Origin of the sequence: Pantoea sp., assembly GCF_039594315.1 — a bacterium.
Taxonomy (GTDB): Bacteria; Pseudomonadota; Gammaproteobacteria; order Enterobacterales; family Enterobacteriaceae; genus Pantoea.
In genome coordinates this window covers 57,672-286,594 of the sequence record NZ_JBCNNP010000002.1, presented here as the reverse complement: position 1 = coordinate 286,594, position 228,923 = coordinate 57,672, and the positions used below count along the sequence as shown (strand labels likewise).

Below are 228,923 nucleotides of genomic sequence, written 5' to 3'. Positions count from 1 at the left end.
ATGCTAAACGGCACCGATGCATCGACGCTGATCACCAATTGGCTTTCCCAGCCGCTTTCCACGTAGCGCGCCTGTTGTTCCAGCTCATTCACCGCGCGCAACAACGTGCGGCCTTTCTCCAGCATTAGGCGGCCGGTTGGCGTGAAGGTGGCGCGATGACCAGAGCGATCCAGCAGCGTGATTTTGAGATCGCTCTCCATTTTCTGCACGGTATAGCTCAGCGCTGACGCGGTTTTAAACAGTCGTGCAGCCGCCGCCGCAAAGGTGCCGTGGCGATCCAGCGCATCCAGAATCAGCAGCGCCTCAAGGTTTAAACGCATTTATTCCCCTCCCCCAAAATTGTTTAACAACAACCCCAAAACAATCCGTTATCAATAATTGCTCTCATTTCGTATTTTTTTAACCAACGACGCAAGTGCTTTTCACCGCTACGCTTAATCGATTTGGAGAAAGATGATGACAACCGCCTCACTGATTTTTACCAACGGCAAATTTCACACCGTAGATCGCGCCAACCCGCTGGCATCCGCCGTGGCGATTAAAGAGGGCAAATTCCTCGCGGTCGGCAGTGAAGCGGAAGTGATGCGCTTCGCCGATAACAACACACAAATCATTGATGCCAAAGGCCACACCGGTATTCCCGGCCTCAACGATTCGCACTTGCACCTGATTCGCGGCGGCCTAAATTACAACCTCGAACTGCGCTGGGAAGGTGTGCCATCGCTGGCCGATGCGCTGCGTATGCTGCGTGAACAAGCGCTGCGCACGCCGTCACCGCAATGGGTGCGCGTGGTAGGCGGCTGGAGTGAATTCCAGTTCGCCGAACGCCGCATGCCGACGCTGGATGAAATCAACGCCGCCGCGCCGGATACGCCAGTGTTTATTCTGCATTTGTACGATCGTGCGCTGCTCAACCGCGCAGCACTGCGCGTGGTCGGTTACACCAAAGACACGCCAAACCCGCCGGGTGGCGAGATCCAGCGTGACAGCAACGGTAATCCGACCGGCATGCTGATTGCGCGCCCCAACGCCATGTTGCTGTACGCCACGCTGGCGAAAGGGCCAAAACTGCCGTTCGAGCAACAGGTCAACTCTACGCGCCAATTTATGCGTGAACTGAATCGCCTCGGTTTGACCAGCGCTATCGACGCAGGTGGCGGTTTCCAAAACTTTCCAGATGATTACGATGTGATTTCCGAACTGCACGCCAAAAAGCAGCTAACGGTGCGCATCGCCTATAACCTGTTTACTCAAAATCCTGGCCAAGAACTGCAAGATTTCGAGAAGTGGACCGACATGCTGAAACCCGGCCAGGGCACCGATTTCCTGCGTCACAACGGCGCGGGCGAGATGTTGGTGTTCTCGGCAGCGGATTTCGAAGACTTCCTCGAACCGCGCCCGGATCTGGCGCCAGGCATGGAAGATGAACTGGAACGCGTGGTGCGCCATCTGGTGGAGCATCGCTGGCCGTTCCGCCTGCACGCCACCTATAACGAATCGATCAGCCGCATGCTCGACGTCTTCGAAAAAGTGAACCGCGACATTCCGTTCAACGGTCTGCACTGGTTCTTCGATCATGCGGAAACCATCACCGAAGCCAATATTGAACGCGTTAAAGCGCTGGGCGGCGGTTTGGCGGTGCAGCATCGCATGGCGTTTCAGGGCGAATATTTTGTCGATCGCTACGGCAAAGAAGCCGCCAAACAGACGCCGCCGGTGGCGCGCATGTTGGAGGCTGGCGTGCCAGTGGGATTGGGCACCGACGCCACGCGCGTCGCCAGTTACAATCCGTGGACCGCGCTTTACTGGCTGGTTTCCGGTCGCACCGTCGGCGGCATGCAACTGTACGATGACCATGCGCGTATCGATCGTGAAACCGCGCTGATGCTGTGGACCAAAGGCAGCGCCTGGTTCTCCAGCGAGCAAAATGCCAAAGGCGAGATTAAAGTCGGTCAGTTAGCGGATTTGGTGCTGCTGTCGAAAGACTTCTTCAGCGTGCCGGAAGAGGAGATTAAAGGCATCGAATCGGTGTTGACGCTGGTCGATGGCGAAGTGGTATATGCCGCTGGCGGCTTTAGCCCGCTGTCACCGCCGCCGGTGCCGGTATTACCCGAGTGGTCGCCAGTGGTAACGGTGCCGGGCCATTATCGCAGCGCACCGCCGCAGGCAAATGGTCGTGCGGCGATGATGCCGAAAGTGCACCAATGCAGCGGCCCGTGTGGCGTGCACAGTCATGCACATGATGTCGCGCGCCAATCTTCGGTGCCGGTGGCGGATAATAATGCGTTTTGGGGCGCGTTGGGTTGTTCGTGTTTTGCGTTTTAGTGAGATGCGATTTTTCCCTCACCCTAACCCTCTCCCGCACGCGGGAGAGGGAACCGATCGAGCCTATTTGCAACTATCCCGCCAAACCAAACCCTTGCTTGTCGTTCTTCTTAATCTGATACATCGCTTCATCGGCGCGTGTCAGCGCGTCATCAAAACTGTCGCGCTCACGCACCTGCGCCACGCCAATCGAGGCACCAATCTGCGCCTGGCCGTTATCAATATCAAACGGCGTCAATGCGGCATCCAGCACCGCCTGCATCAAGATGCGCACTTTGGGATAATCAATGAGAAACGGCATCAACAATACAAACTCATCGCCGCCCAAACGACCAATCACCACGTTTGGCGGCACCACATCAGTAATGCGCTGGCTGAGTTGAATCAGCACTTCATCGCCGCTGCGGTGGCCCAGCGTATCGTTGACGTGCTTGAAGTTATCGAGGTCGATAAACGCCACGCACAGCGGCTGCGCTTTCATCTTGTTGAAGTGGGTTTGCAGCGCGTGGCGGTTGGTTAAACCGGTGAGCGGATCGTGATGCGCCAGCGAGGAGAGTTGCGCTTCGTACTGCTTCTCTTTGGTCATATCGATGTGCGTGCCGGTGACTTTAAGCGGATTACCGGCTTCATCCCATTCGGTGACACGCCCGCGATCCAGCACCCACTTGATGTTGTCATTCTTGCCCAGCATGCGATGCAGCGCTTCGTAATAAGGTGCGCGCCCTTCAATGTGATCGTAAAAGGCTTTTAGCACTTCGTCGGCATCATCAGGATGCAGCCGCTCACGCCACACCTCGAACTGCGCTTTGGTCTCTTTCGGCTGAAAACCCAGCATCGAGCCCCAGCGGCGGTTGAAAATCACCAGCTTGCCGCTGGGAATATCCAACTGCCACAAACATAATCCGGTTCCATCCAGCGCCGCACTGAGCTTATTTCGCGCGTCATGCGCTATACGCTTTAATCGCGCATTATGCTTTTTCAGGTTCTGGATCTGCTGACGCAGCGCTTCTTCTGACATGGTTGGCTGAAGAGGAGGAAATAAGCGCTATTTTGCCTACCAGGAAGTTTCTGTAAATAAAACAAATGAAAAGCCGATTAGCAGCGGCAAATTGCACCGACTTCAGAAGTAACGTCGACACTAACCAGCAAAAACAGCGAACTAAACTTACTTAAGTACCAACCATAAGTTAGTGATTGATGTTGTTCCGCCAATCCCGCCCATTTCATTACCCATCATCGAATGGGCGCTTTTAAGAAATTTCTTAAAAAAGTTTAATTTTTCCGCATCCACGTGCCGCTATGGGATGAAACCTGGCGCAAAACAGTGCATCAGGACGTTGTCCCGTCTGATAGGCGGCGCAAAACACTCGCATTGATGATTGAGAAATGATTCGTGGGCAATCGCATTATAAGCATGATTTTCCTGGTAGGCTTCTGCTGCTCGGCCTTCAGCGCCACCTCGCTGACCTTTACACCGCGCTATGGATTAGTCTCGCCTGAAGTCACGTTAAATGCAGAAAGTCAGCGTTGGTTAGCGCGTCATAACGTATTGCGTGTTGGCATCTGGAGCCACTCATTGCCGCCCTATTCAGTCGAGTTTGAGAAGAATATTTACGAAGGATTATCCGCCGACTATCTGGCGATTGTGGCAAAAACGCTGCATCGCCCGGTTGAGATCACGCAGTATCGCACGCGGATGGAATTGGTTGCGGCATTGAATCAGGGCGAGATTGATTTGATTCCCTATTATCCGCAATCCGCCAATCACGTCACTCAACTCAAGCTCAGCATCCCCTATTCACTGGCGCAAAGCGTGTTGATCAGCCGACGCAACATGAAATTTGATCGCGAGTTAAAAGACAGTAACTATCGTCTGATGTATTACGGCGATGACGAATTGAAGGATCTGCTGCATAAACGCTATCCGCAAGCGCAACTGGCCGCAGCTTCGCCGCCATTGTGGGCTTACACCGATACCGCGTTTAGTGAAAACACCGTGTTCTGGAGCAATTCGGCCACGCAACGCTATCTTTCACAGCGCGGATTACAAAATATTATCGAGTCACATAACACGCCGTATACCAATGATGTTGATGCGCGTTTCGCCGCACGCGCCGGCAACGAACCATTGATTGCCGCCATCAATGAAATCCTCAGCAATATTCCGCTGCGCAATGCGGTGCAAATTGCCGAAGCCTGGGGGCTGGATTATCAATCAGTGGTGAAGAATCATCCGCTTGATTTGAGTGAAGCGGAAACGCAATGGCTGGCGCAGCACCGTCATATCACCGTGAATTATGATCCTACGCATCTGCCCTTTACTTTTCTGGATAGTAAACAACGCGTTGCCGGCCTCAGCGTCGAACTGTTAAAGATGATTTCTCAACGCACCGGTATTCGCTTTAATTTTAAGCCAATGCAGGGGCTCAGCAACATGCGTGATGCGTTGGTCAATCAACGTGATTCGCTGATTGTGGTTAGCGACGCCGCCTCACAGCAAAGTGACAACATTAGTTACACCCGCTCTTATATTTATTCGCCTTGGGTGGTGATGACGCGCAGCGACAGCAATTATCACAGCTTCGATGAGATGGCAGGTAAGCGCATCGGCATTTATGAGCGTTCCTATTACCGCCATGATTTGCGACAACGCTGGCCAGAAATCGATTTTAGTGAAAATGCCGTATCCATCGATTCACTTGGCGAATTGCAGAATAAGCAGGTTGACGGCTTTATCGTGCCTTACGAGTCGGCACAGTATTTGCTCAACAATCATTTTAATGATCGCTTCAAAGTGGCTTTTGTGGCGCCCTTGCCGATGTTTCGTTTGGCGATGGCCGCTAACGTCGCGGATGAACACCTGATTTCCATCCTCAATAAAGCGCTGACCGATATCCCACAACCCACGATGCAATCATTGATGGAACGTTGGATCAAATACACGCCGCCCGCCACCAGCACATCTTGGCAAAGCTACCGCAGCTACATGCTGCGCATTATCGCGGTGGCAATGGTCTGTTTGCTGTTCTTCCTTTGGCGCAACCATTGGCTGAAATCATCGCTGGCCAAGCAACGCCTGCTTGAAAAAGAGATGAGTGGTCAGTTGATTTACATCGAAACGTTGCTGGGAGATGTGCGTAAAGCGAAAGGTGCTGCACTGCGCGCCAGCGAGGCGAAGAGCACCTTCCTTTCGCACATGAGCCATGAAATTCGAACACCGCTCGCAGCACTGATTGGTTTGCTGGAAATTGAGCATTTTGGCCAGAGCGACGCACGCCAGCGCCAGCAGAACATCGACCTTGCATGGCAATCATCGCGATCATTGCTGTCGTTAGTCGGCGATATTCTCGATCTGGCAAAAATCGAATCCGGGCATTTCAGCATACGTTATACGCCGATGTCGCTCAGCGATGTGGTGCATGATACTGAAGCGCTGTTTCATCAAGTTGCGCAAAACAAAGGGTTGGCGCTCAAGGTGATGCTGGATATCGAACAAGATTGCGTGTTGTTTGATGCCGTTGCTCTCAAACAAATTCTGGTAAATCTGGTGAGCAATGCCATCAAGTTCACGACTCAAGGTGAGGTCGAAGTGGCGCTGTATCAGGCAGATATCAGCAAAGCCGAATACGTGCTGGAAGTATGCGACAGCGGCATGGGATTAACCGCCGAACAGCAACAAGCCATCTTTGAACCCTTCATTCAACTCGACCAGGGTAGCAATCGCGTCAGTGGCACCGGATTGGGACTGAATATTTGTCGCCGTTTAGCGGTGATGTTGGGCACCGAATTACACGTTGAAAGCGAGGTTGAAGTCGGCAGCGTGTTTATGTTGCGCTTCACTGCGCAGCCCGCTGCACTGATTGAAACTGCCATCGAACTTCCCCTTGATGACGCGGCGCACATCGCATTACGCATGCTGATTGTTGATGACAATGCCACTAACCGTTTGCTGCTGGCTCAGCAATTACGTTACGCCGGACATCACGTGTTGGTCGCTGATAGTGGTGAAGCGGCGCTGGCGCTGTGGCGCGAACAAGAAATCGATCGCGTCATCACCGACTGCAATATGCCGGGCATGGATGGCTTTGCTTTCACGCGCCAATTACGCGCTGAAGAAAAACAGCTCAATCGCCGCGCGATACCGATTTATGGCTTAACCGCGATGGCAGAAGAGCGCGTTGCCCACTTAGCGCGTAACGCGGGCATGAACGGCTGCCTCTTCAAACCGTTGGAACGCGCGCAGTTGCTGCATGTCGTCACCGGAGCACCCACCCATCCACCGCGTCAGGAGACCTTATTAACGCTAGAAAATCTGGCCGCCAACGATCCCATTGCCTGGCATGACCTGGTCACTACCGCACAAACCCAAAATGCCCGCGATCTCGCTCATTTGCAGCAGGCAGTGCAAGAAGACGATTTCATTGGCGCACGTCACGCTGCGCATCAGCTGCTTGGCAGCGGCAAATTGCTGCGCGCTGAATCCTTACAACAGAGTTGCCTCGCCGCTGAGCAGGCGGCTGAACACGAAGATGGCACGTTGCTGCGACACCAACTGCCTGCGGTGATTAACGCCGTGGCCGAACTGGAAGTCCTCTTCCAGCGCGCACTCGAAAATGAACTGATCAAAGAGGTGAAATAATGAAAGAAGAAGCGATCTGGCAGGTTGCCGTGCTGGACGACCATCCACTTATTGGCAAAGCCATTCAATATCGACTGGCTCAAGAGCCTTTGCTGCAACTGGCTGGAACGTTTTCACAGCGTCAGCAACTCATGGCGTTTTTACAGCGCAATCCGTTGGATGTATTGGTGCTGGATTACATGCTGGGTGATGGCGATCTGGATGGCTTGCAGATGGTAAAGCAGCTACGCATGCGTTATCCCAATTTGAGAATTTTGGTCTCTTCTTCTGTAGAGAAACCGGCGATTGTGCAATTACTGCTGAAAGCGGGCGTACATGGTTTTGTCGGTAAGAGCGAAGATCAGGAGGTTTTGATCAACGCCTTACATCAGGTGTGTCGTAACAAACGTTTTCTCACCGCCGATATGTTGCTGGAGATGGATAAGTTCTCGGAAAGCGATCGCGAGATGCATGAATATTTGTTGCCGCGCGAAATGGGCGATGACCTCACGCTGCTGCTGCGCGAATTAAGCCCGCGAGAGATCGAAGTGATTCGCTGTTATCTGGATGGATTGAGCATCACGCAGATCGCAGGGAAATATGCGCGCAGCCGTAAAACCATCAGCGGTCAGAAACAGACCGCGTTGCGCAAACTGGGTTTACGATCCGATCTCGAATTATTCAAATACAAAGAGTATTTCAGCGGATTGGTGCAACATCATTAAGCGGTCAGCAGCGTGGATAAAGTGTGATCTGTGACGCGGATCAAGCCTTATTCGATTGTTCGATCTGTCATCATGTTTACTAGAATGGTAGTTTGTCAGTTATCACAGACACGATGACGGTGGATGACATTATGCAACTGACAATGCGTTGGTTTGGTCCGAAAGAAGATAAAGTTTCGCTGGAATATATTCGCCAGGTGCCGGGCGTACGCGGCGTGGTGGGTGCGTTGTATGACGTGCCGGTGGGGGAAACCTGGCCGGTTGATAAAATCAATGCGCTGGTTGAACAGGTGCATGCCGCTGGGCTGACGGTGGAAGTGATTGAAAGCGTTAACATTCACGACGATATCAAAATCGGCCTGCCGAGCCGCGATCGCTTCATCGAAAACTATAAGCAAAGTATTCGTAATCTGGCAGCGGTCGGCGTAAAAGTGATCTGCTACAACTTCATGCCGGTGTTCGACTGGATGAAGACCGACATGAATTACGTGCTGCCTGACGGCTCGCTGACCATGGCGTTCGAGAAGAAAGGCATTGATAAAAGCCTCGACGACGTGGTGCAGGAAGTGCTGGGCAATTCCAATGGTTTCGCGCTGCCTGGCTGGGAACCGGAACGTTTGGCGAAAGTGCAGGATCTGTTTGCCCAATATAAAGATGTCGATGACGCTAAACTGCGGGAAAATCTCGCCTATTTCCTCAAAGCGGTGATCCCGACGTGTGAAGAAGTGGGCGTGAAAATGGCGATCCATCCCGATGATCCACCGTATTCGATCTTCGGCCTGCCGCGCATAGTGAAAAACCGCGACGATCTCGATTGGATCTGCAACGTGGTGGATTCCGAAGCCAACGGCATCACGCTGTGCACCGGCTCGATTGCGGAAGATCCGGCGAATGATGTGTACGGCATTTTGGCGGAATTTTCGCGCCGCAAACGCATTCCATTTGCCCATGTGCGCAACATCAAAATCATTCATGACAAAGATTTCTACGAGTGCGCGCATCCTACCGAATACGGTTCGCTGGATATGTATAAAGTGCTGCAATCGATGTACGACAACGGCTTCGATGGCTACATCCGCTCGGATCATGGCCGCTTTATTTGGGGCGAAACCGGTCGCCCTGGTTATGGCTTGTACGACCGTGCGCTCGGCACCACCTATCTGCTGGGATTGTGGGAAGCGCTGAGTAAACGTTAGTTCGGCATGCTTTTCCCCTCACCCTAGCCCTCTCCCACACGCGGGAGAGGGAACCGCCCGCACAAAATTCAACCCTTCGCTCGATCTGCCCCCTCTCCCACTTGTGGGAGAGGGTTGGGGTGAGGGAAAGCCCGCACCATCCGCACCCAATACAAAGCACGACATAGCAAACCTCACCTCACGCTTTGCGGTTAAATATATACAGTTAAACTGTATATATTGGTGAGGTATCAGCATGTCAGAACAAAACAAAGCGGCAGTACGCCACTTCAATCACCGGGTGATCGCCCAAGGCGATCGTGAAGCCTTCGATCAACTGGTCGCAGAGAATTTCGTTAACCACTCCGCTCCAGCCGGTGCATCAAACGATCGTGAAGCGTTGTGGCACACCTTTGCTCAGATCCTGCGCCCGGCACTTTCCGACCTTCAGGTTGAGATCCATCAGCAGATTGCCGAAGGCGATTGGGTCAACACGCGCAAAACTATTACTGGCGTGCACAGCGGCGCGCTGATGGGCATCGCGCCCACCGGTTCAGCGGTGACCATTGAAGTGATGGATATGGTGCGGATTGAGAATGGGCAATATGTGGAACATTGGGGCATCAATACGCTGGCGGCGGTAGTTAGCCAGCTGCGCAGCATCAGTTAAAGCAGCTTGCGCAGCGCGGCGATGCCTTTTTGCAAGTCGTCGCGCGCCTGCTCATCTAACGCCTCATCAATGCGCTGCGCCAGCCACGCCGCGCGCTGTTGCCGCGCGGCAGCCAGTTGCTCGCGCGCCTGATCGCTTAATACAATCACCTGCGCGCGCGCATCCTGCTCGCTTTTTTGCCGCAACACCAAACCTTGCAGCTCCAACTCATTGATGACCAAACGCATGCTTTGATGCTTCACACCCCGCAACCGCGCCAAATCGGCAATTGAAAGCGCCTGATGACTATCCAGCAAATCCAGCGTTTCATACTGCGACGTGCGCACCGTTGCAGTAGCGATACGTACATTACGCACCAGTGCGCTGATGATCTGGCGCAGCGCTTCTGCCTGCTGCTGTGAGTTGATTTGAGAGATCAAGATGGCGGCTCCGGCACAAATAGAGCGCCCAGTATAATCAGGTCGCCATTAATGGCGACCTGGAATTTATGTCCGCACGCGCAAGCGCGCTTCGATCTTGTCGGCAATCTTGGTGACCACATACGCAATCACCATGTAGAACACCACCGCAATCAGGAAGGCTTCGAGATAGTAGAAATTCAGCGCCGCAGTCAACTGCGCCTGGGCGAAGATATCCACCACTTCGATGGCAAACGCCAGCGACAGCGCTTTCATGATCACCATAAAGGCGTTCGCCAGATCGGGAATCGCCGCCACAATAATCTGCGGGAACATCACACGGCGGAACAGCTGACCGCCGCTGTAGCCTAACGACAACGCCGCATCCGATTGTCCGCTATCAAACGAGTTCAGCGCACCCTTCCACACTTCCGCCTGAAACGCCGCCACGCAGGCACTTAGTGCCACGATGATAATCACCCAGTTCGGCAGCGAGTGGGCATTCACTTCCACACCGAATAGCGTGGCAACGAAATGCAGCGCCGGTGGCAAACCGTAATAGGCGAGGAAAATCACCACCACCATCGGCACGCCTTTGAAGGCGATCTTATAAGCGATCACCAACTGGCGCAGCACTGGAATACGGCGATGTTCGATAAACGCAAACAGCCCGCCGAGCAGCGTGGAACAGACAAATACCGTCACCGCCATCAGCAGCGTGACCGGCACCGCATCGAGAATGCTCCAGAAGTCCGGCAGCAAAACCTCAAGATCAAACATGGTTGCTCTCCCCTATCAGACGCTGGTGAACTTGACGCGTGCAGCGCTTTTCGAGCTGTACTTGGCGTGACGTTGTTCGAAGTAACGAATAATCAGCCAGGCCACGCCGCACAACAGCGAATAGAGCACTGCCAGCACCAGATAGGTACCGAACTGATATTGGTTGTAGTCGCGTTCCATGATCAGATGCGCGGTCGCCATCACATCCGCCGCACCGATGTACATCACCAGCGCCACGTTATGAATCAGATAGATAATCGCGTTGCCGTAACCTGGCAGCGCAAAATGCAGCGCTTGCGGGCCAACAATGCGTTTCATCTTTTGCCAGAAGCTGTAGCCCATGCTGTCGGCGGCATCATGCTGACCACGCTCAACCGCCAGAAACGCCGGACGCATCACTTCCGACAAATAGCCGCCGTGATACAGGCTCAGACCAATCATGGCCGCCACGTTGGCAGTGAAAAAGTCGGCGTAGCCAAGGTGGTCGGTGATCAGCGGCAAGCCATAAAACGCCACAAACAGCTGCAACACCACTGGCACGCTGCGCGCGTATGAAACATATAAATCAACTAATGAGCTGATTAGCGCGACGCGACGAACGCGCAACGCGGTGGCGATCAGCGCCAGGAAGAACCCGACGATCATCGCGACAAACATTATGCCAAGCGTCAACGGCAGCGCCGACAGCAGCTCGGGAATCATTGATGTCAGATTCACGGTGAAACACTCCTGCTAACAATGAAGCAACGCCCGGCTTCTCACCGGGCGCAGCGGCTTCAGGTGAATCGCTTACTTCATATACTTAGTCACGTCTTCGCCGAACCACTTCTGCGCCAGCTTATCCAGCGTGCCGTCGGCTTTCAGCTGTTGCAGCGTTTTGGCGATATCATCGTTCAGCGCCTGGTTCTCGGCAGAACGGTGGATCAGCACGTAGGTGTTGTTCACCGCCACTGGCTCGCTGGCTTTGATCTTCAGTTTCTGCTCGTCGATCACCGCCTGCTCGCCGAGGTTCGAAGGCAGGATCAGCGCGTCATATTTGCCACTCTGCACTTCTTTCAGACGATCCGGATAAGGCACGCCGGCGCTCGACGCTTTGATCTCCACTTTGTCGTTTGGATTGTCTTGCTGCCATTGCGTGACGAATTTGTACACGCCGCCGCCCGCAGTCACAGGCACGATGTTTTTGCCGACCAGATCTTTCATGCCGTTGATGTTGCTATCGCTGCGGCTGTAGATCTTCATCAGGCTGGCACCGATTGGCGCATCCGGGATCAGGAACTGTTTGCTGCGCGCCGGTGCTTTGTAATAGCCGCCGCTCGCCATGTCATATTTGCCGGTTGCCAGACCGGTTTCTTGCGCGATATCGGCTGCGCCTTCCATCACGAATTTGTACTGCGGCAGTTTGGCGTTGATGGCTTTCAGCACATCCGGCTCGTAGCCCTGCGGCTCGTGCCCAATCGCGCCCCACGACAGCGGCTTAGATTCCGCAGCAGTGGCGATTTTGATGGTGCGCACCGCGTCAGCGAAGCTGCTAGTGCTGATCAAGGCCAGTGCGATGATGCCAGGTGCGGCCAGGCGACGTAATGAGGTTTTGATTGCAGGCATGTCTTTGATTCCTTTAATTATTAGAATACGCGTTCTGAATTGAGGAACTGAGCAAGGCGTGGCAGGGTTGGATTATCAAACATCTCAGTCGGGCTGCCCTGCGCGGCCACCACGCCCTGATCCATAAACACGATGCGATTCGAAATGCTCTTGGCGAACTGCATCTCATGCGTTACCAGCAGCGAAGTAATGCCGGATGACGCCACGTCTTTAATCACTTTCAGCACTTCGCCCACCAGCTCGGGATCGAGCGATGAAGTCGGTTCATCAAACAGCATCACATCAGGACGCACCGCCAGCGCGCGGGCGATGCCGGTACGCTGCAACTGGCCGCCAGAAAGCTGCGACGGATAGTGATCGAGCTTGGCGCCCAATCCCACGCGCTCCAGTTCCTGCACGGCGATGTCGCGCGCTTGCTGTTTGCTTTTGCGTTGAATAACGATCAGCGGATCCATGACGTTTTCCAGCACCGTCATGTTTTTGAACACGTTAAATTGCTGGAACACCATCGCAGTGCGCAGACGGATCGCCTGGATCGCCGCTTTGTCTGGCGACTGATAATCCATGCGGATCTGATCGAGCTGGATGGTGCCCGATGCCGGTTTCGCCAGATAGTTAATGCAGCGCAACAACGTGGTCTTACCGGTGCCGCTTGGCCCAATGATCGACACCACATCGCCGCGTTTTACCGACAGATCGACGCCTTTTAAGATCGGCGTGCTGCCGTAAGAGAGCTTAATATCGTTGAGTTCTAACATGCAGCAGCCCTTATTTGTTCAGGTCAGCATGGCCAAGCACATGCATCAAACGGTTGGCCCAGCCAAAAATGGCGATGGCGTGGATCAGGTCAATAATCTCCTGATCGATCATGCCGACCGCGCGCAGTGCCGCCATGTCTTCGGCATTCGCTTCCGATGGCGTCACCGATAAACGGCGGGCAAATCGGTAGATCGCCGCATCGCGTTCACTCAATACATCGGCACGATCAAAATAAATTGCACTCACCACCGCGTCGCTTTCCGCCAGCTGCGCGTGGCGGCGCGCATGCACCACCGCGCAATATTTGCAGCCGTTGACGATCGAAGCGCCTAGCGCACCGAGTTCACGATCCGCACGATCCAATCCGCCTTCGACATACATGATGGCGTTGAACAGCACGGTGCGCGCTACGTAGCTATCGGGATCGTGCGCCAGCGTGCGCACATATTCGGAGATCTTCTTATTAGATGGCGTCACTTTCATCGCATCAAGCTGCGCGGGCGTAGCATCAGCCACTTCGACCGGCGCGATATACGGATGCCAATGCAACGGCTTGAGATTAACCGACGGAATCATGCAGACCTCAACAAACGTAATCCGGCCGCAACGCGCGTCTGGAAGTTAACAAAAGCGATCAGTTCAGACAGCGCCACAATTTGCGGATTGCTCAAACCGGCCTGCTCCAGCAAGCGAATGTGCTGCTCGGTGGCGTTCATCGGCTGCTGGGTGACGAGATCGGCGTGGCGCGCAATCGTTGCCAGCGGTTCCGCCAGATCGGTGGCACCTGCCGCTAACGCCAAAAGCGCATCGGATGGCCGCTGCTGCTCAAGCTGTGCCTGATAATCGGCTTGCAGCGCGGCATCGCTATTCAACATCGCCATACGTTGCGCCAGCGCCAGACGCAGATCTTCGGCCAAGCCTTGATCGTCATTTGGCGTTAATACTGATTGGCGGCACTGCTCCGCCCCATCAACAAATTCCGGGCGCAGGCGGCGCGTGGCGTACAGCGCATCGTCGGTGGTTAATCCGGCTGCGCGATCAATTGCGTCACTCACTGCGCATTCTCCTGGTTAAGTAACGGTGTGGAATCCACCCATTCATCGCCCTGCAATTCAGGGGTGTCAAAAGCTTGTAGGTTGGCGTAATGCTGCTCGACGTCTTCGGCAAACAGCGAAGCGGTGATGCCGCGCACCAGCCGATCGGCACCGGCGCTAACCGCCGGAATGTCGCCAGAGACTTTGCCGTGCGTCAGCATCGCCGCATCGTTAAAGCAGTGAATGTGCGCCAACTGCGGGCATGCGCCTGGCGTCAATTCGCGAAATTCAAAGGAGGGGCCGAGATCCGGCGCTTCCAGCAAGCTTTGTCGTGGCGCGCCCATTTCTGGTTGATAGCGTCCATCACGCCAGCTACGAATATGCGGCGCGATGGCGGCGAACTCTGGGCGTCCGTGGAAATCGTTGCTAAAGCCGGTGGCGGCAATCAAAAAGTCGTAGCGCAGCGCGCCTTGAGTGGTTTCGATCAGTAAGCCGTTGTCTTGCTGCTTTACCGCGTTGATGCCGCAATCCAGTAAGAAACGCGCGTTATCATGACGTGATACACGCAGGGTTGAGGATCGCGGCGGCGGCGTTTGCGTAGTGGCGGTGTAATCGACAAACGCCCATTTCCACGCGTCCGGCAACTGATGCATACCGTGCACCACGCCCTGGCTACCTATGCCGGTCATCTTGTTGATGCGCGGCATCTGTTTACGGCGAATCAGCAGATCGACTGCGCCCGCGCCGTTTTCCAGCGCGGTCGCGGCGTTATCCATCGACGATGCACCCGCGCCAATCACCGCAATGCGTTTGCCTGCTAAAGCAGTGAAATCAATCTCGTCAGCAGAGTGCGCCCACAATTGGCGATCGATCCCTTGCAGGAAATCTGGCACGGCAAAGCCGCCGAGGCCAGAACGTCCGGTGGCCAGCACCAAACGGCGGGTATAAACGCGGCCGGTTTCTGCACCGCTGAGATCCAGCGCAATCAGATCGTCATCGAAGGCAATATTGCCGACGCGCACGTTGTTGTGTACCGGCAGATTCAGTACCTTGCGATACCAAATCAGATAATCCATCCACTGCGCTTTGGGAATTTTATCCAGCGCTTGCCACGCTTCCTGGCCCCACTGGGCGGTGAACCACGCGCGGAAAGTCAGTTGCGCCATGCCAAGCGCCGGGCCGTGCAAGGTTTTCGGCGAGCGCAGGGTTTCCATGCGCGCAAACGTCACCCACGGACCTTCTAAACCGGCGGGCGCGGCATCGTAGGCCACTACATTACTGATGCCGGTGAACTGCAATTTCGCCAGTGCCGCCAATCCGCACATACCCGCACCAATCACCACCACATCGCGTACGGCGGCGCCATTATGCGTGCGTTCAGGCACCCAGGATTTGGCGGGCAGTTCCAGATATTCCAGATCTTGCTGTAACTGGGCTTCCAGTGCAGCAAGGCCTTCGGCGGCATAAGTCATAGACGTTTTCCCAGAATGAAGCGGCAGCCAATCGCCGCTAAAGCGCGTAAATCACTATGCATTGCCATTATCCTGATAACACATAGTTAATGGGTAATAATCATTAAATCGCATAGTAACAGCTAAGGATTCGCATAATCCTCTTGCCCTAAATCGGAGTCAAGATTTGCGCTCAGCTTTTGACCAATGGATTTCTTATATCTTATGCCGAAAATGTTATAAGCGTTTGGTGGCGGGAAAGGGTTTTGCTTTTAGTCCTGATTAATCAACCGCATAATGCGCGGATGTTCACTAGCAGGCAGACGTTCGAAGCCAGGCAGGAGATCAGCCGCCGCGTTGGCTAACGCCTCCACCAGCGCCTGCGTAGCGCTAGAAATCTGCCGACCTTGTGGCGTGATCACGCCAAAATAGTAAGGAATCTCTTCTTCCAGCGGACGAATCGCTACGCCCGCCAGCGGCATGCCCCACGCGGTGACCGGTTCTAAGATTGCCACGCCCAATCCGGCGCGCACGCAGCCAAGAATATTGGCAGAAGAGTTGGTTTCGATGGTTTCCATCAGCGGCGCTTTGACCTTTTTCAACGCCTTTTCATAACGTCCACGCAGGCGCTGCGGGCTCCACGGCGCAATCAAACGACGTCCCGCCAAACTGCTTAACGACAGCTGCGACTGCGCGGCGAGTTCGTCGTTTTCTGGTAACGCCACCACGCATTGTGATTGCCCGATCCAGTGTAATTCCACCGCGTGATGCTCCAGCGGCAAACTGCATAAACCGAGATCGGCTTCGGCGGTGATCACTGCATGTGCGGTCTGCACCGCCGATTCGCTGATGATCTGCACTTTGTTCTGCAAGTTGAGCGCAGACAATGCCTGTGGCAATAAACCGGCAGCCAGCGCAGGCGTGGCGGCGATGCTCAGCGGACGATGTTGTTGATGGGCAATCTCCTGCGCGCGCAGGCGAATTTGTTGCAAGGAGAGCAAGGCTTTCTGCACATATTGATGCAGTTGCAGCGCTTCTTCGGAAGGATGGATGCGTGGCCCGTTGCGGATAAACAGCGGATAACCTAGCGATTGCTCCAGTTCCTGGATTAGACGCGACACCGCTGGCTGCGAGCGATTCAGCGCCTTCGCCGCCGCCGTCACACTGCCAGCAGAGATCACCGCCGAGAAGGCTTCAAGCTGGCGTAAATCCAGATCGCTTATGATGGTCATTGCGCAATTTTTCCCTAACTCATTGATCATCCCCGCAATCGCGCGGGAAAGTTTTCATCATAGAGAGAGTGGCGGGAATTAGCCACTGGGCGGATGGTGGATGGTGCGCATTGTCCCTCACCCTAGCCCTCTCCCATAAATGGGAGAGGGAACTGTCCGCTGCGGGATGACATAATCTCCCACCTAATTGTCCCCTCTCCCGCGTGCGGGAGAGGGTTAGGGTGAGGGCCAGCAATCACAATTTCTCCGTCAACTCCCCCTGATGTTCATGCAACAATCCCAGCATCTCCAGCAGAAAATTGTCCTGATTACCCTGTTGCCAGGCGATGCTCAGCGGCAGCCCTTTTAGTTGCTCCGGCAAATCCAGCGCAATATAACTGACGCTATCGCTGTTCATGGTGCGATACGAAGCGGGCACCACCGCTAATCCCAATCCGGCGGAAACCAGGCTGAGAATGGTTTGCTTCTCTTCGGCGAACTGAGCGATATGCGGCGTGAATCCTGCCAATTTGAACAGGTTGATGGTGAGATCGTGGCTATGTGGACGCGTGCGGCGATCGGGAATAATCATCGCTTCGTGCTGAAAATCGTTCACCGTTACCCTTGCGCATCCGGATAATCGATGATGCAGCGGCACCGCCAGCACGCAGCTTTCGCGGGTAATAAAACGCACCGCGATTGCAGCATCAATACTTTGCGGCTCGCGGATAAATATCATATCCAGCCAGCCCGATTTTAATTTCGGAATCAAATTAATGGTTTTATCTTCAATAATATGAATATCGCTGTGCGGATGCAGCGGTACAAATAAGTTTAATAATGCCGGAACTAATCCACGCGCGGCACTATCAATCGCGCCAATACGCAAAGTACGGCGTTCATCTTTTAATCCCACTTTAAATCGCTGCGCCAATGCATCAAATTGATCGATTAATTTCCCGGCCTCATCAAAGAATATCGCTCCTTCAGCGGTTAATGACACATTGCGCGTTGAGCGGTTCAATAAACGCACGCCAACATCGTCTTCCAGTAAGCGAATGAAGCGGGAAAGTGACGCAGGCATCATTTCCAGCTTTTGTGCCGCGCGGCCAAAATGGAGTTCTTTGCCTACCGCCACAAAGCAACGCAATTGATTTATATCCACATTCCCCTCACCCGCCGATTATGCAAATAGTTTATATAATCCACATCTAATGATAAGCCAAAACAAAACGGCATACTGAACTCGATTACAAAAAAATAACACCACCCTACACAATCTGGAGCACTTTAATATGAACTCTCACCTCGAAAAAAGGGTGATGCGTAAAGTGACATTACGCATTGTGCCCTTCATCATGCTGCTCTACTTCATCGCTTTTCTCGATCGCGTCAATATTGGTTTTGCCGCGTTAACCATGAATCAGGATTTAGGTTTCTCGCCAACGGTATTTGGTTTTGGCGCGGGCATTTTTTTCCTCGGCTATTTTCTGTTTGAAGTCCCGTCGAATTTAATTCTGCATAAAGTCGGCGCGCGTATTTGGATCGCCCGCGTGATGATTACCTGGGGATTAGTCTCCGGCTGCATGGCGTTTGTGCAGGGCACCACCAGTTTCTACGTGCTGCGCTTCCTGCTCGGCGTGGCGGAAGCCGGCTTCTTCCCTGGCATCATTCTCTATCTCAGTTACTGGTTCCCGGCGGCGAAACGCGCGCAGGTCACCGCCATTTTCATGGCTGCCGCCCCACTCTCCACCGCACTGGGTTCACCGATCTCCGCCGCGCTACTGGAGATGCACGGCATGCTCGGTTACGCCGGTTGGCAATGGATGTTTGTGCTGGAAGCAATTCCGGCGCTGCTGTTCGGCATTGTGGTGCTGTTTTTCCTCACCGATCGCCCAGCCAAAGCCAAGTGGCTGACTGATGAAGAACGCGCGTGGCTGGAAAACACCATGAAGGCCGAAGAACAAGCGCGCGCTGCCAATCAAAGTCACAGCAGCGCCTGGCGTGGTTTGGCGGACAAACGCGTGCTGGCGCTGGCCTTGGTGTATTTCGGCACCTCCGCCGGTTTGTACACGCTCGGCATCTGGTCGCCGCAAATCATCCGCAGCTTCGGCGCATCGTCGATGGAGATTGGTTTCCTCAATGCCTTCCCGGCAGTGATTGGTGTGATCGGCATGATCCTGTGGGCATGCCATTCGGATCGCACTAAAGAGCGCAGCTGGCACGTGATTGGTGCCTGTTTGTTGGCGGCGGCTGGGCTGATTTACGCCGGTAACGTCAGCACACTCTTCGCGGTAATTATCGCCCTGACGTTGGTCACCGTGGGCATCAGCGCCTCTAAACCGCCGTTGTGGAGCATGCCAACCCTATTCCTCAGCGGCCCGGCCGCGGCGGCGGGCATCGCCACCATTAATTCGATCGGCAATCTTGGCGGCTTCGTCGGTCCGATGATGATCGGCGTGATCCGCCAGCAGACCGGCAACTACACGTGGGGACTCTATTTTGTCGCCGGGTTGTTGGCGCTCTCCGCCATCGTGGTTCTGATTCTTTCTGCCAGCGGCAATAAACCGCAACCCGCAGAACTTCCTCATCCTCATACACATTGATCTAACTGGAGAAACACTATGCGTAACTACAACATTGCCGCAATTCCCGCAGATGGTATTGGCCCGGAAGTGATCTCGGCGGGCGTCGAAGTGCTGCATGCGCTGACGCGTCACGATCCGCAGCTCAAATTCAACGTGCAGACCTTTGATTGGGGTTCGGATTACTACAAACATCACGGCGTGATGATGCCGGAAGATGGCCTGCAAACGCTGAAGAAGTTTGATGCCATCTACTTCGGCGCAGTCGGCGCGCCCGATGTGCCGGATCACATCACGTTGTGGGGATTACGCCTGCCGATTTGCCAGGGCTTTGATCAGTACGCCAACGTGCGTCCGACCAAAATCCTGCCGGGCGTGACCTCGCCGCTCCGCAATCGCGGCCCCGGCGATCTGGATTGGGTGATTGTGCGAGAAAACTCAGAGGGCGAATATTCAGGAAACGGCGGCCGTGCGCACCGCGGTTTACCGGAAGAAGTCGGCACCGAAGTCGCCATCTTCACCCGCGTCGGCGTGACGCGCATTATGCGTTATGCCTTCAAACTGGCGCAGTCGCGTCCACGCAAACTGCTGACCGTGGTGACCAAATCAAACGCTCAGCGTCACGGCATGGTGATGTGGGATGAAATCGCCGCCGAAGTAGCGCAGGAGTTCCCGGATGTGCAGTGGGATAAAATGTTAGTAGATGCGATGACGCACCGCATGACGCTGCATCCGCAAAGCCTCGACACCATTGTCGCCACCAATTTGCACGCCGATATTTTGTCGGATCTGGCGGGTGCTTTGGCGGGCAGCTTGGGCGTTGCGCCCACCGCCAACATCGATCCCGAACGTCGCTTCCCATCGATGTTCGAACCGATTCACGGCTCTGCGTTTGATATCACCGGCAAAGGCATCGCCAACCCGATCGCCACTTTCTGGACGGCGGTGCAAATGCTGGAACATCTCGGCGAGCGTGATGCGGCGGCGCTGATTATGCAGGCGATTGAGTTTGTCTGCGCGAAAGGTATCTTGACGCCAGATGTCGGCGGCACGGCGAATACGGCGCAAGTGACGAAAGCGGTGGTAGAGTTTATTACGGCCAAAGCCAAGGTGGCTGAAGAGGTATAACTTAACCCCGCAGCAGGTCGCCATTGATGGCGACCTCAACATCTTGCTAAACATTTCAATTTGCACCCTCTCCGCTTTTGATTAAAAGTCATGGCACACACTGTTTTTGCAGGATCCCGCATGACGTACTCAGGCAAAGAGGCCAGTCAACATTCCCATCGCACTCTGATCTTAGCGTTATTAGTCGCCGTGACCTTCTTTATGGAAAACCTCGATGCCACGGTCATCACCACCGCCATCCCGCAAATGGCACGCGATTTCGCCGCTAGCCCGGTGGCGTTGAATGTCGGCGTCAGCGCCTATTTACTGGCTGTGGCGATATTTATTCCGATGAGCGGTTGGCTGGCGGAGCGCTTCGGTGCGCGCACTATCTTTGCCAGCGCCATTTTGATTTTTACCCTCGCGTCGATTCTGTGTGGCTTCAGCGACACGCTGGCGATGTTTACGCTAAGTCGGATTTTGCAAGGGATTGGCGGCGCGATGATGGTGCCGGTGGGGCGCATGGTGGTGCTGCGTGCCACCGAGAAAAAAGACATGGTGAAAACCATCGCCTTTATCACTTGGCCGGGGCTGATTGCGCCGGTGCTGGGGCCGCCGCTCGGCGGGTTGATTGTCACTTACGGGCATTGGTCGTGGATATTCTGGCTTAACATCCCGCTCGGTATTATCGCGTTAGTCGCTACCGCGTATTTAGTGCCGCAGTTTAAAGCTGAGCAAATGCGCCCCTTCGATGTTAAAGGTTTTGCCTTCACCGCGACTGCCTGCACGGCGTTAATTATCGCGCTAGAAGCATTGGGACTAATGCAGCTGAATCTCGGCGTTCCCTTATTACTGCTCGGCGTATTGTGCTGCTGGCTGGCGTATCGCCACAGCTTTATTCACCCGCAACCGTTGTTGCCGTTTAGCGCGCTGAAAATCGCCACCTTCCGCAATGCGGTGATTGGCGGCTCCTTCTTCCGCGCCTCAATTAACGCGGTGCCGTTTTTGTTGCCGCTGCTGTTTCAACTGGGATTTGGCTGGAGCGCGGCGCAAGCGGGTGCGATGGTGTTGTGGGTGTTTGCAGGTAATCTGGCGATGAAACCCGCCACCACCTGGCTGATGAAACGCTGGGGTTTTCGTCAGGTATTGATGGTAAATGGCGTAATCAGTTTGGCGGCGATGCTCGGCTGTTTGCTACTCAATCCGTCGCTGGGTTATTTCTCCATCGCGGCGATTTTGTTTATTGGCGGCTTGTCGCGCTCGCTGCAATTTAGCTGCTACAACAGCCTCGGATTCGCCGATGTGCCGCAAAGCAAAATGAGCGATGCCTCGGTGGTGTTTAGCATTTTCTTCCAGTTCAGCATGAGCGCTGGCATCGCGCTGGCGGCGCTGTTCCTGCGCGGTTCGATGTGGTGGCATGAACACGCGACCATTGCTCAGAGCGATATTCATATCGCGTTTGCCGGTGTCGCGCTGTTGGTGCTGATGTCGCTATTCGACGTATGGCGCCTGGAGAAAAACGCCGGTGCGCAGGTGTTGGTGAAATGAGGTTAAGGTTTCGCGTTGTACAACGCCGCCTCCAACCGCTCCAGCGCGAACAAAATGCCGTAGCTGCGGGCGCTTTTGGTCTCCGGCAGTGGCAACCAAATATCGGCCTGGCTGGCGAGATCCAGCGCTTGCGGGCACAGCGCAATCACCGCGGTTTTCTGGATATGCGCATGATGCACCGCACTGAGCACCGTGCTGCTCACCGCATCGGGCGCGAGGATCAGCAACAAATCGTCCGGCTGCAAACGGCTTAAGGTCATACGCAGCAGGTTATCGTCCTGAATCCACGCGATGGCTAATCCGGCGCTGTTCAGGCGCTGCTGCACCTCCGCCGCTAGCGGCGTTTGTTGCCCTGCACCGCCAATCAACAGCACGCTGCGCGCCTTGCGCAGAGCCGTAACTGCACGTTCCCAGGTGGCGGTTTCGGCCAGCGACCATTGCTGGGTTAACGCCTGGTGAATAACTTCCAGCGGCGCAATCGCATTTATCGAGCGTTGCTGAGGCGCAGACGAGGCGCGCGCTAAACGCATACGCAAATCGCGAATATCCTCGCAACCCACCGATCGCGCAAAACGGGTGATGGTGGCGGCACTGACTTCGGCGCGCCCGGCTAACTGTTCGATGGTGGCAGACGCGGCAAACGCGCTGTCGCCGAGGATCGTCTCAGCTACGCGTTTTTCCTGCTGGCTGAGCGAAGTTTGTCGCTGACGAATCACCTCGAGAAAGGCCACTTCCTGCTGCTGACCGGCCTTGCGTACCTTATGCAAAAAATCATCCAGATCGCGACAGCCCGCCGATGCTGCAAAACGGCGCAATACTTCCTGACTAACGCCCGCCTGCGCGGCAAGGCTTTCCATGGTAGCCTGCGCATTGCTGTGCAGGTTGGCCAGAATAAATCGCGCCAGCTTCGATTCCTGCGCATCCGCGCGCTCCGATTGCTGCTGTAATTGCCAGACAATATCCATCAGATCATCACATCCTCAGTAGCGAAAGCACATCATGCATGAAAATCTTTTTCACGGTGAGTTTTTTTTCGACGTTTTGTGCGCCATTTCCACGTTAAAACGACAATGTTAATGAAAAATTACAGCGCGGATCACAGCCATGAAAAATATTTTCACTCGCATAATCAACACAACGTTATGATTTTAATCAATTAAATAATCATTCATCAGAAAACCCTCTGCCGCGAGGGTATTTACAGCGTCTCCGAGACAGGTCTTAAATGCCCCTGTCAAATCACAGGAGAAAAGTTATGCGCATCGTACTTTGCTGTGCCGCCGGAATGTCCACCAGCATGCTGGTGAGCAAAATGCAGAGCGCCGCTCAAGGGCGCGGGTTGGCTGTTGAGATCAAAGCGGTGCCGGTGGCGGAATTCGAACGTATTCTGCCGGACGCCGATGTGGTGCTGCTCGGCCCACAAGTGCAGTTTGAAGCCGCTCGTCTCACCGCCATTGCCGCACCGCAGGGCAAATCTGTTGCCGTCATCGACATGATGGATTACGGCATGATGCGTGGCGAACAGGTGCTGGATAAAGCCCTGGCGTTACACGCTTCCTAAACACCCGTTTCACCCAATCTAGCTGACATTACACGGCCTTGTGCTGTGGGGGATTCTGCATGCCTGAAGACGTGGTTATCGAGTTTGAAGAGGAAATTATGCTGCTGCTGGTGCAGGCCGGTGCGGCGCGCAGTGCAGCGATCAACGCCCTGCGCTTAGCGCGTAACGGTGATTTTGCTGAAGCGCAGCGCCAACTGGCGGCAGCGAATAGCAGCATCAGCGCCGCACATCAGCAGCAAACCGCCTTGATCGGCCTGGATGAAGGCAGCGGCAAACTGCCTGTAACCCTGATTTTGGTGCATGCCCAGGATCATTTGATGAACGCCATGCTGATTCAGGATCTGGCGGGCGAAATCATTGAACTTTATCGCCGCACGGCGGCAGGAGAAGCTCATGCTTAAGATAGCGATTATCGGCGGTGGCAGCAGCTATTCGCCCGAATTGGTTGAAGGCATCATCAACCGCTACGCGCAACTGCCGGTCACGGAATTGGCGTTGGTGGATGTGGAGCAAGGACGCGAAAAGGTGCAGATCATCGCCGATCTCACGCGCCGTATGCTCGATCAGAACGGGCTGGAGCAAGTAAAGGTCAGTGTGCATTTCGAACTGGATGACGCGATTCGCGGTGCGACTTACGTGTTAACGCAACTGCGCGTAGGCCAGTTGGCGGCACGCGCCGCCGATGAGCGTTTGGGCTTGAAGTACGGACGGCTCGGCCAGGAAACCACTGGCGTTGGCGGCTTTGCCAAAGCGCTGCGTACCATTCCGGTGATGCTGAATGTCGCGCGCAAAGTGGAAGCGTTGGCGCCAGATGCCTTTATCATCAACTTCACCAATCCAGCCGGTATCGTCACCGAAGCGGTGTCCCGCTACAGCAAAGCAAAAATTATCGGCCTGTGTAATGTGCCGGTGAATATGCATCATATGATTGCCGGCATGCTCAACGCGCCGTGGGACGATGTGCAACTGCGCTTCGCCGGGCTGAATCATCTGGTGTGGGTGCATCAGGTGACGTGTCGTGGCGAAGATGTCACTGAACAGGTGATTGAGCAACTGTGCGACGGCCAATCGCTGACCATGAACAACATCAAAGATATGCCATGGTCGCCGCAATTCCTGCGCGCGCTGAAGGCGATTCCGTGCCCGTATCACCGTTATTACTGGCAAACGCCGCAGATGCTGGCCGAAGAGCAAGAGAAAGCGCAAAACGGCCACGAAGGCACACGCGCCGAGCAGGTGATGAAAGTCGAAGCCGAACTATTTGCACTGTATGCCGATCCGCATCTGGCGCACAAACCTGAACAGTTGAGCTTCCGTGGCGGCGCCTATTACTCCGAAGTGGCAGTCGAGTTGATCAGCGCCATCCACAATAACAGTGGCAAAAATCTGGTGGTGAACTGCCGCAACAACGGCGCGATCCACGGCTTGCCGGATGATGCCGTGGTTGAAGTCAATTGCCTGGTCGATGCCCAGGGTGCGCATCCGCTGATGTTTGGCGAATTGCCGCCGCTGATGAACGGCTTAACCCAGCAGATCAAAGCGTTCGAGCGCCTGACCATCGAAGCCGCGGTGCACGGCGATCGCCAGCAAGCGTTGCTGGCGCTGCTGGGCAACCCGTTGGTCGGTGATGTGGCCAGCGCCGAAGCGTTATTAGAAGAAGTGCTTACGCTCAATCAGCCGTGGCTGCCGCAGTTCGCCACGCCATAATTTGTTGCGCCATCGAGCCTGAGGAGGCCCCATGTCCAACCGTACTTTTATCGAACGTTATGTGTTACCCGTCGCGCTGAAAATCGCCGGTCAAAAGCATGTGCTGTCGGTGCGTGACGGCATCATTCTCAACATGCCGTTTATGCTGATTGGCAGTTTCTTCCTGATCTTTGCCTATCTGCCGATTCCGGCGTGGGGCCATTTAATGGCGGATCTGTTTGGCGATACATGGCGCAACAAGTTGCTGTATCCGGTGCGCGCCACCTACGACATCATGGCGTTGATCTCCAGCTTCGGTATCGCCTATCGTCTGGCGGAGAAGTACCGCACGCTCGATCCACTCACCAGCGGCGCGATGGCGTTGGTGGCGTTTGTGATGACCATTCCGCAGCAGACATTGTTTGCACCGGTGGAAGGCGCGCCGACGCAATTGGTCACCGGCGTGTTGCCGATTTCGCTGATTGGCAGCCAGGGATTGTTCGTGGCGATTGTGATTGCGCTGATGTCGACCGAGATTTATCGCTTCGTGCATAACCGCAATCTGGTGATCAAAATGCCAGAAGGCGTGCCGCCTGCCGTAGCGAAATCCTTCCTCGCGCTGGTGCCGGGTTTCTGCGTGCTGGCGGTGGTGTTGGTGCTGCGTTTGGCAGTGGAAGCCTCGCCGTTTGGTGATATCAATAACCTGATTGCCACCGTGATCGGTTTGCCGATGCATCATGTGGGCGGCACCTTGCCAGGCATGATTTTCTCGGTGCTGTTGATTGGCATTCTGTGGACGTTAGGCTTGCACGGCGATGCGATTGTGCTGGTGTTTATCCAGCCGGTGTGGCTGTCGAACATGAGCGAAAACCTTGAAGCGTTCCAGCATAACCTGCCGATCCCACACATCTTCACTCAACAGTTTTATGATTTGTGGATTGCGCCCGGCGGCACTGGCGCGCTGCTGGGACTGGTGATTTTTATGCTGATTCGCTCGCGCAGTCGCCAGATGAAACAGTTGGGCAAAATTGCCGCGCCCGCCGCACTGTTTAACATCAGCGAACCGTTGGTATTCGGCATTCCGTTGGTGATGAACCCATATTTGTTCTTGCCGTTTATCCTCACGCCAGTGGTGCTGGTGATTGTTTCCTGGGCAGCCATGTCCACCGGTTTGGTCGCGCCACCCGCCGGGATCGCGTTGCCGTTCACCACACCAATTTTTGTCAGCGGCTATCTGGCGACCGGCGGACACATTTCCGGCACCGTGCTGCAAGTGGTGAACCTGACGATTTCGCTGGTGATCTACTATCCGTTCTTCCGCATCTGGGATCGCCTGAAGTTCCGCGAGGAGCAACAGAGTGAACAACAAGCGCGAGCGGTGGCAGCGGATGTAGTGACGTCGTAATGGAACGATCTCAATTCAGGATGTAATGGGTTAGAAACCGAAATTCTAATGCGCATGTATTGTAGCGGCGCAATTCATTGCGTTGTGTTGACCTTTTAAAATCAACTGAACGCGATAAATCGCGCCGCTACGGAATGTGCGGTAAATACAGACGCGTAGCACTCTTCCACTTTCTGCAATAATGACTTCGCAAACCCGGCTATTCTGCTGCGGATTGCGCTGTGCGAACCTTGAGTTATCGCCCGGGATCATCCCGGGCACAACCTGAGGAATCGCACATGAAGCTCTACCATTTCCCGCTTTCCGGCCATGCACACCGCGCACGTTTATTTCTGTCGTTACTCAATGTGCCGCATGAAATCGTCGATGTCGATCTCAAAGCGGGCGAACATCTGACGCCAGAATTCCTTGCCATGAACCCGTTCGGTCAGGTGCCGGTGCTGGAAGATGATGGCGTGTTTATTGCCGATTCCAACGCCATTTTGGTTTATCTGGCGAAGAAAACCGGGCGCAGCGAATGGCTGCCGGAAGACGCACTTGGCGCGGCGCAGGTGCAGCGTTGGCTGTCGGTGGCGGCAGGCGATCTGGCGTTTGGCCCGGCGGCGGCGCGTTTGATTACCGTGTTTGGTCGCCCTTTCAATCCGGAAGAGGTGATCACCCGTGCGCATCTGGTGTTAACGCGCATCGAAAATCACCTCAAAGACCGTGAATGGCTGGTTGGCGATCGCCCCACTATCGCTGACATCGCTCAATACAGCTACATCATTGGCGCGCCAGAAGGCAACGTGAACTTGTCAGGTTATCCGGCGGTGAATGGCTTGCTGCGCCGCATCGAAGCGCTGCCGGGTTTTGTGGCTTTCCCGCAAACCGCTGCCGGTCTGCGCAGCATCGCGTGAGTGACGATCATGGGTGAGAAACGCCAGGTTTGGCATCAGGGTGAAATCGCGCTGCAACAACAAGCGGGCGTGGCGGAACGTATGGCAGAAGTCGGCCAGCGTGTGGTGCGCGATCACATGCCCGATCAGCATCGCGATTTCTACGCGCAGTTGCCGTTCATTGTCGCTGGCAGCGTGGATGCGCACGGCGATGCCTGGGCAACGCTGCTGGAGGGCCAGCCTGGCTTTATCTTCTCACCCAACGCCACCACGCTGGACATCGCGGCGCGTCCGGATGCCAGCGATCCGGCCGCCGCTGGCATGCAGGATGGTGCGCCGATTGGTTTGCTCGGTATCGAACTGCATACGCGTCGCCGTAACCGCATGAACGGCGTGCTACAGGCGATTGGCGGTGGCTTTCGTGTGCAGGTCGAGCAGAGTTTTGGCAACTGTCCGCGCTACATCCAATTGCGCGACTTCCGTTTCGCACGCGATCCGGCAGAACCTTATCGCGGTGAAGTGGAAAAACTCGCCGCTTTGGATGACGCCGCACGCGCCACGATTGCCAACGCAGATGCGTTTTACGTCGCCACTTATGCCGCGCAGAGCGTGGATGCATCGCATCGCGGCGGCAAACCGGGTTTTGTGCGCGTGGCGCAAGATGGCCTGCTGACCATTCCCGATTTCAACGGCAATCTGTTTTTCAACACGCTCGGCAATATCTATCAAAATGGTAAAGCGGGTTTGCTGTTCGTCGATTATGCCAGCGGCGACACGCTGCAACTCAGCGGCGATGCCGAGGTGATTTTCGATTCGCCGGAGATCGCCGCCTTTCAAGGGGCCGAACGTTTATGGACTTTCCGCCCGCGCCGCATCGTGCGCCGCCGTGCTGCCCTCGCCTTGCGCTGGCAAACCCAACCGGATGGCGCTGCCCCCAGCGCGTTAATGACCGGCGATTGGCAAGCCGCTACCGAGCGTTTACGCGCCAGCGAACTGGCATCAAGCTGGCGACCGTTTAAAGTCACCAAGGTGGTGGATGAGAGCGCCAACATCCGCTCGTTTCATTTATTACCGGATGATGGCGCCGGATTGTTGCCGCATCTGGCGGGACAACATCTGCCGATTCGCGTATCAATGCCCGGTGGCGATAAGCCACAAGTGCGCACTTATACGCTCTCGGTTGCGCCGTCGGACGGTTTTTATCGCATCAGTGTCAAGCGCGACGGCGTGGTGTCGCGCTATCTGCATCAACATCTGGCGGTTGGCGATACGCTGGAAGTGCGTGCGCCCGCCGGTGATTTCACCATCGATGCCAATCAAACGCGTCCAGCGGTGTTGCTGGCGGCGGGTGTCGGCATCACGCCGATGTTAGCGATGCTGCGGCATCTGGTTTATGAAGGGCAACGCAAACAGCGCATGCGACCGGTGTTCCTGTTCCAGGCGGCGCGCAGCAAAGCCGAGCGCCCGTTTGTTCGTGAACTCGATCAGCTATTGGCGGCGGCGCAAGGTGCGGTCAATCTGGTGCGCGTGCTAAGCCAAACCAGCGATGCTGAAGAGGGATTTGATTACGATTTTGCCGGGCGCATTGATACCGCGCTGCTCACGCAGGTGCTGCCTTTTAACGATTACGATTTCTATTTGTGCGGCCCGCCGACCTTTACCCAAGCGCTGTACGATGGTTTGCGCGCGTTGAATATCGCGGATAGCCGTATTCACGCCGAAGCGTTCGGGCCATCGTCGTTGCAGCGCACTCCTGATAGTGCTGTAGCTGAAACACCCTTGCCGCCGGTCGCGACGCAAGCGGTGCCGGTGAAGTTTATGACCTCATTAAAAGAAGCGCGCTGGACGCCGGGATCGGGTTCGTTGTTGGATTTGGCCGAAGCACGTGGGCTCAGCCCGGTATTTAGCTGTCGCGCTGGACACTGCGGCAGTTGCAAAACCAAACTGCTGCGCGGCACGGTGACCTATCAAACACCGCCGAGTGCCAAAATAGCGGAGGATGAGGTGCTGATTTGCTGCGCGATGCCTGCGCAGCAACAGGACGATGCCGAAGGCATTCAGTTGGCGCTGTAAAGCAGAGTTTGGGCACGAGAATTTAGCGGTCACCATAAATGGCGACCCTACTGGCAAGATTTTGGCTACGCCATTTATGGTGGCCAATAATGACACCTATTTTAAATCCTGATGTTATTTACGCTCATATCAAAAACTTCATCTGCAGAATCAATGGTGCTTTGCCTATGCGCCACAATCACACGGGTAATATTCATGGCGGCAATCGCCTGATTGATTCTTGCTTCATTGAACGCATCAAGGTGGCTGGTTGATTCATCCATAAATAGAATTTTGGGACGACGATATAATGCGCGGGCAATCATTAAGCGCTGTTTTTGTCCGCCCGATATAGAGCCACCGAGCTCGCTAAGATAGGTCGAATATTGCATCGGTAGCGCCATAATATCATCGTGGATGCTGGCTAATTCAGCACACTTCACCAGCCACTCTCTATCTAGTTGCGACGAGAATGCGCTGATGTTTTCCTCAATGGTTCCAGAGAGTAATTTATCATCCTGCAATACGCAGGCAATATTCTCACGATAGTTTTTCAAGCCGAATTTACGTAACTCAATACCGTTCAAGGTGATCAGCCCACTGCTGGGCAATATTAAACCGCACAGCACTTTGAGTAAGGTGGTTTTCCCACAACCGGATGCACCGACAATCGCCACGCTTTTCCCTGCGGGGATGACGATAGAGAGTTGGTCAAACACCGTTGGTGTGAAATCATCGTAACGAAAAGAGAGATTTTCAGCACGAATATTGAAACTGATGTCGCTATTTTTGGCTGGAAAAATTGTCGCAATATCTTCGGTTGGTGTGAGTAAAATATCTGACACGCGTTCCTTATGCAGGCTTATCATCTTAAGTTCAAGCAGCATGTTAATGATGTTACCCGTGCGCGTTGAAAACTCACTACGATAATAGGAAAAAGCCAATAACATCCCTAACGAAAGTTCACCACCCATCACTCCATACGTGCCGATCCATAGAATCAAGACATTATCTAAAGATCCAATTAATGTGTAAGCTGCATTATAAACAAAGCTAAACTTCGCATTCTTTATGCCAATATTCAGCTCACTAACATTCAAGTTAAACCATCGACCCGCACGTTGCTCATGCATATTCATACTTTTAACCGTCGCAATCCCATATAAGGTTTCCATAAAGTGGGAATGCTGGCTGGCGGTTTTAATGATCTGTTCTTCGGAAATTCGTCGATAGTAATTAAATGTTAGAATACGCATCACGACATAAATCAAGGAAAAAGAGAGCACTAAAAAAAACAGCAACGGTGAATAAGCCATCATCATTACAGTGGCACCAGCCACCATAATCACATCAAGAATAAGTTGCACCGCATTGGTGGTGAACGTCTCACGAATCGCGTCTAATGATGCAAACCGCGACTGAATATCACCTAATTTACGTTTTTCAAACCACAGCAGCGGTAATTTCAATAGATGATCGAATATTCCCTGCCGCCATTGCAACTGGATTTGCATGCCAGTTATCAGTACTAACCAAGAGCGTAACAGCATAATTAATGCTTGTGTCACTACCATTAATAACATCGCACCGCATATCACGGTCAAGAGCCCTGAATCTTGCGCTGGTATTACGTGATCCATAATCAACTGATTGCCAATCGGCATCAGCAAAGTAAATAGTTCAACCAACAGAGATAAGCAAAACACTTTAATTAATGCAGCTTTTAGACCTGTAATACTGCCAAATAGCTGCCGCATTTTTATTTTTTCGACTGGCACTTCATCTTTTTTAAAGCGCGTTCCGGGCCACAGCTGTAAGGCAATACCAGTAAAATGCTCAGAGAATTTGTTCGCTGATAACACCACCCGCCCTAAGGCTGGATCATGAATCACATAGCGATTTTTCGTTACTTTTATTAGCACCACGAAATGGGTTAAGTCCCAATGCAAAATACAAGGAAGCCGAAGTTGAGAGATTTCAGCCATCTCAATGGAAACCGGATGGGTATCAAACTGGTAATGCCGCGCAATCTGATTGATGCTGACAAGATTTAGTCCGTGCGAAGAAATTGCATGCTGGTTTCTAAGGTGAATCAGATCCATCGTTAAACCATAATGGTTAAACACCATCAGTAAAGCAGCCAATCCACATTCTGCGCTTTCCGTTTGCAAAATAACCGGTGGCATTTTCTTCCAGCAAAGATTCAATCTTGCTTGCTGTTCACTCATATCACTGGCCCGGAAACACTCTCTTTGACGTCATATAACGGCGAGAGAATCCATTGCCATAGAGGACGTTGCTCAAGATAAAGCGTCACGTTGGCCGTGAGTCCATTTGATAATGGAATCATTCTACCGTTATAAATAATGCCATCGCTTTTAATTGAGCACGCAACTTTGAAATAATTACCGCCCGAGCGAATCAACTCTTCTCTAGGCGCGCTTCTGTAGTGACTCATTTCCTGAAGCGAAGCGGGCACCCGTGAGATCTCTCTAATCTGCCCGCTGAATTGACCAAATTTTTGCCATGCAAAGGCATCATAGCGGATACTGACGGGAGCATCCTCAAGCAAATAAGGCATATTTTTGTCCGGCACCCACAATATTAATTGATACTCATTTTCTGCATGAGGCAGCATTTGAGCGAGATCATCATTAAAGGTTACATATTGACCAATCCCGATGTTAAGACTCTCAATCTTGCCCGCGTAGGGGGCTACAACATAAACATCGGTTTCAGCTTCAACTGCGGCAAGTTGGCGGTCTAAATCTTGCAGTTTTAATTGATATTCCAACACTTGATTCTGAAACTCAATTTTCTTTGAAGCAATTTCTGCTTCGATATTAATAATCTGTACACGTTCCTGAACGTGCTGATTATTAATCCCATTCCAGATATTTTGCTGTTGAAAATAGTTATTCAGTTGGTAGATATACTGATCTTTGGTGATCAATCCCTTCTGCTGATAACTGCGATAATTATTCAAGGTTGCTTCGTATGAGTGTAAACCCTTTATTGACTTACTTAATAGCTCCACGGATGACGCATTCAACGCAAGATATTTATCGCGTTGCTCAACCAGATTGTTTTCCGTTTTTGCTTGATTGGTCTCTAAGCCCAATACGATGTCTTTTATAGTTTCAATTTGGCGTTTAATCGCGATAATGCTACGTTCGCCGATTATCCCCGAACCGATGTTTTTCCCGGTGTTGATACGATACACTTTTTGTCCCGCCGTCACGGTGCTGGCTACCGTGACATAGACATCTGAGATATAGCCTTGATGCTGAGAGGAGATCGTAATCGGCCGTAATGTTGAGATAACTTCTCCTGCGACGGAGTTCCTTTTGGTATAACTCGCAAAAGTGAGAAACAGCAGTAATGCGATCACCACGAAAAGCGTTGCGCTTACTACCGCAGATTTATTCAGGAACGTCACCTCAAGTACCACGCCCAAGTAGCGCCCCCGTTTTTTTTCGATCACTTCCTGCCGGAAAAAATCAGCCATTGCTTTACAAATACTCAGAAAGATAAAAGCTTCCCAATCAATATCGAGAAGCTTGCAGGATTAATTACTGTTAAACCAATCGTAAAAGCGAAACAGCCCGGAATAAAAAGCGTAAGCACCGATGAGCATTAACATCCATGATATAACCCCCAATATCCCTTGCGTATTCATTGGGCTACAAGGAGCGGAGATACTGGAAAGAGGAAATATAGTAAAAATCCAAAGTGTATTAATGATCAGACCACGGGCGCTGGTACCCAGACTGAATTTTTTCATCGTTGATCTCATTTACCAGGTACACTGACCGCCGATATTGTTTGATCCGCTATTATTGCCACCATTACCGCCGTATGGGCTATTGTTGCAAGACAAACCGCCGCTTACTCCACCAACAACAGCGCCAACCGCCACCGCGCCCATTCCAGCTGGCCCCAATGCTATAGCGCCGATAGTGCCGATAATTGCCCCCATGCCAACCTGATTACCGCAGGTGCTGGGTGCGCCACCAGTGCGACCACCATTTGAATCGTTACTAACCTTTCCGCCGGTAGATTTATCGGAGAAATTTCCCGCACCTGAGACCATTGCCATTTCCTGCACATTCAACGTTTTCATATAAACTCCTTTTAGATGCCTGTTAATGTGGCAGAAATAAACTAACCAATTTAAAAATTGATTTAAATAACGAAACATTTAACGAAAACCAGTAATAACCCACCGATTCGAAATCATCACTTGATGGAAATCAATAAACAAATAACATTTTAACCCATTAAAAAATCGACATTATATTTTTGATCGTTATTGGTATCGAAGACAATTTTAATGAGAAGAATTGAATGATTGAGATTGGAAAATTTCACTACAATTTTGATTAACATCATAAAATCGAAATACCTGAATTTCATAATCCATCTTCTGCGCTCTCCCAGCATTTAGCATGCCGGGAGAGCTAATATCTATTTACTTCACCACTTCCAGCGTCGGCGTTGGGTATTTGCCATCAATCGCCGCCTGATCTGGGCCGTAAAGACGCATGATGATATAGGCGTCTTTCTCCGGAATTGGCAGCCAGTTCGGGTTGTTGGCATCGCCTTTGGCGCTCAAATCGATGGTGTACATGCCATCGGCACCGGGTTTCAGCGTACGATCCCCGCGGCTATGGCGGTTAATGGCGTTGTGCGCCATAAACATGTTGTCGAGACCATAAACCGTGAACGACCAGAACTGGCTAACATGCGGCGCTTTAAAGTGCAGACGGTATTTCTTGCCGTTCGAGCCGTTAATGCTCTGGCCGTCGGAACCTTTGATGATTTGCAGATAAACCGACTCTTCCGGCGGCAAGCCCCATTGGCCGATTAGCGTGCCCTCAGCAAACAAATCGCGTTTCTGGTTTTGCAGCTCCTCACGCGTGCCCAGCAAGCCTTTGGATGATGTCATGGTTGGCTGAAGTTTTTTCAGATGTGCGAGGCCCAACTCTTCACCTTTTTTCGCCGCCGCCAGTTGCTCGGCGGTAAAGTCAGTTTTGCACGGTTCAATGCCAACCGCTTTGTATTGGTCGATCCATTTCTTATCCGCCGTGCCCATATCGCCCTGACACAGCACGAAATTCACCCGTTGCAGCCAATTGGTTTTTTCCAGATCGGGCCAGTTATGCACTGTGGCTTTCGGACCGGGTTCACCCAGATAAGCCGAGAGCGTGCGGATGTTCCAGTCATCCATATAGCCCAGCGCCTTTTTGGTGTCCTCCGGGCTGGTTGCCATGATGCGCCCCATCAGCTTGAGGATATCGGAATCAACACGAATCACTTCGGTCACGCTAGGCGGCACTTCCCCTTTCCAGGTGCGCGAGGCAAACATGAAGTGCCCACCTTTAGTGCCGCGCGTGCGCGAGCCAATCATCGAGGTGGTGTAATGCCCCATATCCATGGTGTGCAGGATCCAGTAACGCCCTTTATCCATATCCGGCACGCTAACAATCACCGGTTCCGCGCTAACATCCAGCCAGCCTTGCAGGTGCAGCGTATCGTTGTTGATGGTGGGATGGTCGGTGTAAGTATCGTCCGCCAGATGACGGATATTCTGGAAGCGGTTCATTGGTGTGCCGGTTTTCACCGCGGTTTCATAAAAGAATTTATAGGCTTCATCCATCGAATAACCGTAGATGTAGGCATCTTCGGCGGTTTTATCGCTGATTTGCGCCATCGCTGGCAGTGCAACGGTGGTGAGCAGCATGGCAATCAAAGTTCTTTTCATTTTCGACTCCGGTTTATCACGCGCGCACAACATCGGCGAGTTTGAAGGATTTGTTGTTGAGTTCATCGGTCGGGCCATACAAACGCATTGCCGGTAGCGGCCGTTTGCCGCAGGTTGGGATCCAGTTGTTTTCCAGCCCCACCGGCGCCTGCGGGCCGATGTAAATCGTCACGCTGCCATCGGCGTTCTTTTTCATCTTGTCGAGGTCGTAAGAGGAAAGCGTGGTGCGATCCAGCGAGTTGTAGATGAACGACATGGTGTCGCGGTTGTAGACAGTTAGCGCCCAGAACTGCTTAACCGGCATCTGCGCCGGAACGGTCAGGCGATACATCAACCCGGCTTGCAGTAATTGCCCTTCGCTGTCGGCAATCGCCATCAGATATTGCGTGGCGGGCGACGCACTCAACTGCTTGGGCATGTAGGTACACCAAAAGTACTCAGCAGCACGATTAATCAGATCGATTTTATCTTCATAGACGAAGGTAAAGCGTTGATTGTCATCCGCCTGCAACAGCGAAGCGTAGTGGCGATCTTTCCAGAACAGTTTTTCGCGCGGGAAATTGTCGAACCAATGTTGCAGGTAAAACCACGCATCAATCGCCGCCTGACGCATCGCTTTGCGCGTGGTGTCGTCCGGCTTAAACGGCTTGCCGCGCTCGATACCCAGCGACATCAGCATCCCCATCATTACCTTATCCTGCTCTTGCGCCGGTTCGACGCTGGCGACCGCGTGCATATCCTCAAAGTGGCGTTCGTCATAAAACGGCAGCGTGGGGTAAACCTGATTGCTGGGATCGACAAAGCGCTGAGTTGGCGGATTAGCGGCTTCGCTGAGGTAATACATACGTAGCTTTTTCGAGTATTGGTAAGCATCCTGCGCCGATTTACCGGCGGCAGGCACCGATCGAAAAGCGAAGGCGATGCGGTAATTGGGGGAAGCGACATGCAAATAACCTTGCGGGATCTCTTCTTTGTAACCGGGCGGGGTGAGCAGAAATTTTCCGCCCTGCCCTTTGTCGATCCCTGCGGGCCCGACATCGGCGATGGTGAACTGCCAGGCATCGACGATTTGCCCATAAAGACTGCCATCTGCCCCGGCGACTGGCACTTCTAACACCACTGGACCACGCTGCAAATCGGTAAACGCAGAGATATACGGCGTAGTGCTGTTGGCGGTGATCGCTTCCAGTTTGGGCGTGGCTGTGTGGGAATAGGCAATGATGTCGTTGTCTTTCATACCGAGATTGTTAAACGCGGCACGACGGAAGCTGTATATCGCCACCGCTGGCATATTCCACAACACCGCTTCAAACGCGCGCTGATACTTAATCTGATAGTCGAAATCCACAATCGAGCAGGTCGCGCCTGCTGGCGGAAATCCGCCCTGCGTTTCGCCTTTATCGCCCGCGCCGTGATGCAGCGGGATTTTTTCGACCACCTTCGCTTGTCTGGCAGCAGCGTGTTTCATCACAGCGAATCCCGCTGCGCTGCCAAGCACCAGTTTATAAAAACCACGTCTTGATATAGCCATGATTGACTCCTGAACGGATTTTAAAGGTGTGACTTTTACTGCCTGTTATTTTTTTGGTGTGGCGTTATAGGTGTGACAAAACTGAAATGTATTGAACGACATATCCGCCTTATCCAGATGCCTGGATTTATGGATAAAACGGCTACTTAACGGCTGGAACTTATTGAGAATGCAGCCTTTTTGGCATGCAATTTCAGTGTAGTTTGAGTTAATAAAAAGGTGGGGAAAATTTCACTCGTGGGATGAGGATTCAAGTTGGGGGGTGTTTGCAAGAAGGGCAACAAATGAACGTTGCCCTAAACCCTTCTAATTACTGCTCACTTTCACTGCGGGCGGCGTCCAGGTTTTATTTAACACCGCTTCTTTTGGCCAGTAGGTTCGAATGGTCATTTCGAAATCACTGTCTGGCGCGGGCAGCCAGTTGCCAGCTTTACCATCGCCAGGACTACTTTTCTGAATATAAATCGTTAGCGAACCATCATTGTTATATTTCATCCCCTTCAGATTCTTGGTGCCGACCGAGTAGCGCCCCGACTCGTTTTTGGCAAAGAAATGCTGGGGATCGTACATCGTCAACGACCAGAAACCATTGACCGGCGGCGTTTGTCCTTTCGGGAAAGTTAGCGTGTAGTTGTGCGCCCCATTCAAGCGTTCGCCGTCAGCATCAACTTCCACAAAGAAGTAGCGTGTCTCTTCGGGCTGATTAACATACATATTCGATTTTGCGGTTGCGGTGCGGGTTAAATAGTCATATCCCCATCGCGCGCCGTTAGATGGCGTGTTCCAGCCATTGGGTAACACCTGTCCATTGGTTTTGAAATCGAACATCGGTTTAATGACCTGCTCTTCCATTTCCACAGCGGCGTCATCAATGGCCTTTTTAATCGCGGGATCACGAGTAGTAAGCACCGGAATGGCCGAACAAAATTCGGTTGGAGCTGGACTACAGTACAGACAACGTTCGATTTTTCTGCAAATACGGCCAAAGCGTCATTGAGGGTGATAATTAGCAAGTTTTTTATTAACACATTCACACTAACAAATATGTTATTGACTTACCCCTTGTCTAACCAGACACTGTCTTTTTTATCTGACCGGATTCAGCATGTCACAACTCCCCCCACTGCTGTTGTTTAAAAACCTCTCGGACGAAACGCGCCTGACCCTGGTTTTGCTATTGAAAGAGAAAGGAGAATTGTGCGTGTGTGAACTCACTCAGGTACTCAAACTTCCTCAACCTAAAATTTCCCGCCACTTAGCTATGCTGCGTTCCAGCGGATTGTTAATTGACCGTCGCGACGGCAAATGGATTCACTATCGCCTGTCTCCACACATACCTGCTTGGGCGGCTTCCGTCATTGAACAGGCGTGGCTGAGTCAGCGCGACGAAATTCGTGACCTCGCCGATCATTCTCAACTGGACCATGCCACGACTAACGGCAGAGCTGTCTGCCTGTAAAAAAAATTTAGCCAAACATATTCGTTTATACGAATGTGTTTGGTGTCTACATAATTAAACAAGGAGGCAGCATGCTGCTGGCAGGCGCAATTTTTATCCTCACCCTGATCTTCGTTATCTGGCAGCCGCGCGGGCTCAGTATTGGTTGGAGCGCGGTAGCCGGCGCCGCGCTGGCGCTGATGACGGGGGTGGTACATATCGGCGATATTCCCGTGGTCTGGCAGATAGTCTGGAACGCCACGGCTACGTTCATTGCGGTGATCATCATCAGCCTGCTGCTGGATGAATCGGGATTTTTTGAGTGGGCGGCATTGCACGTTGCACGCTGGGGTGGCGGCAGCGGGAAACTACTGTTCACCTATATCGTGCTGATGGGCGCGGCGGTGGCGGCGCTGTTTGCGAATGATGGTGCGGCGCTGATTCTGACACCGATCGTGATTGCCATGCTGCTGGCACTCGGATTCAGTCGTGGTGCAACACTGGCGTTAGTGATGGCTGCGGGTTTTATTGCCGATACGTCAAGCCTGCCGCTTATCGTGTCCAATCTGGTCAACATCGTTTCGGCAGACTTTTTCCATCTGGGATTCAGTGATTACGCTGCGGTTATGGTGCCGGTCAACATGGCTTCGGTGCTCGCAACACTGGTTATGCTGCACCTGTTTTTCCGTAAGGAAATCCCGGCGAATTATGACGAGGCAAAGCTCAAAGCGCCTCGTGACGCCATACATGATATCAGGACTTTCCGCACCGGATGGGCGGTGCTCATTTTACTGCTGGCTGGTTTTTTTGCGCTGGAACCGCTCGGCGTACCGGTCAGCCTGGTCGCATCTGTCGGCGCACTGATCCTCTGGCTGGTCGCGCGGCACGGCCATGTGATTGATACCCGTAAAGTACTGCGCAATGCGCCCTGGCAGATCGTGGTGTTTTCACTGGGCATGTACCTGGTGGTCTACGGGCTGCGTAATGCCGGGCTGACGGAGTATCTCGCCACGCTGCTCAACGATTTCTCCGCTTCGGGTGTCTGGGGGGCAGCGATGGGAACCGGCTATCTCACCGCACTCCTGTCATCAGTAATGAACAATATGCCAACGGTGCTGATCGGCGCACTTTCCATTGATGCCAGCTCGGCACAAGGGGTTGTGCGTGAAGCGATGATTTACGCCAACATTATCGGCTGCGATCTCGGTCCAAAAATCACGCCGATTGGCAGCCTGGCAACGCTGCTGTGGCTGCATGTCCTTGCACAGAAAAATATCCGTATCAGCTGGGGTTACTACTTCCGGGTTGGCATCGTCATGACGCTGCCGGTACTGACCGTAACGCTCGCCGCGCTCGCGCTGCGTCTGTCAATCTGACGATAATCCGGGGCGGCGCATGCAGCCCCATTACACGAGGCTTTACCATGTCTGACATCACCATTTATCACAATCCCGCCTGCGGCACCTCACGTAATACGCTGGCACTGATCCGCAACAGCGGTGCGGAACCCGTCGTGATTCATTACCTTGAAACTCCGCCGACGCGTGAAACCCTTCAGGCGCTGATTGAAGCGATGGAAACTGGCGTGCGGGCGCTGCTGCGTAAAAATACTGACCCTTATGAACAACTGGGCCTCGCCAGCGAAAGCTTCTCAGATGAGCAGTTGCTGGACGCCATGCTGGCTCACCCGATTCTGATTAATCGCCCGATAGTGGTGACGTCGCTGGGAACGAAGCTTTGCCGCCCTTCAGATGTGGTTCTGGACATCCTGCCTGACCCACAGCAGGGCCCGTTCACCAAAGAAGATGGCGAAGTGGTGATTGGTGCAGACGGTAAACGCGTCAGCCAGTCATAAGGCAGAAAAGAACTCTTATACTCGCACTTAACTAATGAACGCTATTACAAACCCAACTCAGAAAGACCGGGATGATCGTCTGGACGACGCCCGAGCGGCCAATGAAATTTACGCTCAGATTCTTTTATTTGCAGATCATTGATACTAGCGAATCGGCGTGTCATTAGGCCATCCGCTCCAAACTCCCAATTTTCATTGCCATAGGAGCGGAACCAGTTGCCTGAATCATCATGCCATTCATAGGCGTAACGAACCGCAATGCGATTGTCATTAAACGCCCAGAGTTCTTTAATCAGGCGATAATCTAATTCTTTATTCCACTTGCGCGAGAGAAAGGCTCGGCACTCTTCGCGATTAGTGACAAATTCGGCGCGATTACGCCATTGCGTATCTTCGGAATAAGCAAGAGAAACACGTTCCGCATCGCGACTGTTCCAGCCATCTTCGGCCAATCTTACCTTTTCAATAGCGGTTTCACGGGTAAACGGCGGCAACGGTGGACGCGTTGGGTTATTGGCAGACATAATAAAACCTCAGATTATTTAAAGCGTTATTCAGGGCAAGCCTGATCCAATAATGAAATAGCAATCACTTTGGCATTCTCAGAGGCCTCACTGTCGCCCATCACTTTGGCTACGGTAATAGCGCCATCAATCAGAATTAATAACTGATTCGCCAATATTGATGGCTGTGAACATTGCGCCTGTTCACACAGCAATAGCACGTAATCTTTTAACTTCTGTTTATGAATGCGGGCAATTTCCCGAATCGGATCGGCTGGATTGCCTATTTCTCCCGCCGTGTTAATAAAGGCGCAACCGCGAAACCCTGGCGATTTAAACCATTCCGTCAGCACGCTGAACATCTCAATAATACGTCCACGCGGATGCTCATTTTTCTCCGTTTCACCAATGAACCACGCCATCCAGCGCACATCACGTGTATTAAGCACGGCGGCGGCAATAGCATCTTTATCAGCAAAATGATGATAAATACTCTTCCGCGCCACGCCGGAGTTTTCAACCAACAGCGCCATACTGGTGGCATGAATCCCCTCTTCATAAATCAGCTTTTCGGCGCTGGTGAGGATTTTGTCTCGTGTCGAGCTGGTGTTTGTTTTCATAGCAACAAGGTAGAACGATCGTTCTACCTGTGTCAATCGAATATTTATCGATGTCACGCGGTTTAAAGAATACGTGGAAACACTTGGCGGCAAGCTAAGTTTGAGCGTTGAGCTTCCTAGTGGAGATGGACGGATGATTGAAATTTAGAACAGGGAAAGATGGTGGCAAATGGTTGGGATCTTTTTAAACCCCACAAAAGCAAAAACCCAGCCATAAAGGCTGGGTTTTCAGAATGTTGGTGCCCGGACGCGGAATCGAACCACGGACACGGGGATTTTCAATCCCCTTGCACAGATTTTAGGGTTGATTCTTGGCGGGAAAATTCAGCTTCGATTAGCTTAAAAACATCGTGATTTAGATGTACCTCCGAATAACTTTCGGATGTGCATGATGAAAATACTTCCCGTAATTTCCACCAAAGGTGGAGAAGGCAAATCTACGCAAGCCGCGAACCTGTGTGGCTTTCTCGCTGATGCAGGATTGAAGACGCTGTTAATCGATGGCGACTTCGGGCAACCCACTGCTAGCAGCATCTATCAACTCACCTATGAAGCGCCGTGCGGTCTATATGAGCTGCTGATGCAGACAGTGGATCTCAGCGATGCCAGCAATATAATTTCCCACAGTTTTATCCCTAACCTCGACGTCATCATCTCCAACGACCCGCAAGCTCACTTACTGACGGCCATGTTGCATGCGCCAGATGGTCGGTTGCGCATGCGTAATATTCTGCAGCACCCGCTTTTTAAGCAGTACGACGCCATCATCATTGATTCGCAGGGCGCACGCTCAGTGATGCTGGAGCTGATAGTGCTCGCTGCTACCGACTCCACGATCGGCATCGTTAAGCCGGTGTTGCCGGATATTCGCGAGTTCCTGCGCGGTTCAATAGCAATGTTCGAGCAACTGCGTTCGCTTTCCTCTTACGGCATTAAGCTGCCCGCAGTTCGCATTCTGGTGAATTGCATGGATTACACGTCGCTGGCCAAAGCCACGCTGTCGCAGCTTGAGACGATAGTCAGCGAGGGGAAATACAGTCCCTACGCCGCCGAACTGCCAGTATCACTACTAAATACCCAAATCTTCGATCTCGACATCTATAAAGCAGGCCATTTTGCTGGCGAACCTGCGCACCGGCTTGAAACGCAGACACGCCGTAAAAGCGATTCGGCGCTGCAAACAATGCACAACCTAGCGTGTGAGCTGTTCCCGGAATGGCTAAGCCAGTTTGACGCGCTTCTTTCACGCTCGGTGAAGGAGGTGAATCATGTCTAAATCCAGTAATTACCCAATCGATATGCCGCATTCCATTGATGCCGAACAGGCAGTGCTGGGCGCGCTGATGCTGGATAACGATCGCTGGGATGATGTGGTCACATTGATTCAACGCGAAGACTTCTTCTCCAGCCCGCATCGCTCGATTTTCAAAGGCATCGACGAGCTTGCCAGAGGTAACAATCCATTTGACCTGATCACCCTCAGCGAGTTGCTGGAACGTCACAACATCCTCGATCAGTGCGGTGGGTTTGCGTACCTCGCTGAGCTAAGCAAGAACACGCCAAGCGCCGCCAACATCCTTGCCTACGCACGGATAATTGCTGAAAAAAGCCAGTTGCGTCAGTTGTACATACTCGGCAACCAACTCACCCGCGATGTGCAGCTTCCCAACGCCACCGCCTGCAACATCAGCGAAGTCGCTGAAAGCCAACTGTTCAACCTCGCCGAAAAAGGCCACGCTCGTCAGCACCAGGAAATCACTGTGCTCGATGGCATGTCGCAGTTGCTTACCCGGCTAGAAGAGACGACTGGCGGGAATGGCATCACCGGCACGCCGACGGGTTTTAGAGAAATGGATCAAATGACCTGTGGTTTGCAGGCTGGCGATTTAATTCTGCTAGCCGCGCGTCCTTCGATGGGTAAAACGGCGCTCGCTTTAGCGATGTGCGAAGCGGCGCTGGATGCTCAGGAGAGCAATTTAGTTTTTTGCTTCAGCCTGGAAATGCCAGCAGAGCAGCTGATGATGCGGCTTGTTGCAATGCTGGGTCAGGTTGAGCTGAATTTGCTGCGCAGCGGTCAGCTCGATGATGAATGCTGGGCCAGAATCAGCTTGGCAATGGAGCGAGTCACCGCCTGGAAAGATCGGCTGATCATCGATGAAAACAGCGACCAGACTCCGGCGCTGCTGCGCGCCCGAGCAAGACGCTACATCCGCAAATACGGGCAACCGAGCCTGATTCTGGTCGATTACCTGCAGCTGATGCGTGCGCCTGAGCAAGAGAACCGCACGCAGGAGATTTCAGAGATCTCGCGTTGCCTGAAGGCGCTGGCCAAAGAGTTGAAATGTCCGCTTGTCGCGCTATCCCAGTTAAATCGGCAGGTGGAATCGCGGCCCAATAAGCGGCCAAACAACGGCGACCTGCGCGATTCCGGCGCGCTGGAACAGGACGCCGACCTGATTCTTTTCATCTATCGCGATGAAGTTTATAACGAGAACTCCACCGAAAAAGGCATCGCCGAAATCATCATCGGCAAGCAACGCCAGGGCCCTATCGGCACTGTCAAAACCGCCTATGATGGCCGCTATACGCGCTTCTCTAATGCTGAAAACAACTCCTATCACTTTGGTTATGGGAGGGCCCAGGCATGACAGCGATGGCAAAACAGAGAACCACCAATCTGACTGATGCGCTTTTGAAACGCGGACGTCAGGCAGAAGCGACATTAACAGTGGCAACGCCAGATGCGCCAGGCAGCGAAATGCCAATGGTGCTGACGCTGGATCAGCTGCGCCCCAACCCTGATAATCCGCGCACCAGTCGCAATCCGCGCTTTGATGACATAAAGGCTTCAATTCGCGCGCGCGGCCTCGATACGGTTCCAAAAGTCACGCTCGATCCCGACAATCCCGGCTCCTACATCTTCAGCGATGGCGGTAATACACGTTACCAGGCGTTGAGTGAACTGTGGGAAGAAACGCATAGCGAACATTTCTACCGCGTGCATTGCCTGTTCAAACCGTGGCCAGGACGCATCAAGTGCGTAATTGGTCATCTGGCTGAAAACGAGCTGCGCGGCGAGCTGAGCTTTATCGAGAAAGCGATCGGTATCCGTAACGCACGCCAGATCATTGAAGATGAATCAGGCAAGGCGGTTTCCCTGCGCGAACTGGCAACGACGCTGACCGAGCAGGGTTATCCGGTTAGCTATTCCAGTCTAAGCCGCATGGACAGCTGCGTACGTCATCTCTATCCGCATTTACCGGCGCTGTTGGAATCCGGCCTTGGCCGCCCGCAAATCAACGCATTGCTGGTGCTGCGTAGCGATGCGGAGAAACTTTGGAATCACTACTCGGCTGAAGCGAAACCAGATGCCACTTTTGAAAACGTGATGGCAAATGTGTGCCCGCATTTCAATTCGCCGGAGAGTTGGTCGCTGGAGATGTTCCGCGACGAGTTCATTGGCGAGCTGGTCAACGCGTTGCCGCATCCATCACTCAACTACGATCGCTGGCTGATTGAGCTTGATCCCAGTGAGCAAAATCGACGTCAGCTATTCGGTGAACCTGAACCCGTCGCTCCGCAGTTGCAGCAGCAAAACCAGCAGCCTGAACCGGAAGCAGCACCGCGCGCGCCTGCGCCAATTCGCAAGCCTACTCCACCACCAACCACATCAAGTGTTGCCAGTGGCAACACTTCCGAACCTAATTCCACTGTTGCCACTGGCAACACCTCCGAGCCGAGTTCTACTGTTGCCACTGGCAACACTTCCGGGGCGGTTTCTGATGTTGCCAGTAGCAACATTCAATCAGCCGCGCCAGATTTCTGGTCCATCCCCACTTTGCAGGACGATGCCGATCACCTGCGCAATATCGCCTTTCGTCTTGCTTTTGAGCTGGCTGATTCGGATAGCGACGGTGAAGCAGTGATATCGGATAACAGTGCTAATTCAGCTGGCTATCGCATTGACGAAGATCTCAGCGCCGCGCCAATTTCATGCCTGCTTTCCTCCCTGGCAGGCGGAGCATGCGATGAGGACTTACCAGACCTAATGCGCGAGCTGCTTATCGGCAGCAACGATGCCGCGCCGCGCTTTGATGATGACCTAACCCAGACGTTTATGAAGTTAATCCGCACGTTGCGGCGGCTGCGCGAACTGCAGCGCCAAAGCTGAGCGATATGTTTAGTCGATTGAGATTACTGAAAACCGGAGATAACCATGATGAGTAACAGCTTGTCTCAGGCCACCAACGGTCTGCTGACTCAGTTAGTGATGGAACTCAAATCAGGCTACATCCGCCGCTGCGAAGCGGTGGGTTTGATGCCCGAGGAGATGCAGATGCTTCACGGGCTAACCATTGAAGACCTGCACTACCTGATGAACAGCCCAGTATCGGTGCTGACTTTCCGCATCCACCACGAAAATTTGTCGTTGATGTTGCAGCAGGCACGACGTGAGCAAAGACGCCTGCAGCGTATCGACCGTGCGCTGGCGCTCAACGGCTCTATCGAATTGATGCAGCACTACTTTGGCCTTTCTACGGTAGAAGTTGCCGCACGCCGCCGCATGGCCGGTATCGAGGTGCGCAAAGGTCGCGGCGTGGTGCTCAACGACGAGGACAATGCCGAGATCTGGCGCAAGTGGCAGAAAGCCAGCATTGACGATCCCGACAGCGCCGATGGGCTCGACGTGATGATGCTGTGCGCTGAGCAGATGGATCTGTCGCTAACCGCTATCTGGCACGCCGTGCATGGCTGGCACAGCAACAAAAAGTCAGAGCCCGCAGCAATGCGGAAGATGGCATGAGCCAACGCAACCAGACGCTGACTGATGGACTTGTCGCGCCGGTTAATGTGCCAGAGCCCTACTGCCGCAAGGCGGTGAGGCAGCTGACACTGTTCCGGTGCGGCAAGAACAACTTCACGCGTATCAAAGCGAACGGCTCGGATTATCTCAAAATCGACATTGGCCTGTTCTGGCGGCTGCTGAGTAAAAACAGCGGTAAAGACTGGGAACTGATGACGCATGAGAGATACAGCAAGGCGATCTGGAAATAGCGAGTGTTGTCACTCTGTATCCCGCGCGGGGTGCAGCAATAACAGCATTCACCCGATGGCATGTGGCGATCGGCGGCAAAAGGAAATGACATGAATCTCCCCTCTGACAGCTTAATCGCTTTCACGATGGAAAAAATGCAGGCGCGGCTGGCGGAAAAATCCAGTGACGATGGCGTCTCGCAGCTGCGCAGCGGTTTGCTGTATCTCGGCAATGTTCAGGATGCTTACCCGCGTCAGCTGCTGCTTGATACCCGGCTATCTCCGCTCGATAAGATGGCGTGGATGATGATCAGGCTGTACGCGCAGCAAAACAACGGCGCAGTGTTCCCCAGCTATGACGAACTGCAACTGCAGCTCGCTTCCCCGCATAAAGGCAAGGCGTCGCGCGAAACGGTCAGCCGAGTGATGCTGATGTTGCGACTGACCGGCTGGCTCAGCCTGTGCAAGCGCGTTCGTGACGATCAAGGCCGCGTGCGTGGCAATATCTATGCGCAGCACGACGAACCGCTAACCTGTTGTGACGCCGAAATCATGGATCCGGCGTGGCTCGATACCGTCGCTGAAGCGTGCCGCAGCGGCAATAAAACCATCAAGCAAACCGCGTTGCAGGTGCTGGATGAAATCAAAAATGACCCGCAGATGCGCCACTGCAAAAGCCATATTAGCCAGATCGAAAGCCGTCTGGGCAAACCCCAAACGCCGCAGGAAATGGCCGCAGCCAGGAAGCTCACTCGCCCGAATTCGGTTTCCGAACCGGGTATAAAAACGCCAAGTTCGGAAGCCGAACCCAGCATACCGGCGCATTCAAATTCACTAAGTTCGGTTTCCGAACCCTCGCTGATACCAAGGCTTCGGCCCGGAGTTCGGAATCCGAACGGTAACGTACGTTGTTTTACACAAGGTGTGAAAAAAAACACGTATACACCGGCTGCGCCACCATCCGAACTGATCCCTGAACGCTACCGGCAGAATTTTAGCCAGGAAGATCTCGCCATGCTTGAACACCGGCTGGCAGCGTTGCCCGCTGAGCAGTCGCAGCAGCTGCTTCACCAACTTGGCCAGAACCTCGATGCCGGTTCAATCCAGAACCCAACCGGCTGGCTGCTGGCGGTGATCAAAAAAGCGAGAACCGGCCAGTTCACTCACGTTGCTGCTTCGCCGTCTGTCACCGCACCGACTAGACCGGCACAACCTGAACCATTGACGAGAGCAACCAGCTCTGCCGCTGACATAGCCGGGATCGTGCAATCGATACGGCAACGCCTGAACAGCTGACGAGCCAGATAACTGGCATCTGTGTGAATGGTTTTACGATAGATGTTGCCTTAACGCTCCTGAAAACTGGCGCAGCATCATCAACTATATGGAGTGGGAAATGGCTGAAGAAAAGAACGAAACCGATACGGCCAAAGCAGGCGCGTTGCGCTCCTCTTTGACCATTGAACTGCACTCGCATTATGCGATTCGATTATGGGAAGGTCGCCGACGCCAGCCTGACGATTTGCGCGAGCGCGGCAGACCTCAAATTCTCAGCATGCCGCGTGTGATTCAGCGCGCTGGTCTGATGAGCCGTGATGCTGAGGGTGACAATCCTTACGCGGATATGGCACTGCTGAAGCTTGAGAACGCGCTGGATTTGGCGACTACTGAGATCCAGAAGTTAGTCGATGAGCTGGAAGCAACGCTTAAAGCGATCCCCGCACGTATTTCACTGACAGATGTGTCTTCAGTATCACCGCTGAACATTGGCGTGTTCAGCGGTACACCGCTGGGTTATCGCTGCGTCTGGTTGCTGGTTGGCTACGATCAACTGGCTCTAAAAGTATTTCAGGCGTCCCATTACGGCCTTATTACGGGCAAAGAGCGCGACGAGATGCTCAGCAATGGCGGCCATCTGGTGCGTAAAGTGTATGGCGTGGCGCAGCACTATCGTTCGTTCGCAGTGACGCGTAGTGATCTTGCACAGAAGACAGTAATTGCCAATGAAGCCATCAAGCTATTGGGTGAAGTCGATCAGGATGTGATGAGTGGCAAAATGCTCTCCACTTTTTCACCGAACCTGAAAAAACTGGCGGCAAATAGTGAAGCTTCTGAATAACTTTCTGGCGCTTCACCAAAGCCTTTTATGTCCTCAGCGATGCTGATAAGGTTAACAGGCTTCGATGTAGCACCCCGTGACTGCGGGATGGTTGGATGTCTTTTACGGGGACAGAAAATCATCAGTCCGGCAGGCAAATCACCGCACATCCGATTTGGTCTGTAAGGCGCACGCCCTCCGTGAAAACCGCGCCGGAGCTTCAACTCCCGGAGTAACGAATACACCACCGGTCTGCGTGCGGACCCTGAGCGCTGGCAATTGCTGGCGCTTTTTTATTTTCATCTCCGCAAAACTACTTTATCGCTGACATCCGCTTTTAGCGGCAGGACACTGGAACGGCATTATTGTTGTTGCCTCAACAACCAGCCAATGTTTCAGCAGCCTGAGAGAAACGCTTACGCGGTTGCCATCTAAAACTTCATGACCTGAGAGAAGTGCTGTTTTTGCAGTGGTCGATCCGCTCAACCTCTTAATGCGGATATCACCTGTGTGATGAGGTTCTTTGCACTAACCAGCCAGCGCGGCATAGCTATCCGCGCTTCCTGACGGAAAGCATTTATCCGTCAGGGATGAATGTTTCTCCGTCACTATTTCCCACTCCTGGAGTAAACATCATGACTGCTACCACTACCAACAACGCTGCAAACAACGCCATTACCACTTCTACCAAAGCTGAATACTTCAATCTCAACATCAAGGGCCTGGGTTATCTGAGCAACATTCGCAGAATTGAAACCCTCAATGGTGGCTTTCTCAGCGTGGTGATTAATGCGCTGAGTGGCCCTACTGATAGCCCAACCTATGTACGCTTTGATGCCACTGTCGCCGGTAAGGAAGCAACGGACCTTATAAGCCGCTGCCAGAAAGCTGTCGATGAGGACCAAAAAGTGCTGCTTGGGTTTACTCTCAGCAACTTGACGTCAGACATTTTCACGCTCAACAAAGGTGATCATGCAGGCGAACAACGCGTTAGCTTGAAAGCCAGACTAATTAAGGTTGATTGGATCAAGATTGGCCAGGCGATGGTTTACAAGGCAGAGCGTGTGGATTCTACGCCGCCGACTCAGACAAAGCACAGTCAGAACTATGTTGATAATTCATTTTAACTCAACGCCCTGAATCTATCAGGGCGTAATTCTTTTAGGCTTTGTAGAACATATTGCACGTGTAGTTGAATGTGTTAGGATAAAAAACATTATTTTATCTAATGACTACCACAGTTCATGATCCCACAAACTATAAATAGAGAAGCGGCAAAGACCTCTGGAAGCGGATTGTTATTTCAAAGAGTTAGGGCAGTTCATCGCCTCTTGAATTTGATAAGCAAACTGGGAAAGAAAACCTGTTATTGTGCAACGGAATTCATTGAAGATTCTGCAACCTTAGTTGTAAATGATGGCGTTGCAACTATTGAAATAGAAGAGAATAAAAAATATTCAAGTGGTTTGAGCTATAATTCTGAAGCAATAAAAAATACTCTTGTGGCATTTGCGGACCAATATATAAGTCACTTCAAAGATTCCAAAACAATCGACTTTTCAATATTTTGCCACGCTCAATTATCAGATGAGCAACTAGATAATTCAGTTTTAAATTTAATTGCTCCCAACTTTCAAATTAGTAAAACTAAAACCACAAAACTTAGCATATTAAAGAAATTATCCGCAAAGGATGTACTTTCAGAAGATGAAATAAGCATCGCAAAATCATTATTCCTTGAGGAATATCAAAAACAGTACGCAGTTTATGCTGATAAAGATAAAACATTAATTACATCTTATGGCGGCAATCACAAAGTCATATCCCAATGGAGTAATCAAGATTTTTACGAGTTTTTATCTTCAATTGAATTTGTCATAACTGAAACTGAAAGAGATAGTTATGATGATGAAGTTATGAGGAGCATCAAAGAATGCCAATTTTATGATCATCGCCATTATGGCCTTGAAAATATAATTCTTGGTGCCTTAGAAAGTTTGTTTGATAGAAACCAACAAGATGATAGGAAGTTTGGGAGATTCGTTAACCGTGAAATGGTGCAAGTCATCTTTCTACAAGCAGCTTCAAATCAAAATGAACTTAAACCGATAGATCCCGCATGGAAAATATTTGAAGGTCTTGATATAAGTGACCAGAGAAATCTTGAGGAAAAACTGAGGGCCGTATGTACCGACATTAAAAATAGAAAAATAGAACTTCTAAGTTTCACCGCAACCAAAGCAAGAACTAATGAAGAATTATTTGGACAGGAGTATATTTCCTTAAGATGCAACTTTTACGAATGGTGTAGCGATTATATCGCAGGTAATTTATCTCAGAAAAACTATACTACAGACGATTTACTACTCCATTTAGACCATATGGTGGAGTTATGCTATGATAACATTCAACAACTTAAAAAAACTTATCGAATGAGCATAGATGATAGGCTAACGATCCGTGGTATAATTTTAACATTGGTTGATGATTGTTACTTAGCCTTCGACGAAGAATAGAATATGAACACACATAAAAACAAGGATAAATTAAAAAGAATAAGCTTCGTTTCAGGCGAGGATTTTTATTTTTTAACTTATTTAATAATTATTTGCCTCAAAGAGTTCTCTAATAAGAAACTTATTTTTAAAGACCATAGAAAACTGACATTTTTGATGCAAATAATATCCAGCTCTACTTCTGTTGATATTCTCATTGAGAATTATGGGGAAGGGTTTTTAAAGCCATTCGATAAAGAATATTTATTTGATATATATGTAAAAGCCTCTTTACATCAAAGGGAGGTTTATAAAATAGTAAGAAGCCTTGAAAAAAGCGGAATCATATCGGTAATTGATACCGAAAAAATTGATTGTTATAACATTGAGGTTAAAGATATAGATCTTTTCAATTCTTTTTTTGATACAGATCTTTTCAATAGAGAATTAAATAACACAGCCATTTTGAAATCTCATTTCAAGTCAATAAATATTCTTGGGCTTGATGGATTAATTGGGAAGTTTTTCACTGAGTATGGATTGAATTTATGGGCCAATTAAAAATACATAAAATGCACTATGAGGGTAAGCAATATAATTTTAGCTCCCCCGAACTAGATAAATTCAAAGTCAACATAATCGAAGCACCTAACGGATGTGGGAAGTCTACCTTTTTTGACCTTATTTATTATGGGCTGGGAGGAAAAGTTTCTCATTTCAGCAGCACTGAAAAAGAAAAACATAACGAAATAGTTAATGATAAATCAAACTTTGTTGAGCTAGAAGTTTCATTGCAAAGTAAAAAGTTTAAATTTATCAGAAAAATAGGTGAAAACCTCATAACAATCCTTTCAGATGAACCTTTTTTGAATGATGATGGTTCATCTGTAGAATTTTTATGTTTAGCTATTAATAGACATAAATCGGAAGACTATATATTTTCTGACTGGATTCTTGAACAGCTTAACATTCCAAGTATTGAGATTTTTCACGCAGGTAAAAATTTTAAAATAGGTCTTAACGATTTACTGCGCCTTGTTTATCATAATCAAGGTACTGATGTAAATGGCATCTACAAGCCCGCAGATAATCAAAACTATGTCAGTGATTCAGTATTCCTTAGAAAAGCCATCTTTGAAGTATTGATGGGGAAGACATTGATCAAACTTTATGAGGCGTATGGAACTCTAAAGCGTAAGCAGTCAGAACATGAAAAATCTAATGCGATACTTTCAGAATATAAAAATATTGTTTCAGGAATGTATAAACAACTTGGTTTCAAAGAAGTAATTAATGATTACCATTTGACCAAAGAAATAAATGATTTGGAAGAGTCAGTTGAGCGTTTAATATCTTATCGCTCAGAAAAGCTAACATCTAAAATTAGCGAGAATACCGGACTAAGCCATATTGCAAAGTTGAAAGATGCATATGGTCGTACTGAGCTTAGTCTAATAGATTTAAAGAGAACACTTGAAATTAAGCTTAAGGATATAGATTCTCTTAATCGTGTAATTAATCAAACAAGAGAAGATGCTTTTAGACTTCAAAAAATCATCCATACTCACAGACAGTTGGAGATGTTTACACCTGACACATGCCCATATTGCTTAAAGAATGTTGATAGGCCAAGTGACAAGTGTGTATGTGGGCATGACATTGATGAAAATGATTATAGAAGATATTTCTATGATCCGGGTGAGTATTACACGCTACTCAAAAGTAAAGTTAAGTCTTTAGAGACTATGGAAGTCGCTCTAAAAACTGCACAGGATGATTTTAAATCTATCGAAAGCGAAATTGTGTCTTCTAATATCTCAAACATTAGTTTGAAAGAAGAACTATCAAGTGCTCTAAATGAAATTGAGTATATTACTAATTTTGATGAGATAGATGATTTAGAAGATCATCTGCTTAGACAAAAAGAGAAAATAAGTAGCTTGAGACAAGCTCTTCAGCTTGAGAAAAATCTTCAGGCTTATCAACGTGTAAAAGACGTTGCTAAAAAAGACATGGACTTGGCAAAAATTGCAGTCGAAAGGTTGGAAGCCTCATCTGAAGCTGAGTTAATCGAGAAAGTTGACAAGTTCAACAAATACTATAATCACTTCATGAAATCTTCATTACTGGACTGTCGAGTCGCAGAAATTAATAATGACGATTACATGCCGCTGATAAATAGTGGTGTTTATAAGGAAGCCAGTGCAGCTGTGCACAAGAGATTTCTTTACTATTTAACACTTCTTCAACTTTCACTGTTGGATGACATTCCTTTCCCTCGCCTGTTGTTAATTGACACGCCTGAGAATATAGGTATTGATAATGTTAATCTTAAACGAATGATCTCATGCATGGACATGCTCGAGAATCCAAACAATGTTGACTACCAGGTGCTCTTATCCACAGGCGAAAACAAATACCCTGATTCAATGAAAGATAATGTCATCATAAAATTAAATGAAGAAAATAAATTACTTATAGAAAAAACAGCACAGCCACCTTCTATATAGTTAATTTTAATCATTTGCTTTTATTGTTTGGGAGGAAGGAATTAAGTCAACAATTCCTTCCCATGTTATTTTTGAGAATGATTTAGGTCACTAGCTACGTTTGTTTTTCCTAACGTAAGAATCTAGGTGGAAATTCTGTTTTAAAAAATAATGATAGAGAGTTATTAGTTAATCCTTACCATTATAATTCCACAATGCTTTTATCCTCCTTACTTTAACAGGAGGTAATATGTTAAAAATTCTTAAGCTAATACTCTATATTTCAATTTTAGTGCTGAGTTCAAAATCATATGCTTTAGAGATTGAGCATTCTGAAGAGAACACCACTTCTTCTATAAATACAAACCAATCAAATAACTCAGAAAACTCAGTTAGGTATGCTGAGTTGATGAAAGGATTGAGAGGAAAGCTTTCACCTAATATTGACGAAATTACTGCCCTTGGCATTGAAGCCCGCAACGACGCTGAGCGCCGCCATTATGCCGAGCTCTGGGTAAAGCAAGAATATGAGCGCACCGAAAAGGAGCTCAAATTCCAGCGCGAAGTGGATGCTGCATGGAAGCGCCTGATGCCCAACATGCTACCGGTTAATATGGGCAACGCCGCAGGTATCGCACATGACTCCGGTGGCCGCCTGGCGTTGTTTGTGCGCGAAGCTGATTGTCAGCGCTGCGATGCCCGACTCTCCGCCGTTCTCGCGGATAAACGCCCAGTGGATATCTACCTTGTCGATAGCGAAGGCAGTGATCAGAAACTTCGCAACTGGGCACAACAGCACCGCATCCCCACCGAGCAAGTTCGTGAGCGACGTATCACCCTGAACCACGATGCAGGTCGCTGGATGCGCTACGGCAACGGCATCATGCCGGTCCTTCTCCAACAGGGGGAAAGCGGATGGCATATCGCAGCCTTCTAACCGCAGCTTTGTTGTTGAGTGCCGCCAACTCTGTGGCGTCAACTAACATGCAAAGCGTGCCGTCGGGTTATCAAAAAGTCGCTCTGCAGCACGGTGTTCCAGCTGAATCGCTTTACTCGCTGGCGCTGGCTGAATCATCGCGCCAGCTGCCGCACGGCACGCGCCCGTGGCCATGGACAATTAACGTCGCGGGTAGAGGCTACCGCTATGAAAGCAGGCAAGCGGCCTGGCTGGCGTTGCAACAGTTTATGAAAAGCCATCCGCTGAAGCGGATTGATGTCGGCATTGCGCAGGTTAATCTCGGATGGAATGGCCACCGCTTCAGCTCAACGTGGGATGCATTTGATCCATATATCAACCTGAACGCAGCGGCGCGCATCCTCCGCGAATGCTGGGAACGCAGCCCCGGCAGTTGGTTAAAAGCTGCAGGTTGCTATCACCATCCGGCAGGCGGCAAACCTGCTGCACGTTATCGGCTGATTGTCAGCCAAAAGTTGGCTTCACTTTCGCCGACTCAACCTCGCCCAATTGCAACGCATACACCCGCCAACATCGCGAGTAACCAAACACCTTCAACCGAAATCATCTGGACAGAACCCCGGAGGCAACAATGAATAAATTGATGCTGGTTGGCGCGATCGTCGCGTGGCCATTTCTCTCGCATGCTGAACTCAACGTTATCGCCGACCTCGGCGGTAAGTCGGCTGCGCCTTTCTATGAAGGAATTAACGCAGAGCCGCAACAGCAACAGCAACAGCAATCAAATCCTCCTGACTACAGTGAAGGTTCAGTGTTGCCAGTGGCAACACCTGAACTCACTCCAGGCATAGTTGAACCGCGTGCGCTGAAGTTACCGGGTATTGGAGCGCTGTTTTTGATTGGCGATGATGACCAATCGCAGGAATGGTTATCACGTAACGCTGAACTACTCACCCATCGCGGTGCGGTTGGAATGGTGGTGAACGTTAGCAGCTCGGCTTCACTACAGCAATTGCGCCAGATAGCGCCCAATCTGCAGCTCGCGCCGGTATGTGGTAGCGATCTCGCACGCCGCCTCAAATTGGAACATTACCCGGTGCTGATCACCGAGCATTCACTGAGCCAGCAGGTATCAGCCCAGTGATGGGATTCGCCGGATTGCATGGAATGCCCCATGCAGCGCTGATGCTCCTTCCACTGCTCTTCATCCTTTCTATGGCCCTGCTGCGCGCTTACTGGTGCTGGCACAATCTGCATCACTCGGCACACAGAACGTCTGAATCTTGCCAAAAGTGAGTCACTGCTATGAGCGATCGCTATGTTATTGAAGCGCTACTACGTCCCGCAGTTGAGTTCAACACAACGCTGGTAGCCGCCACCGCCAGCTATGTTTGCGTGGCAGCTCCTTGGGCTGTTGCGTTGTCGCCTTCTGTCAGTTATGTCACCGCAACCGGCTTTGCGGTGCTGGCCGCCGTTCGTGCCCGTCAGGGATGTCAGGTGATCAGGTATCGCAGAAATCTGCGCCGCTTGCCGCGCTATGTCATGACCAGCCGCCAGGTGCCAGTAAGCAATCACCGGCTGTTCCTGGGCAAAGGTTTTCTATGGCAGCAAAAACACACGCAGCGCCTGCTTGATACGCGGCGGCCAGAAGTCGAAAAGTATGTGCAGCCAGCGAAGGTCTATCAGTACGCGCGCAGACTTGAACGCGCGTGCGAACATTCTCTGCCCTGGCTGTCATCGATGATTTCAGCTGATACGCCGCTGAACCCGGTTCGCCCGCTGCCGCCCGTTGGCGGCAATCCGGCGTTGCACGGCATCGAGCCGAATGAGCGCGATGTATCAATGGATCTCCGTGAGCGCGTTGGGCATACGTTAGTCGTTGGCACTACGCGCGTGGGCAAAACGCGATTGGAGGAGTTGCTGGTTACGCAGGACATTCGGCGCGGCAATATCACCATTGTCTTCGACCCCAAAGGCGATGCCGATTTGCTAAAGCGTATGTGGGCTGAAGCGCACCGCGCCGGTCGTCAGGATGACTTCCACGTTTTTCATCTTGGCTGGCCTGAGATCTCGGCTCGTTACAATGCGGTTGGCCGCTTCGGGCGTGTGTCGGAAGTGGCTTCGCGCATTGCCGGTCAATTAGGAGCTGAGGGCAACAGCGCTGCATTTCGCGAGTTCGCCTGGCGGTTCGTCAACATCGTGACGCGCGCGCTGGTTGCGCTTGGCCAGCGCCCCGATTACTCGCTGATTCTTCGTTACGTCACTAACATCGGCGAGCTCTATCAGCGCTACGTGGAACATCTGGTCGATAAGCATCTGCCGGAGCTGCGCAGCAAAATTGAGAATGGCAGCAATGTGCTTAAGGAGAAGGATCTGCCGCGCAATATGCAGGGGCAATCAAACGCCACGCGCATCTGGGCAATGGAGCTGGCGCTGAGTTCTGAAGCCGGTAAAAAGCTCTACGATCCCATTCTAGAAGGTCTTCGCTCAGCTGTACGTTACGACCGAACCTACTTCGATAAAATCGTCGCCTCGTTGCTGCCGCTACTGGAAAAACTCACCACCGGCAAAACGGCGGCGCTGCTTTCACCGGACTACGAAGACTTAGACGATCCGCGCCCGATTTTCGACTGGCAACAGGTGATTCGCCAGCGTGGCATCGTTTATGTCGGTCTGGATGCGCTCTCTGACAGTGAGGTCGGTGCTGCCGTTGGCAACAGTATGTTGGCTGATTTGGTGAGTATTGCGGGGCATATTTATAAGCACGGCATCAATGACGGCTTGCCGGAAAACGGCGACGGCAAGCTGCCGATCAGCCTGCACTGCGACGAGTTCAATGAACTGATGGGCGATGAGTTCATTCCGCTGATTAACAAAGGCGGCGGTGCGGGCATCGAGGTAACGGCGTACACCCAAACAATTTCTGACATCGAGGCACGCATTGGTAGCAGCGCCAAAGCTGCGCAAGTCACGGGCAACTTCAATACACTGATCATGCTGCGCGTGCGTGAGAACCGCACCGCCGAGCTGCTAACCAGCCAGTTGCCTGAAGTGGATGTGTATTCCAAGACGCTGGTTTCGGGTTACACCGACATCACCAACCAGGAGCAAGGCACCGATTTCACCTCCAATACTCAGGACCGCGTGAGTATGGTGAAAACGCCGATGCTCACTCCGGCTGACATTATCAACCTGCCCAAAGGCCAGGCGTTCGCGCTGCTGGAAGGCGGCCAGCTGTGGAAGATTCGAATGCCGCTACCCGCTGCTGATAAAACCGATTTGATGCCGGAAAGACTGCAGAAGATCGCCGCTGAGATGCGCCGTAATTACCGCACCAGTGAAGCGTGGTGGTCTGGTGCTGCTGGCGCAGAACCGCCGGGAGGTGAATGATGCCACCACCAAACACAACAACACAGCCAGCGCGTGTCCAGCAGCCTAAAGAGCATGGTTTGCTGTTTAATCTGTTATGGGGATGGCCGTGGAAGCTGATTGGTATGCTACTGGCGTCTCTGTTCTTCAGCCTGGTAATGGAGTACTTCGGCATTGCATTCATCTGGCCAGATCAAGGTGCGTCGCATAGCCAGCAGGTGATGCAGATCGAGAGCGGCTATCTTTCCACTGAGTTCACGCGCAGCCTGCTGCTGTCGCAGCCCACTGTAACGGTCACTGCTTGGGTTACACAGGTTTATCAGTGGCTGGTTGTCGATAGCGGTTTGCAAGGATGGATCGCGCATCAGAATCAGGCAATGGAAAGCGGCGGGAATGCAGTTGCTGCCGGATTGAGTGCCGGTAGCCGCTGGCTGGCATCGGCGATGCAGGAATACTTGCTGGCGACGGTGTATGTCGCGGTGGTGACGCTGATTCGGGTGACGATTCTGGTATTGTCCATACCGCTGTTTCTGATGGTGGTGCTGGTTGCAGTGGTTGATGGTCTGGGGCGGCGAGATCTGCGGCGTTATGGCGCGGCGTATGAATCCAGCTTTGTATATCATCATGCCAAACGCTTTGTTAAACCCGCGTTCTATGTTCCCTGCATGGTGTATCTGTCGTGGCCATCGGCTGTGTACCCTAATCTGCTGTTACTGCCTGCGGCGCTGATGCTGGGAATGGCGCTGGCGGTGCTGACGGCTTCATTCAAAAAGTATTTATAAGCTGGACGACAGCGTGCAAAGCTCGACTTTGTGCGCTGTCGTCAGCAGGCAAGCCGCCTTGGTGGCGCGGCAGAATAAAAACCAATGATGGAAAGGTAGCAGACTTGAATGACTGCTTTGAGCGATCAGCAGACGTTCGTACTTGAGTTGCCATAAATCTTGCTCACATGTCGTGTATCAATCAACTGGGAACAGGTCAATCGTTGCGAATGATATCGATATCTCCTGAAATTAGGGGTATTACTAGGTGGCTAAGGTAACTTTTTAATGGAGTAGGAATGGCAAACTATGTATCAGGGAATATCATTTCTCAATCGTATGTTCATGTTAATCCTGAGTGGTTAAAAAATGCGACCCCTCAAGATAAGAAACTAAGAATCAATGAGATTGAGAAGCAAATAACTGCCTTTGCGAAGAGCCGAATACCTTTTTTTATTGGAAGTGAGGTAGAGATAACAGTTGAGTTCTCTGAAGGCTCAATCATCGCGAAAATCACCGCTTACGGTAAGATCATCCCACTACTGGGGGGGCTAGTTATCGGATACCCACACTTTAGTGAGGGTGTTAGAACCATGGTGAAAGATGCACATGATCTAGGTTCGTATATTAACTCCGAGCTGTTATTTCAAACAGGCGCAAAACATAAATCTGAGCGCAAGTCAGTTGAGGCTCGCTTAGGAGTTTTTGGTATTATTGATCGCGTTAACGCCCAGATTAATGATCTAAGCTTGATCTCTCGGAGGAAGGAAAATTCGCCATCAATCACATATAAAAAATTGTTACAGTTGCATGGGGATATCCTCTCATCCCTTGATAAGATTTCTGAAAATGCCCTAGATGACTCAGATGAAAAAATAGCTAAGGATATGTGGATTGAAGGCGTATCCGGCATATCTGTGGGACGATCGCATTTCAAATTTAATCTTAAAGGTGATGATGATGTGTACAAAATGTTGGTTGCCGAAAAGCAGAGCATTCTTGATGACCTGAAAAAAAGGCAATAGGGCCTAATGCCTCCGTGGTGGGTATATAAAAATCACGGGGAGCCGGGCTAGCTTCGTCTTGACCTGCTCCCCATAGACATAAATCCGACTGCTTTAGCGATTTCTTTTAATGTACTAGTAACCTTTAATGATTCTGTCAGAGTTGCCGTTATGGGCTGGGTTGTAGCAGTGCCCCGTCTCAGAAGTGTTTGTTCTCATAGGCATCTTTCACTCCGGCGTGTTTCTCCGCACAGGCCCGTAGGATGGTGAGGGCGTGCCGGATTAACTGCTCACTGCGTTCCGGTTCAAACCAATTACCATTGAATTTTCCGCCGTGAAAGAGATTGTTTCTTACTCGACAGACCAGTAGTAAAATTAGTTCAGCCCGATGCCGGGAACTCGGTAGTTTTTCCGACCACATGATCCCCTTTTCACCGTAAATCTGTTTTTTAGGGGGATGCTCTTCGAAGTAATGAATCGCTTCATTAAGTTTAGGGGTAGACGGGTTTTCGATAACGTCACGCACCTGATCGGAATATCCATTCCAGTCAGCTTTTAAATGGCCTCCATTGATTAAAATCCCACATGCCTTGAGGCAATATTCATATCGTGAAAACTCAATAAAAAACTCACAGGCCAGTTGTTGTAACATCAAAAACTCCATATCCTGTAGGGAATTAAATTAACTAACTTAAAACAACTATATTAATCACCCATGCTACACATTATAGAACTTATTATGTAACTTTTAGCAATGGTAATTTACAAGCCCAAAGCCTGCATCAATGAGGATTGTTTAGCTCCTATATAACTTGTTGGAAGGTCCGCTTCTGGCACACAACGGACGTCTCAGTAAAAAAGTCTTTCTCAGCGTCAGCACGTCATCAGTCTGGATACCAAATAGCTGTCAGCTCATCATTTATGGCCTGTCAAAGAGTTTGATTATATAAGAAACATTAATAATTACTGGCACTAAAATGCTGCCTCGCTTACCATAACACACAGTTACTATATGGATATTGGGTGAGCTATGGCTTTGAATGGAAAACTGATTCTGAACGGCGCAGATTACGCACCGTTAAACATCTATGGCGTCGGTGTTTTCATGGCGTTCTCTGGTAATGGCGCTTACCGCAATCGAGGAGGCTGCGGCGCAGTTCCGGGAGACGGTCCATTGCCACCGGGGAGATACTGGGTTGTCGATCGCGGCGCGGGTGGCTTCTTTGGCAAGCGGAAGGCTGAACTACAGGATACCTGGAACAAGTACGTTAACGGCGTGGCCTTCGGTCGAAGTGAATGGTTTGCACTCTACCGGGAGGACTCAGCCATTGACGATGAAACATGGTATGAGGGTGTACGTCGCGAATTATTCAGGCTTCATCCAGGAACCATATCAGAAGGCTGCATTACCATTCCTCATAACTCCGATTACGCACGTATCCGCCAGGCGTTTATGAACACTTCAATGGTGTCTGTGCCAAGCAAGCCTTCGCTGATGGCCCGAGGATTAATTGAGGTTGTTGCCAATGGCTCAAACACTTGCCCGTAGGGCCGCAAAATGCGTTTTCTTCCTACTCATAACACTTGTTGTGGGCAGATCTATTGGTGGCGCTGAAACGTATATCTCTCAGGATTTCGCCCGAAAGGTTGCTGTGCTTATCAGCGGCGAATCCAATATAGAAACCCTCTACGACGCCTATTTCTACATTGATTTTGTCATCGTGGTGTCCATCACCACGGCTGTTTACTTAATAACCATGAAGTTAGTCAAAAAAATAAGGAGCAAGTGAAATGCCAATCCCTCCGTATATGTGGCTTAAAGACGATGGTGGCGCAGATATTCGAGGATCTGTTGATGTTCATGATCGTGAAGGCAGCATTGAAATCATCGGTATGAGCCACGGTATTAACCTGCCAGTAGACGGCTCTAATGGTAAAATCACCGGCACGCGCCAGCATTCATCAATGTTGATTGAGAAAGAAGTCGATAGCTCCACGCCTTATCTGTACAAGGCTGCAGCCACCGGTCAGACGTTAAAAAGCGCTGAACTTCGCTTCTACAACATCAGCGATGCAGGCCAAGAGGTTTGCTATTACACGGTGCTGATGGAAAACGTGAAAGTCACCGGCGTTAACTGCGGCGTGGCCAACGTAAAGCTTGCTGGCAATGACAAACTAAACCATACGGAAAGCGTCAGCCTGCAGTATGAAAAAATCACTTGGCGTATTGTGGATGGTAATATTCAATATACCGATGCATGGAATGAGCGTCCTACTGCTTAACGTAAGGCTGAGCTGATGTAGGGAATGGCTTTGGTAGCGCTGACGGCATCGTTTAATAAGTACTATGCGTTGTCGTCAGCAAATAAGCCACTAGAGTAGCGCTTAAGTCTTTACTCAATTGTCATCGCAAGTTCGCAAAGGTTTCTATAGTCATCTAATGTTATCGAATTATTTAGATGGAAGTCGATGTAACTAATTTCAATTAACAGAGGCGTACGATATTGAGTAGTTGTGGGCAAAGATATATTTTCTCCTGTGATATCTACATTTCGATTAATATCTGGCCGACTTATATTCTGACTAAGCCGGATGAGGGCATTGGATGGTTGCTCACGAGTATATTTATTTCTCAAAAGATGGATTAACATACTAATCAAATTTAACGGTGTATACTTCTGCCTTACACTATCATATGGTTTGAAGGCAGCGGCACCGCCAGGAATTATACTTTGATCAACACACACAAGCGAGTATGTTAAATCAATCCCTTCTTTACGATATCTTGAGCTAGCCAATTTAAAAATCTCATCTTTATTCACACTTCCATAAATTAGAGTTCCATATAGATCATATTCAATCATTTCAGTTGCTATCAAAAATGAAAGTAAAAAAAGATCGACAGGCTTATTAGAGAAGATTATTGCAGAGTCAACTCGATCAAGCCATAAGTTAGCAGTTCTCAAATCCATTCTATAGTAGTCAGCAATGTAAATAAGAATGCTTGAAATTGTAAGCGATGGCTTTTCCTCTTCATTTAAATTAATGAAATATAATGGTTTTTCATCATAAACAATATATGGGTTAGATTTCTTTAATCTGTTTTCAATGAAGACTTTTAATGATTGCTGGCTTAACGTAACTGTTCTGTGAAAAAAACGGTCCAAATATTTTCCTGAATTGAATCCATCACCATAAACTGCTCTAATTGAGTGCTGCAGTTGTTCTTTATCTGTAGCGATAACGAAAACGACATTTGTTATATCAAATAGATGCTTCACAGTTTCTAGCATCTGTATTGCATAAGTTGGTCGACAACGGTCCAGTTCATCAATAAAAACAAAAAGTGGCAGTTCAATCTTATCTTGGGTAGCTAATACAGCTCGCAACCACTCAGTGATGGACTTTTTAAACTCTCCAATTGATTCATTTGTCTCAACGTGTGATTTGATTAGCTCATCAACAACTTTTTCACCTAACTCATCAAGATCTTCTATATCCTCAAGCCCATCAATATCTAAACCTAATTTGTTTTTTATTATGGTTTTAGTTGCGATTGGAGCAAGGTTTTTAAATAGCCTCCATGACTTTTTAAATCCAGAACTCTCAATTATTTTCTTGTCTGTGTTTTTTATTAAGCAACTTCTAATTTCAGACACAACGGTAAGTAATGGGTCGTTAGAATGGTCATTTGCCCAGCAATCTATGTAGACCGTAGGGTATTTACCCTCTAAAACATGAAGCCATCGTCTAAGAAACCAGCTTTTTCCTGCACCCCATGAAGCATTCAAGTTTAATACATAACTATTGTCAATGGCTTTCGATAATAAAAACTCAGTGAGGAACTCAGCATGTTTCGATCTTGATAAACTGTCTGCAGGAAGATGTTCATACTCACTACTCCAGTCAAAAATCAATTCAGCACTCATATAATGTATCCCTCATCAATCTATTGAAGTTAAATTAACCTAGTTATCTAACTACTTTTTCATATCAAATGAAAATATGAATATTACTCTTGTGAGAACTTTATCTTCATGTGGGGTAATAAGCATGCGTTGCAATCTCAAAACTAAGTCAATACATATGAGATCTATCGTCATCATATTCACTATCTTTATGAGTAATATTACATTTGCTACGGAACTCGACGAACTCGCCACCACCCAACGCCTACTAGACCAAGTCCAGCTCTCCCTCGACCGCGCCCGCACTGTCGCTGCACAGTCCGATCCTAATAATCGCCGCCGCTACTTGTTCGATTACAAGAAAGCCAATGAAGACCTCAACACCATGCGTGCTGGCATCGACCGATACACGCAGCCTTCGCGTGCGCAGCCGCTGGATTACGGCAAGGTCAGCGGCGATTACACGCGAGGCCGTCCGCTATGGCGATGACTGCCGCGCAGATCAACGCTTTTAAAACGGCATCCGGCAACATCGATATTAGCATTCTGTATCTGGTGTCTGTCGGGCTACTACTGTGCGTGCTGTTTCTCTGGGCAGCATGGGCGGCGGTGGATGTCTGGCATGGCTGGGCAAATACCAAAGTCAGGGATGCCGCGCTTGCCCGATTTGTTATCCGTTCCGTGGCTTTACTGATCGTCTGCATCTGGATGTTCGCCAGCTAACGCAGACATTTTCGAAGTGCCTTTACCCGTCAAAGAGGAATGTTCCATGAAATCAAAGTTAGTTCGCTTGTCTCATTTCAAAGACCGTCAGGTTATGCGTCTGGGTTCCGGGTTGATTCTGGCCTGGTTGTCCTGCAAACCGGCACTGGCTGATCTGCCATCCGTTGAAGCACCAGAATCTAGCGGCGGCACCGGATTGATGGGCCAGATCAAAGGTTACGCGCAGGACTTCATTGTCTTTGCCGGACTGCTGGTTTGCGCCGTGGCATTTATCAACGTTGCAACCAGCGCGGTGCATACGTTCGTTGAAGTGCGTAACGAGCGCGCCACCTGGACCAAGTTTGGCTCCATCGTGGCAACCGGTGTCGTGTTGCTGGTCGCGACTATCTGGCTGCTCGGTCAGTCTGCCGAAATCATTCTCTAAGGGGATAAGCATGCAGACCATCCGTTTCCTGCCCGATCGACTGAATGCCGAACCTGTCGTGTTTCGCGGCTTCACCACGCCGGAATTAGGGCTGGCGGCATTGATTGGAATAGCGGTTGGAGGCGTGGTGTGTCTGCCGTTTTTTCCACTGCTTGGCTGGGTCATCATCCCTACCGGGATGTTGCTCATGCCGCTGCTACTCATTGCGTTTGGCGGGCGCTGGATGGCCCGCCTTAAACGCGGCAAGCCAGAAAACTATATCTGGCAGCGGCTGGAGGAGAAGAAGCGCCGGATGGGCTATGGCGATCGCTCTCTTATCATCAGCTCACACAGCTGGTCTCTGCGCCGTACACCGAAGGGAGCCGGAAAATGAGCCAGTTCCGTAATGCTATTCAACGCAGCGATCAGCACATCAAATCGCTGCGCATCGCCTGCGCTTTCCTCATTCTGTTGGTGCTAATCACGTCATCCGGTTGGATGCTCGCGCCACGCAGCATGACCATTCATAACCCGCCAGACTTGCGCACCGGCAGTACGCGCCCCTGGTGGGAAGTGCCGCCGTCATCGGTTTACGCTTTTGCTTTCTATATCTTCCAGCAACTCAACGCATGGCCGAAAAACGGTGAGGTGGATTATCCCGCCAAAATTCGGGCGCTGTCGCCATACCTGACACCGGGCTGCAAAGACTTTCTGGAAAGAGATGCTACCGAGCGCACCAACCGCAACGAGCTGATTGACCGCGTGCGCGTGGTGTATGAAATCCCCGAGCGCGGCTACAGCACTAAAAGCGTCACTGTGCGTGACCGTGACAACTGGGTCGCGCAGCTGGATTTGGTCGCGGATGAGTATTTTCATACCGAGCCTGTGAAGCGCGCGATGGTGCGCTACCCGATGAAAATTACGCGCTGGAATGGCGATCCTGAAACCAATCAGTTCGGCCTGGCGCTGGATTGCTACGACAGCGTGCCGCAGCGTCTGGAGGCCGCACCACCTGAACCTCAGCCTGAGCATAAGGGGATGTTTTGATGAATACGCTCACCAGATTGCATGTTGCCTGCAGGCTGATGTTCGCGGTGTTGCCAGTGGCAACACTTACGCCGAATCCGGTTCAGGCGGTTGAGTTGATGAAATGGGAGCGCATCCCGCTGCAGGTCACGCTCAAGGTTGGCCAGGAGCGCGTGGTATTCGTCGATAAAAACGTGCGCGTCGGTATCGCGCCAGCGCTGAAGGGCAAGCTGCGCGTGCAAAGCACGGGCGGAGCGGTGTACCTGAAAGCGAACGAGGCGTTTTCCCAGACCCGCGTCCAGCTGCAGGATGTGGAGAATGGCGAGATCATCATGCTTGATGTCACCGCTGGCGCGAAAGGTTCAGCAGAGCCGGTAAAGCTGGTTTATGAAGGTGGCGACAGCGAAGCCTCAGTTAATCCAGAGAAAGCCGACACAGCCAAAGAAGAGAAGAAAGTCAGCTACTCCGCACCGCTGCCGGTACTGCTCACGCGTTACGCATCGCAGCGATTGTATGCGCCGCTGCGCACGGTTGAGCCGGTTCCCGGCGTGCGTTCGCTGCCGCTACATTTACCCAAACGCATTACCACGCTTTATCCTGCCGAGCCGTTAGAGATCCAGCCTATCGCAGCATGGGCGGTGCAAACTCAGAACGTGGTGGCGTTTCGCGTCCGCAACATGACCAGCCGTAAAATCGTTCTTGATCCCCGCTCGCTGCAGGGCAAGTTTGTCTCCGCCACTTTCCAGCACCGTTTCCTCGGTTTGGTTGGCACGCCTGAAGACACCACCATGCTCTATCTGGTGATGGATTCGCGCCCCGAAAACGCATTGATTCCTGAAGCGAAGGTGAGTCACAAAGCGCGAGGTAAACAGCATGCAGATTAAATCGAACACGCTGGTCAAAGTGCTGGTGCCGGTCTTCCTGCTCGCGGGCGTCGCGGTGGGCATGAAAAGTTGCAGCATCAAGAATGAAACAGAGAAAACCAGCGCTACGCCAGAAAAGCCCAAAGCGCTGGCCGACCTGACGCCTGCCGAACTTAAGGCGCTGGGCGTCGAAGGTGATACGCCAGAAGATACGTTACGTACGCTGGTTGGCACGCTCAAAACCATTCGCGGCAAGCAGGAGACGCTCGACCGCCAGAATCTCGATTTGGTCAAAGAAAACGAGCGACTGCGTACGCGCAATCAGAATGTTGCCGGTCAGGTAAACGAAGCGGTTTCGAATTATCAAAAAATTGCCGAAGATCGCCGCCAGCAGCTGCAGCAGGAACAGCAATCACTGACCAGCAAAGTGCAGGAGCTGAGTAATCAGTTAGCCAAACGCATGGCGACTGATAAACAGGATCGGAGCAATAGCGATATTCCACTGGGACTCGGCCTGGATGATGTTGCCAGTGGCAACACCAGTGAAGGCGTGATGTGGGTATCACCCAGCGATCAGCGCAGCAGCGGCACAGATACTGGTGCAGCTAACAGCGACGGCAAATCGGTAATGGGTGGATTCCCGACATCGTTCCTCGGCGATAACGCGCTGAGTAAGAGCAAAAGCAACTACGAGCAAAAGGTGAAAGGCTACTCCAACAGCCAGAAAGAAGAGGAAAGCATCGATCCGGTTTATACGCTGCCGGAAAACTCCACGCTGATTGGCAGCAAAGGCATGACCGCGCTGCTGGGGCGTGTGCCGATTAATGGCACCGTCACCGATCCTTATCCATTCAAAGTGCTGATTGGCCGCGACAACCTGACGGCCAACGGCATCGATTTACCTGACGTTGAAGGCGCGATTGTTTCCGGCACGGCATCTGGCGACTGGACGCTCTCCTGCGTGCGCGGCCAAGTTAACTCCATCACCTTCGTCTTCAGCGATGGCCGGGTGCGCACGCTGCCGCGCCCGGATAACAACGGCAAGAGCAACGGCCAGGATGGCGGCAAGAAGCAGGACGGCGGCATCGGCTGGATCTCGGATGAAGCCGGGATTCCCTGCATCAGCGGCACGCGGAAATCCAACGCATCAACGTATCTGCCAACGCTCTTCGCGCTTTCTGGCGCTGCCGCTGCCGGTGAAGCGCTCAACGAAAATCAGCGTACCGGGCAAACCAATGCTTATGGCGGCGTGACATCCACGCTAACCGGCGATGCCGGACAGGCGGCGATGGGCAAAGCGATTGCCGGTGGCGTCGGTGATGTATCCGAATGGGTGAAACAGCGCTATGGACAAACCTTCGACGCAGTGTATGTGCCGCCCGGTGCGAATCTGGCCGTTCACATTACGCAGCAGCTGGCGATCGATTATGAAGATAAAGGCCGCAAGGTACGTTACGACTTCAGCGTGCCGGGTAATGCCGCGCGCATCGGACTGGACTAAGGGGATTGCGAATGAACAGAGCATTTATGCCGGTCGCGTTCGCCGCGCTGGTTTCAGTCATTTCAGGCTGCAGCACGTCGAAAGATGAAATGCTGCCAGCGGGCGACAGCAACATGCTGGAGTTGTGGCAAGGTAAAGGCGCGAGCGGCTCGGCTCAGCGCGGCGCACAGGGACGTGAAGCGCTGCGCCGCCCGCTGAGTGAAACAGAAGACCAGCGCACCGACAAACTCGACCATTCATACAGCCGTACGCAGGAAAGCGAGATCACTCAGCAGTTCCCGCGCCTGCCAAATCCCGACATGGTGATGTACGTGTTTCCGCACCTTGCCGGTGGCAACTCGCCGGTTCCCGGCTACAGCACGGTGTTTCCGTTTTACAGTCAGGTGCAGTACGCCTTGCCGGGTGAGCGCACGGAGGATCTGTAATGATGTTTTCCCTGTTTAAAAAGCCCGCCTCAGAAGCCAGCAACATCCCTGAAAGCAGTCAGCCGCAGCCATTGCCCCGCCTTGGCAAAATGACGGTGCAGGATGAAGCGGCGCTGTATCACGCCAAACCGTCCATCATTGATTACCTGCCGTGGGCCGAATATCTGCCGGAAGATAAATGCCTGCTGCTTGATGACGGCATTTCAGTCGGCGCGGTTTATACCATCACGCCGATTTCATCCGAGGGGCGCACCGCCGCGCGCCTGGAGGAAATCCGCGATCAGGTGGAAGATGCGCTGCAGGACAGCTTGGAAGAAGACGACATCTCGCCGTGGGTGGTGCAGTTCTTTTGCCAGGATGAGGACGATCCATCGGCCTATCTGAACACGGTCAAAGAGTACGTAAAACCCTGGGCGCGCGGCACGAAATTCACCAACGCCTGGCTGGGTGAAACCGAGCGCCATTTACGGGACATCGCCATTCCAACGGGATTGTTCCGCGACACGCTGGTCACTGGCCAGCCGTGGCGCGGGCAGCAGCGCCGCACGCGCATGGTGATTTATCGCTGGGTGCCAGGTGCCGCCAAGGGTGTGAAAGACGTTCATGCACTGCCTCCCGTTACCATGCTGAATCAGGTTTGCGATCGGCTGGCGGCATCACTTGGCGCATCTGGCGTTGCCTGCCAGCGACAAACCGGTGCGCAAATTCATGAATGGTTGCTGCGCCTGTTTAATCCTGATCCGCAGCACGGATTAAGCAAAGAAGCGTTTTACGCCGCCGCGAAGCATCATGATGCTGAAGCGGGAGAGCTGCCGATGGCCAACGATTTTGCCGAAACGCTATGGTACACGCCGCCGCGTTCGGACATCGAAAACGGCGTGTGGTGGTTCGACGATAAACCGCATCGCGCGATTGCCATCGAGCGTCTGCGCCGCCCGCCTGAACCCGGCATGCTAACTGGCGAAATGGCGCGCGGCGAACATATCAACGCGCTGATGGATCTGCTGCCCGAGGGCACGGTGGTTTCACTGACCATCGTTTCCCAGCCGCAGGACGTGCTGGAAAACGACTTCATCAAGCTGGCCAAAAACGCCGTAGGTGAAAACACCGAATCCGGGCGCGTGCGTGAGGATGTGCGCGAAGTGAAAGAGTATCTTGGTCGCCGTCACAAACTTTATCGCGGTGCGCTGACCTTCATGCTGCGTGGCAACGATCTAGCCGACCTTAACCGACGCCAGCAGAACATGTCGGCGGTGCTGCTGACCTCTGGCCTGCAACCGGTACGACCTGAATACAACGTTTCCCCGCTTAACACCTGGCTGCGCGCAGTGCCGATGTGTTTTAACCCGCAGAAGGACCGCCGCCACTGGTATACGCGCCTGACGTGGGTGCAGCATCTGGCGGGTTTGCTGCCGGTAACAGGCCGTGCCACCGGCAGCGGTCATCCCGGCTTCAGCTTCTTCAATCGCGGCGGTGAACCGCTGACATTCGACCCGATGAATAAGCAGGACCGCACGCAGAACGCGCATATGCTGTTGTTCGGACCAACCGGCGCGGGCAAGTCAGCTACGCTGTGCGCGACGCTTTCCCAGCTAATGGCCATTCACCGCCCGCGTCTGTTTATTGCCGAAGCCGGTAACTCGTTCGGCCTGTATGCCGACTATTGCGAAAGCCTTGGCCTGACGGTGAATAAAATCGGCATCCGTCCCGGCTGCGGCGTAGGCCTGGCACTGTTCGCCGACGCGCATCAGTTGCTCGATCTCAAGCCTGAGCAGCTGCAGCTCAACGAAGCCGACATCCCGGACGCCGATGAAGACGACGGTGATGAACAGCGCGACATCCTCGGTGAAATGGAGATCGCCGCGCGCATGATGATAACCGGTGGCGAAAAGCGCGAAGAGGAACGGTTAACGCGCTCTGACCGTGGCCTGATCCGTGAAGCCATCATGATGGCTGCGCAAACCAGCTACGACGAATCGCGTCAGATGATTGCTGAAGATCTGCAGACTGCGCTGTTTGTCATCGCGCGCGATAACAGTGTGGACAGCAGCGGCCAGCCGTTGCTGACCGAACGCCGCCGCGCACGCGCCGATGAGATGGCCGGTGCGATGTCGATGTTTACCAGCGGCTTTGAAGGCGAGCTGTTCAACCGTCCGGGAACGCCGTGGCCAGAAGCCGATGTCACGCTTATCGATTTGGGCACGCTGGCGCGCGAGAACTATAGCGCGCAGATGGCTCTGGCGATGGTTTCACTGGTGAACACCATCAACAACATCGCCGAGCGCGATCAGTATCTCGACCGCGAAATCGTCTTTGCCATCGATGAAGCGCACATCACTACTACCAATCCGCTGCTATCGCCATACATGACCAAAGTGGTCAAAATGTGGCGTAAGCTCGGTGCCTGGCTGTGGATGGCGACGCAGAATCTGGCGGATTACCCGGACATCGCCGAGAAGATGCTGAACATGGCCGAATGGTGGCTGTGCCTGACGATGCCACCTGATGAAGTGGAGCAAATCGCACGCTTTAAGAAGCTGAGCGATGAACAAAAATCGGTGCTGCTTTCCGCCAGTAAGCTGCCGCGCTGCTACACCGAAGGTGTGGTGCTGTCGAAGAAAACTGAAGCACTGTTTCGGGCCGTGCCGCCCAGCCTTTACCTCGCTCTCGGTATGACTGAGAAAGAGGAGAAAGCCGAACGCCGCAAGCTGATGAAACAACATAACTGTAGCGAGCTGGAAGCTGCAGTGATCGTTGCGCGTCAGCTTGATGCAGCGCGTGGTCTCAAGTCTGCCGCCGCATAATCAGGGAGCCGTATGTTAAAACTAAAATATCCCGTACCCCATATCACCACAGCAATTTCCCGGCATGCCGCGCGCACGCTGTTTACTTTGATGCCGCAGGGTGAACCTGAAATCCTGGTGAGCGATCTGACATTACTGGACAGGCTATGTGATGAAATCCGTACGCGCGTTAATCCACCTATATTGATCACCAGCCATCCTCAGCGCGTTGGTAGCCATTCCTGCCTTGCGCTGCACTTCAAAGGCAAGCTGTGCAGCTCGATTGACCTGCTGATTACAGTGAATAGTCACCTTAGCTGGCCAACGGAGGATGACTATCATCATCCGCGCTGGTACATGACCGTTGTAGACGCCGCCGACCTGCTTTACCTGGAACTTTATCTGGCGCATAAACTTGCAACTAAGCACACAAAATGACGCAGAAATCAGACCTCACTTAATTGTGTACTGGTCCTGAAATCAGCATAGTGTGCCCGTCTTCAGTCCAAAGGTTACATCTTCCCACTGGTAAGTTGTTCTGCACCCCTTTGGGCTGGGGATTTATTTAATTCTGCAATCCGGCACAGAGTTGTTTACTGTGTTGCTCATTTTTCAAGCGCAACGTAATGGCTTCACTCACTTTGTGGAGTAAGTCTGATGAAAGCGCTGCTTCCATTTGTATTGCTGCTCTTGGTATCGCCTACTTTTGCGGCGATCACCGTTTTTACCACTGCAAATCATCCTGCCATCAATGCTGATGCCAATACTCGCGTCGTTTTTCTCGATGCACCAGACAGGCTACAGAATTCGATGTTTGGCCAGTTCAGCAGTGATCCTGCTAGCGCTGCTCAGGAGGCGAAAAGCGGCCTGCAGCAAATGAGCGCTGAACAACAGCAGCAGATAGTTGAAGCCTGGCGAGGCGTAATCGCTGCATGGAAGTTGGGCATCGAGAAGTATCCCGCCGTGGTGTTTGATGACGTTGATGTGGTGTATGGCACCACTGATATAGATCTTGCCAGCAACATTCGCACGCAAGGTGGCCACCAATGACGCGCGCGAAACTGGCTGGCGCTGCGTTGCTTTTCGCTGCAGTGCAGCCAGCAACTGAAGCGGCGATCACCAGCGCCCAGATAATCGCCAGCGCGGTTTCTCCCTCATGCATCAGTTGGCGCGTCAGTGGGATTTGCTACTGGCTGTTCTGCACGCCCTTTGGGTGCAAGGTGCGCACATCGGTGAAAGTGACGCACTTCATCCCGGAAGCGGTTGTATCGACATATGCTCAACCCGGCGCGAACCCTTGGAGTGAAATGGCGTTCGTCAGCCAGACTGCGGGCGGTCTGGAAAATGGCATGTATGGTGTGCCAGCCGGTGGCGGCAACGAGGAGCTAAAAGCGCCGGGTAAACGCAAAACCAATCTGCACTTCAAATATGCCGACGCGATTGGCCATCCTGCCACTTCGCTGATTGGCGGCAGCATCTCTGGCTATTCCTGCAAAAGCGCCGCAACGCCGTTGACCCCTTATTTCCTCAGCACGCTTGATACGCTGGCATGGCGTAGCGGCATACCGGAATCGCTCTATCCGGAAGCTATGGTGCCAGGCATGCGCGAAATCGGCAGCCAGGCAACGGCCAACATGTGGAGCAACGTCTATCCGCGATCGGGCTTCGTCACGCAGACCGATGACGATAAAGCGGCGGCTGTGGTGGCTCAACGAGTGGCCGACATCATCACCCGTACTGGTCAGCCTCACGTTTATCAAACCCTCAAAGGCAATCCATCCCCCGGCTACTGGCCGCCCGGTCCTGTCGAAGAAAATACCGGATTCAAAAATCACAAATGGCAGCGGTTGTCGCCGCAACTCAGCGAAACTTGCGCGGTATTCCCGGATGGCAATTTCACTCCAGCGGTTGATGGTAATGAAGCCTTTGCACTCTGGCAGCCATACAGTTGCTGCCAGCGACGCGGCCAGACCTTCCTCTACAGCACCGACTTTGGAGGTGAATCATGATCCCTCGTTTTTCATTCGCCGCGACTGCATTGCTGATTGCTACCAGCGCTCATGCATTTGATGTTTCGCTGCCGCAGGTGCAGGACAGCAGCATGGGCTACGGCAAAAGTGCCAGCGGCGCAGTATCAGATAAGCTGTTTTATACCCTTGGCGGCGGTTCGGTGATTTCGCAGCCAGCCACACGCAGCAGCATGCAGAAATTGGGGCTGGATGTTGGCTGGAGCTCAGATCTGCAATGCGGCAACTTCGATCTGAAAACCACCGTCGGCAATCAGCTCAACGGCATGACTAACGGCTTCAAAAATCTGATGGGCGATGTGATTCAGGGTGCAACCGGCGCAGTGGCCAGCCTCCCCGCGATGGTGATTCAGCGCGCCAATCCCGGCCTGTATGAAATGCTCACCAACGGCGTGTTGCAGGCAAATGTGGCATTCGACAAGGCGCAGCTCAACTGCCAGAACATGGCTAAGCGCATGGTGGATTTCTCGGACTCCAGCAAATGGACGCAGCAGGCTGCGATGGATGAGTACAAGAAGCTGGTGAACAGCGGCGATGCGGATGCGATACGTGTTAATGATGCCGGTGAAAAAGTAACGGGCGAGTCAGGCAGCAATTGGGTTGGTGGAGAAAAGCGCGGCGGACGTGGCCAGCGCGCGATTCGCCCGACTCATGACCTCACTGCAGCGGGCTACAACATGATGAACAACCTGGCTGTTACCAGCACCGGCAGCGTGACAGGTGACAGTTGCAATGGCGGCAGCTGTGGAAAATTTGCCAACTCTGAAGAAGCCGCAGCAGCCGTGGTAAAAGTACTAGGCGATCGTTCAATTCGTACCTGTAAAGATGCCGCGCAATGCACCGATGGCGATATCGATCAGCAACCTGGAGCCAGCGTCGCCGGAACCGGTTTTTCACCGATGTTGGAAGAAGCCACACGCATCAACGGCGAGCAACTGGTGAAGCTGGTTAATGGCACGGAGAAACCCAACGCCGAGAACCTGGCGAAACTGCGCACCGGCAGCCTGGCGATCACCAGCGGCGTAATCAAAGCGCTGCAACGCGACCCGGATAATGCGGCGCTGGTTGGCCGTCTAGCGGGTGAACTGGCGATGGCTGACACGGTTGAAACTGCGCTGCTGATGCGCCGCATGATCGTTACCGGACAGTCAGAGCCAAACGCGGCGGCAATGCCTGAAGCGCTCCAGGAAGGCGATCGCCGCGTTGAATCGCTCGATCGGGAAATCAACGCACTCAAGAATGAAATGGAACTGAAGCGCGAATTGGCACGTAATTCCGTACTGACCATCATCGATCGCGAAAACAATCGCGCCACCTCTAACCCGCAGCGCCAGCCGCATGAAAATACTGATTCGCGTTTCAATCAACTTTCCGCGCCATCCGGGGAGGAGTGAGATGCGTAAATTTCTGAAGGTTTTCGCATGGCTGTTAACGTTCACCGCAATAGTCTGCATCGCCCTCGCTTTATTCTGGTTTGCGAGTAAATCACCTGAAGCACTGACGCATCTCATGCGCTGGTTCGATAGAACCTGGGTGGTATGGCTGATATGGCGGCTAGTGATTTATGCGGTAACTGCTTACTTCGCCTATCAATGCTGGCAATTGAAGAAATCATATCCTGCCTGGCGTCGCATGATTCTGCGCATCTGCAGCATTGGCATGCTCTACATCGTCGTCATGGAATGGGCGCTGTACTCCACAACAGGAGGCCACTGATGAGCACGAACAGCTATCTGGAGTTCTTTCTTACCCTGCTGGGTTGGATCATCAATAACGGCATCTGGAGTTTGCTGATATCCACTGGCCTGTTTGCAGTGCCGCTGATATTCAAAGTGGTTGGGATCTGGCTCAAGGTGCGCGAGGAAGGCGATGACGAGGGCAACAAAGGTAAGCTGTCACTGCCACGCATCGAAAACGCGCTATACAGCGCGTTTTTCGTCATGCTGGTTTGCTGCCTGCCAATCATCAATGTCAGCCTCGACAGCATTCAATACGATGAATCCCGCTCCAAGAGCTGCGGCACCTGGACGCCAAAAGCGCCGGATGAAAGCGGTTATTCAACGATAATTAGCAGCATGGATGGGCAAACGGCTGCAGCGCCAATTTGGTGGGTGCTGATGCACAAACTATCCAAAGGCATAACTCAGGCAGCTGTGGCCACTATTCCCTGCCGCCCTGATTTACGTCAGCTGCGCTTTGAAGTGCAGCACACCCGCATCAGCAATCCGGCGCTCGCCGCCGAGCTGCAGGATTTCACCAACGATTGCTATGCGCTGGCACTCTACCTGTGGAAGCAGCAGGATCAGGGACAAACTAAAGAAGAAGATGCGCTACGCGATGTTGAATGGCTCGGCAGCAACACATTTCTGAACGGCAGCGGTTATTACGATCAACTGCAATCCAAAACGCCACGCGCATCATTCCCATGGAATGAAAGCCGCGACAGCGGCAGACCTGACACCGGTCGCGGTGGCTATCCAACCTGCCGCGAATGGTGGTCCAGTGCTGATACCGGCCTTGAGGCGCGCGTGGTCGATCAGGCATCGCCGGGTATGTGGCTGCGCATGTCAGCCGCGCTAAAAATGATGGGCAAGGACAACGCCGAATATAAAGAGAGCATTGTTCGTCGTCTGGTGAGTCCGGAAAGTCTGACTGTATCGCAAAATGGCCGCACCTATGCCGGTTATGGCGGCAATGCTGATTTCACGCTGGACAACTCTGCCAGCCGTATTGGTGGTATCGCGGGTATGTCTTTGGGCAGTTTGGCGGCGTTTCCAGCATTTGATGCGATGCGCCAGGCGCTACCCATGGTGCAGGCATTATTGCTGATGGCCATTTACGTGATGCTTCCACTGATATTAGCGTTTGGTAGTTATGAGTTCAAAACCGTTATCACCGTCAGCTTTGTGGTGTTTGCACTTAATTTCCTGACGTTCTGGTGGGAGCTGGCGCGCTGGCTCGACAGCTGGTTGATGGAAGCGCTTTATAGTTCTGATACACATAGCCGCTGGAATGCGGCTGGGTTCCAGAATAGCTCTGACGATTTGATTATGAACTTTGTTATGGGCGCAATGTTTATTGTCTTGCCTGCGCTGTGGATGGCGGCATTTGGATGGGCTGGGATCAGAGTTGGTGGGATGGCTGAGATGTTTTCGAATGGTGCCAAGAACGTGCAGGGTGCTGCAGGGAAAGCCGGGGAGTCTGTTTCGAACTCCATGATTAAATAAAATAAATACCAGAAAATATTGGTAGTTTAACTTAAGCTGGTTTTTAACTTCATTATTACATTTTAATTTTAGAACACATATAAATGGGATGATAAAGATACGCATCTTACTCACGCAAAAAACATAGGAGAACTATTGAATTATTTTTCTGTTAAAGATAATTTTTCATGATAATTGAAAGATGTAAGTAAGGAGTTAGCATTTCAGATGTCTCCCTTACTGCCAATTGACTTTATAAGGATATTCAATGAGTTTGGAAGATAAACTGTCAGGCTGGACTGGCCCATCTAGCGATACTGAACAGCAAAAACAAGAAAGAACCGAGCGTATGATTCGTCAAGCTTTAGATTCGCATGAGCCACTTAAAAGTTGTGAATTTAAAGTTTATGCTAAAGGTTCTTACGCTAATAATACAAATGTGCGATCAGACAGTGATGTTGATATAGCTGTTGAGTGTCAAAACGCATTTTATTGGGAAGCCGATAATGATGCTAATCGTATTCCGGGTGAACCCTATAATGGTGAGTGGACCCCATCAAAACTTAGAAAAGAAATAATTGATGCACTTGAGAAAAAATTCCCAAATCAAGTCGATACTTCTGGTTCCACCGCTATTCAGATTAACTCTAATTCGTCCAGAGTAGATGCAGATGTTGTTCCATGCTTTAGTTACATTCGTTACATGAAGCATGGAAATATAAACGGGACAAAAATTTTTAAGACTGATTCTAGCAGTATTGTTAACTATCCGGATCAGCAATTAAAAAATGGAACTGCGAAGAACGTACGAACTGGATATTTATACAAAAGAGGTGCACGTTTACTTAAACGCGTTGAAAATGCTATGGCAGAAGATGGAACTTTTCGTGAGCTTCCATCATTTTTTATGGAATGTCTAGCATATAATTGCCCAGATAGTATTTTTGCCAAACCAACATGGACCGAACGTCTATGCGCCATGCTTATACATATCTTTGAATCATTGCAAGGCGAGGAGCCTGAATACAATCGCTGGCTAGAAGTGAACGAATGCTATTACCTGTTCCACTCCGGACAAAAGTGGAGCCGTAAGGATGGCCGCGATTTTGCTGAAGCAGCATGGTATTACTATGGATTCGACAAATGAGAAACGCCACCCTTAAAAATTCAATCTATATACTGGTCAGCTGCTCTGCCATTGCTTGGCTATCTCTTGCCTATATCAATGATATCGATTTATCCAAGTTAAAAGACTTTATGGGACTTGTGCCAAAAGTAGTTAGCATAGATCTATTGCTTATAGCAGTTTTTGCTAAATGGGGCTGGAAACTCAAAGTTTTTAGGGGCTGGCTCGTTCCTTTCCCAAATTTGAATGGTACTTGGCTGGGTTATATATATTCCAGTTGGACAAATCCAGCTACAGGAGAAAAGCCACCAAAAATACCTGTGATGCTTACGATCGAGCAATCTTTCTTTCGTTTTAGCTGTAAGATGCGTACAACTGAAATGGAGAGCATTTCTTATTCAGAAAGTTTTTCAATAGATACTGATCGGCAAATTAAAAATATGTCTTATTCTTATAGTTCAAGGCCAAGATTGAGCCTAAGTGAACGCAGTGCCATTCATGATGGAACTATCGTTTTTAATATAATTGAAGGTGCGAGTAAGAAATTAGAAGGAAGATATTGGACGGAAAGACTAACAAAAGGTGAAATAGTCCTTAACCATCATTGCAATGAGCTAATGGAAGATTTTCCGTCCAACATTGAAGAACACCCAGTTACGGAGGTTGAAAATAAAAGATAATATACTTTCCTTAAAAGCATGCGTGAAGAATAAAATTTGCGCATGTGGAAAATTCAAAAGTCACCACGCCGTAGTTGGATAAAAATCAATAATTAATTCGGGCGACCTCTTCAGTCGTCCATTTTATATCCGCCAGAATAGTAACCATATCCTTCAGGCCCATCACGATATCCGTCGTTGAAGTCATAAGTGTCATCATTATTGGATGCTCCGTAGGTTTTAGGCAGAGCGACCGCTGCAAGTAGAATAATGATTGGTCCAATTATACCTATAGCATAATAGAGAAGTGATGAAGCTAAGATCATGATCGTGATAATCATGAGTATGTATAGCATACTTACTAGATTCCTTCTGAATCTTGACTGCCCAGCATTAACCAACATTTTGTACCTAACACGACGAAAAAAAATGAAGACTGCTCGAACCGTTCTACCTGCTTTCATCCCATTGAGATAAGAATTGTTCTGCATGCAGCCTCCGTCATTGATCTAAATTCATTCATTAAGCATTACCCTTCTTGGTCATTTTTTCAACTATAAAATCCCCCTAGACTATTTGACCTCAAAGACCATGCTTGCTAAGTTTTACCTGTTGCCATAGTTGTTTACGCAACCAACAAAGCCCTCATGACCTGAAAGGGGCACCTTGACGGCGGTCATCAGCGAAAGTTTCAGCAGCCTGTGAGAAACGCTTTTTGGCGGCTGCATCCGGGATAACCGGCAAGCTACTCAACCTTTGCAAGTAGCGGGTAAGAGCAACGCCCAAGGTTTCCACCACTTCACTACGGTTCAATCAACTTCATCTCATCGATACCAGCTACAGCGCATGGCCAGTTTGCGTGATCGTTTCCGCCATTTGGAACATTTGGCGACGAACGGACCTCGCAAATACAGGCAGAAGCTGCGCGGCGTCACTTGCGTTGGCGCGTAGCAACAACCAAGTGACGCGCGCAGCGCGTATACGTCAACACCACGTAATACGGCCTTCTGCGACGACGCTTACCGTCTGACCAACACGTAGTCCGTTATTACAACCATCAACCGCCCCAACATTCAGTGAACGTTGGCAACTTATCTGAGGAGGAAATCAACGCGATATCAAGGCGACGTCAGCGAACCTGACGGACGGAGGCGTCCTGAGTAATCAGGAACCGGCATTAGCCGCGATCAGCTCTGAGAGCTGTGGAGACCTCGCAACAACTCAACATTTCGCCGCCCCGATGCACAGATATCCGCTGAGACGCAGGAAGCGCAAACTAAAACCGTGCCGTCGGGGTAGAGATGTTTTTTGGAGGATGTATGCCGAGAGGAAACAAGCAGTTCAGCAAACAGCTGGTGACGTTGGCAAGACAATCTGGCGGCAGTTTCAAAACCGTTGCCGATCGTTCGCGCATAGCAGCACGGCTGGCTGAGCAGATGCTAAAACTTAACATCCAGATCAGGGATGTGCACCATATCAAAACCCATCACATCGAACATTACGTGCGTAGTCGCCTGGCGGATGATATTTCAAAACGCACGCTGCAGAACGAAATGGCGGCGCTGCGCGCGATTCTGGCCACTGCAGGCAGAACAAAACTGGCCGATCCGAAGCATGAAACGTTGAGTAACGATGCGCTCAACCTGTCTGGTGCCAGTCGAGCCGGATCAAAGACGGCGATTACGGACGAGCGCTTTCACGAGGCGCTCGCCCTCGTGCGGAGTAAAGATGAAGGTGTCGCGTTGGCGATGGAGATTGCGCGTTATCTCGGATTGCGAACGGAGGAAGCGGTACAGTCGGCGAAATCGCTTAAGACGTGGCAGCAGGCTCTGGCGCACGGAGATGAACGGTTGCGCGTGGTGTTCGGTACAAAAGGCGGCAGACCGAGAGACACAACGGTCGTCAGGCGTGATGAACTTGTGCGGAGCTTAAATGCAGCAGTGGCATATTCGTCAGAACATGGCGGCAAGTTGGTTGATAAAGCTGGACTAAGGAGCGCGATCGACCGCTACCGCAATGTGGTTAAAGAAGCTGGGCTTACAGGCAAAGAAGCACCGCATAGCCTGAGATATGCGTATTCGCGAGAGGCTACAGAGTGGCATATGAAAAATGGCCTCAGCAGGAAAGAAGCTGAGGCGATGGTTTCAATGGATTTGGGGCATGGAGATATGAGGGGGGCATATATTTCTAAAGTTTATAATTTATAACGTTCAAAAAAACGCCCTCGAAAACCAATTTCTTTTGTACCGAGAACTTATTTCTGATTCTAAAATGGCATTGTACTTATTTGAGAGGGTTAAATAGGTTTGGTTTTTTTCCTTTTCAAGAGTCGCTATGAATGAGAAGAACTCAATTAACGGCTGAACTTTTGATGTAATCAACTCATCTGTATAGTTATCATTTTCTTCATTTCTCTTATCACCCGCATCACCAGCTATGAAGTATGAATTAATTACTTGAATTAAATTAATATCCTTTATTGACTCATTCAATTTTCTCTTTGCTTCAAATCCTTTTATGTCAATTCCTTCCAAACGGATTTTGCTGTCGTCATCAATGCCTTTGAAATTATCCAAAGTTCCTGTTACAAGTGCCACGTTTATATAGGTTTGATGTAGTTCATCACGACATTTCGATAATGAATTTCTATGTTCATCAGCATTACCAGAAAAATCCCCTGCATTTTTCAAAAGACCCACCAAATATTCTTTATACTCATTTGTCAATCTAGGTGACTGCCCCTTCAGCATTAACTTATACTGATTCATCATTACCACATAGTTACCTGCCATTGAGTTGTAATCTTTAGCTAGTGAATCTCCAATATCAATACATTCTCTTTGTTTATTAACCAAGGGAGAATAGTAATCCTTCATAATATCGCCACGGAAGTTTAATTCATTTTTGTATGACTCAAGCATCATCCCAAAAATAAGCGTACCTAAGCACAAAGGAGTAATTGTCGTCAGGAGTGTTTTCCAAATGGAATCGTTAATAGATGTGCTCATTTCTGTCCCAATTTTTAGTAAAAAAACTCACAATCCTTGAATAACTATTAATTGTATACCAAAATGTCCCTATACTCTGAAGCTTCACGGACCTGAAAGAAGCGCCAACTGGCGGTCCCCATACCCGCACACCTTTAGAGCGGGTGCCATCCACGATGGTCAAGGTTCTCTCATCACCTCGCCACACGGCACGCTTTACCCACCCTAACGGGGATTTACTCCCGTTAGCGGATAAATCCCCTTTTTTCACATCTGGAGGATTTACCCATGGGCTATTGCCATTGCTACACCCAACTGAAATCTGTTCCTAACGATCAGTGGTTACTCTTAACCGTACAGTTATCAAACGTGTTTTTGATAATACAAAACCGGCACGTTCCCGGCCATAAGCAACCGTTGGTGCTATGTACAAGCGATGGCCGTTATCCACTGCTGCAGCCAGCAGACTTGATGGTACAAAGCGGTATTCGACAACCCGCTATCTCTTTTAACGGCGAAGAGAAGGAAAATCTTGAGTATGAAAGTTTCTTCCTTGGCCAACATTCGTCTGGTGGTGAATTCTGCAAGACATCGTTCAACTGGTCACCAGACCGGCCCTATGACTTTATGGTGAAAGCCACGCTACTTCTGGCACATCGATTTTGCATCGGCTGCTATGACATCTCATCGGATGGCACGCTGGCTGAATGGCTTGATGTTCAGGAGTGGCTAACTAAGCACTTAGGTGGTCAATGGCCAATACCTGAAGCAATCCTCAATAACCCCGAGTAATCAATCTCAATTTCAACCTGCCCAGTGGCGTATCACTTCGCCATTACGGGAAGGGATACGCCACGTAAGGAGTATCCCATGCCGACCAAACGCAAATCCCGTAAGTCACAAACCAACCAAGTTGATCTCTACCAGCAAGTTACCGACAAAATCGTCGCGTCGATCGAGCGAGGCGTTTTACCCTGGCGTAAACCGTGGCGAGACAGCAAGCGCTTCGCTGAATCACCAATACCATCCAATGCATCGACCGGTCGGCACTACAACGGCGTCAACATCATGCTGCTGTGGCTGTCCGCTGAGGAGCAAGGGTTCAATTCCAATCGCTGGCTAACGTGGAAGCAGGCACAAGCTGCCGGTGGCAACGTTCGCAAAGGTGAGAAAGCGACTGTCGCGGTGTTCTTCAAGCCGTTTGAGGTTGAATCCACCGACAAGGCTGGCCAACCGCGCACCAACGCACAAGGTGAAACGGTTATGGAGCAACGCATCATGTTGCGCAGCATAATGCTGTTCAATATCGAGCAATGCGAAGGACTACCGGAAAAAATCATCGGTTCTGTGCCTGAGATTCTGGATGATGAATCCGTTGATACGTTGAGCGCGCCAATCTTTAACGACATTGTGACCATTGCTGGTGAATCTGGCGTTCGCGTCAGTTACTCCGAGCAAAATCGGGCCTATTACCACTCGATGAAGGATCAAATCGTCTTGCCGCTGCGTAAGCAGTTTTTCACCGAAGCAGACTTTTGTTCGACCTTGTTGCATGAACTGGTACATGCAACCGGCCATCACAGCCGCCTGGATCGGGAAGGCATCACATCTACATCGCGTAAGTTTGGCGATCCGGTTTATGCTTTTGAAGAGTTGATTGCTGAGCTGGGCAGTGCCTTCCTTTGCGCGCATTTAGGTGTATATGGCGAGGTGCAGCACGACAGCTATATCGATCACTGGCTGAAGATACTGAAATCCGATAAAAAAGCGTTATTCCGTGCGAGCCGTATGGCGCGTGAAGCTTCCGAGCACTTGCTGAAACCGCTTCATGAGGCAGCTGAAGAAGACGCCGCCTGAAACCCAACCATCTCCTTTCGGGGATGGTTTCTTTTTTAATGGCAATTTAATCGCATTTTCCAAAAATGATTTTAGGCTGTGATTACTTGCTGCCTGGAACGATAGTGCCTCCGATCTGGAGGTGAATCATGTTCCCAAAATTACAAAGCAAGTTCAGACGCAGCAATTTTCAGCCTTCGTTACCGGCTAAACGAGAAGGCTACTTCACACCGCAAAATCATCAGTCGTTGCTCAGCACGTCTACGCGTCAGGCACAGCTCAAAAAAATCTGGCAGAGCTCGTTGCTGTCTAAATCTGCATATGACGAATTTTGCCTGGAGCCACTGCAAAACCTTGCCGAGCGTTATCAAAATTTGCCTGCCGCGCGAATCACTGGTTGGAACAAAGTCGGCGGATTGCTGGATCTCACTCTGTACCACACCGTCACTATGCTACAGCTATCTAAAGGCATGGTGCTTCCTGCCAATGCTGCACCTGAAGATCAGGCTGCGCAGTCCAGTCACTGGAACTGCGTGGTGTTCTGGCTTGCGCTTTACTGGCACGTTCCCGAGTTGCTCTACATCGAAGCGGAACTGGAAGATGGGCATATCTGGCAGCCAATTTCGAGCGCACCGGATCAGCAATATCGATTCAGAATAACCCGTCATTCAGAAGGAGCAGCTAAAGAAAGTGTTATCAGATTGGCATTCACTGTCTCCATGTTGCCTAAAATCGCGTTGAATTGGCTGGAAAAACAGCCCAATGCACGAGATTGCCTGTTTCTTGAACTGTCCGGAATCAATTCAACAGAAAAACAGATCCATGCATTACTCAACAAAGTGCAGGCGAAATTATTATCAGGCGAATTAAATGACGTCCAAGATTTGGAGAAAATGAATCCAAATTTATATCCGAAAATGGTGAGTGAGTTTCCCGCCCAAATCCCTACAGAACAGTATGACGATGCCATTTACGAGGAATACTTTAGTCAATGTGATGTTATAAAAAATAGCCATTTAACTAATGGTGAAATCGAAACCAACACCAACGATTTAAAGAAAAGCGATCATGGCACTGATATAAATGAATTTCACATCCAGAATGGTAGTCGAATCTCTGCGAACAATTCTGATTGTGTTGATATGCCGACCTACGGATCTTCCGAAAGTGATCAAAAATACGTCAACAAAGGTTATCAAACTCAGCAGCTTGATCCAGAATCGATCCCTGTCACACCTGAGACAACCTCACAGATTTCTAAGAAACAGACTGGCGAGATGTTTTGGTCATGGCTGGTCGAGGGTCTCGAAAATGGAACGATAGCGTGCAATGAAGCAGATTCACGCGTGCAACTGGTCGCTGGTTTTGTTTTCCTGCTTGTACCGGGCATTTTTTATCGATATCTGAAGCAAACCGGTCAGTCTGCTGATGAGCGTGAAAACGTTCAAGCAGGGTTTGAAAGACTCAACCGACATCGGCGTAACAACGGCAAACGTTTTACGTTTGCCACTCTCTACAACAGTGCCGACCGTAACGGCCCTTATAAACGCGTGAAAGGCTATCTGGTCAAATCCACGATGATCATCCGTAGTTCTGATGTGCCGGATGACAGTCAGTTTCTTGTGGTTCCCTGACGCTTTTCTGGAAGGTGTATGGAGGAGAGCTGCTGCCCTTTGGGCGGTATTTTAATTGCTGATCGAAGGAAAGGTTATGAGTCAGGTTGATACCAATACAAGCTGGGAATTTTTGCTGGATGAATACTTTTTCGTTAAGTATCTACGCCCTCAAACGGAGTGGAGTTACCGAAAAGTCGTCAATGTCTTCAGAAAGTATTACGGCATGGAACGTAAGCCATGTGAAATAACTCGTCGTGACGTTCAGCAGTGGCGTCGGCATGTGATTAACGTCGAAGGCTCTGCAGCTATAACCTGGAATAACAAAGTTGCGCATATGCGCGCACTGATGAACTTTGCTATGAAAGCGAGTCTTATTCCGCAAACTGAAAACCCATTCAACGATGTTCTGGTGAGAGCGGATAATAAGCGTAAGAAGACATTATCCAGGCCACAGTTGACTCGTGTTTATCTCCTGATGCAGCAATATGCTGACTTGGATCATCAACTTTCTATTGCTGAAATGAAGCGCTGTGCGTTACATCCTGCATGGTTTTGGATTGCAGTGTTAGACACGCTTCGCTATACCGGCATGCGTGTGAACCAACTGATGCACGTAAGACTTATGGACGTCAATCTTGAAGAAAACTGGATCGAACTACGTCTTGATGGCAGTAAAACCCATAGAGAATGGCGCGTTCCAATTGTAGGCCCTCTCAAACCACAACTTCAGTACCTGGTAAGTCGAGCTTTAGAAAATGGAGCAGAATCGGGAGATGCTATCTTTGACGTTAATCGATTTCTTTGGACCGCGTTTGAACGGGAGAACTTGCCACCCGTCGCTACATTACAACCGGTTAAATCGTTTTTCCGGCGTCTCTCTAAAGAATGTGGATTTGCAGTTTCACCTCATCGCTTTCGGCATACACTCGCCACAGAGCTGATGAAATCACCCGATCGTAACTTACAAATGGTCAAAGGATTGTTGGGGCATCGAAGTGTCACAACCACGATGGAATATATAGATATCAATTTAGACGTGACTTGCAGAACGTTGGAATCCGAATTGGGGTTGTATTTGGATAAGAATTTATCCAGATAAATTTCCAGCTACGCTATATATTCCAGATGTATGTTGCGTAGCTGAGTAATTATCATCGTAGAGCACCACAATTAATGCATTAAATATACGAATTTCTATCGCTGATAAATGTCTATGAGCTTATTGATATCTCTACAAATAATTTAAATGCTGGTGCAGATACTCACCAATGCCCCTCATTTTTCATCGATATCCAAGGCTCACAGGCTTCCAGTGGTTCTCCTTTTTGAAGCAGTTCAATGGAAATATTATCAGGGCTGCGTACAAAAGCCATGTAGCCATCCCGAGGAGGTCTATTAATTACAACGCCATTCGCTGCAAGATGTGAACAAAGAGCATAGATGTCTTCGCATTCATAGGCGAGATGCCCGAAATGTCGACTATCTGAAGGTAAACCTTCATCCCCATCCCAGTTCCATGTCAGTTCGACTGACGCCTCATGCTGGCCCGGCGCGGCCATATAGAGCAGCGTAAACCGGCCTTTTTCGTTATCTATGCGTTGAATCTCTTCGAGACCCAGCAGACCAAAAAAGTGCTTAGTTTTCTCAAGATCTTTAACGCGGACCATCGTGTGCAGGTATTTCATTACCAAGCCCTTAATTTCATTAGGTTGATGTTAAGCATCCAGACTGGATGCTTAACAATTATTAAGTCTTCAAAAAGTAAAGTTTTATCTTATCAATGAGTTGGAGCTGGCGCTGCATCGATTTTAACACGCATCAGGCTATAAGGTTTCTCGCGCATATCTTTACCATTATTGAAGCCTGGCTGGCGTTGAACCTGGTTAGCTGTGAAGTACAGATAGCCGTCAGGACCAATCGACAGAGTATCCGGCCAAAGAACTCGTGGATCGTGAACAATTGTCTGCCAGCTTCCGTCCGCCATACGCTTACGGATGCCGTTGTGTTCATAATCGCTCGCGTACACGGCACCGTTGGCATCAGCTTCCAGACCATCGGAGGCACCTTTTTCTCCAAGATCTTTCACAGCTGCGGCGAGTTGTGCATCGTTGATGTTCTCGTCACGTAGTAAGTCTGTTGATACTGAATATAGGTGACGGCTGGATAAAGGACAGAAGTACAGAGTTTTGCCGTCCGCTGACAGAGCAATACCGTCAGAGGCTATGCCCAGCGACTTAAGTTTTCCGTCTGCACCTTTGGTCAGCAGCGCCTGTTTTCCTTCCACAACCGGAATAAAATCAGGATCAGGTGTTGTTGATTTTGCTCCGCTCAAGCGACGTACTGCCTTACCGGTAGCAATGTCCATTACGATAATGGCGCCAGGACCAGATACCGATGAATCAGTGACGTAAACGGTTCCTTCTTTGCCGATGCGGAAATCGAATCGCATGTCATTTACGTATGTACTTGCCAGCATTACGTTTGGTGGGAAGACTAACGTTTTGACAATCTTGTTGGTGGCAAGATCCACTGCGACTAACTTAGCCCCGCCTTTTTTGGGCGTGGAGAAACTCGGAGCTGCGGTATCCAGCAACCAGACACGACCTTTACCATCGGCGACCACGCTTTGTACGCTAATTAGACCTTTAGCAGGATCTTTGTCATTTTCACGATTGAACGCCGCGTCTGGATACGCGACTTCCTTGCCGTTGCGAATTTCAGCAACGGTGAATTTTACATCATCGCCCCATTTTGGGTAGTTTACGAAAATACGGCCAGTTTCGGTGACGGTAACGCCGGTCGGCATCGCATTGTGGAAAGCAAATACCTGCTCAAGCTGACCAGTAGTTTTCTCGATAGGTGCATTCGCCGGAAGTGGACGGACATCTGCGGCGAAGCTGCTTTCGCCTGAAATGGCAATGGCGAGCGCCAAAGCTGAAAAGGCCAAATTGTATTTTTTAGACATAAAAGTGTTCCCTGGCGCTGTCATAACAGGCCATAAAAAAATGCATTTATATAATTAGAAGGCCATGAAAATGGTTTCCCATAGCCCTAGTCGGTTATTCCACAAAGCGTGGTGAACGGACATAGCAACACCGGTGGTGTTGGGGTCGTCGACAAACGCAATGCTGAGAATCTGTTAACTGACTAATCCGTTAAATCTGTTGAGCAAGCGGATTGTCTGTATTTATGCCTTTAACGTGGCCATATCAATGACGAAGCGATACTTCACATCCCCGGCAATCATGCGACTGTAAGCCTCGTTGATGTTTTTAATATCAAGCATTTCAATATCGCAGCTGATATTGTGTTCTGCGCAAAATTCCAAAACTTCCTGGGTTTCCGCAATGCCACCGATTAGAGAGCCCGCCAGTACGCGGCGATTCATAACCAGGTTGCCCGCATGAAGTGCAGGTTCAATCGGCTCGACCAGCCCCACTAAAATGTGAACGCCATCGAAACGCAGAGTTTGTAGGTATGGGTTTAAATCATGCTGAACAGGGATAGTGTCCAGCAGAAAATCGAAATGCCCGGCAGCTGCTTCCATTTGTTCAGCGTCAGTCGATACGATTACGTGATCAGCTCCCTGACGGCGGGCCTCTTCAGCTTTACTCGCTGAACGGGTAAACAGTGTTACCTCTGCCCCCAAAGCCTTAGCGAACTTGATGCCCATATGGCCAAGTCCACCCATGCCCAGAATACCTACCTTATCGCCCGGCTTAACGCCGTAGTGCTTCAAGGGGGAGTAGGTTGTAATACCCGCACAAAGAATTGGTGCGGCAGTCGCCGGGTCAAGTTTCTCAGGAATACGTACGACAAAGTGTTCGCTGACTACAATGCTGCTGGAATAGCCGCCCATAGTAATTGAGCCATCAACACGGTCCGGGCTGGCATAGGTCAGGGTCGGGCCTTCCAGGCAGTATTGCTCCAGATCTGCAGCGCAGGCTTCGCAATGGCGGCAGGAATCAACCATGCAACCGACACCGACCAAATCACCTACTTTATGCTTAGTGACTTTTTCACCGACTTCGGTGACTGTGCCGACAATTTCATGGCCTGGCATCAACGGGTAAACCGACATGCCCCATTCGTTTCGGGCCAGATGAATATCGGAGTGGCAAACACCACAGTAAAGGATTTCGATAGCCACGTCGTCTGGCCGAGGGCTCCGGCGATTAAAGGCCATCGGGGCAAGTGGTGCTGTAGCCGTTTGTGCTGCGTAACCTATAGCTTTGTACATTTGCAATATCTCTTTAACGATGATGATTGATATGGCGCAACGGGTAGAGCTAATCGGACGATGACGAGTTATCTGTTCCGCATCTATTCGTATTGCTCTCGGTCAGCAAATTTCTCGCCGAGAGTCAGGCGTTCAGTTGTGAGAATCAAATACTTTCCTGTTGCGCCAGAGATAGCAGAATCGATGCGATCAGCTTCTGTGCAGGAGAATTAGTATTCCTCAGCAACCATGCTTAAAAGAGCGATATTGAAACCGATGTTATCTATAACATCATGATTTTAAGTCTCTTTTTAAAACTTACTCTCTTCGAGAGGTTCCGTGTACGTCCAGTAAGAAATATGTTAGGTTGTGCAGTATTAATAAACAAGTACGCACAATTATGTGCACTAGTTACATTTTTTATACTGTGGAGATGCCTATGAAACTCGGCACTGCTAATTGCGAGGTTGAAGCCTTTGCCTGTCCGGTGACGTTTACAGTCGACGTAATTGGAGGTAAGTGGAAGGCACTTATCCTCTTTCACCTTATGTCCGGGACAAAACGATTTAATGAGTTGAGACGTCTGGTGCCAGAAGTGACTCAGCGAATGCTTACGCTGCAGCTCAGAGAGCTGGAAACTGACCGGGTTATACACAGGGAGATCTATCGCGAAGTCCCCCCAAAGGTCGAATATTCACTCACCGAACTGGGGAAAACGTTAGTTCCTCTGATCAATGCAATGCGTGAATGGGGAGCAGTTCATGAGGAAGCAATCCTGAAATTCCGACTTGAGGCGCAGGGTCTTGATGAAACCATGACGTCAGAGACGGTTTAAAGACATATATTTTCCATTAATATCAATGAGTTGATTTAATTAATGAAATTTATCCGAGCTGTATTTCGAATTGGTCCAAGCTGTTCTTTCAGACTTCACTTGATACCTTATTATCTCAACCGGGGACAGGTCTGAGCATTATTCGGTTTGTAGCGAAATACTGCTTCATTTGAGGCAGTATTTTGGCGCCAAAAACTTTGTTTTGCGTATCTGTGGTTGGCTGGCTGATCAAGTGAAGTCTGAATGGCTTCAAGGTTTAATGGTGTGTTTTTTTATTCAAAACATGGTGTTATCATTTTCTGCCTTTTCAGGCACATTCTGAATTACGTCCCAGTGTTCTGTGATTTTCCCGTTTTTAACTTTAAAAATGTCAACGACAGAACGCCCGCGATCTTTCTCGCCATTGGTTGAATGCACATGAAGCCAAACCAGGTCACCATTGGTCGCGCTTCGTAAAATTCGGGCATGAGACTTAGGGTTATGTTTGAAGAAATCAGAGAAAAATTCTACGAAAGGTTTTTTGCCGTCGGGTACATGAGGATTATGCTGACGATAATTATCTGAAACCAGCTCAGATGCTTCTGCCACATTATGCTCGTTAAAAAAAAGTTCATAAAACTTGATGACTACTTCCCGGTTTGCATTTTCCTGGGGAAGATTGCGATTAAAGTCTGGTCCTGATGCTAATACATAGGTAGAGCTCAGTAATAGTAAGGGAAAAAGAGCAGATTTAAAGAGATTGTTCATGGCATCCATCCTCAGTTAAAAAATGTAATATCAATTATTTTGGATGGGAATTAAATCTTTTTTTCAAACTAATTGAGTGTTATTAAATAATAGGTCAACTCAGTTGAGTTGTGGCAAGTGTCAGTTGCTTGCCAACTGACCAGATATTATCGGTTACGTTATTATCTGGAAAACTATTATTCGAAGAGTTAGCCTGAATCAGGAGCCGGTGAGAAGTTGCTATTCAGGTTTCAATCATTTTATCGTTTGGTTAAGCAAAGAGCATGTATTGCTTTATCAGACGCAGTCAGAATGTGTAAAGCTTAATGAGAGCAGCAATGCCAGTTGTCTATGATACATCTTCAGCTCTATTTGAAGAAGTATCTGAAGAGAAGTCATTGTATCGCTGCAGTAACCAATATTGAGGGATAGAAATGAGTCTGTTATTTAGTGCGTCAAAAATCGGGGAACTTGAGCTTGATAACCGCATAGTAATCGCACCGATGTGCCAATATTCTGCTGAAAATGGACACGCCAGCAGCTGGCACCAAATCCATTATGGTTCTCTGGCAATGTCTGGAGCAGGATTGCTGATTCTGGAGGCGGTCGCCGTTGAGCCGGTTGGTCGTATATCGACGGGAGACTTAGGGCTCTGGGATGATGAAACAGAGGCCGCATTACATCGCTTAGTGTCTGATATCCGCACCTGGTCGCCAATTCGTCTGGGGATGCAACTCGGTCATGCGGGCCGCAAAGCTTCCTGCCATAAGCCATGGGTGGGAGGGCATAAACTTCAAAAGAGTGATGGAGGCTGGCAAACCGTAGCCCCTTCGGCTCTGAGTTTTGCTGAACAAGAAGAAACACCAGAGTCACTGGACGAAGCGGGACTGGAGCGTATCAAACAGGCGTTTGTTGAAAGCGCGAAGCGTGCCGTGCGCTTGGGTATTGAACTGATCGAGCTCCATGCTGCGCACGGTTATTTGTTGCACCAGTTCTTGTCACCGCTGAGTAACCAGCGAGAGGACCAATATGGTGGTTCGCTGGAAAATCGTTTACGTTTCCCACTGGAAGTATTCGCAGCAGTACGCGCCGCTATTCCATCTGCGATTCCGGTTGGCGTACGTCTCTCCGCTACGGACTGGATTGATGGCGGCTGGGATGTTGAGCAATCCATCGTGTTTTCTGAGCAACTGGAACTGATGGGCTGTGATTATCTGCATGTCTCCAGCGGTGGGCTTTCCCCACAACAAAACATTGTTGTAGAACCTGGCTATCAGCTTCAGTTTGCACGCAATATTCGTCAGAAGGTCAAAATCCCAGTCATGGGTGTTGGTCTGATCACCGAGCCACAGCAGGCCGAAAATGTGTTGATACAAGGGGATGCAGACCTTGTCGCATTGGGGCGCTCAGTGCTCTATAACCCACACTGGCCATGGCAAGCTGCCGCTGCACTCGATGCTAAGGTTCAGGCACCTCCGCAATATTTGCGCTCTGAACCCCATGGTGCAAAAGGGACACTTGTAAAACCTTAAATATTATATCGGCTCAGTAAACTGGGCCTTAACTTTTATTCACGAGCCACGTTATTAAAAAAAAATTAAAAAGATTAAGTGCTTTTACTTTCCTACAATGACGTTCTCCGATTCACGCCTGAAGGTCGGAAAACCTAACCTCGCATTTAGCTTTGTCTAATTCCTTTACCACTATAGTATCAAAAATGTGACTAGAGCACAGAATTGTGCGTACTTGTTTGCAAGCGCCGTAAGATTTAGAATTGCCCTGAACCAATGAATACAGAATCCGGGAAAACATCTCACTATTGCCTCCGTGGAAAAACAAAAGCTTCTTATTTTATTGAGAAAGCTGCGATGAACCAATTCGTATATATTCACTCCAAATTATTGGATAATCATAATGAGTAAAATTAAGACATATGCTTTGGGTGCGCTGATTGCTGCAACAACATTAATTACGTCTCAGGCAGCAATGGCACAAATAAAGCTTCACCCAAGCCCAAACGGTGAGGTTGCAATAGTCGTTAATTTAGAGGTGAAGCCTGGTGCCGAGGCTGAATTTGAGAAAGTTTTCCATCGTTCTGTAACGTGCTCGCGTTTGGAGCCTGGCAACATCACCTTTAATATCCATAAAGTTCTCGGTACAGAGCGCAGCTATGTGCTCTATGAAGTATGGCGAAATGAAGCAGCGTTAAATAGTCACTTCGCCCGGCCATACACAGTGGCCCTGTTCTCGATGTTTGACCGCAACTTAGTTCGTCCACTCTCTGAAGGTGGCCTGAACTTTGTTCAAGATTTGCAGCCTCAAGCACGCATGGCTCCAGCGAAGACTACCCCTGATTCTGAAGCAGAGTGCCGTTGGGTTCATTCCTGATTAGGTAGATCCTCAGCCTCCGTAAGGAAAACTTCCGCGCTAGAAGATCTAAAGTCTGAAAAGGGTGAAGAACGATGCTGCCGCAGCCTCGCTAGATTAAAAGGGCAAGTTTACGTTCATATCACCTAGAGTAAGTAAGAAAAATACAGTTATACCTTCCCATCATAATCAATATCAAATTGTAACAACGTCAAAAATGGAAATACCGTGCCAGTCTGGTTAAAGGGCTGGTACGTCAATTAATTGATAAATTACATCCATTTACTTGCTTAAAGCTAAGTGCTTCTCAAGGAGTTTAAAGAAAAAAAGCAGAATTGATTTTTAACCTAAGCGGCTTGCCTTGTCGGGGAAGAACGATAGTCAAATCGTTCGAAAATCGAGGTTTTGTTGACAGATGCAACAATGATTGCAATTATTTACGCCAACGAGAAAAGGGCACCAGCTGTAACTGGTACCCTTTCTTGAAGGTTTATACATTCAATCTTGGATGGTGCATCTTACACATGCAGCCAACGTTGCTTGAACACCACCTTCGTTTAGACACCCGTTAGAGATCTCACTTCTAACCAGTGTGCTTCGATGTATGGTGCCCGGACGCGGAATCGAACCACGGACACGGGGATTTTCAATCCCCTGCTCTACCGACTGAGCTATCCGGGCAACGGGGCGCATTAAACCCTACTCAGGCCGCACCGTCAAACGCTTTTCGGCAAAAATCATCTGACTGATGCCTTTTAAAGCAACCTCCAGACCATCCGGTAAAAAATTGATTCACCTATCGCTGTTATCGGTGAATTTTTAATCGCTCGTGCCGATAACCGTGCTGACAACCCATACCAATAATAAGGTCCGCCATGTTTAGCACAATTACATCGGGAATCCTGTCGCGCCTCGCGTGGCAAAAACGCAGCCATAGCATGGCAACGCTCAATTCGTTGCAGGATGCTATCGCTATGGTCGAATTCACACCGGAAGGCCACATTCTCACCGCCAATGAACTGTTTCTGGAACGCATGGGCTACACGCTCAAAGAGATCGTTGGGCAGCATCACAGCATGTTCTGCACCGCCGATTTGATTAACTCGGCGCAGTATCGCGACTTTTGGCGGCGACTGAATCGCGGTGAAGGTTTCAGCGATAAATTCCTGCGCGTGGCGAAACACAGCCGCCCTATTTGGCTGGAAGCCAATTATGTGCCGGTGCAGGATCGCAGCGGTCGCGTGGTGAAAATCGTCAAACTGGCGAGCGATATCACCGTGCGCATTATGGATGCACAGGAGCAGCGCGCCATGACCACCGCGATTGAGCGTTCGATGGCGGTGATCGCCTTCAACCTCAAAGGCGAAGTGCTGATGACCAACGATAATTTCCTGAAAACCATGGGTTATCGCAGTGATGAAGTGATTGGCGTGCATCACAGCCAATTTTGTCCGCCGGAGCTCGCGCAGAGCGACGAATATCGCCGTTTCTGGCACAAGCTGAATCAAGGCGAATTTATCTCCGGCCAGTTCCAGCGCGTGAATAAACGCGGCCAAACCGTGTGGCTGCGCGCCACCTATAACCCGGTATTCAACGAAGCTGGCGAGCTGTACAAAGTGGTGAAGTTCGCCACCGATGTCACCGCGCAGGTGGAGAAAAACCATCAGGAACGTGAAGCGGCGCAGCAAGCGTATCAAACCGCGCTGCAAACCAGCGAAAGCACGCGTTTGGGCGCGACGGTGATCGAAAACAGCGTGCAAACCATGAATGATTTGGCCGGTGAACTGCACGGTATTTCCGGCGATATCAGTAACCTGAGCGAATCATCCGATCGCATTGGCGCGATTGTTGAGAGCATTCGCCGCATCGCCGATCAAACCAATTTACTGGCGCTCAACGCCGCGGTGGAAGCGGCGCGCGCCGGTCAACACGGCCGCAGTTTTGCCGTGGTCGCCAATGAAGTGCGTACCCTGGCGGCGAACATCAACCGCGCCACCACCGAAATTGAGAACATGGTGCAACACAACCATACTTTGGCGGAAAAAGCGTTGAAAGGGATTGCATCTAACCTGAAACGCGCCGATCAGGGCGTGGTATTAGCACAAGAAGCTGGCGGCATGATGGCGGATATTCGCGGCAGTTCCAGCGAAGTGGTTCGCGCGATTGGCCACGTTACTGAAGCATTGAAAGAAGAGTAATTTTTTACAGGTCACCATAAATGGCGACCCTATGGAATCACACTGCTGTGACATAAAAATGTCACAGCAGTGCAGTAATCTAAGATAATTCTTAATCAACGCCAGAATCCCCTATGCAACTGCCTGATTTACGCGCAGGCCTTGCCTCGCTATCGAGTCGTTCCCGCGCGCGATCGCTGTGCATTGCGGTGCCTTTTGTCAGTCCAGCCATGGACAACACTGCGGTGATGGCGTTGTTTACTGAACACAAAGATCTGATTGGTTTGCCGGTGGTCGAGAACGGTACGCCGTTCGGCATGATCAACCGCCATATTTTCCTGTCGCAGATGTCGCGCCCGTTTTTCCGCGAACTTTACGACCGTAAAAGCTGCATCGCCTTTATGGACAAAGAGCCGCTGGTGATCGAAGCTGAAACCGAGCTTGATCGCGTGGCGCAGCAAGTGGTAGCGAGCGGTGATAAGTCGGTGACCGACGGTTTTATCCTCACCGATCAAGGCCGCTATATCGGCATTGGTTTGGGTATCGACCTGATCCGCACCGTGTCGGATTTGCAGCATCAGCAACATCAACAAATTTTGCAGAGCATTGATTACGCCCGCGTGATTCAGGACGCGATGCTTGATCGATCCACGCAACAGATGGCGCAGCAGCTCACCGATTGGTGTCTGCACTGGCAGCCGCGCGACGGCGTTGGCGGCGACTATTACGCCTTCCATCAGGATGAACACGGCTGGCTGGCATTGATTGCCGACTGCACCGGCCACGGCATTCCCGGCGCGTTTATGACGGTGATTCTGCAATCGGCATTGGAAAATGCCTTGCAGCAAAACCGCCGTGAACCGTCCGATGTGCTGCAATCGCTTAATCGTCATATCAAACAAACCCTGGGGCAATTGAATGCCTCGCAACAAACGTCGCTGTCGAACGACGGATGCGATGCCATCGCGTTGCGTCTGGATAGCGAAAATCACCAGCTTTATTGGTCGAGCGCGCGCATGCATGCCTTACTGCATGCGGCTAACGGTGAAGCGGAATCACTGAAAGCCGATCGCGTTGGCGTGGGCTATACCGACACGCCGCATGATTACGTCTGGCCGCAGCAACAGCGCACGCTCAATGCCGGCGATATGCTGCTGGTGATGACCGATGGCGTGACCGATCAGCCTGGCGGCGAACGCCAGATTATGTTTGGCAAAAAGCGCATTCAGTCGCTGGTTAATCAATATCAAACTCTGTCGATGCCGGCACTTTCCGCAGCATTTGAGCAGGAATTTCTACGTTGGCAAGGCAACCAGCCGCGACGCGATGACGTCACCTGGTTTGGCTTCCGTTATTAGAGTGCGTGTTATGAACTCAGGTTCAAGCGTCAGCCGCGTCCCGCCGGAAAGCGTCGCGCTGCATTACACCGGCCTTTTTTCGCCACAGAACATCACCGCGATGGGCGAAGTAATTAAGGTCTTTCTGGAGAACCAGCAGGCGCCGGTTAAAGTGCGCCGCCGCTTGTTCTCCAGCTTTGTTGAAATCGTTCAGAACATTTTGCGCTACTCGCAGGACAGCCGCAGCACCAGCCACGCCGAGCAGGATTTTCGTTTCGGCACCGTGACGCTGCACGTTGAAGGCGATAACTACGTGTTGGAAAGCAGCAATCAGGTGGATGAAGTCGCCTGCGAGCAATTGCGTTATTGGCTCGATTTGCTGCGCACCATGAGTAATGAAGAGATTAAGCAGGCTTACCGCGTTGGCCTGCGCACCGAGAGCCCCGCCACCAGCAAAGGGGCCAATATTGGATTATTAACGCTGGCGCGTGACGTCAGCGAACCGCTGGAGTATGAACTGCGTCCGTTGGCTGCCAACGGCTACGCCACGTTTTGGCTCAAAGCCACCATTCACCAGGATTGATGTACTTATGCAAAACCTTGTTATTGCTGCCACAGAGAGCACGCCCGACGTTAATTTCGATTTTGAAACCGCACACTTTTCGCTGCGCGGTGAATCCTGGCCGGAAAACGCTGCGGCGTTTTATCGCCCGTTGCTGGATGCATTAGAGAACTGGCAGCCAGCGGCCACTGGCCCGATCGCCGTAGATATCGCCCTGCGCTATTTCAACAGCTCCAGCACCAAGATGCTGTTTAGCCTGTTCGATCTGTTTAACCAGCGCGCGCAGCACGGCCATCAAGTTGAATTGAATTGGTTCTTTGATGAAGAAGATGATGTCTCTGAAGAGTTCGGTCAGGAACTGGCGCTGGACTTCACCGATTTGCAGGTGAAGTTGCAGGCGGAAATGGCTTCGTGATGGATCTCAACGAGCTGTTCCGCGAAGAGAGCGACGTACTTAATCGTTCACAGGATGTGGCGGCTCAAACCACACTCAGCGCCGAGGATTACCGCGATGCGTTGTTAATGGTTAATCGCCATTATCAGCGCTTGATGCGGGAAACTTACCGCATGATTTCGCGCAGCGACCGCGCCGAGCGTGAACTTAACCGCGTCAACGAGCAGTTGCATCAGCTGGCGCAAGAGCTGGAATACAAAGCCAGCCACGATCCGCTGACGGCGGTATGGAATCGCGGCGCGATTATTCAGCGCATCACGCAAACGCTGAGCAATGGCGCGGCGGCGTTGATCATTCTGGATATTGACCACTTCAAGCGTATTAACGATGAATATGGTCATCCGATGGGCGACAAAGTGATTTGTGGCTTGGTGTCGCGTATTCAGGCGCATTGCCCGGAAGATGCCAGCATCGGCAGGATTGGCGGCGAAGAGTTTACCGTGCTGCTGCCGCATTATCGTTTATCGGATGCGGTGATTGTGGCGGGCGCGATTCACGCCTCGCTCAACGCTTCACCGCTCGCCGTGCTGCCGGGCCAACTGGTGACCGCCAGCCTCGGCGTTAGCTACGGTAAGCCCGGCTCGGATTTCGAAACGCTGTATAACAATGCCGATGTCGCGCTGTATGACGCGAAAAATCACGGCCGCAACCGCGTGTTCTTCCGCTAAACATTATTGCGCCGCGGTCGCCATTGGCGGCTCGGCGGGCGGCGGCACAAAGATGTGGTCGAGGATATTACGCATCAGCGGCGCGGCGGTGACACCTTCATTACCACCGTTCTCCAGAATCAGCGCCACCGCCACTTTCGGATCGTTAAACGGCGCAAATGCGGTGTAGAAGATGTGATCGCGCAGGCGCATTGGCGTCATTTTGGCGTTGTAGATCTGGTTTTGCTTCAGGCTGAACACCTGCGATGTGCCTGATTTCGCCGCAATGCCGTACGGCGCGGTGTGGAAATATTTGTAGCCGGTACCGTTTGGCGCATTCGCCATACCAAACATCGCGTGACGCACCAGCGACCAATACGGTGATTTGGCATCGCCAATCTGCGGTTGCGGTAATTTGGCCTGATACGGCACCACCGTGGTGCCGCGCTGTGACTTCTCCAGCAGATGCGGATTGATCACCCGACCATTGTTAATCAACGCCACCAGCGCTTTCACCATCTGAATCGGCGTTGCTACCCAATAACCTTGTCCAATGCCGACCGAAACCGTATCGCCCTGATACCACACCTTTTTATGCACTTTTTGCTTCCATTCACGGCTTGGCAGTAATCCGGCGTACTCCTCATTCAAATCGATACCGGTGGATTTGCCGTAGCCAAACTGGCTTAGCATGGTGTGAATGCGATCGATGCCCATCATGAACGCTACCTGATAGAAGAAGCTGTCGGCGGATTCTTCGATGGCTTTGGTCACGTCGAGCATACCGTGACCGGTTTTTTTCCAGTCGCGATATTTACGATCGGTGCCCGGCAGCGTCCAGGTCGGCGCGCCGAACAGGGTGAAGCTTGGGGTGATCACTTTGGTCAGCAACGCCGACATCGCCATATACGGTTTGACCGTAGACGCAGGCGGATACAAGCCTTGCGTAACGCGGTTGATCAGCGGCAGATCTTTATCCTGCAACAGCGTTTTGTAGGCTTTGTAGCTGATGCCTTTAACGAACGGATTGGGATCGTAGCTGGGTGCGGAAACCATCGCTAGCACGCTGCCATCGTGCGGATCTTCAATCAACGCCGCCGCTCGCTGCCCGGCGAGTTGGCTTTCAACGTATTGCTGTAAATGCAGATCCAGCGTCAGCGTGATGTTTTGTCCGGCGACCGGCGGCACTTCTTTCAGCACGCGCACGATGCGACCGTGGTTATCCACTTCCACTTCCTGATAGCCGGTTTTGCCGTGCAGCAGCGATTCGTAATAGCCTTCAATGCCCTGCTTGCCGATGTTGTGATCGGCGGCGTAGTTTTCGCCGACACCTTCAGCATTCAGGCGTTTGAAGTCGTTATCGTTGATTTTCGACACATAACCGAGCACGTGCGCCAGGTCAGCACCGTACGGATATTCGCGATCCTGATAGGTATCGACGGTGACGCCGGTAAAGCGGAATTGATTGACGGCGAAGCGCGCCACCTCTTCGTCAGTCAGTTCCGCTTTCAGTTCCACCGGCTTGTAACGGCTGTTTTGCTTGAGTTCGTGCTCGAAGGTATCGATCTCTTCTGGGGTTAAATCGACAATCGGTGTCAGCTCTTTCAGCGTTTCCTGCATGTTGTCGATTTTGTACGGCGTGATGTGGATGTCGTACCAACTGACGTTTCGCACTAGCGGAATACCGTTGCGATCAAAGATCAAGCCACGCGTCGGCGCGATGGGGATCATTTTGATGTCGTTTTCGTTGGATCGCGTTTGGTAATAGCTGTGCTGATCGACCTGCAAGCGATACAGGTTGACGCCAAGAATGGTAAAGCAGATGACAACCAGGGCAAAGGCAACAATCGCACGGCGGGCAAACAGCTTTTCTTCTGCTTCGAAATTACGGAAATTCATCAGGTGGGCTTAGTCTCTTTGTTATCACGCTAATGATAAGCAGAGATTGTTTTAGAGCCAGCACGAAGATGCACAAGCTTGGGTAAAAGTGTGTCAGATGTTTACGGGAAGGAATCCAGGTCACCATAAATGGCGACCCTACAGTGGCAAATGTTTGTAGGGTCGCCATTTATGGTGACCTGGAAATTAGGCGGAAATTAATCCCCCAACAGCACCGACTCCAGCGCGATCTTAATCATATCGTTGAAGGTGGTCTGACGCTCAGCGGCGGTGGTTTGCTCGTGAGTACGGATATGATCCGACACGGTACAAATGGTCAGCGCTTTAGCGCCAAACTCGGCGGCCACACCGTAAATACCGGCGGCTTCCATTTCCACGCCCAGAATGCCGTACTTCTCCATCACGTCGAACATCTGTGGATCTGGCGTGTAGAACAGCTCTGCCGAGAATAGGTTACCCACGCGAGCATCGACGCCCAGCGCTTTCGCGGCATCGACGGCATGACGCACCATATCGAAGTCAGCAATCGCGGCGAAATCGTGATCTTTGAAACGCATGCGGTTCACTTTGGAATCGGTACATGCGCCCATGCCGATCACCACGTCACGCAGTTTCACATCTGGACGCACTGCGCCGCATGAACCGACACGGATGATCTTCTTCACGCCGAAATCGGTGATCAGCTCTTTGGTGTAGATCGAGCAAGAAGGAATGCCCATGCCGTGACCCATTACTGAGATCTTGCGGCCTTTATAGGTGCCGGTGTAACCCAACATGCCGCGCACGTTGTTCACTTCCACGGCATTTTCAAGGAAGGTTTCAGCAATGTGCTTAGCGCGCAGCGGATCGCCTGGCATCAATACCACGTCCGCGAAATCACCCATTTCTGCATTAATATGAGGCGTTGCCATGATTATTTTCCTTATAAAAGTGGGGGCGCTGTTTTACAGCATGCTCTGACCGTAGTCCATGCTGGACAGGCCGAAATAGTTGGCGATGGTCTGGCCGATATCGGCGAAGGTATCGCGATAGCCCAGCGATCCCGGCTTCACATTTGGGCCGTAGATCAGAATTGGAATGTGCTCGCGCGTGTGTTCAGTGCCCGGCCAGCTTGGATCGCAGCCGTGATCGGCGGTGAGGATCAGAATATCGCCCTCTTTCACCAATTCCATCAGCTCTGGCAAGCGACGATCAAAGAACTCCAATCCGCCCGCATAACCGGCGATATCACGACGATGTCCCCACGTTGAGTCGAAATCAACGAAGTTAGTGAACACAATCGAGTTGTCCGGCGCTTTCTTCATCTGCTCAATCGTAGCGTTGAACAGCGCGTCTAAGCCGGTGGCTTTGACCTTCTGCGTGATGCCTTGCTCAGCGTAGATATCGGCGATTTTACCTACCGAAATCACTTCGCCGCCCTTCTCGTCTACCAGTTTTTTCAGCATGGTTGGCGCTGGCGGTTCTACGGCCAGATCGTGACGGTTGCCGGTACGCTCGAAGTGACCCGATTTGTCGCCAACAAACGGACGCGCAATCACGCGGCCAATGTTGTAGCCGCCATTGGTCAGCTCTTCGCGGGCGATTTCACACAGTTCATATAAGCGATCAAGGCCAAAGGTCTCTTCGTGACAGGCAATCTGGAACACCGAATCCGCCGAAGTGTAGAAAATCGGCTTACCGGATTTCATGTGCTCTTCACCCAGCTCATCAAGAATCACGGTACCGGATGAGTGGCAGTTGCCGAGATAGCCCGGCAGATCGGCACGTTTCACCAGCACATCCAGCAATTCCTGCGGGAAGCTGTTTTGCTTGTCGCTGAAGTAGCCCCAATCAAACAGCACTGGCACGCCAGCGATTTCCCAGTGACCTGACGGCGTATCTTTGCCCGACGACATCTCGCTGGCGTACGCATACGCACCGATGATTTCCGCGTTAGGGTCGAGGCCTGGCGGGAAGCGTCCGGTTGAGAGTTCGGCCGCTTTGCCGAGTCCCAGTTTAGTCAGATTAGGTAAGTGCAGCGGGCCTTCGCGACCTTCATTGGCGCGGCCTTCGAAACACGCTTCGGCGATATGGCCGAGCGTGTCCGATCCTTCATCACCGAATTTATCGGCGTCTTTGCTGGAACCGATCCCGAAGGAATCGAGAACCATAATAAAAGCACGTTTCATGCAAGTCTCCTGCGCAATGCGCGATGACAAGTCAAAAAAAAGCGATCAGATCAGTATACCCGAATGGCCGCTGCCTGGCACCAACAAGCGCTGTTATTCTGTCACGCGGCGATAAACGACTGGCGTAATCTCCGGCGCTTTATCACTTAAGGTGATGGCGGATTTCACGGCCGCCGCCGCTTGCTGCCACTGTTTTTCGGTAGCGGCGTGAATCACCGCCAGCGGACGCTGCGCATCAACCGGCGTGCCGAGCGTGATCATATCGCTCAAACCCACGCTGTAATCGATGCTGTCGCTGGCACGCTGGCGGCCACCGCCAAGCGATACCACCGCCATGCCCAGCGCACGGGTATCCATCGCGCTGACAATGCCTGCGTGGTCGGCGTACACCGCTTTGCTCAACATCGGCGCCGGCAAATAGCTGTCCATGCGCTCGATGAAATCCACCGGGCCATTTTGCGCCGCCACCATGCGCGCAAACACTTCTGCCGCTTTACCGTTATCCAATACTTGCTGCAATTTCTGCCGCGCGTCGGCGTCGTTATCGGCCAGTTTGCCGGAAATCAGCATTTCCGAGCACAGCGCCATCGTCACTTCCAGCAGACGTGGATTACGCGCTTCACCGGTGAGGAATTGCACCGCCTCACGCACTTCCAGCGCATTACCGGCAGTCGATGCCAGCACCTGGTTCATGTCGGTGAGTAGCGCGGTAGTTTTGCAACCCGCGCCGTTGGCAACGCCGACAATCGCCTGCGCCAGATTTTCCGAAGCCTCGAAGGTTGGCATGAAAGCGCCAGAACCGACTTTGACGTCCATCACTAAAGCATCCAATCCTTCCGCCAGTTTCTTGGCGAGGATCGACGCAGTGATCAACGGAATAGAATCGACGGTGGCGGTGATATCGCGCGTGGCATAGAAACGCTTATCAGCCGGTGCCAGCGAGTTGGTTTGACCAATAATCGCGATGCCAACGTCTTTAATGATTTGGCGGAAACGATCGTCGCTCGGGAAGATGTCGAAGCCTGGAATCGCTTCGAGTTTATCCAGCGTTCCGCCGGTATGACCGAGGCCGCGACCGGAGATCATCGGCACATAGCCGCCGCACGCCGCCACCATTGGGCCGAGCATCAGTGAGGTGACATCGCCCACGCCGCCGGTCGAGTGTTTATCAACAATCGGGCCGTTGAGGTTGAGTGATTTCCAGTTCAGCACCGTGCCTGAATCGCGCATTGCCATGGTCAACGCCACACGCTCTTCAAGCGACATGTCGTGGAAATAGATGGTCATCGCCAGTGCGGCAATTTGCCCTTCTGAAACGCTGTTGTCGCGCACGCCGTTGATGAAGAAGCGGATTTCCGCTTCGCTCAGTGCGTGGCCGTCGCGTTTTTTACGAATAATTTCTTGTGGCAGGAACACAATGGCCTCCCCGGAATAAAAAACAGGTCACCATAAATGGCGACCCTACGAAGAATGGATAGAACTTAGTAACCGGCTTTGCTGGTCGCAGTTGCGTGGCCCAGCGTATTTAGCAAGCTTGCCAGCAGGCTCGAAGCGCCGAAACGGAAGTGACGCGCATCCGCCCAGCCTTGGCCGAGAATGTCGTCAGCCAGTTGCAGATACAGCGCCGCGTCTTCTGCGGTGCGTACGCCGCCCGCCGGTTTGAAACCAACCTGCTGCTGCACGCCTTTGTCACGGATCACTTGCATCATGATCGCTGCCACTTCTGGCGTGGCGTTGACCGGCACTTTACCGGTTGAGGTTTTGATGAAGTCAGCACCGGCATCGATGGCGATTTCAGAAGCGGCGCGAATCAGCGCTTCTTCTTTCAGCTCACCGCTTTCGATAATCACTTTCAGCAACACGTTAGACTCAGCGCAGGCTTGTTTACAGGCTTTCACCAGCTCAAAACCAATTTCGCGATTGCCCGCAATCAGCGCGCGGTACGGGAATACCACATCCACTTCATCGGCACCGTAAGCAATGGCGGCGCGGGTTTCCGCCAGCGCGATTTCAACATCGTCGTTGCCGTGAGGAAAGTTGGTGACGGTAGCAATTTGAATCTCTGGCGTGCCTTGTTCGCGCAGCGCTTTACGTGCCGCAGGAATGAAGCGTGGATAAATGCAAATCGCCGCCGTGTTGCCTGCTGCGGATTTTGCCTGACGGCACAGCGCAATTACCTTCTCGTCGGTGTCGTCTTCGTTGAGGGTGGTCAAATCCATCAGTTGCAATGCGCGCTGTGCTGCTGCTTTAAGGTCGGTCATGATGCTCTCCAAAAGTCAGACCGGCAGGCACAACCCGCCGGAGAATGTGATAATTCTAACAATTACCGTGGCGATGATTTGCGTTTCATGTCACACAGAAAAAGAAAACCTGTCATATACATACAATTATTTAGTGATTTAACTCACAAATAACCGCAAGTATCGCCCAAGCATCGCCGCTCAGTCGTTGTTATTATTATCACAAAAAAGGCTGCAAAAGTGTACTGGAAGCTCAATAAGCATAGTCAATCAGCTTCAGCGTGGCGCTAAATCCAGAATCTGTCGGGATAAGGTTTAGGTTGGCAAGGCAAAAATACGTTGGCTGTTGTGCCACAGCGCAGCAGCAATCTCTGCGGGCGCTTCGCTGCGCAACTGGCACAACACCTCAAAGGTGTTGCGAGCACGTTCGGGGCGATTCGGTTGGCCCTGAAAACCTTGCAGCGGCATATCAGGTGCGTCGGTTTCCAGTAACAACGAGGTGAGCGGCAGCTGGGCAATGGTATTGCGGGTTTTACTGGCGCGTTCATAGGTGATGGTGCCGCCAACGCCAATCGCATAGCCAAGCTGGATAAAACGCTCCGCTTGCTGCTGGCTGCCCGCAAAACCGTGTACCACGCCACGGCGCGGTAAATCGTGACGACGTAAATGCAGTGCGAGTTGATCGTGCGTACGCCGCGAGTGCAGGATCACCGGCAGATCGTAGCGCTTCGCCAGCTTGAGTTGCGCATCCAGCAAGCGCGTTTGCTTATCAAACTGCGCATCGTCCATATACAGATCGAGACCGATCTCGCCGATCGCCACACGTTTGCGATCCGGCGTTTTTAACCAGTTTTCGAGTTCATCAAGGTGCGCATCCTGATGCTGCGCGATGTTAATCGGATGCAAACCCAACGCGGCAAACAGCGCATCATGTTGCTGAGCCAACTGACTAACCAAGCCAAAACGGCTGGCATCCACGCTTGGCACAATGATTCGCTCCACACCCGCCTGCGCCGCACGCGCAATGCTGGCGGCTGCGTCATCGATAAATGGCGGGAAATCAAAGTGACAATGCGTGTCGATGAATCTCATGCCAGCGAGCCTTTATCGTAATCGGCATCGTTTTCTGCCAGCGATGGCGTAATCAGCGCGCGATTATCCGGCGCATTCGCCACCGCAGCGGGCGGCGTAACCGTGGTGTGGCGCAACAGCGGTTCGGCATCGCTCAGCCATTGGCCGAGCGTAGCAAGGAAATAGCGCCCGCTGCGACGGCCTAAATGGTAATCCTGATTCAGCGACGATAAGCGGCTGCCGAGCGCCATGCTCGCTAGCGGTTTGGGCGGATAGATTTCGATGATGCGCAGATTATCCGGCGGCTGTTCAATGAACTGCTGAATCTCGCGATAGCTCTCTTCGTGCTGATGCAGAATGTTGATCATCGGCTGCAAGGCGCTGTCGCCCAGCCAACGCTCCATGCGCTTAAACCACTTCGGCGTGTACGACATCTGCGACGGCACGGTGCGAATCACCACAATGGTGTCTGCGCCACGCCGTGCGGCTTCGCGCACCGGAATCGCATCGCTAATGCCGCCATCCTGATAACTCACGCCATCAATCTCCACGCCACTGCGATAGAAGCCGGGAATCGCGCTCGAGGCTTTAATGATGTCATGCCAGGTGGTGCTGGTGGGATTGAAATACTCGGCGCGATAATCGTCGCTGCGACAGGCGCACATATAAAACTCGCTGCCTTTGGCGAACAGCCCTTCCGCGCTGGTAAGCGCCAGCGGAAACTCCTGTTTGGTGACATCAATCAGCCAATCGAGATCGATAAGATGGCCGCCGCGTACGAAGCGTAACGGATCGAAAAACAGTTTGCTGGTGGTATAACGCGAAATCACCCGTCGTGCGTAGCCAGGCTGGCCGCAGACAAAGGCGGAAAGATTTTGGGCGCCAGCAGAAGTGCCGAGCAACAACTGAAAGGGATTGAATCCGGCGCGTTGAAACTCATCGAGCACGCCTGCAGTGAAGATGCCGCGTTGACCGCCACCTTCGCATACCAGGGCGATTTTTTTCGATTTGAACGGGGTTAATGCCAGCGGTTCGATCGAACCTAACGTCAATGGAATGCGTGTTCCCAATGGATGTCCCTCAGTGTTTGCTGCTCTGAGGGAGCCGATAAAGGCGGCATCCCGGAGAACCAGTCATTGTCATTCCCTGACCCATTGCATCTGCAATCGGAGCGGCATCGTAGTATGCCGCAAATGACTGGCCTCCGCTTTAGGTGACTCGCGGGTTAGCGTCGAATACGCAAGGCGTCAGAGTTTTTTGCGCCCGGTAAACAGGCTCACGAGGAACAGAATAATACCGACAATGAACACAAGTTTAGCTGCCCATGCTGCCGTACCCGCCAGACCGCCGAAACCTAATGCTGCAGCAATCAGAGCGATGACCAGAAAGATAATACCCCAACGAAACATAAGCCTCTCCTTTACCAGTGTGAAAATCGAACTGCTTATTTACACCTTTGTTTTTATTCCGAAATGGCACCGTAACAGTGCCATTACTCTCGCGTTAAGATTTCACCTTCAGGTCATTCTTCACGCTTTTTACGCCTTCAATGGCTTTGGCGATTTTCTCAGCACGATCAGACTGTGCCTGGTTCGCCACTTCTCCCGATAACTGCACCACGCCGTCGGTGGTTTCCACCTTCACGTTACGTGACGGCACGATGTCATCTGCTAAAAGCTTAGCTTTAATTTCGCTGGTGGTGGCGGTATCACCGGCATAACCCTTCAGCGAACTGGTTTTGCTGTCTTTAACGTGCAGTTTGTCACTAACGGATTTCACGCCTTCAACTTTCTGCACCAGCGCCACGGCTTTTTCCGCCTGATCCTGCGAGGCGACAAAACCGCTCAGCGTCACTACGCCTTGATGCGTTTTGACCGAGATATCGGTACTTTTAATTGCTTCATCATCGACCAACGCCGCTTTGGCTTTGGCGGTGATGCCGCTGTCATCCATAAAACCATCGACTTTTTTCATTGAGCTATCGATTTTCGCACCCGCGCTGTCGCTGGTTTGCTGTGCTTTCTGCGACATGGATTCATCTGCCATTGCGGCGCCGCTCAACAGTGCGGTACCCGCCAGGGCAGCGATCAGGGTTTTGGCAATCTTAGTCTTATTCATCGATATCATCCTTCTATCCGTTAACTCACCCGCAGCTGCGAATGTCAGCAACAAACGGCGTCGCTGAATTTATGGACGTAATGAAACCTGAATGGTCTCTTTTCTCGTCCGACAGGATAATAGTAGTAGGTATTACAGCTTTTGCTGGCTCTTGTGGTTGATATCTCGCCAAAAAGCGATAAACGCAGCGTAATTAGGAGGAGTCTGTAACGGGGAAAAACAGGGCCAACGATAACCATTGGCCCGATAGGAAGCGCTAAATTAGTGCTCGCGCGTCTTGCGGAATGTCACGTCAGGATAGCGTTCCTGCGTGATATTGAGGTTAACCATGGTTGGGGCGATGTAGGTGAGGTTGTCACCGCCATCGAGCGCCAGGTTAACTTCGTTTTTACGCTGGAAGTCGTCGAATTTCTTGGCGTCTTTGCACTCAACCCAACGTGCGGTTGAGACGTTGATGGCTTCATAAATCGCTTCAACGTTGTATTCGCTTTTCAGACGCGCCACCACCACTTCGAACTGCAACACACCGACTGCGCCCACGATCAGATCGTTGTTGTGCACCGGACGGAACACCTGCACCGCCCCCTCTTCCGACAGCTGAACCAGCCCTTTCAGCAGCTGTTTCTGCTTGAGCGGATCGCGCAGACGGATGCGACGGAACAGTTCTGGCGCGAAGTTCGGAATACCGGTGAACTTCATGTTTTCACCTTGGGTAAAGGTGTCGCCAATCTGGATGGTGCCGTGGTTATGCAAGCCGATGATGTCGCCCGGATAGGCTTCTTCAACGTGCGAACGGTCGCCGGCCATAAAGGTCAGCGCATCGGAAATCACCACGTCTTTACCGGTACGAACCTGGCGCAATTTCATGCCTTTTTCGTACTTGCCGGATACCACGCGCATAAACGCGACGCGGTCGCGGTGTTTCGGGTCCATGTTGGCCTGAATCTTAAACACGAAGCCGCTGAATTTCTCTTCTTTAGCTTCCACCAGACGCGTGTCGGTGTTGCGCGGCATTGGCGTCGGCGCCCAGGCAACCAGGCCATCGAGCATATGATCCACGCCAAAGTTACCCAATGCGGTACCGAAGAACACCGGCGTGATTTCGCCGCTCAGGAACAGTTCGTGGTCGAATTCGTGGGATGCGCCTTGCACCAGCTCCAGTTCATCACGCAGCTGTTGTGCCAGGTCTTCGCCAACGGCGGCATCCAGCTCCGGGTTCGCCAGGCCTTTAACGATGCGCACTTCCTGAATAGTGTGACCTTTACCGGTTTGATACAGGTAAGTTTCGTCGTTATAGAGGTGATAAACCCCTTTGAAATACTTGCCGCAGCCAATCGGCCAGGTGATTGGCGCACAGGCAATTTTCAGCTCGCTTTCCACTTCATCCAGCAATTCCATTGGATCGCGGATATCACGGTCAAGTTTGTTCATGAAGGTGATAATCGGCGTATCACGCAGACGGGTAACTTCCATCAGTTTACGTGTGCGATCTTCAACACCTTTGGCGGCGTCGATCACCATCAAGCAGCAGTCCACCGCCGTTAGCGTACGGTAGGTATCTTCGGAGAAGTCTTCGTGTCCCGGCGTATCCAGCAGGTTCACCAGGCTGTCGCGATACGGGAACTGCATCACCGAAGTGGTAATGGAGATACCACGTTGTTTCTCCATCTCCATCCAGTCGGATTTGGCGTGCTGGTTGGAGCCGCGGCCTTTGACGGTACCGGCGGTTTGAATCGCCTGTCCGAACAGCAGCACTTTTTCGGTAATTGTGGTTTTACCGGCGTCCGGGTGCGAGATGATCGCGAAGGTACGGCGGCGCGCCACTTCTTCTAAAAAGGGAGCATTAGACATTGAGTGAATTCTTCTTCAAGGGCAACACGCGGGCGGCGCGCTGCGAATATATCGTTGCGCAAGATTGAGGCGGCATAGCATACAATAATTCGCGAACCGGGGGAATCCGCGTTCAGGCGACTGAGAGCGGTTCCCTCTCCCTCGCGCGGGAGAGGGTGAGGGTGAGGGACAGAAAACCACTTAACCCAAAACTTTTACCGCCGCCGCTTTAAAGATCTTCACCCCAATCTCCAGCGAGCTCAGCTCAAAGCGCATCTCAGGATGATGTAAACCCGGCACCAGATTGGTGCCTAAGCCCCAGAAACCGGCCTTCACCTGCGGGCGTTTGACCGGATAATAGAAGAAGTCTTCGCTGCCTGGCGTGGTTTTAGTATCGAGCAAACCGTCCGCGCCCAGTACTTCAACGATCGCCGCACGGATCACCTCAGTCGCTTCATCGTGAATTTCCGCCGCGGGCATCTCTTTCAGCACCACCACTTCGGCTGTGGCACCGAGCGCTGCCACGCTGTGCTGAATCGCCAACGTGACCTTCTCTTTCAGCACATCCATCGGCGCGTTTTCCTGTGAGCGCAAATCCCACACCACACGCGCTTCATCCGGCACCGAGTTGGTGACACCGGCATCGCACAGGAAGCGCGTGGCTTTGACGCTCCACGTCAAACCTGGCGGCAGATGGATGGCGTTAACTGCCTGCACCGCTTGCACCGCGGCATCCAGTGCATTGACGCCCAAATGTGGACGTGCCGCATGCGCCGGTGCACCTTTAATGGTGGCTTCCAGCGTGCTACAGGCGGAATAAATTACCGCTGGCGTGGCCTGGCCAACATGACACTCTTCCAGCGGACGTACATGGAAGCCGAGGATCATTTCCACATCATCCAACGCGCCGCCGTCGATCATCGCCAACGCGCCGGCACCGAGTTCTTCCGCTGGCTGGAACAGCAACTTCAGCCGACCTTTTTTGATCGCGCCCTCTTTCAGCAGCTCTTGCGCGGCGGTCAGCACCACCGACGAATGTCCATCGTGGCCGCAGGTATGACGCGCACACGCCACGCCGTCGATAATGTGCCCCAACGCATCCATATCCGCTCGCAATGCCAGAACCGGGCCAGGCACGCCGCTATCAATCTCCGCCACAATGCCGGTGGTGTTATTGATGTTGCGCGTCACCTTCAGACCGGCTTGTTCCAGCTGATCGGCAATATAAGCAGAGGTTTTGAATTCCTGAAAACCCAGCTCCGGGATTTCATGCAGAAAATGGTAATGCTCTAAGACGTTCGACACCGCTAAGCTCCTGGAAAGTAAAGGCAAGCCTCAGCATCGCCCGATGTGCAGCTATAATCAATCCAGCGTGAATGAAAATTAGTCAACAGTGAGAACTCTTCGCATTCAACTTGTGAAATAATTCCATTTACAATCAATAAGATAAATTCAACTTTTTTACGGAAACTCCTTCACAAAAAAGTATAGATTGATGCATAATTCGCCGTACTTCACCTGATAAATTAAAAAGGACTCAGCCATGTTAACTGCTGAAATGACCTCTCGTTTGAACGACCAACTGAACCTCGAATTTTTCTCCGCCAACCTGTATTTGCAGATGAGCGCATGGTGCAGCGATAAAGGCTACGAAGGTGCCGCTTCCTTCCTGAAAATGCACTCACGCGAAGAGATGCAGCACATGCAGAAGCTGTTCGATTACGTCAGCGATGCCGGTGCGCTGCCGGTGCTGGGCAGCATTGCCGCACCGGCAATTAGCTGGACTTCACTGAATGACGTGCTGGAAGAAGCGCTGAAGCATGAGCAGCTGATCACCAAGAAAATCAATGAGCTGGTGCACACCGCGCTGACCACGCAGGATTACTCGACCTTCAACTTCCTGCAATGGTACGTGGCAGAGCAGCATGAAGAAGAGAAGCTGTTCAAAACCGTGCTGGATAAACTGGCGATGGTCGGCAGCAAAGGCGAAGGCCTGTTCCTGGTGGATAAAGATCTCGGCCACATGTCCGTTGACGGCCACGGCGCATAAGCAGCAGCCCGCCGCCGCAAGATAAAAAAACGCCCGACTTGTCGGGCGTTTTTGTTTTGGTTGTCAGCATAGATTTTGGTGGTCACCCTAAATGGCGACCTTACAACGGCAACCTCAATCCAACTCTTTCAAGCGCAATTCCGACGGTTGCGGACGGCCAAAATAATAGCCCTGGAACAGCGTACAGCCCTCTTCGCGCAGCTTGGTAAACTGCTCGTTGCTCTCCACCCCTTCGGCGGTGATCTGAATATCGAGGCTGCGACTCATGCCGGTAATCGCGCGGATGATCGCCAGCGCTTCGCGGCTGTCGCCCATGTCGTTGATAAACGACTTGTCGATTTTGATCTTGTCGAACGGGAAGGAGCGCAGATAACTCAGCGATGAATAGCCGGTGCCGAAATCATCCAGCGCGATCTGCACGCCGAGCGTTTTCAGGCTTTGCAGCGTGCGGATGTTGCCCAGCGTATCGTCCAGCAGCACCGATTCGGTGATCTCTACTTCGAGGCGATGTGGCGCCAATCCTGATTCACGCAGCGCGCCTTCCACCACCGACACCAGAGAGCTGTTTTTGAATTGCAGCGGCGACAGATTCACCGACACCGATTGTTCCGTGCCCCAACTTTGCGCTTCGCGGCAGGCTTCATACAGCGCGTACGCGCCAAGCATATGAATCAAGCCGGTCTCTTCGGCAATCGGAATGAAATCATTCGGCATGATCAGCCCTTTAATCGGGTGATGCCAACGCATTAGCGCTTCATAACCGATGATGCCTTTCTCATCGGTGATCGGCTGGTAATAAAGGCGCAACTGACGTCCGGTGATCGCATCACGCAGATCGTTCTCGATCACGCGGCGGCTGCGCGCCAGATCGTCCATCTCCAGCGTGAAGTGTTCATAACGATTGCGGCCATTACGTTTAGCTTCGTACAGCGCCATATCGGCGCAGCGCAGCATATGTTCCGGCGTGTTGGTGGCTTGCGACGTCAGCGCGATGCCGACGCTCAACCCCACCGACAGATTATGCCCTTCGACATTGATCGGCGGGCGGATCGCTTCGATCAAGCGCTGTGCCACCACCGCCGCTTCATCGGCAGTGCGAATATTCGGCAGCACAATGGCAAATTCGTCGCCGCCAATGCGCGCCAGCGTATCAGGGTCGCGCAACGCACTGCGCAGGCGTTTTGCCACCACGCGCAGCAGGTCGTCACCAATCTGATGGCCCAACGCATCATTCACGTTCTTGAAGTTATCGAGATCGAGGCACAAGGTGGCACTGATTTGGTTGTGCTGGTTATCGACGCGCAGCGCTTCGCTCAGTTTTTGGCGGAACAGCACGCGGTTCGGCAAACTGGTGAGGTTATCGTGGTGCGCCATATGGCGAATGCGCGCATCGGCTTCACGCTGATCGGTAACATCTTCAACAATCAGCATCACGTAGTTTTGGCGCATATCTTTGCCGCTGATCGTTGTAGCGCGAGTATGCAGAATGCGCTCGCCGGATGCCGTCAACAGCAGTTGTTCGCGTGAGTGAATACCTTCACTGCGCAGCGCAATATCCGCCAGGCTGTTGAAGTAATCCGCTTGCTCCGCCGTCATGCATTCGTACGGACGTTTATGCATGATCAGCGCTTTATTGATACCAAACAGCTGCTCGGCTTTGTCATTGACCATCAAAATCTCGCGGCTGATAGCGTCTTCGACAATCACGCACGATGGAATATTGCTGATGATGGTGTCGAGGAAGCCCGATAACTCTGACATCTTGGCACTTTGCGCCTGCGCCAAATCCCGCGCACGCAACAGTTGTTGCTCGTTCTCGCGACGTTCAGTGACATCGCGGGTGATCTTGGCAAAACCGAGCATGCGGCCATCTTCGTCGTGGATCGCGTCAATCACCACATGCGCCCAAAACGCGGAACCGTCTTTGCGATAGCGCCAACCTTCATCTTCGAAACGACCGGTTTTCAGCGCGATGCCGAGGTTGGATTCCGGCGTGCGAGCGTTACGCTCAGCCGAGCCATAAAACACCGAAAAGTGCTGACCGACGATTTCTTCCGAAAGGTAACCTTTGGCGCGCTGCGCACCGGCATTCCAGTTCACTACGCGGCCCTGCAAATCCAGCATGTAGATGGCGTAATCGGTGACACCTTCCACTAGCAAGCGGAAGGTTTTTTCGTGTTCACGCTGTCTGCGCAGTGCTTCGCGCTGCTCGGTGCAATCGCGGGTGATCTTGGCGTAGCCAATCAGCTTGCCTGAGTCATCACGAATCGCATCAATGATCACATGCGCCCAAAACGCGCTGCCATCTTTGCGATAACGGTAGCCTTCGTCCTCGAAACGACCGGTTTTGAAAGCGGTGCTGAGGTTCTTTTCCGGGATATGATCTTTACGATCTTGCGCGCTGTAGAAGCGCGAGAAGTGCTGTCCCACGATCTCTTCGGCGACGTAGCCTTTCGCGCGCTGTGCGCCTACGTTCCAATTTTCGACTTTGCCGTCCAAATCCAGCATGTAAATAGCGTAATCACTGACACCTTCCACCAACATTCGAAATCGCTGCTCCTGCTCACGCTGCTTGCGTTGTAACTCTTGTTGTTCGGTGCAGTCGCGGGTCACTTTGGCAAAACCCACCAGCTCGCCGAAGTCATCACGAATCGCATCGATCACCACATGCGCCCAAAAAGCGCTGCCATCTTTGCGATAGCGCCAACCTTCGGTTTCATAGCGACCCACCGTCGCCGCCACCGAAAGCCCACGCTGCGGCGCACCGTTTTTGCGGTCGTCTTCGCTATAAAACAAGGCAAAATTTTTGCCGACAATTTCATCCGGCGTGTAGCCTTTGGCGCGCTGCGCGCCCGCATTCCAATTCGCTACGGTGCCGTCGGGTTTGAGCATGTAAATGGCATAGTCCACCACGCTCTGAACCAATAATCGGTACATGACGTCTGAGTTATTATTCATTGTTATTCGCCTATTGCTGCCTGGTATCGCCTGGACTTTCTAAGAAAATTCTTAATCAGTATGCAGACTTAAGCGCAAATACGCAGCGCTGACAAGCGCTATTCGTCTACAGACAAATGTTGGTAGTTAGGTTATCGGCAGTGGCGAGAAAATGTTCAGCGGGATACCGCGAGATTAATCATGCGTTGACGCTAGGCTTGCCATGGCAGCACGCCTTGCGGCAGACGTCGCGCGAGTCGCGTTGCCAGCCCCATCAACACGCATACCACCACAATCATCAGGCAGCCGACCGCCGCGGCAAGCGAGGCGGAACCGCCTTCATCAAGGAATACGATGGTTGGGCCGATAGTTTGCGTTTGTGAAGTGACCAGTAGCACCGACACCTGGATTTCATTCAGCGCGGTGAGGAACACCAGCACGCTACCAGCCAGCGCGGAAGGCGCGGCCAGCGGCAGCAAGATGTCGCGCATGCGGCGCATAAAACCGGCACCGCACAGGCGCGCGGCTTCATCCAGTGCCGGTTCCAGCTGCGCGAAGCCCGCCAGCGTGGGACGCAGCACCAGCGCGAGGAAGTTAGCCAAATAAGCGGCGAGAATGATCCACACCGTGCCATACAGCGACACGTTAACAATCGGCAGCGGGCGCAGGAAAAACAGCATCGCCGCCACGCCGGTGACAATACCCGGCAGCGCGTAGGTGAGTTCGCTCGCCAGCCATAATCCGCGCACCAGTTTGGTTCGCCGCCAGCTGAGAAAATAGGCAAGGAACAACGCGCACAGCGTGAGGATCACCGCCGTTAAGCTGGTTAATCCCAAACTGGTGAGAAACGCATGGCGCACCGCCGGATAGCCCCACAATGCCGCGCGGAAGTTTTCCAGCGTCAGCGTTTGCCAGCTCAGCGCCTGACCAAATCCGCTGGTCAGCGCGGTGATCAGCAGCGCACTGAGCGGCAGCAGCAACGTCAGCGCCATCCACAGCCAGGCTACGCCTTCAATTGCCACGCGACCACGTCCTAAAGATTGCTGCCACACGCGCGGCGCGCCGTTGACGCGCACATCATGCCGACCGCCAAGCCACGCGCTGGCCGTCATGCCCGCCAGCGTAATAAAGGCGATCAATAAGGCATACACCGCGGTATTCGGCAATGCGCTGGGGCCGATGCCGTTAAGTTGTTGATACACCAGCGTGATAAGCGTTGGCACGCGCGCCGGAATGCCCAACATCGCCTGAATACCGAAGTTACCGGCGGCGGCGACAAACGTCAGCGCGGCGCCCGCAAAGATTGCCGGACGCGCCAGCGGCAAAATGATGGTGAACAGCACGCGCGTGCGCGATGCGCCGCTGATTTGTGCGGCTTCGACCAAATCAGCCGGTAAACGCCGTAACCCGGCGCGCACGGTGAGAAACACCAACGGCGCATTGTGCGTGCCGAGCAGCAATACAATGCCCGTCAAGGAATAGAGCGGCTGTTCGCCGGGCGCAAACCACGGCAAACCGAGGCTGGCAAACAACATTGCTAAAGGACTGGATGGCGCTAGCGCCTGTAACCACGCCAGCGCCGTGACCTGCGGCGGAATCATCAGCGGCAGAATAAAGGCAAACACCCACGCGGTTTTGGCACGCAGATCGCTGAGCGCCACCAGCCACGCCGCGGCGGTGCCGAGCAACACCGAAATCAAGGTAGAACTGAGCGCGATGAGCAAGGTATTACCGCTGGCGATCAACACGCGATCGCTGGCCAGCAGCCGCAACAAGCGCGGCATATCCGGCACGCCGGTTGGCGCGATGGCGGTCCACACTAGCCGCATTAATGGCGCAACGGAAAGTAGGCCGATCATCAGCACCATCAGCAACAGAACCAGTCGCTCGCTGTTAAACCGCCGCCGCTTGCCGCCCGCATTACGCCATTCGTTGCTCAACACGCTCATGCGACTTAACCGCCGAACAGCGCAGTGAACTGATCGCGCACGGCGGCATCTTCTTTAATCGCTTTGGCGACATCTGGCGACAGCAATTTGATCTTGTTGATCGGTGTGAAACCTTCTGGCGCAGCCACACGATCGTCAACCGGACGGTTGCCCTGCTCGACCACCAGTTTCTGGCCCTGCTCAGACAGCATGAAGTTCACGAAGGCTTTGGCCGCTGGCAAGTTGTGCACCGATTTCATGATGGCAACCGGTTCGGTCACATAGGAAACGCCCTCTTTCGGATACACCAGATCAACCGGCGATCCCTTTTTCTTCGCCAGAATCACGTCGGCGTCGGTGATGATGCCGTATTTATCCAGGCCGCTGGCCACCGCTTTCAGCGCCGGGCCATTGCCGCCTTGCGGCGCGACGCCAATTGCCGCCAGCTTCTTGTAGAAGCCCCAACCAATCGATGGCGTGTTGATGTCGGTGTGCAGTTTGTACAGCGCCGCACCGGAATAGAGCGGGCTTGGCACGGCGATCTGCCCTTTGTTGGCTTCCACCGCCAACGCATTCCAGCTGTCAATCGGCTGCGCATGTTGGGTGTTATAAGCAATTACCGTGGCGATGATTTTGGTGCCAAAGAAGGTTTTATCTTTGTCGTAGAACGACGGATTGATGTGGCTCAGCGGCGCATCGCTGTATTGATACAGATGGTTTTCATTCTTCAGCGCGCCAAGGTTGATGGCATCGGCAATCAGCAGCACGTCAGGTTTGGCTTCGCCGCTCATCATTTCGGTGCGCAGCACGTTCATTAATTGCGTGGTGCCGTTACGCGTCCATTCCACCTGCACATTGGGATAGGCGGCTTTAAACGCATCCATGGTTTGCTGGGCAATTTCCGGCGCCTGCGAGGTGTAAACCACTAGTTTGCCTGATGGTGCGTCTTCGGCATGGCTCACGGCAGAAAGCAGCAAGCCACTGGCTAACATCACAACGTTAAACGACTTACGCATAGCAATTCCCTGAATTAATGAGTGAAAAGGTTAAGAAGGAAGAATCCAACCGTCGCGCACCGCCACACCGATGGTGGCCTCGCTGGCAGGTAAAGGTTGATCGGCCAACTGCAGCGTGATGCTGCACTCCGGCGCATCCAGCGGCGTCACATTGATTTGGTGATGGCCGCCGCGATAAATCACCCGCCGCACGCGCGCGGCAAACTGTGGTTCGCCCGGCGCAGCTAAACGGAAATCCACCGCGTGAAAACTGGCTTGTCCGTGCGGCTGCGGGCCTTGTTCTGGCGCGCAGCGCAGTGGCACGCGTAAACCGCATAGCGTGGCCTCAGCGCGGCCCGCACCGAGCGGTTCGATATCGCTAATTGGCAGCACTTTGCCGTCGTCAATAAATCGCGCCACCATGGCGTTGGCCGGTTCACGCCACAACGTTTGCGGTGTAGCGAACTGCATTACGCGTCCGGCATCCATCACCACAATGCGGTCGGCCAGCGCCATCGCTTCGTGTTGATCGTGGGTGATGTAGAGCAAGGTGGCGTGGCTGTGATGATGGAAGCGGCGGAACTCCTCTTCCATGGTGGCACGCAGATGGACATCGAGGTTGGCGAGCGGCTCGTCGAGCAGCACCAGCGTAGGTTGGGCGACTAAACAGCGCGCCAGTGCCACACGTTGACGTTGACCGCCTGAGAGATCGGCAGGACGGCGGTCGGCAAAATTCTCCAATCCCACCAGTTCCAGCGCCTGTTGCGTACGGCGTTCGCGCTCGCTGCGCGCCACGCCGCTGACTTTCAGGCTATAAGAAACGTTTTCGGCGACCGTCATGTGCGGCCACAGCGCATAGCTTTGGAAAACCACGCCCAACTGACGATCTTCCGGCGGCAGATGCACGCCCGGCGCGGCAAAACAGCGTTCGCCAACGTGAATCTCACCGGCATCGGCGGTTTCAAAACCAGCCAGCAGGCGCAGTAAGGTAGTTTTGCCGCAGCCCGATGGGCCTAATACGGCGATGAATTCGCCCTGCGCAATCTGCAAGGAGATGTCGTGCAAAACCGGCTGCGCGGCAAAGGATTTGCGCAGCCCGCGAAGTGTGATCGATGCCATGTTTCTGGCCTTTGTCTGACAGTCCGGCTAAGACCCTACGACACTGTGATGACGATTCCATGACATTGGGCCAGGTCACCATAAATGGCGACCCTACAAGTCCAGTGCCGATTTTCGTAGGGTCGCCATTTATGGTGACCCACGGCTGAAATCAGTCCTGCGATTGCAAATGCATCCCGATGTAGCGCTCATAACGCGCCGGTTTCACCCGCGTGAGATCCACTAACACCAATCCATCGATGCAGTTATTGAAATCAGGATCGCTACCGAAATCGATAAACTGCACGCCGCCAGGTTCGCACACTTCGGAATATTGCTTGTAGAGCGTCGGAATCGCGGTGCCAAGGTTCGCCAGCAAGTGTTTTAGGCGGCGCAGATCTTCGGTGTAGTTATCGCCGGTGAACTGCGCCAGCACTTCCGGTAACGAAGCGGGATACGGACGGCGCGAGGTCGCCAGCGGCAATTCGGTCGGGAAATACATGCGGTAGAACGCCACCAGCAAGTCGCGTGCGGCCAACGGCATGCCGCCAGAAATCGACACCGGCCCAAACAGATAGCGCGTTTCCGGGTATTTAGCGATGTACGCACCAATTCCCATCCACAAATAATCCAGGCCGCGTTTGCCCCAATAGGCCGGTTGAATGAAGCTGCGTCCCAGCTCCAAACCTTGATTGATAATTGGCAACATGCGCTCGTCGTAGTGGAACAAGCTGTCGCTGTAAATCCCTTCTAATCCGCGACGTTCCAGTTGTTCCGCGCCAGGAATAAATCGGTAAGCGCCAACGATTTCCAGCTCATCGTCATCCCACAAAATCAGGTGATAGTAATCGTCATCGTATTTGTCGAGGTCGCGACGACGGCCGCTGCCCTCGCCCACCGCGCGGAACGCCACTTCACGCAAACGTCCCAACTCACGCAGCAGCGGCACCCAACTGGCGCCGTTACGCCGCCACAGATAGATCTGCTTGCCATCCGGCAGCGTGCCGAGGCGTTCGCTTTCCATCAGCGCTTTCTTCAGCTCCGCACGATCTTCCGGGCGCGCAATCGCCGCTTCGGTCTGGAACAAGCCACGGCGTCCCTGACCAATGCGATACAGATGCTTGCGCAACCGCTTCGCCAGCTCTTTGCCCGGCGTGTGGCCATCATGCCAATTGGCAAACGGGATCTGCTCGCCGATGTGCAGTTTGATGCGCGAACCGCGCTGGCGGAACATCTCGCGCACTAGCATTAATAATGCCAACGGCGAGGCGATTTTCGCGGCGGCATAGAACGCCAGGCTGTTACGACCGACCACATGCACCGGCACGATGGGCGCGCGCGCACGGGCGGCAAGGCGCAGGAAGCTGTGATGCCAATGGCGATCGCGCACGCCACGGCTGGAAAGGCGCGACACTTCGCCCGCCGGGAAGATGATCAGCACACCTTGATTGTCGAGATGCTGCTGCATGTGAGTGAGCTGCTCGCGGCTGGTGCGATTGCCCATGTTATCTACCGGCAGCATCATGTTGTTGATCGGCTCCAGCATCATCAACATGCGGTTGGCAACGATTTTCACGTCCCGTCGCACCTGCGACACCGCCGCCAGCAGCGCTAAGCCATCCAGCGCACCCAGCGGATGGTTGGCAACGATCACCACCGGGCCGCGCGTCGGAATCTGCTCCAAATCGCGTTCACTCAGTTCGCAGCGCACATCCAAATGCTCCAGAACCTGCTCGACCATATCCACGCCTTTGAGGTGGCGATAACGGGCAGCAAATTCCTGAAATTCATGTTCGCGAACTGCCCATTTGAGGAAGGTTTTTTGCCAGTTCGCCGGTTGATGACCTGGCCAGTAAGTATCGAGAAGCTGATCAACTGAAAACATCATTCACCCTTGTTATGCGTAGCGGTTTATCGCCTCGACGTTAGAGCGGCTTGTTTTCAGATTTATGACCATCACTCCGGACAAAGGAAAAAAACGGCGCGCCATGTTCTGACGCAGTAAAAAGCAATAATCACCTTAAAGTCCGAAATTCGAGACATAGCTTAGTGCTTATTGTTAAGCCACGTGAACTAATCTGGTCACACCAGTCCACTTCCACTATTTCTGGTGATTTAACTTGGCTGTTTTTTTATTTTTCTTCTTCGGACTACACATATGATTCATTCGGTATTTATTGTTGATGACCATCCGTTAATTTGTGCCGGTATTAAAGCGTTATTGCAGTCGTATCACTATTCGATTGTCGGTGTAGCAGAGAAAGGAGATTGGTTAATCAGTGAATTGATTTCGTTGCGTCCAGACGTATTACTACTTGATCTCACCATGCCGGGCCGTGCTGGCATTCCGTTGATAGCCGATATCAAACGCGCTATTCCCGAACAAAAAATCATTGTGTATACCGCTTCAGAAAGCCTTTTTTATCAACGTTGTTGCTTACAATTAGGCGTGGAAGGTTATGTATGCAAGCGCGGCGATCTTGATGCATTAATTACGGCTATTGGAGAGGTGGAACAGGGAAAACGTTATTATCCCATCACCCATTCTTCGGCGGGCGTTGAGGAATTGATCGAAAGCGAAAAATTGATGAGCCTGACGCGGCGAGAATTGGTGGTATTGGTCAAATTAGCTTCGGGAATGAGTAATAAAGAGATCGCTTCACAATTGCAGCTCAGCAGTAAAACCGTCAGTACCTATAAAATAAAAATCCTGCGTAAGTTAGGGCTGAAAGGGATTAGCGGAATTAATATGACGGCCAAGGTGAATGATCTGGTTTGACATTCGGCGGTCACCATAAATGGCGACCCTACGCCAGATGTTGCGGGGTCGCCATTTAAATCACAACTTCAATGGCGGCAACTGCGAAAACACGCTCAACAAGCCTTTACTCCACAATTGACGAATCTGCGAGAAATAAGGATGCTGCTCGGTGATGTGATATTGCTGATTGTCGCTGAAGCTGTCGGTTTGATACACCATCACATCCAGCGGCAAGCCCACGGAAATATTACTCGCCAGCGTCGAATCCATCGAAATCAGCGCACACTGCATTGCCTGGCTGAGCGGCGTTTCATAACGCAGTACGCGGTCAATAATCGGTTTGCCATATTTGCTTTCGCCAATCTGGAAATACGGCGTATCGACACTGGCTTCAATAAAGTTGCCTTGCGGATAGATTTGGAATAAACGCGGCTCTTCGCCACGAATTTGTCCACCCAGCAGCAGCGTACCGCCAAACTCTTCGCCATCGCGCTTGATCACTTCGCGCAGCGTTTCACCGACCATCAGCGCAATGTCATACAGCGACCGCCCGTTCAATAGATTGGGCTGATCGCCATCGCCGTTGTTGCGTCGCAGCAGGCTCAACACGCTTTGCGTGGTCGCCAAATTGCCAGCGCTTTGCAGCACCAGCGTACGTTCATCATCCACCTGAAACACATGCAATTTACGGAACGAGGAAATATGATCAACGCCCGCATTGGTACGCGAATCAGATACAAAAATCATCCCTGACGATAAACGCATTGCCACACAATAAGTCATAGTCTTGCCTGTTCAGAATTACTGCTGCGCATGCACCTGAAGCACCGCAGCTACCGCCAGCATATCTTCACCGCCGCCGCCCATGCGCATACCGCGCACTGGACAAGCATCAAGATAATCCACGCCCACCGCCAGACGTAAATGCTGGCGCGTACTGCGAGTATTATTAGTGATATCAAAGCTGTGCCAACTGCCACCCAGCCAGGCTTCAACCCAGGCGTGAGTGGCGACGTGCTCAACATTTTCAGTATAGAGATAGCCGCTGACGTAGCGCGCCGGAATCCCCAGGCTGCGACAACAGGCGAGGAACACGTGACTGTGATCCTGGCAAACGCCGCTGCCGGCAGCAAATACTTTCGCGGCGGCATCAGTGACTAAGGTGCTGCCAGGACGATACGGCATTTTCAGCAGCAGCTCGTCCATCAATTTTTCCAGACTGGCCAGCGGTTTTTCTGGTCGCCAATAGCGTTGGGCGAATTCACGGATCTCGGCATTGGGCTGCGTCAGCGGCGAGACGCGCAAAAACACCAGCGGCGACAGCAACGATTCGGGATCGGGCGCGTATTCACCATCATCCAGAATTTCCACCACGCCACGCGCCGCGATATCCAATTGCTGATGCGGCGTATCCAGCGTCAAAACATGCATCACATTGCCATAAGCATCTTCAGTGCGCGTGGCGTCGCACGGCAACTCCAAATCCCACGAAATGATCTGCTGATGCACCGAATTTTGCGGCGTCAGGCGCAGATATTGGGTGCTGAGTGTCACCTGATGCTCGTAGGCGTAGCGGGTTTTATGCTCGATGTTCAGTCTCATTTCGCCTCCAGATAGGTGTGATTGATGCTATTTGCCAACGCGTTAAGACGCTCGAGAAAATGGTTGATCCAACTATTCAATCCGTCCTGCGTCAGGCTTTGCCAGGTGCTGAAACGCATTTCTGCTAGCAGCACGGTGATCAAATAACGCGGGCGATCTTCCCCGCTGCTGCCGATGTTCTCCAACTGCGTGGCGATCTCATCAATGCAGGAGTGCAGCGAGCGTGGGCTTTCGCTGCGCAGAATCAGCATCTCGTTAACTAAATCCGGCAGCAACTGCTGTTTGAAGATGGCGTTATAGGCTTCACGCGCCGAGACCGCGCGCAATAAGGTATCGAGGCAATAATATTCGCGCACCGAATCCGACTGTTGCTCGAGCAATTGCTGATTGACGCTGAGTAAACGCGCGGTGCCGTCGCTGCGCTCCATCAAGGTGCCGATGCGGATAAAGCTCATCGCATCGCCGCGCAGTAAGGTGCCAAACATCGCGCCGCGAAACAGGTGGGAGCGCTCTTTTACCCAATCGAAAAAGCTATCCGCATTGGCACTGGTAATGCCGCGTCGCCGTGTGTTGCGCATCTCAATCCACGTCGAGTTGATGCTCTCCCACACTTCCGATGACAAGCTGCCGCGTACCGCATGCGCGTTGTTCCACGCCTCCTGCCAGCAGCTGAAAATGCTGCTGGGATTGCGATCGTCGAGCGCAAAGAAGTTGAACAACTGCGGCATGGTGAAGCGGCCATTCAGAGTTTCAAATAGCTCGCGCGTACCGGTGAGATTCAGCGGCAATAGCAGCTCATCGCCCTGGCTGCCGCGAACCGGCATCAGCGATAAACGGTTGGTCACGTCCAACACACGGGCGAGTTGTTCTGCGCGCTCCAGATAGCGCGCCATCCAATACAGTCCACTGGCGGTGCGGCTTAGCATGATGCGTCATCCTCCAAAACCCACGTGTCCTTGGTGCCACCGCCTTGCGACGAGTTCACCACCAGCGAACCTTCGTTGAGCGCTACGCGGGTTAAACCGCCCGGCACCAAACGAATATCGGCGCCGCACAAAGCAAACGGACGCAGATCGATATGGCGCGGTGCCAGCCCGTTATCAATAAAGGTTGGGCAAGTGGAGAGCGAAAGCGTGTCCTGCGCGATGTAGTTTTCCGGTCGCGCTTTGAGACGATCGCGGAAATCACTCAGTTCTTGCTGGCTGGCAACCGGGCCGATCAACATGCCGTAGCCACCCGCACCATGCACCTCTTTCACCACCATCTTGCTCAAGTTGGCGAGCACATAAGTGAGATCCTGCGGCTTGCGGCATTGCCAGGTCGGCACGTTGTTGAGGATCGGATCTTCATCGAGGTAGAAGCGGATCATGTCCGGCACGTACGGATAGATCGACTTGTCATCCGCCACGCCGGTACCAATTGCATTGGCCAGCACCACATTGCCGGAACGGTACACCGACAGCAGACCCGGCACGCCAAGCATCGAATCGGGGCGGAACGCCAGCGGATCGAGAAACGCATCATCGACGCGGCGATAAATCACATCGACTTTGCACGGCCCAGCGGTGGTACGCATCATCACCGCGCCATCTTTCACAAATAGATCGGCGCTTTCCACCAGCTCCACACCCATCTGTTGCGCGAGGAAGCTGTGTTCAAAATAGGCGCTGTTAAAGCGGCCCGGCGTCAGCACAACCACCACCGGATCGTTGACTGGCGAGCTTTCGCGCAGGGTTTGCAGCAGATGAGAAGGATAACGTTCCACCGGCGCGATATGCTGTCCGGCGAACAGTTCGGGATAGAGCCGCATCATCATCTTGCGGTTTTCCAGCATGTAGGAGACGCCAGACGGCGTGCGCAGATTGTCCTCCAGCACGTAATATTCGCCATCGTTGTTGCGCACCATATCCACGCCAACGATGTGCGCATAGATGTTGCGATGCAGATCCACGCCCTGCATGCACGGCTGATACTGATCGTTCACCAGCACTTGCTCAGCGGGCACGATGCCAGCCTTGAGAATGAATTGCTGATGATAGATATCGTGCAGAAAGGCGTTGAGCGCCTGAACGCGTTGGCGGATGCCACGATCAAGCATCGCCCATTCTCTGGCAGGAATGATGCGCGGCACGCTGTCGAAGGGAATTAACCGCTCCGCGCCGCCATCATCGCCGTAGACGTTGAAGGTGATGCCGACGCGATGAAACAGTAGCTCCGCCTCTTCGCGTTTGCGCGCTACGGCATCGACGTCCGCCTGTTGTAACCATTCCCAGTATTGCTGATAGTGAGCGCGGTGTTGGCCATCGCTCAGCAACATCTCATCATAGAAGTGTGATGCTATCTGATAGCTTTCTTTCATGATTTACTCGGCGCGTGTCTGGAGATATTTCTCTCCTGCACAAACTGTGCCAGAGGCCCGTTCCTGCGCGGCACACGCGCCTCTCGATGACGGCCGAGCTGTTTTGCACTTTACTGGTGCATCAGCTGCTGCGCGACTGGCAGCCAAATCTCCGTCATGGCTCCTTCGCCACCGGTAAAGGGATCGCGTTGCGGCAGCGGAACTTGCTGGATCTGCTGTTTCGACGCACGTAAACGTGACGGCTCATCACGTACGGTTTCCGGCGACATTCCTTGAGGATAGGCGCCGACGGTGAAAAAATCCTCTGAGGCGAAAACTTGCTTGTGGCCGACGCCCGCCGGAATCAGCACCGCATCGCCTTCGCGCAGCGTCACCATGCGGCCGCTATCGCCACCAAACAGCACTTCGGCCCAACCGGCACCGACGCCCAATACTTCGTGCGTATTCGGATGATAGTGGGTATATGGGAAGATCGGCGCACGCCAGGCGGCGGGCCAGCCATTGCGGGTAAAGGTTTTTTCGAACCACGCCGCGCTGTCTTCTGCTTCATCTTCATCGGGCACAATGCCCGGCCAGATGATCAGCGGCAGTGGATTGTTCGGCACGCCGCCCGATGGCAGCGACAGCATCAAATGTTGCGGATTGCTGGACGATCCAGCGGAAAAGGTGCCGGCGGCGAAAGACATCAGTAACAGCAGGCTGGAGGTGTTGGCAGTCATACTCTTTCTCCGGTTAACCACGTTACTTAATTGTGGCGTACCGCTGCGCCTTTGCAATGTGCGCCCGCCGACATTATTTACATAAAAGAATGATTTAGCTAACTAAAGTCAAATTAGCTGGCAACATTTTTAACATATCGTGCCGAACGTTAATTTCTGCATTTCCTTTAGCATTGCGCAATAAATTGCGCCGCTACGGAGTGTGCGGTCATTGATTACGGAGCACGCAACACGCACGTATTTGTAGCGGCGCAATTTATTGCGTTGTGTGTTTTTTGATAAATTTTGGGCAAAAAAAAGCCGGTGGATTTCGCCACCGGTCGAATCAAATAGGATTCAAAGGCACTGACAGGTTATCGCAGGCGTTCAGCGATGGGTTTCACCACGTTCTCCCCTTCGCGGCCATAAAATTGGAATAAGGTTTCAGCGGCGGCATCAGTTAATACCAGAATTTCAATGCGACGATTGCGCGCGCTCATCGGATCATCAAGATCGCGTGGCATGCGCGACGCCATGGCATTGACCTGCAACACGCGAGCGCTTTCCAGACCGCCGCGCTCTAATGCACGGCGCGCGGCTAAGGCACGATCACCCGACAGGTTCCAGTTGTTGTAAGCCGCATTACCGCTGTACTGCGCAGCATCGGTGTGGCCGCTGATCATGATTTTGTTGTCGATGCGGTTAAACACCGGGCCAAGTTCAGTCAGCAATTTCTGGAAATAAGGCGTCAACACTGCGCTGCCACGTGGAAACATCACACGAGCCTGATCATCCTGTACTAAAATCCGCAAACCTTGAGGCAAGGTTTCTAAGGTCAGAACGTCTTGCGCGTTATAGCTTTTAATAATTTGCTGAATCTGCTTATACAGTTTTGCCAGCTCAGCATCCGATCGTGACAGCACGCTGTCCAAATGCTCTTGAGGTTTACCACCAGACTGCAGCATATCCCCAGCCTTTACGGTCTCTTCCTTTTTGCTGAGTTCTAACGTGTCACCAATCAGTGCGTCACTTTTGCCACCGTTCTGCTCAAAAGGATTGAAAGCGGCACCGTTAAAAATGGATTCGCCATTCAACTGCGCCACAATTTCCTTGCGCTCTTCCACACTTACCGATGCGGTGATCCACAGCACCATAAACAACGCCATCATCGCCAAAGTAAAATCGGCAAAGGCAACCTTCCAGGCACCGCCGTGGTGGCTGTGATTTGCCTTCCTGGCCGCGCGCTTAATGATGGTGATGTTGTGCACATTCGGTTTCATCACGCACCTTCAGTTAACTGATTGACCCAGCCATCCAACTTGGCAAAGGTGGGTTTTGAATCCAGCGGCAACATTTTGCGCCCAGCATCCACCGCCAGCAGCGTTGGTTTGCCCGCCACCTGATTCACCAGTACGGTGCGGATACACTCCAGCACGGCCAGGCGCTTTTTCTGGTTTTGCTCCATGGCATTAGCCAGAGGATCCATCAAGCAATAACAGAAGAAGACGCCGAGGAAAGTCCCGATCAACGCAGCTGCAACCTTCAAACCAATCATGGCGATCGAACCATCTATTGATTGCATGGTGATAATGATGCCGAGAACCGCAGCACAAATCCCAAAACCTGGCATCGCTTCGGCGGTACGCTGCAATGAACGCGAAGGTTTAAGGAACTCTTCTTCAACAGCGTAAAGCTCTGATTCTAAAATACCTTCTAATTCATGGGCGTTGATTTTTCCCATCGCCATCAAGCGGAAATTATCGGAGATGAAAGAGATGAAACCGCGGTCAGCGAGAACTAATGGATATTTCTTAAACAGTGAGCTGTTTTCTGGCACCTCAATATGTGCATCCAGTGCCTTTAAACCACCGTCTTGTACCAACTCCAACAACTCAAATAACAGCATGAGTAACTGCTGCTGAAACTCCGCGGTGAAGGTATTGCTTTTCATCGTGCCAATAACCTGTGACCACATTTCCTTGAGCACGCTTTTTGAATTACCAATGACCATGGCGCCGGCACCCGAACCGAGAATGATCACCAATTCACCTGGCTGCCAAAAAGAACTCAGCAGGCCGCCTGAAGCTAAGTAGCCCCCAATCACACTGCCAAGCACAACTAAAATTCCGATTAATTTCTGCATGATGTTTTACTCGAAGAATTGTTTAATTTTTTCAGCAATCTTTTTGTTGATCTGACAGACCCGTGCTTCCGTCAGCTCAAGGACATGAGCAATCTCTTTCAGGCTCATTTCATGTTGGTAGTAGAGGCTTAAAATCAGTTGCTCGCGTTCTGCCAGTGAAGACAGGGCTATCTTTAATGTGCGTTGAATGCTGATTTCTTCCTCAAGATTACGGCCACTCAAGGCAGAGCCAAGCCCATCACCCGCCAGCAAATCATCAAAACTCTCCATCGCACTGGCCGATTCAAGTAGCAGATACTCATGAATTTCTTCGTGGCTGAGATCGAGATGTTTACGCAACTCCTCTTCGCTCGGTTCATGTCCGAGCGTGCGGGTTAGCTCCCGCACAGCATCATTGATTTTGTGGGTCTTCTGGCGTAAACGACGTGGACGCCAGTCGTGTAAGCGCAGTTGATCTAACACCGCGCCCCGCACACGTTGCAGAGCATAACCGGCAAAATGATCGTCTGGATGACCATAACGGCGCAGTGATTCCAGCAATCCCATCAATGCTATCTGCTCAAGATCTTCACGATCCATGACGGCATCCGCCTGGGCGGCGAGTTGACGCACAACTCGTTTCACTAAGGGCAACCACTGTTGTAAATAGCGACTCTCTTCTTGCGCCGTTAGCTCAGTAACTTCGTTGAATACGCTCATCACTGCTCCTCATTGGAAAACCATTTTGGAGATCATGACGTCAGTGAAGGGCTGGTTATTACCGAAAACACCTTCATAGCGCGCCATCATTTGCACGCGGATATCTTCGGTCGACATCTTGCGTGCCGTGTCGTATTCCATGCCCGAAAAGATGGAAACTAAGGTGCTTTTTAACTTAGGAAGATTGTGCTCAGCCGCTTTCATTTCTTCTGCGCTGTTGGTGACATAGGCGAGATCCAGCAGTAAATAGCGCTCTTTCGCCCCGCTGCCTTTTAAGGTGATCACCTGGTTTTTTAGCTCCAGGTAATGCACTTCAGCGACTTTCTCTTTCTTTTCAAACAGCGAAAATCCGCTGCTGCTTTCGCTATCATTGTGGGATGAGTTCAGCAATTGAGTGCCGGCTAAAACCAGCACGGCGGACAGCACAGAGCTGCCCACAACCATCGCCAGGCTGAGAGCCAGATTATTTTTTTTCATTAATTTATACCGTTGTCAGTATGGAAAGATCGCGGTGACGTTGTTCCTCGGTCACTTCATTAAGAGCGAGATTACTCAGCACCGCTTCCTGCGTGTGCTGTTGATGCGGCGCATGGCGTTGTTCGCCTTGCTGCTGCGAAATCTGAACGTTTACTGCTACCTGATTTTGTTCGACCAACGCGCTCCGCAGCTCCTGGCTCACTTGTTGCAATGCACGATAGATCTCAGGCTGTGCGGCCTGAATCTGCACTTGCAACTTGCCGCCTTCGTAATGAAGGGAAATATCCAACTTGCCGAGATTGGGCGGATCGAGGCGGATGGTGGCCTTCTGGCTGCGTAAGTCGATCTGTGTTTGCAAATGTTCACCCAGCGCTTCTCGTAGCACGTTGGCTTTCTCTTGCATGGCCTCCGGTAGCTTAAGTGGCGGTGCCGCGGCTGCCGCTGACGGCGCAACGGAATGGCTGATATGCAGCAGTTGTTGCGTTTGCATGATGATTTGCGCTGGCAACACTTTGGCTAACGGCTTGTCTGGGTGGGCCTGCATCAGCGCCACCACCTGCTGACTTGCCTCACTAACATCCTTCGGGGTACGCAGCTTTACAGGCTGAACCGGCGCAGGCCCATCGGCTGGCATAACCTGGCCTGGCAACATTGACGACTGTAAGCGTTGTGGCAGGGTGAGTGGACGCTCAGCCGCCATCTGCTCCCGCGGTGATGGCAGTGGAGCTGAGCCCGTCATCGTCATCGGTGCGGCCAAAAATTCTGCGGCTAGCTGTTCAAGTGGCGCACTAAACTGCGGTTGTGCGGCCTGCAACGATGTGATGGGCTGATTGACCTGTAAACTGATTGGCGGTGTAACTTGAGTGGATGGCACTGCCTGCATCAAAGGTGTAGTCGAAATGCGTTGTGGGGACGCCTGCACCGAAAGCCCATCAGTCTGCATCGCATTGAAATTGGACGACGTGGCGCGAAGTAATGCATGAAATGACAAAGCCTTCCCCGGCGCCTGCATTGCTTGCGTGCTCAGCGCTTCCGGCGCTTCCTGTGCCTCAGGGGTTTCCTGAGGGATTAGCGCTGCCTTCTCATTGAATGAAGGTGAAACTGGCATCTGCGGAATGTCGCGTTGCGTCACCTGTAATGGCAGGGTGTTTGTCATGGCTAATGTCGGATCCAGCAACAATTGCATCAGCTGTTCAGGATCGTTATTTTCCGTCAGTTCTGTGTCTTCAATCAGCGAAGGGGCGGATTGTGGCGGAGGCGAAGTGCTGCCGAGCATAAATGCCGGAACCATAGGCTGTGGCAGGTTAGCCATTTCTGGCGTAGCCGATGGCGCAGGCAAGACATTGCTACCCGGCAGCAGCAAAGAGGAAAGCAACGGAATCATTAGATACTCTCCTCTTCACTTTCAAACAGACTGTAGGCTTGCAAACCATGACGTTGCTGTTGATGCATGTGCAGTTTGTGGCTCAGTTCCTCAATGCGCGTGCGGCACAGATCCATCACGCCCATATGACGCTGTTGAAGCGTTTTCACCTGCTCCAGCGTTGCGTCGCTGAGTTTTTTCTGGCGCAGCTGCAATAGTAGGTTGCAGATCTGTTTATCGATCTGCATGACCTGCAACCAATTGTCATCACGCGCTGCCTGCTCTAAGGCATTCCCCAGTACCACAATCTGCTGCGAAATCATGCCTGCATGCCCTCCCAGCCTTCACGCAGGGTGATAAGTACGCTTTCCACTTCTTCAATCTGACTCACAGATAGTTTGTGGCTGGCGTCATACAACCGATAAACGCAATAGTCATAAAGCGCGGCTAAACGGAGCGCCAACTCACCACCACGTTCAAAATCCAGGGCGCTGGTCAGCGCATTGAGGATATCGATGGATTTCGAGATGCTGCTGGCTTTGCGCTCAAAGCGCTGTGCGGCGATATGCCCTTTAGCCCGCACCAGTTCATCTTGCAAACCCGTGAACAGCATCAACACCAATTGATGCGGCGTGGCGGCTGCGGTGCGAATGGCAAGATCCGCATCGCTATAGCCATGAATCTCAGTGGAATTACCGTACATATGTCACCTTACTTATCGAAGAAGCTCGACAGCGTGCCTTCCATCTGCGTCATTGCATTTTGCGCGCGGGTAAATTGCTGCAAAAAGCGGGCGTAGCTGGTGTCATAGCGCTGTTGAATTTGATCGGCTTTGGTTGTCAAAAGAGTGTTTTTGCGATCAAGCGACTCCTGACGCGTTTTGATCGAGCCAGATGAAGTGCTGAGGAAAGTATCCAGTCCTTTATCCATTTGCTTGATCATGCCGTCAGCGCCGCCAAACAGAGCATCGAGTGAGGAGGGTTTATCGCGCACCGCATCACGAAACTTTTCGCTGTCGATCCCCAATTTGCCTTCTTTATCCAGCTCAATACCAAAATCGCTTAGCTTGTTGCCGTCGACGCTTTTACGCAGCAGTGAGGTCATCTGCTGTTCCAGCACACGTAAACCAGAATCGCCCGCCAAAGCGCCGCGCCCTTCTTTATCGCTTCCGCTTTTGGTCAACTCATCAAGCTTGGTTTTTAGTGCGTTATAGGCGTCAACGAATTTCTGCGCTTGTTCCTTAGTCCCGCTATCATCACTTTCAACGCTGATAATCAGCGGGCGCGCAGGATCGGTTTTCTGCACGACGTTGATTTCAACGCCTGGGATCACATCCTTGAAAGTGTTGCTGGTGCTGGTGATCTTCAGTTTGCCAATCGCAATTTCGGCATCACGAGCTTCTGTGATACTGGTGCTATCATCGATTGCGTCTTTGAAGGAGGAAGCATCGCTGACCGAGATGCTGAAACCATTAGCGACACCAGTTTTCTGGCTTCCCATCAGCATGCGGGTTTCGCCGTTAACCTTCATCAGCGAAGCGGTAACGCCGGGATTATTCGGATGCTTATTGATGGCGTCTCGCAGTTCAGACATGCTTTTGATATCGGACATATCGATATCAATGTCCTTGCCATCAACGCTAATCGTCATGGTGCCAGTGGCATCTGCTACCGACTTGTCTGTCATCTTGTCAAAGGATTGCTGCTGAGCGGCGGCAGTTTCTAAAACCTGCACTTCGTACAGCCCTTTACTTGCCGTGGCGTCGGCTTTCAGATTGACATAGCCCTCTGCGTTGGCTTTAGCGATGTTCTTCACGACTTCACCGCTACTCCCGAAGCCTTTTAACGCCGTGCGGAACTCGCTGAGTGCAGTTTTCAACGCCGTCAAAGCACCTTGCTCTGATGACACTTTCTTCTGCTGCGACGTCAGACGCGATTGCATCGCGGCAACCGTGTTGCTGGCCAACATTTCCGCCCATTGGGACGGTTCCATACTTAAAGGCATACTTTCCTCCTCAGGAATAAACCATTAATAGCAATTGACGTGCCAACATTAACTTCCCTATTATTTCAAGCACTTACATTAAACGCTGGAAATTTCTTTTCCTCTTTAGGGGAAAGGAAAACGGCATAAGACGGAAACAAAAACACCGCTTCTAGAGCGGTGTTTAGGGGTAAATTTTGGAAATTAACCCAACATGCCCAGAACCATCTGGCCCATGCCGTTTGCTTGCTTCAGCATGGCCTGGCTGCTTTGCAACAGCATGTTCTGACGGCTCATTGCTGAGGCTTCAGCTGCAAAGTCAGCATCCTTAATGGTGCCAAGGCTCAGCTCGGTGTTGTCTTTCATGTTTGACAGGTTTGCTGCGGTGTGGCCCAAACGGTTGATATTTGCACCCAGATCTGAACGGATTTTGCCTACAGCACCCAGTGCTTCGGTCACTTTATCCAGCATTGCGTTACCTTCAGCAGCAGTACCAGAGATACCTGCTTTGGTCAGTTCATCCAGGCTGGTGGATACCGCAGTCAGTGAAGAAGCCAGGTCAACTTTCAGGGTTTCATCTTTCGATGCACCAATCTGGAAGTTCATTTCTTTGGTCATCTTGCCGCCAACACCACTTACACCGCTCAGCAGTTTTTCTGTACCGTATGAGGTGTTAGTCATGATGTTGCCCAGTTCTGCGTTCAGTGCATCGAACTCAGACTGCAGCGCGCCGCGGTCATCAGCGTTATTGGTGTCATCTGCAGCCTGAGTTGCCAGATCTTTCATGCGGAACAGGATGTTGTTCACTTCATCAAAAGCACCTTCAGCGGTTTGCATCATTGAAGTGGCTTTTGCGATGTTCTCTTTTGCCACGCCCATACCGCGAGCCTGACCTTCAAGGCGAGTTGCGATCTGCAGGCCTGCAGCATCATCAGCAGCTGAGTTGATGCGTTTGCCGGTGCCCAGACGTTGCATAGCCACTGACAAAGCAGAGTTGGCACGGTTCATTGAAGCGGTAGATGACATTGCTGCTGAGTTTGTAAAAATAGTTAACATGTTTCTAATCTCCTGGGTGGAATCGATGGATTCCGTTGTAAGTATCAGGAGAAAACGGCACGCTAATAAGCCAGCTTAAATGCCAGATTTTATTTTTTAACGTTGGTCAGATTTATTATGTTGAGGTGCAATTTTTAAGAAAAAACTGTAGCGACAGATGCCCTGAAGAAATTAAACTACATTTCAAATGTAGAAATAATTTACAACAGGATGAATTAATTGTTGTTTTTAATAATCATCAAGAGATGAAAGGTGTTCGTCGTTGTTTTTAAGACTCAAACTCTCTTTTCATCCTTGTTAGCTGTTTCATTTATGTGCAGGTTTATTCTTTCTAATCCTTAATTACCCGCATTGAAATGATAAGCTTTTAAGACTAATCTTGAATAATTATAAATTATCTTTTTGACTATGTTTTTTTACGCCCCGCACAGCACGATAAAGGGCACTTTAGCGACATGATGGGAAATAAAGTCACCATGACGTCAGATTGCATCATCAATCACTGGTTACTCGATATTTCCAGTGCCTCATTAATACATCAGCAAACGGGCGAACAGCGCCGTCTCGGCGAGTATCAGCTTAAGTTGTTAGTTGTGCTGATTCAGCATGCCGGTCAGATTTTATCTCGTGAAGCGTTGAATCAATTAGTTTGGGAACGCCGCGTCATTGGCAGTAATAGCCTGCCTAATGCGATTCATGCACTTAGAGTGGCACTCGAAGATGATGGTAAACAGCAGCGAATCATTAAAACTGTGCCGAAAAAAGGCTACATTCTTGAGACTGAATTTTGCCAATTTCAGCGCCGCGCTAATGACGAAGAAGAGGAAGAAACCGACTCACAACTGTTGAGTTTTACGCCGCCCACGCTCCCCACAATCGCGCCTGTAGAAAAAAATGAAGAAATAGATCCTATTTCAGCAGCCACTGTGTCGACATCATCTGCGAAAGCCATACCGTCAGATGCGATACGGCAGCGATGGATTAAATTGTTTTTTCTGACACTGCTGATATTCCTTGCCCTTTTGGCATTAGTGCTCCGCTCTGCTTTACAGGAGAAGCCTAGATTTATCGCTATGCCGGTCGAAAGTGTTAATCAAATTCGATTACTGCAATTGACTCACACGCTGCGCGATCCTGGCACTAATCAGCAATCTCTACCGAAAGAACTTGAAAATACCCTGCGTGAACTTGATAAAGCGCTGCAACAACGTGCAATGAAAATGGATATTTACTATTCAGCCTCGGGGACATCACTGAATTTGACCTTGAACCTGCAAAGCGCCTGTGGGCATCAGCAACTGGCGATGGCGATTTTTAATGCAGGTGATCAACCGGAAGCCTTGAGTAAGCTGATTAAATCGGAAACAGAGAGAAAAATGAATGAAATGGTCCCTTGCCTGCCTTAGTTTGGCCGTTCTTACCTTACTGCTGCTGACGACGGCACTGCTACGCGGGTGGTTGCCGCTAAATCATTCTGTTTTTGATACTGACTTTACTGGTACGGGTGTGGAATTCGGTCTGTACGATTTGGAAGACGGCCACAGTGAATTGTATGTGCCATTTTTTGCCGTGAAGTCAGACAGTGTATTAATGACGCTCACTAGCCCCGTCAATAGTCAATTCATTGCCAAAATATTGTTGGTGCCGCAGACAGAAACGCGCACCGGTATGCTTTACAGTTATAAACCGATAGTGGTTCATGCAGGAAAGAATCAGCCGTTAGCGCAGAGTGTGTTTAACTTTTTGTCTCACAACGGCGTAACTTATGATCGCGTAAGATTTGAGGGAAGCCAGATGCTGGTGACACCTTCCGGACTGATCATCAACCAGCAGCAGTAATGCTTAGGTGCGCAGCAATGCTGCGTTGCCAAGAACATTTTTTACCGTGGCACGCGGCACATTAGCTTGCGCATTGAGCGCACCAGCCAAATTACGGTATTCGGATTGCCCCAACTGTTGTGCCACGTCCTGGGCCATAGAACTGGCCTGATTACTGTTGAGATTACTCATGCTATCAACACGTTGCTGAACCAGGTTTTTGGTACGCACTAACTGTTTACGCTGACGCGTCAGTTGCTCCAACGTACTCTCAATGACTGGCTGCAAGGCGTCCATCTGCGCCGGATTCGCCAGCACGCGGCTTAATTCATCTTCCAGAGTGTTATCGGCCAGAGGTTTGACCGGGAAAAACTGGCTTTGAGGATAACGCTCGCCACCGCCTTGCACGCTCAAGTGTTGATTCACGCGCGACCATTGCTGCTCATTAACTTGAAACTTTACTTCGCGCTGCGCATCCAGTTTGCCGTGAATACCCCATTTCCCTAACGTCTGATTAAGAATGAGCAACGTTTGCTGCGGCGTGCTATCGGCAGCGATCGCCGCCGCACTGATTTCGCGCTGCTGACCGCCTAGCGAAAAAGTCAGCACCTCAGGTTGAGGATTATTCAGTAACATGTTGCCATCTCGTAAGTGGAAACTGACCTGACTTTTGCCCTCCAGTGTCACCTGTAGTTGGCGATTAACACTGCCTCCCGACAGTGTTTGGCGCTGTGCCAGCAATGATTGCAGGGCTTTGGTCTCAACCAATGCAGCCTGGCGATCGCCTCGCCGACTTAATGCATGTCCAACTTTAAGTAACTGACTTTCCGTTGCCTGCAGAAAATGATCTGCCTGCTGAACGCGCGTGAGCTGCTGATTAAGTTGCACGTTATAGCGCAGCGGTTGAGACGAGATCAGCGGTGCATCTGGGAAGCTATATGTCTGACGCGCTGGCGTGTTTGCCACCGCGCTAACCGGAGATTGCGCCTGCAGCGGACTGCGCACGAGCGAGGCGGGACGCAGGCCCGCCGACAGACTATTATCAACCTGCATAATGATGTTTACCCAATACTAAACAGCGAAAGATTAGAGATTTGCTGATAGGTTTGAAACGTTGCTTGCGTAGCCGTGGTGTAACGTGAAAGATCGGTAATCGCTTTAGCAAAATCCAATCCCTGCAAGTTATCGACCATCTCTTCATTGAGGATTTGCATATCGGTGTGCGCATCCTGTAACAACGTCAGATTATTTTGGCGGCCACCGATGTCGGTCAGCGTTGCGGCTACGCTGTCTGAAGTGGTTTGCATTTGCTTCAGCATTGCCGTTAGATCATCGCTGTAGCTGTCAAGCGACTGCGTGGGATCAGCCATTTTTGCCAGCAAGGATTCCAGATCGTTGAGCGTTTCCAAATTGGCACCAAATGACATCGACAAATCGGTGTTTGAGCGCATTTCAGAGCCATTACCAACCGGCGTATTGTTGCTGTTGTGATTCCCCGCATAGACCCATTCGCCGCTTGCTGTATCACGTACAAAGGGTTTTTGATTCGTCTGAGTGCCTGCAAACAGATAACGACCACTTTCATCCTTGCCGTTCATCTGCTCAATTAAAAGCTCTTTCATTGAGGTCAATTCAGCTGAATAGCCTGCCATGTCGGCTTGGCTGTTCGCACTGTTATTCGCCTCACGCAGTTTGTCCAGAATGTTCAGCAGCTGTGTGCTGGTTGAGTCAACCATGGTTTCCTGCTGCTGCAAACTGTGCGATAAGCGATCAATGTTCGTTTGATACTGCCCCATCACCGCCTGTTCACGGCGCATTTGCGCAATTTGCGTACTAGCAATCGGATCGTCAGAGGGCGTGAGAATGCGCTTCTGCTCACTGATCTGAGACATCAATCGATTCATCTGCGCACTATTGCGATTGATGCTGTTTAACATCGTGGTGGTGAAGCTTGAGCTGTTAATTCTCATTCGATTATTCCTCAGAAGAGCGCCAGAAGATCGCTAAACAGCTGATCGCCGGTGGCAATGACTTTCAAGTTGGCGTGATAGGCTTGGGTGTAGGTGGTTAAGTTGACGTACTCTTCATCGAAGTTAACCGCGCTATAGTTATCGCGTTGGGTAACCGCGTCCTGCCATAGCGAGCCAGCGGCGGTCATCTCAGTCTGATTTTGACGGCTTTTGATCCCTATAGTGCTAATGAGAGAAGCGCTGGCGTTATCCAGCGTTGAGACGCCGACCCCTGGAATCGTAAAGGTCTGATTTTTAATACCAATCAATGCGAGCAAATTGTTGTTGTCACCCACGGCGGTTGGATCAGCAGAAAAGGCTAATTCGTCCCATTTAAGGTCGTTAACCTGCAACATCCCCTTCGGATTACTTGGGTCAAATGTAAACAACGGTTTGCCTGCATTACCATTCAAATCAAAGCCTTTAGCCAATTGATCGTTGAATGCTTTTGCCATCACGTCAGCCATGCCCGTAATGCTCTCTTCAATACCGTTAAGCGTCTCGACCTGATAAGCGTGCAACGCACCAAACTGACCGCCGAGTTCCATGCCAATCTGATATTGACTGCCGGCAAACGTCAGTTGCAGTTGCGGATTGCCATTGGCATCGGGCGTTAAGTCCAGTTTACCCACATCGCTACCCGCCACTAATGGCTGGCCCGATGGCAGCATCAAGGTGTATTCACCTTTGTCGTTTTCCTGTACTCGTACATCAACGTAGCTGGTTAACTCCTGGACTAATTCATCACGCTGGTCGCGCAAGATGCTGGTGTCGCCACCCATTGCTTCAGTTTCTTTTATCTTCTTGTTGTACTGAGCAATATTGCTGCTAACACTGTTAATCGAGGTCGTTAAATTACGCTGCTGCTGCTGACTATCTGTGCGCTGCTTCTGCAGGAACGATTGAATATTGTTAAAGCGTGTAGCAAGTGAGCGCGCTTCAGTAAGCACGTCCTGGCGCATCGCCTGATTCTCTGGCTTTTCGCTGGCACCGCTCAACGACTTAAAGAAATTATCCAGTCCATCGCCAATTCCGCTAGTTTCCGTTCCCAGTAGCTTTTCCAGTGCGCCAAGATAGACCTGACCTTCTTCGAAATAGCTCGCCTGGGTATTAGCACGCCATACCTGACCGGTGCGAAACTGGTCGGCCATGCGGCGGATCTTTACCACTTCAGCGCCATTGCCGCTGGACAAACGCTTGTTACCCGACGGCCCCAGCGCGTGCTGCTCAATACGTTGACGGCTGTATCCCGGCGTCGCCGCATTGGCGATGTTCAACGATGTCACATTAAGAGCGATTCGCGCTGCCTGTGCGCCACTGTAACCAATACTGATGATGCTCATATACTTCTCCTGTTGTTCGTGGCCTTTCTACCTGCGCACAGCGACATAAAACCGCAGTCTATTAAATGTCAGCCCGGGTTTAAGAGGATGAAAGCTGCCGAATGAGAATATTCGCGATCCCAGTGCTGCGCTGGCTGGCTAATTGCTGTGCCAGCGCATCGTCATAGAAATCACGCAAATTGCGCGCTTCTCGGCTACTGAACATGCCATCCTCACCTGCGAAGGCATCGGTACTTTTGCGCATTTCACTTAGCAGCGTTCGTAGGAACATCGCTTCAAATTTCTCTGCGGCTTGTTCCAGATTATTGGGTTTAACGCCACCGTTCAGGTCGCCATTAAGGGTGCTAAACGGGGTTGAGATACGATCAATCATGGTTAGATCACCACCAGTTCAGCATCAAGCGCACCGGCTTCATGCAATGCCTGTAATATGGCCATGGTGTCATCCGGCGCGGCACCAAGGCTGTTGATGGTATTCACGATGCTGCGCAGGCTGGTTCCTGCCGGGACGTTAACTAACTGACCACGACCACGATCAACATTGATATTGGATTCTGGTGTAACCGCTGTTTCGCCATTGCTGAATGCACCCGGCTGGCTAACATCCGAGCGCTCGGCAATGGTCACCGTGAGGTTGCCATGCGCGACTGCCGCGGCACGCACGACAATGCCGTCGCCCAATACAATGGTGCCGGTACGTGCATTGAACACCACGCGCGGCGGCTGTTTGCCGGCATTAATTTGCACTTCTTCCAGCATCGACATAAACGCTACGCGAGCCGCCGCATCACGCGGCGCATTGACCGCCACGTTAGTGGCGCTTTTTGCCACTGCGGTCCCCGATCCGAACGCCTGATTCAGTGCCACGGCAATATTGTTGGCGGTTTTAAAACTTGGACGCTTAAGATTCAGCATCACATCACTGTTATCTTGAAAGTCGCTCGCGACTTCACGTTCAACCGATGCGCCATTGGGAATGCGGCCTACCGTTGAGGTATTGATGGTGACGCTGGATCCGCTGTTACCTTCAGCTTTCACCCCACCAACCACCACATTTCCTTGTGCTAACGCATACACTTCACCATCGGCCCCGCGCAATTGCGTTAGAAGCAATGTGCCACCACGCAAACTTTTAGCATCGCCAATCGATGAAACCGTTACGTCAATAGTTTGGCCGCGTGCATACATTGAGGGCAGCTTGGCGCTCAATGCCACCGCCGCCACATTCTTCACTTTCGGATCCATTTTCCCCGGGATCTGCACGCCAAACTGACGCAGCATATTAGCCAGTGATTGGCCGGTGAATTTCACCTGGCTGCGATCGCCGGTGCCATCCAGACCTACGACCAGGCTATAGCCCACTAATTGGTTATCGCGCACGCCTTGCACATCAACCAAACTGCTTAAGGGTTGCGCTTTGGCCGATTGGGTGGCTATCAATCCCGCTGCCAGAAACAGCGGAAGCAGATAGCGGACGGACATTCTGATCATGATCTCTACCTTAAATCGGGAATAACGGATGATTGAAGAAGCGCGTCAGCCAACCCGCTGAATTACTATCACTGAGCGCACCGCGCCCGGCATAATCGATACGCGCATTAGCAATGCGTTGTGAGGAAATACTGTTATCGCGTTCAATATCATCCGCCCGAACCAGGCCAGTGACGCGCATGTACTCGTCGCCTTGATTGAGCGTTAACCACTTCTCGCCGCGAATAACCAGCACGCCATTAGGCAGCACTTTGTGGACAGCAACAGAAATTGATCCACGCAGCATATTTTGTTGCGCCGAAGTGGCATTACCGTTGAAGTTGCGTTTGCCACTGAGTGACCCGCTTAGCTCATCAAAGGTTTTGCCTAACGCACTGGGTACGCCGAGTTCGACGTCGTTCTTTTTGCCGAAATTCGTACGTGCCTGCTTGCTCGATTGTGTTGACTCATCAAGTCGCACTGTCAGGATGTCGCCGACACGATAAGCACGACGGTCTTGGATCAGTGACCACTGATATTGCGGGTTGTAGAGCCCGCCACCGCTGACGCGAGTATCCGGCTGAGCCAACTCTTCCGGCGGTGCAAACGCCGCGTCATCTTTTTGCACCAGCAGCCTTTGGCTTTCACAGCCAGTCAGCACCAATGCGGCGATCAGTAGGAGACCGCGCGTGAATTTTTCAGTCAGTGTCATTCTTCTTGTGGCCTTGCGAGTCGGGCGGAAGCTGAACTTCCGCCCGAAAAATTACATCTGTTGGGTGACAAACTTCAGCATCTCATCAGAGGCTGACACCATTTTGGCGTTCATCTCGTAAGCACGTTGCACGGTGATCATATCCACCATCTCTTCCACCACCTGCACATTGGAGCCTTCGAGTGAACCTTGCATCAGCTGGCCATAAGCTTCCTCACCGGGCACACCTTCAATGGCTTCACCGCTCGCAGCCGTTTCTCGATAGAGATTTCCACCTTGCGCGTCCAAACCGGCCGGATTGACGAAATTCACCAACGTGATCTGTCCCAGTTCAACCGGATCGGTTTCGCCAGCAACCACGGCGCTGACCGTGCCGTCTTTACCAATCGTGAGATTTTTGGTGCCTTCCGGCAGCTCAATCTGCGGTACCAGTGGTAAACCTTGCGCATTTGTCAGTACGCCATCAGCACTCACTTTCAGATCGCCAGAGCGGGTATAGGCAATATCGCCATCGGCGGTTTCAACCTGCAAAAACCCTTGTCCTGCAATGGCAATATTGAGTTCCTGCTGGGTGTTTTTCATCGCGCCCTGTGTGAACTGCTTCTGGGTGCCAAGAATCTTCACGCCACTGCCAAACTGCACACCGGTTGGCGTCTGGTTGTTTTGATTTAACTGAGTACCTGGCGCACGCTGTGTTTGATAGAACAGATCTTCAAACATCACGCGATCGCGTTTAAAACCCGTGGTATCGACATTCGCCAGGTTATTGGAAATGGCGGTCATTTTGGCGTCCTGCGCCGCCAAACCTGTTTTGCTGATCCAGAGAGCCGGATTCATGTGTTATTCCTCGTTAGCTGCCGCGCAGTAGACGGTTGCCTGCCTGAGCAAGGGTTTCTGCGGCTTTCATCATTTTGATTTGTGCTTCGAACTGACGACTTAGCGACATGGTTTGCACCATCTCGTTTACCGCCGAGACATTACTGGCCTCCAAATGTTGGCTTGCCAGTTGGACGTTCTCACTGCGCGGCGCAGTGAGACGATTGGCGATCAGCCAACCCTCATTGTTTTTGCGCAACTGACCGGTAGGGATATCGACCAATTTGATACGTTCGACGTCAATCGCCGCTGCCACATTGCCGTCTTCCGGCACGATGGTGATGGTGCCGTCATCACCAATCGCCACCTGCGAAAAAGCAGGGAGTTGGATCGGGCCATCTTCACCCAGGAGCGCTTTTCCAGCGATGCTAAGGTTGCCTGCATCATCAATGTCAATGTGCCCATTGCGGGTATACACTTCGCGTCTGCCTTCACGAACCGCGATTAATCCAGCGCCTTTAATCCCAATATCCAGTTCGCGGCCGGTTTCCTGCAGCGCGCCATGTGCCATGTTGATGCCACCGTTGACACTGCGAACTTGATAGCGGCTGTCATAACCCGCTCCTGGCACGGCTTGCGCCGTAGCGCGTTCAAGATCGGCACGAAAACCTTCGGTGTTGGCATTCGCCAGGTTATTAGCGTGAATCATTTGCTGAGAGAGGCTGCGATTAGCCCCGCTGACGGCGGTATATATCAGGCGATCCATAATTAAATCGCCTGATACAGTGCGTTCATCATCGCATCGTTGGTGGAAAGGACTTTGGTATTGGCTTGGTAGTTACGCTGCGCCGCCATGAGTCCCACCAGTTCCGAGGTCATATCGACGTTCGAGCCTTCCAGCGCATAAGAGGCAATTTGGCCATTAAGACCGCTTTTAGGCACACCAATAATGGCCTGGCCTGACATATTGTTAGCGGACCATGCCGTGCCATCTTCGGTGCTTAATCCGTTCGGGTTAGTGAAGTTTGCCAGGATCAACTGTCCCTGCAACTTGCGCTCACCATTGGTGTAAGTGGCATAAATTTTGCCATCGTCATCAATTTGTTCGCCATTCTTCTCGCCGGATGCATAACCGTTCGGGCTGTTTTTGGTTACGTTGAATTCGGAGCCGTATTGGCTGGTACCGGCGTAATCCAGTTCAATGCTTAAAGGGTCAGCGCCGGTAATCGGTGAAGTGATCGCGATTGCCGCCGTGGGCGCCGTAATCACACCGTTTGTGCTGAAGGTAATTGCCTGAGTCGCAGGGGTAGCAGCCGCACCATCAACAAAGTAATGCGCTTCCCAGGTATTATCCGCGCTCTTAACGAAGTACTGCTCCATGGTATGTTCGCGGCCCAGCGAATCGTAAATTTTGCTGGTGTAAGTATTGTTGTATGTCTCGCTATCACTTTTATCGAAAGGCGTTTTGGTGGGCACTTTTGAATTCGCATTCAGGTTTGCCGTGTAACTCATTTTATCGGTGGCTTTTGCAGGGATACTGCCGGAGTTAATACGCAGATTGTCAATGACACCTGTTTGCAATTGGCCATTTTCATCAACTGGATAACCTTGCAGACGCATCCCTTTGTTATCGATGATGTTGCCTTCGCTATCAGCTCCCATAATGCCCGCACGGGTGTACTTGATGGCACCGCTAAGATCTTTGGTCATGAAGAAACCGCTACCAGAAATAGCCAGATCGAGGCTGCGATTGGTGCCAACCAGGTTGCCGCCCTGAGTAATACTTTGTGAAATGCTGGTCACGCCAACGCCCATCGCCTGACCGCTGGAATAGAGTGAAGCAAACTCGGCACGCATCGATTTATAACCGTTAGTGTCACCGTTGGCGATGTTGTTACTGATTGCACTTAGCTGTTGTGTGACCGCATTCAGGCCGGTTTTCGCAATGTTATAGCTCATGAAAATAATCCTTAGGAAAAGCGACGTGATGCATTCACGTCTGGAGTGGGAAGTGGCGTAGGTGCCGGATTTTTACTGTTGCCAAACTGACGAATAGCGCTGTATGCCACTTCGCCTAAGCCTGGAATGTTGATCATTGGTGCGCCCGTTTGCGGGTTGAAGCGCACGCTATTAATCGAGCCGGCAATCTCAATGGAAATGTTCTCTTCACCAACGTCCGTCACCACTTTGAGGGTGTAATCGCCATCAGCCAGACCAAGTGCGGCGGGATCGATATTGAAAGCGACATCACCTTGTGCCTGCTTACCAAGATCAAGTGTGGTCTCATTGCCCGCGCTATCTTTGATATGCAGTTTTACGCCTTCTGCTGGATGCTGCAGATTGAGGCGGCCGTCCACGCTGCTGCCTTGCAGCTTGACTTTGTCGCTGTTAACAAACACTTGCTGCCCAACTAAATTGGCCAGGCTAAAGGCTTGCATGTCCTGAGCGATATAGAAGACGTTGGCCATGTTTTCAGAGAGCGTTTGCATCGACTCCACTTGCGTCAACATTGAAAGCTGATTGACGTATTCGGAGCTGCTGGTGGGATTGGTGGGATCCTGATTTTGAATCTGTGCTACCAACAACTTCAGGAACATATCGCTGATCCCGCCATTCGACTGAACTTGCTGGTTGCTGTTGTTATTGGCGCTGCTGTTATTGACGTTAGTCACACTCATGATCACGCTTCTCCCAGACGCAGCAAGCTCTGCTGCATACTTTTCACGCTGTTTAGCACTTCCACATTGGTTTCAAAATTGCGCGAGGCAGACATCATGTCGGCCATTTCTTCCACCGTATTGATATCCGGATAGAAAACATGCCCCTGCGCATTGGCGAGTGGATTGCCCGGTTCATAACGGCGCACCGCTGAACCCGTTTCCACCACGTCCAACACCTGCACACGCGCCCCCGCCATGCCTGGCGCATCCATCAACGAGCTGTTTTGATAAATGGCAGCAAATACCGGGCGTCTCGCTTTATAGGTTGCTGCTTCGCTGGCAGCCGGTGACTCCGCATTCGCCAGGTTACTGGCGATGGTGTTCAGGCGGACGGTTTGTGCCGTCATTGCCGAGCCAGAAACGCGATAAATATCATTGAAAGACAAGGTTATTTCCCTTCTATTGCCTGCTTAAGGCCGATAAATTTGCTGCTGAGAAATTGCAAACTGGATTGGTAATCCAGTGAGTTTTTAGAGAACTCGGCTTGCTCCACATTCAGCGCCACGGTATTGCCATCAGGCGATGGCTGGTACGGCACGCGATATTTAATTTCTGGCGAAGAAGTGAACGCACTTTTCAGCATCGAACGTTGCATCTCAGCGGCAAAATCAATATCTTTAGCCTGGTAATTCGGGGTATCCACATTTGCCAGGTTGGCCGATAACAGCTCTGCTCGCGAAAGTCGAAGCTGTAAGGCGGCAGGATGAATCCCTAGCGCTCTGTCAAAACTAATCCCCACGTGGTGTTCCTCAAAAAGTTGTCATTCCCACGCTCACTAGCAAACTGCGTGCCAACTTTTAACTCATTGATTTATTGAGAAATATATGAACATTCCACGTCATCATGGGAAGCGCATCTTCCGTTTTATTCCGCTCAGCTTGTTGCTCATTTCAACATCACTGTTTGCGATGCCAGAACCCCAAACCGCACGTAAGCAGATCCATAATCAGGCCGTCGCTAATGCGACCGCGGATATACAGCGTCTTGCTAAACAAAAAGACTGGAAGGATTTCAGTAGCAAACTGAATATCTTTATTCCGACAGAAGTCAGTCGCTTTCAACGCTGTACTCATCCCTTAACTTCCGCCTTGCCGGCGGGGGATCGACTGGATTTAATGCGGCTGCGCTACGATATTCGCTGCGATGGAGCGAATGGATGGGAAACCGCCGTCACCGTCAAACCGGATGTTTACTTACCGATTTTGGTGGCGAAAAACGCGCTGGATCGCGGCCGTCAACTGGCGGCAAGCGATGTTGAATTGAAAAAACGTAACATTGTGGGACTACGCGATGGATTTATTACCCATCCCGATGATGCGATAGGTTTTACGCTGAAAAAACGTGTTCGTGAGCTACAGGCGATTGCCCCAGCTCATCTCGATCAGCCGGTACTCATTGAGCGCGGGCAGCAAATTCTCATGATTGCTGAACAAGATGGAGTTCAGGCAAAGATGATGGGCGAAGCCCTGAAGAAAGGCCGTAAGGGTGACATCATCAAAGTACGCAACTTACAGAGTCAGCGCGTTGTCAGCGCTCGCGTTGACGATCGCGGTGTGGTTCGCATGCTGGTGGCGCCGGGTAATCCCTAAAGGCGGAATTTAAGTTTCCTCCTGGCCGTGTCGTTGTGGTCTGGTATGCCGTAATCGACCGAGATATTAAGACAATGAAGATCATCAGCAACCAGACTGGCATTGCGCCCGTTACGAAATCTGTCACTGCATCGTTAAACGATACCCCCGCTAAACCACAGAGCGGGCGTGCCACCACCACTCGTGATAAAGAGTCCCAAGCACCACTTCAAGCCGCTCAGCAACAACTGCGTGAGATGCCTGAAGTGGATGCCACTTATGTCAACACCATGAAAGATGCACTGAAAGCAGGCCGCTTGCAGGTGGACACTGACACTCTGGCGCAAGCACTAATGGACTTTTATCGCTCATGACCAATACCGCAGAACAGGTTAAAGCACTGTTGAGTGATATTAAACAGGACACACATCACTACGATGCGCTGTCGACACTTTTGCAGCAGCAACGTACAGCGATGATTGCCTATGACGTTGTTGGACTGCAATCAGTGAACGAGCAATTGCTTTTCGTTTATCAGCAGCTGCACGGTTCTGCTCAGCGTCGCTGTAAAACCCTGCAAGCATTGAAGCTGCCATCTAACAGTCGCGGTGTCAGCCAGTTATTACCTTATCTGCCCGCCGCACTGGCACAGCAGACAGAAAGCTGGTGGCGCACACTGGAATCCAGTGCTCACAATTGCCAAAAAATGAATGAGCGCAACGGTTTACTGCTCACTATGCAGCAAGATACGTTGAGTTCGCTCACCGAGCAGTCGCCGCAAAACTTCCTCTATCAGCGCTAAACCGGTGTTGATAGATAAAAAAAGTCGCCAAGCTGGGCGACTTTTTTATTTCCATTTTTCGTTGAATCACAGTGATTTTCTGTGATTCAACGCCATGCTTTATTTCAGCAAGGAAAGCCCAATTAACAGCGCATTTTCCTGCTGCAACAACGGCAACGGCTGACGTTCCCAAGCGGCAAAAAGTTGCGCTATCGTCGCCTCATCCAGTACACACTGTTCCACCAACAGCATACTGATCAACACTTTAATGCCAAAAACCCGTTGGCAAAGTGCGAGAAACGAGGTTTCCCACGCCACGCTGGTTGTTCCGGGAAACACGCCATGATAAGCATGCCATAGCAAGTAATTACGCCACAGGGTAGCTTGCTGCTGCATGAAATCCTGCACCAGCTCGTCTTCGTGCATTTCATGTAACAGTGCAAGTAATTGTGCATCGCTGAGCAGGGCCAATTCGCTCAATTTCATCACCAAAGTCATGCCGGTGAGAGGATCCAACTGAACATCAAGATTAACCTGCGCTAATTGGCGCAATGCCGTAAGTAGATAGGTATCAATTGTTGGCAAGGCAGCAAAGGACTCGGTAAGCATGCCATTATGCATTAGAGCCAAGATCTCATTCCCCGCTTCCTGAATTTTTTCAGGATCCAGAATCAACAGACATTTACTTAACAACACGCCTACAGCATAGAGTTTCTCATCCAATGCCGCATGTTCATTACTCATCAGGAAAATGGCTTGCTGATTCAGCGCTTGCACGCGCAGGCACAATGGCGGGACGTCGAGCGCGGCCACAACGGCATGCTGCAACGCAAAAGCTTCATTACCATACAAAATCGCCTGTGCAGCGCTATCACACTGCAATTCAGCACTCACGCGCTGCTCTTTTTGCCAATTCAGTTTCAACAAGGGTTTGTTCCCGTTACATCCTTCGCATTGGCACATCCAGGTTTGGGCTGCAATGCGCGTGACATAGTTTGGGGTATAGCTATTGGCGGTATTCATCATAACTCCATGGTACCGACGCGCGGCACCGTACCTAATTTGCGGAAAAAGCGCGCCGTGCATGCCTGCCCATCCTCGTCTTCACTGCGGAAGAACATGCTGGGATAAAGTGCAAACCAACGCATATCAGTTGTATTGAGATAACCAGCCTGCGCCAATTGATCCTGTAAACGGGTTATTAACGCGGCGTATGCCCGCTGGTTAACGCAGCAAGCTAAATAGGGCAACGCCTGAACAGAAGCACTCACGACGCCAGGCAACTGACTCAATGTTCGGCCAGCCTCCAGCTCGCCCGCTAAATGAAAACCATCCCAGGAAATATGCTGTAACGCACGTAGCAGATGGTTAAGGGCTTCAATGCCCCGCGCCTGACGTATCCATTCAAGACGGCTATCAAGCAATAAATAGTTGGGCCAGTTTTCTTGCTGGGCACGTTCGGTAACGGCGAGTTGGGTAATACGCGCATCATGCTCCAGCGACGGCATCACATTGATGCGCTTTGCTGATAATCCGGCATCCATCAGACGCTGGCGAAAGGCGTCAAGTTGTCCATCCTGATGATCCACCAGCACTACCTGATGGAAAAAATTCCAATGGGGCTGCTGCGACAGAGGCGCACGGTGCAATCGCTGATAGAACTTGCGGACAAACAGGTCCGGTACCGCCTGTTCAAGAGGGGTGGACAGTGCGGTGCAGCTGGCGAGAACAAAGTCTTTATCAAAGGTGTTACTGCTATGCGAAATGCAGAGAATTGATCGCCATGGATCCAGCAAAAGCACCGGTGCGCTGTAGTTTCGCGTGAAACTTTGCTCTTCACCCATCGTCACACGTTCGTCATAGCGATGTTTTTTTAAGAAATTGCGATGATAGGCAAAAGTGCCATTTAACACATTTCGCGCTCCCTGGCTGGTGCTCATAAAAATGCGATTAATATGGCTGTACCATAATGGAATCACATCACACCCGGCAAACAGCGCATTATGACGGCGCATTTCACTGATGGTGTAACTCAACTTATCAGCACGATAAAAATCATCATCATCCATGCAGACGATATACTCGCCGCGCGTTAAGTCGTTGAGCTTATTTCTTTTGGCCGAGATCGTCATGCGATCACTTTGATGGTAGTAACGAATCAGCTCTGGATGCGGCGCATAACGCGTTAGCGAAGCAATCAGCTCGGCATTGCTCTCTGGCGAATCATCCAAAATCACCAGCTCTCGGCGATTTGCCGGGTAATCCTGATACTGAAACATATAAAGAAGATAAGGCAAAAATTCGCGGCGATTCCACGTGGGTGTAACCACGCTAACAAATGGCAATGTGCCTTTATGCGCTGGCTCACGTTTCGCCATGAGCTGTGAGAACAGCATATTACTCATACTGCTTTACCTCTATTTCGCAGCCAGCACTGTGCCGCCTGTGCATCGGTGAGTTTTTGCTGTTGCTGCTGCCGCATTTGCGCTATCGCCTGCTGTTGCTGTTCCAGCACCAGCGCCACGGTTTTCTCCTGGCAAGCATGGCTAATCAACGACGCCTGCAATTCGTCCTGCTGCTTTTCTGCCAGTGCAGAAGCTAGCGTTTGCCATGCAATCACGCGCTGTATATTGGCTCTATAGCGCGCCAGATTATGCAGTTGAGTCGCATCAACTCGCTCTTTACCGGTGCCACTGCCCAGACGATTCAACGCCTGAATATTATTTTGATAGCGCTCCACCAACTGCTTCTGCTGCGCCAGTTGGCTTGAAAGATCATTCACTTTGCGCTCACGCATTTCGCGTAGCTGCGCCAGGGTGGCGATCATGTTGAGTTTTCTGATCATGCCTTACCTCAAGCCTGGCTTAGCGCCAGCAAATCATTGATGGTTTGTGTCAGCTCGGCGGGTTGATCCACCGTCTGACACAGGAAGTTGCTAATTGCGGGTTGCAATCGCACCGCACGATCGGCTTGTGCATCCACTCCCGCGACATAACCGCCTAATGGCAGCAACGGTTTAATCGCCATATAATCGGCATAAAGCTGTTTCAGGGTACGGGCTGCCAGCTGGTGATTTTTATCGGTGATCTGGCTCATGCAGCGACTAATGCTTTGTCCAATGTCGATCGCCGGATAATGACCCGATTCAGCCAGCGCACGCGTCAGCACGATGTGGCCATCCAGTACCGCACGCGCGCAATCGACAATCGGATCTTGCTGATCATCACCTTCAGCCAATACCGTATAAATCGCCGTCATACTGCCGTTTGAAGCACTGTTACCTGCGCTTTCGACTAACCTGGGAATGATGCCAAACGCCGACGGCGGATAACCTTTCGTCGCCGGTGGTTCTCCCATTGATAATGCAATTTCGCGCTGTGCCATCGCATAACGTGTGAGAGAATCCACCAGCAACAACACGTCGTAACCCGCATCGCGATACCATGCTGCCAGGGTATGGCACAGCTCGGTCGCTTTCATGCGCATTAGCGGTGATTCGTCAGCGGGCGCCGCCACGACGATCGACTTAGCCATACCAAGCGGGCCAAGCGCATGATCGATAAATTCTTTTACTTCACGGCCACGTTCGCCAATCAGACCAACAATCACCACTTGTGCATTGGTGCTGCGCGTGATCATGCCGAGCAGCACACTTTTTCCCACGCCGGAACCGGCCATTAATCCCACTCGTTGGCCTTTACCAATCGTCAGCAAGCCATTAATGGTATTCACACCAACGTCAAGCGGTTCAGCCACCGCTTTCCGCGTGAGCGGATGGATTTGCGCCGCTTGCATGGGCAATACTTCGTCACCGCCAAGTTTGCCTTTGCCATCCATTGGCTCGCCAAAACCGTTAACGACCCGACCAAGCCAGCTGGTGCCGATGAAAATCTCGCTCTGTTTTTCCTGAGGAAATACACGAGCACCCGCCATTAATCCTTCGGGCGTTTTAAATGGCATCAACCAGGTAACATCACGATCAAAACCAACGACTTGCGCCGCAAGCAAGGTGCCATCAGCTTGTTCAACGTTACAACGCTGGCCCACCGCCAGTTGGCATCCCACGCTTTCCAGCAAAATGCCGTTAACGCGTACTAAACGCCCAGCGACACGCGCCAGCGGGATATTTTCCAGCGATTGCAGTAAGTTGTTGAATGTCGTCATGAGGATTCCAGTTAATGCGGAGATCAACACAAGAGGCGTGTTGGCTTCTCTTACAGGTTGTCTTGTAACAGTTTCATGCACTGGCTAAGCCGTTGATTGCAGCCTATATCCATTTCACTGGCATCGGTCAATATGCGGCATTCACCTGGCTCCATTTCACTGTCAGCGGTTAAGCCCCAGAGTTTTACTTTCTCGGGTTCCAGCTCTTTGATGCGGCTGAACTCCTCGGCATTCAGCATCACCCGCAACTGTGTCGGTAACGCGGGTAAACTGCTGAGCGCTTCATCGACCAGCGCCAGAAGTTGCGACGGCTGCAATGCCAGCTCAACTCGAATCACCTGACGTGTGACTTTCTCAACCAGTGCCAACAGTTCACTTTTCCGACGCTGATCATGTTCTTCAAGCTGCTGCTGTAATTGGTGACTTAAGCTATCAAGCGGTGCAGCAGCCGCCGCGAAATGCGTCAGCGCCTGCTGCTTTCCTGCATCAAAACCTTGCTGCTGCCCCTCAGATCGACCGCGCTCGATCCCTTGCTCAATTCCCTGACTGATGCCTTGCTCTACTCCCTGAGCAAAGCCATCGCTCAGGCCCTGCTGAAAGCCTTCCATCAACTGTTGCTGCAGCGTAGCGGCATCCGCAGCAACGTGGGATTCATCGCCGCGCTGCCAGGGTTTGCGCAGCGGGGGAAACTGATGCGAACGCATCTGCTTGCTGCTCATCGTTTACTCCACCGTTTGTTCGCTAAACAGCTGAATTTGAATCTCTCCGCCTTCGGCCAATTCACGTACTCGTGTCATGATCTCTTTGCGAACCTGTTCAATGCGGCTGATGGGCACCGGCCCCAAACGTGAGGTGGTATTTTGCAGAAGCTGTACCTGTCGACGTGGCATCGCATCGTAAATTGCCTGACGCAGAACCGGTTCAGTCCCCTTCAATGCAATCGCCCATTGCTCCATTGGCACCTCTTCAAGCAATCGCTGAAGTGCGGCGCTGTTTTGGCGGCTAAGAATGAAGAATTCATACATCTCGCTTTTCAGCTCATCGACGACCGATTCATCACGCAATTCCAGCTGAGCTAATAACGCTTGTTGATTTCCGCTGATGCGGTTGACGATATTGGCTGCCTGACGAATGCCCTGCACTTTTGAACCATGTTCAGACAACACCGCCACGCCACGATCGATCAAGCGATCAAGTTCATCCACTACATCGCGATTGATGTCATCAAGACGGGCCACGCGATAAAGGATTTCGTCCTGACGGGTTTCATCTAATTGCGCCAACACCCCTGCCGCGACATCTGGCGGCAGGAAAGCGAGAAATACCGCCTGCAATTGAAGATGCTCCTGGGAAATCATCGCCGCCAGTTGTGGGGTATCCACCCACTGCAATCGCGCCATGCGATGGCGGATCTCGTCACCGTAAATGCCATTAATCACACTGCGGGCAATCTCTCCGCCCAGCGCACGTTCCAAAATGTTGCGTAGATAACTGCGTGAGGCGCCATTAATGCCACTTTGTTCGCGGTATTCCTGGAAAAAGTTATTCATGGCCAGCCTGGCATGTGTCAGCTTGACGCCGTTCAGACGCGCCATTGTTTCTGATAGGCGCAATACCTCTTCGCGGCTCATCTTACTCATGACCTGCGCAGCGGCCTCTTCACCAATGCTCAGCAGCACAATTGCCGCTTGTTCCAGACGCAGTGGCACACGATTACTTTGCTCACTTTCGTTGCTGTTATGACTTTCTGCTGCTTCGCTCATTGCTGCTGATCCATTGTTTCAACACTTCGGCGACGCGATCGGTTTCGCTCTGCGCCAGGGTTTGGAGGTAATTAATTTTGGTTTCGAGACCGGAGCTTTGTGGCGGCAAGTTATCATCACCGCTGAAGCTGCTATTAAGAAGCGCAGTGGCACCTTCGTCTTTATCAGCAACGGGGATCTCCGCGAGTAACGCCGGACTTTCCATCTCCGCTACAGGAACAGACTGACGCGATATGCGACGCATCATCGGTAACAAGCCAAACAGAATGACCAATAACGCGAGTAAACCAATCCCCGCACGTTCCGCCCACAGCAGTGAACTATCACGTTCCCACCATGGCAAGGTGTCTTCCAACGGCACTTCCGCAGGACTAAAGGCCAGTAACGCCAGTGACAATTCATCACCACGTTGACTATCAATTCCCGCCGCTTTGGCCAGTAACGCGTTGATTTGCGTTTGATTGTCGTTATTCCAACCTTGCACTGCGGTGGCATTCTGATTAAGCACAACGGCAACCGTCACTTTGAGCACGGCGTAGCCTTGGTACTTGACATGCCGCACATCGCGGTCCCAATTGAACTGACGCTGTGCTTGATTCCGTGAGGCCAATTGCGGGATGTTTGCTGCGGGCGCATTCGCTGGCCGGTTGCTCAACGATCCCGGGATTCCCACCGCCAATTGCTCAGTGGTGTTGTCCTGCGCCAGTTGCTCACTGGCGACACGAGGATCATTAAGGAAACGTTCCTGTGTCTCCTCAACCTGGCTGAAATCAATACGCGGAACCACACTGACGCGGAAATTCTCACGGCCGATGACAGGTACGAGGAGATTGGCGATATTGCCTTCAATCTGCTCGCGCATTTGCTGCACCATCTCGCCGCTGTTACGCATGCCGGTGCGCCCGTTGAGTTGATCGGCAATGTGTGCTGAAAGCAGTGCGCCCTTTTGATCGACAACACTGACTTGCTCAGCTTTCATACCCGGCACGCTGCTCGCCACCAAGCTAACAATCGCCGCGACTTGTTCATCGCTAAGCTGGCGACCATATTTGAGACGCAAGACGACGGAAGCGGTGCTGTTGGGTTTGTTAGAAAGCACAAACGAGCTGCTTTCCGAAATGCCCAAATGAACGCGCGCAAACTCAACACTGTCTAGCGCCATAATGCTCTGCGCCAATTCGCCTTCCATGCTGCGCCTCAAACGCACGTTCTGCACGAATTGGCTGCTGCCAAGCATCTCCTCTTTATCCATCAGCTCATAGCCGCCGGGCAATGTTGCGCGTATGCCTTTCGCCGCCAACGCCATACGCGCCTGCGGCAATTCACTTTCGCGTATCAATATCATGCCGCTATCGGGAGCCACGCGATAACTCAAACCTTCACCGCTGAGCGTTTCCACGACTTCGGCCATCGGCAGGTTTTCTTGCGAACCAAACAACGTGGTCCACTTGTTGTTGCTCTGCCACAGTAGCGCCACAATTACTGCCGTAATCGTCGCCGCCACAGCCGCGGGTAATAACCATTTTTTGACTATTGCCGCCGAAGTGGTGGGTAGCAATGCCTGTATTTTTTCCAGCACGTTCAGCTCCGTTTACATTGGGCTATTAATGATTTCATCTAAGCCTTGCTGCAGTTTGTTACGCACCTGCAAGAGTGATGAGAAGGCCACACTGGCTTTCTGGCTTTCGATCATTGCGCCACTCAAGTCGTCGCTTAAGCCCATATCAATGGCGGTCTGTTTTTGCGATGCCACATGCTGCTGACGATCAACGTGACCAATTGCACCATCCAATACATCATTAAAACTTGGGGTACTCAGTGAAGCCATCTGACCTGCTGGAGCGATGACACTGCTTTGCGCCTGCATCTGCATACGCTGCATCTCGGCCAGCATTTGTCCTTGCACCCCGATAGCGGGAAGTTTGTCTAACATGGAGAAGTTCTCTTTTATGAGGCGCAGCCGAGGTCAAAACCTTGCTCGCGCATTGATGCCAGTCGATAGCGCAGCGCGCGTGGGGTAATGCCAAGAAACTCGGCAGTTTTGGATTTATTTCCCTGGTGTCGTTTCAACAAATCCAGAATGTATTGCGATTCAGCACGGCGACCATGGCTTTTGATTTGGCTTTCGTCGGTATTAACGACATCGCCGAGTTGCTGTACCAACACTTCGGGTAGGAATGTTTCGCTGGTTTTCAGGTTGAAACAGCCAGCGTGAAGATCGCCATCGGCGCACATGATCAAACCGCGCTGCATGATATTTTCCAGCTCACGAACATTGCCGGGCCAGCTATAACTTTGCAGTGCCTTGCGGCCACACTCGGTAATTTGTGGCCGATGTTTAACAAAGCCCTGATATTTTTCTACAAAGCGCTCAGCCAGTGGCAGAATGTCCGCCGTGCGTTCGCGCAATGGGGCAATATGCATCGGCACCACGGAAAGGCGATAAAACAAATCCTGGCGGAAGCGGCCTTCAGCGATTTCGACCTCAAGATCTTTATTGGTCGATGCAATTAAGCGGATATCTAACGCTATTTTTTTATGACTTCCAAGACGCTCAACTTCCTGTTCCTGCAATACCCGTAACAGCTTTACTTGCAATGCCAACGGCATATCACCGATTTCATCAAGGAGTAAGGTTCCACCATTAGCCAGTTCAAATTTTCCAGGTTGACTGGTGACTGCGCCGGTAAAAGCCCCTTTTTCATAGCCAAATAAAATGGCTTCCAGCATATTTTCTGGGATAGCGGCACAATTCACACCAACATAAGGTGCACCTTTACTAAAGGCATGCTGATGAATATATTTGGCTACACACTCTTTACCTGTGCCGGTTTCTCCAGTAATTAATACGGGAACGTTGAACTTAGCTACACGTTGCGCCAGCGCGAAAAGATTCACACTTGACGCGGCATGTGCAATAAAGCGTTCATCATCATTATTCTGCATTGATCCAACCATATTCATAATACCGAGTCTCTCTACACACATTAAAGCTGCAACACTGCTTATGAAAACGCCGCTTTAATTATGTATTTAAGTCCATGCAACTTACGAAGATGAAATCAGACTACTGATCATTAAGAATTGGCTTATATTCTGCCAGAAATGATTTCTTACTGCTGCTTTCACCTGTGATGTGCGCCGAGTATATCGGTAAGAAAAATCTTAGCTACAAAGTTTGCAGTATTAAAATATTAATCTTTTAATATCATCATCTTATGATATTTAATTGATATTTAACCGCTACTCCTATTAATGGATTAATAAAATCAACCTCCTTGTTTTAATCAGGATAAAAGGCTTTAATTCGCCACAGATTAAACAGACAGGTAAAAATCCTGGAAGATTCCTGGTTCACTCGATGCTTGGTTTTTTGGACTAATAATCAGAAGAAAACCCTCGGCGGAATCACTCACTCTATTTAAGACAGGTTAAATCCTCGCAGAGGGAAGCATGAAGATGCGCACAAAATCCAATCGAATGAGAATTTATACGCCAGATAATCAGCCTGATCTGATGAAACTGGAAGTTAACAAACTCGGTCGTCCTTATCACAAAGTCCCAAAGGTATTTAAAGATAATAGCGATCGCTTTGATGCAAAACTGGGCATTTACTTCCTCAAAAAATTTCGGGTCGATGTCAGCCTTCGTGAAATGCAATTCCAAATGGATTGCACAGTTAAGCAGGCCACCATTTTTAGTACTGAAATTGGTAGTCTGGCATTTAGCCTTAACAGAACTTTATTGCTGAATATCTTGCATGACTATTACGGTTTATCGCGCGACGATCAAAGTGATCTCACGATGAATAATTTACCGGTAACAAAAACAGAAGAGCGCTTGCAGCATAAATTAGCCAGTGAGCTGGTGCATTTAATTTGTGGTGACGAATTATTCTCGGACACCTTAACCATTAAGACTGATCCGGCTTCCTTATTAACGCAATGGTCGTATCGTATCGATTTCTTTCTCGATGGCTATAGCAACGGCAACTTCTCTCTGCTACTGGATGCCGCACATGTCGATCGATTATTGAGCACGCTGCGGCTTCCAGCAGATCCCAATCGCAATACGCCTGTGACACTTCGGCCGCACAGCTTCAAACAGTTGCCCGTACGCCTGCGTGGACGTTTGGCGACTCTGCCAATGACCGTGGCAGATTTAGCGCGTCTGAAACCCAACGACGTGCTGCCCATTGCCATGAATGATCGCATTCCATTGCTGGTGGGCGACCAACCGTTATTTAGTGCCGTGATTTGCGAAGAGCGCGGCAAACTCTTTTTCTCCGAATTCAGTGACCGTACGAGTGAATAATATGAGCGATTTAAATGATTTAGCTTCTGCGTTAGATCTTGATTTTGCGTTAGAAAACCCAGTAGAAACCGAAGTAGCCGAGCCGATTGCTAACGTGACACGTGATGCACCACGTAATCTGGCACTCTTCAGCCGTATTCCCGTTACGTTGACTTTGGAAGTCGCGTCTGTGGAAATTTCGCTCGCCGATTTAATTGGTGTAGGCGATGACTCGGTGATCGAGCTGGATAAACTGGCTGGCGAACCGCTGGACGTTAAGGTCAATGGCATTTTGTTTGGCAAAGCGGAAGTCGTGGTGTTGAACGACAAATATGGCTTGCGCCTGATTGAGTTTAATAACAGCGATCTCAGCGAGCTGGCGGGCTAATAATGATGCGCAATTCCGGCTGGATTAAAGGAGGGCTGGTGCTGGCTGGCCTGCTGCTGCTGCCTGGTTTGGCACTGGCTGAACAGAACGGACTGCCGATGTTCTCCGCAGTGCCTTCCGCCAATGGCGGCCAGGAATACAGTGTTAAAGTTGAAATCCTGATTCTGATGACCTTGCTCGGCCTGCTGCCGATCATGATGTTGATGATGACGTGTTTCACCCGCTTTATTATCGTGCTGGCGCTGCTGCGTCAGGCGATTGGCTTGCAGCAAAGCCCGCCGAACAAAGTGCTGACCGGCATCGCGCTGGTGCTGACGCTGTTGGTGATGCGCCCGGTATGGACTAACATCTACGACAATGCCGTGGTGCCGTATCAAAACGACGAAATCAGCCTGAAACAGGCGCTGAGTACCGGCCAGGTGCCGCTGAAAAAATTCATGCTGTCGCAAACCCACAGCACCTCGCTGGCGCAAATCATGACCATCGCCAATGCCACTGGCGAGCCAGAAGCGCAGGATCTCACCATCATCGCGCCCGCTTTCGTGCTGAGTGAACTGAAAACCGCCTTTAAAATTGGCTTTATGATCTATATCCCGTTCCTGGTGATCGACCTGATTGTCGCCAGTATTTTGATGGCGATGGGGATGATGATGCTATCGCCGCTGATCATTTCGCTGCCGTTCAAGCTCATCCTTTTTGTGTTGTGTGATGGCTGGTCGCTAATTGTCGGTACGCTGACCCAGAGTGTGCAAGGGCTAGCATTATGATGAGCATCGATGTTGCTGGCGATATTTTGGCGCAGGGATTGAAGTTGGTACTGATGATCTCCGCTGTCGCTATTGTGCCAAGCCTGATCACCGGTTTAATGGTCAGTATTTTTCAAGCTACCACGCAGATCAACGAACAGACGCTGAGCTTTCTGCCGCGTCTGATTATGACGCTATTGGTATTGGTGTTTGCTGGTAAATGGATGCTGACACAATTGATCGACTTTACGCAGCTGATCTTCCAGCAAGCCGCGCAGTTGGTAGGCTGACAGTGGGCATCGCCATTAACGATTTGATCCAGCCGATCTTCGCGCTGTGGCTGCCATTTGTGCGTATCTATGCCTTCCTGCACTTCTGTCCACTGCTGGATAACCGCGCCTTTACGCGCAAAGCCAAAATCGGTTTGGCGCTGCTGCTCAGTATCGTGATGACACCAATGCTGGCTCACAACGTGGTGCTGCGAGATCTGTTGTCGATGCAAAATTTACTTCTGAGTGGTGAACAGATTCTTTGGGGATTCTTGTTCGGGCAGATGCTGTGGTGGACTTTTTGGGCTTTGCAAGCCGCCGGCAATATCTTGTCGATGAATATGGGCTTAGGTATGGCGGTAATGAATGATCCCGCTAGCGGCAATTCAACCATGGTGATTTCACAAATTATTCAGGTTTGGGCCGCACTGCTGTTCTTCAGCATGGATGGACATCTGCTGCTATTGACCATTCTCTACACCGGGTTTACCTACTGGCCAATCGGTCAGGCGATCAATGAGATCTCACTGCGCACGCTTACGGGTGGCGTTGGATGGATCCTCAGCGGCGCATTGCTGTTGGCGATGCCAACGGTGATCATCATGATGTTGGTACAAGGGGCTTTTGGCCTGCTAAATCGTGTTTCACCTACCCTAAATTTGTTCGCCCTTGGTTTCCCGATCAGCATGCTATTCGGTCTGTTCTGTTTCACATTGCTGATGGGAAAAGTGGGCAGCCACTATCTCGATCTTACCAATCAAGTCTTGGCGATGCTCGAGACGATGAGGACGTACTGATGGCAGAAAACGGCGATAAAAGCGAAAAGCCCAGTGCTGGCAAGCTACGTAAAGCGCGGAAAAAAGGCGACATTCCACGATCCAAAGAGGTCAATCTGGCAGTTAGTTTGGTCATGGCGTTGATCATGCTTGGTCTGTTTTTTCCGTGGTATCGCGATCTGGTTCGCGCCTCTTTTCTCGCCACTCGCCAGATGGCCGATCGGATCCATGATGACGGTGCATTGCATCAGTTCATGTTAACGCAGGTAGTGATCATCCTGAAATTCATCGCCACGTTGATCCCTATTCCATTCGCCGCAGCCATCTCCACACTGCTGCCCGGTGGCTGGATCTTTGCGCCAACACGCATCAAACCCGATTTGAAAAAGCTCAATCCCATCAGTGGAGTGAAGCGCATGTTCTCAATGCAGCATTATGTTGATGTGCTGAAGATGATCGCTAAATGTTTGATCATCTTGGCTTTGCTGTGGAGCACCATCAACAATAAGCTGGTTGACATGATGGATTTGCAAACACTGGTGCTGCGCGAAGCCATTGAGCAAGGCTTGGCATTGTTTGCATCAATGATGCGTTTGTTTGTCATCACCATCGTCTTGTTTGCCGTGATCGATGTGCCGCTAAGTCGTTTTTTCTTCACCAAAAAGATGAAGATGAGCAAGAAAGAGGTGCGTGATGAGCACAAGAACAACGAAGGAAATCCTCAGGTAAAAGCCCGAATTCGCAACCTGCAACGCCAGATGGCATTAGGCCAGATTAACAAACAGGTGCCGCTTGCAGATGTTGTGCTTACCAACCCAACGCACTTTGCTGTGGCTTTGAAGTATGACCCGAAAAAAGCCGCGGCTCCGTACATCGTGGCGAAAGGCGTTGATGACGTTGCACTGTACATTCGCAGCGTAGCGGGCAAGCACAATATTGATATTGTTGAGTTTCCCCCCCTGGCGCGCGCGGTTTACCACAGTACCCGCGTTAACCAACAAATTCCCGCAGCGCTGTTCCGCCCGATTGCACAGGTGCTGACTTACGTAATGCAACTGCAAACCTGGCGTGCTGGCCAGGGCGAAAAACCGCGGCTGGATACCCAACTGCCGAACCTGGACGAGGTAAACAAAGTTCATGAATCACTTTAAAACGCGCCAATTCAGCCAGCTACTGCGCCAGGCACATATTGGTGTACCGGTGCTGTTGTTAAGCGTGCTGGCGATGGTGATCTTGCCACTGCCGCCCATTGTATTGGACATCCTTTTCACGTTTAACATTGTGCTCGCGATTATGGTATTGCTGGCGAGCGTCAACAGTAAACGGCCGCTGGATTTTTCCATTTTCCCCACCATTTTGTTGATCACCACCCTGATGCGTTTAACGCTCAATGTGGCGTCCACACGTGTCGTGCTGCTTAATGGCCACGAAGGGGTTGGCGCAGCCGGTAAAGTGATTGAGGCCTTTGGTAATGTGGTGATTGGCGGCAACTTTGTCGTCGGATTTGTGGTGTTCATGATTCTGATGATCATCAACTTTGTGGTGGTCACCAAAGGTGCCGAACGTATTTCCGAGGTTTCGGCACGCTTTACGCTGGATGCGTTACCTGGCAAACAGATGGCCATTGATGCCGATCTCAATGCAGGCTTAATTAATCAGGAACAGGCGGGCCTGCGACGCAAAGATGTTGCCAATGAAGCTGATTTCTACGGCGCGATGGACGGTGCATCCAAGTTCGTTCGTGGCGATGCTATCGCTGGCATCATGATCCTGTTGATCAACGTGATCGGCGGTATTTTGATTGGCGTGTTCAAGCACAACTTACCCGCGGGGCAAGCTTTCGAACAATATGTGTTGCTAACCATTGGTGATGGTTTGGTGGCGCAGATTCCATCGCTGCTGCTTTCTACTGCGGCAGCGATTATTGTCACGCGTATCAGCGATGGTGCTGATCTGGGTGATGATATTCGCTCTCAGCTGTTAGCCAAACCGGGTACGCTGTATACCGCTGCGGCCGTAATGTTTGTGCTGGCAATCGTGCCGGGCATGCCGCATATGGTGTTTTTGGCCTTCACCGCTTTGCTGCTGTTCTCTGCCTGGCGTCAAGGTCGTAGAGTCAAAGCTCCAGCAAAAGATCATACCAACATGGACGCCATCCAGCAGGCTTTGGCGCAACCAGACGATCAAATGACGATTGGCTGGGACAACATTCCCATGGTGGAACCGATTGGCCTCAATTTGGGCTACAAGCTGGTGACTATGGTGGATAAAAGTAAAGGCGCTCCGTTGACGCAACGCATGCGTGGCGTGCGGCAAGTGGTATCTGAAACCAGCGGGGTGTTGCTGCCAGAGATCGCTCTGCGTGAAGATTTCCATCTCAAACCAGCGCAGTACGCTATCAAGATCAATGGGGTACGGACTGCTATTGGCGAGGTGCATGCCGATCGTCTCATGGCAATCCCCACCTCCGAACAGTACGGCGAAATTGATGGCGTTCTGGACGTTGATCCGGCTTACAACATGACGGTCACATGGATCTTGCCGGAACAGAAGGCCAAAGCGCTTAACCTTGGTTATCAAGTGGTGGATTGCGCCAGCGTGGTGGCAACCCACGTCAATAAAGTGGTGCGCGAGAATCTGCCGGAGCTGTTTAATTACGACGATATTACGCAACTGCATCAGCGTTTGGCTGGCGTGGCACCGAAGCTGTCAGAGGATGTAAATGCGGCGGTGAATTACAGTTTGCAGCTGAAAGTGTATCGCCTGTTGCTGAACGATCAGGTGTCGCTGAAAGATATCACTACCATTGCCACCACCTTGCTGGAGAGCGCGGCGATCACCAAAGATCCAATCCTGCTGACTTCGGATGTGCGCTATGCGCTGCGCCGTGCGATGGTGGCAGCGATTGCGCCGGACAACAAACCGCTATCGGCATATACGCTGGAGAACAGTCTGGAGAACTTACTGCTGGCGGCGCTCAATCAGGCACAGCAGGCCGGAAAAGTGGCGCTGGATAGCTTCCCGGTTGATCCGAATATCCTGACGCAGCTGCAAAGCACCTTGCCGGTAATGATGGAACAGCTCAAGGCGCAGAACCTGACGCAAGTACTGCTGGTGACGCCGCAACTGCGTCCGCTGATTGCGCGTTATGCGCGCCTGTTTGCCAATGGGCTGAATGTGTTGTCGTATAACGAAGTGCCGGATGATGCGAATTTGCAGATTGTTGGGCAGGTGAGTTAGATCGGAGAACGCTTCACCTCATCCTAACCTTCTCCCACAAGTGGGAGAAGGGATGATTAGGTGGCACTCAGTTTTACATCAGGGCTCGATCTGCCCCCTCTCCTGCTTGCGGGAGAGGGCTGGGGTGAGGGACAACACGCTCCCACCCAAACTGTTATAAAAAATCACCGCAAATCTGTCTCTAATTCGCTTCACTGTTATGTGCTTTACTGGCAGGCAGTGAAAATTAGAGGTGAACAATGGACGCGATCAAACAAATCCTGCTCGACGAAATCGCCACGCTGAACCGTGAAGGCCAGCGCGATAACCTGCCGCGCTTTAGCTTTTCTTTCCTTAAAACCCATCCGGGACTTTGGGCAATCATGTATCTCTGTTACGCATTGTGCGTGGCATTGATCTTCTCCACCGAGATGCTCGGCTGGCCGGCGTTCTGGTTTGCCACCGCCTTTGTGTTGGTGATGAGCTTCCTGATGCTGATGGACATCAACCCGAAATACCGCTTTGAAGACATTGATACGCTGGATCTGCGCGTTTGTTACAACGGTGAATGGTATTACGTACAGCCGGTTTCCCAGCAGGCACTGGACAAAATTCTCGATAATCCCAACACGCCGGATCGCGTGCGTAGCGGCATTGATCGCTTAATCAAGCAGAAAGGCGAAGTGGATTTCTACGATGTCTATTATCTGACGTGGGGCCACAAGCAGGCCGCCACGGTTTGATTTACTGATCTAACTCGCCAATCAAACGCCCCAACGTTTCCACCGCCGCTTCGGCGCGGGCATCCCACGGCCAGGCGGTGTTGAAACGGAAGCAGTGGGCGAATCCTTCGCTGCTGGAAAACAGCTGGCCCGGTGCAATGCTAATGCCTTGCGCTAACGCCAGATGATAAAGCTGCGTGCTGTTGATGTGCGCAGGCAGCGTGATCCACAGAAAATAACCGCCCGGCGTGTCGCTGATCCCCGCTTCAGGCGGCAATACTCGACGCAGCGTCTGTTGCGCCAACTGCTTACGCTTCGCCAGCGTTTGGCGCAGCTTCTTCAAATGGGTGTCGTAACTGCGGGTGCTGAGAAAATCGGCGAGCGCGAGTTGCATCGGCGCGCTGGTCGACAGTGTGCTCATCAGCTGAATGCGCTGCACGCGTTGCGCATGGCGTCCCGCCGCCACCCAACCGACGCGAAATCCCGCCACCAGATTCTTCGAGAAACTGCCGCAGTGCAACACATTGCCATCGACATCAAAGGCTTTGGCGGGCAACGGCTTGTCGTGACCTTCGTACAAATCGCCATACACATCGTCTTCAATCATCGCCACGTTGTAGCGCGCCAATAACGCCACCAGCTGCTGTTTCCGTTCTGCACTCAAGGTAAAGCCGAGCGGATTTTGTCGATTGGTCATCAACCAGCAGGCTTTCACCGGCCAACGCTGCAAAGCTTGCTCCAACTCATCAACATCCATGCCGTTTTCAACATCGCTGGCGATGGCAATCGCATTCAGTTTGAGGCGCTCAATTGCCTGCAGCGCGCCATAGAAAGAAGGATTTTCCAGAATCACCCAATCGCCCGGTTCAGTCACCGCTTGCAGACTGAGATTGAGCGCTTCCATCGCACCGTTGGTGATGACAATGTCATCCGGCGACAGTGTGATGCCTTGCTGTGCATAGCGCTGGGCGAGGATTTTACGCAGCGCTTCATTGCCCGGCGGCAAGTTGTTGAGCGCATCGGTGGGTTTCAGGTTGTGCGAGACTTTGACCAGCGAGCGCATCAACTGACGCTGTGGAAACAGTTCCGGATCGGGGAAAGCTGAGCCAAACGGCATGATGGCGGGATTGCGTGTGGCTTGCAGCACATCAAACACAAAGCTGTTGGTATCGGCCTGATCGGTTTTGGCGATTTCCTGAGTAGGCAAACGTGGGCGGCTTTCGGCAGCACGTGGAGCGACGTAATAACCCGATTGCGGCTTCGAGACAATCCAGCCTTGGCTCTCCAGCACTTCATAGGCGTGCATCACCGTCATCAGACTTAGACCGCTCTGCTCCGCCTGTTGGCGTAGCGACGGCAATTTCTCGCCCGGCGGCCAAATTCGCGCTTCCATTTGCGTGCGCAGCTTGTCCACTAACTGCTGATATTTCGCCACCCGAACTCCGATGTAGAGGATTTGGCGGCTAGTTTCCCTCACCCTAACCCTCTCCCGCAAGCGGGAGAGGGAATGAATGCAGGGTGCAACTCTCCGGCAAGCGAGAGAGGGAATGAATAGGGATTAAGGCATGCGGATTAATTCAGCCTCGTTCTCTTCAACTGTAAAGAAGTTCGGCAGTTCACCAATACGCTCCGGCGGCACCGGTTTTCCCAGCAAATAGCCCTGCAAGGTGTCGCAGCCCAAACCGGTAAGAAACGCCTGTTGATCCTGGGTTTCCACCCCTTCGGCCACCACTTTGAGATCCAGCGATTGCGCCAGCGCCACAATCGCAGAAACGATGGTGGCATCTTCCGATTTGGCTTGCAGTTCGTTAACAAACGCGCGGTCGATTTTCAGTTCGCTGGCCGGTAAACGCTTGAGATAAAGCAAGCTGGAGTAACCGGTGCCAAAGTCATCAATCGAGGCTTTGACGCCCATATTGGTCAATTCGGTCAGGATGCGCACGCTCTCTTCCGGGTCGCGCATCGCGGTAGTTTCGGTCACTTCCAGCGTCAGTAATTCTGCCGGGATTTGATGCTGCGCCAGCGCCTGGGTGACAGTTTCCACCAGATTATTTTGCTCAAATTGCAGCGCCGACAGGTTCACCGCCACCGACCAATGTGGATGGCCTTGTAAATGCCAGGAACGCAGCTGGCGGCAGGCTTCGTTGATCACCCAATTACCGATGTTAATGATCATGCCGGTTTTCTCGGCCATCGGCAGGAAAGCATCGGGCGCCAGCAAACCGCGCGAGGGATGCTGCCAGCGCAGCAACGCTTCAAATCCGAGGATTGGGCCGCTCGGCGCGCAATATTTTGGCTGATAAAACAGGCGCAACTCTTGATTATCCAGCGCTTGCCACAGATCGTTATTCAGCTGTAACTGCGACTGCGCCAGCGTGTTCATCGACGGCTGGAAGAAGGTATAGCCGTTACGACCGTTGTTTTTGGTGTGATACATGGCGGCATCGGCGTTGAACATCAATTCACGCTCGTCTTTACCGTCGCCAGGATAGACCGCGATACCAATACTCAGCGATACCACCAACTCGTAACGCGAAATGTTGAATGGGCGATCCACTGCTTTCACCAGCGTATCAGCCACCGCGGCGGCATCGTTGGGATCGTCAATTTCCAGCAGCAAGACAAACTCATCGCCGCCCATACGCGCCAGTGTGTAGTGCCCTTTCATGTGGTCGGTCATACGCTCGGTAACACCGATCAACAAGTTGTCGCCGACGTGGTGACCAAACGCATCGTTGACCGCTTTGAAGCCGTCGAGATCCATGAACATCAGCGCGAACTGCGACTTCTCGCGGTTAGCTTTGTTGATGGCTTGTTCCAGGCGATCTTCCAACAGAATGCGGTTTGGCAGACGCGTTAAGTTATCGTGCAGCGCCAGTTGCGCCAGCTCACGGTTGGCTTCCGCCAGCGAATGGGCGAGGATCGAGGTGCGCGCCTGCATGCGTGCGTCGAGCATCGAAACCAGCAACGTGATGCCAAGGATCGACAGCGTCACCACGGTAACCACCACCGCCAGCCAGTTGCTGTTGACGCCCATATGCGTAGCGTGGCTGTGTTCTGGGAAGTTGGCCGCCGCCATACCGGTGTAATGCATGCCGGCAATCGCACAGCCCATCACCACCGAGGCGCCTAAACGCAGTATTGCGATGCGTCCATGCCCTTCACGCAGGTTAAACGCCAGCCACAACGCAGCACCCGACGCCACCAAAGCAATCGCCACCGAAGCCGCCACCCAGTTCCAGTTCCAGGTGATGCCCGGTGAAAACATCAGCGCCGCCATGCCGGTATAGTGCATTGCCACCACGCCAGAACCCAGCACGAATGCGCCGCCGCACAAGCGCCGCCACGGCAAGGTCGGCGTCGAACACACCAGCCACAAGGCGAATACCGACGCCAGCACCGCCACCACCATCGAGGTGACGGTCAGCGTTGGATCGTAACTCATCACCATGTCGAGACTCATCGACAGCATGCCGATGAAGTGCATCGCCCAAATGCCGACGCCCATGGCGAATCCACCGCCGAGTAACCAAACCAGCGCCACCTTGCCGGTTGAGGAGGCCACGCGTCCCGCCATATCCAGCGCGGTAAACGAAGCCAGCATCGCCACTAAAATCGAGACGATGACGGTGAACGAGTCGTACGAAGTCACTAACATAGTGATTTCCCAAGTTAAAGCCGTTGTAAGTCAGCTGTGGTGTTAACGAAAAAGATGAGATCTATTGGTTTTATAGTAGGAATATCGGCAGGATCGCTGCCGATTTGAGTCTTTGAACGATGAAACCTTCCGATGCGGAAGAAAATAAAAACTGTTTATTGCGCCCCTGCCAGCGGTACTACGTTGTCCGCAAAGGCTAACGGCATTTTAAGCGCAGCGGTAAATTCACCGATACGATCGGCCGGTGTTGGCTTGCCGAGCAAATATCCTTGCAGCGTGTCGAAACCCAAACCGGTGAGTAAACGCTGCTGCTCCTCGGTTTCGACGCCTTCCGCCACCATGCGCAAATTGAGCGTGCGTGCCAGCGTCAACATCGCCGTAACCACCGTGGCATCTTCGCTGTCGGCACGTAAGCTATTCACAAAGGCGCGATCAATTTTCAACTCACTGGCTTCCAAATGCCGCAAGTGCAGCAGATTGGCGTAACCGATGCCGAAATTATCAATCGCCACTTTGACGCCTAAGCGATGCAATTCAGCGATGCGCTCTTGGCTGAATTGCGGATCGCGCATCGCGATGTTCTCGGTAATCTCCAACATCAATGCGCCTTCCGGGATCTGAAAGCGTTGTAATGCCTGACGCAGGCTTTCGATCAAATCACGCTGCTGGAATTGCAGCGCCGAGAGATTCACCGACACACTCCAGTCGCGGTTACCTTCATCGTGCCACTGCTTGAGTTGACGACAGGCTTCGTTGATTACCCAATTGCCCAGCGCGACGATCTGCCCGGTCTTCTCTGCGCGCGCGAGGAACATATCCGGCATCAGTAATCCACGACGTGGATGTTGCCAGCGCAGTAGCGCCTCAAAGCCCATTAAAACCGTGCCTTCGGCGCGGAATTTGGGCTGATAGAACAGGCGCATTTCCTGATATTCCAGCGCGTTCCACAAATCATTAGCCAGCGCTAATTGATGCTGCGCCACCGCGCTCATCGCCGGTTCAAACAGGCTCCAACCGTTACGACCGCTGTGTTTGGTGTGATACATGGCGGAATCGGCGTTGAACATCATCTCTTGCTGGCTGCGACCGTGCAGCGGGAACACCACAATACCGACGCTGAGCGACACGCGCAGCGAATAGCGGTCGAGGTCAAACGGCGCATCAATCACCTGTACCAGTTTTTGTGCCAATGCCGCCGCCTGCAACGTATTACATTGTGGGCACAGCAACACGAACTCATCACCGCCAAGCCGCGCCAGCAGAATCTCTTCATCTAATTGCACGCGTAAACGTTCGGCGACGGCGATCAGTAAACGATCGCCAACATGATGACCCCAGGTATCGTTGACCGCTTTAAAGCCATCGAGATCCATGAACATCAGCGCAAAATTGCCATCTTCCAGCGTGGCCTGTTTGATCTGCTCGGTCAGTTTCTGTTCCAGCATCACGCGATTCGGCAGCGCGGTGAGATTGTCATGCATCGCCAACTGGCGCAGTTCACTGTTGGCACGTTTGAGCTTGGCTGCCAGGCGGGCGGCGCGCAGTTGCGCATCCAGCATTGAGATCAACAGCGTTAACCCTAAAATACTGAGCGTAATAATGGTCACCCATACCGCTAACCCTTCCTGGCTGGCACCGTGATGCTGCATGCTGCTCATGTTATGAAACTCAGCCGCCGCCATGCCGATGTAATGCATGCCCGCGATGGCAATTCCCATCACCAGCGCCGCGCAGGCGCGCATCATTAACAGCCCTTCGCCCTGACGCAGATGGAAAGCCAGCCACAGCGCCACGCCAGAGGCGGCATAGGCCACAATCACCGACAGCGATACTAGCCGATAATCCCAGCGAATCGCCGGTTCGATCAGCAAGGCGTTCATGCCGATAAAGTGCATCGCCACCACGCCGCTGCCGAGAATAATCGTGCCGCGTAATAGCCGACGTCGGGTGAGATGACTGCCGCGAACGCCCTGCGCCAACGCGAAAATCGACGCCACAATCGCCACCAGCAATGAGATGGCGGTGAGGGAAATGTCGTAGCGCATGGTCATCGGCATCATCATCGCCAGCATGCCAATAAAGTGCATCGCCCATACGCCGATGCCCATCGCCGTACCACCGCCGACTAACCACAATTTCGCGACGTAACCGCGCGATACGGCAACGCGCCCGGCGCTATCCAACGCAGTAAAGGCGGCGATAAACGCCACAATCAGTGAAACGGTAACCAGAACGCTATCCCAGGTAACCAGCAGCATGTGCGCTCCTAATTCTGCCCGCGGTAAAACGGGTGCTGTGTCGTTAAATTTGAACAAGGATGATAAGGCGCCGATTAGGGCAATTAATGACCACTTGCGGCACCGCTCAACAAAAATCCGCACCAGACAAATCTGGAGCTACGCGGCGAGTTATTTTTATTTTCATCGTCGGTCGTCGAGAGAAAAATTAATAATATCTGATTAATGCACGAACATAGCATTGAACCGAAGCGCGCGGTAGAGGGAGGAAACCTTGGTTGTTTAGTTTTTTTAACCGGTCGCCACCCCTTGTTATTACTGAGTTATCGGCGAAAAGCGTGAATTGATTAGTGAAAAAGTGAACCCCAGCCGCACAAGCGCTGATTTGCTGATCTATAGTAAAGAAAACTGATATAAATCATTAACCCACCATCTAAGAATTTTCTTAGGCGGTAGGCGCTTAGGTTGTCTGGCCGATTCCGGCTCTTGTTTGATTTCGGATGTGTTTTCATAAATGAATGACCAGGTGAAAAAGCACTGACCTTGGATAATCAGTAAGGAATGATTATGAAACTCAAGCTTTTTCTTGTGGCTACCAGCCTAAGCGCCGCGCTTGCTCCGACCGCTGTTTTTGCCGCCACCACAACGGGAACCATCAATGCCACGTTGACGTTGACCACCGGTTGTTTGGTCAACGGTCAATCCGCTACTACTGGGGTGAACTTCGGTACTCTGAACTTTGGTAGCAGCGCTGCCACCTTCGATACCCTAAACGCCACCCTGGTAGGCGCTGCCGGTAACGGTATTTTTGTGCGCTGCACCACTGGGCAAACGTTTAACGTGCAGGTCACCAGCAGTAACGCCGCACCGGCTACCGTGTTTGGTACGGTCAGCGGCCAACCGCGCTACCTGATCCTCGGCTCCAACAACACGCAAGGCATTGCTTATACGCTGTATAGCGACGCCGCGTTCACCACCGCCATCGCCAATAACACCAACATTGCCGCCAGCGGCACCACCGACCCAACGCTTGGCACCAACTACGCCATTTATGGTCGCGTGGTCGGCGGCGGCTTCAACCCGCTGATCCCAGCAGGTACTTATACCGACACCATTAATGTGGCGGTGAATTACTGAGGATCGTATCGGGGTAATCAGGGTGGCCGTGGTGCAGCGATGGATGCACAGTGCAGGCGGCCTGGCCCTGCTGATAGGGAGCGTCTCCGCTTGGGGGTTGCCGACTGCAACCTTTCAGGTGTCAGCATCAGTAGTGGCAGGCTGTGTCGTCTCCGGTACCAATACCGGAGTGTTTGGCACGCTTAATTTCGGCACCCAATCTGGCGTCGCCACCAGCAGCGTCAGCGCCAGCTATGTGCAAAGCACCACCATCACCCTTGCCTGCACGCCAGGCACCGCCGTGAGTATGAGCATCAATGGCGGATCGAATTACACCACCACGCGCAACCTCAAAATCGCCGGCAACACCAATACCGTACCGTACAGCTTGTACTCCAACGCGGCGCACTCCACCGCCATTCCGGTGAACAGCGCTGTGGCACTGAGTTACAGCAACGCCAATAACATTACTTTGCCGATTTACGGCCTATTAACCCTGCCCGGCCCAACGCGCGCCGGGACCTATACCGACACCTTAACCGTCACGCTGAGTTGGTGACGGCGTCAATAAGAAGGATAACTGAATCATGAGCCTGCGCGCCCTATTCCTGTTGCTACTCGTGGCCCTAACGCCCGCTGTCCACGCCGCTAATTCCTTGATGGTTTGGCCGATTGACCCGGCAATTGATCCGGATGAGAAAGCCAGCGAGCTATGGCTGGAGAATCGCGGTAACGCCACCACCATGATGCAAGTGCGCATCTTTAGCTGGCAGCAGGTTAACGGCCAGGAACAGTATCAAACCCAGCAACAAGTGGTGGCGAGTCCGCCGATGGTGCGCCTTGAACCAGGGCAAAAACAGTTGGTGCGTCTGATTAAACAAGCGCAGCCAGAAACCGGGCGCGAGATGTCGTATCGCGTGGTGTTGGATGAGATTCCTACACCGCGTACGCCGGGCGAAAATCAGGCCGGACTGACCTTCCAAATGCGTTATTCGGTGCCGCTGTTTGTCTATGGCAGCGGCGTAACGCGTGACAGCGCCAAGCCGCAACTGAGCTGGCATGAGGTGAACAGCGGCGGCAAACGCTATTTAGAGCTGACCAATCGCGGCAACGGTCACGCGCGGTTAAGCAACGTCACCATTGGTGGACGTCCGCTTGGCAACGGTTTGTTCGGCTATGTGCTGGCCAACAGCAGCAATCGCTGGCCGTTGAACAGCAGCGTGAGCGGCGAGCTTTCGGCCGAGATGAATAAAGGCCATTGGAGCAGCGCTGCCGCGCGTTGATGAAGTTAACGCCGCATCCTTGCGCGTTGGCGGTTGCCAGCGTGTTGTGTATCAGCCCGATGACCAGCAGCGCGGAGACCTTCTCCGAGCTGCCACCGCCGCCTGCGCTGGAGAATAATGCCAGCGGCCAGCAATACATGCTGGAACTGGTGGTGAACCAAGGTGAGCGTGGCGACATCGTGCCGGTAGAACGTAAGAATGGTGATTTCTGGCTACGTCGCGGCGATTTGCAACGTGCCGGGATTCCAGCGGACAAACTGCAAGGCCAGCAGATCGATGTCAATCAGCTGAGCGGCGCAAAAGTGGAGTACGACGAACGCCGTCAGCGGCTGCTGCTGACGGTGCCGCCGGGCTGGTTGCCGAGCCAGACCATCGGCCAGGCCAGCACCAATGCGCCACGCTTTCCCGGTCGCGCCAGTAACGGCGCTCTGCTCAATTATGATTTCTACGCCACGCACACCGACAACGCAGGTTCTCGCCTTTCCAGTTGGAATGAGCTGCGCTTCTTCGGCCCGCTTGGGCAATTCTCGACCAATGGCGTTTACGTGCAGCAACTGGAAGGCGGCGTAGCGGGCCAGCAGGAAGGCTATATTCGCTACGATACCTGGTTTAGCAATGAGAACGAGAACGCCGCCATCAGCTGGCGCGCCGGGGATTTGGTCACTGATGCGTTGAGCTGGAGTAACAGCGTGCGCCTCGGCGGAATCCAGGTTGGTCGTGATTTCAGCGTGCGACCCGATTTAGTCACGTATCCGCTGCCAGCGTTTTCCGGTCAGGCGGCGGTGCCTTCGTCGGTCGATCTGTTTATCAACGGCTATCGCAGCGCGAATGCCGATGTGCAGCCGGGTCCGTGGTCACTCACCAACGTGCCGTTCGTTAATGGCGCGGGTGATGCGGTGATCACCACCACCGATGCGGTTGGCCGACAAATCACCACCACGCTGCCGTTTTACGTCTCCAGCAGCTTGCTGAAACAAGGATTATCCGATTATTCGTTCTCTGCCGGCGCCATCCGCGAAAATTACGGCGTACAGAATTTTGATTACGGTGCGGCGGCGGCCAGCGGTTCGTATCGTTACGGCCTTAACGACTGGTTAACGTTGGAGAGCCACGCGGAAGGCAGCAGCAGCGTAGCGATGGGCGGCGCGGGCGGATTGGTGAAACTCGGCAGTTGGGGGGTGATCAACGGCGCGTTGGCGCAGAGCCAAATGGATGGCAATCCTGGCACGCAATACAGTTGGGGTTATCAGTACAACAACAGTTGGTTCAGCCTCGGCACGCAACACATCCTGCGCAGCGCCGATTTCGGCAACCTTGCGCTGGTCGGCAGCCGTGGCGATAACGCCAACACCAGTTATTCGCTGGCGCGCCGCAGTGCGCAGTACACCGCCAGCGTGTCACTGAATGAATATGGCAGCCTCGGCCTGGCCTATTTCGATATCTCCGGCGGCAACGGCGATCGCACCCGCTTAATGAATCTGTCGTGGAGTAAAAATCTGTGGGGTAATAGCAGCTTGTATATCTCGGCTAGCCGCGATCAGGAACAGGGCGACTGGAGCGGCGCGATTTCGCTGGTGATTCCGTTCGGTGAACAGAGCAGCGCGTCAATCAGCACCGAGCGCGATCAGCAGGGCAACAATAATCAGCGCCTGTATGTGTCGCGAGCCATGCCGACCGACGGCGGCTTCTCGTATGACGCGGCGTGGGCCAATCAAGGCAGCGACAGCGGCGATTATCGTCAGGCCAGCTTGCGCTATCGCAACAACAAGATTGATACCTCAGCCGGATTCTATGGCGATGACGACAACACCACGCAATGGGCCGATTTCACCGGCTCGCTGGTGCTGATGGATAACCGCGTGTTCGCAGCCAATGACATCAACGATGCGTTTGTGGTGGTGAAAACCGATTATCCGGATGTCACGGTGCGTTATGAAAACCAGGCAATGGGCCGCACCGATAAACAAGGCTATTTGCTGGTGCCGTCGATCAGCAGCTATTACGGCGCGAAGTACGACATTGATACGCTGGATTTACCCGCTGATCGCACTGCGCCCAAAGTGGAGCAGCGTTTTGCCGTGAAGCGCAAAAGCGGTTACCTGCTGAATTTCCCGGTTGAACGTCTGCGCGCCGCCAGCGTGGTACTGCATGACCGTAACGGTCAGCCGCTGCCGATTTCCAGCCAGGTATTGCGTCCGAATCAGGCCACCGAATATGTCGGCTGGGATGGCATTGTGTGGATGGAAAATCTCAGCGCCGATAACCCGATTCACGTCTCGACGCCGGATGGACGCAGTTGCGATACGCAGCTGACCATCGCCGACGGTCAGCCCAAAGCGCTGCAAACTTACGGGCCGCTAACCTGCGATCTGCCGCCGCCTCCGGCCGGATCCGCCGTCAGTAATGCCGATAATTCACAGTCAGGGATTTCACCATGAAAAAGCTTCTGCTATTGCTGACGCTATTGTTGCTGCCCGGCTTGGGCTATGCGGCTTGTGGTTTGACTGCGCCAACCGCCACCTTTGGCTCGGTCACCACCTTTTCCGTTGGCTCAACGGTGAATACCACGTCCAGCACCACCAACGTTAACTGCGGCACCGGCGGACTTTCGCTGCTGGGCACCGATTACGTGGCGTATGCTTTTACCACCGCCAGCAATCTCACCGGCACGCGTGCCACGCTGAAAACCGCCAGCGGCGGCACCGATAACATTCCGATCCAGATGTGCATCGATAGCGCCTGCGCCACCGAATTACAACAGGGCGGCAGCTATCGCTGGAGTTCGTCATCACTGCTGGCATTGGGCAATAGTCTCAACTTCAATATCCCGCTCTATTTCCGCACCGTGCCCGGCCAGGTGATTGCGGCGGGCACTTACACCACTACGATTACGCTCAGCGTGAGTTATAACGTTTGTGCGGGGTTAAACGTTGCCGGTGCCTGTGTGGGAACGGTGCAATCCAGCACCGGCACGGCGATGCCGATTACGGTGAATTTGGTGGTGACCAACGATTGCACCACGATTACGGCACCTAACGTCAGCTTTGGCAGCGCGCCGTTGGTCGGCCAGTTCTCTACCATTCAGCAAACCATCAATGTGGTGTGCTCGAAAGGCAGCACTTATACCGTGGGATTGAGCAATGGCAGCTACTACAGCGGCACCACGCGGCAAATGGCCAGCGGCACCAATCGATTGGCGTATGACATTTATAAAGGTACGACCACCACTTCGCGCTGGGGACCGACCGGCACCGATCGCTGGAGCAGCACCACCTCGAGTTCGATTAATGCGGATACCGTGACGCGTAATTTCATCTATACCGCGCAGATTCTGACGACACAGAACACGCCCGCGGCGGGGAATTATACCGATAGCGTGGTGGTGGATTTGTCGTTTTAGCGTGGGTGCTGGAGAAGAAGGGTGCTCGCTGGGGAAAAAGGTGCGCGCGGTCCCTCATCCCAACCTTCTCCCGCACGCGGGAGAAGGGGCAGATCGAGCACTATTTTAAACGGGATTAGGGTGAGCGGAAGCGTGCTGCGCTTGATACTGTTTCACCATGCGGCCAATCAGCAATGTACCAACCAATCCGCACACCGCCGCGAACGACAGCCACACGCCCGGCATCGCTTTATCGCCGGTGGCATGAATCAGGTAGCTTGAAACCGCAGGCGTAAAGCCGCCAAACAGCGCGGTTGCCAGGCTGTAGGCCAACGAGAAACCGGAGGCGCGCACTTCTGCTGGCATGATCTCAGCCAGATACACCACCATCGCACCGTTGTAGCTGGCATACAGGAATGACAGCCACAGTTCGGCTTCCACCAGATGCGCGAAGGTTGCCGATCCCACCAGCCAATGCAGCACCGGCCAGGTGGTGACGATCATCAGAATGGTGCAAACGATCAGCAACGGACGGCGGCCAATGCGATCGGAAAGCGCGCCCATCACCGGCAGCCAAAACAGGTTCGAAATCCCGACAAACAGCGTCACAAGGAAGCTCTCTTTGTCGCTCATCATCAGTACCGTTTTACCGAATGTCGGGGTAAATGCGGTGATCATGTAGAACATCACGGTGGTGGTGACCACCATCAGCATGCCCGCTAATACCAACGCCCAGTTCTGTCCCACCGAGCGCATAATCTGGCTCATAGAAGGATGGTGTTTACGCTGGCTGAACGCTTCGGTCTCTTCCAGCATGCGGCGAATGTAGAACAGGAACGGCACGATCATACAACCGACCACGAACGGAATACGCCAGCCCCATTCGGTGACCGCGTCTTTCGCTAACAGATGGTTTAGACCTAATCCCAGCAGCGCCGCGAAGATTACCGCGACTTGTTGACTGCCGGATTGCCAGCTGACGTAGAAGCCTTTGCGCCCTTTTGGCGCCACTTCCGCCAGATACACCGACACGCCGCCCAACTCGACACCGGCCGAGAAACCTTGCAGCAAACGACCGAGCAGAATCAGGATGGGCGCAGCCGCGCCTAAAGTGGCGTAACCCGGCACCAGCGCAATGGTGAGCGTACCAATCGCCATTAATCCCAGCGTCAGCAACAGCCCTTTGCGGCGACCGTGATGATCGATGTACGCGCCGAGGATAATCGCGCCGAGCGGACGCATCAGGAAGCCCGCGCCAAAGGTCATCAGCGTGAGCATTAAGGAGGCAAAGGGATCATCTCCGGGGAAAAAGGTTTTGGCGATCGCCGTAGCGTAATAGCCAAACACCATGAAATCGTACATCTCAAGGAAGTTACCGCTGGTAACGCTAAAGATAGTTTTGGCACCGCCCTGCGATGACTTTTGTAAAGAGTGACTCGAGCTCATATTGTCCTTCCTGGGTTTTTCCCCCGTTGTAGCCTGCGGAGCCAGGAATAGATGTGATCTTGTTCACCATTGCAGTTTACAAAAGTACGACCAAGAGTAACAAAAAATTAACAAATCGAATCAGGCATAAAAAAAGGCCGCCGTGAATGGCGACCGATTACGAGTTGAGGAGTGGAAAATTACTTCTTAACTGTTTCCATGCCCATCAAGCCGATCTTCAGATATCCGGCTTCGCGCAGTTGATCCATCACTTCCATCAAGGTGGCGTAATCCACGGATTTATCCGCCTGGAAGAAGATGGTGGTGTCTTTCTTGCCTTCGGTCTGCGCCGTCAGCACGTTCACCAGCGTATCTTTGGTTACCGCGTCGTTACCGATGTAAATCTGCTTATCTTCTTTGATCGAGAGATAAACCGGTTTTTCCGGACGCGGCTGCGGTGCGCTGGTGGAGGCAGGCAGATTCACTCGCACATCAACCGTGGCTAATGGCGCGGCAACCATGAAGATGATCAGCAGAACCAACATGACATCGATAAACGGCGTCACGTTGATTTCGTGCATTTCGCCATCGCCAACCGAGTCATCGTTTAAACGCATCGCCATAATACTTATCCTACGCGCAGTTTCTGTGCCGCCGCCGGACGGTTGGCTTCTTTCGCGGTATCAACGTTGCCGAGATCCAGATCACGGCTTTGCAGCAACATCACTTGCGCGGCAACATCGCCCAATGAGGCTTTGTAGCTGGCAATCATACGGGCGAAGACGTTGTAGATGACTACCGCAGGAATCGCGGCAACCAGGCCAATGGCAGTAGCTAACAGCGCTTCGGCGATGCCCGGCGCAACTACAGCGAGGTTAGTGGTTTGCGTTTTCGCGATACCGATAAAGCTGTTCATGATGCCCCAAACGGTACCAAACAGGCCGATAAACGGTGCGACGGAACCGATGGTGGCCAGGAAACCGTTGCCGCGACCGGCATGACGGCTAAACGCCGCGACGCGACGATCAAGGCGGAAGCTGGTGCGCTCTTTAATGCCATCCAGATCTTCAGCACCCGCTGAGAGTTCCAGCTCATTCTTCGCATCATTGAGCAGTACAGCGCTGTGGCTGTTGCCTTTGAAGTTTTCAGCAGCACGGTAAGCATCGTTTAACGATCGGGCTTCGCCCAGCGCTTGGTGTTCGCGTTTCAGACGACGCTTCGCCCCGCTGAGTTCAGCATATTTGCCGAAGAAAATCGCCCAGGTGACGACCGACGCCAATAGCAGGCCAATCATCACAATCTTTACCACGATATCGGCATGCTGATACATGCCCCAAACGGAGAGGTCCGTTTGCATCAAATCACTGGCTACCACGCTGCATCTCCAACTTCTGTTGCACAGTTCACGATTGAAGCGCGGATCATAGCAAAAAAAACGACCGAAGTGATAGTGGTTCTCATTACTATTTACAAACCAAAAATGTCATTCAATCCCACAATTTAGCTGATGTTTTGCGCAATACTGGCCTCACTCTGATAATCAGTAATCAGGCTCAACCCCGTTCGCGGATTCGTGGTAACGTGGATGTTTTGTGGGAAATGTCAGGATAGGCAGTGATGGCAACGAAAAAAATTGATACCCAGCTTGTCACAGCGGGACGCAGTAAACGTTACACGCAAGGCTCAGTTAACAGCGTGATTCAACGCGCCTCCTCTCTGGTTTTTGACTCCGTCGCCGACAAAAAGCGCGCCACTGCCGGTCGTGCGCAAGGCGAACTGTTTTATGGTCGTCGCGGCACCCTCACCCATTTCTCGCTGCAAGATGCGATGACCGAACTGGAAGGCGGTGCCGGTTGTGCGCTGTATCCATGCGGTGCGGCGGCGGTTTCCAACGCCATTTTGTCCTTCGTCGAAGCCGGCGACCATATTCTGGTCAGCGGCGCGGTGTACGAGCCGACCCAAGATTTCTGCTCTAAAATTCTCAGCAAGCTGAACGTGGCCACCACTTACTTTGATCACTGCATTGGCAGCGAAATTGGTGAGCTGGTTCAGCCGAATACGCGCGTGGTGTTCCTTGAATCCCCGGCGTCGATCACCATGGAAGTACAGGATATTCCGGCCATTGTTGCTGCCGTGCGCGCTAAAGCGCCTGACGCCATTATCATGATCGATAATACCTGGGCGGCGGGCGTGTTGTTTAACGCGCTGGAGCATGGCATCGATATTTCGATTCAGGCTGGCACCAAATACATTATTGGTCACAGCGACGCGATGATCGGTACTGCGGTAGCCAATGAACGCTGCTGGGCGCAACTGCGTGAAAATTCATATCTGATGGGCCAAATGGTCGATGCCGATACCGCTTATATGGCAAGCCGTGGCCTGCGCACGCTGGGCACGCGTTTACGTCAGCATGAAGAGAGCGGTTTGCAGGTGGCAGAATGGCTGGCAGCACAGCCGGAAGTGGCGCGCGTCAATCATCCGGCATTGGCGCAGTGTAAAGGCCACGCATTCTGGCAGCGCGATTTCAGCGGCAGCAGCGGTTTGTTCTCCTTTATCTTGCACGAGAAATTGAGCCCTGAGCAGCTGGCGCATTATCTCGACCACTTCCATCACTTCAGCATGGCCTATTCGTGGGGCGGCTATGAATCGCTGATTCTGGCCAATCAGCCCGAAGAGTTGGCGGCGATTCGCCCGGCGGGCGGCGTTGATTTTACCGGCACCTTGGTGCGTCTGCACATCGGCCTTGAACATGTCGATGATTTACTGGCTGACCTTAAAGCCGGCTTTGCACGCTTAAGAAATTAAACAGAAGGTAAACCACGCTGTGGCGGCGTAGAGAGATCAACGAATGCCATGCCACAGAAGGTTAAAATAGAATCCTTGTGACTCGATGGAATAGCTGATGGGTGTTTTACATGAGATTGTCCGGGCGCTTTGGCATCAGGATTTTGCCGCGCTAGGAAATCCTGATGTCGTGTGGATTGTCTACGGCGTGATGTTTTTAACGCTATTTCTGGAAAACGGTTTGTTGCCGGCCTCGTTTCTGCCAGGCGACAGTTTGCTGCTATTAGCCGGTGCCATGGTTGCCAAAGGCGTGATGGATTTCGTGCCGACCATTGTGATTCTGACTACCGCCGCCAGCCTCGGCTGCTGGTTGAGTTATCTGCAAGGGCGCTGGCTGGGCAATACCAAACTGGTCAAAAGCTGGCTATTGCACCTGCCTGCGCAATATCACCAGCGCGCGTGGAATATGTTTGATCGTCACGGCTTGATGGCGCTGCTGGTTGGCCGCTTCCTGGCGTTTGTGCGTACGCTGCTGCCGACCATGGCCGGGATTTCAGGCTTAAAGAATGGTCGCTTCCAGCTGTTTAACTGGCTGAGCGGCTTGTTGTGGGTCGGTATCGTGGTGACGCTGGGCTTCGGCATCAGTCATGTGCCATTTATCAAACGCCATGAAGATCAGGTGATGGCGATCCTGATGGTGCTGCCGATTGCCCTGCTGTTTATTGGCCTGGCGGGCAGCATTGTGGTGATTTGGAAAAAGCGCCGCCAGAAAGTTTCCTGATTACGACGCGGCGTCAAACGGTAACATCGGCACCGTTTGGCGCACGCGGCTCGCCTCTTCTCCCGGCGTCACGCCGAAATAGCGCTTAAACTCCCGCGAAAACTGCGACGGACTTTCATAACCAACGCGTACCGCTGCGGCACTGGCTTTCATGCCATCCTGCAACATCATTAGTCGCGCCTGATGCAGGCGATAACGTTTGAGATATTGCAGCGGCGAAGTTTGCGTCACCGCTTTGAAGTTGTGATGAAACGCCGAGACGCTCATGTTCACTTCCGCCGCCAGCATGTCGACACTCAGGCTTTCGGCAAAATGATTCTCAATACGACGCAACGCGCGCGCTATTTGGCTGAACTGCGTTTGACGATTCACCAGCGACAGCAGCGCGCCGCCAATTGGGCCAGTCAGCACGTAATAGATAATCTCGCGCACCAACTGCGGCCCCAGCACACGCGCGTCGCGTGGGTTACTCATCACATCCAACAAACGTTCGGCGGCACACAGCATTTCATCGCTCATAAAGGCGGAATGAATGCCGGAGGTTTGCACCTGCGGCTGGAACTGCTCGTCGTCACCAATATCCATCAGCAAATCTTGCAAGCTGGCGGTATCGACGCTCAAACACATGCCCGCCAGCGGCTCTTCCAGCGTGGCTTCAGTTTCACACTCCACCGGCAAAGGCACGGTGAGCATCAGATATTTGGTGGCATCGTAGTGAAATACCGTACTGCCGAGATAGCCGGTCTTACGTCCCTGGAACAGAATCACAATGCCGGGCTGATACATCATCGGCGTACGCGGCAAGGTTTCACAGGCGTAGATTAATTTGACGTTTTCCACCGCGCACAGCGGCTTGCGGGGATCGCTCATCAGCGCAACCACGCGCTGCGCGAGCTGGCGGCAAAGGGCGTCGTTTGACATGTTTCTCTCTCGGGCAGCAAAAAAGGCAGTTTGCCGCAATGCTGCTCAAAGCTCCACCATCCTGGAGAATCAGGCAAGATTATTGCAGAAATCTCCCAGGCAAAAGTGCTGGCCGCTTGCCACAATGATCCCCAGATGAGGTTTGTTGACTAGACTTAAGCACATCTTTTCTACGGTAAGTCACTGCAACAGTAAGGAGCAATTATGGCAGAGCAACCCATTATTAAACTACGCGACGGTAACATGATGCCGCAGCTTGGCCTTGGCGTGTGGCAGGCGAGCATTGATGATGCGCGTGAAGCCATCGTGGAAGCCTTGAAAGTTGGCTATCGCTCCATCGATACCGCGGCCATCTATAAAAATGAGGAAGCGGTTGGGCAAGCGTTGGAAAAAACCGATGTGGCGCGTGAAGACATCTTTATCACCACCAAACTGTGGAATGACGACCAGCAAAACGCGCAACAGGCGCTCGAAACCAGCCTGAAGAAGTTGCAGTTAAAGAAAGTGGATTTGTATTTGATGCATTGGCCGTGCCCGGAAAAAGATCACTATGTTGATGCCTGGAAGCAAATGATCAAGTTGCAGCAAGACGGCTTAACCACAAGTATCGGCGTGTGCAACTTCCATGAAGCGCATCTTAAACGCCTGATTGACGAAACCGGTGTCACACCGGTGGTGAATCAGATTGAGCTGCATCCGATGCTGCAACAGCGCACGCTGCATGCGTGGAATGCGCTGCACCAGATTCAAACCGAATCCTGGAGCCCGCTGGCGCAAGGCGGCAAAGGCGTATTTGATCAGGATATTATCCGCGAGCTGGCGAAGAAGTACGGCAAAACTGCAGCACAAATCGTGATTCGCTGGCATCTGGATAGCGGATTGGTGGTGATTCCGAAGTCAGTCACGCCGGAACGTATTCGCGAGAACTTTGAGGTGTTTGATTTCCGCTTAGATAAAACCGAAGTCAGCGAGATTGCTAAGCTGGATAGCGGGAATCGTTTGGGGCCGGACCCGGAGAGTTTTAACGGGTAGGATTGTGCAGATTTCCCCTCACCCTAACCCTCTCCCATAAATGGGAGAGGGGACAGACCGAGTGCTGGTGTAAAACTGAAGTCTACCTAAACATACCGATGAGGGACATTACAACGCAGGACTCACCAACATCTGCCCAGCTGTCCCGCGATCGGCCATTTCCAGACTTTGGCTGTAATAGACGAACGGGAAGTGATCCGATGAACTCTGCGGGAAACTCACCAGCAACTCCACCGAGCCATCCACCCACACCGTATCTTTCCAGCCGCGATCTTCGCCCATCGGCTGCGCACCGTTTACGTTCTTGATCAGGAACATCACGCCCTGAATGTGCAGCGATTGCGGCATATCGGCGTGGATCACCCAGCGCTCAAAGGTGCCTTGCTGCACGGTGGTATCAATGCGGTTCATATCCCACAATGCGCCGTTAATGCCTGGTTCGCGATCGCCGAGGCGGAATTCGCGCGTGCGTACCGCAACGCCATCAAGGATTTGATCCGCCAGCAAACGCATCGGCAGATTGTCGGTCACCAACGGCAGCAAACCGGTTGGGCGCAGGCTTAGCACCAGCGTATTGGTCAGAATCGACGAAGGCTCAAACAGACCACGTAAGCGATCCATCAAGCCTGCCGCGGTACCGGCGGTGATCGATACTTCATCGCCCTGCGACATATCCACCAGCACTTCGCGGCGCTCGCCAGGTGCGAGTGATAACAGTTGCACTGCTACCGGCGCTGGCAAGAAACCTTGATCGCTGGCGATCACGGTAAACGGGCGATTATCAGAGAAACTCAGATCGAAGCGGCGTGAATTTGAGCCATTCAGTAAACGCAAACGCACCCAGCCGCGCGACACTTCGACATACGGATTTTGCACGCCATTGACCAGTAACACGTCGCCGACAAATCCGCCGTCAGCAGGCGGGTTGTACACCGGCGTGGCGAAGTTATCGAGGCGTTTGTCCTGAATAATCAGTGGGAAATCATCAACGCCATAATGCTTGGGCAACGGCAGCGCTTTGCTGACATCATCCTCAACCAGCCACATGCCCGCCAGCCCGTTGTAGACGTGCGGTGCCATGCGATTCGGCGTGTTGGCGTGATACCACAAGGTGCCCGCGCCCTGACGAATCGGCAGCACTGGCGCCCAATCGGCACCCGCTGACATCATACGCGGCGCGCCGCCCATTAATGCGCCCGGCACCTGCAAACCGCTGACGGTCATCGATACCGGCTCGTTAAGGCGGTTGCTGTAAATCAGCTTCACATCATCGCCGCTGTAAACGCGCACCGTTGGGCCGAGGTACATGCCATTAATGCCCCACACCGGCACTTTGTTGCTGTTACCGCTGAATGACCAATGGCTGCGCTGCAAGGTTAAAAACAGCGGTTGTCCGCGACGGGATTCAATCAATGGGGGAATAGGAAGCGGCGTATCGCCCAATGGCGCGGCGGCGCGGGCGGCATAAGGCATGGCACCGGAAGCCAGCGCGACACCGGCAGATAACTGAATAAACTGACGTCTGCTGCAAGACATAAAACTTCAGACCTTTTGAGCGTGGCGTGAAAACGCCGTGTCCATGTTGTTCTAATTGATTATTAGTTGCTGTGTTGCGCCCGGAACGGGCTGGGGCAGAAGAACCTGCCCCGTTTGGCCGGTCAGAGTTTACCGCTTTTTTCGCGTTCGGCGACTTCGGCGTTCAATTCTTCCAGTTTAGCCGACATTAATTCGCGGCAATGGGTAGCGAGTTTACGCACCGAAGTGGTGGTGAATTGCGTGGTATCGACCGGAGGCAACATCTCAACAATCACTAAGCCATTGTTCCAGCGATTCAATTTCACTTTATCGTGGGTGTTAGACACCACAATTGGAATGATCGGCACACCGGCAGCCACCGCAGCATGAAACGCGCCGGTTTTAAACGGCAATAAACCGCGTCCACGGCTGCGCGTACCTTCCGGGAACATCCAGAATGAAATGCGCTTTTTGTTAAATTGATCGACCAACTCACCGATGGTGCCGTGCGCTTTGGCACGGTTATCACGATCAATCAACAGGTTACCGGTCAGCCAATAAAGTTGGCCGAAGAACGGAATCCACAACAGGCTTTTCTTACCGACGGTGACCGTTGTCGGCTGCACGATTTTCGCGGCCGTAATCATGTCGTAATTGTTCTGGTGGTTCGCGATGTAGATCGCGTTGCCATAGTGCGCGGCTTCCGCTGGTTTACGCAGTTCCACTTTGAGACCAAACACCGTCGACAAGCGACCGAGCATATGGCCAAAGGTCGCGACGTGGCGCGGATTGCGTGGCGAAAACAGACACCAGATACTGCCGAAGATACAAACCAGAATCGAATAAACAATAACAATAATTGCTCGTAAAATTAGTAACATAGATTCCTCAAATTGGGCATTCCATCGCCTGAATTACAGCGTTACTCTTCACTCGCGTCAGTTTTCGGACGCGCTGGTGCATTCACTTCTACGCTATCGATACGTTGCAGACCGCGCGCCACGCTGCCGCGACGGCCACGATCGCCACGCACTTTTTGCAGCTCTTCATCGCGCATCACCAACTTGCGTTTGCCGACATAAATGGTGATTGACGCGCCCGGCGGCAAAATCATCAACCATTGTAGTTTGTCAGTGCCCGCAGCGGCTTCTGCCGATGGAATCGAGATGATTTTGTTGCCTTTGCCTTTCGACATCTGCGGCAGATCGCCAACCGGGAACATCAACATACGACCGGCTTGGGTGATCGCCAGCAACATGTCATCGCCGGAATGCACCGCCATCGGCGTCATCACTTTGGCGTTTTCTGGCAGCGTCAGCAGCGCTTTGCCGGCGCGATTGCGCGAGACCAAATCGGCAAAGGTACAGATAAAGCCGTAACCCGCATCCGACGCCATTAGCAATTTCTGCTCATCCGGCTCCATCAGCACTTGCTCAATCACCGCGCCCGGCGGTGGCGTCAGCTTACCGGTGAGCGGCTCGCCCTGCCCGCGCGCGGATGGCAACGAGGTTGGATCGAGCGTGTAACTGCGTCCGGTCGAGTCGATAAACGCCACCGGCTGATTGCTCTTGCCGCGCGCGGCGGCTAGATAACTGTCGCCCGCTTTGTAGCTCAAACCAGCGGCATCGATATCGTGACCTTTGGCACTACGCACCCAACCCATCTGCGACAGCACGATGGTGACCGGCTCGGCGCTCACCAGCTCGTTTTCGCTCAGCGCTTTGGCTTCTTCACGTTCGCGCAGCGGCGAACGACGATCGTCGCCGTAAGTTTGGCTATCGGCCAGCAACTCTTTCTTCAGCAAATTACTCATCTTGCGTTCAGACGCCAGAATCGCTTGCAGCTGATCGCGCTCTTTTTCAAGCTCGGCTTGCTCACCGCGAATCTTCATCTCTTCCAGTTTGGCGAGATGACGCAGTTTTAATTCCAGAATCGCTTCGGCTTGGGTATCGGTGATATCAAAGCGCGACATCAATACCGGCTTCGGTTCATCATCAGTACGGATGATATGAATCACTTCATCAATATTGAGAAACGCCACCAACATACCTTCGAGGATATGCAGGCGACGCAATACGCGATCTAAACGATAGTTGAGACGGCGCGTGACGGTAGCGCGACGATACACCAGCCACTCAGTCAGGATTTCCAGCAGGTTTTTCACCGCCGGACGGTTATCCAGCCCGATCATGTTCAGGTTAACGCGATAGCTTTTTTCCAGATCGGTGGTGGCAAACAGGTGATTCATTACCTGCTCGACATCGACGCGATTGGAGCGCGGCACAATCACCAGACGCGTTGGGTTTTCGTGGTTAGATTCATCACGCAGATCTTCCACCATCGGCAGCTTTTTATTGCGCATCTGGTTGGCGATCTGCTCAAGCACGCGTGCGCCGGAAACCTGATGTGGCAGCGCGGTAATCACCACGTCGCCATCTTCTTTTTTCCACACCGCACGCTGGCGAATCGAACCGCGACCGCTTTCATAGATCTTACGGATCTCATTGCGCGGCGTGATGATCTCCGCTTCGGTCGGATAATCCGGCCCTTGCACGATATCCAGCAGCTCGTTCAACGTGGTGTTCGGGCTGTCGATCAGCTTGACCGCCGCTTCCGCCACTTCACGCAGGTTATGCGGTGGAATGTCAGTCGCCATGCCCACCGCAATGCCGGTGGTGCCGTTTAATAAGATGTTCGGCAGACGCGCCGGCAACATCTTCGGCTCTTGCATGGTGCCGTCGAAGTTCGGGACGTAATCGGAGGTGCCTTGCCCCAATTCGCCCAGCAGGATTTCCGCGTATTTAGACAGACGCGATTCGGTATAACGCATCGCGGCGAAGGATTTCGGATCGTCCGGCGCACCCCAGTTTCCCTGACCATCCACCAGCGGATAGCGGTAAGAGAACGGCTGCGCCATCAGCACCATCGCTTCGTAGCACGCGCTGTCGCCGTGCGGATGGTATTTACCCAGCACGTCACCGACGGTACGCGCCGATTTTTTGAATTTGGCGTTGGAATTGAGGCCCAATTCCGACATCGCATAGACAATGCGGCGCTGCACTGGCTTGAGGCCATCGCCGATGTACGGCAGCGCACGGTCCATGATCACGTACATGGAGTAGTTCAGGTACGCGTTTTCCGTAAACTTGTGCAGAGCTAAACGTTCTGCACCATCTTGCGTCAATTCGCTCATTAAGCTCGCATCCTCACTTCGTGGCCCGCAACGGCGGGACATCCGGCGGTCATTTGGCGAGGATATTACCTTATTCGTGCGGTTTAGTCACAGAGAAGCCCGCGGCGCAAGACAGAATCGTCTCAGGTTAAATAACGTGATGTCGGTTGGATAATTAAAACAATATGCGATCGCTATCACAGTGAATATCGGCCATTCAGTGTGAGCGAGGTCGCAATTAATTATCGGATAATCACTGCATATTAATTATGTCCGCTATCACGGACAACATTTAGTATTGTTGCTTATCTTGTCCTCTCCTAAATTCATACTCCAACAGCACCACATTTTTGCGCTTCTGATTTCTGGCATGGAATAAATATAAAGAGCAATTAGCCATTAACGCTTTGCCAAAATAAGGGTGACCGAATGCAAATACTGACTTCGCGACAACACCGATTAGTAAAATTGCTGCTGCATCATGCCGCGCCACAGCCGAGTAAAGAGTTAGCGTTACAGCTGGGTGTATCGGAGAAGACCATTCAGCGCGATTTGCAGTGGCTGGAAAGCTGGCTCAGCAACTGGTCGCTGACTTTAGAGAAAACACCGGGACGCGGTGTGCGCCTGCGGGTGGATGATATCCAGCAGCGCTTGCAACTAGAACAACAACTTAACGGCGATGAAAGCAGTTCGTCTGAAGCGTTAAGCCATAACAGCCGCCGAGTAAAGATTGCTTCGCAGCTATTGAGTGATGCGCCGCGCGCCACCTCGATCAGCAAGCTTTCTGAACGTTATTTCATTAGTCACGCGTCGATTGTCAATGACCTGAAGGTGATTGAAGAGTGGTTGCAACCGCTGGGACTGGCGCTGCAACGCGGGCCGGGCGGCACCCACATTGAAGGGAATGAGCAGACTTTACGCCAGGCGATGGTGTCGCTGATTAACGATGTGATGCAGCAAAACGTCGCTGGAACACCGCTGTTGCCGCGGCTCGATCCCGGTAGCCAGCAGGCGCTGGTGCATTATTTTGGTGATGAGGATGTGCCGTTTGTGCAGGCGTTGCTGCAACAGATGGAGCAGCAGCTAAGTTACCCGCTTGGTGATGCGTGGTATCTCAATCTCTGCACCCATATTCTGATCATGATGCATCGCATGGCGCAAGGTAATGCATTGGCCCTGGAAACGCTGACCAGCGCGCAGGATCTCGATCAACGCATCCTCACCATCGCACAACAGATGGTGAGGCAGATTGAGCAACGTATGTGTTGCGCGTTACCGGCGGATGAAATCGGCTTTATTTATCAATATATCGTTTCGTCCGGCATTGTCGTGGAAGAACGTGGCGATAATGCCCCGCTGCATAATCAATTTTCCACCGCCGAATCGGTAAAAATAACCTGTGAATTAATTGATCGTTTTTCATCATTTATTCAACAGGACTTGGCGCAAGACCGCTTATTATTTGAAGGTTTATTAGTGCATATAAAGCCATTATTAAATCGACTCAAATACCATATTCATATTCGCAATCCACTGCTGGAAGATATTCAGCAGGAGATGAAAGAAATATTTTCATTAACGCGTAAGGCGATGCAATTAACTGCCCGCACCCACGGACTTTCAAGCGTAGCGGATGACGAAATAGGTTATCTGTGCGTGCATTTCCAGGCGGCGCTGGAGCGACAAATTGCCCATAAACGCATTCTGGTGGTGTGTTCGAGCGGCGTTGGCACCTCGCATTTGCTGAAGAGTCGCATCCTGCGCGCTTTTCCAGATTGGGAAATTGTCGGGGTGGTGTCGGCCAGCAATCACGCGGCATTTTGCCAACGCGAAACGGTGGATTTGGTGATCACCACCATTCATCTCAGCGCCGGGCCGATTCCGGCGGTGTATGTCAGTGCCTTTTTTAACGATGACGATATTCGGCGGGTGACTGACGCCATGATTGGCAGCCAGCTGCCCGATGGCGCCTCCTGCGCTTTGGCTGAACATTAATTGAATGAGGATTCACGATGGATATTTCCCGCATTCTAACGCCGCGCCGCGTTAACCTGGCGCTGAACGCCACCACCAAAGAAGAAGCGATTAATGAGCTGACCGATTTGCTCTATAAAGACGGCGCGATTACCGACCGCGCGGCCTTTATCGAGGACGTTTGGCTACGTGAAGCTGAAGGTTCCACCGGCTTCGAAAATCACATCGCCATTCCGCACGGTAAATCCGCGGCGGTGAAACAAACCACGCTCGCCATTGGCCGCACCCAACACGATATTCCCTGGGAAACGCTGGATGGCAGCCAGGTGCGCTGCATCATTCTGTTTGCCGTGCGGCTGGAAGATCAGAACACCACCCATATTCGCCTGTTGTCGCAGGTGGCCAGCGCGCTGGCCGATGATGAGGTGATAGCCCAACTGCTGGTAGAAAACGATGCCAGCAATATCATCCGGCTGTTTAGTCAGTACGCCGAAACCGACCTCTGTTAATCCCCCAACTCTTTGAGGTGACACATGAATATCGTCTGTGTAGCGGCCTGCACCGCAGGCATCGCGCATACCTATATTGCGCGCGAAAAACTGATTAAAGGGGCTCACGCGCTGGGCCACACCATCCACGTTGAAACGCAAGGCACCATTGGCACCGAAACCGCGCTAACGCCGGAAGACATCGCTGCCGCTGACGTGGTGATCCTCGCGGTAGACGTGAAGATTAAAGGCGAGGAGCGCTTTCAGGGCAAACCCATTGTGCGAGTGAAAACCGAAGTGGTGATCAAGTCACCGGTGAAATTCCTCGAAAAAGTGGCGGATTCACTGGCGCGCGCCTGAGGAGATCCATCATGAATGACAACAAACGTCAGTACGGCCAGGAGATCAAAGGCCATTTGCTTACCGGCATTTCATGGATGATCCCGCTGATCGTCGCCGCTGGGATCTGTATCGCGCTCGGCCAGGTGATCGGCGGGCCGGATGTCGGCAAACACACTGGCACCGTGGCGTGGATGCTGAACCAGATTGGTGGCTGGGGCATGGGCTTGATCGTGCCGCTGATCAGCGCAGCGATCGCCTATTCGATCGCCGATCGCCCCGGCTTTGCGCCTGGCTTGATCGTCGGTTTCATCTGCGGGCAGATCGGCACCGGATTTATCGGCGGCATCTTCGGCGGTTTCCTGGTGGGTTACACCGTGCTGCTGCTGCGCCGCACCATTAAGTTGCCGAAATCGATGCAGGGCTTAATGCCAATTATGGTGCTGCCGGTGCTGAGCACCATCATCGCCGGATTGCTGATGATGACCTTTATCGGCCAACCGATTGTCTGGCTACAAAAGGCGTTGATTGCGTTGCTGGAATCGATGCAAGGCGGCTCGAAGTTTGTGATGGGCGCGATTCTCGGCGCGATGGCGACCTTCGATTTTGGCGGACCGGTGAATAAAACCATGTCGCTGTTTGCTGACGGCATGCTGGTTGACGGCATTTATGGGCCGGAAGCGGTGAAGTTTGTCGGCTCAATGATTCCACCGTTTGGCATCACGCTGTCGTATCTACTGAGTCGTAACAAGTACACCAAAGCCGAGAAAGAAGCGCTGAAAGCCGCTTTCCCAATGGGTATCTGCATGATTACCGAAGGCGTGATTCCGATTGCGGCGCGCGACTTGTTCCGCGTGGTGGGTAGCTGCGTGGTGGCTTCCGCCATCGCCGGGGGCCTGATTATGGTATGGGGCGTTGGCGCACCGGTGCCGCACGGCGGGATGTTTGTGGTGCCACTGTTCAACAAGCCTTGGCTGTTCTGCTTAGCGCTCGGCATCGGCACCACGGTGTGCGGCGTGATGCTGTCAGTGCTGAAGAAACCGGTCACCCAGGCAGATGAAGAGTTCGACGACGTGGAAGCCCCCGGCGTCCGCGATGAAGAGATTAAATTCACTCTGGAATAAGGAGCCACCATGTTTGCCATGATGAATGACCTGATTCAGGCCGCGGCCAAACAGCGTTACGCGGTGCTGGCGATTAACTGCTTCAACCTCGAGACCGCGCGTGCCGCCATTCAGGCCGCCGAACAGCAGCGCGCTCCGCTGATCCTCAATGTTTATCAGGGACACAGCACGCACTTCCCGCCCGCCATCGCGGTGCCGCTGGTGCAGGCGTTGGCCAATGCCGCCAGCGTACCGGTTGCTCTGGCCCTCGATCACGGCAAAGCCTTTCCGCTGATTGGTCAGGCGTTTCGTGCCGGTTTTACTGGTTTGATGATCGATGCCTCCTCCGAGCCGCTGGCCGAGAACATTCGCCAAACCACCGCTGTGGTGAAAATGGCGCATACCGCTGGCGTTTGCGTTGAAGGCGAGCTGGGGCATATCGCCGATGCGCCGACTTACGAGCTGGCGGATGCGTCAGTAAAGATGACACAAGTGGCGGATGTGCTGCCGTTTATCGAGCAGACCGATATCGATCTGCTGGCGATATCGGTCGGCACCGCGCACGGACTTTATCCGGCGGGCGTCAAGCCGAAGATCGATTTTCAACGCTTGCAGGAGCTGCATGCAGCTTCCACTCGACCATTGGCGCTGCATGGCGGATCAGGCACGCCCGCCGAGGATATTCGCCGCGTTAGCGAATTCGGCGTTGCCAAGATTAATGTCGGCGCGGCGGTGTTTGATGCCGGGAAAATGGCAATTGAACAGGCACTGAAACAGCATCCGCATGCGGAATTAGCCGATTTGCTCGGGCTGATGGAATCCGCCTGCCGCGAAGTAGTGGTTGAGTATTTGAGCTGGTCGGGGTCGGCGGGCAAGGTTTAGCCATCCAGTTAGCTGGCGGTCGCCATGAATGGCGACCCTACATCACATTGTCAATTTCACATTCATATCCATCATCGGGTCGGCGTGCGCGTCGGCTCTAGTAAAACTCACGCTGAGGAAAAATTAACATGTTGATTTCAATGAAAGAAATGTTGGCACCGACTCGTGAACACCGTTATGCCATTGGTGCATTTAACGTGGCAGATAGCTGCTTTATCCGTGCGGTGGTAGAAGAAGCCGAAGCCACCAACACGCCCGCGATTATCTCGATTCACCCAAGCGAGCTGGAATTTGTCACTGACGAATTCTTTGGCTATGTGCGGGAACGTACGCTAAAAAGCAAAGTGCCCTTCACCATCCACCTCGATCATGGCGCCTCAATTGCGCAAGTGCTGCGCGCCATTCAATGCGGCTTCACGTCGGTGATGATTGACGGTTCGCTGCTGCCGTACGAAGAGAACGTGGCGCTGACCAAAGAGGTGGTGAAACTGGCTCATTCTGTTGGGGTGTCGGTGGAAGGCGAACTTGGCACCATCGGCGATACCGGCACGTCGGTGGAAGGTGGCGTGAGTAAAGTGATCTACACCGAACCGGCGCAGGCAGAAGATTTTGTCCAGCGCACCGGCGTCGATACGCTGGCGGTAGCGATTGGTACCGCGCACGGCATCTATCCAAAAAATATGAAGCCTGAGTTGCAGATGCATATCCTGAAAGATATCTCGCAACGCACCACCATTCCGCTGGTGCTGCATGGCGGATCGGCGAATCCCGATGCCGAAATCGCAGAAGCGGTGACGCTTGGCGTCGGCAAGATCAATATTTCCAGCGATATGAAATTCGCTTACTTCGATAAGCTGCGTGAGATTCTGGCGCGTGAAACCTGGTGGGATCCGAATGTGATCTACCCGGAAGCGATTACCGCGGCGAAAGCGGTGATTCGCTACAAGATGAATCTGTTTGGCGGATTAGGTAAAGCGAGTTTGTATCGTTAAGTAAGTTAGACGGTGCGCATCTTTGCGCACCGCAATCAGAGGTTATTTGGCCGAACCCAACCATTGTTTGGCGATCTGCGCATATTCGCCGGTGGCGGTGCTGAGATGCAGCCACTGATCGACATACAATTTCCAGCTCATATCATCACGCGGGATCATGTAAGCCTTCTCGCCGTATTGCATCGGCTGGTCGGGATTGATGGCGCACAGCGTGGGATAGTGTTGCTGCTGGAATTGCGCTTCCGAGGCATCGGTGATCATCACGTCGGCTTTCTTATCCACTAACTGCTGAAAAATTCCCACGTTATCCGCCAGTTGTAGCGTTGCCTGTGGCAAGTGGCTGTGCACGAAAGCTTCATTGGTGCCGCCCGCCGGTTCAATCACCCGCACGCTGGCTTTATTAATTTGCTCAACCGTCTGGTATTTCGCTTTGTCGTCGCAACGTACCAGCGGAATTTTGCCGTCCACGCCCAATGGCTGCGCGAACCACGCAATTTGCTGACGCTTGAGCGTTACCGACACGCCACCCAAAGCGATATCACACTGCTTCGCAACAAAATCGTCGCTCATGGTTTTCCAGGTGGTCGGCACCCATTGCACTTTTGCACCGAGGCTGGTCGCCAGCGATTGTGCCATGCTGATATCCAATCCTTCATATTGCCCATCGCTGCGCAAGAAGCTGTACGGCTTGTAATCGCCAGTGGTGCAGACTTTAAGGGTTTTGCTACTGCGGATTTGATCGAGATGGGATTGCGCCTGGGCGGCGCCGGTTGCCAAAAGTAATGTGGTTAATATCGCGGTTTTCATGAGCTCTTCTTTTTCATTTTGATGTTGGTTTGCGCACAGATTATTTCATACGCCTGCGCATTATTGCTTTATAAGCAAAAGTCTTGTGATCAATCACGCATTTTTTTACTTCACTCACGCGCGTAGAGTGGCCGCCATCAACGAGAAACGGAGCGAACATGAATATTTTGATTATCGACGGCGGAAAAACTTTCGCCCATTCCAAAGGCGAACTCAACCATACGCTGACTGAAGTGGCAGCAAGCCAACTGCGTGATTTGGGCCATCAAGTGCAAGTCACCCTCGCCGATAGCGATTACAACGTAAAAGAAGAAGTGCAGAAGTATCTCGACAGCGATGTGGTGATTTATCAAATGCCAGGTTGGTGGATGGGTGAGCCGTGGACGGTGAAAAAGTACATCGATGAAATCTTTACCGAAGGTCACGGTTCACTGTATGCCAGCGATGGCCGTACTCGCAGCGATGCCGGTAAAAAATACGGTTCTGGCGGCCTGATTCAGGGTAAGAAATACATGCTTTCATTGACCTGGAATGCGCCGCTGGAAGCGTTTAACGATCCAGAGCAATTCTTCGAAGGCGTCGGTGTCGATGGTTTGTATCTGCACTTCCACAAAGCCAACCAGTTCCTGGGCATGGAAGGTTTGCCGACTTTTATCTGTAACGATGTGATCAAAATGCCGGACGTGCCGCGCGATATCGAACGTTATCGGACTCATCTCAGCAAGATCTTTGCTTAACTGTAAACACCCAGGGATAAGAGGAAGCGCTATGTTAACCGTCGTTGCAGAGATTTGTGTGAAACCGGGCCGCCGTCAGGTGGTGTTGGATGCAATCAACAAATTGATTCCAACCGTGCTGGAAGAACAAGGCTGTCATCAATATGACGCGTTGGTCGATCATCAAGCGCAGGTGCCATGGAAACAGAATTCACCAGATTCGATTTTTATGCTGGAACAGTGGGAATCATTGCGCCATCTGGAGCAACATCAGCAGATGCCACATATGGATGCGCATCGTTCGCTAATTAAAGATGATGTGGTGGATGTGAAGATTTTGGTGCTGGAAGCGGCGAAGTAATCCTGTTATTAGCCTAGAAGCATAAAAAAAGCCCCGATCGTGAGACCGGGGCTTTTTGTTAGCCGTTAATCAGAGATTAATGCTGTTCTTGAATCAGGTGCTGAGGAACCATCACTTCAGCATCACCACCGTTGTTCTGGTAAACATTATACTCAACGCCTGCCACGGTCACGGTGCCGTTTGCCTGGGTCCAGTTGCTGACATCTTCACCTTTCGGCAAGATGTCTTCCAACTTCAGTTCCTGGCTCCCTTTCTCAGATACGATCATCTGCGTTTTACCGTTATCAATGAACAGGGAATCACTGCTCTGAGACATGATGTCATTGAGTGACATATTCATCAGACCTTCATTCAGATCCATCATGCCGAAAAGCTCGATTTCTGGCGGCAAAGGAGCCTGAGTATCAACTTCGATATCAAACTTAGTTGCAGGTCGATATTCGTTACCCGCTGCGTCGCTAAAGCCTGCGCTAAATTGATAAACGGCATCTGGCAGCTCTGGCGTTTCAAATCTCCACGTACCGTTAACCACCGTAGTCGAACCAATCACGAGGGTATGAGCAGCATTACCATAAAGAGTCACGACATCGCCTGAAGTCCCTGTGCCATACATGATCAGTGTATTGTCATTTTCAGCCGCAGATGCATTCGCTTCCGTTCCATCATTAGCTTTGTCAGTTTTTACGCTGTCAAAAGTGCCTGTGGTCGGTGCCGTGGTATCGACGTCAAAGTTAATACCGTCGCTGATTGGACCTTTAACACCTGAAGCGCTTACTGGTTGAACCTTGATGTCATGCTTACCTTCGCTGAGCGTTGGAAGCTCTAACTCCCATTTGCCATTTGCAACGGTTGCACTACCAATTACCCTCGCTCCGTCATAAATGATGACTTTAGTACCATCAACTCCCGTACCACTGATGGTTGGTTTGGTGTCATCAGTAAAGTCGCCATTGTGAATTGGCCCTTTTTTGGGACCAATATCATCAATTAATTCAAAATCTTTCAGCGCGTCAGGCACTTTAGTGTCAATGATCAGGTCCACTGGATCTGACGGTTGAGAGGTGTTACCCGCTGGATCCGTGATTTCAACAATGACTTCGTATTCACCATCAGGGATAGGATCTGTTGGGCGAATACTCCAGTCACCATTATCACCAACGATGGCGGTGCCAATTACGGTCTCATCACCCTTTTCATCCCTGATGATAATTTTTACGGTATCGCCTTTATCTGCGTCTCCACCGGTAAATTCTGGGCGGCTATCGTCAATAGCTTCACCTGGTCCTACTGGGCCTTGCTTATCACCTTCGTTATCGATAATTGCGGGTTCATCCGGTTTTCCTGGCGCTTTAGTATCAATGATGAGGTTAATAGGAGCTGAGTCACCTGAACGCTTATCACCTGCTGCGTCACCAATTTGCACCACCAACTCATGTGGTCCTTCTTCCAGCGCGGGGACTTCAACTTCCCATTTGCCACCAACCACTGTTGCAGAGCCAATGTCTTTCCCATCTTCACGGACATAAACGATATCGCCATCATTACCGGTACCACGCAGTACTGGCGTAGTGTCATTCGTTGAATCACCATCATGAAGAGGAATTTCAACAGGACCGTTATTCGCCACAACTTCTTCAATTTCCACTGGCGGCAGAATATTTGTATCAATAATTAAGCGGAAGTTTTCGGTTTGACCAGGTGATGTGTTACCGCCTTTTGAGATAGCATCTACACGCAGGTTGTAAGTACCTTCATCCAAATCAAGATCCAGTTTCCATTCACCCTGCTTATCCACCACTACACTGCCAATAAGGGTTGAGCCGTCCCAAATACGAACAATTGAGCCTGCGTCACCTTTGCCTGACAAGGTCGGTGTTTTGTCATCAGTGGTATCACCTGATTTCAGCGCTCCCGTGCTGCGGCCTTCATCATCATAAACTTCGTTCAAAGTTGGCGTGCTTGGAATGGATGTATCCAAATTCAGTGTGAAATTGTCGGATTTTGGACTGGTTTTGCCATGACGATCGGTATAGGCAACATTAAATACATGTGTACCATCAGCGTTCAAGGTTGGCGTAAAGCTCCAGCGACCATCATCACTCGCTTTAACTGAACCAATAATCGTTGAGTCAGTTCCATAAATTGAAACCAAAGAGCCGGGTTGAGCAACGCCACTCAGCGTTGGCGTGTTGTCATTAGTAAATTGGCTAGAAGTCAGATAATCCACCGTACCCACGTCATCAATGACACGCATAATTTGCGGCGGCGCTAAGGCATCAGCGTCAATAATGATGATTCTTTGCGTTACAGCGCCCCAGTTTCCTGCGCGATCAAGGAAACGAGTCTGGAAGAAATAAGTGCCATCATCCAATTCAGGTAATTGAACGCTCCACTTACCATCGGCTTGCACTTTTCCCGAGTAGATTTCACGATTAATTATGTAATATATGGTGGAGCCAGCTTCTTTCAGGTTGGTGCCACTCCCATTGATGACTCTTCGGTCAAGATAAATGGGTTCAATCGCTGAGCTATCCTGTGCGAAAGTGCCTAAATTGAGAGATTTGTTATCTTCAACTGGAGCTGGAGTCTCAGAATCACCTTGCTCAGCAAAAACGACTGCACCAGCAGCTATCTTCAGAACGAAAGGGGCTGATTTCACACTGGTATTTTTAGTGATGTCTTGCGAGGTTACCGTAAGACTATGCGAACCATCATCCAGCGTTGGGGTGATCGTCCATGCGCCCATATTATCGGCTTTCGCTGAGCCAATTGGTGTAGTACCTGTATTATCATAGAGATAAACAATAGATTGCGGTTCCGCGACACCCGAAAGTACGGGTTTACGCTCATCGCTAGTGTCACCCGGTGTCAGATTCCCTTTGTCGCTACCTGTATTATCAACCGCGCGCCAGATTTCTGGTTGTGAAGGCGGAGTCTTATCAACATTGACAATGTACGTAGTTGGAGCACTGCGGTTTGTGGCGCGATCAATGGTCACCAGCTGCACCGTATGCATGCCTTCAGCCCAGCCGCCTGGCGGAGTAAATTTCCAATTACCATCTTTATCAATATCAGTTAAATGTGAAACACCATCAATAATAATTTCGATCTTGCCGCCTTTGGCATCGAGAAGCGGTTTAGGGGTTAACCAAGCATAATTCGTATCAGAAGTATTGATAAAATTAACGGGCATTACGCTATTAATGCTGTTATTCGCCATGAGCATATTCCTTTTAAATAGGGTTTCAAGCTCCGGATATCCCTCCGGAGCGAAATGATTCTCTTCTAGTTAGCAAAACTTATAACACAGGATATGTCTCAAACACTCCCGAACTAATTAGTTCAACCGTCTATAAATAGGCTTCAAAAAATGACCTTCAAATAATTCACGAAGGCCATTTGTTAATATTAAGAAAGTAATTGAGCTACTATTTATTCTCTACACTAATAATAACTCGACGTTCGCCAGCATAGCAGGCCACCTGCTCTTTACGCGTTCCCTGGCATTGTTTCGACACCTGACTTTCTCCCATACTTTGAGAAGAAATATTAGAGCCAGAAAGTCCGTTATTAACTAATAATTTCTTAATCGCATCAGCGCGTCGTTGTCCCAACTGCATATTGCTATTTTCATCGCCGATCGGATCGGTGAAGCCAGTCACAACAATGTGCGGCTGATTATTTGCCTGACGCTTCAGCGTTGCCGTTAATTGCTGAATCGCTTTACGTCCTTCATTTGAAATATCGTCACTGCTCGCACTGGCAAAGTTAAACAGCAAGTCTGATGAAAACTCATAGTTATCATAAGACTGCATTGTTCCTTCCTGGCAAGCAACGACTGATGATGCACGTGACAATAAGTGAATTTGCTGACGAGTACCCACTAACTGCTGCTGTGCTTCCGACGCACTGGTCACCAGTGGACGTCCAGTGCCATCCAAACTGGCGCGGATATAGTAAGTTTTGCCCGCGGCCAGGTTGTCACGCCAAGGTTGCTGTTGCTTGCCCTGGTATGACGGAGCATCGTTAGTAAAACTTCCCAGTGAATGCGTACCTGGATTTAAACAAAAGGTGCTGTAGCTACCAGGCAGTAATGCAGTCTGAAATTCACCATCAACATAAATGTGTGCCGGCGCAGTACTCACTGCATCCGATGGACGATAATAAACAACGCGAACCTGATCATTAGCGGCTTCTGGCATTGAGCGCCAAACGTTACCGAAATTATTTTGTGTCGTGGCACTAAATGCTGACATTGCTGACATTGCTGACAAAGAGGCAAATGCAGCCAACAGCAGAATAGATTTATTTTTCATATTCACTCCAGAAAGTAGATATCTGACGACACCTACTTATGTCTCTCTTAAATTAATTATGTGATGTCTGATCCAACAACTCATTCATCTCAAAGGCAGTATTGTTTGTTATGTCATTAGCCATCAAGACACCCGTAGATGTAATATTTCTTGAACTTGAATTAAAGGAAATGTCATCCAGCAAAGCATTTTTTAAGTCATGCAATTCGGCATTTTCCTCTTGCTGCTCACTGAACAAAGAAACACTTCCCTTGGACAGCAGTTCAGATAAATCCATACCATTTAAGCTGTTAGTGAATAATTCGATATCTGGTGGCGCTGGTGCTTCTGTATCAACTTCAATTTCATAAATAGGTGTTTTAGCTGTAACTACACCATCTGCACTTTTAAAGGCAGCTTCAATATTATAAATATCATCGGCCAATTCAGGTGTGGTGTAACTCCATTTACCATCAGTACCCACCGTGGTTGAATGATAAGTGTGGCCATTCGCACCGGTAATCCACAAGTAAACAATATTGCCCGCTATGCCAGTCCCTTCAACAATCAATGTTGGGTCATTAACAGGATCACCAGGAGCAATAGGAACTTTATTTCCAGCTTCATTGTTATCTTTAAATATTCCTTCAATGGTGCCGGTCACTGGCACATTCGGATCGGGGATAACTTCCTCACCGGGATCGACCGGTTCAATGGGATGATTAATTTCAATGATCACTTTATCTGACGGTGCAGATTCATTTCCTGCAGGATCCGTCACGATAATTTGGAATTCATGCTCGCCATTATCAATGCCCTTTTCTGGCGTGAAGGTCCATTCACCTTTATCATCAACTACTGTACTGCCAATAATCTTGCCATTGTCAATGATCTTTATGATCTCGCCCTTCTGGCCTACGCCTTCCAGTGTTGGTGTGCTGTCTTCTGTTTCATCACCATTTTCGATCACCTTGCCATCGTCATCGATGATTTTACCAATCCCATTGTTTTCTGGTGGAACGGTATCAACATCAACAATCCAGGGATCTGACGGCAAGGATTTATTTCCTACCTGATCAACAACGACAATGCTGAAATCATGTTTGCCATCGGCTAACACTGGGCTGGTAAATGTCCAATTACCCTCGCTATCGGCTTTAGCCGTGCCAACCAACTGGCCATCTTTCCAAACTTCAACAGTTGAGTCTTTTTCTGCTTTACCCGACAAGACTGGCGTGTTGTCTTTTGTCAGGCCACCGTTGGTGAGTTCTTTACCAGGCATAACGGTATCGTCAATCACACTGCCAATCGTGCCTTTGGCGGGAGCTGTGAGGTCAATGACGAAATCCCATGGATCGCTTGGTGCACTTACAACGCCTTTTTCGTTACGTTCACGCGTGGTAATGCTGTGGTCACCGGCTGCCAGTGGAGTACCTGGCGTAAATGACCAGTTGCCATTTTCATCTACCGTGGTCTCACCAATTTTCGCACTGCCATCCCAGATTTCGATGACATTGCCTTTAGAACCTGTGCCGTTAAGTGTTGGCTGGGTATCGTCGGTTCTGCCCCCTTTTGCGATCGGCCCAGTGATGCTGCCCACGTCATCAATCAGCGAGCCAACCACAGGAACACGTACATCGCGCCCTCCATTGTCGCCGCCACTTTCACCGCTTTCACCGTTACCCCCGCGGGTGGTGTTGCCGTTGTTATCATCCTGATACTTCTCTTTCGCGGCCAAATAGCCCAAACCGGCTGCGGCGGCAATGGCGGCCAAGCCACCTAAGGCAATCAGTGCAGGTGACCATTCGAAACCCGACGCCAGCGCGAAACCAGAATCCGTATCAATAGTTCCTTCACCCAATGCAAGTGCTGAGGTTTCGCCATCAGCCAGTGCGGCAGCATCGTGGTCTGAATCACCGTCAGTTGCGACGTATTCATGCATTGCGCCATCTTCAGCCTTACCCACTAATGAACCGGACTTCGAAAAGAAGTCTTCGATAATCAGATCAGGTTCACCAGCATTAGAGCCTTCCAGCATGACCAGCAAATTTTTGCCAACACGTTTAACGGTAATGTTTTCCGGTGCTACACCGTCATTTCCCTGGGTAAGCAGATATTTACCATTGGTAATGGCCTGAATTTTTGCAGTTTTTCCATCCTGGCCAGCACGCAAAACTTCCGCTTTCGTTATCGTTTTCTTGTCGATAACCGCAACACTCACGGGCGAAACGTTCATGATAATTCCCTTCGTCTATTTAATTTTGACTGCGCGATTGCGAACAAGCGCAGCAATCTCCCTGGCTTAGCCCACCCATGCGGGCTCAAAGTGAGCGACATAATCTAGAAAGAGGGTTTTCTGAGACATAAGAAACGTCCCGTTAGAGCAGAAAAACTGACTCACGTTGTCAGAAATGGAGGGTGCGACTAACTGATTGAAATAATGGCTGATTATGCACAGCGAATAATTAGGACGAAGGGAGTTTCTGAATCAGAACAAAGCTATAACAGATGATTTTCCTGAATTTTTTCACCCAAAAAATTCAGAAAACAGGTAATACGAGAAGTGAGGGATTGATTGCGGTAATAGACTGCGTGAATCGGCAAGCGGAGCTCTCGCGTTTTATTTTCCAGCAGTTGCACCAGCCGCCCTGCAGCACGATCTTCTCGGCTGACAAAATCGGATAATCGTGCAATTCCCTGTCCTGCTAAAGCTAATTGTCGTAGCGTTTCGCCACTGGATGCTGACAACGTTGGCTTAATGCGTAAAAACTCACCTTCGCGCTGCCACACTGGCCAAACATTGTGCGCATCAAGCTGACTAAAACCTAATAGCTGATGGTTTGCCAGTGCGGCTACGCTATCCGGTACACCATATTTATCAAGGTAAGCGGGACTGGCTAATAAACGTATCGCGCTGCTGCCTAAAACGCGGGCGTGCAGGGTTGAATCACGCAATTCACCAATTCGAATCGCGATATCTGTTTGCTGTTCAAGCAAATCGATGACGATATCGTCAGTGTTTAGCTCGAGGTGGATCTGCGGATAACGCTGACGAAACTCTTCCATCAACGGCACAATGACATGAAGAGTAAATGGCGTATTGGCATTCACGCGCAGTTTGCCAGAGGGAATATCACGACGCTGAGCGATTTGTTCTTCGGCATGCTCAACTGACGCCAGAATTTGGCGTGCGTGATCGAGAAAAATCAGCCCTTCTTCTGTCAAGGCTAATCGACGCGTTGTGCGATGCATTAGCGTGGTTTGTAGCTTTCCCTCAAGGCGGCTAAGTGCTCGACTGATGCCTGAACTGGTTTGCTCCAATTGCTCTGCGGCGGCGGTGATTGAACCGGTATCAACTACCGTAACCCAGGCACGTAACTCTTCCAGCGTGATTTTCAAAATGTCCTTCCTCAGAGAACGAGACCTGTCTTAGCGCCACTCCAGCAACTTGTGCTTTAAATTACGCCACTTTCACCAGCGGCAGGATATCATAATGCGCCATAAACCTCGGATGAGTAACGATTTACGTCAGCAGCAGGCTGTCACTCAATTGCTGCAACAAGGCCGCCAAGAAGAAGCCTGGCGTAAGATCCGCGCGCATCTGACATTGGCCCCTTATGATGGCTGGTTCCTGCATGAAGCAGCGCGTCTGGCGCGGCGCAGCGGCGAGCTTGATATCGCACAACGTTACTATCAGCGCGCGTTAAAGCTGGCTCCGCAGGACGCTGGACTGCTTAATGGTTTGGGTTTAACGCATTATGATGCGGGCCGTTTTACTGAAGCGGAGCAGCAATATCAAGCCGCGATTCGAGCACATGCCCACTACGCCGCCTGCCATAACAACTACGCTATTTTGCTGCACAAACAGCATCGCTATGCGGCTTCTTTAACGCAGTATCGTCATGCTCTGCGCATTCAGCCAGATTACACCGAAGCGCGCTTTGGCATGAGCACCTTGCTGGCGCACATGGGGCAACTTCAGGAAGCCGAAAGTCAGATGCAACAAGTGCTGCGAGATCGCCGTGGCGATCGTCGCTGCCGCAATACGCTTGGCATGGTGCAGTTGCAACAAGGTAATTTTTCCGCGGGCTGGCAAAATTATCAGGCACGCTATGCGCTCGATAATCCCGATCGTTTTTTTGCTTTGCCCAAATTGCCGATTCGCTATTGGCAGGGTGAAGATCTGCAAGGCAAAACCCTGTTAGTGCGAACCGAGCAAGGTCTGGGAGATGAGATCCAATTCTGCCGCTTCCTGTCACGAGTGAAGGCGGAAAAAAAAGCAAATAACGTGATCATGATAGGACGGGCGGCACTTAAACCCTTGATGGCGACACTGGCTGGTGTCGACAACTATCTGGTACGCGAAGATGAGCAACAAGCGTTGCCGCAGGCCGATTACTGGTGTTCGTTGCTCGATCTGCCGCAGCATTTCCTCGATTCTTCGCAGCCATTTAGTGCACAGCATCCTTATTTATTTAGTGCGCCCGAACATCAAGCACAATGGCCGATTGCTGGTGCTGGCAAGAAGATTGGTATCGTGTGGAAAGGCTCCACCGGACATAAAAATGATAGCCAGCGTTCGCTGTCGCATCTATCGGAACTGGCACCGTTGTTTGCACTGCCAGACACGCAATGGATCAGTTTACAGAAAGGTGCGGGAGAAGATGAAGTGGCTGATTTCCCGCAAGTTCAGCCGTTGGGCGCTGCATTCGCCAATTATCAGGATACTGCCGCGGTCATCTCTCAGCTGGATTTGGTGATTGGCGTTGATACTTCGGTAATTCACTTGGCAGGTGCGCTCGGCAAACCTTGTTGGGTATTGCTGCCGGCCTCGGCGCGTGACTGGCGCTGGCTGGCTGATCGTGAGGATTCACCGTGGTATCCGCAAATGCGCCTGTTCGCGCGCGGACAAGATGAAGCGTGGCATAACGTCATTTCGCGAGTAAAACAGGCGTTACAGCCATAAAAAAAGGGACGCCGTAGCGTCCCATTTTTTAAACTTCGAGGTCGGCTAAATCGCCTTTCTCTTGCAGCCAGTTGCGGCGATCTTCCGAACGTTTCTTCGCCAGCAGCATATCCATCACCCGCAGCGTTTGTTCGACATCATCATCGCTGACCGTCAATTGCACCAAACGACGTGTATTGGGATCGAGTGTGGTTTCGCGCAGTTGCAGCGGGTTCATTTCACCCAGACCTTTAAAGCGCTGCACATTCGGCTTGCCTTTCTTGCGCTTTAATTGTTCGAGAACACCTTCTTTCTCGTCCTCATCCAGCGCGTAATACACTTCTTTGCCCAGATCGATGCGATACAGCGGCGGCATGGCCACATACACATGGCCGTGCTGCACCAGTGAACGGAAATGCTTCACGAACAGCGCACATAATAAAGTCGCGATGTGCAAGCCGTCGGAGTCCGCATCCGCGAGAATACAGATCTTGCCGTAGCGCAGTTGACTAAGATCTTCGCTGTCGGGATCGATACCGATCGCCACAGAAATATCATGAACTTCCTGTGAGGCCAGCACTTCATCCGAAGAGACTTCCCAAGTATTCAGGATCTTACCTTTCAGCGGCATGATCGCCTGATAATCACGATCGCGCGCTTGTTTAGCCGATCCGCCCGCAGAATCCCCTTCGACCAGGAACAGCTCGGTTTTATTCAGATCTTGCGCGGTGCAATCAGCCAGCTTGCCCGGCAACGCGGGTCCGCTGGTAAGTTTTTTACGCACCACTTTCTTAGCGGCACGCATGCGTCGCTGCGCACTGGAGATCGCCAGTTCGGCCAACATTTCAGCGGCCTGCACGTTCTGGTTCAGCCACAGACTAAAGGCATCTTTTACCACCGCCGAGACAAACGCAGCGCACTGACGTGACGACAAACGCTCTTTTGTCTGACCAGCAAACTGTGGATCCTGCATTTTCACCGACAGCACGTAAGCGCAGCGATCCCAAATATCTTCCGCCGAAAGCTTCACGCCACGCGGTAAGATATTGCGGTATTCGCAAAACTCTCGCATGGCATCCAGCAAGCCCTGGCGCAGACCATTTACGTGCGTGCCGCCTTGCATAGTGGGAATCAGGTTGACGTAGCTTTCCGTCAGCAATTCGCCGCCTTCCGGCAACCATAACAGCGCCCAATCCACCGCTTCCACATCACCAGCAAAGCTGCCAACAAAGGGTTTTTCTGGCAGCGTTGGCAGGCCATTAACCGCTTCGCACAGGTAATCGGTCAAACCGTCCTGATACATCCAGGTCTGTTCGGTGTCGTTGACCTTGTCTTTAAAGACAATTTCAACGCCCGGGCACAGTACCGCTTTAGCTTTTAACAGATGGGATAGACGAGAAACCGAGAAGCGCGGGCTATCAAAGAAGCTTTCATCTGGCCAGAAGTGCACGCTGGTGCCGGTATTACGTTTGCCGACAGTGCCGGTGACGGTGAGATCCTGCACCTTATCGCCATTTTCAAACGCGATCTGATAGATTTCACCGTTACGACGCACGGTGACTTCCACGCGCTTGGATAAGGCGTTGACCACCGAGATCCCCACGCCGTGCAGGCCGCCAGAGAATTGATAGTTTTTGTTGGAGAATTTACCGCCCGCATGCAGACGGCAAAGAATCAGCTCAACCGCAGGCACGCCTTCTTCCGGATGAATATCCACCGGCATGCCGCGACCATCATCGATAACTTCCAATGACTGATCGGCATGAAGAATCACTTCCACGCGTTTGGCGTGACCGGCCAGCGCCTCATCGACGCTGTTATCGATCACTTCCTGGCCCAAATGGTTTGGACGCGTGGTGTCGGTGTACATCCCCGGACGACGACGCACCGGTTCAAGGCCGGTTAAGACCTCAATGGCATCGGCATTATAGCTAGATTGGCTCATCGTAAATGTCTGATTAGCAATAGGAAAATGGCCCCACTTCGCAAAACTACTGGGCGTTTAATCCCAGAAAATCAATCATCTGTGCGAAATGGCGTTCGAATCCGATATAGGCATGATTGCCGCCCTCTTCAACCGTCTGGCGGCATGCGCTGTAATACTCCAGCGCCTGGCGATAGTCGAGAATTTCATCGCCGGTTTGTTGCAGCAGCCAAAGCAAATCAGGCGCTTCAAGAGGGTCAATCTGCATCACTTTCAGATCGTAAATGTGGCGAGACTCTAACACATATTGCTGACCGGTGTAGGGATTACGATTTTCACCCAGGTAATCCACCAGCAGCTCAAACGGCCGTACCGCCGGATTCACCACCACCGCCGGCAACATAAAACACTGTGATAACCAGGTGGCAAAATAACCGCCAAGTGACGATCCCACCAAACCCAGCGGTTCACCGGCATATTGCATCACTAGATCTTCCAACATGCTGGCGGCTTCGGCGGGAAATGAAGGTAATTGCGGCACCAGCACATTGATGTGTGGATGCTGCTCACTGGCCCATTGCTGCAACTGGGTGGCTTTCGCCGATTGCGGGGAACTGTTGAATCCATGCAGATAGATCAGCGCCGCCATTATTCAGTAGCCCTCAGAATCAAGATCGGGGCGGAACATATCACTTTGCAAGCGGTTCACTTCGGTTTGTAACGTGCCGCCTGGCTGCAAGGTAAACCAACGCCAGCCGGGCGCAACCGTATCGATGGTGAAATTGGTGCAGTGCGGTTTGAACTGAACGCAGGTTGAAGGCGATGCCAACACGCGTCGACCATGCCAATCAAGATCGAGTTCCTGATGAATATGGCCGCACACCAGATTGCGTGCGCGCGGGAAGTGTTGCAGCACCGCTTCCAATTGATGCGAGTTACGCAAGCTATGTTGATCGAGCCAGGTACAACCGGAAGCCAGCGGATGGTGATGCAAGAGCACCAAAGTGTGACGTTCCGGATGTTTGCGCAGTGCAGCATCCAGCCATTCAAGCTGGTATTCACTGAGCATGCCGTGCGGCACGCCAAACACCTGGCTATCCAGCAACACCAATTGCCAATGGTCGCCTAACAAAACGTGTTTATCTGATTTAATGCCAGCGTCGGCTAGGGTATCAACCATCGCCGGTTGGAAATCGTGATTGCCCGGCAGCCAGACGCACGGCTTCGGCAGACGCGTAATGCCCGCTACAAAATGTTGGTAAGCTTCGACGGTGTGATCCTGAGCGAGATCGCCAGTGGCGATGATCAGATCATAATCGTGCTGTTGTGCCTCAATGGCATCCAGCACCGCATCAAAACTCGACCAGGTGTTAACCCCAAGCAGCGATTGATGTTTTCCAGCAAAAAGATGGGTATCCGTGATTTGTAAAATCCTGATATCAGACCCATTAATTGCAGGAAGAGTTAGCAGGCTATCCAAAGCGTTTCCTTAATCTCCACGCCATCGTTGCGTTTTACGCTATCAGCAAACTGGCACGGCCACCGCGCCGTGCGCCAGGCAGTAGCGCAACCAATCCGCAAGGAACTGGTTAATCTGATGTTTTTCATCGCGCTGATGCAATTTTTTATTAGGATAATCATAGCGCGCTTTAAATCGGTAGATCTGTTTAGTGGAACACACTTCAGCGACCATCGCATCATGGTAGAGCCGCACAGACATTGAAGGCAGGCTCCAGTAGCTCACCGCCGGCGCGACCTGGCGAACTTCAACCAGCGTGGTATAGCGCGTCGACTCTTCGATAGTGAGCTGATAGCTGGCGCCATTCACCTGATAGATCACCGATGCGCCTGCCTCGTCATTGCGCGGCAGCAGGCGACGCAACTGTGCGAAATTGGTTTCGCAGAGCCGCATCATTTCGGGGAAATCAGGGGTATAGCGCTGTTTCATATAGGCTTCCACTCTTGTCTTAGTTTCTCATGGTGCAACGCCAGCCATTGCAGGGCGATGACAGATGCCGCGTTATCAATGATCCCCTCTTCAACCCAGCGATAAGCCTGTTCCCGGCTGACCACATGGACAAGAATATCCTCATTCTCTTCCTCCAGCCCGTGATTTCCATGCGCCAGGCTGGCATCCACTTCGCCCACCAACACAGATAAACGTTCAGACGTTCCGCCCGGGCTGGCTAAGTAATTCACTATCGGTTTGACACGTCCAACCTTGAGGCCAGCTTCTTCTACCGCCTCTCGCCGCGCCACGTCTTCAGGCGTTTCACCGGGTTCGATAATCCCAGCCACCATTTCCAGCAGCCAGGGCGTTGGGCTGGAATCATACGCCGGAATGCGGATCTGTTCGATCAGCACCACCTCATCGCGTAAGGGATCATAGGGTAGCAGCACGGCGGCGTGTCCGCGCTCAAAAACTTCGCGCACCACTTCACCGCTCATTTCGCCATTAAAACGACGGTGGCGAAAACGGTAGCTGACAATGGAAAAAAAACCATCGTAACGTGTTTCGCGTGCAATAATTTCTACATCGTTTTTTGTGAAAGTCACAGGGGATTTTTTTTCACTCACCATCGTCTGGTTCCTTATGCAGATTGGGATGGAGCAAAGAAAAGCCAAGCCTACCGCTCCTTCCGAGTGGTTCTTTTTGAATTATTTACGTAAATTAGGGGAAGAAGGCACGTTCAGCCAACTTATCTCTGACGCCGCCTCTGTAGAATCGGCGATTATTTTTTTGGCTTATACCTGCAGCACTACCAGTGCAATTTGCTGCAACAAAAGGAATGCAAATGAAAAAACTGCTCCCACTTTTAATTGGGCTGGGCTTGGGCGGATTCAGCCTTGCCAGCCAGGCAGAAAACCTGTTGCAGGTCTATCAGCAGGCGCGCCTCAGCAACCCTGATCTGCGTGCTTCCGCCGCCGATCGCGACGCTGCATTTGAGAAAATCAACGAAGCGCGTAGTCCTTTATTGCCGCAGTTAGGCTTGGGCGCAGATTATACCTATAACAACGGCTACCGTGACAGCAGCGGACTTCATTCCAACACGACCAGCGCATCACTGCAATTAACTCAATCTATTTTCGATATGTCGAAATGGCGTGCGCTGTCGTTGCAGGAAAAACAAGCCGGTATTCAAGACGTCACCTATCAGGTTGCCCAGCAAGACTTGATTCTGAATAGTGCAACCGCCTATTTCAATGTGTTGAAGGCAATCGATACGCTTTCTTACACCGAAGCACAGAAACAGTCGATCTACCGCGAATTGGATCAAACCACGCAGCGTTTTAATGTTGGCTTGGTAGCGATCACTGACGTGCAGAATGCGCGTGCGCAATATGACTCGGTGCTGGCTAACGAAGTGACTGCGCGTAACAACCTCGATAACGCTGTTGAATCTCTGCGTCAGATTACCGGTATGGATTATCTGTCGTTGGCGTCGCTGAATATTGACCGTTTCAAAACCACGCGTCCAGATGCCGTTGCCAACCTGTTGAAAGAGTCCGAAAGCCGCAACCTGACGTTGCTCTCTGCGCGTTTGAGCCAGGATCTGGCACGTGAGCAGATTCGCTCTGCAGAAACCGGCCATATGCCAACCTTGGATCTGACTGCTTCAACCGGTCTTTCCAACAGCAAGTATGGCGGCAGCCGTGCCAACCAAAGTTCTGGCACTACCGATTCGATCACTGGTTCTAACCAGGTGGGTCTGAGCTTCACCATGCCATTGTACAGCGGCGGTTCTGTAACTTCTCAGGTGAAGCAGGCGCAATACAACTACGTTGCGGCCAGTGAGCAGCTGGAAGGCGCACATCGTAGCGCGGTGCAAACTGTACGTTCATCCTTCAACAACGTGAATGCCTCGATCAGTAGCATCGATGCTTACAAGCAAGCCGTGGTTTCTGCCCAAAGTTCATTGGATGCGATGGAAGCCGGTTATCAGGTTGGTACACGTACTATCGTTGATGTGCTGGATGCAACCACCACGCTGTTCAATGCGAAGCAGCAGCTTTCCGATGCGCGTTATAGCTATCTGATTAACCAGCTGAATATCAAATATGCGCTGGGTACGCTGAACGAGCAGGATCTGCAGCAACTTAACAGCACGCTGGGCAAAGAAGTGACAACCACGCCAGAGGTGGTTGCGCCGGAAAATAACCAGCAGGCTGCGCGAGTGGATAACGGTCCGAAAGCGACATCAGCTTCCGCCGCCGCAAAAGCCCGTCCAGCGGCTACGCGTAGCAGCGGAAATCCATTCGGTAACTGATGCTTAAAGGGGTCGCTTGCGGCCCCTCTCTCATCCAATCGTATAACAACGTAAAGATCCCCTCACCATCTGGCTTCTAGCTTCAATTTTCACCACTCATCCCCTATCCTAAGCCCCACCTTTGGGCACAGGATGAAAATAATGAAAAGGACAAAAAATATTCGCCATGCCGCTTTTCGTAAAAGTTGGCAGGCACGCCATTTAACGCCAGTTGCACTCGCTGTTAGCGCCGTGTTTATGCTGGCTGGCTGCGAACAAAGTGATGAAACGGTCTCGCTGTATCAAAACGCAGATGATTGCGCGAAAGCCAATCCAAGCCAGAGCGCGCAATGCACTACTGCATACAACAACGCGCTGAAAGAAGCAGAACGCACTGCACCGAAATACGCTACGCGCGAAGATTGTGTGGCTGAATTCGGTGAGAATCAGTGCCAGCAAACTCCGGCTCAGGCTGGCGTTGGCACCACCGCGAATAATGCTGAAGCGCAGCAAAGCGGCAGTTTCTGGATGCCATTAATGGCGGGCTACATGATGGGACGCATGATGAGCGGCGGCGCAGGCTTTGCTCAACAACCGCTGTTCTCGCCAAAAAATCCTAATAGCCCGGCAAACGGCAAATTCGTTGATGCTTCAGGTAAGAACTACGGCAACGCCACCTCGGGCCGCAGTATCAATGTACCTAAAACAGCCATGGCGCCAAAACCGGCTACCACTTCAACCATTACCCGTGGCGGTTTTGGTGATAGCGTAGCCAAACAAAATACCATGCAGCGCAGCAGCGCTTCGGGTACGAGTAGCCGCTCGCTGGGAGGCTAAGCCGCAGCATGCAACGTATTGCGATCAGTGAACGCCCTGACTGGCGTGAAAAAGCCACCGAATATGGCTTCCAGTTCCACACTATGTATGGCGAACCTTACTGGTGTGAGGATGCTTATTACCAATTCACGCTCGCTCAGGTTGAGCAACTGGAAGATACTACCGCCGAATTGCATCAAATGTGTCTGCAAGCGGTAGAGAAAGTGGTGAACAGCGATGAGCTGCTCACCCGCTTCTGCATCCCAAAACACACCTGGGATTTCGTGCGTGATTCGTGGAAATTACGCCAGCCTTCACTCTATTCCCGCCTCGATCTGGCATGGGATGGTAAAGGCGATGCCAAACTGCTGGAAAACAATGCCGATACACCGACTTCGCTGTACGAAGCAGCTTTTTTCCAATGGATCTGGCTAGAAGATCAGGTTAAAGCGGGCAACTTGCCGCAAGGTAGTGACCAGTTCAACAGCTTGCAGGAAAAACTGATTGAACGATTTGCTACTCTGCATCAGCAATTCGGTTTTACCTGGTTGCACTTCGCTTGCTGCCGCGACACCGAAGAAGATCGCGCCACGGTGCAATATCTACAGGATTGCGCGACTGAGGCTGGCCTGCCGAGTGAATTTCTATACATCGATGAAATTGGTTTGGGTGAAAGAGGCCAGTTTACTGATGTGAACGATCAGGTCATCAGCAATCTGTTCAAGCTTTATCCGTGGGAATTTATGCTGCGGGAAGTGTTCTCCACCAAACTGGCGGATGCCGGTGTGCGTTGGCTAGAACCCGCATGGAAAAGCATTATTTCCAATAAAGCGCTACTGCCGCTGCTGTGGGAAATGTTCCCTAATCATCCTAACTTGCTGCCTGCCTACTTCGCGGATGATAAAAACGCGCCACAGATGGACAAGTATGTGGTGAAACCGCTGTTTTCACGCGAAGGTGCCAATATTCGCATTATTGAAAACGGTCAGGAAATCGCCCGCGCCGATGGACCTTACGGCGAAGAAGGCATGATCATTCAGCAGTTCTATCAGTTGCCAAAATTTGGCGATAGCTACACGCTGATTGGCAGTTGGCTGATTGACGATCAACCGGCGGGAATCGGCATACGTGAAGATCGCGCGTTGATCACCCAAGATCTGTCGCGCTTCTATCCGCACACTTTTATTGAGTAATGGCTGAACCGCCCAAATATATTGGGCGGTTCTGTTTAGCCAATCTGCACCGACATCATGCTGATCGCGCCCATTTCCATGCCTTCAACCGGAATGGTGATCGCTTCATCCTCAGCACGCGCTCCCAGAATATACAGCAGCGGCAGATAGTGCTCAGGTGTTGGGTTTGATTGCTGTGCGTCCGGATGCTGCATAAAGTTCACCAGCGGATGATCCACGGCATCGCCCTGAAAATCCAAATTCTCACGCACGAACTGATCAAAATTCTCCGCCCACGGATAAGCGGTTTCCGCGCCCTGCCAGCGCAGCATACGCAAGTTGTGCACCACGTTGCCACTGGCAACGATCATCACGCCTTCGTCACGTAAAGCCGCCAGCTTGCGGCCTAACTCAAAGTGCCATTCCGCCGGTTTGGTGCCATCAATACTAAGCTGCACCACCGGAATATTCGCTTCGGGATACATTTTTGCCAACACGCCCCACGAACCATGATCAAAGCCCCATTCCTGATCGGCATGCACGGCGATTGGAGCGAGTAGTTCAATGATTTTCTGAGCCAATTCTGGCGATCCTGGCGCGGGATAACGCACATCAAACAGCGCCTGAGGAAAGCCGCCAAAATCATGAATGGTGCGGGGATTACTCATCGCCGTCACCGCAGTGCGACGGGTATACCAGTGCGCCGATACAGCAAGAATGGCGCGGGGACGCGTTAATGTTGCGCCCAAATGCTGCCACGTTTGGGTGTAGCGGTTATCTTCCAATACGTTCATTGGGCTGCCATGACCAAGGAACAGGGCTGGCATGCGATTGTGGCTCATGATTATTCCTCTAACGAAGTGTCGCTTTGTTAACCGCTACGATACGCGCTTTCCCTGTGGGATTAACGCTGATAAGCATGATGATCTCCATCAAGATATTTGAATGAGTTACGACGGCTAAAATATACCTCAAGATTGGTCGCAATATTTCGGCAGCTATTTATACATATCAGTGAGATAGGCCAATCATAAGACTCAGCAAGACCGGTCTTGTTACGTTGAGAGGAAAGGATTCTTACACTCCACGCGATTTAAAAAAGAAGAGCAGTGGAATGTATGTTAATTCAGGGAGCAATACTTTGTTTGGCGATGAACATCTACCATGAAGCCCGCGGTGAGCCTGTGAAAGGGCAAATCGCGGTTGGAACGGTGACCATGAATCGCGCGAATTGGGATGTCAAAGAGATCTGCCCTGTGGTGTACGCACCCAAGCAGTTCTCCTGGACGTCTCTAAAGAAAAATCCTCATAGCTATCCACCCAAAGGAGATAAAAGTTGGCAACGCGCCAGGCAATTGGCAAAGAAGATTGTTGAAGGGGAATTACAAGACGTAACCAAAGGTGCAACTTATTTCCATACACACAGCGTCAAACCGGTATGGCGTCATACTTTTCAACGTACTGTGGTGATTGGTAATCACGTATTTTACGCCAGCCGTTAGGGCAAAAAAAGAGGCCGGATGATATGTCCGGCCTCTTTTTTTCGACATTAATTCAATTAGCTGGCTTGGCGCGTTTCACGCTGACGACGATAAGCAACCAAATCTTCAATGGTGACAACCGGCATATCATGTTGCTTGGCAAACACAATCGCTTCTGGCGCATGCGCCATGCTGCCGTCATCATTGGTCAATTCACACAGCACGCCGGCTGGCTTGAACCCAGCTAAGGTTACCAAATCGATGGTGGCTTCAGTGTGGCCGCCGCGGGTTAATACGCCGCCTTCGCTGGCACGCAGCGGGAAAACATGGCCCGGACGATTGAGATCGCTTGGCTTGGCGCCATCAGCCACCGCAGTACGAATAGTCGTAATGCGATCTGCTGCTGATACACCGGTGGTCACGCCGCTTGCCGCTTCAATGGTGACGGTAAAACCGGTGCCATAGGCGCTGGTATTGGTTTCCACCATCATTGGTAATTCGAGTTGCTGGCGGCGTTCTTCAGTGATGCAAAGACAAACAATCCCGCTGCCGTGGCGGATGGTTAATGCCATTTGCTCAACGGTCATGGTTTCAGCGGCGAAGATCATATCGCCTTCGTTTTCACGATTTTCATCGTCAAGCACCATTACACCACGTCCATTACGTAGCGCATCAATGGCGCGTTCTACACGCTGTTCAGGCGTGCCAAATTCAGAAAGAAGCGTCTGATTCATGGTAAAAAAACCTTATATAGAAATATGAGTTACCAGAACCAGGGCGTGCTTAGGAGTGCGTACAAAACACATGGCAAAAACGAGACTCGGGCAAAGCCCGGCTGATGTCGTTACCCTCTCCCATCCGGACTCTAACCGTCGGCTCCGGAATTACACCGGATCTGCTGACCTTTCGCTTTGAAGCGAAAGCGCTCGCGGGCTTTCAGCTAAAGCTGATTTACCGCCGGTGGGGAATTTCGCCCCGCCCTGAGAATAAGCGAAATAATCATAGCGCCAATCATCTGGACGGGCAATCGACAAAACTGCAATTGCTTTTGCATTTCCTGCGTTGTGGATTTCAGGTTTAACCTTTTCGTTTCAGGCATTACACTTAGTACTTATAGAGTCCGAACACGCGCAGCTATCGGCCACCGTAACCAGGAAATAATCATGATCGACACGAAAAAAATTGAACAACTGGCTCGCCAGGTACACGAAGCGATGCCGAAAGGAATCCGTGATTTTGGCGACGATGTCGAAAAGAAAATCCGCCAGGTATTGCAGGCACAGTTAACGCGTATGGATTTGGTTAACCGTGAAGAGTTCGATGTGCAAACGCAGGTGTTGCTGCGCACGCGTGAGAAATTGGCCGCGTTAGAACAACGTTTAGCCAAGCTGGAAAGTGAAAGTCCTGCGGCTCCGGCCCCAGCGGTTGTGACGCCCGATCCAGCTGGAAAAATCGATACGCCACAGTAATTTTTAGGGCGGGTATCATCCCGCCCTTTTGCATTTAGTGGCTGCGAATGGTTTTGATGATGTTGGTGGTTGAAATGCCATCTTCAAAATTCAGTACGCGCACATCACCGCCGTTGGCCCACACTTCTTTACTCCCCGCGATATCTTCCGGTTTGTAATCGCCACCTTTGACCAGCAGATCTGGCAAAACTTCAGCAATCAAGCGCTGAGGTGTGTCTTCTTCGAACAACACCACCCAATCCACGGCTTCCAGCGCACCGAGCACAATCATGCGGTTTTCTTGCGGGTTGACTGGGCGCGTTTCGCCTTTCAGGCGCTTAGTCGAGGCATCGCTGTTTACCGCCACAATCAGACGATCGCCGAGCTTGCGCGCATTGGCCAGATAGGAAACGTGGCCGGCATGCAGGATGTCAAACACACCATTGGTCATCACCACTTTTTCACCGCGTTGACGCGCCTGAGCAACAGCAGCTTTGAGTTCAGCTTCATTCATCACGCCGAATCCGCTGTCTGGACGCGCATGAATCGCGTTCTCCAGTTCAACAGTACTCACGGTCGAAGTACCCAGTTTGCCCACCACTACGCCCGCAGCGGCATTGGCAAGGAAGCAGGCTTCTTCCAGACTATCGCCCGCCGCCAGCACCGCCGCCAGCACACCAATCACGGTATCGCCGGCACCGGTGACGTCATACACTTCCTGCGCTTGCGTCGGCAGATGCAGTGGCGCTTTGCCTGGCTGTAACAATGTCATGCCGTTTTCTGAGCGCGTGACCAGCAGCGCAGAAAGATCGTAATCGGCAATTAACTGCATTCCACGACTGACAATCTCTTCCACGGTCTTACACTTGCCAACCACGGCTTCAAATTCAGAGAGATTTGGCGTCAATAGCGTCGCACCGCGATAGCGTTCGAAATCGGTGCCTTTTGGGTCAATCAGTACTGGCACATTCGCTTCACGCGCTAGCTGAATCATGGTCTGCACGCTGTTAAGCGCGCCTTTGGCGTAATCAGACAGCACCAACGCGCCGGCTTGCGTCAAAGATTGGCGCATACGATCGTGAATCGGCTGCGGATCGACCTGCTCGAAACCTTCTTCAAAATCGAGTCGAATCAGCTGCTGGTTGCGTGAGAGCACGCGCAGTTTGGTAATGGTGGGATGACTTTTCAGTGCAACGAAATCGCAATCCACTTTCACCTTTTGCAAGGTTTCGCTCAATACGCGTGCGGCATCATCTGCACCCGTCAGGCCAATCAAACGCGAAGCCGCACCCAACGCAGCAATATTCATCGCGACATTAGCTGCGCCGCCTGGACGCTCTTCAATGGTATCCACTTTTACCACCGGCACCGGCGCTTCAGGAGAGATGCGGCTGGTAGGTCCATACCAATAGCGATCCAACATCACATCGCCGACGACCAGTACATTGGCCTTGCCAAAAGTGGGCAGTGTTACTTTCATTCAAGAGACTCCAGACTTCGGTCAAAAATAATTTACAGATATTATCACATAAGCCATCAGGCTCATGGTTCCGCACTGTCAGATTCGGTGGTGCTCAGCCAACGTTGCCAACTGGTGTTGACAACGGCGCGCTCGGCGGCAAACGCTTCTGGCGCAACGTGGCCAGGCAGCTCTTGCAACGCCAGATGATGCAGCGCATCGCGCAGCGTGACGTAAGCATGAGTAAGCGCCTGAGCTTCTTCTTCCTGCATGATTCCGTGGCGCGCCATCAATTCAAAAATACGCACGTTATCCGACCAGCGTGTTAAGGCTGGCTGAGCGGCAGCGTAATGTAGGACAAGATATTGCGCGATGAATTCAATATCGGTGATGCCGCCTTCATCGGTCTTAATTTCCCAGCGTCCTTTATGTTTATTACTGAGGTGCGATCGCATTTTTTCACGCATTTCACGCACTTCTTTTTGCAGCGTATTCACTTCGCGCGGCAGGCAGAGAATGCCCCGGCGAATAGCATCAAAACGTTCACACAACGCCGGTTCACCAAACACAATGCGTGCGCGCACCAGCGCCTGATGTTCCCAGGTCCAGGCTTCGCTTCGCTGGTACTCATCAAAGGCCGAAAAAGTACTTACCAACATACCGGCAGCGCCAGACGGGCGCAGGCGAGCATCCACTTCGTACAAAATGCCGGAAGAAGTACGCGTACTGAACAGATGCATCACACGCTGTGCCAAACGTAGGTAGAACTGGCGGCCATCGATGACACGTTCGCCGTCAGTTTCTGCATCATCCGGGCAATCGTGTAGGAACACCAAATCAAGATCTGAGCTGTAACCCAATTCCCAACCGCCAAGTTTGCCATAGCCGACAACGGCAAAACCGCGCTCGTTGTCATTGGTGAGATGCGATGGTCGACCATAACGCTGCACCATCATTTGCCAGGCTTGCTGCACCACCGATTCGATGATGGCTTCAGCTAGCCAGGTTAAGTGATCGCTCACTTTCATCACCGGCAAGGTTTCAGCGATATCAGCCGCGGCAATGCGCAGATGCTGCGCTTGTTTAAATTGGCGCAGCGCTTCTAATTGCTGCTCTTCATCATCGGTGGGAATGCGCAGCAAATACTGGCGGAGTTCATCGCGGTAAGCATCCGTCGCCGTCGCCTGATACAGCGTGGCCGGATCGAGCAATTCATCGAGCAGTAGCGGATAGCGCGCCAGTTGGCTGGCGACCATCGGCGATGCGGCGCACAGACGAATCAGGTGACGCAGCGCGCCATGATATTCGGTTAGCAGCTCAAGGTAGGTGCTGCGCGTGATTACGCCCAGCAGCAACGGCGTCAGGCGGCTGAGCAATACGTCCGCATCCTCGCGCGGACACACTTCACTCAGCAAACGCGGCATGAGTTGATCAAGTGCCAATCGTCCGCGCGGGCCAATGGTGCGACGACTGACATCCTGCCGGAAATTGTTGAGTGCATGATACAGCGCGTGGCGCTGAGCATCGTTCAACTGTGGCACCACGGGAATCAGATCGCTCTCTTCCAGCGCGTCTTGCCACAAACCTGCAAATTCGGCCAACTGAGGTTGATCGTCAACATCAGGCGCGTCGTCGCCAATGAGTTCGTCAAAGATAGCGCGTACGCCAGCCATTTGGCTTTCAAGCTGCACCATCAACGCATCCCAATCAGCTGCGCCCATTGCCCAGGCTAAACGCTCACGATCGAGTTCATTTTCCGGCAGGGTTTGGGTTTGCTCATCATTGATGCTTTGCAGCAGGTTTTCTAAGCGACGCAAGAACAGATAGGCAGCGCGCAGATGCTCGACTTGATGTGGGCTTAGTAAAGCCAGTTCGCCAATCGCTTCAAGCGTAGGCAGCAAGGAGCGGAGTTGTAGTGAGCGCTCACGTCCACCGCGAATGAGTTGGAAAACCTGGACGATAAATTCAGTTTCGCGAATACCACCCGCACCCAATTTAATGTTGTCTTTCAATCCGCGCCGACGCACTTCGCGGGCAATCATGCCCTTCATGTTGCGCAGCGATTGAATCACGCTGAAATCGATGTAGCGGCGATAAACAAAAGGACGCAGCATTTGCTGCAATTCCTGGCTCCAATGGCCCTGATCATCGCCCATCAAACGCGCTTTGACCATCGCATAGCGTTCCCAGTCGCGGCCTTGTTCCTGGTAATAATCCTCCAGTGCCGCGAAGCTCAATACCAGCGGGCCACTATCACCAAATGGCCGCAAACGCATATCTACGCGATAAACAAAGCCATCAACCGTAGGTTGGTCCAGCACCTTAATCAGACGCTGCCCCATGCGCGTAAAGAATTGCGCATTATCCAGTTCGCGACGACCGCCTTGGGTAACGCCGTTTTCCGGCCAGGCAAAAATCAGATCGATATCAGATGAGAAATTGAGTTCACAGCCGCCGAGTTTGCCCATGCCAAGAATCAGCATCGGCTGCGCTTCGCCCGCGTCGTTGCACGGCGTACCAAAATCGCGGCTGCAATCCTGCCAAACCCAATCGCGTGCGGCTGCAATCAGAATTTCCGCCAGCGTGCTGAGTTGCTGCAAACTTTGCTCAGTGCTGGCATGGTTTAACGCCTGCATCCAGGCGATACGTACCAGCATATGACGGCGGAACAGACGCAGTTCGCGCATCAGAGCGTTTTCATTAGCAACGTCTTTTAGCGCGTCGCTCAGCCAAATGGCGTAGTGTTGCCACTCATCCGCCACCGGCGCTTGCTGCTGCAATTGCTGCCACCATTCGGGGTGTTGCTGCAGGTTATCGAGGATAAAGTCACTAAAGGTCAGCGCTCCAGCCTGCTCAGGCGTCAATGCTGAGGACGGCAGATTCAGTCGCTCTGCCACATTAGCTAATTGCGCCTGCATCAGCGCCGGTAACGGTAACAACATCTTCTCTCCCTGATTCGATTTTTCGTTAGCGTTTGGTTCCGCTATTAAGCCAGAACGGAGCCGGGCGGATGGCAATATTCACCAGATGCATCAAACCACGCTCCTGCTTTTCGCGAATAGCATGTTGTAATTCCTGCCATCCTTCTAGCCAGCAATTCACTTCTTCGGCTGGATAAGCACCAGCAAGTAAGTTCACCGCCAGTAACTGGCGATTCAGGCGCGTGGCTTTATCCTGAAATTCATTGGCCAGTTGCACGCCATCAAAGGTTTCTCGCAGATCGGCGGCGATACGGCTCAACATAATATCGCTGAAGCGTTTAAACGAACCTTGCAGCTTGCTTTTACTCTTATCATCCAGCCAATTTTGCCACTGAGACTCGACCAGCCAGTAAGTAAGTGCTAACTGGGCTTCAACCGAGATTAACGAGAAGCATGCCGCCTCTGCATTGATATCTTCTTCCGCCAGCAACTCTTCCTGACGGGTTAATTTCTGACGCAGATCGCTGCTTGCCTTGCGTGGCACCAGCGCGCCAAATAATGAAAACGCCTGACGCAGCGTTTCCAGCGCTTCAATCACCGATGCTTTAGCGGCTGCATTGCCGCGCAGCCACACTTCTTCGTGGTATTGCCAATGATTCAGTGCTGCGGTCATGGCGTTAATCATGCCCTGCTCAACCGACGCTTTCGCGGCGATTTTCTGCAATGGCAAAGTTCGCAACGGGCGCGGCAGGTTGCCCTGCGCCAATTGATAACCGCGTGCCGCTTTGCTCAAACTACCAAGCCGCAATCCGCCCATGGCGATGAGCTCTTCAGCGAATTTCAGCATGTCCTCACGCTGTCCGCTTTTCAGCTCCAGCTCAACTTCGTACAACGGCTCGCTGAACTCACCTGACGCCACTTCGCCCTGATCAAACGCTACTTCAATTTCGCTGTCGCCAAACTGCACCAACCAGGCTTCGCGCTGGAAGTGGGTGCTAAAAAGCGGTTGTAAGCGTGATTGCAGCTCAGCGACATCTGTTCCTTGCGGCCAGATTTCTGCCGGCAAACGCGCGATATCCAGCATTGGCTCAGCAATATCAACGTTGTATTCCGGACGTTGATGCAGGCCGCCGACGGTTTTACCGGCGGCTTTGAGCGTCATTTCATAATGTTGGTCAACGCCACGAATGCGCAAGCCCATATCCCAACGACGCAGTTGGTTGTCGTCGGTTTCGTAATAGATGTTAGTCAGTTCGCGCGCGGCGAAGTGCTGATGTGGCCAAGCGGCAAGCTTTTCCGCCAATTTTTCGGCGGCTTGCGGAGTGGCAATGAACTTTAATTCGATTTCGATGGTCATAATTTTTTATTCAATACGCTGCTGGCACTTACGAGTTTAATTTGGCGAAGAGTAATGCACCGGAAGCCCGCTGTCTCGGCTTTCTTGTGCTTTTACGACCCTTTTCGCACCAGATTGAGACCAGGATAGTTCTCATTCAGATTTATGAGAAGCGTCTCCAGACTGTGCCGGTAATTTTACGCCATTAAGAAAAAATGACATCGAATGAAAAAAATCACACTTGCTGCTCTTTCTTTGCTGGCTTTCAGCGCCATCGCTCCTGCTCACGCCGCTGACGAAAAGCGTTATATTTCAGATGAATTATCCACTTGGGTACGCAGCGGACCGGGCGATCAATATCGCCTGATCGGCAAGCTGAATGCCGGAGAGGAAGTGACCTTGCTGCAAACCAATAGCGATTCTCAATATGGACAGATTCGCGATGCAGAAGGCAAAACCAACTGGATTCCCCTGTCACAACTCAGCGCGAATCCTAGCTTGCGCACTCGTGTTCCGCAGCTGGAACAACAGGTTAAAGATCTCACCGCCAAGCTAGCCAACATTGATAACAGCTGGAACCAGCGTACTTCTGAGATGCAAAACAAAGTCGCTAACAGCGATGGCACCATTGATGGCCTGAAAGCTGAAAATCAGAAGCTGAAAAATGAGCTGATTGTGGCGCAGAAGAAAGTCAGCGCCGCCAACGTACAGTTGGATGACAAGCAACGCACCATCATCATGCAGTGGTTTATGTATGGCGGCGGCGTGTTGGGCGTTGGTTTGCTGCTGGGTCTGTTGCTGCCGCACATGGTGCCGCGCCGTAAGAAAAACGATCGCTGGATGAACTAACCCACCACGCAGATTTGTTCTTTTCTTTAAGGGGATCGTAAGATGCCCCTTTTGGCGTGCCCGATTTTTAGCCAAAGTATGCAACAATAAAGCAACAAGCGTGCTCAGCACGCAATTTTTGATTGGCCTCTGGAGTGGTTGAGTGAAGACGTTTCTGGTCGGCGGCGCAGTGCGCGATGCCTTACTGCGATTGCCGGTAAAAGATAGAGATTGGGTGGTGGTTGGCGCTACGCCCGAAGCGATGCTGGCGGCAGGATATCAGCAGGTTGGCCGCGATTTTCCGGTGTTTTTGCATCCAGACAGCCGTGAAGAGCATGCCTTAGCGCGCACTGAACGTAAGAGCGGCAACGGTTACACCGGCTTTGTCACGCAATTCGCGCCCGATGTCACGCTGGAGCAAGATCTTCAGCGCCGCGATCTCACCATTAATGCCATCGCGCAAAGCGATGACGGTGAATTGATCGATCCTTATGGCGGCCAGCGCGATTTGGCGCAGCGCCAACTGCGCCATGTCTCAGACGCTTTTAATGAAGATCCGCTGCGCGTATTGCGCGTGGCGCGTTTTGCGGCACGCTTCGCCCACCTCAATTTCCGCATTGCCGATGAAACCCATGCGTTAATGCGCGAAATGGCGGTTAGCGGTGAACTGGCGCACCTCACCGCAGAGCGCGTGTGGAAGGAGACAGAAAAAGCGTTGCTGACGCGCAATCCACAAGTCTATTTCCAGGTGCTACGTGATTGCGGCGCGCTGCAAGTACTGTTCCCAGAAATCGATAATCTTTACGGCATTCCGGCACCCATCAAATGGCATCCAGAAATTGATACCGGCGTACATGCGTTGATGACGCTGACGATGTCGGCCGCGCTTTCCGATCAGCTTGATGTGCGCTTTGCCACGCTGTTTCACGATGTCGGCAAAGCCTTAACGCCACCGGAAAAATGGCCGAGCCATCATGGCCACGGTTTGGCGGGCGTACCGATTGTTGAAGCGTTGTGCCAACGTCTGCGCGTGCCCAATCAAGTCCGCGATCTGGCATTAGTCGTCACCGAATTTCACGATGTGGTGCACACCATTGAGCGTCAACCGGCTGAAGCGCTAATCGCGTTGTTTGATCGCATTGATGCGTGGCGCAAGCCTGAACGCGTCGAAAAAATGGCGCTAACCAGCGAAGCCGATGCGCGCGGTCGTGCGGGGTTAGAAAGCCTGCCTTATCCGCAGGGCGACTATTTGCGTCAGGCATTTAACCTGGCACAAGCGGTTCCCACCAAAGAGGTGGTCGCAGCGGGTTTTAAAGGGGCGGAAGTGCGGGAAGAATTAACGCGTCGACGTGTTGCGATACTGCAAACGGAACTGATAGATGCGCGGCCAGCGTGACCGGCCGCGCACGGAAACTTACATAAACAGCGCGTACACCACACCCGCAACAATGAAGCGGTAGATGGCGAAGGAAACAAACGAGATACGTTTAATCAGTTCCAGGAACACTTTGATTGCCAACAGAGCCACAACGAAAGCAGTCACGAAACCTACTGCGAACATTGGGAAATCCTGCATCGTCAGGAAACTCATGCTCTTGTACAGATCCAAACCAGTGGCACCAATCATCATCGGTACGGCCAGAATGAACGAGAACTCTGAAGCAGCATAACGGCTTACGCCCATCAGCATACCGCCAGAGATCGTTGCACCAGAACGCGAGAAGCCCGGCCACAGCGCCAGACATTGGAAGCAGCCAATCATAAACGCCTGAAGATAGGTAATATCATCAACGCCAACCGCTTTAGGCTGTTTCGGTTTGAAAAATTCCGCGACGAGCAGCAGCACACCACCGACAACCAACGCATACATCACGTTGATAGGATTGAATAAACTTTTAATCTGATCGTGTAACAACAAGCCAATAACCACCGCTGGCACCATACCTAATAGGATATGGATCAGCGTTAATCTACCAGTGCCGACACCTTCGTGTTTGACCTCACCAAAGTGAATGCCGATCAAACCAAACAGTCGACGCCAGAACATCACTACCACAGCCAGAATGGAACCCAACTGAATCACAACTTCAAAGGTTTCGGCGGTTTGACCTTCAAAACCCAACAAATGACCAACAATGATCATATGGCCCGTGGAAGAGACCGGCAGGAACTCCGTGAGGCCTTCTACGACCCCCAGGATTGCAGCTACCCAAAGCTGGTGAATGTCTGCCATCAAAATTTTTCCTCTATCCGTTTTAAACAGTAAAAAGGCGGTCGCAAAGGGCTACCGCCTAAAATTATGCCTGCGCCTCGCTGAAGGAAACCTTAAGAAATTCGGTAACTTCCCGCCGGTTAGCGCAACGGCCTCAAGTGAGACACACCATAATTTGGTTTGGTTTCATTGTGATGGCAATCACGTAGGATTTATTTAGGAATAGTCCCGCGCTCGATCCGCACGCCGACGCTGGCTGCTTGAGCCACAGCGTCCGGTTTTCCTACCTTTATACGTACTCCGGGCGTTTTGAAACGAATCATCAACAAATCGGCGATTTCTTCCGCCACACGTTCGACGAGGGCAAAACGCTGGCCTTGCAGATGATTAAGGATCGCTTCGGTGACATCGGCGTAGCTCAAACAATCATTCACATCATCGCTTGCGGCCGCCTGGCGGTTGTCCCACGCCATTTCGACATCGAGCACCAGCTTCTGCTGCATACCCTGTTCCCAGTTGTAAACGCCAATAGTCGTGAATACGGTGAGTTGCTCGATAAATACAATATCCATGATGTCAGTCTCTGTTTTTGGCTTAGCCGGATACCACTTCCGGCGGATTATGCGTATTATCCACGCTTATCGAGAACAAAACGACCCAAAAGGAACGGTACGAAGCTATGAGTGCTATCGCGCTTGGTATGATTATTTTCGCGTATCTTTGCGGCTCGATTTCCAGTGCGATACTGGTTTGTAAACTGGCTGGTTTACCCGATCCGCGTACGCAAGGCTCAGGCAACCCTGGCGCGACCAATGTGTTGCGTATTGGTGGCAAAGCAGCCGCTGCGGCGGTACTAATTTTTGATATAGCGAAAGGCATGTTCCCGGTGTGGATCGCTTATCTGCTGCACGTTGCACCGCTTTATCTTGGTCTCACGGCGATTGCCGCCTGCCTCGGTCACATCTATCCAGTGTTCTTTCGTTTTCGTGGCGGTAAAGGCGTGGCGACTGCATTTGGTGCGATTGCGCCGATTGGCTGGGATTTAACCGGATTAATGACCGGCACCTGGTTGCTGACGGTATTGCTAAGCGGATATTCGTCTCTCGGGGCGATTGTTAGTGCCTTGATCGCGCCGTTCTACGTTTGGTGGTTCAAGCCGCAATTCACCTTTCCGGTTTCGATGCTTTCCTGTTTGATTCTGTTGCGCCATCACGACAATATTCAGCGCTTATGGCGCGGCCAGGAAAATAAGATCTGGAAGCGGAAGAAGAAGAAATAAAAAAACCGGCGCGATGCCGGTTTTTTCGTTTTAGATGGCAGGCAACTCGTCCAGTGGCCAACGTGGTCGCACGCTGACGCCAAGTTCACCGCGCGTACCGCCTTTCAGTCTCACCATGCCCGCATAGGCAATCATCGCGCCGTTATCGGTGCAAAACTCGGGCCTCGCGTAAAATACTTCGCCACCGCGTTTTTGCATCATCTCCGCCATGCGCTCGCGTAACGTGCGGTTGGCGCTGACGCCGCCCGCAATCACCAGACGTTTAAAGCCGGTTTGCTCCAGCGCACGCTTGCACTTAATCATCAGTGTATCGACAACCGCATCTTCGAACGCGCGGGCAATATCAGCACGCGCTTGCTCATCACCTTGATGCTCGCGAATGGTATTCGCTGCAAAGGTTTTCAGGCCGGAAAAGCTGAAATCCAGTCCTGGACGATCGGTCATTGGACGTGGGAATTTGAAGCGGTTTGGCGTGCCCTGTTGCGCCATACGCGAAAGCATCGGCCCGCCCGGATAATCCAGCCCCAACAACTTAGCGGTTTTATCGAACGCTTCACCTGCCGCATCGTCAATCGATTCGCCCAGCAAGGAGTATTCACCAATGCCGGTTACGCTAATCAACTGCGTATGACCGCCGGAAACCAGCAGCGCGACAAACGGGAATTCCGGTGGATTCTCTTCCAGCATTGGCGCCAGTAGATGCCCTTCCATATGATGAACTGGTACCGCCGGGACATTCCAGGCAAAGGCTAATGCACGCCCAATAGTGGCACCGACTAACAAAGCGCCAACTAATCCAGGTCCTGCCGTATACGCCACGCCATCAATTTGATTCGGTTCCAGACCGGCCTCTTTTAATGCCGCCTGAATCAGTGGCACGGTTTTGCGCACGTGGTCGCGCGATGCCAATTCCGGCACCACGCCGCCGTAATCTGCGTGCAGTTTTACCTGGCTATATAATTGATTTGCCAGCAGACCGGACGCATCGTCATAAATCGCGATGCCGGTTTCATCGCAGGACGTTTCAATACCCAGAACTCGCATAGCTTTTATCACCCTCTTCTCGCGGCGCGCAGTGTAGCACAGGCAAATCGTCGTCCAGAGACTTCAGCCTCGAAAAAGTGTTTTTCTGCCGCACAAAGAGTGCGCTATACTCCACGGCCTGAAAAAACCGGCAGCCGCGATGGCAATTGTCCCTGTTGGTTCTAAATTATACATGGTGCTTTACAAGTCAGCCGCGGCTGGAGTAAAATGCTGCACCATTTTGAAATGTGCTGGCGCCGCAGTCAGCAGCAAAAACCGAATTTTATCGAGGTAAGAGTTACATGCCGGTAATTAAAGTACGTGAAAACGAGCCGTTCGACGTAGCACTGCGTCGCTTCAAGCGTTCATGCGAGAAAGCAGGTGTTCTGGCAGAAGTTCGTAGCCGTGAGTTCTACGAAAAGCCTACCACTGAGCGTAAGCGCGCTAAAGCATCAGCAGTTAAGCGTCATGCCAAGAAACTGGCTCGCGAAAACGCACGCCGCACTCGTCTGTACTAATTTCTTGCGGGAGTTCGCTTCCGCCGCGTGAATAACGCAGACAGAGTCAAGTAAAAGGCCGTGCTTTCCGAAAGGAAGCGCGGCTTGTTGTCGTTTATGAGCTGAAAAATCGGGGCTTATGGCTGGACGAATTCCACGCATATTTATCAACGACTTACTTGCCCGCACGGATATCGTGGATATTATCGATGCCCGCGTTAAGCTGAAGAAGCAGGGTAAGAATTACCACGCGTGCTGTCCATTTCATAACGAGAAAACCCCCTCTTTCACCGTTAGCGGCGAAAAACAGTTCTATTACTGTTTTGGTTGTGGTGCCAAAGGCAACGCCATCGATTTCCTGATGAATCACGATCGTCTGGAATTTGTTGAGAGCGTTGAAGAGCTGGCTACACTTCATGGCTTAGAAGTGCCATATGAAGTGGGCAATGGCCCCAGTCAGATGGAACGCCATCAACGTCAAAGTCTTTACCAGTTGCTGGACGGCCTCAACGGCTTCTATCAACAAAGCCTGCGTAATCCGCAAGCGCAATCTGCACAGAACTACCTCGCCACGCGTGGGCTCAGCCAGGAAGTGATTGATCACTTCGCTATCGGCTATGCGCCCGCCGGTTGGGATAATGCATTGAAGCGCTTCGGTCAGCAAAAAGACGATCGCGAATCACTGATGGAAGCCGGCATGTTGGTCAGCAATGACTCAGGCCGCACCTATGATCGCTTCCGCGATCGTGTGATGTTTCCGATTCGCGACAAACGCGGACGCGTTATTGGCTTTGGTGGCCGCGTACTGGGCAACGATACGCCGAAGTATCTGAACTCACCGGAAACACCGATTTTCCATAAAGGCCGCCAGTTGTACGGGCTTTATGAAGCGCAGAAAAATCATCCGCAACCGGCGCGTTTGTTGGTTGTCGAAGGTTATATGGATGTGGTCGCGCTGGCGCAATTTGGCATCGATTATGCGGTTGCGTCATTGGGAACATCGACCACCGCCGAGCATGTGCAGCTGTTGTATCGTTCAACCGACACGGTGATTTGCTGTTACGACGGCGACCGCGCCGGACGTGAAGCCGCATGGCGAACGCTCGAAACCGCATTGCCTTACATGAATGATGGTCGTCAGCTACGCTTTATGTTTTTGCCTGATGGCGAAGACCCCGACACGTTGGTGCGTAAAGAAGGTAAAGAAGCCTTTGAAGCGCGGATGGAGCAGGCAACGCCGCTCTCCGCGTTTTTGTTCGATAGCCTGATGCCGCAAGTGGATTTGAGCACGCGCGACGGTAAGACCAAGCTAGCGACACTGGCGCTGCCGCTGATTAGTCAGATTCCCGGTGAAACGTTGCGCATTTATATGCGTCAAACATTGGGTAACAAACTTGGCATTCTTGACGATAACCAGTTAGACAAGCTGATGCCAAAGCTGGCAGAAAGCGGAGTGTTACCAACGGCACCGCCGTTGAAACGCACAACAATGCGCGTGTTGATCGCTTTATTAGTGCAGAATCCACAATTTGCCACCATCGTGCCTACACTGGATGGTCTTGAGCAGTCGAAAATGGCGGGTTTACCGCTTTTTGTCGAGTTAGTCAGTCGTTGTACAGAGAATCCTGGCCTGACAACCGGACAGCTACTAGAGTTATATCGCGGGACAAATTTTAGCCAGCCCCTTGAAACGCTGGCCACCTGGAACCACATGATAGTGGATGAAGAGGCGGAAGAAGTGTTCCAGGATTCACTGGCAAGCATTTACGATTCCGCGCTCGAACAGCGCCTTGAAGCGCTCATCGCTCGCGAGCGAACAGAAGGCCTCAGCGCCACTGAACGCCGCGAATTCTGGGCATTAAGCCAGGCATTAGCGAAAAAATAAGATTTTTAGCCAATCAGAAGGGCGAGTGCTGTTAAAGCCGCCTTTCTGATTGCCGATTTCGGGCTTCATCGACGCAATAAGCGAAGCCGGGAAATCACAGCACAATAGTAGAGGCGTTAACGTCGCAGTCAGTTTCTGCGCTGCCAGCGCACAGCAAGCGGAGCGTACTTGAAGTACGTGAGCATTGCGAGCACTGCCAGCGCTGAAAATGGCAAGTAAGTTAGCCTCGAAAACAGAATTCAGCGGCTTAAGTGCCGATTAAAGAAGGGCAAAAGCCCTGGCCGCGATGTAGGCAGCGGCAAAAACACAACGCCTTCACTGTTATTGTTGGCTTTCGCCGCCGACCGACACCAATCTAATTAACAGAAGTGTGGATACCGTCTTATGGAGCAAAACCCGCAGTCACAGCTTAAGCTACTTGTCACCCGTGGTAAGGAGCAAGGCTATCTGACCTATGCTGAGGTCAATGACCATCTGCCGGAAGATATCGTCGACTCCGATCAGATCGAAGACATCATCCAGATGATTAACGACATGGGTATTCAGGTTGTTGAAGAAGCGCCTGATGCTGATGATCTGATACTGAATGAAAACAGCTCCGACACTGACGAAGATGCCGCAGAAGCCGCCGCTCAGGTTTTATCCAGTGTTGAATCTGAAATTGGCCGTACCACCGATCCGGTGCGCATGTACATGCGCGAAATGGGTACCGTTGAACTGCTTACGCGCGAAGGCGAAATTGACATCGCTAAGCGTATTGAAGACGGCATCAACCAGGTTCAGTGCTCAGTAGCTGAATACCCAGAAGCCATCACCTATCTGCTCGATCAGTACGATCGTGTAGAAGCGGGCGATGCTCGTCTCTCAGATTTGATCATCGGCTTCATCGATCCGAACGCAGAAGAAGACATCGCGCCGACCGCGACCAACGTCGGTTCTGAGTTGTCGCAGGAAGATCGTGATGACGACGAAGAAGAAGATGAAGACGACGACGACAGCTCTGATGACGATAACTCTATCGATCCAGAACTGGCACGCGAGAAGTTTGGTGATCTGCGTACGCAGTACGAAACCACGCGCACCGTCATCAAAGCCAAAGGCCGCAGCCACGCAGACGCCGTTGCTGAAATTCAAAATCTGTCTGAAGTGTTCAAACAGTTCCGCCTGGTACCGAAGCAATTCGATTACTTGGTGAACAGTATGCGTGTCATGATGGATCGCGTTCGTACGCAAGAACGCCTGATCATGAAGCTGTGTATTGAGCTGTGCAAAATG

218 protein-coding genes, 1 tRNA gene and 1 riboswitch (2 of these 220 cut by a window edge) are annotated in these 228,923 nt (G+C 51.9%); of the genes, 110 read left to right on the top strand and 109 right to left on the bottom strand.

Features of this window, described 5'->3' with window-relative positions; all coding sequences use genetic code 11:
• Positions 1 to 320: the start of a LysR family transcriptional regulator gene (locus ABDW13_RS02985; RefSeq protein WP_343550908.1), read on the bottom strand. Its footprint begins 589 nt before the window's first position; 320 of the gene's 909 nt are visible here — the first part of the coding sequence; the start codon lies at positions 318 to 320; the stop codon falls past the left edge of the window.
• A 133-nt stretch (positions 321 to 453) separates the two neighbouring features.
• Here ABDW13_RS02985 and ABDW13_RS02980 point away from each other — a divergent pair, with 133 nt between their 5' ends.
• Positions 454 to 2,325 (top strand): amidohydrolase, encoded by a 1,872-nt coding sequence (locus ABDW13_RS02980; RefSeq protein ID WP_343550907.1) that lies wholly within the window; start codon positions 454 to 456, stop codon positions 2,323 to 2,325.
• A 73-nt stretch (positions 2,326 to 2,398) separates the two neighbouring features.
• On the opposite strand, the gene ABDW13_RS02975 is transcribed toward ABDW13_RS02980, so the two are convergent.
• Positions 2,399 to 3,343: a sensor domain-containing diguanylate cyclase gene (locus tag ABDW13_RS02975; RefSeq protein ID WP_343550906.1), complete on the bottom strand. Its 945-nt coding sequence runs from the start codon at positions 3,341 to 3,343 to the stop codon at positions 2,399 to 2,401.
• A gap of 396 nt (positions 3,344 to 3,739) precedes the next feature.
• Between ABDW13_RS02975 and ABDW13_RS02970 the strand changes: the two genes are divergently transcribed.
• The 4 genes from ABDW13_RS02970 to ABDW13_RS02955 all read left to right on the top strand — a co-directional run bounded on the left by ABDW13_RS02970 (position 3,740) and on the right by ABDW13_RS02955 (position 9,513).
• Positions 3,740 to 6,964 carry a transporter substrate-binding domain-containing protein gene (locus ABDW13_RS02970; protein ID WP_343550905.1) on the top strand — a complete coding sequence of 1,075 codons (3,225 nt, stop codon included), beginning with the start codon at positions 3,740 to 3,742 and terminating at the stop codon, positions 6,962 to 6,964.
• Entirely contained in the window at positions 6,964 to 7,668 is a 705-nt protein-coding gene (locus tag ABDW13_RS02965) for a response regulator transcription factor (protein ID WP_343550904.1), read from the top strand. The genes ABDW13_RS02970 and ABDW13_RS02965 overlap by 1 nt, the downstream gene beginning before the upstream one ends.
• A gap of 131 nt (positions 7,669 to 7,799) precedes the next feature.
• On the top strand, positions 7,800 to 8,864 hold the full coding sequence (gene uxuA, locus ABDW13_RS02960) for a mannonate dehydratase (protein ID WP_343550903.1): 1,065 nt from the start codon (positions 7,800 to 7,802) through the stop codon (positions 8,862 to 8,864).
• A 235-nt stretch (positions 8,865 to 9,099) separates the two neighbouring features.
• Positions 9,100 to 9,513 (top strand): ester cyclase, encoded by a 414-nt coding sequence (locus ABDW13_RS02955; protein ID WP_343550902.1) that lies wholly within the window; start codon positions 9,100 to 9,102, stop codon positions 9,511 to 9,513.
• On the opposite strand, the gene ABDW13_RS02950 is transcribed toward ABDW13_RS02955, so the two are convergent.
• The 10 genes from ABDW13_RS02950 to ABDW13_RS02905 form a co-directional block, all read right to left on the bottom strand.
• Entirely contained in the window at positions 9,510 to 9,932 is a 423-nt protein-coding gene (locus tag ABDW13_RS02950; RefSeq protein WP_343550901.1) for a MarR family transcriptional regulator, read from the bottom strand. The genes ABDW13_RS02955 and ABDW13_RS02950 overlap by 4 nt on opposite strands.
• Positions 9,933 to 9,998: 66 nt before the next feature.
• Positions 9,999 to 10,691: an amino acid ABC transporter permease gene (locus tag ABDW13_RS02945; RefSeq protein WP_343550900.1), complete on the bottom strand. Its 693-nt coding sequence runs from the start codon at positions 10,689 to 10,691 to the stop codon at positions 9,999 to 10,001.
• 15 nt (positions 10,692 to 10,706) lie between these two features.
• Complete coding sequence (locus tag ABDW13_RS02940) at positions 10,707 to 11,393, bottom strand: amino acid ABC transporter permease (protein WP_343550940.1); 687 nt, start codon at positions 11,391 to 11,393, stop codon at positions 10,707 to 10,709.
• 87 nt (positions 11,394 to 11,480) lie between these two features.
• Positions 11,481 to 12,296: a transporter substrate-binding domain-containing protein gene (locus ABDW13_RS02935; RefSeq protein ID WP_343550899.1), complete on the bottom strand. Its 816-nt coding sequence runs from the start codon at positions 12,294 to 12,296 to the stop codon at positions 11,481 to 11,483.
• Positions 12,297 to 12,316: 20 nt separating this feature from the next.
• A complete protein-coding gene (locus ABDW13_RS02930; RefSeq protein ID WP_154155227.1) occupies positions 12,317 to 13,054 on the bottom strand; it encodes an amino acid ABC transporter ATP-binding protein in 738 nt (245 codons plus the stop codon).
• 10 nt (positions 13,055 to 13,064) lie between these two features.
• The gene (locus tag ABDW13_RS02925) at positions 13,065 to 13,631 is read right to left on the bottom strand and encodes a peroxidase-related enzyme (protein WP_343550898.1); all 567 of its coding nucleotides are present in this window, start codon (positions 13,629 to 13,631) and stop codon (positions 13,065 to 13,067) included.
• Positions 13,628 to 14,110 carry a hypothetical protein gene (locus ABDW13_RS02920; protein ID WP_343550897.1) on the bottom strand — a complete coding sequence of 161 codons (483 nt, stop codon included), beginning with the start codon at positions 14,108 to 14,110 and terminating at the stop codon, positions 13,628 to 13,630. Before ABDW13_RS02920 ends, ABDW13_RS02925 begins: the two co-directional genes overlap by 4 nt.
• Entirely contained in the window at positions 14,107 to 15,561 is a 1,455-nt protein-coding gene (locus tag ABDW13_RS02915) for an NAD(P)/FAD-dependent oxidoreductase (RefSeq protein ID WP_343550896.1), read from the bottom strand. The genes ABDW13_RS02920 and ABDW13_RS02915 overlap by 4 nt, the downstream gene beginning before the upstream one ends.
• Positions 15,562 to 15,812: 251 nt before the next feature.
• On the bottom strand, positions 15,813 to 16,772 hold the full coding sequence (locus tag ABDW13_RS02910) for a LysR family transcriptional regulator (protein ID WP_343550895.1): 960 nt from the start codon (positions 16,770 to 16,772) through the stop codon (positions 15,813 to 15,815).
• Between the two features lie 235 nt (positions 16,773 to 17,007).
• Complete coding sequence (locus tag ABDW13_RS02905; RefSeq protein ID WP_343550894.1) at positions 17,008 to 17,916, bottom strand: LysR substrate-binding domain-containing protein; 909 nt, start codon at positions 17,914 to 17,916, stop codon at positions 17,008 to 17,010.
• Positions 17,917 to 18,046: 130 nt separating this feature from the next.
• On the opposite strand from ABDW13_RS02905, the gene ABDW13_RS02900 reads away from it, so the two are divergent.
• The 3 genes from ABDW13_RS02900 to ABDW13_RS02890 all read left to right on the top strand — a co-directional run bounded on the left by ABDW13_RS02900 (position 18,047) and on the right by ABDW13_RS02890 (position 21,991).
• The gene (locus ABDW13_RS02900) at positions 18,047 to 19,357 is read left to right on the top strand and encodes an MFS transporter (RefSeq protein ID WP_343550893.1); all 1,311 of its coding nucleotides are present in this window, start codon (positions 18,047 to 18,049) and stop codon (positions 19,355 to 19,357) included.
• An 18-nt stretch (positions 19,358 to 19,375) separates the two neighbouring features.
• Entirely contained in the window at positions 19,376 to 20,464 is a 1,089-nt protein-coding gene (locus ABDW13_RS02895; protein ID WP_343550892.1) for a tartrate dehydrogenase, read from the top strand.
• A 120-nt stretch (positions 20,465 to 20,584) separates the two neighbouring features.
• A complete protein-coding gene (locus ABDW13_RS02890) occupies positions 20,585 to 21,991 on the top strand; it encodes an MFS transporter (RefSeq protein ID WP_343550891.1) in 1,407 nt (468 codons plus the stop codon).
• A gap of 2 nt (positions 21,992 to 21,993) precedes the next feature.
• On the opposite strand, the gene ABDW13_RS02885 is transcribed toward ABDW13_RS02890, so the two are convergent.
• Entirely contained in the window at positions 21,994 to 22,956 is a 963-nt protein-coding gene (locus ABDW13_RS02885) for an SIS domain-containing protein (RefSeq protein WP_343550890.1), read from the bottom strand.
• Between the two features lie 290 nt (positions 22,957 to 23,246).
• On the opposite strand from ABDW13_RS02885, the gene ABDW13_RS02880 reads away from it, so the two are divergent.
• The 6 genes from ABDW13_RS02880 to ABDW13_RS02855 all read left to right on the top strand — a co-directional run bounded on the left by ABDW13_RS02880 (position 23,247) and on the right by ABDW13_RS02855 (position 29,591).
• Positions 23,247 to 23,552, top strand: coding sequence for a PTS sugar transporter subunit IIB (locus ABDW13_RS02880; protein WP_343550889.1), 306 nt, complete (start codon positions 23,247 to 23,249; stop codon positions 23,550 to 23,552).
• Positions 23,553 to 23,611: 59 nt separating this feature from the next.
• Positions 23,612 to 23,953, top strand: coding sequence for a PTS lactose/cellobiose transporter subunit IIA (locus ABDW13_RS02875; RefSeq protein WP_343550888.1), 342 nt, complete (start codon positions 23,612 to 23,614; stop codon positions 23,951 to 23,953).
• Positions 23,946 to 25,259 (top strand): 6-phospho-beta-glucosidase, encoded by a 1,314-nt coding sequence (locus ABDW13_RS02870; RefSeq protein ID WP_343550887.1) that lies wholly within the window; start codon positions 23,946 to 23,948, stop codon positions 25,257 to 25,259. Before ABDW13_RS02875 ends, ABDW13_RS02870 begins: the two co-directional genes overlap by 8 nt.
• A 31-nt stretch (positions 25,260 to 25,290) precedes the next feature.
• Entirely contained in the window at positions 25,291 to 26,643 is a 1,353-nt protein-coding gene (celB, locus tag ABDW13_RS02865; protein ID WP_343550886.1) for a PTS cellobiose transporter subunit IIC, read from the top strand.
• Positions 26,644 to 26,921: 278 nt separating this feature from the next.
• Positions 26,922 to 27,539 (top strand): glutathione S-transferase family protein, encoded by a 618-nt coding sequence (locus tag ABDW13_RS02860; protein WP_343550885.1) that lies wholly within the window; start codon positions 26,922 to 26,924, stop codon positions 27,537 to 27,539.
• Between the two features lie 9 nt (positions 27,540 to 27,548).
• The gene (locus ABDW13_RS02855; protein ID WP_343550884.1) at positions 27,549 to 29,591 is read left to right on the top strand and encodes a pyridoxamine 5'-phosphate oxidase family protein; all 2,043 of its coding nucleotides are present in this window, start codon (positions 27,549 to 27,551) and stop codon (positions 29,589 to 29,591) included.
• 101 nt (positions 29,592 to 29,692) lie between these two features.
• On the opposite strand, the gene ABDW13_RS02850 is transcribed toward ABDW13_RS02855, so the two are convergent.
• From ABDW13_RS02850 to ABDW13_RS02825, 6 genes are all read right to left on the bottom strand, one after another.
• A complete protein-coding gene (locus ABDW13_RS02850) occupies positions 29,693 to 31,798 on the bottom strand; it encodes a peptidase domain-containing ABC transporter (RefSeq protein WP_343550883.1) in 2,106 nt (701 codons plus the stop codon).
• Positions 31,795 to 33,078: an HlyD family efflux transporter periplasmic adaptor subunit gene (locus ABDW13_RS02845; protein ID WP_343550882.1), complete on the bottom strand. Its 1,284-nt coding sequence runs from the start codon at positions 33,076 to 33,078 to the stop codon at positions 31,795 to 31,797. Before ABDW13_RS02845 ends, ABDW13_RS02850 begins: the two co-directional genes overlap by 4 nt.
• A gap of 288 nt (positions 33,079 to 33,366) precedes the next feature.
• Complete coding sequence (locus ABDW13_RS02840; protein WP_343550881.1) at positions 33,367 to 33,771, bottom strand: hypothetical protein; 405 nt, start codon at positions 33,769 to 33,771, stop codon at positions 33,367 to 33,369.
• Positions 33,772 to 34,041: 270 nt separating this feature from the next.
• Positions 34,042 to 35,334, bottom strand: a complete 1,293-nt coding sequence (locus ABDW13_RS02835; protein WP_343550880.1) for a DUF1254 domain-containing protein — start codon at positions 35,332 to 35,334, stop codon at positions 34,042 to 34,044.
• Between the two features lie 16 nt (positions 35,335 to 35,350).
• On the bottom strand, positions 35,351 to 36,865 hold the full coding sequence (locus tag ABDW13_RS02830; RefSeq protein ID WP_343550879.1) for a DUF1214 domain-containing protein: 1,515 nt from the start codon (positions 36,863 to 36,865) through the stop codon (positions 35,351 to 35,353).
• A 306-nt stretch (positions 36,866 to 37,171) separates the two neighbouring features.
• A complete protein-coding gene (locus ABDW13_RS02825; RefSeq protein WP_343550878.1) occupies positions 37,172 to 37,774 on the bottom strand; it encodes a DUF1214 domain-containing protein in 603 nt (200 codons plus the stop codon).
• Positions 37,775 to 37,970: 196 nt separating this feature from the next.
• Between ABDW13_RS02825 and ABDW13_RS02820 the strand changes: the two genes are divergently transcribed.
• The 3 genes from ABDW13_RS02820 to arsC all read left to right on the top strand — a co-directional run bounded on the left by ABDW13_RS02820 (position 37,971) and on the right by arsC (position 40,158).
• Positions 37,971 to 38,324: a metalloregulator ArsR/SmtB family transcription factor gene (locus ABDW13_RS02820; protein ID WP_343550877.1), complete on the top strand. Its 354-nt coding sequence runs from the start codon at positions 37,971 to 37,973 to the stop codon at positions 38,322 to 38,324.
• Positions 38,325 to 38,395: 71 nt separating this feature from the next.
• Entirely contained in the window at positions 38,396 to 39,679 is a 1,284-nt protein-coding gene (locus ABDW13_RS02815) for an arsenic transporter (protein ID WP_343550876.1), read from the top strand.
• Between the two features lie 47 nt (positions 39,680 to 39,726).
• Entirely contained in the window at positions 39,727 to 40,158 is a 432-nt protein-coding gene (gene arsC / locus ABDW13_RS02810; protein WP_343550875.1) for an arsenate reductase (glutaredoxin), read from the top strand.
• Positions 40,159 to 40,202: 44 nt separating this feature from the next.
• On the opposite strand, the gene ABDW13_RS02805 is transcribed toward arsC, so the two are convergent.
• Both ABDW13_RS02805 and ABDW13_RS02800 read right to left on the bottom strand, forming a co-directional pair.
• Complete coding sequence (locus ABDW13_RS02805; protein ID WP_343550874.1) at positions 40,203 to 40,682, bottom strand: nuclear transport factor 2 family protein; 480 nt, start codon at positions 40,680 to 40,682, stop codon at positions 40,203 to 40,205.
• 26 nt (positions 40,683 to 40,708) lie between these two features.
• Entirely contained in the window at positions 40,709 to 41,281 is a 573-nt protein-coding gene (locus ABDW13_RS02800; protein ID WP_343550939.1) for a TetR/AcrR family transcriptional regulator, read from the bottom strand.
• 391 nt (positions 41,282 to 41,672) lie between these two features.
• On the opposite strand from ABDW13_RS02800, the gene ABDW13_RS02795 reads away from it, so the two are divergent.
• The 17 genes from ABDW13_RS02795 to ABDW13_RS02715 all read left to right on the top strand — a co-directional run bounded on the left by ABDW13_RS02795 (position 41,673) and on the right by ABDW13_RS02715 (position 59,468).
• Positions 41,673 to 42,557 (top strand): AAA family ATPase, encoded by an 885-nt coding sequence (locus ABDW13_RS02795; RefSeq protein ID WP_343550873.1) that lies wholly within the window; start codon positions 41,673 to 41,675, stop codon positions 42,555 to 42,557.
• Positions 42,550 to 43,929 (top strand): SPI-7-type island replicative DNA helicase, encoded by a 1,380-nt coding sequence (gene dnaB-PI, locus ABDW13_RS02790; protein ID WP_343550872.1) that lies wholly within the window; start codon positions 42,550 to 42,552, stop codon positions 43,927 to 43,929. The genes ABDW13_RS02795 and dnaB-PI overlap by 8 nt, the downstream gene beginning before the upstream one ends.
• Positions 43,926 to 45,452, top strand: a complete 1,527-nt coding sequence (locus tag ABDW13_RS02785; protein ID WP_343550871.1) for a ParB family protein — start codon at positions 43,926 to 43,928, stop codon at positions 45,450 to 45,452. The genes dnaB-PI and ABDW13_RS02785 overlap by 4 nt, the downstream gene beginning before the upstream one ends.
• 48 nt (positions 45,453 to 45,500) lie before the next feature.
• On the top strand, positions 45,501 to 46,085 hold the full coding sequence (locus ABDW13_RS02780; protein WP_343550938.1) for a DUF2857 domain-containing protein: 585 nt from the start codon (positions 45,501 to 45,503) through the stop codon (positions 46,083 to 46,085).
• Positions 46,082 to 46,336 (top strand): hypothetical protein, encoded by a 255-nt coding sequence (locus ABDW13_RS02775; protein WP_343550870.1) that lies wholly within the window; start codon positions 46,082 to 46,084, stop codon positions 46,334 to 46,336. The genes ABDW13_RS02780 and ABDW13_RS02775 overlap by 4 nt, the downstream gene beginning before the upstream one ends.
• Positions 46,337 to 46,426: 90 nt before the next feature.
• Positions 46,427 to 47,611: an STY4528 family pathogenicity island replication protein gene (locus ABDW13_RS02770; protein ID WP_343550869.1), complete on the top strand. Its 1,185-nt coding sequence runs from the start codon at positions 46,427 to 46,429 to the stop codon at positions 47,609 to 47,611.
• A gap of 100 nt (positions 47,612 to 47,711) precedes the next feature.
• A complete protein-coding gene (locus tag ABDW13_RS02765) occupies positions 47,712 to 48,434 on the top strand; it encodes a PFL_4669 family integrating conjugative element protein (RefSeq protein ID WP_343550868.1) in 723 nt (240 codons plus the stop codon).
• A 614-nt stretch (positions 48,435 to 49,048) separates the two neighbouring features.
• On the top strand, positions 49,049 to 49,540 hold the full coding sequence (locus tag ABDW13_RS02760) for an STY4534 family ICE replication protein (protein ID WP_343550867.1): 492 nt from the start codon (positions 49,049 to 49,051) through the stop codon (positions 49,538 to 49,540).
• Positions 49,541 to 49,657: 117 nt separating this feature from the next.
• Complete coding sequence (locus ABDW13_RS02755) at positions 49,658 to 50,929, top strand: hypothetical protein (RefSeq protein ID WP_343550866.1); 1,272 nt, start codon at positions 49,658 to 49,660, stop codon at positions 50,927 to 50,929.
• Positions 50,930 to 50,932: 3 nt separating this feature from the next.
• Complete coding sequence (locus ABDW13_RS02750) at positions 50,933 to 51,469, top strand: hypothetical protein (protein ID WP_343550865.1); 537 nt, start codon at positions 50,933 to 50,935, stop codon at positions 51,467 to 51,469.
• Positions 51,457 to 53,418: a hypothetical protein gene (locus tag ABDW13_RS02745; protein ID WP_343550864.1), complete on the top strand. Its 1,962-nt coding sequence runs from the start codon at positions 51,457 to 51,459 to the stop codon at positions 53,416 to 53,418. Before ABDW13_RS02750 ends, ABDW13_RS02745 begins: the two co-directional genes overlap by 13 nt.
• Before the next feature lie 388 nt (positions 53,419 to 53,806).
• Entirely contained in the window at positions 53,807 to 54,334 is a 528-nt protein-coding gene (locus ABDW13_RS02740) for a TIGR03759 family integrating conjugative element protein (RefSeq protein ID WP_343550937.1), read from the top strand.
• The gene (locus ABDW13_RS02735) at positions 54,313 to 54,948 is read left to right on the top strand and encodes a transglycosylase SLT domain-containing protein (protein ID WP_343550863.1); all 636 of its coding nucleotides are present in this window, start codon (positions 54,313 to 54,315) and stop codon (positions 54,946 to 54,948) included. The genes ABDW13_RS02740 and ABDW13_RS02735 overlap by 22 nt, the downstream gene beginning before the upstream one ends.
• The gene (locus ABDW13_RS02730; RefSeq protein WP_343550862.1) at positions 54,945 to 55,457 is read left to right on the top strand and encodes an integrating conjugative element protein; all 513 of its coding nucleotides are present in this window, start codon (positions 54,945 to 54,947) and stop codon (positions 55,455 to 55,457) included. Before ABDW13_RS02735 ends, ABDW13_RS02730 begins: the two co-directional genes overlap by 4 nt.
• Positions 55,458 to 55,618: 161 nt before the next feature.
• The gene (gene traD, locus ABDW13_RS02725; protein ID WP_343550861.1) at positions 55,619 to 57,703 is read left to right on the top strand and encodes a type IV conjugative transfer system coupling protein TraD; all 2,085 of its coding nucleotides are present in this window, start codon (positions 55,619 to 55,621) and stop codon (positions 57,701 to 57,703) included.
• On the top strand, positions 57,703 to 58,464 hold the full coding sequence (locus tag ABDW13_RS02720) for a TIGR03747 family integrating conjugative element membrane protein (protein WP_343550860.1): 762 nt from the start codon (positions 57,703 to 57,705) through the stop codon (positions 58,462 to 58,464). The genes traD and ABDW13_RS02720 overlap by 1 nt, the downstream gene beginning before the upstream one ends.
• A 278-nt stretch (positions 58,465 to 58,742) precedes the next feature.
• A complete protein-coding gene (locus ABDW13_RS02715) occupies positions 58,743 to 59,468 on the top strand; it encodes a hypothetical protein (RefSeq protein WP_021578469.1) in 726 nt (241 codons plus the stop codon).
• A 178-nt stretch (positions 59,469 to 59,646) separates the two neighbouring features.
• Here the strand turns inward: ABDW13_RS02715 and ABDW13_RS02710 are convergent, their stop codons facing one another.
• Positions 59,647 to 60,099, bottom strand: coding sequence for a hypothetical protein (locus ABDW13_RS02710; RefSeq protein ID WP_001560595.1), 453 nt, complete (start codon positions 60,097 to 60,099; stop codon positions 59,647 to 59,649).
• Positions 60,100 to 60,477: 378 nt separating this feature from the next.
• On the opposite strand from ABDW13_RS02710, the gene ABDW13_RS02705 reads away from it, so the two are divergent.
• From ABDW13_RS02705 to tssD, 3 genes are read left to right on the top strand one after another with little or no spacing between them, the layout of a single operon-like run.
• Entirely contained in the window at positions 60,478 to 60,996 is a 519-nt protein-coding gene (locus ABDW13_RS02705) for a DUF2778 domain-containing protein (protein WP_343550859.1), read from the top strand.
• Positions 60,974 to 61,237, top strand: a complete 264-nt coding sequence (locus tag ABDW13_RS02700) for a hypothetical protein (protein WP_343550858.1) — start codon at positions 60,974 to 60,976, stop codon at positions 61,235 to 61,237. Before ABDW13_RS02705 ends, ABDW13_RS02700 begins: the two co-directional genes overlap by 23 nt.
• 1 nt (position 61,238) lies before the next feature.
• The gene (gene tssD / locus ABDW13_RS02695; protein ID WP_343550857.1) at positions 61,239 to 61,730 is read left to right on the top strand and encodes a type VI secretion system tube protein TssD; all 492 of its coding nucleotides are present in this window, start codon (positions 61,239 to 61,241) and stop codon (positions 61,728 to 61,730) included.
• 110 nt (positions 61,731 to 61,840) lie between these two features.
• Here tssD and ABDW13_RS02690 read toward each other — a convergent pair whose 3' ends face one another.
• Positions 61,841 to 63,376, bottom strand: coding sequence for a P-loop NTPase fold protein (locus tag ABDW13_RS02690; protein WP_343550856.1), 1,536 nt, complete (start codon positions 63,374 to 63,376; stop codon positions 61,841 to 61,843).
• A gap of 190 nt (positions 63,377 to 63,566) precedes the next feature.
• Between ABDW13_RS02690 and ABDW13_RS02685 the strand changes: the two genes are divergently transcribed.
• From ABDW13_RS02685 to ABDW13_RS02605, 17 genes are all read left to right on the top strand, one after another.
• A complete protein-coding gene (locus ABDW13_RS02685; protein ID WP_343550855.1) occupies positions 63,567 to 63,845 on the top strand; it encodes an RAQPRD family integrative conjugative element protein in 279 nt (92 codons plus the stop codon).
• On the top strand, positions 63,836 to 64,078 hold the full coding sequence (locus tag ABDW13_RS02680; protein WP_343550854.1) for a TIGR03758 family integrating conjugative element protein: 243 nt from the start codon (positions 63,836 to 63,838) through the stop codon (positions 64,076 to 64,078). The genes ABDW13_RS02685 and ABDW13_RS02680 overlap by 10 nt, the downstream gene beginning before the upstream one ends.
• Positions 64,079 to 64,124: 46 nt before the next feature.
• Positions 64,125 to 64,502, top strand: a complete 378-nt coding sequence (locus ABDW13_RS02675) for a TIGR03745 family integrating conjugative element membrane protein (protein ID WP_343550853.1) — start codon at positions 64,125 to 64,127, stop codon at positions 64,500 to 64,502.
• A gap of 10 nt (positions 64,503 to 64,512) precedes the next feature.
• The gene (locus tag ABDW13_RS02670; RefSeq protein ID WP_343550852.1) at positions 64,513 to 64,875 is read left to right on the top strand and encodes a TIGR03750 family conjugal transfer protein; all 363 of its coding nucleotides are present in this window, start codon (positions 64,513 to 64,515) and stop codon (positions 64,873 to 64,875) included.
• Positions 64,872 to 65,528: a PFL_4703 family integrating conjugative element protein gene (locus ABDW13_RS02665; RefSeq protein WP_343550851.1), complete on the top strand. Its 657-nt coding sequence runs from the start codon at positions 64,872 to 64,874 to the stop codon at positions 65,526 to 65,528. The genes ABDW13_RS02670 and ABDW13_RS02665 overlap by 4 nt, the downstream gene beginning before the upstream one ends.
• 38 nt (positions 65,529 to 65,566) lie before the next feature.
• Complete coding sequence (locus ABDW13_RS02660) at positions 65,567 to 66,391, top strand: TIGR03749 family integrating conjugative element protein (protein WP_343550936.1); 825 nt, start codon at positions 65,567 to 65,569, stop codon at positions 66,389 to 66,391.
• Positions 66,381 to 67,871: a TIGR03752 family integrating conjugative element protein gene (locus ABDW13_RS02655; RefSeq protein WP_343550850.1), complete on the top strand. Its 1,491-nt coding sequence runs from the start codon at positions 66,381 to 66,383 to the stop codon at positions 67,869 to 67,871. The genes ABDW13_RS02660 and ABDW13_RS02655 overlap by 11 nt, the downstream gene beginning before the upstream one ends.
• Before the next feature lie 11 nt (positions 67,872 to 67,882).
• Positions 67,883 to 68,296 carry a TIGR03751 family conjugal transfer lipoprotein gene (locus ABDW13_RS02650; protein WP_343550849.1) on the top strand — a complete coding sequence of 138 codons (414 nt, stop codon included), beginning with the start codon at positions 67,883 to 67,885 and terminating at the stop codon, positions 68,294 to 68,296.
• 2 nt (positions 68,297 to 68,298) lie between these two features.
• A complete protein-coding gene (locus ABDW13_RS02645; RefSeq protein WP_343550935.1) occupies positions 68,299 to 71,100 on the top strand; it encodes a conjugative transfer ATPase in 2,802 nt (933 codons plus the stop codon).
• A 12-nt stretch (positions 71,101 to 71,112) separates the two neighbouring features.
• Complete coding sequence (locus ABDW13_RS02640; RefSeq protein ID WP_343550848.1) at positions 71,113 to 71,517, top strand: hypothetical protein; 405 nt, start codon at positions 71,113 to 71,115, stop codon at positions 71,515 to 71,517.
• Between the two features lie 219 nt (positions 71,518 to 71,736).
• Complete coding sequence (locus tag ABDW13_RS02635; RefSeq protein WP_343550847.1) at positions 71,737 to 72,129, top strand: TIGR03757 family integrating conjugative element protein; 393 nt, start codon at positions 71,737 to 71,739, stop codon at positions 72,127 to 72,129.
• Positions 72,126 to 73,088, top strand: coding sequence for a TIGR03756 family integrating conjugative element protein (locus ABDW13_RS02630; protein ID WP_343550846.1), 963 nt, complete (start codon positions 72,126 to 72,128; stop codon positions 73,086 to 73,088). The genes ABDW13_RS02635 and ABDW13_RS02630 overlap by 4 nt, the downstream gene beginning before the upstream one ends.
• Positions 73,085 to 74,500 carry an integrating conjugative element protein gene (locus ABDW13_RS02625; RefSeq protein WP_343550845.1) on the top strand — a complete coding sequence of 472 codons (1,416 nt, stop codon included), beginning with the start codon at positions 73,085 to 73,087 and terminating at the stop codon, positions 74,498 to 74,500. The genes ABDW13_RS02630 and ABDW13_RS02625 overlap by 4 nt, the downstream gene beginning before the upstream one ends.
• A gap of 1 nt (position 74,501) precedes the next feature.
• Positions 74,502 to 74,822 carry a hypothetical protein gene (locus ABDW13_RS02620; RefSeq protein WP_343550844.1) on the top strand — a complete coding sequence of 107 codons (321 nt, stop codon included), beginning with the start codon at positions 74,502 to 74,504 and terminating at the stop codon, positions 74,820 to 74,822.
• Positions 74,822 to 76,333, top strand: a complete 1,512-nt coding sequence (locus ABDW13_RS02615; protein ID WP_343550843.1) for a conjugal transfer protein TraG N-terminal domain-containing protein — start codon at positions 74,822 to 74,824, stop codon at positions 76,331 to 76,333. The genes ABDW13_RS02620 and ABDW13_RS02615 overlap by 1 nt, the downstream gene beginning before the upstream one ends.
• 247 nt (positions 76,334 to 76,580) lie before the next feature.
• The gene (locus ABDW13_RS02610) at positions 76,581 to 77,459 is read left to right on the top strand and encodes a nucleotidyltransferase (protein WP_343550842.1); all 879 of its coding nucleotides are present in this window, start codon (positions 76,581 to 76,583) and stop codon (positions 77,457 to 77,459) included.
• Complete coding sequence (locus ABDW13_RS02605; RefSeq protein WP_343550841.1) at positions 77,456 to 78,118, top strand: hypothetical protein; 663 nt, start codon at positions 77,456 to 77,458, stop codon at positions 78,116 to 78,118. The genes ABDW13_RS02610 and ABDW13_RS02605 overlap by 4 nt, the downstream gene beginning before the upstream one ends.
• A 110-nt stretch (positions 78,119 to 78,228) precedes the next feature.
• Here the strand turns inward: ABDW13_RS02605 and ABDW13_RS02600 are convergent, their stop codons facing one another.
• A complete protein-coding gene (locus ABDW13_RS02600; protein WP_343550840.1) occupies positions 78,229 to 78,588 on the bottom strand; it encodes a hypothetical protein in 360 nt (119 codons plus the stop codon).
• Between the two features lie 828 nt (positions 78,589 to 79,416).
• On the opposite strand from ABDW13_RS02600, the gene ABDW13_RS02595 reads away from it, so the two are divergent.
• Positions 79,417 to 80,304, top strand: coding sequence for an integrase domain-containing protein (locus ABDW13_RS02595; RefSeq protein ID WP_343550839.1), 888 nt, complete (start codon positions 79,417 to 79,419; stop codon positions 80,302 to 80,304).
• 3 nt (positions 80,305 to 80,307) lie between these two features.
• On the opposite strand, the gene ABDW13_RS02590 is transcribed toward ABDW13_RS02595, so the two are convergent.
• The gene (locus ABDW13_RS02590; RefSeq protein WP_343550838.1) at positions 80,308 to 81,105 is read right to left on the bottom strand and encodes a hypothetical protein; all 798 of its coding nucleotides are present in this window, start codon (positions 81,103 to 81,105) and stop codon (positions 80,308 to 80,310) included.
• Between the two features lie 267 nt (positions 81,106 to 81,372).
• Between ABDW13_RS02590 and ABDW13_RS02585 the strand changes: the two genes are divergently transcribed.
• From ABDW13_RS02585 to ABDW13_RS02570, 4 genes are all read left to right on the top strand, one after another.
• A complete protein-coding gene (locus ABDW13_RS02585) occupies positions 81,373 to 81,876 on the top strand; it encodes a hypothetical protein (RefSeq protein WP_343550837.1) in 504 nt (167 codons plus the stop codon).
• Positions 81,877 to 81,954: 78 nt separating this feature from the next.
• Complete coding sequence (locus ABDW13_RS02580; protein WP_343550836.1) at positions 81,955 to 82,941, top strand: zincin-like metallopeptidase domain-containing protein; 987 nt, start codon at positions 81,955 to 81,957, stop codon at positions 82,939 to 82,941.
• A 128-nt stretch (positions 82,942 to 83,069) separates the two neighbouring features.
• The gene (locus tag ABDW13_RS02575; RefSeq protein ID WP_343550835.1) at positions 83,070 to 84,554 is read left to right on the top strand and encodes a TraI domain-containing protein; all 1,485 of its coding nucleotides are present in this window, start codon (positions 83,070 to 83,072) and stop codon (positions 84,552 to 84,554) included.
• A 76-nt stretch (positions 84,555 to 84,630) separates the two neighbouring features.
• Positions 84,631 to 85,635, top strand: coding sequence for a site-specific integrase (locus tag ABDW13_RS02570; protein WP_343550834.1), 1,005 nt, complete (start codon positions 84,631 to 84,633; stop codon positions 85,633 to 85,635).
• Between the two features lie 163 nt (positions 85,636 to 85,798).
• Here the strand turns inward: ABDW13_RS02570 and ABDW13_RS02565 are convergent, their stop codons facing one another.
• The 3 genes from ABDW13_RS02565 to ABDW13_RS02555 form a co-directional block, all read right to left on the bottom strand.
• The gene (locus tag ABDW13_RS02565) at positions 85,799 to 86,221 is read right to left on the bottom strand and encodes a VOC family protein (RefSeq protein WP_202987462.1); all 423 of its coding nucleotides are present in this window, start codon (positions 86,219 to 86,221) and stop codon (positions 85,799 to 85,801) included.
• 92 nt (positions 86,222 to 86,313) lie between these two features.
• Positions 86,314 to 87,501, bottom strand: coding sequence for an L-dopachrome tautomerase-related protein (locus ABDW13_RS02560; RefSeq protein WP_343550833.1), 1,188 nt, complete (start codon positions 87,499 to 87,501; stop codon positions 86,314 to 86,316).
• A gap of 222 nt (positions 87,502 to 87,723) precedes the next feature.
• Entirely contained in the window at positions 87,724 to 88,776 is a 1,053-nt protein-coding gene (locus ABDW13_RS02555) for an NAD(P)-dependent alcohol dehydrogenase (protein ID WP_343550832.1), read from the bottom strand.
• 418 nt (positions 88,777 to 89,194) lie between these two features.
• Between ABDW13_RS02555 and ABDW13_RS02550 the strand changes: the two genes are divergently transcribed.
• On the top strand, positions 89,195 to 89,590 hold the full coding sequence (locus ABDW13_RS02550; protein ID WP_343550831.1) for a helix-turn-helix domain-containing protein: 396 nt from the start codon (positions 89,195 to 89,197) through the stop codon (positions 89,588 to 89,590).
• A 276-nt stretch (positions 89,591 to 89,866) separates the two neighbouring features.
• On the opposite strand, the gene ABDW13_RS02545 is transcribed toward ABDW13_RS02550, so the two are convergent.
• The gene (locus ABDW13_RS02545) at positions 89,867 to 90,337 is read right to left on the bottom strand and encodes a nuclear transport factor 2 family protein (RefSeq protein WP_343550830.1); all 471 of its coding nucleotides are present in this window, start codon (positions 90,335 to 90,337) and stop codon (positions 89,867 to 89,869) included.
• A 413-nt stretch (positions 90,338 to 90,750) separates the two neighbouring features.
• Between ABDW13_RS02545 and ABDW13_RS02540 the strand changes: the two genes are divergently transcribed.
• Positions 90,751 to 91,848 carry an NADH:flavin oxidoreductase/NADH oxidase gene (locus ABDW13_RS02540; protein WP_343550829.1) on the top strand — a complete coding sequence of 366 codons (1,098 nt, stop codon included), beginning with the start codon at positions 90,751 to 90,753 and terminating at the stop codon, positions 91,846 to 91,848.
• Positions 91,849 to 92,230: 382 nt separating this feature from the next.
• Positions 92,231 to 92,704: an antibiotic biosynthesis monooxygenase family protein gene (locus ABDW13_RS02535; protein ID WP_343550828.1), complete on the top strand. Its 474-nt coding sequence runs from the start codon at positions 92,231 to 92,233 to the stop codon at positions 92,702 to 92,704.
• A 584-nt stretch (positions 92,705 to 93,288) separates the two neighbouring features.
• Here the strand turns inward: ABDW13_RS02535 and ABDW13_RS02530 are convergent.
• Positions 93,289 to 93,364: transfer RNA gene (locus tag ABDW13_RS02530), tRNA-Phe, on the bottom strand.
• 194 nt (positions 93,365 to 93,558) lie between these two features.
• On the opposite strand from ABDW13_RS02530, the gene ABDW13_RS02525 reads away from it, so the two are divergent.
• From ABDW13_RS02525 to ABDW13_RS02505, 5 genes are all read left to right on the top strand, one after another.
• Positions 93,559 to 94,881 carry a PAS domain-containing methyl-accepting chemotaxis protein gene (locus ABDW13_RS02525; protein ID WP_343550827.1) on the top strand — a complete coding sequence of 441 codons (1,323 nt, stop codon included), beginning with the start codon at positions 93,559 to 93,561 and terminating at the stop codon, positions 94,879 to 94,881.
• Between the two features lie 113 nt (positions 94,882 to 94,994).
• Positions 94,995 to 96,218 (top strand): SpoIIE family protein phosphatase, encoded by a 1,224-nt coding sequence (locus ABDW13_RS02520; protein ID WP_343550826.1) that lies wholly within the window; start codon positions 94,995 to 94,997, stop codon positions 96,216 to 96,218.
• Positions 96,219 to 96,228: 10 nt separating this feature from the next.
• Complete coding sequence (locus tag ABDW13_RS02515; RefSeq protein ID WP_343550825.1) at positions 96,229 to 96,780, top strand: SiaB family protein kinase; 552 nt, start codon at positions 96,229 to 96,231, stop codon at positions 96,778 to 96,780.
• A gap of 7 nt (positions 96,781 to 96,787) precedes the next feature.
• Entirely contained in the window at positions 96,788 to 97,174 is a 387-nt protein-coding gene (locus ABDW13_RS02510) for a DUF1987 domain-containing protein (RefSeq protein ID WP_343550824.1), read from the top strand.
• Complete coding sequence (locus ABDW13_RS02505; RefSeq protein ID WP_343550934.1) at positions 97,174 to 97,881, top strand: GGDEF domain-containing protein; 708 nt, start codon at positions 97,174 to 97,176, stop codon at positions 97,879 to 97,881. Before ABDW13_RS02510 ends, ABDW13_RS02505 begins: the two co-directional genes overlap by 1 nt.
• A 3-nt stretch (positions 97,882 to 97,884) precedes the next feature.
• Here ABDW13_RS02505 and mrdA read toward each other — a convergent pair whose 3' ends face one another.
• The 11 genes from mrdA to ABDW13_RS02450 all read right to left on the bottom strand — a co-directional run bounded on the left by mrdA (position 97,885) and on the right by ABDW13_RS02450 (position 110,491).
• On the bottom strand, positions 97,885 to 99,759 hold the full coding sequence (mrdA, locus tag ABDW13_RS02500; protein WP_343550823.1) for a penicillin-binding protein 2: 1,875 nt from the start codon (positions 99,757 to 99,759) through the stop codon (positions 97,885 to 97,887).
• Positions 99,760 to 99,956: 197 nt separating this feature from the next.
• Positions 99,957 to 100,670, bottom strand: coding sequence for a purine-nucleoside phosphorylase (gene deoD / locus ABDW13_RS02495; protein WP_343550822.1), 714 nt, complete (start codon positions 100,668 to 100,670; stop codon positions 99,957 to 99,959).
• A 33-nt stretch (positions 100,671 to 100,703) separates the two neighbouring features.
• Positions 100,704 to 101,927: a phosphopentomutase gene (gene deoB / locus ABDW13_RS02490; RefSeq protein ID WP_343550821.1), complete on the bottom strand. Its 1,224-nt coding sequence runs from the start codon at positions 101,925 to 101,927 to the stop codon at positions 100,704 to 100,706.
• Between the two features lie 93 nt (positions 101,928 to 102,020).
• Positions 102,021 to 103,343, bottom strand: a complete 1,323-nt coding sequence (deoA, locus tag ABDW13_RS02485) for a thymidine phosphorylase (RefSeq protein WP_343550820.1) — start codon at positions 103,341 to 103,343, stop codon at positions 102,021 to 102,023.
• A 65-nt stretch (positions 103,344 to 103,408) separates the two neighbouring features.
• Positions 103,409 to 104,188 carry a deoxyribose-phosphate aldolase gene (gene deoC, locus ABDW13_RS02480; protein ID WP_343550819.1) on the bottom strand — a complete coding sequence of 260 codons (780 nt, stop codon included), beginning with the start codon at positions 104,186 to 104,188 and terminating at the stop codon, positions 103,409 to 103,411.
• 294 nt (positions 104,189 to 104,482) lie between these two features.
• Positions 104,483 to 105,259: a TatD family hydrolase gene (locus tag ABDW13_RS02475; RefSeq protein WP_343550818.1), complete on the bottom strand. Its 777-nt coding sequence runs from the start codon at positions 105,257 to 105,259 to the stop codon at positions 104,483 to 104,485.
• Complete coding sequence (locus tag ABDW13_RS02470) at positions 105,256 to 106,308, bottom strand: DUF6363 domain-containing protein (RefSeq protein ID WP_343550817.1); 1,053 nt, start codon at positions 106,306 to 106,308, stop codon at positions 105,256 to 105,258. The genes ABDW13_RS02475 and ABDW13_RS02470 overlap by 4 nt, the downstream gene beginning before the upstream one ends.
• A gap of 177 nt (positions 106,309 to 106,485) precedes the next feature.
• Positions 106,486 to 106,647, bottom strand: coding sequence for a DUF1328 domain-containing protein (locus ABDW13_RS02465; RefSeq protein ID WP_343550816.1), 162 nt, complete (start codon positions 106,645 to 106,647; stop codon positions 106,486 to 106,488).
• Between the two features lie 94 nt (positions 106,648 to 106,741).
• A complete protein-coding gene (gene osmY, locus ABDW13_RS02460; RefSeq protein ID WP_343550815.1) occupies positions 106,742 to 107,356 on the bottom strand; it encodes a molecular chaperone OsmY in 615 nt (204 codons plus the stop codon).
• Between the two features lie 261 nt (positions 107,357 to 107,617).
• A complete protein-coding gene (gene prfC, locus ABDW13_RS02455; protein ID WP_343550814.1) occupies positions 107,618 to 109,207 on the bottom strand; it encodes a peptide chain release factor 3 in 1,590 nt (529 codons plus the stop codon).
• Positions 109,208 to 109,387: 180 nt separating this feature from the next.
• Complete coding sequence (locus ABDW13_RS02450) at positions 109,388 to 110,491, bottom strand: M20 peptidase aminoacylase family protein (RefSeq protein ID WP_343550813.1); 1,104 nt, start codon at positions 110,489 to 110,491, stop codon at positions 109,388 to 109,390.
• A 238-nt stretch (positions 110,492 to 110,729) separates the two neighbouring features.
• Between ABDW13_RS02450 and ftnA the strand changes: the two genes are divergently transcribed.
• The gene (gene ftnA / locus ABDW13_RS02445; protein WP_343550812.1) at positions 110,730 to 111,236 is read left to right on the top strand and encodes a non-heme ferritin; all 507 of its coding nucleotides are present in this window, start codon (positions 110,730 to 110,732) and stop codon (positions 111,234 to 111,236) included.
• Positions 111,237 to 111,350: 114 nt separating this feature from the next.
• Here ftnA and ABDW13_RS02440 read toward each other — a convergent pair whose 3' ends face one another.
• The 5 genes from ABDW13_RS02440 to ABDW13_RS02420 form a co-directional block, all read right to left on the bottom strand.
• On the bottom strand, positions 111,351 to 114,194 hold the full coding sequence (locus ABDW13_RS02440; protein ID WP_343550811.1) for a bifunctional diguanylate cyclase/phosphodiesterase: 2,844 nt from the start codon (positions 114,192 to 114,194) through the stop codon (positions 111,351 to 111,353).
• A 191-nt stretch (positions 114,195 to 114,385) separates the two neighbouring features.
• Positions 114,386 to 116,122, bottom strand: a complete 1,737-nt coding sequence (locus ABDW13_RS02435) for an iron ABC transporter permease (protein WP_343550810.1) — start codon at positions 116,120 to 116,122, stop codon at positions 114,386 to 114,388.
• Between the two features lie 5 nt (positions 116,123 to 116,127).
• On the bottom strand, positions 116,128 to 117,117 hold the full coding sequence (locus tag ABDW13_RS02430; protein WP_343550809.1) for an ABC transporter substrate-binding protein: 990 nt from the start codon (positions 117,115 to 117,117) through the stop codon (positions 116,128 to 116,130).
• Between the two features lie 30 nt (positions 117,118 to 117,147).
• On the bottom strand, positions 117,148 to 118,215 hold the full coding sequence (locus ABDW13_RS02425; protein WP_343550808.1) for an ABC transporter ATP-binding protein: 1,068 nt from the start codon (positions 118,213 to 118,215) through the stop codon (positions 117,148 to 117,150).
• Positions 118,216 to 118,366: 151 nt separating this feature from the next.
• A complete protein-coding gene (locus tag ABDW13_RS02420) occupies positions 118,367 to 120,079 on the bottom strand; it encodes a lysophospholipid acyltransferase family protein (RefSeq protein ID WP_343550807.1) in 1,713 nt (570 codons plus the stop codon).
• Between the two features lie 273 nt (positions 120,080 to 120,352).
• Here ABDW13_RS02420 and ABDW13_RS02415 point away from each other — a divergent pair, with 273 nt between their 5' ends.
• The gene (locus tag ABDW13_RS02415; protein WP_343550806.1) at positions 120,353 to 120,973 is read left to right on the top strand and encodes a response regulator transcription factor; all 621 of its coding nucleotides are present in this window, start codon (positions 120,353 to 120,355) and stop codon (positions 120,971 to 120,973) included.
• Between the two features lie 60 nt (positions 120,974 to 121,033).
• Here ABDW13_RS02415 and ABDW13_RS02410 read toward each other — a convergent pair whose 3' ends face one another.
• The 14 genes from ABDW13_RS02410 to ABDW13_RS02345 form a co-directional block, all read right to left on the bottom strand.
• A complete protein-coding gene (locus ABDW13_RS02410) occupies positions 121,034 to 121,738 on the bottom strand; it encodes a proteasome-type protease (RefSeq protein WP_343550805.1) in 705 nt (234 codons plus the stop codon).
• Between the two features lie 18 nt (positions 121,739 to 121,756).
• Positions 121,757 to 122,557, bottom strand: a complete 801-nt coding sequence (locus ABDW13_RS02405; protein WP_343550804.1) for a transglutaminase family protein — start codon at positions 122,555 to 122,557, stop codon at positions 121,757 to 121,759.
• A complete protein-coding gene (locus ABDW13_RS02400) occupies positions 122,554 to 123,483 on the bottom strand; it encodes an alpha-E domain-containing protein (protein WP_343550803.1) in 930 nt (309 codons plus the stop codon). The genes ABDW13_RS02405 and ABDW13_RS02400 overlap by 4 nt, the downstream gene beginning before the upstream one ends.
• On the bottom strand, positions 123,477 to 124,916 hold the full coding sequence (locus tag ABDW13_RS02395) for a circularly permuted type 2 ATP-grasp protein (protein ID WP_343550802.1): 1,440 nt from the start codon (positions 124,914 to 124,916) through the stop codon (positions 123,477 to 123,479). Before ABDW13_RS02395 ends, ABDW13_RS02400 begins: the two co-directional genes overlap by 7 nt.
• Positions 124,917 to 125,026: 110 nt before the next feature.
• Positions 125,027 to 125,635 (bottom strand): hypothetical protein, encoded by a 609-nt coding sequence (locus ABDW13_RS02390; RefSeq protein WP_343550801.1) that lies wholly within the window; start codon positions 125,633 to 125,635, stop codon positions 125,027 to 125,029.
• 353 nt (positions 125,636 to 125,988) lie between these two features.
• Positions 125,989 to 126,894, bottom strand: coding sequence for a putative lateral flagellar export/assembly protein LafU (gene lafU / locus ABDW13_RS02385; protein WP_343550800.1), 906 nt, complete (start codon positions 126,892 to 126,894; stop codon positions 125,989 to 125,991).
• A complete protein-coding gene (motA, locus tag ABDW13_RS02380; protein ID WP_343550799.1) occupies positions 126,894 to 127,757 on the bottom strand; it encodes a flagellar motor stator protein MotA in 864 nt (287 codons plus the stop codon). The genes lafU and motA overlap by 1 nt, the downstream gene beginning before the upstream one ends.
• Before the next feature lie 6 nt (positions 127,758 to 127,763).
• A complete protein-coding gene (locus ABDW13_RS02375; RefSeq protein ID WP_343550798.1) occupies positions 127,764 to 128,456 on the bottom strand; it encodes a FliA/WhiG family RNA polymerase sigma factor in 693 nt (230 codons plus the stop codon).
• 9 nt (positions 128,457 to 128,465) lie between these two features.
• Positions 128,466 to 128,933: a flagellar basal body-associated FliL family protein gene (locus ABDW13_RS02370; RefSeq protein WP_343550797.1), complete on the bottom strand. Its 468-nt coding sequence runs from the start codon at positions 128,931 to 128,933 to the stop codon at positions 128,466 to 128,468.
• A 4-nt stretch (positions 128,934 to 128,937) separates the two neighbouring features.
• The gene (locus ABDW13_RS02365; protein ID WP_343550796.1) at positions 128,938 to 130,317 is read right to left on the bottom strand and encodes a flagellar hook-length control protein FliK; all 1,380 of its coding nucleotides are present in this window, start codon (positions 130,315 to 130,317) and stop codon (positions 128,938 to 128,940) included.
• Complete coding sequence (locus tag ABDW13_RS02360) at positions 130,317 to 130,619, bottom strand: hypothetical protein (protein ID WP_343550795.1); 303 nt, start codon at positions 130,617 to 130,619, stop codon at positions 130,317 to 130,319. The genes ABDW13_RS02365 and ABDW13_RS02360 overlap by 1 nt, the downstream gene beginning before the upstream one ends.
• Complete coding sequence (gene fliS / locus ABDW13_RS02355; protein ID WP_343550794.1) at positions 130,616 to 130,999, bottom strand: flagellar export chaperone FliS; 384 nt, start codon at positions 130,997 to 130,999, stop codon at positions 130,616 to 130,618. The genes ABDW13_RS02360 and fliS overlap by 4 nt, the downstream gene beginning before the upstream one ends.
• 8 nt (positions 131,000 to 131,007) lie before the next feature.
• Entirely contained in the window at positions 131,008 to 132,300 is a 1,293-nt protein-coding gene (fliD, locus tag ABDW13_RS02350) for a flagellar filament capping protein FliD (protein WP_343550793.1), read from the bottom strand.
• Between the two features lie 183 nt (positions 132,301 to 132,483).
• Positions 132,484 to 133,335: a flagellin gene (locus ABDW13_RS02345; protein ID WP_343550792.1), complete on the bottom strand. Its 852-nt coding sequence runs from the start codon at positions 133,333 to 133,335 to the stop codon at positions 132,484 to 132,486.
• 455 nt (positions 133,336 to 133,790) lie between these two features.
• Between ABDW13_RS02345 and ABDW13_RS02340 the strand changes: the two genes are divergently transcribed.
• Together ABDW13_RS02340 and ABDW13_RS02335 are read left to right on the top strand one after the other, a co-directional pair.
• On the top strand, positions 133,791 to 134,741 hold the full coding sequence (locus ABDW13_RS02340) for a transcriptional regulator (RefSeq protein WP_343550791.1): 951 nt from the start codon (positions 133,791 to 133,793) through the stop codon (positions 134,739 to 134,741).
• Positions 134,716 to 135,174 carry a hypothetical protein gene (locus tag ABDW13_RS02335; protein ID WP_343550790.1) on the top strand — a complete coding sequence of 153 codons (459 nt, stop codon included), beginning with the start codon at positions 134,716 to 134,718 and terminating at the stop codon, positions 135,172 to 135,174. The genes ABDW13_RS02340 and ABDW13_RS02335 overlap by 26 nt, the downstream gene beginning before the upstream one ends.
• A 3-nt stretch (positions 135,175 to 135,177) precedes the next feature.
• Here ABDW13_RS02335 and ABDW13_RS02330 read toward each other — a convergent pair whose 3' ends face one another.
• From ABDW13_RS02330 to ABDW13_RS02275, 12 genes are all read right to left on the bottom strand, one after another.
• Entirely contained in the window at positions 135,178 to 136,206 is a 1,029-nt protein-coding gene (locus tag ABDW13_RS02330) for a hypothetical protein (protein WP_343550789.1), read from the bottom strand.
• Positions 136,207 to 136,214: 8 nt separating this feature from the next.
• Positions 136,215 to 137,123 carry a flagellar hook-associated protein FlgL gene (flgL, locus tag ABDW13_RS02325; RefSeq protein ID WP_343550788.1) on the bottom strand — a complete coding sequence of 303 codons (909 nt, stop codon included), beginning with the start codon at positions 137,121 to 137,123 and terminating at the stop codon, positions 136,215 to 136,217.
• Between the two features lie 11 nt (positions 137,124 to 137,134).
• Positions 137,135 to 138,505: a flagellar hook-associated protein FlgK gene (flgK, locus tag ABDW13_RS02320; RefSeq protein ID WP_343550787.1), complete on the bottom strand. Its 1,371-nt coding sequence runs from the start codon at positions 138,503 to 138,505 to the stop codon at positions 137,135 to 137,137.
• A gap of 79 nt (positions 138,506 to 138,584) precedes the next feature.
• A complete protein-coding gene (locus ABDW13_RS02315) occupies positions 138,585 to 138,878 on the bottom strand; it encodes a rod-binding protein (RefSeq protein WP_343550786.1) in 294 nt (97 codons plus the stop codon).
• Positions 138,879 to 138,880: 2 nt separating this feature from the next.
• The gene (locus tag ABDW13_RS02310; RefSeq protein WP_343550933.1) at positions 138,881 to 139,987 is read right to left on the bottom strand and encodes a flagellar basal body P-ring protein FlgI; all 1,107 of its coding nucleotides are present in this window, start codon (positions 139,985 to 139,987) and stop codon (positions 138,881 to 138,883) included.
• A gap of 19 nt (positions 139,988 to 140,006) precedes the next feature.
• Positions 140,007 to 140,687 carry a flagellar basal body L-ring protein FlgH gene (gene flgH, locus ABDW13_RS02305; RefSeq protein WP_343550785.1) on the bottom strand — a complete coding sequence of 227 codons (681 nt, stop codon included), beginning with the start codon at positions 140,685 to 140,687 and terminating at the stop codon, positions 140,007 to 140,009.
• A 51-nt stretch (positions 140,688 to 140,738) separates the two neighbouring features.
• The gene (gene flgG, locus ABDW13_RS02300) at positions 140,739 to 141,524 is read right to left on the bottom strand and encodes a flagellar basal-body rod protein FlgG (protein WP_343550784.1); all 786 of its coding nucleotides are present in this window, start codon (positions 141,522 to 141,524) and stop codon (positions 140,739 to 140,741) included.
• A gap of 13 nt (positions 141,525 to 141,537) precedes the next feature.
• Positions 141,538 to 142,269 (bottom strand): flagellar basal body rod protein FlgF, encoded by a 732-nt coding sequence (locus ABDW13_RS02295; protein WP_343550783.1) that lies wholly within the window; start codon positions 142,267 to 142,269, stop codon positions 141,538 to 141,540.
• Positions 142,270 to 142,271: 2 nt separating this feature from the next.
• The gene (flgE, locus tag ABDW13_RS02290; protein WP_343550782.1) at positions 142,272 to 143,462 is read right to left on the bottom strand and encodes a flagellar hook protein FlgE; all 1,191 of its coding nucleotides are present in this window, start codon (positions 143,460 to 143,462) and stop codon (positions 142,272 to 142,274) included.
• 11 nt (positions 143,463 to 143,473) lie between these two features.
• Positions 143,474 to 144,181, bottom strand: a complete 708-nt coding sequence (locus ABDW13_RS02285) for a flagellar hook capping FlgD N-terminal domain-containing protein (RefSeq protein ID WP_343550781.1) — start codon at positions 144,179 to 144,181, stop codon at positions 143,474 to 143,476.
• A 2-nt stretch (positions 144,182 to 144,183) separates the two neighbouring features.
• Positions 144,184 to 144,609, bottom strand: a complete 426-nt coding sequence (gene flgC, locus ABDW13_RS02280; protein WP_343550780.1) for a flagellar basal body rod protein FlgC — start codon at positions 144,607 to 144,609, stop codon at positions 144,184 to 144,186.
• Positions 144,610 to 144,611: 2 nt separating this feature from the next.
• A complete protein-coding gene (locus ABDW13_RS02275) occupies positions 144,612 to 144,962 on the bottom strand; it encodes a flagellar basal body protein (RefSeq protein ID WP_343550779.1) in 351 nt (116 codons plus the stop codon).
• 85 nt (positions 144,963 to 145,047) lie between these two features.
• Between ABDW13_RS02275 and flgA the strand changes: the two genes are divergently transcribed.
• From flgA to ABDW13_RS02260, 3 genes are all read left to right on the top strand, one after another.
• A complete protein-coding gene (flgA, locus tag ABDW13_RS02270) occupies positions 145,048 to 145,812 on the top strand; it encodes a flagellar basal body P-ring formation chaperone FlgA (protein WP_343550778.1) in 765 nt (254 codons plus the stop codon).
• Positions 145,813 to 145,886: 74 nt separating this feature from the next.
• Positions 145,887 to 146,165: a flagellar biosynthesis anti-sigma factor FlgM gene (gene flgM, locus ABDW13_RS02265; protein WP_343550777.1), complete on the top strand. Its 279-nt coding sequence runs from the start codon at positions 145,887 to 145,889 to the stop codon at positions 146,163 to 146,165.
• The gene (locus ABDW13_RS02260) at positions 146,162 to 146,593 is read left to right on the top strand and encodes a flagellar protein FlgN (RefSeq protein WP_343550776.1); all 432 of its coding nucleotides are present in this window, start codon (positions 146,162 to 146,164) and stop codon (positions 146,591 to 146,593) included. Before flgM ends, ABDW13_RS02260 begins: the two co-directional genes overlap by 4 nt.
• Positions 146,594 to 146,692: 99 nt before the next feature.
• Here the strand turns inward: ABDW13_RS02260 and ABDW13_RS02255 are convergent, their stop codons facing one another.
• From ABDW13_RS02255 to ABDW13_RS02215, 9 genes are all read right to left on the bottom strand, one after another.
• Positions 146,693 to 147,499, bottom strand: a complete 807-nt coding sequence (locus tag ABDW13_RS02255) for a hypothetical protein (protein WP_343550775.1) — start codon at positions 147,497 to 147,499, stop codon at positions 146,693 to 146,695.
• A 95-nt stretch (positions 147,500 to 147,594) separates the two neighbouring features.
• Positions 147,595 to 148,977, bottom strand: coding sequence for a glycosyltransferase family 2 protein (locus ABDW13_RS02250; protein ID WP_343550774.1), 1,383 nt, complete (start codon positions 148,975 to 148,977; stop codon positions 147,595 to 147,597).
• Positions 148,974 to 149,417, bottom strand: coding sequence for a flagellar export protein FliJ (locus ABDW13_RS02245; RefSeq protein ID WP_343550773.1), 444 nt, complete (start codon positions 149,415 to 149,417; stop codon positions 148,974 to 148,976). Before ABDW13_RS02245 ends, ABDW13_RS02250 begins: the two co-directional genes overlap by 4 nt.
• A gap of 8 nt (positions 149,418 to 149,425) precedes the next feature.
• Complete coding sequence (gene fliI, locus ABDW13_RS02240; protein ID WP_343550772.1) at positions 149,426 to 150,736, bottom strand: flagellar protein export ATPase FliI; 1,311 nt, start codon at positions 150,734 to 150,736, stop codon at positions 149,426 to 149,428.
• Positions 150,737 to 150,786: 50 nt separating this feature from the next.
• Positions 150,787 to 151,455, bottom strand: a complete 669-nt coding sequence (gene fliH / locus ABDW13_RS02235; protein ID WP_343550771.1) for a flagellar assembly protein FliH — start codon at positions 151,453 to 151,455, stop codon at positions 150,787 to 150,789.
• Positions 151,456 to 151,458: 3 nt separating this feature from the next.
• Positions 151,459 to 152,499: a flagellar motor switch protein FliG gene (locus ABDW13_RS02230; RefSeq protein ID WP_343550770.1), complete on the bottom strand. Its 1,041-nt coding sequence runs from the start codon at positions 152,497 to 152,499 to the stop codon at positions 151,459 to 151,461.
• Positions 152,474 to 154,078 carry a flagellar basal-body MS-ring/collar protein FliF gene (fliF, locus tag ABDW13_RS02225; RefSeq protein ID WP_343550769.1) on the bottom strand — a complete coding sequence of 535 codons (1,605 nt, stop codon included), beginning with the start codon at positions 154,076 to 154,078 and terminating at the stop codon, positions 152,474 to 152,476. The genes ABDW13_RS02230 and fliF overlap by 26 nt, the downstream gene beginning before the upstream one ends.
• Before the next feature lie 12 nt (positions 154,079 to 154,090).
• Entirely contained in the window at positions 154,091 to 154,432 is a 342-nt protein-coding gene (locus ABDW13_RS02220; RefSeq protein ID WP_343550768.1) for a flagellar hook-basal body complex protein FliE, read from the bottom strand.
• Positions 154,433 to 154,446: 14 nt separating this feature from the next.
• Entirely contained in the window at positions 154,447 to 155,463 is a 1,017-nt protein-coding gene (locus ABDW13_RS02215; RefSeq protein ID WP_343550767.1) for a sigma-54 dependent transcriptional regulator, read from the bottom strand.
• Between the two features lie 495 nt (positions 155,464 to 155,958).
• Between ABDW13_RS02215 and ABDW13_RS02210 the strand changes: the two genes are divergently transcribed.
• The 8 genes from ABDW13_RS02210 to ABDW13_RS02175 all read left to right on the top strand — a co-directional run bounded on the left by ABDW13_RS02210 (position 155,959) and on the right by ABDW13_RS02175 (position 162,933).
• Entirely contained in the window at positions 155,959 to 156,813 is an 855-nt protein-coding gene (locus ABDW13_RS02210) for a FliM/FliN family flagellar motor switch protein (protein ID WP_343550766.1), read from the top strand.
• A gap of 1 nt (position 156,814) precedes the next feature.
• On the top strand, positions 156,815 to 157,180 hold the full coding sequence (fliN, locus tag ABDW13_RS02205) for a flagellar motor switch protein FliN (RefSeq protein ID WP_343550765.1): 366 nt from the start codon (positions 156,815 to 156,817) through the stop codon (positions 157,178 to 157,180).
• A 2-nt stretch (positions 157,181 to 157,182) separates the two neighbouring features.
• Complete coding sequence (gene fliP, locus ABDW13_RS02200) at positions 157,183 to 157,947, top strand: flagellar type III secretion system pore protein FliP (RefSeq protein ID WP_343550764.1); 765 nt, start codon at positions 157,183 to 157,185, stop codon at positions 157,945 to 157,947.
• Positions 157,944 to 158,216 (top strand): flagellar biosynthesis protein FliQ, encoded by a 273-nt coding sequence (fliQ, locus tag ABDW13_RS02195; protein WP_343550763.1) that lies wholly within the window; start codon positions 157,944 to 157,946, stop codon positions 158,214 to 158,216. Before fliP ends, fliQ begins: the two co-directional genes overlap by 4 nt.
• Positions 158,217 to 158,218: 2 nt before the next feature.
• Complete coding sequence (gene fliR, locus ABDW13_RS02190; protein WP_343550762.1) at positions 158,219 to 158,992, top strand: flagellar biosynthetic protein FliR; 774 nt, start codon at positions 158,219 to 158,221, stop codon at positions 158,990 to 158,992.
• A complete protein-coding gene (gene flhB, locus ABDW13_RS02185) occupies positions 158,989 to 160,122 on the top strand; it encodes a flagellar biosynthesis protein FlhB (RefSeq protein WP_343550932.1) in 1,134 nt (377 codons plus the stop codon). Before fliR ends, flhB begins: the two co-directional genes overlap by 4 nt.
• Positions 160,109 to 162,211 carry a flagellar biosynthesis protein FlhA gene (locus tag ABDW13_RS02180; protein ID WP_343550761.1) on the top strand — a complete coding sequence of 701 codons (2,103 nt, stop codon included), beginning with the start codon at positions 160,109 to 160,111 and terminating at the stop codon, positions 162,209 to 162,211. Before flhB ends, ABDW13_RS02180 begins: the two co-directional genes overlap by 14 nt.
• Before the next feature lie 239 nt (positions 162,212 to 162,450).
• Positions 162,451 to 162,933: a YlaC family protein gene (locus ABDW13_RS02175; RefSeq protein WP_343550760.1), complete on the top strand. Its 483-nt coding sequence runs from the start codon at positions 162,451 to 162,453 to the stop codon at positions 162,931 to 162,933.
• Between the two features lies 1 nt (position 162,934).
• On the opposite strand, the gene ABDW13_RS02170 is transcribed toward ABDW13_RS02175, so the two are convergent.
• From ABDW13_RS02170 to ABDW13_RS02160, 3 genes are all read right to left on the bottom strand, one after another.
• Positions 162,935 to 164,347: a PLP-dependent aminotransferase family protein gene (locus tag ABDW13_RS02170; protein WP_343550931.1), complete on the bottom strand. Its 1,413-nt coding sequence runs from the start codon at positions 164,345 to 164,347 to the stop codon at positions 162,935 to 162,937.
• A 123-nt stretch (positions 164,348 to 164,470) separates the two neighbouring features.
• Positions 164,471 to 166,570 (bottom strand): bifunctional diguanylate cyclase/phosphodiesterase, encoded by a 2,100-nt coding sequence (locus ABDW13_RS02165; RefSeq protein ID WP_343550759.1) that lies wholly within the window; start codon positions 166,568 to 166,570, stop codon positions 164,471 to 164,473.
• 155 nt (positions 166,571 to 166,725) lie between these two features.
• Positions 166,726 to 168,828: an EAL domain-containing protein gene (locus tag ABDW13_RS02160; RefSeq protein WP_343550758.1), complete on the bottom strand. Its 2,103-nt coding sequence runs from the start codon at positions 168,826 to 168,828 to the stop codon at positions 166,726 to 166,728.
• Positions 168,829 to 169,374: 546 nt separating this feature from the next.
• Here ABDW13_RS02160 and ABDW13_RS02155 point away from each other — a divergent pair.
• Genes ABDW13_RS02155 through ABDW13_RS02135 form a run of 5 tightly spaced genes read left to right on the top strand, consistent with a single transcriptional unit; the run spans position 169,375 to position 174,606 of the window.
• The gene (locus ABDW13_RS02155) at positions 169,375 to 169,944 is read left to right on the top strand and encodes a spore coat protein U domain-containing protein (protein ID WP_343550757.1); all 570 of its coding nucleotides are present in this window, start codon (positions 169,375 to 169,377) and stop codon (positions 169,942 to 169,944) included.
• A gap of 43 nt (positions 169,945 to 169,987) precedes the next feature.
• Complete coding sequence (locus ABDW13_RS02150) at positions 169,988 to 170,482, top strand: spore coat U domain-containing protein (protein WP_343550930.1); 495 nt, start codon at positions 169,988 to 169,990, stop codon at positions 170,480 to 170,482.
• 28 nt (positions 170,483 to 170,510) lie between these two features.
• On the top strand, positions 170,511 to 171,206 hold the full coding sequence (locus ABDW13_RS02145) for a molecular chaperone (RefSeq protein ID WP_343550756.1): 696 nt from the start codon (positions 170,511 to 170,513) through the stop codon (positions 171,204 to 171,206).
• Complete coding sequence (locus tag ABDW13_RS02140; protein ID WP_343550755.1) at positions 171,206 to 173,644, top strand: fimbria/pilus outer membrane usher protein; 2,439 nt, start codon at positions 171,206 to 171,208, stop codon at positions 173,642 to 173,644. The genes ABDW13_RS02145 and ABDW13_RS02140 overlap by 1 nt, the downstream gene beginning before the upstream one ends.
• Positions 173,641 to 174,606 (top strand): spore coat U domain-containing protein, encoded by a 966-nt coding sequence (locus ABDW13_RS02135; protein WP_343550754.1) that lies wholly within the window; start codon positions 173,641 to 173,643, stop codon positions 174,604 to 174,606. Before ABDW13_RS02140 ends, ABDW13_RS02135 begins: the two co-directional genes overlap by 4 nt.
• A gap of 105 nt (positions 174,607 to 174,711) precedes the next feature.
• On the opposite strand, the gene ABDW13_RS02130 is transcribed toward ABDW13_RS02135, so the two are convergent.
• From ABDW13_RS02130 to exbB, 3 genes are all read right to left on the bottom strand, one after another.
• Positions 174,712 to 176,031 carry an MFS transporter gene (locus ABDW13_RS02130; RefSeq protein WP_343550753.1) on the bottom strand — a complete coding sequence of 440 codons (1,320 nt, stop codon included), beginning with the start codon at positions 176,029 to 176,031 and terminating at the stop codon, positions 174,712 to 174,714.
• Positions 176,032 to 176,210: 179 nt separating this feature from the next.
• Positions 176,211 to 176,633, bottom strand: a complete 423-nt coding sequence (exbD, locus tag ABDW13_RS02125) for a TonB system transport protein ExbD (RefSeq protein WP_343550752.1) — start codon at positions 176,631 to 176,633, stop codon at positions 176,211 to 176,213.
• Between the two features lie 5 nt (positions 176,634 to 176,638).
• The gene (gene exbB / locus ABDW13_RS02120; protein WP_343550929.1) at positions 176,639 to 177,367 is read right to left on the bottom strand and encodes a tol-pal system-associated acyl-CoA thioesterase; all 729 of its coding nucleotides are present in this window, start codon (positions 177,365 to 177,367) and stop codon (positions 176,639 to 176,641) included.
• A gap of 260 nt (positions 177,368 to 177,627) precedes the next feature.
• Between exbB and metC the strand changes: the two genes are divergently transcribed.
• Positions 177,628 to 178,818 (top strand): cystathionine beta-lyase, encoded by a 1,191-nt coding sequence (metC, locus tag ABDW13_RS02115; RefSeq protein WP_343550751.1) that lies wholly within the window; start codon positions 177,628 to 177,630, stop codon positions 178,816 to 178,818.
• 97 nt (positions 178,819 to 178,915) lie between these two features.
• A complete protein-coding gene (locus tag ABDW13_RS02110) occupies positions 178,916 to 179,578 on the top strand; it encodes a DedA family protein (protein ID WP_343550750.1) in 663 nt (220 codons plus the stop codon).
• Here ABDW13_RS02110 and ABDW13_RS02105 read toward each other — a convergent pair whose 3' ends face one another.
• A complete protein-coding gene (locus ABDW13_RS02105; protein ID WP_343550749.1) occupies positions 179,579 to 180,499 on the bottom strand; it encodes an AraC family transcriptional regulator in 921 nt (306 codons plus the stop codon).
• Positions 180,500 to 180,703: 204 nt separating this feature from the next.
• Here ABDW13_RS02105 and dkgA point away from each other — a divergent pair, with 204 nt between their 5' ends.
• Positions 180,704 to 181,531 carry a 2,5-didehydrogluconate reductase DkgA gene (gene dkgA, locus ABDW13_RS02100; RefSeq protein WP_343550748.1) on the top strand — a complete coding sequence of 276 codons (828 nt, stop codon included), beginning with the start codon at positions 180,704 to 180,706 and terminating at the stop codon, positions 181,529 to 181,531.
• A gap of 108 nt (positions 181,532 to 181,639) precedes the next feature.
• Here dkgA and ftsP read toward each other — a convergent pair whose 3' ends face one another.
• The 3 genes from ftsP to parC form a co-directional block, all read right to left on the bottom strand.
• Positions 181,640 to 183,067 carry a cell division protein FtsP gene (gene ftsP, locus ABDW13_RS02095; protein WP_343550747.1) on the bottom strand — a complete coding sequence of 476 codons (1,428 nt, stop codon included), beginning with the start codon at positions 183,065 to 183,067 and terminating at the stop codon, positions 181,640 to 181,642.
• 122 nt (positions 183,068 to 183,189) lie between these two features.
• Complete coding sequence (locus ABDW13_RS02090; RefSeq protein ID WP_343550746.1) at positions 183,190 to 183,927, bottom strand: 1-acylglycerol-3-phosphate O-acyltransferase; 738 nt, start codon at positions 183,925 to 183,927, stop codon at positions 183,190 to 183,192.
• 41 nt (positions 183,928 to 183,968) lie between these two features.
• Entirely contained in the window at positions 183,969 to 186,239 is a 2,271-nt protein-coding gene (gene parC / locus ABDW13_RS02085) for a DNA topoisomerase IV subunit A (RefSeq protein ID WP_343550745.1), read from the bottom strand.
• A gap of 408 nt (positions 186,240 to 186,647) precedes the next feature.
• Between parC and ABDW13_RS02080 the strand changes: the two genes are divergently transcribed.
• The 6 genes from ABDW13_RS02080 to ABDW13_RS02055 all read left to right on the top strand — a co-directional run bounded on the left by ABDW13_RS02080 (position 186,648) and on the right by ABDW13_RS02055 (position 191,996).
• Positions 186,648 to 188,213, top strand: coding sequence for a transcription antiterminator (locus ABDW13_RS02080; protein ID WP_343550744.1), 1,566 nt, complete (start codon positions 186,648 to 186,650; stop codon positions 188,211 to 188,213).
• Between the two features lie 17 nt (positions 188,214 to 188,230).
• Entirely contained in the window at positions 188,231 to 188,701 is a 471-nt protein-coding gene (locus tag ABDW13_RS02075) for a fructose PTS transporter subunit IIA (RefSeq protein WP_343550743.1), read from the top strand.
• 24 nt (positions 188,702 to 188,725) lie between these two features.
• Complete coding sequence (locus ABDW13_RS02070) at positions 188,726 to 189,040, top strand: fructose PTS transporter subunit IIB (protein WP_343550742.1); 315 nt, start codon at positions 188,726 to 188,728, stop codon at positions 189,038 to 189,040.
• Between the two features lie 11 nt (positions 189,041 to 189,051).
• Positions 189,052 to 190,143 (top strand): PTS fructose transporter subunit IIC, encoded by a 1,092-nt coding sequence (locus tag ABDW13_RS02065; protein WP_343550741.1) that lies wholly within the window; start codon positions 189,052 to 189,054, stop codon positions 190,141 to 190,143.
• A 9-nt stretch (positions 190,144 to 190,152) separates the two neighbouring features.
• Positions 190,153 to 191,004 carry a class II fructose-bisphosphate aldolase gene (locus tag ABDW13_RS02060; RefSeq protein WP_343550740.1) on the top strand — a complete coding sequence of 284 codons (852 nt, stop codon included), beginning with the start codon at positions 190,153 to 190,155 and terminating at the stop codon, positions 191,002 to 191,004.
• A 128-nt stretch (positions 191,005 to 191,132) separates the two neighbouring features.
• Entirely contained in the window at positions 191,133 to 191,996 is an 864-nt protein-coding gene (locus ABDW13_RS02055) for a ketose-bisphosphate aldolase (protein ID WP_343550739.1), read from the top strand.
• Positions 191,997 to 192,038: 42 nt separating this feature from the next.
• Here ABDW13_RS02055 and ABDW13_RS02050 read toward each other — a convergent pair whose 3' ends face one another.
• A complete protein-coding gene (locus ABDW13_RS02050) occupies positions 192,039 to 192,803 on the bottom strand; it encodes a transporter substrate-binding domain-containing protein (protein ID WP_343550738.1) in 765 nt (254 codons plus the stop codon).
• A gap of 158 nt (positions 192,804 to 192,961) precedes the next feature.
• Here ABDW13_RS02050 and ABDW13_RS02045 point away from each other — a divergent pair, with 158 nt between their 5' ends.
• Both ABDW13_RS02045 and ABDW13_RS02040 read left to right on the top strand, forming a co-directional pair.
• Positions 192,962 to 193,540: an NAD(P)H-dependent oxidoreductase gene (locus ABDW13_RS02045; RefSeq protein ID WP_343550737.1), complete on the top strand. Its 579-nt coding sequence runs from the start codon at positions 192,962 to 192,964 to the stop codon at positions 193,538 to 193,540.
• 31 nt (positions 193,541 to 193,571) lie between these two features.
• Positions 193,572 to 193,880 carry a putative quinol monooxygenase gene (locus tag ABDW13_RS02040; RefSeq protein ID WP_343550736.1) on the top strand — a complete coding sequence of 103 codons (309 nt, stop codon included), beginning with the start codon at positions 193,572 to 193,574 and terminating at the stop codon, positions 193,878 to 193,880.
• A gap of 76 nt (positions 193,881 to 193,956) precedes the next feature.
• Here ABDW13_RS02040 and ABDW13_RS02035 read toward each other — a convergent pair whose 3' ends face one another.
• The 4 genes from ABDW13_RS02035 to ABDW13_RS02020 all read right to left on the bottom strand — a co-directional run bounded on the left by ABDW13_RS02035 (position 193,957) and on the right by ABDW13_RS02020 (position 201,574).
• Positions 193,957 to 197,100 carry an Ig-like domain-containing protein gene (locus tag ABDW13_RS02035; RefSeq protein WP_343550735.1) on the bottom strand — a complete coding sequence of 1,048 codons (3,144 nt, stop codon included), beginning with the start codon at positions 197,098 to 197,100 and terminating at the stop codon, positions 193,957 to 193,959.
• A 208-nt stretch (positions 197,101 to 197,308) separates the two neighbouring features.
• Positions 197,309 to 198,196, bottom strand: coding sequence for an OmpA family protein (locus ABDW13_RS02030; RefSeq protein ID WP_343550734.1), 888 nt, complete (start codon positions 198,194 to 198,196; stop codon positions 197,309 to 197,311).
• 52 nt (positions 198,197 to 198,248) lie between these two features.
• Positions 198,249 to 200,411: an Ig-like domain-containing protein gene (locus tag ABDW13_RS02025; RefSeq protein WP_343550733.1), complete on the bottom strand. Its 2,163-nt coding sequence runs from the start codon at positions 200,409 to 200,411 to the stop codon at positions 198,249 to 198,251.
• Positions 200,412 to 200,674: 263 nt separating this feature from the next.
• Positions 200,675 to 201,574 (bottom strand): LysR substrate-binding domain-containing protein, encoded by a 900-nt coding sequence (locus ABDW13_RS02020; RefSeq protein ID WP_343550732.1) that lies wholly within the window; start codon positions 201,572 to 201,574, stop codon positions 200,675 to 200,677.
• A 94-nt stretch (positions 201,575 to 201,668) separates the two neighbouring features.
• On the opposite strand from ABDW13_RS02020, the gene ABDW13_RS02015 reads away from it, so the two are divergent.
• Complete coding sequence (locus tag ABDW13_RS02015; RefSeq protein ID WP_343550731.1) at positions 201,669 to 203,141, top strand: tetratricopeptide repeat protein; 1,473 nt, start codon at positions 201,669 to 201,671, stop codon at positions 203,139 to 203,141.
• A 28-nt stretch (positions 203,142 to 203,169) separates the two neighbouring features.
• Here ABDW13_RS02015 and parE read toward each other — a convergent pair whose 3' ends face one another.
• The 5 genes from parE to nudF are packed head-to-tail and all read right to left on the bottom strand — an operon-like array spanning position 203,170 to position 207,624.
• On the bottom strand, positions 203,170 to 205,065 hold the full coding sequence (gene parE / locus ABDW13_RS02010) for a DNA topoisomerase IV subunit B (RefSeq protein ID WP_343550730.1): 1,896 nt from the start codon (positions 205,063 to 205,065) through the stop codon (positions 203,170 to 203,172).
• Positions 205,066 to 205,111: 46 nt separating this feature from the next.
• Positions 205,112 to 205,693 carry an esterase YqiA gene (gene yqiA / locus ABDW13_RS02005; protein WP_343550729.1) on the bottom strand — a complete coding sequence of 194 codons (582 nt, stop codon included), beginning with the start codon at positions 205,691 to 205,693 and terminating at the stop codon, positions 205,112 to 205,114.
• Positions 205,694 to 205,696: 3 nt separating this feature from the next.
• Positions 205,697 to 206,524, bottom strand: coding sequence for a 3',5'-cyclic-AMP phosphodiesterase (gene cpdA, locus ABDW13_RS02000; RefSeq protein ID WP_343550728.1), 828 nt, complete (start codon positions 206,522 to 206,524; stop codon positions 205,697 to 205,699).
• A 42-nt stretch (positions 206,525 to 206,566) separates the two neighbouring features.
• Positions 206,567 to 206,992 carry a DUF1249 family protein gene (locus ABDW13_RS01995; protein WP_008103400.1) on the bottom strand — a complete coding sequence of 142 codons (426 nt, stop codon included), beginning with the start codon at positions 206,990 to 206,992 and terminating at the stop codon, positions 206,567 to 206,569.
• Positions 206,989 to 207,624, bottom strand: a complete 636-nt coding sequence (nudF, locus tag ABDW13_RS01990) for an ADP-ribose diphosphatase (RefSeq protein WP_343550727.1) — start codon at positions 207,622 to 207,624, stop codon at positions 206,989 to 206,991. Before nudF ends, ABDW13_RS01995 begins: the two co-directional genes overlap by 4 nt.
• A gap of 215 nt (positions 207,625 to 207,839) precedes the next feature.
• Here nudF and tolC point away from each other — a divergent pair, with 215 nt between their 5' ends.
• From tolC to ABDW13_RS01975, 3 genes are all read left to right on the top strand, one after another.
• Positions 207,840 to 209,312, top strand: coding sequence for an outer membrane channel protein TolC (gene tolC / locus ABDW13_RS01985; protein ID WP_343550726.1), 1,473 nt, complete (start codon positions 207,840 to 207,842; stop codon positions 209,310 to 209,312).
• Positions 209,313 to 209,453: 141 nt separating this feature from the next.
• On the top strand, positions 209,454 to 210,128 hold the full coding sequence (locus tag ABDW13_RS01980; RefSeq protein WP_343550725.1) for a DUF1190 family protein: 675 nt from the start codon (positions 209,454 to 209,456) through the stop codon (positions 210,126 to 210,128).
• 8 nt (positions 210,129 to 210,136) lie between these two features.
• On the top strand, positions 210,137 to 211,300 hold the full coding sequence (locus tag ABDW13_RS01975) for a glutathionylspermidine synthase family protein (protein ID WP_343550724.1): 1,164 nt from the start codon (positions 210,137 to 210,139) through the stop codon (positions 211,298 to 211,300).
• Positions 211,301 to 211,335: 35 nt separating this feature from the next.
• Here the strand turns inward: ABDW13_RS01975 and ygiD are convergent, their stop codons facing one another.
• The gene (gene ygiD, locus ABDW13_RS01970) at positions 211,336 to 212,121 is read right to left on the bottom strand and encodes a 4,5-DOPA dioxygenase extradiol (protein ID WP_343550723.1); all 786 of its coding nucleotides are present in this window, start codon (positions 212,119 to 212,121) and stop codon (positions 211,336 to 211,338) included.
• Between the two features lie 276 nt (positions 212,122 to 212,397).
• On the opposite strand from ygiD, the gene ABDW13_RS01965 reads away from it, so the two are divergent.
• Positions 212,398 to 212,781, top strand: coding sequence for a cell wall hydrolase (locus ABDW13_RS01965; RefSeq protein WP_343550722.1), 384 nt, complete (start codon positions 212,398 to 212,400; stop codon positions 212,779 to 212,781).
• A gap of 56 nt (positions 212,782 to 212,837) precedes the next feature.
• Here ABDW13_RS01965 and ribB read toward each other — a convergent pair whose 3' ends face one another.
• A complete protein-coding gene (ribB, locus tag ABDW13_RS01960) occupies positions 212,838 to 213,494 on the bottom strand; it encodes a 3,4-dihydroxy-2-butanone-4-phosphate synthase (protein WP_343550721.1) in 657 nt (218 codons plus the stop codon).
• 108 nt (positions 213,495 to 213,602) lie between these two features.
• Positions 213,603 to 213,752: riboswitch (FMN riboswitch) on the bottom strand.
• A 171-nt stretch (positions 213,753 to 213,923) separates the two neighbouring features.
• On the opposite strand from ribB, the gene ABDW13_RS01955 reads away from it, so the two are divergent.
• Entirely contained in the window at positions 213,924 to 214,229 is a 306-nt protein-coding gene (locus tag ABDW13_RS01955; protein WP_034828368.1) for an accessory factor UbiK family protein, read from the top strand.
• A gap of 34 nt (positions 214,230 to 214,263) precedes the next feature.
• On the opposite strand, the gene hldE is transcribed toward ABDW13_RS01955, so the two are convergent.
• The 3 genes from hldE to ABDW13_RS01940 form a co-directional block, all read right to left on the bottom strand.
• Positions 214,264 to 215,688, bottom strand: a complete 1,425-nt coding sequence (gene hldE / locus ABDW13_RS01950; protein ID WP_343550720.1) for a bifunctional D-glycero-beta-D-manno-heptose-7-phosphate kinase/D-glycero-beta-D-manno-heptose 1-phosphate adenylyltransferase HldE — start codon at positions 215,686 to 215,688, stop codon at positions 214,264 to 214,266.
• 62 nt (positions 215,689 to 215,750) lie between these two features.
• The gene (gene glnE / locus ABDW13_RS01945) at positions 215,751 to 218,609 is read right to left on the bottom strand and encodes a bifunctional [glutamate--ammonia ligase]-adenylyl-L-tyrosine phosphorylase/[glutamate--ammonia-ligase] adenylyltransferase (RefSeq protein ID WP_343550719.1); all 2,859 of its coding nucleotides are present in this window, start codon (positions 218,607 to 218,609) and stop codon (positions 215,751 to 215,753) included.
• A gap of 25 nt (positions 218,610 to 218,634) precedes the next feature.
• On the bottom strand, positions 218,635 to 219,945 hold the full coding sequence (locus tag ABDW13_RS01940; protein WP_343550718.1) for an inorganic triphosphatase: 1,311 nt from the start codon (positions 219,943 to 219,945) through the stop codon (positions 218,635 to 218,637).
• Between the two features lie 204 nt (positions 219,946 to 220,149).
• On the opposite strand from ABDW13_RS01940, the gene ABDW13_RS01935 reads away from it, so the two are divergent.
• Both ABDW13_RS01935 and ABDW13_RS01930 read left to right on the top strand, forming a co-directional pair.
• Positions 220,150 to 220,773, top strand: a complete 624-nt coding sequence (locus ABDW13_RS01935) for a TIGR04211 family SH3 domain-containing protein (RefSeq protein ID WP_343550717.1) — start codon at positions 220,150 to 220,152, stop codon at positions 220,771 to 220,773.
• Between the two features lie 142 nt (positions 220,774 to 220,915).
• Positions 220,916 to 222,148: a multifunctional CCA addition/repair protein gene (locus ABDW13_RS01930; protein ID WP_343550716.1), complete on the top strand. Its 1,233-nt coding sequence runs from the start codon at positions 220,916 to 220,918 to the stop codon at positions 222,146 to 222,148.
• An 18-nt stretch (positions 222,149 to 222,166) separates the two neighbouring features.
• On the opposite strand, the gene bacA is transcribed toward ABDW13_RS01930, so the two are convergent.
• Together bacA and folB are read right to left on the bottom strand one after the other, a co-directional pair.
• A complete protein-coding gene (gene bacA / locus ABDW13_RS01925; RefSeq protein WP_343550715.1) occupies positions 222,167 to 222,985 on the bottom strand; it encodes an undecaprenyl-diphosphate phosphatase in 819 nt (272 codons plus the stop codon).
• Positions 222,986 to 223,176: 191 nt separating this feature from the next.
• On the bottom strand, positions 223,177 to 223,536 hold the full coding sequence (folB, locus tag ABDW13_RS01920; protein WP_343550714.1) for a bifunctional dihydroneopterin aldolase/7,8-dihydroneopterin epimerase: 360 nt from the start codon (positions 223,534 to 223,536) through the stop codon (positions 223,177 to 223,179).
• Positions 223,537 to 223,643: 107 nt separating this feature from the next.
• On the opposite strand from folB, the gene plsY reads away from it, so the two are divergent.
• Complete coding sequence (plsY, locus tag ABDW13_RS01915) at positions 223,644 to 224,243, top strand: glycerol-3-phosphate 1-O-acyltransferase PlsY (protein WP_343550713.1); 600 nt, start codon at positions 223,644 to 223,646, stop codon at positions 224,241 to 224,243.
• A 30-nt stretch (positions 224,244 to 224,273) separates the two neighbouring features.
• Here plsY and tsaD read toward each other — a convergent pair whose 3' ends face one another.
• Positions 224,274 to 225,287, bottom strand: a complete 1,014-nt coding sequence (tsaD, locus tag ABDW13_RS01910) for a tRNA (adenosine(37)-N6)-threonylcarbamoyltransferase complex transferase subunit TsaD (protein ID WP_343550712.1) — start codon at positions 225,285 to 225,287, stop codon at positions 224,274 to 224,276.
• A gap of 281 nt (positions 225,288 to 225,568) precedes the next feature.
• On the opposite strand from tsaD, the gene rpsU reads away from it, so the two are divergent.
• The 3 genes from rpsU to rpoD form a co-directional block, all read left to right on the top strand.
• Entirely contained in the window at positions 225,569 to 225,784 is a 216-nt protein-coding gene (gene rpsU, locus ABDW13_RS01905; protein ID WP_008103436.1) for a 30S ribosomal protein S21, read from the top strand.
• A 118-nt stretch (positions 225,785 to 225,902) separates the two neighbouring features.
• Positions 225,903 to 227,648 (top strand): DNA primase, encoded by a 1,746-nt coding sequence (dnaG, locus tag ABDW13_RS01900; protein ID WP_343550711.1) that lies wholly within the window; start codon positions 225,903 to 225,905, stop codon positions 227,646 to 227,648.
• Positions 227,649 to 228,032: 384 nt separating this feature from the next.
• On the top strand, positions 228,033 to 228,923 hold the 5' end (the start) of the coding sequence (gene rpoD / locus ABDW13_RS01895; protein ID WP_343550710.1) for an RNA polymerase sigma factor RpoD. Its footprint extends 951 nt past the window's final position; only the first 891 of its 1,842 coding nucleotides appear in the window; the start codon lies at positions 228,033 to 228,035; the stop codon falls past the right edge of the window.

What these genes read in the sequence shown, in the direction of transcription:
- ABDW13_RS02405 (WP_343550804.1), bottom strand. Translation starts at nt 122,557, where the DNA reads ATGAGACTGAACATCGAGCATAAAACCCGCTACGCCTACGAGCATCAG.
- ftsP (WP_343550747.1), bottom strand. Translation starts at nt 183,067, where the DNA reads ATGTCTTGCAGCAGACGTCAGTTTATTCAGTTATCTGCCGGTGTCGCG.
- ABDW13_RS02855 (WP_343550884.1), top strand. Translation starts at nt 27,549, where the DNA reads ATGGGTGAGAAACGCCAGGTTTGGCATCAGGGTGAAATCGCGCTGCAA.
- dkgA (WP_343550748.1), top strand. Translation starts at nt 180,704, where the DNA reads ATGGCAGAGCAACCCATTATTAAACTACGCGACGGTAACATGATGCCG.
- ABDW13_RS02860 (WP_343550885.1), top strand. Translation starts at nt 26,922, where the DNA reads ATGAAGCTCTACCATTTCCCGCTTTCCGGCCATGCACACCGCGCACGT.
- ABDW13_RS02890 (WP_343550891.1), top strand. Translation starts at nt 20,585, where the DNA reads ATGACGTACTCAGGCAAAGAGGCCAGTCAACATTCCCATCGCACTCTG.
- deoC (WP_343550819.1), bottom strand. Translation starts at nt 104,188, where the DNA reads ATGACCGACCTTAAAGCAGCAGCACAGCGCGCATTGCAACTGATGGAT.
- ABDW13_RS02050 (WP_343550738.1), bottom strand. Translation starts at nt 192,803, where the DNA reads ATGAAAACCGCGATATTAACCACATTACTTTTGGCAACCGGCGCCGCC.
- ABDW13_RS02590 (WP_343550838.1), bottom strand. Translation starts at nt 81,105, where the DNA reads ATGAGCACATCTATTAACGATTCCATTTGGAAAACACTCCTGACGACA.
- ABDW13_RS02845 (WP_343550882.1), bottom strand. Translation starts at nt 33,078, where the DNA reads ATGGCTGATTTTTTCCGGCAGGAAGTGATCGAAAAAAAACGGGGGCGC.
- ABDW13_RS02800 (WP_343550939.1), bottom strand. Translation starts at nt 41,281, where the DNA reads ATGAAAACAAACACCAGCTCGACACGAGACAAAATCCTCACCAGCGCC.
- ABDW13_RS02635 (WP_343550847.1), top strand. Translation starts at nt 71,737, where the DNA reads ATGAAAGCGCTGCTTCCATTTGTATTGCTGCTCTTGGTATCGCCTACT.
- ABDW13_RS02075 (WP_343550743.1), top strand. Translation starts at nt 188,231, where the DNA reads ATGGATATTTCCCGCATTCTAACGCCGCGCCGCGTTAACCTGGCGCTG.
- flgH (WP_343550785.1), bottom strand. Translation starts at nt 140,687, where the DNA reads ATGACACTGACTGAAAAATTCACGCGCGGTCTCCTACTGATCGCCGCA.
- ABDW13_RS02830 (WP_343550879.1), bottom strand. Translation starts at nt 36,865, where the DNA reads ATGGCTATATCAAGACGTGGTTTTTATAAACTGGTGCTTGGCAGCGCA.
- ABDW13_RS02365 (WP_343550796.1), bottom strand. Translation starts at nt 130,317, where the DNA reads ATGATTCCGTTGCTTTCCTCTTTGCTGCTGCCGGGTAGCAATGTCTTG.
- ABDW13_RS02150 (WP_343550930.1), top strand. Translation starts at nt 169,988, where the DNA reads ATGCACAGTGCAGGCGGCCTGGCCCTGCTGATAGGGAGCGTCTCCGCT.
- ABDW13_RS02340 (WP_343550791.1), top strand. Translation starts at nt 133,791, where the DNA reads ATGATGGGAAATAAAGTCACCATGACGTCAGATTGCATCATCAATCAC.
- ABDW13_RS02595 (WP_343550839.1), top strand. Translation starts at nt 79,417, where the DNA reads ATGCCGAGAGGAAACAAGCAGTTCAGCAAACAGCTGGTGACGTTGGCA.
- ABDW13_RS02570 (WP_343550834.1), top strand. Translation starts at nt 84,631, where the DNA reads ATGAGTCAGGTTGATACCAATACAAGCTGGGAATTTTTGCTGGATGAA.
- ABDW13_RS02090 (WP_343550746.1), bottom strand. Translation starts at nt 183,927, where the DNA reads ATGTTACTAATTTTACGAGCAATTATTGTTATTGTTTATTCGATTCTG.
- ABDW13_RS02685 (WP_343550855.1), top strand. Translation starts at nt 63,567, where the DNA reads ATGAGTAATATTACATTTGCTACGGAACTCGACGAACTCGCCACCACC.
- ABDW13_RS02620 (WP_343550844.1), top strand. Translation starts at nt 74,502, where the DNA reads ATGCGTAAATTTCTGAAGGTTTTCGCATGGCTGTTAACGTTCACCGCA.
- ABDW13_RS02045 (WP_343550737.1), top strand. Translation starts at nt 192,962, where the DNA reads ATGAATATTTTGATTATCGACGGCGGAAAAACTTTCGCCCATTCCAAA.
- ABDW13_RS02335 (WP_343550790.1), top strand. Translation starts at nt 134,716, where the DNA reads ATGAAATGGTCCCTTGCCTGCCTTAGTTTGGCCGTTCTTACCTTACTG.
- ABDW13_RS02130 (WP_343550753.1), bottom strand. Translation starts at nt 176,031, where the DNA reads ATGAGCTCGAGTCACTCTTTACAAAAGTCATCGCAGGGCGGTGCCAAA.
- arsC (WP_343550875.1), top strand. Translation starts at nt 39,727, where the DNA reads ATGTCTGACATCACCATTTATCACAATCCCGCCTGCGGCACCTCACGT.
- tssD (WP_343550857.1), top strand. Translation starts at nt 61,239, where the DNA reads ATGCCAATCCCTCCGTATATGTGGCTTAAAGACGATGGTGGCGCAGAT.
- ABDW13_RS02315 (WP_343550786.1), bottom strand. Translation starts at nt 138,878, where the DNA reads ATGATTGATCGTATCTCAACCCCGTTTAGCACCCTTAATGGCGACCTG.
- ABDW13_RS02220 (WP_343550768.1), bottom strand. Translation starts at nt 154,432, where the DNA reads ATGTTAGACAAACTTCCCGCTATCGGGGTGCAAGGACAAATGCTGGCC.
- ABDW13_RS02940 (WP_343550940.1), bottom strand. Translation starts at nt 11,393, where the DNA reads ATGATTCCCGAGCTGCTGTCGGCGCTGCCGTTGACGCTTGGCATAATG.
- fliQ (WP_343550763.1), top strand. Translation starts at nt 157,944, where the DNA reads ATGATGAGCATCGATGTTGCTGGCGATATTTTGGCGCAGGGATTGAAG.
- ABDW13_RS02660 (WP_343550936.1), top strand. Translation starts at nt 65,567, where the DNA reads ATGTTCGCGGTGTTGCCAGTGGCAACACTTACGCCGAATCCGGTTCAG.
- ABDW13_RS02585 (WP_343550837.1), top strand. Translation starts at nt 81,373, where the DNA reads ATGGGCTATTGCCATTGCTACACCCAACTGAAATCTGTTCCTAACGAT.
- ABDW13_RS02285 (WP_343550781.1), bottom strand. Translation starts at nt 144,181, where the DNA reads ATGAGTGTGACTAACGTCAATAACAGCAGCGCCAATAACAACAGCAAC.
- ABDW13_RS02545 (WP_343550830.1), bottom strand. Translation starts at nt 90,337, where the DNA reads ATGAACAATCTCTTTAAATCTGCTCTTTTTCCCTTACTATTACTGAGC.
- dnaB-PI (WP_343550872.1), top strand. Translation starts at nt 42,550, where the DNA reads ATGTCTAAATCCAGTAATTACCCAATCGATATGCCGCATTCCATTGAT.
- ABDW13_RS02560 (WP_343550833.1), bottom strand. Translation starts at nt 87,501, where the DNA reads ATGTCTAAAAAATACAATTTGGCCTTTTCAGCTTTGGCGCTCGCCATT.
- ABDW13_RS01935 (WP_343550717.1), top strand. Translation starts at nt 220,150, where the DNA reads ATGAAAAAAATCACACTTGCTGCTCTTTCTTTGCTGGCTTTCAGCGCC.
- ABDW13_RS02760 (WP_343550867.1), top strand. Translation starts at nt 49,049, where the DNA reads ATGACTGCTACCACTACCAACAACGCTGCAAACAACGCCATTACCACT.
- ABDW13_RS02555 (WP_343550832.1), bottom strand. Translation starts at nt 88,776, where the DNA reads ATGTACAAAGCTATAGGTTACGCAGCACAAACGGCTACAGCACCACTT.
- ABDW13_RS02015 (WP_343550731.1), top strand. Translation starts at nt 201,669, where the DNA reads ATGCGCCATAAACCTCGGATGAGTAACGATTTACGTCAGCAGCAGGCT.
- ABDW13_RS02705 (WP_343550859.1), top strand. Translation starts at nt 60,478, where the DNA reads ATGGCTTTGAATGGAAAACTGATTCTGAACGGCGCAGATTACGCACCG.
- ABDW13_RS02260 (WP_343550776.1), top strand. Translation starts at nt 146,162, where the DNA reads ATGACCAATACCGCAGAACAGGTTAAAGCACTGTTGAGTGATATTAAA.
- ABDW13_RS02165 (WP_343550759.1), bottom strand. Translation starts at nt 166,570, where the DNA reads ATGTTAGTGACTTCGTACGACTCGTTCACCGTCATCGTCTCGATTTTA.
- ABDW13_RS02060 (WP_343550740.1), top strand. Translation starts at nt 190,153, where the DNA reads ATGTTTGCCATGATGAATGACCTGATTCAGGCCGCGGCCAAACAGCGT.
- ABDW13_RS02465 (WP_343550816.1), bottom strand. Translation starts at nt 106,647, where the DNA reads ATGTTTCGTTGGGGTATTATCTTTCTGGTCATCGCTCTGATTGCTGCA.
- ABDW13_RS02180 (WP_343550761.1), top strand. Translation starts at nt 160,109, where the DNA reads ATGAATCACTTTAAAACGCGCCAATTCAGCCAGCTACTGCGCCAGGCA.
- fliI (WP_343550772.1), bottom strand. Translation starts at nt 150,736, where the DNA reads ATGACGACATTCAACAACTTACTGCAATCGCTGGAAAATATCCCGCTG.
- ribB (WP_343550721.1), bottom strand. Translation starts at nt 213,494, where the DNA reads ATGAATCAGACGCTTCTTTCTGAATTTGGCACGCCTGAACAGCGTGTA.
- fliH (WP_343550771.1), bottom strand. Translation starts at nt 151,455, where the DNA reads ATGAGCAGCAAGCAGATGCGTTCGCATCAGTTTCCCCCGCTGCGCAAA.
- flgE (WP_343550782.1), bottom strand. Translation starts at nt 143,462, where the DNA reads ATGAGCTATAACATTGCGAAAACCGGCCTGAATGCGGTCACACAACAG.
- ABDW13_RS02665 (WP_343550851.1), top strand. Translation starts at nt 64,872, where the DNA reads ATGAGCCAGTTCCGTAATGCTATTCAACGCAGCGATCAGCACATCAAA.
- ABDW13_RS02625 (WP_343550845.1), top strand. Translation starts at nt 73,085, where the DNA reads ATGATCCCTCGTTTTTCATTCGCCGCGACTGCATTGCTGATTGCTACC.
- parC (WP_343550745.1), bottom strand. Translation starts at nt 186,239, where the DNA reads ATGAGCGAATTGACGCAAGATGGTGCAGAACGTTTAGCTCTGCACAAG.
- ABDW13_RS02440 (WP_343550811.1), bottom strand. Translation starts at nt 114,194, where the DNA reads ATGAATAATAACTCAGACGTCATGTACCGATTATTGGTTCAGAGCGTG.
- ABDW13_RS02535 (WP_343550828.1), top strand. Translation starts at nt 92,231, where the DNA reads ATGAGTAAAATTAAGACATATGCTTTGGGTGCGCTGATTGCTGCAACA.
- ABDW13_RS02525 (WP_343550827.1), top strand. Translation starts at nt 93,559, where the DNA reads ATGTTTAGCACAATTACATCGGGAATCCTGTCGCGCCTCGCGTGGCAA.
- ABDW13_RS02310 (WP_343550933.1), bottom strand. Translation starts at nt 139,987, where the DNA reads ATGTCCGTCCGCTATCTGCTTCCGCTGTTTCTGGCAGCGGGATTGATA.
- ABDW13_RS02930 (WP_154155227.1), bottom strand. Translation starts at nt 13,054, where the DNA reads ATGTTAGAACTCAACGATATTAAGCTCTCTTACGGCAGCACGCCGATC.
- ABDW13_RS02395 (WP_343550802.1), bottom strand. Translation starts at nt 124,916, where the DNA reads ATGAAAGAAAGCTATCAGATAGCATCACACTTCTATGATGAGATGTTG.
- ABDW13_RS01980 (WP_343550725.1), top strand. Translation starts at nt 209,454, where the DNA reads ATGAAAAGGACAAAAAATATTCGCCATGCCGCTTTTCGTAAAAGTTGG.
- ABDW13_RS02775 (WP_343550870.1), top strand. Translation starts at nt 46,082, where the DNA reads ATGAGCCAACGCAACCAGACGCTGACTGATGGACTTGTCGCGCCGGTT.
- ABDW13_RS02835 (WP_343550880.1), bottom strand. Translation starts at nt 35,334, where the DNA reads ATGAAAAGAACTTTGATTGCCATGCTGCTCACCACCGTTGCACTGCCA.
- ABDW13_RS02475 (WP_343550818.1), bottom strand. Translation starts at nt 105,259, where the DNA reads ATGAGATTCATCGACACGCATTGTCACTTTGATTTCCCGCCATTTATC.
- ABDW13_RS02040 (WP_343550736.1), top strand. Translation starts at nt 193,572, where the DNA reads ATGTTAACCGTCGTTGCAGAGATTTGTGTGAAACCGGGCCGCCGTCAG.
- ABDW13_RS02615 (WP_343550843.1), top strand. Translation starts at nt 74,822, where the DNA reads ATGAGCACGAACAGCTATCTGGAGTTCTTTCTTACCCTGCTGGGTTGG.
- ABDW13_RS02945 (WP_343550900.1), bottom strand. Translation starts at nt 10,691, where the DNA reads ATGTTTGATCTTGAGGTTTTGCTGCCGGACTTCTGGAGCATTCTCGAT.
- deoD (WP_343550822.1), bottom strand. Translation starts at nt 100,670, where the DNA reads ATGGCAACGCCTCATATTAATGCAGAAATGGGTGATTTCGCGGACGTG.
- ABDW13_RS02600 (WP_343550840.1), bottom strand. Translation starts at nt 78,588, where the DNA reads ATGCAGAACAATTCTTATCTCAATGGGATGAAAGCAGGTAGAACGGTT.
- exbD (WP_343550752.1), bottom strand. Translation starts at nt 176,633, where the DNA reads ATGGCGATGCGTTTAAACGATGACTCGGTTGGCGATGGCGAAATGCAC.
- ABDW13_RS02520 (WP_343550826.1), top strand. Translation starts at nt 94,995, where the DNA reads ATGCAACTGCCTGATTTACGCGCAGGCCTTGCCTCGCTATCGAGTCGT.
- ABDW13_RS02875 (WP_343550888.1), top strand. Translation starts at nt 23,612, where the DNA reads ATGCCTGAAGACGTGGTTATCGAGTTTGAAGAGGAAATTATGCTGCTG.
- ABDW13_RS02795 (WP_343550873.1), top strand. Translation starts at nt 41,673, where the DNA reads ATGAAAATACTTCCCGTAATTTCCACCAAAGGTGGAGAAGGCAAATCT.
- ABDW13_RS02145 (WP_343550756.1), top strand. Translation starts at nt 170,511, where the DNA reads ATGAGCCTGCGCGCCCTATTCCTGTTGCTACTCGTGGCCCTAACGCCC.
- ABDW13_RS02420 (WP_343550807.1), bottom strand. Translation starts at nt 120,079, where the DNA reads ATGTTTTCAGTTGATCAGCTTCTCGATACTTACTGGCCAGGTCATCAA.
- ABDW13_RS02030 (WP_343550734.1), bottom strand. Translation starts at nt 198,196, where the DNA reads ATGAAAAATAAATCTATTCTGCTGTTGGCTGCATTTGCCTCTTTGTCA.
- ABDW13_RS02415 (WP_343550806.1), top strand. Translation starts at nt 120,353, where the DNA reads ATGATTCATTCGGTATTTATTGTTGATGACCATCCGTTAATTTGTGCC.
- ABDW13_RS02605 (WP_343550841.1), top strand. Translation starts at nt 77,456, where the DNA reads ATGAGAAACGCCACCCTTAAAAATTCAATCTATATACTGGTCAGCTGC.
- ABDW13_RS02750 (WP_343550865.1), top strand. Translation starts at nt 50,933, where the DNA reads ATGAACACACATAAAAACAAGGATAAATTAAAAAGAATAAGCTTCGTT.
- ABDW13_RS02070 (WP_343550742.1), top strand. Translation starts at nt 188,726, where the DNA reads ATGAATATCGTCTGTGTAGCGGCCTGCACCGCAGGCATCGCGCATACC.
- folB (WP_343550714.1), bottom strand. Translation starts at nt 223,536, where the DNA reads ATGGATATTGTATTTATCGAGCAACTCACCGTATTCACGACTATTGGC.
- flgL (WP_343550788.1), bottom strand. Translation starts at nt 137,123, where the DNA reads ATGAGAATTAACAGCTCAAGCTTCACCACCACGATGTTAAACAGCATC.
- ABDW13_RS02515 (WP_343550825.1), top strand. Translation starts at nt 96,229, where the DNA reads ATGAACTCAGGTTCAAGCGTCAGCCGCGTCCCGCCGGAAAGCGTCGCG.
- ABDW13_RS02820 (WP_343550877.1), top strand. Translation starts at nt 37,971, where the DNA reads ATGTCACAACTCCCCCCACTGCTGTTGTTTAAAAACCTCTCGGACGAA.
- ABDW13_RS02895 (WP_343550892.1), top strand. Translation starts at nt 19,376, where the DNA reads ATGCGTAACTACAACATTGCCGCAATTCCCGCAGATGGTATTGGCCCG.
- ABDW13_RS02080 (WP_343550744.1), top strand. Translation starts at nt 186,648, where the DNA reads ATGCAAATACTGACTTCGCGACAACACCGATTAGTAAAATTGCTGCTG.
- ABDW13_RS02910 (WP_343550895.1), bottom strand. Translation starts at nt 16,772, where the DNA reads ATGACCATCATAAGCGATCTGGATTTACGCCAGCTTGAAGCCTTCTCG.
- ABDW13_RS02965 (WP_343550904.1), top strand. Translation starts at nt 6,964, where the DNA reads ATGAAAGAAGAAGCGATCTGGCAGGTTGCCGTGCTGGACGACCATCCA.
- tsaD (WP_343550712.1), bottom strand. Translation starts at nt 225,287, where the DNA reads ATGCGAGTTCTGGGTATTGAAACGTCCTGCGATGAAACCGGCATCGCG.
- ABDW13_RS02780 (WP_343550938.1), top strand. Translation starts at nt 45,501, where the DNA reads ATGAGTAACAGCTTGTCTCAGGCCACCAACGGTCTGCTGACTCAGTTA.
- tolC (WP_343550726.1), top strand. Translation starts at nt 207,840, where the DNA reads ATGAAAAAACTGCTCCCACTTTTAATTGGGCTGGGCTTGGGCGGATTC.
- ABDW13_RS02065 (WP_343550741.1), top strand. Translation starts at nt 189,052, where the DNA reads ATGAATGACAACAAACGTCAGTACGGCCAGGAGATCAAAGGCCATTTG.
- ABDW13_RS02975 (WP_343550906.1), bottom strand. Translation starts at nt 3,343, where the DNA reads ATGTCAGAAGAAGCGCTGCGTCAGCAGATCCAGAACCTGAAAAAGCAT.
- ABDW13_RS02550 (WP_343550831.1), top strand. Translation starts at nt 89,195, where the DNA reads ATGAAACTCGGCACTGCTAATTGCGAGGTTGAAGCCTTTGCCTGTCCG.
- ABDW13_RS01940 (WP_343550718.1), bottom strand. Translation starts at nt 219,945, where the DNA reads ATGACCATCGAAATCGAATTAAAGTTCATTGCCACTCCGCAAGCCGCC.
- ABDW13_RS02370 (WP_343550797.1), bottom strand. Translation starts at nt 128,933, where the DNA reads ATGAAAAAAAATAATCTGGCTCTCAGCCTGGCGATGGTTGTGGGCAGC.
- ABDW13_RS02105 (WP_343550749.1), bottom strand. Translation starts at nt 180,499, where the DNA reads ATGTCAAACGACGCCCTTTGCCGCCAGCTCGCGCAGCGCGTGGTTGCG.
- ABDW13_RS02815 (WP_343550876.1), top strand. Translation starts at nt 38,396, where the DNA reads ATGCTGCTGGCAGGCGCAATTTTTATCCTCACCCTGATCTTCGTTATC.
- ABDW13_RS02175 (WP_343550760.1), top strand. Translation starts at nt 162,451, where the DNA reads ATGGACGCGATCAAACAAATCCTGCTCGACGAAATCGCCACGCTGAAC.
- ABDW13_RS02700 (WP_343550858.1), top strand. Translation starts at nt 60,974, where the DNA reads ATGGCTCAAACACTTGCCCGTAGGGCCGCAAAATGCGTTTTCTTCCTA.
- ABDW13_RS02690 (WP_343550856.1), bottom strand. Translation starts at nt 63,376, where the DNA reads ATGAGTGCTGAATTGATTTTTGACTGGAGTAGTGAGTATGAACATCTT.
- nudF (WP_343550727.1), bottom strand. Translation starts at nt 207,624, where the DNA reads ATGGTGAGTGAAAAAAAATCCCCTGTGACTTTCACAAAAAACGATGTA.
- ABDW13_RS02840 (WP_343550881.1), bottom strand. Translation starts at nt 33,771, where the DNA reads ATGTTTCGTTATTTAAATCAATTTTTAAATTGGTTAGTTTATTTCTGC.
- ABDW13_RS02745 (WP_343550864.1), top strand. Translation starts at nt 51,457, where the DNA reads ATGGGCCAATTAAAAATACATAAAATGCACTATGAGGGTAAGCAATAT.
- ABDW13_RS02055 (WP_343550739.1), top strand. Translation starts at nt 191,133, where the DNA reads ATGTTGATTTCAATGAAAGAAATGTTGGCACCGACTCGTGAACACCGT.
- ABDW13_RS02215 (WP_343550767.1), bottom strand. Translation starts at nt 155,463, where the DNA reads ATGAATATGGTTGGATCAATGCAGAATAATGATGATGAACGCTTTATT.
- ABDW13_RS02245 (WP_343550773.1), bottom strand. Translation starts at nt 149,417, where the DNA reads ATGATCAGAAAACTCAACATGATCGCCACCCTGGCGCAGCTACGCGAA.
- ABDW13_RS02740 (WP_343550937.1), top strand. Translation starts at nt 53,807, where the DNA reads ATGAAAGGATTGAGAGGAAAGCTTTCACCTAATATTGACGAAATTACT.
- ABDW13_RS02870 (WP_343550887.1), top strand. Translation starts at nt 23,946, where the DNA reads ATGCTTAAGATAGCGATTATCGGCGGTGGCAGCAGCTATTCGCCCGAA.
- ABDW13_RS01955 (WP_034828368.1), top strand. Translation starts at nt 213,924, where the DNA reads ATGATCGACACGAAAAAAATTGAACAACTGGCTCGCCAGGTACACGAA.
- ABDW13_RS02135 (WP_343550754.1), top strand. Translation starts at nt 173,641, where the DNA reads ATGAAAAAGCTTCTGCTATTGCTGACGCTATTGTTGCTGCCCGGCTTG.
- ABDW13_RS02540 (WP_343550829.1), top strand. Translation starts at nt 90,751, where the DNA reads ATGAGTCTGTTATTTAGTGCGTCAAAAATCGGGGAACTTGAGCTTGAT.
- fliD (WP_343550793.1), bottom strand. Translation starts at nt 132,300, where the DNA reads ATGCCTTTAAGTATGGAACCGTCCCAATGGGCGGAAATGTTGGCCAGC.
- fliN (WP_343550765.1), top strand. Translation starts at nt 156,815, where the DNA reads ATGAGCGATTTAAATGATTTAGCTTCTGCGTTAGATCTTGATTTTGCG.
- ABDW13_RS02970 (WP_343550905.1), top strand. Translation starts at nt 3,740, where the DNA reads ATGATTTTCCTGGTAGGCTTCTGCTGCTCGGCCTTCAGCGCCACCTCG.
- ABDW13_RS02955 (WP_343550902.1), top strand. Translation starts at nt 9,100, where the DNA reads ATGTCAGAACAAAACAAAGCGGCAGTACGCCACTTCAATCACCGGGTG.
- plsY (WP_343550713.1), top strand. Translation starts at nt 223,644, where the DNA reads ATGAGTGCTATCGCGCTTGGTATGATTATTTTCGCGTATCTTTGCGGC.
- fliS (WP_343550794.1), bottom strand. Translation starts at nt 130,999, where the DNA reads ATGTACGGTAATTCCACTGAGATTCATGGCTATAGCGATGCGGATCTT.
- metC (WP_343550751.1), top strand. Translation starts at nt 177,628, where the DNA reads ATGGCAACGAAAAAAATTGATACCCAGCTTGTCACAGCGGGACGCAGT.
- rpsU (WP_008103436.1), top strand. Translation starts at nt 225,569, where the DNA reads ATGCCGGTAATTAAAGTACGTGAAAACGAGCCGTTCGACGTAGCACTG.
- hldE (WP_343550720.1), bottom strand. Translation starts at nt 215,688, where the DNA reads ATGAAAGTAACACTGCCCACTTTTGGCAAGGCCAATGTACTGGTCGTC.
- ABDW13_RS02580 (WP_343550836.1), top strand. Translation starts at nt 81,955, where the DNA reads ATGCCGACCAAACGCAAATCCCGTAAGTCACAAACCAACCAAGTTGAT.
- deoB (WP_343550821.1), bottom strand. Translation starts at nt 101,927, where the DNA reads ATGAAACGTGCTTTTATTATGGTTCTCGATTCCTTCGGGATCGGTTCC.
- ABDW13_RS02565 (WP_202987462.1), bottom strand. Translation starts at nt 86,221, where the DNA reads ATGAAATACCTGCACACGATGGTCCGCGTTAAAGATCTTGAGAAAACT.
- prfC (WP_343550814.1), bottom strand. Translation starts at nt 109,207, where the DNA reads ATGTCTAATGCTCCCTTTTTAGAAGAAGTGGCGCGCCGCCGTACCTTC.
- ABDW13_RS02880 (WP_343550889.1), top strand. Translation starts at nt 23,247, where the DNA reads ATGCGCATCGTACTTTGCTGTGCCGCCGGAATGTCCACCAGCATGCTG.
- ABDW13_RS01975 (WP_343550724.1), top strand. Translation starts at nt 210,137, where the DNA reads ATGCAACGTATTGCGATCAGTGAACGCCCTGACTGGCGTGAAAAAGCC.
- ABDW13_RS02925 (WP_343550898.1), bottom strand. Translation starts at nt 13,631, where the DNA reads ATGATTCCGTCGGTTAATCTCAAGCCGTTGCATTGGCATCCGTATATC.
- ABDW13_RS02900 (WP_343550893.1), top strand. Translation starts at nt 18,047, where the DNA reads ATGAACTCTCACCTCGAAAAAAGGGTGATGCGTAAAGTGACATTACGC.
- ABDW13_RS02375 (WP_343550798.1), bottom strand. Translation starts at nt 128,456, where the DNA reads ATGAGCGTATTCAACGAAGTTACTGAGCTAACGGCGCAAGAAGAGAGT.
- motA (WP_343550799.1), bottom strand. Translation starts at nt 127,757, where the DNA reads ATGCAGAAATTAATCGGAATTTTAGTTGTGCTTGGCAGTGTGATTGGG.
- ABDW13_RS02885 (WP_343550890.1), bottom strand. Translation starts at nt 22,956, where the DNA reads ATGGATATTGTCTGGCAATTACAGCAGCAATCGGAGCGCGCGGATGCG.
- ABDW13_RS02720 (WP_343550860.1), top strand. Translation starts at nt 57,703, where the DNA reads ATGCCACCACCAAACACAACAACACAGCCAGCGCGTGTCCAGCAGCCT.
- flgM (WP_343550777.1), top strand. Translation starts at nt 145,887, where the DNA reads ATGAAGATCATCAGCAACCAGACTGGCATTGCGCCCGTTACGAAATCT.
- ABDW13_RS02575 (WP_343550835.1), top strand. Translation starts at nt 83,070, where the DNA reads ATGTTCCCAAAATTACAAAGCAAGTTCAGACGCAGCAATTTTCAGCCT.
- ABDW13_RS02390 (WP_343550801.1), bottom strand. Translation starts at nt 125,635, where the DNA reads ATGACTGCCAACACCTCCAGCCTGCTGTTACTGATGTCTTTCGCCGCC.
- ABDW13_RS02400 (WP_343550803.1), bottom strand. Translation starts at nt 123,483, where the DNA reads ATGCTAAGCCGCACCGCCAGTGGACTGTATTGGATGGCGCGCTATCTG.
- ABDW13_RS02025 (WP_343550733.1), bottom strand. Translation starts at nt 200,411, where the DNA reads ATGAACGTTTCGCCCGTGAGTGTTGCGGTTATCGACAAGAAAACGATA.
- flgA (WP_343550778.1), top strand. Translation starts at nt 145,048, where the DNA reads ATGAACATTCCACGTCATCATGGGAAGCGCATCTTCCGTTTTATTCCG.
- ABDW13_RS02805 (WP_343550874.1), bottom strand. Translation starts at nt 40,682, where the DNA reads ATGTCTGCCAATAACCCAACGCGTCCACCGTTGCCGCCGTTTACCCGT.
- ABDW13_RS02770 (WP_343550869.1), top strand. Translation starts at nt 46,427, where the DNA reads ATGAATCTCCCCTCTGACAGCTTAATCGCTTTCACGATGGAAAAAATG.
- ABDW13_RS02510 (WP_343550824.1), top strand. Translation starts at nt 96,788, where the DNA reads ATGCAAAACCTTGTTATTGCTGCCACAGAGAGCACGCCCGACGTTAAT.
- dnaG (WP_343550711.1), top strand. Translation starts at nt 225,903, where the DNA reads ATGGCTGGACGAATTCCACGCATATTTATCAACGACTTACTTGCCCGC.
- ABDW13_RS02155 (WP_343550757.1), top strand. Translation starts at nt 169,375, where the DNA reads ATGAAACTCAAGCTTTTTCTTGTGGCTACCAGCCTAAGCGCCGCGCTT.
- ABDW13_RS02435 (WP_343550810.1), bottom strand. Translation starts at nt 116,122, where the DNA reads ATGAGCGTGTTGAGCAACGAATGGCGTAATGCGGGCGGCAAGCGGCGG.
- ABDW13_RS02850 (WP_343550883.1), bottom strand. Translation starts at nt 31,798, where the DNA reads ATGAGTGAACAGCAAGCAAGATTGAATCTTTGCTGGAAGAAAATGCCA.
- ABDW13_RS02735 (WP_343550863.1), top strand. Translation starts at nt 54,313, where the DNA reads ATGGCATATCGCAGCCTTCTAACCGCAGCTTTGTTGTTGAGTGCCGCC.
- ftnA (WP_343550812.1), top strand. Translation starts at nt 110,730, where the DNA reads ATGTTAACTGCTGAAATGACCTCTCGTTTGAACGACCAACTGAACCTC.
- ABDW13_RS02230 (WP_343550770.1), bottom strand. Translation starts at nt 152,499, where the DNA reads ATGAGCGAAGCAGCAGAAAGTCATAACAGCAACGAAAGTGAGCAAAGT.
- celB (WP_343550886.1), top strand. Translation starts at nt 25,291, where the DNA reads ATGTCCAACCGTACTTTTATCGAACGTTATGTGTTACCCGTCGCGCTG.
- ABDW13_RS02715 (WP_021578469.1), top strand. Translation starts at nt 58,743, where the DNA reads ATGGCAAACTATGTATCAGGGAATATCATTTCTCAATCGTATGTTCAT.
- ABDW13_RS02360 (WP_343550795.1), bottom strand. Translation starts at nt 130,619, where the DNA reads ATGATTTCGCAGCAGATTGTGGTACTGGGGAATGCCTTAGAGCAGGCA.
- mrdA (WP_343550823.1), bottom strand. Translation starts at nt 99,759, where the DNA reads ATGAATTTCCGTAATTTCGAAGCAGAAGAAAAGCTGTTTGCCCGCCGT.
- parE (WP_343550730.1), bottom strand. Translation starts at nt 205,065, where the DNA reads ATGAGCCAATCTAGCTATAATGCCGATGCCATTGAGGTCTTAACCGGC.
- ABDW13_RS02755 (WP_343550866.1), top strand. Translation starts at nt 49,658, where the DNA reads ATGATCCCACAAACTATAAATAGAGAAGCGGCAAAGACCTCTGGAAGC.
- ABDW13_RS02035 (WP_343550735.1), bottom strand. Translation starts at nt 197,100, where the DNA reads ATGGCGAATAACAGCATTAATAGCGTAATGCCCGTTAATTTTATCAAT.
- flgG (WP_343550784.1), bottom strand. Translation starts at nt 141,524, where the DNA reads ATGAATCCGGCTCTCTGGATCAGCAAAACAGGTTTGGCGGCGCAGGAC.
- glnE (WP_343550719.1), bottom strand. Translation starts at nt 218,609, where the DNA reads ATGTTGTTACCGTTACCGGCGCTGATGCAGGCGCAATTAGCTAATGTG.
- ABDW13_RS02980 (WP_343550907.1), top strand. Translation starts at nt 454, where the DNA reads ATGATGACAACCGCCTCACTGATTTTTACCAACGGCAAATTTCACACC.
- ABDW13_RS02765 (WP_343550868.1), top strand. Translation starts at nt 47,712, where the DNA reads ATGGCTGAAGAAAAGAACGAAACCGATACGGCCAAAGCAGGCGCGTTG.
- ABDW13_RS02210 (WP_343550766.1), top strand. Translation starts at nt 155,959, where the DNA reads ATGCGCACAAAATCCAATCGAATGAGAATTTATACGCCAGATAATCAG.
- fliP (WP_343550764.1), top strand. Translation starts at nt 157,183, where the DNA reads ATGATGCGCAATTCCGGCTGGATTAAAGGAGGGCTGGTGCTGGCTGGC.
- uxuA (WP_343550903.1), top strand. Translation starts at nt 7,800, where the DNA reads ATGCAACTGACAATGCGTTGGTTTGGTCCGAAAGAAGATAAAGTTTCG.
- ABDW13_RS02160 (WP_343550758.1), bottom strand. Translation starts at nt 168,828, where the DNA reads ATGCTGCTGGTTACCTGGGATAGCGTTCTGGTTACCGTTTCACTGATT.
- ABDW13_RS02680 (WP_343550854.1), top strand. Translation starts at nt 63,836, where the DNA reads ATGGCGATGACTGCCGCGCAGATCAACGCTTTTAAAACGGCATCCGGC.
- lafU (WP_343550800.1), bottom strand. Translation starts at nt 126,894, where the DNA reads ATGAAACCGAATGTGCACAACATCACCATCATTAAGCGCGCGGCCAGG.
- ABDW13_RS02430 (WP_343550809.1), bottom strand. Translation starts at nt 117,117, where the DNA reads ATGCGTAAGTCGTTTAACGTTGTGATGTTAGCCAGTGGCTTGCTGCTT.
- ABDW13_RS02785 (WP_343550871.1), top strand. Translation starts at nt 43,926, where the DNA reads ATGACAGCGATGGCAAAACAGAGAACCACCAATCTGACTGATGCGCTT.
- ABDW13_RS02935 (WP_343550899.1), bottom strand. Translation starts at nt 12,296, where the DNA reads ATGCCTGCAATCAAAACCTCATTACGTCGCCTGGCCGCACCTGGCATC.
- ABDW13_RS02610 (WP_343550842.1), top strand. Translation starts at nt 76,581, where the DNA reads ATGAGTTTGGAAGATAAACTGTCAGGCTGGACTGGCCCATCTAGCGAT.
- flgK (WP_343550787.1), bottom strand. Translation starts at nt 138,505, where the DNA reads ATGAGCATCATCAGTATTGGTTACAGTGGCGCACAGGCAGCGCGAATC.
- ABDW13_RS02140 (WP_343550755.1), top strand. Translation starts at nt 171,206, where the DNA reads ATGAAGTTAACGCCGCATCCTTGCGCGTTGGCGGTTGCCAGCGTGTTG.
- osmY (WP_343550815.1), bottom strand. Translation starts at nt 107,356, where the DNA reads ATGAATAAGACTAAGATTGCCAAAACCCTGATCGCTGCCCTGGCGGGT.
- ABDW13_RS02915 (WP_343550896.1), bottom strand. Translation starts at nt 15,561, where the DNA reads ATGACTTATGCCGCCGAAGGCCTTGCTGCACTGGAAGCCCAGTTACAG.
- ABDW13_RS02710 (WP_001560595.1), bottom strand. Translation starts at nt 60,099, where the DNA reads ATGTTACAACAACTGGCCTGTGAGTTTTTTATTGAGTTTTCACGATAT.
- ABDW13_RS02110 (WP_343550750.1), top strand. Translation starts at nt 178,916, where the DNA reads ATGGGTGTTTTACATGAGATTGTCCGGGCGCTTTGGCATCAGGATTTT.
- ABDW13_RS01965 (WP_343550722.1), top strand. Translation starts at nt 212,398, where the DNA reads ATGTTAATTCAGGGAGCAATACTTTGTTTGGCGATGAACATCTACCAT.
- ABDW13_RS01995 (WP_008103400.1), bottom strand. Translation starts at nt 206,992, where the DNA reads ATGAAACAGCGCTATACCCCTGATTTCCCCGAAATGATGCGGCTCTGC.
- ABDW13_RS02250 (WP_343550774.1), bottom strand. Translation starts at nt 148,977, where the DNA reads ATGAGTAATATGCTGTTCTCACAGCTCATGGCGAAACGTGAGCCAGCG.
- ABDW13_RS02425 (WP_343550808.1), bottom strand. Translation starts at nt 118,215, where the DNA reads ATGGCATCGATCACACTTCGCGGGCTGCGCAAATCCTTTGCCGCGCAG.
- ABDW13_RS02640 (WP_343550848.1), top strand. Translation starts at nt 71,113, where the DNA reads ATGTTAAAACTAAAATATCCCGTACCCCATATCACCACAGCAATTTCC.
- exbB (WP_343550929.1), bottom strand. Translation starts at nt 177,367, where the DNA reads ATGCAAACGGACCTCTCCGTTTGGGGCATGTATCAGCATGCCGATATC.
- ABDW13_RS02645 (WP_343550935.1), top strand. Translation starts at nt 68,299, where the DNA reads ATGTTTTCCCTGTTTAAAAAGCCCGCCTCAGAAGCCAGCAACATCCCT.
- ABDW13_RS02650 (WP_343550849.1), top strand. Translation starts at nt 67,883, where the DNA reads ATGAACAGAGCATTTATGCCGGTCGCGTTCGCCGCGCTGGTTTCAGTC.
- ABDW13_RS02410 (WP_343550805.1), bottom strand. Translation starts at nt 121,738, where the DNA reads ATGACTTATTGTGTGGCAATGCGTTTATCGTCAGGGATGATTTTTGTA.
- ygiD (WP_343550723.1), bottom strand. Translation starts at nt 212,121, where the DNA reads ATGAGCCACAATCGCATGCCAGCCCTGTTCCTTGGTCATGGCAGCCCA.
- ABDW13_RS02295 (WP_343550783.1), bottom strand. Translation starts at nt 142,269, where the DNA reads ATGGATCGCCTGATATATACCGCCGTCAGCGGGGCTAATCGCAGCCTC.
- bacA (WP_343550715.1), bottom strand. Translation starts at nt 222,985, where the DNA reads ATGGCAGACATTCACCAGCTTTGGGTAGCTGCAATCCTGGGGGTCGTA.
- ABDW13_RS02505 (WP_343550934.1), top strand. Translation starts at nt 97,174, where the DNA reads ATGGATCTCAACGAGCTGTTCCGCGAAGAGAGCGACGTACTTAATCGT.
- yqiA (WP_343550729.1), bottom strand. Translation starts at nt 205,693, where the DNA reads ATGGCGGCGCTGATCTATCTGCATGGATTCAACAGTTCCCCGCAATCG.
- ABDW13_RS02730 (WP_343550862.1), top strand. Translation starts at nt 54,945, where the DNA reads ATGAATAAATTGATGCTGGTTGGCGCGATCGTCGCGTGGCCATTTCTC.
- ABDW13_RS02630 (WP_343550846.1), top strand. Translation starts at nt 72,126, where the DNA reads ATGACGCGCGCGAAACTGGCTGGCGCTGCGTTGCTTTTCGCTGCAGTG.
- ABDW13_RS02345 (WP_343550792.1), bottom strand. Translation starts at nt 133,335, where the DNA reads ATGTTAACTATTTTTACAAACTCAGCAGCAATGTCATCTACCGCTTCA.
- ABDW13_RS02675 (WP_343550853.1), top strand. Translation starts at nt 64,125, where the DNA reads ATGAAATCAAAGTTAGTTCGCTTGTCTCATTTCAAAGACCGTCAGGTT.
- ABDW13_RS02330 (WP_343550789.1), bottom strand. Translation starts at nt 136,206, where the DNA reads ATGCAGGTTGATAATAGTCTGTCGGCGGGCCTGCGTCCCGCCTCGCTC.
- ABDW13_RS02670 (WP_343550852.1), top strand. Translation starts at nt 64,513, where the DNA reads ATGCAGACCATCCGTTTCCTGCCCGATCGACTGAATGCCGAACCTGTC.
- traD (WP_343550861.1), top strand. Translation starts at nt 55,619, where the DNA reads ATGAGCGATCGCTATGTTATTGAAGCGCTACTACGTCCCGCAGTTGAG.
- ABDW13_RS02655 (WP_343550850.1), top strand. Translation starts at nt 66,381, where the DNA reads ATGCAGATTAAATCGAACACGCTGGTCAAAGTGCTGGTGCCGGTCTTC.